The sequence below is a fragment of the Arthrobacter crystallopoietes genome, assembly GCF_002849715.1.
In the GTDB taxonomy this organism is placed as follows: Bacteria; Actinomycetota; Actinomycetes; order Actinomycetales; family Micrococcaceae; genus Crystallibacter; species Crystallibacter crystallopoietes.
Map to the genome: position 1 here is coordinate 456,222 of NZ_CP018863.1, position 226,250 is coordinate 682,471.

A 226,250-nucleotide genomic window follows, 5' to 3' on the forward strand; every position below is an offset into this window, starting at 1 on the left:
GCCGTCGTACCAGGAAACGAAGTCCGCCCCGCCGAAGGACCCCTCAAGCTCGACGCCGGGAATGTTCAGGTCCGCGTCCTTAATCGCGCCGGTGGCGAAGATGATGGCATCGTAGTGTTCGCGCAGATCGGCCAGGGACAGGTCCGTGCCGTAGTCCACGTTGCCGAAGAACCGGATGTCGCCGCGGTCCAGCACCTTGTGCAACGCCGTCACAATCCCCTTGATGCGCGGATGGTCCGGGGCGACGCCGTAGCGGATCAGGCCGTACGGGGCCGGGTAGCGGTCGAAGAGGTCGATGCTGACCTGCACCGCGCCGGAGGCCACCTCGTCGCTTTTCGTCAGGATATCCGCGGCATAAACACCGGCCGGGCCGGAACCAACGACGGCGACGCGGAGCGGCCTCCCGCCGTCAGGCTGAGGAGCCGGTGCAGCCTCCGGCTCGGCTGAAATTCCTGCGCCTGGCTGGGGCGAGGCAAGAGGGGATGTGGTCATGGGAGTGTTCCTTTCGGGGAATTCAGGCCAGTGGGAAGAGAGGTTGTGAAGGGCAGGTCCTGCCGGGTTCAGGACGCACCGGACTTCAGCAGTCCCCGTCCGCGCAGCAGCCTGCGCTCCACGGGGGCGAAAACCAGCAGTTCGATGACAATGCCGATGGCTAGGATCAGCAGAATGGCCGATACGACGATGGCCATGTCGGACAGGTCCCGGCCCTGCTGCAGCAGCGAGCCCAGGCCGAAGCCCATGGACCCGCCGACGGTGATGATTTCGGCGGCCATCAGCGAGCGCCAGGAGAAGGCCCAGCCCTGTTTGAGACCGCCGATGTAGCCGGGCAGCGCGGCCGGCAGGATGATCCGGGTCGCCTGCTGCCAGCGGTTGGCGCCGAGAACATGCCCTACCCGCAGGAACTGCGGCGGCACCTGGTCCACGCCGGAGATGAGCCCGTTGATGATCGAGGGCACGGCGCCCATGAGCACCACGAAGTACACGGTGGCATCGGTCAGCCCGAACCAGATGATGGCCGCCGGAACCCAGGCCACGGACGGCAGGACCTGCAGCCCGGAGATGAGCGGGCCGAAAGCTGCTCGCAGCCCCTTGTGCTGGGACAGCAGCAGGCCGGCCGGGGTGGCGATCACCGCCGCGATCAGGAATCCGAGCACACCGCGTTCCAGACTGGTGAGGATGGTCTCCTGCGCCGCGCCGTCGCCCCACAAGGAGCCCAGCGCCGCGGCCACGTCGGCCGGCCCCGGCAGGATGTCCGGGCGCGGCTGCACAATCCAGATGTACATTTGCCACACATAGACGATGGCTGCGAGCGCGAACACGGGCAGCAGGGCCTTGCCCAGAGCCCACCTGACTGTGGCCCGGCCCGGTTGCTCGGCCTGCAGCGCATCCAGTCCGGCTTCGAGCTGGCCGACGTCGTCGTTGGATTCTGTCTCAAGCCGCATGACGGCGGATCTCCCGTCGCAGCTCGGTGGTGATTTCGCCGGCCAGTCCGGCACGGTCCCGTGGGTCCAGCCCGTCCCCGACATTCCACTCGGCGACGATCCGGCCGGGGCGGGAGGACATCAGCAATACCCGCTGCCCCAGCCTCACCGCTTCACGGACATTGTGCGTGATGAAGATGATGGTCCGCCCGGTCCGGTGCCAGATCCGTTCCAGTTCGTCATGCAGCAGGTCCCTGGTGATGGCATCGAGGGCGGCGAACGGTTCGTCCATCAGCAGCAGCTCACGGGACTGGGCCAGCGACCTGGCCAGGGCCACCCGCTGGCGCATACCGCCGGACAGCTCGTGCGGGCGCTTTTTCCCGGCTCCGCCGAGGTGAACCAGCTCCAGCAGTTCCCTGGCCCGTTCCGCCCGCTCCTGCCGTCCCACCCCGCGCAGTTCCAGGGCCAGCTCGACGTTCGCCTGCGCCGACAGCCAGGGGAATAGCGCGGCGTCCTGGAACATAAACGCTGCTTCCGGAGCCTTCAGCTCTCCTGCCGTCGGTTCTTCCAGCCCAGCGACCAGGTTCAGCAGCGTGGACTTGCCGCAGCCGGAGGCTCCAAGCAGCGCAACGAACTCGCCGCGCTCCACGCTCAGATTGACGTTGTCCAGCACCAGCGGGGCGTCCGGTCCGAAGCGCTTGGACAGGCCGCTGATTTCCAGCTGGGCGCCAGTGCGTTGCAGCACGGCGTTTTGGGAAGTCATGGTCCTTGCTCCTTGCCCAGGCCGGCGGTGGGAATGGCAGGATTGCCCTCCCGCGACCGGAGCCCGTTGAGAATGGAGAGATCCAGGATGGTGCTGATGTCGGCCTGTTCGGTGGTGCCGGCGGTGACGCCGTCCTCCAGCAGCTGGGCCAATGCCGTGGCATGGGGATCCAGAGTGAACGTGATGTTCGCCAGCGAGCGTCCGATCACCTCGTCGGTGAGCGGCAGGCCGTAGGCGCTTTTGAGCCCTGCGTTGATGGCTTCGGCCACGGCGGTGGGATCGGCGGGCAACGTCTCGTTGAGCCAGTCCACGGACCGTTGTTCGCCGGCGATCAGGGCCTTGACCTGTTCGGGATGCCGGTGCAGGAAGTCGGTGCCGACAATCAGCAGCGTGGTGGTGAACTGGCCCTCGGGCCACAGGTCCCGCTCATCGACCAGCACCTTCGCGCCGGCTTCGAGCACCAGCCGGGAAGCCCAGGGTTCCGGCACCCAGGCGCCGTCGATCTGTCCGTCCTTGAACAGCTGCAGGGTGCGGGCATTCTCTGTTGGGTTGATGGCAGCGCCAGGTTGGCCGTCCATGGCGATGGCAATCCCCTGTTCCTTCAGCCAGACCCGCAGGGCAACATCCTGGGTCCCGCCAAGCTGCGGCGTGGTCAGGGTGGCTTCCTCCAGGTCCTCGGGGTTGTCGATTCCTTCCCGCACCACCAGCTGGGCGCCGCCGGAGCTTGCCCCCGAGACGATCCGCAGGGACCGTCCCTCGCTCTGCACATAGGAGTTGATGGCCGGATTAGGGCCGATGAAGGCGGCGTCGATGGCGCCGGCATTCAGCGCCTCCACTGCTGCCGGACCGGCGTTGAAGACCTGCGTGGACAGTTCCGTTTCGCCAAGCTCCTCGGCGAAGAACCCCTTGTCCACGCCGATCAGCGCCGGTGCATGGGTCACGTTGGCGAAGTAGCCGAGCCGCAGCTCCTGCGCATCGCTGACCGGCATCTCGGCCTCCGGACCACCGCTGCGGTTAGCCGCGTTCGAAGCAGCAACCGCCCCGGCAACAATCGCGACGGCCAGCCCGACCGCGAGCAGGATTTCGGATGTGCGGCTGGAAAGCAGGAGCCCGTTCTTCCGGGTCCGTTTAGCCGCCACGGGGCTCCCCCTCCCCGTCCGGAACCCCGCTGGCGATGCCGGCGGCGAGCGTGTTGCCGTCCACGGGATCGATCACCAGGAAGGCGCCGGTCCGGCGGTGCCGTTCGTAGGCTTCGACCGGCAGCGCCGAAGCCAGCCGGATCTGCACGGTACCGATGTCGTTGAGCCCCAGGTCCGCCGCCGGCTCGTGCGAAAAGCTGGCCAGATCCAACCGGCCGGTGATGGAGCGGACGAGCCCCTGGACGGTCCTGCTGCCATGCTTGATCAGCACCTTGGCGCCCTCGCGCAGCGGCTTGGGCGAAAGCCAGCACAGAGAGGCCTGCAGGTCCTGGCTTGCCGCCGTAAAGGTGCCCGTTTCCACCAGCAGGTCGCCGCGGCTGATGTCGATGTCATCGCTGAGCCGCAGCACCACGGACTGCGGCGCGGAGGCCTCCGGCAGGGAGATGCCCGCGAAATCGATGCCGGCCACCGACGTCGTTATTTGGGTCCCGACGGCGGAGCCGAGCACGGTGACGGTGTCGCCGACGCGGACCACACCGGAGGCCAGTTGCCCGGCGTAACCGCGGTAGTCGCGGAAGGCCTCGGGATCCAGACCCGGCGCCAGCGCCCCCTGCGGCCGGATGACCGACTGCACGGGGAACCGGAACGCTTCGAATTCGTTCTCGAGTTCGTCCACCGCGGGCAGCGTTTCCAGCACCTCGAGCAGCGCCGGCCCGGTGTACCAGGGCGTGCGCGCCGAGAGCTCGACGACGTTATCGCCTTCCAGTGCGGAGACCGGCACAACGCGCACGTCGGGCAGCCCCAGCTCGGCGGCGGCGCCCAGCAACTGTTCCTCCACATCCCGGAACACGGCCTCCCTGAACCCCACCAGGTCGATCTTGTTGACCGCGGCGACAATGTGCGGCACGCGCAGGAGCCGGGCGACGGCGAGGTGCCGCCGGGTCTGTTCCAGCACGCCCTTGCGGGCGTCGATAAGTACGACGACGGCATCCGCAGTGGATGCGCCGGTCACCGTGTTCTTGGTGTACTGCACGTGGCCCGGGCAGTCGGCCAGGATGAAGCTGCGCTTTTCGGTGGCGAAGTAGCGGTAGGCGACATCGATGGTGATGCCCTGTTCCCGCTCGGCGCGCAGGCCGTCGGTCAGCAGGGCCAGGTCGATCTGCTGGCCCTGCCCGCTGCCGGACGCGGCTCCGCCGAAGCCGCGCTCGGCGCTGGTGCGGGTGACTGCCTCGAGCTGGTCCGCGAGGATCGATTTGCTGTCATGCAGCAGCCGGCCCACCAGTGTGGACTTGCCGTCGTCGACGGAGCCTGCCGTGGCGAAACGGAACAGCGTGGCGGTCTGGAGGTCGGTGGTGGTCATTAAAAGTACCCGTCCTTCTTGCGGTCTTCCATGGCGGCCTCGGAGATGCGGTCATCGGCCCGGGTGGCGCCACGTTCGGTCAGGGTGGAGGCCGCGACTTCGATGACGACGTCGTGCGCGGTGGCGGCGGCTGATTCCACGGCGCCGGTGCAGGACATGTCCCCTACCGTCCGGTAGCGCACCCTTTTGGTCAGCACTTCCTCGCCGTCGCGCGGCCGGGACACGTCGCCGACCGCCCGCCACATGCCGTCCCGCCGGAACACTTCGCGTTCGTGGGCGTAGTAGAGGCCCGGCAGCTCGATGCCTTCGCGCTCGATGTAGCGCCAGACGTCCAGCTCGGTCCAGTTGGAGATCGGGAAGGCGCGGACGTGCTGGCCCACGGTATGCCGGCCGTTGTAGAGGTTCCAGAGTTCGGGGCGCTGGTTGCGCGGGTCCCACTGGCCGAACTCGTCGCGCAGGCTCAGGATCCGTTCCTTCGCCCGTGCCTTGTCCTCGTCCCGCCGGCCGCCGCCGAACACCGCGTCGAACCGGTGGCGCGAAATCGCGTCCAGCAGGGGCACCGTCTGCAGCGGGTTGCGGGTGCCGTCCGCCCGCTCGGACAGTTCGCCGCGGTCGATGAACTCCTGCACGCTGCCCACCACCAGGCGGAGCCCCAGCCTTTCCACTGTCCTGTCGCGGAATTCGAGCACTTCGGGGAAGTTATGGCCGGTGTCCACATGCAGCACAGGGAACGGCACCTTGCCGGGCCAGAAGGCCTTGGTGGCCAGGTGCAGCATCAGCACGGAATCCTTGCCGCCGGAGAACAGCAGGGCCGGCCGCTCAAACTCGGCGACCACCTCGCGGATGATGTGGATGGCCTCGGATTCCAGCGCGTCCAGCGAGGACAGCGCGGCGCGCGGGGCGCGGGCCGCCGTGCCTGTAGGCGCCTCACCGGGCAAACGGTCTTCAGTCAGGTAAGTGGTGTTCATTGGTGGATTCCGCATTCCGTCTTGGCGAGGCCAGCCCAGCGGCCGGCACGGGGGTCTTCGCCCGGGGCAACCGGGCGGGTGCAGGGCTTGCATCCGATGGACGGATAGCCGTTGGAGAGCAGCAGGTTCACCGGCACGCCGTTCCGGCCGGCGTACTCCAGCAGGTCATCGAAACTCCAGCCGGCCAACGGGTTGACCTTGACCAGGGCATGCGCGCTGTCCCAGGTGACGAGTTCGGTGTTGGTCCGGGTGGGTGCCTCGTCGCGGCGGACGCCGGTGAACCAGACGCCGTAGCCGGACAGTGCCTTTTTCAGCGGGCGCATTTTGCGCAGCTCGCAGCACAAGGCCGCGTCGCGCGAGAACAGGTCCGTGCCGAGGCTACGGTCCTGCTCGGCCACTGTCTGCTCCGGCAGCACGTCGACCACCCTTACGTCCAGCGAGCGCGCTACCTCGTCGCGGGTGGCCTGGGTTTCCGGGAAATGGTAGCCGGTCTCCAGGAACAGGACATCGACGCCGGGCAGCTGCTGCGCGACCAGATGCGGCAGCACGGCATCGGCCATCGAGCAGGCGACGGCGGCCTCGGCTGTGCCGAAGTTCCGTGCCACCCAGGCAACAACTTCGGGTGCCGGAGCGTCCCAGCCCAGCTCGGCCGCCCCGGCGTCGGCCAGCGCGTGCAGCTGCTCCTCGCTGCGGGAACGGGATGACGATGTGGCAGTGGTTGGACGTGCGGTCATTTCAGTGCTCCTTCCTCGGCGCGGTGCGCCCATTGCGCGAAGGTCTCGTCGTCGTGCTTTGCGGCGGTGTACTGCCGGATGAGCCGTTCCACGTAGTCGACCAGGCCATCGGCCGTGACCTTCAGTCCCCGGACGGTCCGGCCCAGGCCAGGTTCCGCACGGTCCACTGCAGCCAGTCCCCCGCCGAGGTGGACCTGGAAGCCCGGGGTCTGCCCGCCGTTGCCGTCCGGCAGCAGCTGGCCCTTGAGCCCGATGTCGGCGGTCTGGATCCGGGCGCACGAGTTCGGGCAGCCGTTAATGTTCAGGCTCAGCTGCTGCGGCAGTTCCCCGCTGTCCGCGAGGTCCTTGAGCCGGGTTTCCAGCTCGGTGATCGCCGCGGCGGCGGTGGTCTTGGTGTCCACGATGGCGAGCTTGCAGAACTCGATCCCGGTGCACGCGATGGTGCCGCGGCGGAACAGCGAGGGCGCGGAGCTGAGGCCGAGCCTGTCGAGTTCAGCCCTCAGCTCCGCCACGTGTTCCTCGGCGATGTCCAGCAGCACCAGTTTCTGGTGCGGTGTGGTCCGCAGCCGGTAGGAACCCCTGGCCTCCAGCAGGTCGGCCAGCTGGACCAGCGTGCTGCCGGAAACGCGCCCCACCACCGGCGTGACGCCGAGGTAGAACCGGCCGTCCTTCTGCCGGTGCACCCCAACATGGTCCCCGGGCGAGGTGGGCTTGTGCGCGGCCGGGCCGTCCGGCAGCGGGGCGGAGAGGTACTCCTCCTCCAGCACGGCACGGAACTTCTCCGGCCCCCAGTCGGCCAGCAGGTATTTCAGCCGGGCCTTGTTGCGCAGCCGCCGGTAGCCGTAGTCACGGAAGATGCTGGTGACGCCTACCCATACTTCGGCCGTGCGCTCCGGCGGGACGAAGACGCCCAGCCGTTCGGCCAACCGCGGATTGGTGGACAGCCCGCCGCCCACCCAGAGGTCGTAACCGGGACCGAACTCGGGGTGCACCACGCCCACCAGTGCGAAGTCGTTGATTTCGTGGACCACGTCCTGGCTCGGATGCCCGGTGATGGCGGTCTTGTATTTGCGCGGCAGGTTGGCGAATGACTCGTCGCCGATGTAGCGCTCGGCGATTTCCCGGATGGCCGGCGTCGGATCGATGATCTCGTCCGCCGCGATGCCCGCCACGGGGGAACCGAGGATGACGCGCGGCACGTCGCCGCAGGCTTCGGTGGTGGAGAGTCCGGCCGCCTCCAGCCGGTTCCAGATTTCGGGTACGTCCTCCACCCGGATCCAGTGCAGCTGGATGTTCTGCCGGTCCGTCAGGTCCGCAGTGTCCCGCGCGAACTCCGTGGAGATCCCGCCGATCACCCGCAGCTGGTCGGTACTCAGCACACCGCCGTCGATGCGCACGCGGAGCATGAAGTACTTGTCTTCGAGTTCGTGCGGTTCCAGCGTGGCGGTCTTGCCGCCGTCGATCCCCGGCCGGCGCTGGGTATACAGGCCCCACCATCGGAAGCGGCCGTGCAGGTCCGTGGCCTCGATGGAGTCGAAGCCGCCCTTGGCGTAGATCTGCTCGATCCGCTGGCGGACATTGAGCCCGCCGTCCTGCTGCTTCCATTCCTCGTTGCCGTTCAGCGGCTCGGTTCCGTCGACCTTCCACTGGCCGTGCGGCTTCGTGGGCGGACGGGACGGCCTGCCGGTTCTGGTCTCTGCGGATGCTGCTGGTGCGCTCATAGTGGACGAGCGTACGGAGCCCGCCGGACCGGCGACAATGCTCCCGAAACATCCGGTCACGGCCTGTTGCGCGACGTATTGTGCGGAAATATTGCCCGTCTTCCGACGACTTATTACGCGCTTCCCGTAATGAAAGAGTCCCGGGTGAAGTTCGCTGCCACGGCAGCGTCGTAACGGTCCAGCACCAGCTGGGCCAGGACCGGGTGCGGCAGCAGCGGTCCGGTGACGATGTCCGCACCGGCGTCGGCAAGTTTGTCATGGAAGAACCCCGGCGCCAGCAGGTAGGATGCCACCGCCACCCGCGCAGACCCCACTCCGGCGGATCCCGCTGTAGCCGATTCCTGCCGGGCAGCTGCCACGGCCTCGGCAACGGACGGCTTTGCCGAGGCACCGAAGCCGGCGGTCACCGGACCGGACCGCAGCTTACGCAGCATGCCGGCCAGTTCCGCCACGGCTCCCGCTGCCGCCGTCAGGCTGGACCCGGCCGCGGCCAGCACCACGGCGTCGTCGTTGGCTGCCCCCGACTCCGCCAGGCGTTCCTGCAGCAGTGCGGCCAGCCGCTCATCGGGCCCCAGCGGTTCCGCCGCGCAGGTAGCCGGGCGGCTCGCCACCGTCTGCCGGATGTCCACGCTCGTGTGGTAGCCCGCGGAGAGCAACAGCGGAACAACGACGACGGGGCGGCCGGCCGGCAAGGCGGCCACGACGTCGGGCAGCGCCGGCTCCTGCACATCCACATAGGCCTCGAGCACCTCGGTCCCCGGCCGCAACCGGGCCACCTCGTGGCGGAGGGCATCGATGGCACGGCGGCCTGCCGGATTGGACGTTCCGTGCGCGCAGGCAATCAGGACAGGTGGCATGAGCCAATACAATAGCGGTAGTTTCGCCGTGGTCTTGCCATATCCGAGTACAGGCACAAGGCTTGGGCCATGGCACACGAAACGCATGAAAGCCGGACGCACAGCTGGCTGGGTGAGGACGACCCGAGCCGGGCGGAATCGGCCACGATCAACCTCGAGCCCGAACGGCTGACCGCCCACGGCGCTTTCCGCACCTCCGAATACGCCGCCAGCTGGTCGCTGACCACCACGCAGAACTGGTTCACCGAGCGCCTGATGGTCACGGTGCACGGCCAGGGCTGGAGCCGCCACCTGGAATTGCTGCGCGCGACCAGCGGCGAGTGGAGCGCGGACGCGCGCGCCTGGGGCACCGTGGACCTGCCCGAGCCGGGGCTGGCGGATCCGTCCGCGCTGGTCGGGGCGGTGGACTGCGACCTGGGGCTGTGCCCGGTCACCAACACCATGCCGATCCTTCGCCTGGGCCTGGTCCATGACGAGCAGGTCTCCGCGGACCTCGCCGTCGCGTTCGTGCGGATGCCCAGCCTGGAGGTGGTTCCCGCCCTGCAGCGCTACACCGGAATCAAGGCGTACGACGACGTCACCGGCACCGCGCTGGTCGGTTTCGATTCGGGCAACTTCAGCGCCGAAGTCACGGTGGACGCGGACGGCATCGTGGTTGACTACCCCGGGCTGACACAGCGCCGCCGAAGCTGAGGCCACAGGGGTAACAGGGCTGGCCAACGGGCACCCGCGGGTAGGATGGTGAGCGACCCACCCCACCAGTCAAGGAGCCCCCATGCCCGAAATGTTCGTGGACAAGTTCCGTGCCCTCGTCCCCAAGTACCTGGGCCGGAAGTGGAGCGAAGAAGACGGCATCTCCTACGACGAACTCGAAGGCCTCCTCGGCGAACACAAGTTCCAGGTTCCGCAGGCCCTGGTGGAGTTCTACCACGCGCTGGGCGGCTGCGAGGACCTGATGGAAGCCCACGATTTCTTCTGGGATCCGGACGAGCTGGAAATCGAGGACGGCTTCCTGCTCTTCCTGGACGAGATGGATGAGGAAGCCAACTGGGGCTTCCGGACCGAGCACCTTGCCGTTCCCGACCCGATCGTCTGGATCCGTACCAACACCGGCAAGCAGCGCTGGCAGAGCGAGGAATCCACCTTCAGCGAGTTCGTCTTCGACATGTTCGACTGGGTCTTCAATGACGATGAGAACGACGACGACCTGCAAGACTGACCCATGATCTGGCCGAGCCACGCTCCCGAAAATTACCAGTGCCCCTTCTGCGACTTTGCCTCCGGCGAGTTCCGGTTCCAGAAGAACCTTTGCCGCCCGGAGGATCTGGTGGCCTCCACGGACCTGGCCATGGCTTGGATTGCTTCGCACGGCTTTGAACCCGAACCCGGGCACGTGCTGGTGGGGCCGAAGGAACACTTTGAGTTGCTCTACGACATGCCGGACGACGTCCTGGCAGAGATCGCGTCGCTAAGCCGGGACGTCGCCGTCGCCATGAAGAAGGCCTGGCAGCCGGACGGTATTACCACCCGGCAGCACAACGAGCCCGCCGGGAGCCAGCACGTCTGGCACTACCACCAGCATGTGCTGCCCCGCTGGCACGACGACGGACTGTACTTCACGCCGCAGCGCCCCATCGTGGATCCCGCCATCCGGGCGCGCAAAGCGGCCGAACTCCGGGCGGTCATGGCGCAGCGCTGACCGCCAGTGTGAGCCGGAGTCGGGGCTTGTTCACGGCCTGCGACGGAGCGCCTCAGGCGTCTTCGCGGTTAGGGTTCTCCAGCCGGAAGAAATTGGAGTCGGTGCCGTCGGTGCGCTGTTCCTGGTAGATGAAGTTCAGCCGGCGCTCGTCGAAGGTCTTGAACCATTCGTCCCAGCTCACGTGCTGCAGGTCCTGGCTTTCCCCGCCGAAGTCGAACCGCAGGACGCCCAGGTGGTCATCGTGCTCGGTGCCGCTGACGGTGGCTGGGGTGGCGTTGCGTTCCTCGGCCCATTGCTTGATCACCTCGTGGTGCGTGGTGACCAGGCTGCGGCCTTCCCGCTCCGGTTCGTCTTCCGGGGACGTCACTTCCTGCGAATACTTCAGCGAGTCCGAGCTGTCCGGGCCGGTGCGGACCTTGCCACCGTCGGGACCGGCACCCGCATCCCCGCTGTCCCCGCGCTCGCCGTCACCATCGCCGCCGGAAGCCGGCCTGCCGCCGTCGTTCTTCGCCGCTGCCAAAGCGTCGACCAGGTCTTCCTTTTTCATGTCGTGGACGCCGCTGACCCCGGCCTCTTTGGCCGCGTCGCGCAGGTCGTCCACCTTGATATTGCGGAGTTCGGTCTCGCTGACGTCCGGGGTGTCCGGAGTCTGGTTGCCTGGTTTTTCAGCCACGGAAGCCGTCCTTTCCACAGAGGTTGCCTTATTATGCGAACCTACTGCAGTTGCGCTCCGGCCACTAGGGGAAGTCCCGCATTGGCCAAGGCGTGCCGGATCAGACGTCGCGGTCGACAACCGCCTCGGCGAACGCGGTCAGGGCCAGCTTGACGGTGCTTTCCGGCAGCCGTTCCAGGGCCGATTTGGCGTCGTCGGCCCACTTGCGCGCCACGGTCCAGGCTTCCGCCGTCACCGGGTGTTCGCGCAGCGCTTCGACGGCGCGGGCCAGGGCCTCGTCCGAGGTCAGGTCCGCGTCCACCAGCTTGAGGACGGAGGCCGCCGAGCTGTCGCCGGCCGCGGCGGCCTGGCGCAGCAGCAGGACCGGCAGCGTGGGCACGCCCTCGCGCAGATCAGTCCCGGGCGACTTGCCGGACTTGACCTTCAGCCCGGTGACATCGATGACGTCGTCCGCGAGCTGGAAGGCCACGCCGACCTTTTCGCCGTATTCCAGCATCATGTCCACCACATCGGAACCGGCGTTGGCGAACATCGCGCCCAGCTGGCCCGAGGTCGCGATCAGCGAGCCGGTCTTGTCCGCGATCACCGAAAGGTAATGCTCCACGGGATCTTCGTCTTCGCGCGGTCCCACGGTTTCGTGCAGCTGGCCCAGCACCAGCCGTTCGAACGTGCGGGCCTGGATCTTGACGGCTTCCGGGCCGAGCTCCGAGACCAGGATGGAGGCGCGGGCAAAGATCAGGTCGCCGGCGAGGATCGCCACCTGGTTGCCCCAGACCTCATGGGCCGTGGGCGCGCCGCGGCGGTACGGGGCGGAGTCCATCACGTCGTCGTGATACAGGGTGGCGAGGTGGGTCAGCTCAACAACGACGGCGGCCTGCAGCACCTCGGGCACGGGGCCCTCCCCCAGCTGGGACGCCAGGATGGTCAGCAGCGGGCGGATGCGTTTGCCGCCGGCCTCGACGAGATGCCGGCTCGTGGTGTCCGCCAGCGGATCCGAGTGCGCGATGGCGGCACGCAGCCGCTTCTCCACTCGGGCCAGGGCCGTCGAAACGGCGGGCCCGAGAGCAGGATCCTGGGCCACCGGGGCGAAGCCCGCCGGCAGGTTCAGGCTGGTGGCGAGGGCGGCGGTGGCCGTGTCCAGCTCCAGGGAGTCCGGCACGCCGGCGCCTGCAGGAGTCCAGCTCGGTTTTGCGTCAGTCACTGTATAACACTAACTAATCGTCGGGGCAGATGGTGTGCGGCTGTGCGTGGAAAGGCCTTGGTTGGACGCCGGCGGCGTGAGCTTCTCCAACAGATGAATAACTCTATCCTCAAAACCCTTGCCGCCCTGGTCCGTCAGGTTGGCGAGCATCCGCACCACAAAGCGCATCAGCACCGGCACCGGCATTCCGGTCCGCAGTGCCAGCTTCATGATGGCAGGTTTTCCGATCAGGCCGGCAAAAACGCGGCCCAGCGTGAAGTGGCTTCCCCAGTGGCCCTGGATAATGCCGGCGTAACGCGCCAGCGAGGAGTCGAAGCCGGCCTGGCTGAGGATCTGGCCATGCGAGCCTTCCAGCCGGCCGAAGGTGTCAATGATCAGGTCCGCGGCGTAGCGGGCCGATTCCATCGCGTAGGAAATGCCCTCGCCGTTGAACGGGCTGACCATCCCGCCGGCGTCGCCGAGCAGCAGCAGCCCTGGAGAGTAGTGCGGAGTCCGGTTGAAGCCCATCGGCAGGGCCGCGCCGCGGATCTCGCCCACCTGGTTCTCCGGGCTGTAGCCCCACTCGGCGGGCATGGCAGCGGTCCAGTCCCGCAGCACCTGCTTGTAATCCAGCTTGCCGAAGGAGCGCGACGAGTTCAGGATGCCCAGGCCCACATTCGACGTGCCGTCCCCGACGCCGAAGACCCAGCCGTAGCCGGGCAGCGGATTGCCCTGGGCATCGGGCAGCTCCAGCCAGCCCTCCATCCAGTCATCGTCGTGCCGGGGGCTGGTGAAGTACGTCCGCACGGCCACGCCCAGCGGCCGGTCGTCGCGTTTTTCAATGCCGAGGCTCAGGGCCGTGCGGGTTGAATTGCCGTCCGCCGCCAGCACGACGTCGGCGCTGAAGTCCTGCGTCTGCCCCGTTTTCCGGCCGTGCTCGTCCAGGATGTTGGCGCGCACCCCGGTGACCCGGCCGGCGTCGTTCCTCAGCGCGGTGGAAACGGAATGGCGTTCCAGCACCTTGGCACCGGCCGCCTCGGCATGGCGGGCCAGTTCCTCGTCAAAGCCCAGCCGGGTGCGGATCAAACCGTAGTCCGGGAAGTCCGAGAGCTCCGGCCAGGCAAGTTCCAGCCGCCGCCCGCCGGCGATCAGGCGCAGGCCCTTGTTGCGCCGCCAGCCAGCCGATTCCTCGTGCGGCAGGCCCAGCAGCTGGACCTCGCGGACCGCGCGCGGGGTCAGGCCGTCGCCGCACACCTTCTCGCGCGGAAACGACGTCTTTTCCAGCACGGTAACTTCAATACCCGCTTTGGCCAGATAGTAGGCAGCGGTTGAGCCGGCAGGTCCGGCCCCGACAATCAGAACGGACACGGTTACAGCGCAGCCCTCGTGCCCCGGCGGCGGAGCGCAGTCTGGGCGTCGGCGTTGGCAGCTTCCGTCCGGCCCGGCTTGCGGGCGCGGTGGACGGCGACGATGCCGCCGGTGAGGTTGCGGTAGGCCACGTCCTGCCAGCCTTCCTCGGCGATCCACTGGGCCAGCTCGTTCTGGTTGGGCCAGGCGCGGATGGATTCGGCCAGGTAGATATAGGAGTCCGGATTGGACGAGATCTTGCTGGCGATGGCCGGCAGCATCCGCATCAGGTATTCGGTGTACATGGTGCGCCAGACCGGCAGGGTCGGCGAGGAGAACTCGGCGATGACCAGCCGGCCGCCGGGTTTGGTCACGCGCAGCATTTCCCGCAGCGCCTTGCGCGGTTCATTCACGTTGCGCAGGCCGAAGGAGATAGTCACGGCGTCGAAGGAGTTGTCGGCGAACGGCAGGCTCGTGGCGTCCCCGGCGACGAAGTCGATGTCCGGGCGGCGGCGCTTGCCCACCTGCAGCATGCCCAGCGAGAAGTCGCAGGCCACCACGTGGATGCCCGCATCGGCATAAGGCTCGCTGGAGGTGCCGGTTCCGGCGGCCAGATCCAGGACGCGCTGGCCCCGCTTGGCGCCGACGGCGTCCACCACAATCCGGCGCCACCGGCGGGTCTGCCCCATGGACAGAACGTCATTGACGACGTCGTACTTTGGGGCGACGTCATCAAACATGGCTGCTACTTCATCAGGGCGCTTGTCCAGGGATGCACGGTTCACCCGTTCATTGTCTCAAAGTTTGCCGCGCCGGTTTGCCGCGCCCCAAGACCCGGCGCGGGAGCGGCCGGCGTGGCCGCGCGACGGCGGGTGTGGGCCAGCTTGCACCGGTGCTTTGGCGCGCCGCCGGCGGGGTAACCTTGAAGTCATTATGACCTCCCTGCGCGCCGTCACCGTTGACCTCGGTGAGCACTCTTCACCGACCGGAATAATGGACTATCTGGTCCGCGACGACGTGCTCTGCTGGGTCCGCCGCGGCGGCGGCCTGGTCGGTTTCGGCGAGGTCGCCCGGTTCACCGATGCCGGTCCCGGACGGTTCCAGACCGCGGCCCGCTGGTGGCGGGAGCTGCAACAGGACGCCCAGGTGGACAACCCGGTGGGCCTGCCCGGCACCGGCCTGGTGGCTTTCGGCTCGTTCGCCTTCTCCAAAACCTCCGGCCACGCCTCACGGCTGATTGTTCCGCAGGTTGTTGTCGGCCTCGGCGAACAAGGCTGCTGGCTCACCTATATAACCGACGACGACGGCGCCGACCTCACCGCCGAGACGGCCGAAGCCGCACTGGCCGGCTGGCTGGACGAAATTTCCGCCGAGCGTGGCGCCGAAACCGCCGACCGGCTGCACCCGGGGCAGGTTTCCGAAAGTGCCTTCAAAGCCGCGGTCGCGGCCGGCGTGGAGAAGATCTCCGGCGGCGGCCTGAGCAAGCTGGTGCTCGCCCGCGACGTGATCGCCGAGCTCTCCTCCCCCATCGCCACCGCCCAGGTGCTGCGCGAGCTGGCGATCCGCTACCAGGACTGCTGGACCTACGGCGTGGACGGCCTCATCGGCTCCACACCGGAGATGCTGATCAAGGTCGAGAACAACGTGGCGCGCGCCCGGGTCCTGGCCGGGACGCTGGACCGTGCCAACACCCACAAGATCGACGGCGAGTCCGACGCTGCCTACGCCGAACGGGTGCTCGCCGGCTCCGAGAAGCAGCAGCACGAGCACGAGATCGCCATCGACTCGTTGACGCGCAAACTGGAGCCGTACACCTCCGAGATGACCTCACACAGCGAACCCTTTGTGCTCGAATTGCCCAACGTGTGGCATCTGGCCTCCGACGTGTCGGCGGAGCTGTCCACCAATGGCGGCCACGCGCCGTCGTCGTTGGAACTGGCCGAAGCCGTCCACCCCACCGCGGCGGTCTGCGGTACGCCCACCGAGGTGGCCGGCGCGCTGATCCGCGAGCTCGAGCAGATGGACCGCGGCCCTTACGCCGGTCCGGTGGGCTGGACCGACGGAGCCGGCAACGGCGAATGGGGTATTGCCCTGCGCGGTGCCGTGGTGGAAAGCCCCACCCGCGTGCGCCTCTACGCCGGCTGCGGGATCGTGGACGCTTCGACACCGGAAGCGGAACTGGCGGAAACCTGGGCGAAGTTCAGGCCCATGATTGAAGCCTTGGGCCTGCGCCGCTAGCCGTGGCCGAAGCACTCTTGCTGGTCGCGGCGCATAACAATTTGTACAGTTGGGCGGGTCTCGCTTGTTGACTAATAAGCAATCAATATAGCCTGTGAGGCATATCACCCGTTACCGAATGTTACGGCTAGACTTAAGCCGGATTTTTCATCAAAGAACAGGTAGGAAAGCCATGCGCACAAACGCATCCACGGTGGTCAAGGTATTCTCCGTCCTTGCCACGGGTACCCTGGCCCTCACCGCATGCGGTGGGGGCTCGTCTACGGACGGCGGCTCCCCGGCAGCTGACGGCAACGAGTTGGGCCTGGTGACCCCAGGCACGCTCACGGTCTGTTCCGACATTCCGTACCCGCCGTTCGAGTTCGAGGAAAACGGCGAATACACCGGGTACGACATGGACCTGATCCGCGAGATCGCTACGGGCATGGGCCTGGAGACACAGATTCAGGATGTCGGCTTCGACGCCCTGCAGTCCGGCGTGGTCCTCGCCTCGGGACAGTGCGACATCGGCGCCAGCGCGATGACCATCACCGAGGAGCGCGAAGAGAACCTCGACTTCTCCGAGCCGTACTACGACTCGTTGCAGTCGCTGCTGGTTCCGGCCGATTCCGATATCAAGGCCATCGGGGATCTGGCAGGCAAGTCCGTGGGCGTGCAGCAGGGCACCACCGGCGAGGCGTACACCCGCGAGAACGTCCCGGCAGACACCGAGGTCCGAGCCTACCCGTCGGATGCCGAGCTGTTCCCGGCGCTCCAGTCTGGCGGCGTTGACGCCGTGCTGCAGGACCTCCCGGTCAACCTCGGCCATCTGGAGGGCGGCAAGTACGAGATCGTCGAAGAATACCCGACGGATGAGTCCTACGGTTTCGCTGTGAAGGAAGAGGGCAGCGAAGCTCTGCTGGAGGCAGTGAACGCCGAACTGGCCGAGCTGCGGGACAGCGGCAAGTACCAGGAGATCTACGACAAGTACTTCACCCAGTAATGCCCTTACAGCTTCGCCCCGGATCAGCCGTCCGGGGCGAAGCTTGTCCTGAAGACCTCTGGAAGGCCTGAATGTGAAACCGTCTACCCGTAGGCGCCTGTTCCGCGGCGTGCTCTACGCCATCTTCATCCTTGCCGTCGCCGCCGTCGTATTCGTCGCCGACTGGGAAGCAATCCAAACCAACTTCTTCAACCCCGAGGTTGCTGCCGCAGCCTTCCCCGAAGTCATCCTGATCGCTGCGAAGAACACGATTGTCTACACCGCAATCGCCTTCGTCGGAGGCCTGATCTTCGGCCTGCTGCTGGCGCTCATGAAGCTCTCCCCGGTGGGGCCCTATCGCTGGGTGGCCACCGCTTACATCGAAATCTTCCGTGGTTTGCCGGCACTGCTGGTGATCTTCGGTTTCGCGTTCGCCGTGCCGATCGCCTTCGACTGGCGGCCGCCGGGCGGCAGTGCCGGTGCCGGCCTGATCGCTTTGATTGTGGTCTCCGCCGCGTACATCGCCGAGACCATCCGCGCGGGCATCGAGGCCGTACCCCCGGGCCAGCGCGAGGCAGCCCGCTCCCTGGGCATGAATCCGAGCTGGACCATGGTGTCCGTTGTCCTGCCGCAGGCCTTCCGCATCATCACCCCGCCGCTGACCAACGAACTGGTCATCCTGATCAAGGACACCTCGCTGCTGTTCATTGCCGGCATGGCGCTGAGTGAACGGGAACTGACCACCTTCGCCCGCGACGCCGTCTCGCAGCAGGCGAATGCAACACCGCTGATGGTGGCGGCGCTGATGTACCTGATCATCACGCTCCCGCTCACCCAGCTGGTTGCCAAGCTTGAACGACACAACAAGAGAGGCCGGTAAGCCATGGCGACGGAGAGTTCCCTGCGAAAGGACCGTCCCGCAATCGAGGTCCGAGGCCTGTACAAGAGCTTCGGGGACAACGAAGTCCTCAAAGGCATCGACTTCCACGTCGACCAGGGCGAAGTGGTGTGCGTCATCGGGCCGTCCGGCTCGGGCAAGTCCACCCTGCTGCGGTGCGTGAACCGGCTGGAAGAACCCACCAAGGGAACCATCCTGGTGGAAGGCGTGGACATCACCGACGAGGAAACGGACCTGGACAAGATCCGTACACGGATCGGCATGGTGTTCCAGCAGTTCAACCTTTTCCCGCACCTGAGCGTGCTGCGCAACCTCACCCTGGCCCAGCAACGGGCCAAGAAGCGCGGCAAGTCCGAGGCCGTCGAAACCGCCCGGCGCAACCTTGCCAAGGTCGGGCTGGACAACCGGGAGAACGCCTATCCGACCCAGCTGTCCGGCGGCCAGCAGCAGCGCGTGGCGATCGCCCGGGCCCTGTCCATGAACCCGGACATGATGCTCTTCGACGAGCCAACCAGCGCACTGGATCCGGAGCTTGTGGGCGACGTGCTGGAAGTCATGCGCCAGCTCGCCGACGAGGGCATGACCATGATGGTGGTGACCCATGAGATGGGCTTCGCCCGCGAAGTGGGCGACCGCGTGGTCTTTATGGACGGCGGAGTTGTTGTGGAGCAGGGCAAGCCCGAGGACGTACTGGGAAATCCACAGCACGAGCGCACCAAGGCCTTCCTCTCGAAGGTGCTCTGACCCCTCGCCCAGCATCCGTTTTCTGAGCTGCCGGCCTTGACCGGCAGCTCAGATTCAGATGGTGACGTTCAGCGAGGCGGTGTAGCCATCGGCCGCGGAGCCGGACATCGTGGCCAGCTGGTAGATCCCGCCGTCGTCGCCGAAGACGTTGTCCCTGGCCAGCGGCGTATTGGGGAAGTTCCGCCGGCTGACCTCGTACCCGGGAGCGGCGTAGGCGTCTGTACAGGCGGCCTCGGTCAGGGCGATCTGCGAAACCTTCAGGATCCGCCCGGCACTCGTGGCGTTGGACATAGACTCGAAAACTTCGAAGTGGATGTGCGGCCAGCGTCCGTTGTAGGCACCGGGAAAGACGGTCGTAAACGTCACCTGCCCGTTGGCGTCGGCTTCCTGCACACCGCGCAGGAAGTTCTCGCCTTGCAGGCCGGAATCGTAGATCGAGTATCTGCCGTCCCGGTCGCAGTGCCAGACATAGACCGCGGCCCCGGCGAGCGCCTTGCAGCCGTTGGCGTTGTCCAGCAGGGTCAGCGTGAACTTCAGCGGCACGCCCTCCGCCCTCGTTGTCGAACCGTTGAAGCTGGACGTGATATCGCTCCGGACCACGCCTGATGCCTCCAGCACATTCGGGCCGTTGGAGCCGTCGCCGGGGAAGGGACCGGCGGTTTCATCCGGCATCTCCGCCCCGCACTCAGCGATGGCACGGGTCACCGTGGACGACGGCGTAGCGGCGCCGGAAGCGGATGCCGTTGCGGAGGCCGAACCTGCCGCGGGAGGTGACGTGGCCGCCGGCGTTGTTGAGCCGTTGGTGGTGCCTGAGGGAGTGCAGGCGGCCAAGGCCGCCATCGTGCCGGCGCTGAAGAACAAGCCGAGCGTGCGCCGGCGGCTCAGCACGTTCAGGTCGAATTCGAGTCCGCGGTCGTGGTCAGGGTGGGGCATCTGGTTCGTCATGGGTTCCTTTCTAGCCGGGAACCCTACGCTTCGGTTATGACTGGTCCGCGCTCCCCGCCCGATGTCAGCTGGGAGTTACCTGAGGCAGTGTCCGGGGCCGCTCGGGCAGCCGGGCACGCAGCGCTGCTCCCACCGTCTCCGATATTCCGGCATGCAGTTGCCGCAGCGCTGCCCGGTCCGTGCGGACCTCAAGGATGCTCCGGCCTGCCACCGGCTCCCGTAGCGCGTCCCCCAGCCCGGCTTCATCCTCCACCAGCCGGTAGCCCACTCCGTAGGCTGCGGCGATGGCGGAGAGATCCACTTGGTGCGGGGTGCCGAAGAGGCGTTCGACGGCGGCGCTGTAGTCAGCGCGTCCGCCCACCTCGCCGTGTTCGAGCAGCGAGAAGATGCCGCCGCCGGCATCGTTGACGACGACGATCCGCAGGTCCGGTTCCGCTTCGCCGTTGCCGAGGAACAGGCCGGTGGCATCGTGCAGGAAGGTCAGGTCCCCCAGCAGGACGGTGGTCGGCCGGCCCGCACCCAGAGCGATACCCGAGGCCGTCGAAATGGTTCCGTCGATGCCGGCCAAACCGCGGTTGGCGTGGACGAACGCCGCTGGCACCGCCGCCGGAGTGCCCATGAGATCAACATCGCGGATCGGGTTGGAGGAACCGAGCACCAGCCGGCCCTGGGCAGCGGCCCAGACCGCCCGGCCCACATGCAGTCCGGTGAGGCCCGGTGCCTGGTCCAGCAGTTTTCCGATGGCCGGCATGGCTGCGGCAGCGGCGTCCTGCCAGCGCTCCAGCCACCCGGCCGGGCCGGTCCCGGAGAAGGTGGAGAGTTCCGCCGGTTCGCCGATGATCCGTTCCCGGCGCCGACCGGGTTCGAACCAGGCCACGGGTTCGGGCATGAACAGTGCCGTTTGGACGTCCGACATGGCCAGCAGGGCGGCAACCGGCCGGGAGAGCGTCGGCCGGCCGAAGACGACGGCTCGCTCGATGTCCCTACCCAGATGCCCCAGCAGCAGCCGGTACGCCGCGATGGCGTTGGGACCGAACCGCGCATTCGACGACGGCTCGGCCAGCAGCGGCAGCCGGTGCGCTCGGGCGAAAGCCTCCGCCTGGGCGCCGGCACCGTGGCCTGCAATCACTACGGTCCGCCGCTCCTCCGCCGATTCCGCCGTCGGTGCCGCTACGGCGGCGGGCGCGGCCTTGGCGGACTCCGTCCCCAGGACTGCTGGCTCCGGCAGCGCGGCCGGTGGCTGCCGAAGCTCCGGCGCCTCCTGATGCTCCTGCCCTTGCTGTACCCCTGCGGCAGGTGCGCCCGCCCGCGAACCCGGGGCCCCGCCGTCGTTCATTGCCGGCACCAGCGGATCGCGGAACGCCAAGTTGATGTGCACCGGGCCCACGGCGCCCTGATGATGATCCGCGCCATGCTGGCCTTGGTGTCCCTGCGACGGCGTGGCGGTCAAGGTGTGCGTGGCCTGCACCGTCTCCACCGGAGCGACCGGGATGCCCTTGCCCGCCAGCAAACCGGCGTTGATGGCCTCGGCAGGATCCTCGCCCGCGGCCACGTCCACTGCGTAGCGGACGTGGCGGCCGAAAATGCCCGGCTGGCTGGTGGTCTGGTTGGCACCCGTGCCGCGCAGCTCCTCCGGCCGGTCCGCCGTGAGCACCACCAGCTCGACGCCGGCGTGGTTAGCTTCCATGACGGCCGGCAGGAGTTCCCCGACGGCGGTGCCCGACGTCGTCACCACCGGCACCGGGCGCAAGGATCCCAGCGAGAGGCCCAGCGCGGTGAAGGCCGCGGCCCGCTCATCAATCCGCACGTGCAGCCGCAGCTCCCCGCGGGCCTCGGACTCGGCGAGCGCGTAAGCCAGCGGAGCGCTGCGCGAACCCGGCGAAATCACCACATCTCGCACCCCGCCGTCCAGCAGGGCGCTGACAGCGGAGCGGGCGGCATCGAGGGATTTCAGTTCAACGGTCACCTGTCCATCCTAGGCAGACGGCCGCGCCCACCAAGGTGGACGCGGCCGTAGGCACTAGCTGCTAGCGGCCGACGAAGCCGTTCTTGCCCTTGAACATCTGGATCACGGCCGGGCGGGGCAGACCGCCCTTGCCCGACGGCGTGCCGGCCGGCAGGTAATCCGGGAACAGCGAGCGCTGCTTGTCCCAGGAACCGTCCTCGCCCGGATGCTGGACCGCCACGAAGACCAGGCCGTCCTCATCATGGATGACCGGGCCGCAGGTTTCGGCATCGATCGGAACCGCCATGAACTGCTCCACCTTGCCCATCTCGGGGCCTTCCATCGTGACGCGGTACAGGGCGTCATTGCGCTGGATGGTGCCGGGCTGGCCGTCGGTGGAGATCCACAGGTTGCCGGCCGAGTCGAACGCCAGGTTGTCCGGGCAGGAGAGCGGCTGGACCTGGTCGGCCGGGTAGCCGTTGAAGTACACGCTCTCGTCCATCTCGGGGTCACCGGCGACCAGCAGCAGCTTCCACGCAAACTGGGTGGAGGTCTGGTCCCCGGTCTCGGTCATCTCGACGATGTGCCCGTGGCGGTTGTTGGCCCGCGGGTTCGGCTCGTCGGCCTGGGCGGCGGTGCGGTTGATGTTGTTGGTGCAGGCCACGTAGATCTTGCCGTTGACCGGGTTGATCTCCACGTCCTCCGGGCGGTCCATCTTGGTGGCGCCCATCTTGTCCGCGGCAAGCCTGGTGTAGACCAGGACCTGGTCGACCTCCATGTCCGGCACCAGCGACTCGTTGTTGCGGGTCAGCTGGATCCAGTGGCCCACGCCGTCGAACGCACCGTCGCTGGGCAGCACGCCGGAACCGTCAATCTGGTTCGCCGGGGAGTTGCCGGAGAAGCTGGCCACGTACAGGTCGCCCTCCGTCAGCAGCGACATGTTGTGCTTCTTGTCGCCCTCGCGGTACGTGTCCTTGGAAACGAACTTGTAGAGGTAGTCGAAGCGCTCGTCATCGCCCGAGTAGGACACCGCGTGGCCGGACTTGGCGATGGTGACGTTGGCGCCCTCGTGCTTGAAGCGGCCCAGCGCGGTGTGTTTGCGCGGCGTGGACGTCGGATCGAACGGATCCACTTCCACGATCCAGCCGAAACGATTGTCCTCGTTCTTGCCGTCAGGGGTGTCCGTGTCGAAGCGGGGTTCCTCGACGTGCCAGCCGCGTGACGGATTGGTGTTCGTGAGACCGTAGCGGCGCTGTTCATCCGTCGGCGCCGAGACCTTGAAGTACTGGTTGAAGTTCTCTTCGCCGGAGAGGATGGTGCCCCAGGGTGTGGTGCCGCCGGCGCAGTTGTTCTGCGTGCCCAGCACCACGCGTCCGCTCGCATCCGCCTTGGTCTTGAGCAGGTCCGAGCCCGCGGCAGGGCCGGTCAGCTCGTACTCGGTGTCCATCAGGAAGCGGCGGTTCAGCTTCGCCCCGCGGACGTACTTCCACGGCTGGCCCTTGCCCTTGCGCTCCACCTCGACCACGGACAGACCGTGCGCGGCCATGGCGGTCTTGCGGACCTGGCTGATATCCATGTCCGGCGGGAACATGATGTTCTCGTTGGTGTATTCGTGGTTCGAGAACAGCACGCCGCGCTTGCCGTTGCTGCCCTGGATCTCGATGATGTCCAGGTAGTCGCAGTTGTAGCCGAACTGGCCCGCCTGCGACTCCGGCGTCTGGTTCTCCGGGTCGAACTCGGCCGAATCGTGGAACAGCGGATCGCCCCAGCGGATGACCGGCTCCCAGTTGTAGCCCTTGGGCACAACCACGTCATCCACCGTGTTCGCCACGCCGTCGATGCCCGCGAACTTCAGCTTGCTCGCGTTGCCGGAGCCGAAACCCTTCTTGGCCGCGGGCGCCAGGCCGGCCGCGGAGCCGCTGGCCGCTGCCGCTCCCCCGCCGAACATCAGCGCCACCATGCCGGCACCGCTGACGCCGAGCATGTTCCGCCGGGAGAATTCGGCAGAGACGATGTCGCGGAAGTAGTTGTTGTCCGAGGTATTGCACACGCCCTTGGCGCAGGCATTGTCGCACTTGAGCGCACAGGTCATGGCGCTGCGCTTGCCGGAGGTATGTCCCAGCATCGGCAGCAGGCGTTTTTTCAGATCAGACACTTCAGAGGCCTTCCACATCGAACGGTTGCGAACGGCTTTCACCATTTCAGCGCAATCCGACCAACAGGCCGAGGCTAAGTAAACGCAAAACAAACAAACAACGACGGCGGGGCGAACCCTCCGCGGTCGAGCCCGGCCTTCGCCGTCCGGCCCTTTCCTGGCACATCAACCGTCATCTCCCGTCCGGCCACCCCACTCGATCCCGCTACCTCGCGGCTGCCACCTCGGCCAGGGTCCTATAGGTGCGTTCGAGCCGATCGGTCCACCACTGCTGCCGCTCGGCCGGTGCCGCGTACCGTTCCAGCAGATCCTCGTCCACGTCCACCTGGCGCACTGGCAATTCGCCGCCGGCCGGCACCAGGGGCCGGTCCGTCACGTCGCCGTCCATCAGCGAGACCGTGGCCAGGCCGCAGGCGTAGGGCAGTTCGGGCAGCGCCGCGGCCAGCGCGACGCCGGCGCTGATCCCCACGGAGGAGTCCAAGGCGGAACTGACGACGGCGGGCAGGCCGGCCTGCGCGACGATATCCAGCGCCCGGCGCACCCCGCCCAGCGGTTGTGCCTTGACCACGATCAGGTCCGCCGCCTCTTCCCGGGCCACCAGGAGCGGGTCGCTTTCCTTACGCACACTCTCGTCCGCAGCAATCAGGGTGCCAATGCCGCGCCGCCGGAGCTCAAGGCGCACCTGCCGCAGGCCATCGATGTCCGGGGCGGGCTGCTCGGCATATTCGAGCCCATACTCGGCCAGAAGGGTCAAGGCTTCGACGGCGGTGGGAACGTCCCAGCCACCGTTGGCATCCACCCGCAGGGCCGAACCCGGTGCGGCCGCCGATACCGCCGCCACCCGGGCAACATCATCCTCGAGGCTCTGGCCCCGCTCGGCGACCTTGATCTTGACCGTCTTCGGTCCGTCATAGCGCGCCAGCACCGCCGGTACGTCCTCCGGGGCAACCGCGGGAACGGTGGCATTAACGGGCACGCTGGTGCGAACCGGTTCGGGGAAACCCTGCCAGCCCGCTTCCAAAGCCGCACGCAGCCACGAAGCGGCCTCGCCGTCGTCGTACTCGGTAAAAGGAGAGAATTCAGCCCAGCCCGCAGGGCCGTTGAAGAGCATCACCTCGCGCCGAAGCACCCCGCGGAATTTCACTTTCATGGGCAGCGACACCACCCGCGCCGTGGCCAGCAGCTCGTCCAGGGTCGGCATCCTAAAGGGCTCAGTCGTCACCATTCCACTCTACGCCGGGGGCACGAGGGCGCGGCCTTCGGCATCCGTCCAGCAAATTATGCGACCCTTGAAGGCGATGACTAACCAGCAGAAGCGCATGGCCCGGCCCGCCGCCGGCCGACGGGCGGGCAGAAGTCCCATCCTGTTCTGGCTCGGCGCCGTCCTCTGCGTAGCCGCGTTTGCCTTCACGTACTACGCCTTTGTCCGCACCACCTTGGGCCAGTTCGCGGACGAATCCGCCTGGGCCGAAGCCGAAGTAGGCTGGCAGTTGGGCCGCGGGGTCTTCCTCGACTTCCTGGACCTGCTGCCGGATATCTCGGTGGCGCTCGCCGCCGTCGTCCTCCTGGTGGTGGCGCTCGCCCGGCGCCGCTGGCGGGCGGCCGGGATCGCCGTGGGCGTGGTTGCTGCCTCGGCCGCCAGCACCTGGATCCTGAAGAACCTCATCCTGGACCGGCCCGATCGCGGTGTGCCCACGCTGGAACACAACTCCCTGCCCTCTGGCCACACCACTATTGCGGCGGCCGCGGCGATGGCCATTTTCCTGGTGGTATCGCCCCGCTGGCGCCCCTTCGCCGCCGCAGCAGGCGGCGCCTATGCAGTGCTCGCGGGTGCGGCCACGCTGATCAATGGCTGGCACCGTCCGGCCGACGTGGTCGCGGCGTTCCTGGTGGCGGGGTTCTGGGCCCTGGTCGCCGGCCCGCTGGTGCTGCGTTCGGGCGACGGCTGGAACTTCTTCCACGGCTACGGCAGCCACTGGTCGTCCTCGCCCGTATGGCCGCGGCTGTGCTGGCTGCTGGCGTTCCTGGGGCTGGGCCTGGCCGCGGCGCTCTACTGGTTTATCCAGCAAATTGGCGCCGCACCAACGCCAGGCGACGGGCGGCTGCCGCTGTTCTTCTGGGCCGGGATGGGCTTAATCGTCGGCGCCGGCATGTTGCTCAGCGCCCTGCTGATTTGGCTCTTCAGCTTCCAGTCCCGCCGGAAATAACCGGCTCCGGCTCAAGCGGCCCGGTGCGCGGGATCCAGTAGGCCATGGCCGCCGCGCCCAACAGCCCCAGCCCGGCGGTCACCCAGATCCCGGCGGACAGGGACACCGTGGCCGTCACGAGGCTGAGCAGCGCGGGCCCGCCCATGATGCCGGTGTCACTGAGCAGGCGCCAGAAGCCGAGGAACTGCGCCCGGCCCACCGGCGGAGCATAGTCCGCGCCGAGGGTCATGACAATCCCCGAGCCCAGTCCGTTGCCGAGCCCGATCAGCAGCGCCGCGAGCAGGAAGCCCAGCATGGTGGTGGTGAACGGGATCAGGAACAGCGCTCCACTCATGATAATCAGGAACGGAATGGCCACGGCCAGCCGGCCCTTGAGGTCCATCAACTTTCCGGCCGGGTAGAACACCAGCATGTCCACCGCGCCGGAGAGGCCGAAAATCACCGACGTCGTCGCCGCATCCAGCCCGATGCTGTCGCCCCACAGCGGGATCACCACATTGCGCGACGCGCGGACGGCCCCGATCAGCAGGATGCCGATCCCGATGGTCAGGTAAATGCGGCGGTGGCTGCGGGCAATCGAACGCATGCTGGGCCGCGCAGGTCCTTCGCCGTCGCGGTCAGTGCGGGCCACCTCCAGTTCGGGGACCGTCAGCGAAATTCCCGCAGCCACGAGGAAAGCACCCGCACCCAGCCAGTAGGCGCCTGCGGTTCCGGCCAATCCAATAATGACGGCGCCGGCGAACGGACCGATGAACATCCCGATCCGGTGCACGCCGCCGAGAGTGGACAGCGCACGGGCGCGGAAGTGTATCGGCACGGCCTCGCTCAGGTACGACTGCCGGGCCAGCAGGAATACGGACCCTCCCATGCCGATCAGGAAGACGGCCAGCGCGAAGACCGTGATGTTTGGGGCCACCACCGCCAGGAACATGGCGGCCGCGCACCACAACGACGCCGCGACCAGCGCCCGCTTCTCACCGAAACGTGCAGTGAGCATCGAGGCCGGGATGTTGGTCACCAGGGATCCGACGCCGAGCAGCGTAACCATCAGCGCGGCAAGAGCCACGGTGGCCCCGAGGTCCCTGGCGCTCAGGGCCACTATCGGCAGAATGGCGCCCTGGCCTACTCCGTAGAGAAGGGACGGGCCATACGCCGGCACAGCAATCCGGCGGAGGCTGAAACTCTCTTCGGGCCTCAGCTCAGCACCCCTTAACGAGGTGCTTGCTTCAGGCGCGTGAGCAGCGCCCGTGACTGGAGCGGGCCGTACGGCAGGATCGGTATCGCCTTCGTGGTGTCCGCGGGCGTGTCCCTGCTGGCCTGCTCACCCATTCGGACAGCCAGCGACATGGTCTCCCACATGCTCCTGACGAAAGCATCGCTGACCGTCTGGCCATGGCCAGGCACCAGCACATCGTATTCGTGGCGCAGACCGGAGATCTTGCGAAGCGTTTCCACCCAGTCGCGCGGGTAGGAATCCTCGAACGCCGGATTCGCCCCCTGCTCCACGAGATCGCCGGCGAAGAGGGTTGACGGCGTACCCACCAGCAAATCGCCGTCGGTATGGCCCCGGCCCAGGTAGAACAGTTTCACCGGCATGTCGCCGAGGTTCACCGTGACTTCCGTATCCACCGGCTTGGTCGGGACACGGATGCGTGTGTGCTCGCCGGTCCCCTCGGCCATCTCGGGTTCCGTCTCCGCTACCTGCTCACGCTGGAGCGAGGCAGTCTCAGCCATATCGTGCGCGCAGTTGCGGTGCGCATAAAAGTCATGGACGCCGTTGTCCGCGAAGAAGGCGTTGCCGAAGATATGGTCGAAATGCGAATGGGTGTTGACTACCACCAGCGGCAGTTTCGTTAAGGACCGGACCGCCTTGTAGATCTGTCGTGCCTGCCGCGGGCCCGCCCCGGTGTCGATCACCATGGCTTTTTGCTTCCCGATCACCAAGCCGCTGTTGAGCGAGTAGCTCCGCGTTCGGATGACATAGTTTCCGGGTGCCACCTGAACGTGCTCGGCCTTGTCCTCGGTTTGCACGGTCTCGCTCATGCCGGCCATTTCCTCCTGGATCTGTTCCCGGACGCAGCGTCATTGCGCGCCCAACCCCAACCGTATCGCGGTGAGCGGGAAGGAAACAGTCACAGACCGGATAGCGCGTAACCGAACAGCCTCGCTCCGGTGGGGTGGGAACGGAAACCGATTTACTGGTCCATCAGTCCCACATATACCCTTCATGGATCTCGCCAAAGGGGACACGAGGGTCGACCAGCGCCTGGACATGGTGTGACCCCGCGCCACGGATCAGAATCCCATGGTCGCCTTCCGCCACAGACTCCAGAAATACCGGACGAATGGCGTCTGCCTCCGCGGCACTCAGTCCGGCCAAATACAGTTCGTAGGCCTCAGGAAGAGCTTTCATGTCACAAGGGTAGCCCGGGCAATGTCGGCGGTACAGGGATTTGCACGGCCGGGGTTCGGGCCGCCACTGGGTGGTGCCGCGCGAGGCTTCACAGGCGGTCAACAGCTTCGGCCTTTCCCTCCTACCTAGCGCCACCTTCTGGTTATCCACCGCCACAGGAAACCCTTGTACCCTCCATCACCCTCACACTAGAATCGAAACTATGTTCGAGTCAATCGTTCCAGCTGAGATGGATCCGGTGAAGCCGGTTCCCGGTGATCCGGGTGCTGCCCTGGTCCGCTCAATGATCCTGGAGCTGGCGGACATGGACCAGGAGGTTTCCGAGGGGGTGCGGATTGACCGGATCGCCGCGCTGGAGGAGCTCAAGGCCGCCTCGGCTGCGGGGCAGGCCCGCGAGACCGAGGCGTTTGTGGCTTCCCGTAGGGAGGCCCGGGGGGCGGCCGGGGTCCCGGTGGAGCGGCGGGGCCGCGGCCTGGCGAAGGAGATCGGGCTGGCCAGGAAGGATTCGCCGAACCGGGGCGGTAAGCACCTGGGGATGGCGACCACGCTGATCAGGGAAATGCCCCACAGCTATAGGGCGTTGGCGGAGGGCCGGCTGAACGAGTGGCGGGCGACCATCCTGGTCCGCGAAACCGCGTGCCTGAGCGTGGAAGACCGCGCCCGCATCGACCGGGAGTTGTGTGCTGATCCGAAGACGCTGCAAGGGTGCGGGGATAAACAGATCGGGGCGATGGCGAAGCAGGCCGCGCTGCGGCTGGACCCGTTGTCGGTGGTCCGCCGGTCCGCGAAAGCCGAAAACGAACGCCACGTCTCCTGCCGTCCGGCGCCGGACACCATGGCCCAGGTGAGCTGCCTGGTGCCGGTGACACAGGGCGTGGCCGTCCTCGCGGCCCTGACCAAGGAAGCCGACCGGATGAAGGCGCAGGGCGACGAACGCTCCCGGGGACAGCTGATGGCCGACATCTTCGTCGAACGCGTCACCGGCCAACCGGCCGAGAACCCGGCAAAGATCGAGGTGCAGCTGGTCATGACCGACCGCACCCTGTTCCAGGGTGACTCCGAGCCGGCGCACCTGGCCGGGTACGGCATCGTCCCCGCCCAATGGGCCCGTAACCTGATCCGCACCGAAGACACAGGCACCGACACCGAGAACGGGAACGATGGCAAAGACGCCTCCATCGCCAGCAAGCCGGAAAAGGGTGCAGTTAGGCAAGGCGAAGCCGGTGCTGGCACAGCCAATCCTGGCACTGGGGGCGGCGCTACGGCATCCGGTCCGCCAGGAACTGGCGAACCGGAACCGGTCATCGATGCTGCTGCCGGGAACGGAGATACCGGCGACAGCGACGCCGGCATTACAGGAGAAGCCGGCACGGCGACCGGGCCTCCCGGTCCGAAGCGAAGAGCCCCCGGCGATGCGGGTGATGCGACGGAGGTGGAAGTGTGGGTCCGCCGGCTCTACACCGCGCCGGGCACCGGGCAGCTGCTCGGCATGGATTCGCGGGCAAGGTTGATGCCGGCCGGCATGCAGCGGATGATCCAGGCCAGGGACCAGCTCTGCCGCACCCCCTGGTGCGACGCGCCGATCCGCCACCACGACCACGTCGTGCCCTGGCGCAACAACGGGGAGACCAGCGAGATCAATGGTCAAGGCCTATGTGAGGCCTGTAATCTCGCGAAGGAATCAGGGGGCTGGCACGCCCAAACCGTCCCCGGACCGCGGCACACGGTGGAAACCACCACCCCGACCGGGCACACCTACCTATCCACCGCACCGGCACTGCCCGGCACACCACCGGCAACCGCGCAACCGGACGACATGCCAGAGCCGGTGTCAATCTTCGAACAGGCCCTCGGCCGCATCGACTTCCTCTACTACCGTGCAGCCTGACAAAGAACAGCAAAGTCAGAGGTCGGCGAGAACCGATCCCGGGCTTTCAATGGCATCCGCTATGTACCGGAGGAAGCCGCCGGCTGTTCCGCCGTCGCAAACTCGGTGGTCGAAGGCCAGAGTCAGCTCGGTGACTTTACGCACCGCCAGCTGTCCATCGACGACCCACGGCTTATCGATGATCCGGCCAACCCCAAGGATCGCCACTTCTGGGTAATTGATGATGGCTGCGCTGCCGTCCACTCCAAAGACCCCGTAGTTGTTCAGCGTAAAGGTTCCGCTGGTCAGTTCTGTCGGAGTGGCTTTGCCTTCGCGGGCAACCGCAGCCAGCCGGCGTATCTCGGCATCGAGTTCACGGGCGCTGAGCTTATCGGCTCTACGGATGCTGGGAACCATCAGCCCACGATCCGTTTGTGCTGCAAAGCCGAGGTTCACGCCGTCAAAGCCCACAATCTCATCGTTTTCCACACGAGTATTGAGTTCAGGGAACTTGGCCAAACCTGCAGTTACGAAACGGGCAATGAAAGCCAGGAGACCCGGAGTATTGTCGGGATCCTGCTTCTTCAACGCGGCCCGCATCTCAAGCAGAGCGGTGGCATCCACGTCTACCCATACTGTGGCTTCCGGAATCTCCCGCCGGCTCTGCGACATAGCCGCAGCTACCGTCTTCCGCACACCCTTCATGGGCGTGCGGGTAGCGATCCCAAGGCCAGTGCGCGCATCACCAGCACCGCTGCCGGCAGCCGTAGTGATGGAAGCGGCGTCGGCCGCTCCCGCGGCTGCAGGGCTTTCGCTTAGGCCCGCGAGCGCAGCTTCAACGTCCCGGCGCAGGATCAGTCCACCGGGGCCCGAACCGTGCATCCCGGAAATACTGAGTCCACCGTCCCGGGCCATTTTTCGCACCAGCGGTGAAATCACTTGCGGAGCCAGACCAATAGGAGCCGATCCATTGGACGACCCGGGAGCCGCCGGAGCCTGTGGTTCGCCGGCTTCGGCAGCTCGCACAGCCTGGGCTACGGCGGCCCGCGGTGCACGATCAGGCGCTGCAGCAACTGCGGGCGCTGCAGCGGGGACGGCCCTCGGCTCAGCCACAGGAGCGGCTGTCCCGGCCCGCCCGCCTGCACTCCCCTTTGGCCGACGGGTACGCTTGGCGCCGCCATGGCCGCCCGGTGTTCCGTAGCCGATGAGGACATTTCCGGATCCGCCTTCTTCGGCGGGCTCAGCAGGCTCAGCCGGGGCTTGGACGCCGGCCCGTTCCTCGTTCCGGTACGCTTCGGCGTCGGGATGCGCTTCGGCAGCGCGTGCCCCGCCGGCAGCTGAAATGGAAGCCCCGGAGGGCCCGGCAGAACCAGCGGCTCCTGCGGCGTCGACGGAAATCAACGGTTTTCCGACATCAATGGTGTCCCCGGCCGCGCCGTGTAATTCGGCAACGGTGCCGGCAAACGGACTGGGTACTTCCACCATGGACTTCGCGGTTTCGACTTCGGCGATCGGCTGGTCGACCTTGATTTCATCGCCGACATTGACCAGCCAGTTGACCAGCTCGGCATCGGTCAGTCCCTCGCCCAGGTCCGGGAGGTTGAATACCTGACGTGACATGATTATGCGTCCTCCCACTGAAGATCATCCACGGCGTCAAGGATGCGGTCCACGCTGGGCAAGTAGAACTGCTCCAGCTTCGGCGCCGGGTAAGGAATGTCAAAACCGGTGACGCGCAGGACCGGCGCTGCCAGCGAGTGGAAACAGCGTTCCTGCACCCGGGCCACGATTTCCGAGGCCACCGAGGCAAAGCCAGGGGCCTCGGCAATAACGACGGCGCGGCCCGTCTTACGCACGGACGCCGCCACTGTTTCATCGTCGAAAGGAACGATGGAACGCACGTCGATGACCTCCAGCGACCGGCCTTCTTCGGCAGCGGCGGCTGCGGCGTTCAAGGCGGTCGACACTGAGGGTCCGTAGGCAATCAGCGTGGCATCGCTGCCCTCGCGCGCAACGACAGCACGTCCGAAGGACCCGACGGATTCGCGCAGGGACTCCAGCTCCAGGTCTTCCTTGGACCAGTACAGCTTCTTCGGCTCCAGGAATACCACCGGGTCCGGGTGGCGGATGGCGTCGCGGAGCATCGTGTAGGCGTCCTGCACGGTCGCCGGCGCCACCACTGTCAGCCCGGGCGTGTGTGCATAGTAGGACTCGGAGGAGTCACAATGGTGCTCCACACCGCCAATGCCACCCGCGTACGGAATGCGGATAACCATGGGCAGCTTGACCTTGCCCTTGGTCCGGTTCGGCATCTTGGCAACGTGCGAAACGACCTGCTCGAAGGCCGGGTAAGCGAAGGCATCGAACTGCATCTCCACCACCGGACGCAGCCCGTTCATCGCCATGCCGATTGCCATACCCATAATGCCGGACTCGGCCAGCGGCGTGTCGAAGCAGCGCTCCTCGCCGAAACGGGCCGTCAGGCCGTCGGTAATCCGGAAGACGCCGCCGAGAGGGCCGACATCTTCACCAAATACGACGACGGTCGAATCCGATTCCATCTCATCGGCCAGTGCCGTGTTAAGCGCCTTGGCAAACGTCAGTGTTGTGCTCATGGTGGGTTCCTCTGGTGGTAGCAGCTAGGCCGATTCGCGTGACAGCTCGTCGCGCAGCTTGGCCGCTTGTTCGCGCAGCTGGCTGGTCTTTTCGGTGAATACGTAGCGGAACAGGTCCTCCGGATCCACCTCGGACTCGGCGTTCAGCCCGTCCCGCATTGCAGCTGCCACAGTCTCCGCCTTCTCGGCAATGTTCTTTTCCACTTCTTCGTCCAGCAGGTTGAGGTCAGTCAGATAGGTGCGCATACGCTGGATCGGATCCTTCGGCACCCACTGCTGGACCTCGTCGTCCTTGCGGTAGCGGGTGGCATCGTCCGCGTTGGTGTGGGACTGCATGCGGTAGGTGTGTGCTTCCACCAGTGCCGGCCCGCCGCCGTCCCGCGCCCGTTCGACGGCCTTGCCCAGGACGGATAGCAGCGCCGCGAGGTCATTGCCGTCGACCCGCTCCCCCGGCATGCCATAGCCAATGGCCTTATGGGCTAACGACGGCGCTACGGTCTGGTGGTGCAACGGCACAGAGATGGCGTACTGGTTGTTCTGAACGAAAAACACCACCGGCACGTGGAAGACGGCTGCAAAGTTCAGCGCCTCGTGGAAGTCGCCTTCGCTGGTTGCACCGTCGCCGCACATGGCGACTACAACGGTGTTCTCACCCTTGAGCTTGGCCGCGTGGGCCACCCCGACGGCGTGCAGCAGCTGGGTGGCCAGCGGCGTGGCCTGGATGGAAACGTTATGTTCGTACGGGTCGTACCCGCTGTGCCAGTCGCCTCGCAGCAGGGTGAGCGCCTGGATGGGATCCACGCCCCGGGCCAGCACTGCGACAGTGTCGCGGTAGGTAGGGAAGAGCCAGTCCTGCTTGTCGATGCAGACGGCTGCCGCAACCTGGCAGGCTTCCTGCCCATGCGAGGACGGATAGACGGCCATGCGGCCCTGACGCACCAGCGCATTGGCCTGGTCATTGACACGGCGGCCGACGACGAGTTCACGGTAGGCAGCCAGCAGGGCTTCGCCGTCCGGCAGGGGGTATTTGTCATTGTGGACGTGGCGGCCGTCCGGATCCACCAGCTGGACCGGCTGCCCGGACGGCAGCATGTAGGACTCGGCCGTTGCCTCGTGATCCAGGTCTGAGCGGCGGGAGGGGTCCTGCATCGATCCCTCGAGCGGGTTTCCGGTTGAGATAGTCATCGTTTGCTCCCTCGAATCCTTCGCATACTGTTGGCCGCCAGGCGGATAATCGTTCACCGCAGCTGTGCCGGAGAGTAGAAACTGTGTGGCTTTAGTATGCGTTCGGATGACTATTCGTATCCACTTCCAGTAGAAATCATGGAATTTTCACTTCGGACGCCGTATTCTTATGGACGAATTGCAATTGTGAGCTGCCTAACTAAACGAGGTGTAGACGAATGACAGATGGCGATTCGCCGAAGCTGGACGACATTGATCGCAAGATCCTGTCGGAGCTAACCCGGGACGGCCGGTTGTCGGTAACTTCCGTAGCCGAGAATGTGCACATTTCCCGCGCACACGCGTATTCGCGTATCGCTCGTCTGACCGAAGCCGGAGTCTTGACGAAGTTCACGGCGCTGGTGGATCCGATCAAGGCCGGTTTGAAGTCTTCGGCCTATGTGACCCTGAAGTTGCGTCAACATTCCTGGCGAGAACTGCGGGAAGCACTACGAGCCATACCCGAGGTCCATCACATCGCGCTTGTCGGCGGCAACTTTGACGTGATCCTGCTGGTGCGCGCCATCGACAACGTGGATCTGCGCCGGGTGATTTTTGACCAGATCCAGTCAATGCCGGGGATTCTGGACACGCAAACGTTCCTCGTGTTCGAGGACCTCGACACTCGATAAAGGCCGGGCCCGTCAAGGTTCCGTGAATTATTAATCGGATCCCCCTGAAAGCCGGTTAATAAACCTGCCTTAAACGGCAGTGCCGCCGGGTTTTTCCCGGCGGCGTTCCGCTAACCATGGTCAGGGCTGGTGCGCTCCGACTGCAACAGCCTCGCGTTGCGGAACTGCCCTCCCCCATGTGGCCGCAGAAGCGGACCAGCCCTGCCATGCCTTGTGGGTTTCCCCAGCTCGCATCGTTTCATCGGGTTAGAAAATCAGTTTGATAAATTCTCTGCCCGGACGCATGACATGTCAAGGGTACGGAGGGACTGGCAGTCGATCTGCCACGTGTTTCTAGCCCTTGAAGACCGGCTTGCGCTTTTCCTGGAACGCTTTGAAACCCTCGGTGTAGTCTTCGCTCTTGCACAGCTCGCCCTGAGCGGTGTTTTCTTCTTCGACGGCGGACCACAGTCCCAGCCGTTGGTCCCGGATGTTCGCCACCAGTTCCTTCGACGCGCGGAAAGCACCCGTTGCACCCTGGGCGACCCTGGCTACCGTGGCGCGCGTGCTGTCCAGCAGTTCATCCGCCGGCATGGTCCGGCTGAACAGGCCGGCCCGGACAGCTTCTTCGCCGCTCATCAGGTCCGCCGTGTAGATCAGATCCAGTGTGCGGTGGGCGCCGAGCCGCTCGGTGAACAACCAGTGGCCGCCGGAATCAAGGGTGGCACCAAGGTTGGCGAAGGGCGAGCCGATCTTCGCGTTGTCGGCAACGTAGACCACGTCGGTGGCGATGAGCAATCCCAGGCCGACGCCGAGGCAGGCACCCTGTGCCGCTGCGAACGTGGGTGCCGGGAAGGCAGCCATCTTCTTCAGCAGCGGCGTCACAAGATTGCCGAGGTAGCCGTAAGCGTCATCGGTTTCGGGCACGACGCCGGAGATGTCGCGTCCGGCGCAGAAGCCCCGGCCTTCACCGCGGAGCAGCAACGCACGGACGGAACCGTCAGCGGCGGCCGCGGCAGCGTCGTCGTACGCCTTTTCCAGTTCAGCCAAAGCGTCTTCGTTGAGCGCGTTCATCTTCTGCGGCGCGTTCAGCACCACTTCGGCGACGTTGTTTTCGATCGACAGCTCGATCATGCCCACGGTTTTCTCCTTCGGTGCAGGTGCAGTGCAGGTAAATTCAGCGGCGTCTACGCGTCGTAGTTGACGGTGATTTCATCGCCGGTGGGCCGGGTCTGGCAGGTCAGCACGTAGCCGCGCTCGATCTCTTCCGGCTCCAGCGCGTAGTTCTCCTCCATCTCGAACGTCCCGGAGACAACCTTGGCGCGGCAGGTGCCGCAGACGCCGCCGGCGCAGGCGAACGGAACGTCGGGACGGACACGCAGGGCCGCGTTGAGCACGGTTTCGCGGGCATGCTTGGGGCTGGCCACCTGGGCGGAGAGCCCGTCGAGCTGGAAGTTGATTTCGAAGTTGTCCGCGTTCGGGTCCACCTCGACCGGGCGACCGATGTTGCCCTGCGGCTTGTTCGGCTCGCCGGTGGTGAAGAGCTCGAACCGGATTTTCTCCGCTGGCACGCCGCGCTCGGCCAGGGTGTCCCGGCAGAGCTGGACCAGTTCGAACGGACCGCAGAGGAACCACTCGTCGACGTCGTCGGTGCGCAGCACGTCGTCGAAGAGGCTGGTGAGTTTTTCGGCGTCGATCCGCCCGGAGAGCAGCGGCGAGATGCGCTGTTCGCGGGAGAGCACGTGGTGCAGGGCAAAGCGGGCCGGGTACTTATCCTTCAGGTCCGCCAGCTCCTCCACGAACATGACGTCCATGGCGGCTTTGTTCGCGTAGACCAGGTCAAACCGGACGTTGGGGTTCGCGGCCAAAACGGTGCGGGCGATGGAGATTACCGGCGTGATACCGGAGCCGGCGGCGAACGCCACAAAAACGTCTTCGGCGTCCGTGTCGATGGATTCCGGGTGGTTGATCTCCGTCATCTGGTGCTTGGAGATGAACGCGCCGGTGGGGCTCATGACGTCCAGGACGTCGCCGACCTTGAGGTTCTCGTTGGCCCAGTTGGAGAACAAGCCGCCGATGTCGCGCTTGATTGCCACGCGGATCTCGCCCGGGCGTGGCTCGGCGCAGATGGAGTAGCTGCGGCGGACTTCCTGGCCCTCCATCGTGGTGCGCAGCGCTACGTACTGGCCCGGGACATAGTCGTACTGGCCCTGCAGTTCCTCGGGCACGGCGAACATGACCTCGATGGCCTCGTCGGTGAGGCGGCGGACCTCGGCAACGCTCAGCGGGTGGAAGGACCCCCGCTTCTTGGCCGGCGCGTCGGTGGCGGTACCGCCGGAAGCGTCGGAAGCTGAGGCCGGCGATGTGGAAGTAGTCATTTAGAGCACCTTGAAGTAATCGAAAGGTTCTTTGCACTCATTGCACTGATAGAGCGCCTTGCAGGAGGTGGAGCCAAACCGGGTCAGTTCACGGGTGTTGAGCGAGTTGCACTGCGGGCATTTCACGCTGAGGCCCAGGCTGATCGGACCGGTACGGAGGGCAGCCATGCCGGTGGGCGGCGCGATGCCGTACTCCTCCAGCTTGGCCTTGCCCGAATCCGTCATCCAGTCCGTAGTCCAGGCCGGCGCCAAGACGAGCCTGACCCGCACGTCACCGTAACCTTGTTCGCCCAAGGCGGCAACGACGTCGTCCTTGATGGCGTCCATGGCGGGGCAGCCGGAATAGGTGGGCGTGATGGTCACGTCCAATGCCGGGTTGCCGTTGCCGTCGAATTCCCCGGGCACGACGTCGACACTGCGTAGGATTCCCAGCTCGGCGATATTGATGACGGGAATCTCAGGGTCGCAGACCGTCGCCGCGATGTCCCAGGCCCGGGCTGCTTCAGCCTCGGCCGGGCGCACTGCTGTGTTGGTAGACATAACCTGCTCCGTTATCTTTGTTGGCTCGTCTTGGCTGTTGCCGGTTTACCAGGTGGCGCCGGGGTGCTCGCGCGCGATGACCTGCATCTCCGCGAGGATGTAGCCCAGGTGTTCGCTGTGCTTGCCGGTACGGCCGCCGGTCATGGCCGGCTGCACGTCGGGGAGCTCCAGCCCTGCTTCGTCCAGCACCTGCGCCATGAGCGCGTCGAAGGGTTCGCGCATTTCGGATGGACGCGCGGCAACGCCGCCGAGGCGTTCGATGAGTTCGTCATCTTGGAACAGCTCGGCCACGTAGGGCCAGACCGAGTCGAGGCCGGCCTGGATGCGGAGCTTGGACTCCTCCGTGCCGTCGCCGAGGCGGATGGTCCACTGGATCGCATGGTCCCGGTGGTAATCCACTTCCTTGAGCGCCTTGGCCGAGATAGCGGCGATCGTCTCGTCCGCGGAATCGATCAGCCGTGAGTACAGCTCATGCTGGAAGATGGAGAACACCAGCTGGCGGGCGATGGTCTTGCCGAAGTCGCCGTTGGGCTGCTCGACCAGGAAGCAGGAGCGGAATTCTGCCTCGCCGCGCCAGTACGCCAGGTCATCCTCGGTCTTGCCCCAGGCGGAGCCGGCGTAGGTGAGGAACGAGCGAGCGTGCCCCAGCATGTCCAGGGCGATGTTGCCCAGGGCCACGTCCTCTTCGAGCTCGGGCGCGCGGGAGATCCACCAGCCGAGCCGCTGGGCCAGGATCAGGGCGTCATCTCCGAGCCGCAGGGCGTATTCGCCGACGTCTTCGCCGACCTTAATACCACCGGCAACCCGCTCGGCCACGTCCTCAGGACGCAGGGCGTTGCCCGGCGTGATGCGTGTTGCGCTTTCGCCGCTCACAGGTGCTTCACCCCTTCACTCTTCTTGTAGTACGTGGCGTGGCGGTAGTCCTTGCCCTTGGGCGATTCGAAGAACTCACCCTTGGCATCCGGATCGCTGGCAATGATCGACGACGCCGGCACTACCCACAGCGATACGCCTTCGTTGCGCCGTGTGTACAGATCCCGCGCGTTGCGCACGGCCATCTCGGCGTCCGGTGCGTGCAGCGACCCTGCGTGCACGTGCGAAAGTCCGCGGGATGACCTGACGAAAACCTCCCAGAGCGGCCAGGGGGCCTTCTCCGGCGAATGGCCGATTTCCGTGGCGGGCGTCTTATCCGACGTCCCCATTGCGGTCTGGTCTGATGTTGCCATTAGGCTACCTGTGCTTTCTGTGCCTTCTTAGCTGCGTAGGCAGCTGCTGCTTCGCGTACCCATGCGCCGTTCTCGTGCGCCTCGCGGCGGCGTTCCATCCGCTGGGCATTGCAGGGGCCGCGGCCCTTGAGGACCTCGTAGAACTCGTTCCAATCGAGCTCGCCGTACTCCCATTTGCCGGTTTCTTCGTTGAAGCGGATCTCATCATCGGGCAGGGTCAGTCCGAGGACCTTTACCTGCTCCTGGATCATGCCGACAAAGCGCTGGCGCAGCTCGTCATTGGAGAAGCGCTTGATGTTCCAGCGCATGGACTGCTGCGAGTTCGGGGATTCGTCGTCGTTCGGACCGAACATCATAAGCGCCGGAGCGTAGAAGCGGTTGACCGCGTCCTGGGCCATCTGCTTCTGCGCAGGCGTGCCGTTGGAGAGCTCGAGGAGGATCTCGAAGCCCTGCCGCTGGTGGAAGGACTCTTCCTTGCAGACCCGAACCATCGCCCGGCCGTAGGGACCGTAGGAAGCGCGGCACAGCGGCACCTGGTTGACGATAGCGGCACCGTCCACCAGCCAGCCGATGGCACCCATGTCCGCCCAGGTGAGCGCCGGGTAGTTGAAGATGGACGAGTACTTCGCCTTGCCGCTGAGCAGCTGGTCGAAGAGCTCCTCGCGCGGCGTGCCCAGGGTCTCCGCCGCAGAGTACAGGTAGAGGCCGTGCCCGGCTTCGTCCTGCACCTTGGCCATCAGGATGGCCTTGCGCTTCAGCGACGGGGCGCGCGTGATGAAGTTCGCCTCCGGCTGCATGCCGATGATTTCGGAGTGGGCGTGCTGGGAAATCTGCCGGGTCAGGGTCTTCCGGTACCCGGCCGGCATCCAGTCCGCCGGCTCGATCCGTGAATCCTCGGCGATGATCTTGTCAAAGTAGGCCTGGCCGGCCTCGTCCTCAGCGGACGGAACAGGCTGCAACTGTGCGTCCCGGGGGGATTGCGTCTGCGTTGCCATGATGGTCACCTCACTATGGGGGAATTTCCGGCGCGAAATATTTACCGACCGTTCGTTCAGAATATAGTCACGGCGGCGAGCCAGTCAAGCGTCACGCGCCGAACGTTCGGTTCACCTGTCAGCCAAACCATGCCGCGGCGCAATGAGCGGTCTATATATTTGGGACATGAGCCACTCTCCCGCAGACACCGCAGCAGACTCCCCCACCATCGGCACTGCCAGCCCGGCCGCCGGGACCCCGCACACAGGACTGCCGCAGCCGCCGGTCGCCCGGAAGGTGCCGGTGGAGCGCACCCATCACGGGGACACGTTCGTGGACAACTACGAATGGCTCCGCGAGAAGGACAGTCCGGAGGTCGTGGCCCACCTGCAGGCCGAAAACCAGTACACCGACGCCGTCACTGCCGACCAGCAGCCGCTGCGCGAGGCAATCTTCAACGAGATCAAGAACCGCACGCAGGAAACCGACCTTTCCGTCCCGGTGCGCAAGGACGGCTGGTGGTACTACGGGCGGATGGAGGAGGGCAAGCAGTACGGCATCCAGTGCCGGGTCAAGGCCCAGGACACCGGCGACACGAAGGCAGATTGGACGCCGCCGCAGGTTGAACCGGGCAACGAAGTGCCGGGCGAGCAGATCCTGCTGGACGGCAACGCAGAGGCCGAGGGCCACCCCTTCTTCTCCCTCGGTGGCGCGGCGGTCACCCGCGACGGCAACCTGTACGCCTACGCCGTGGACAACGCCGGTGACGAGCGGTTCACCCTGCGGATCAAGGACCTGCGGACCGGCGAGCTGCTGCCGGATGTGGTGGAGAACGTGTTCTACTCGCTGGCCTTCTCCCCAGACGGCAGCCAGGTCTTCTACACCGTGGTGGACGATTCCTGGCGGCCGTACCAGATCAAATCCCACACGCTCGGCACCGAGGTGAGCGCCGACGTCGTTGTTTATCAGGAAGACGATCCGGCGATGTGGACCGGCTTCGAGCTCTCCGCCGACCGCCGGCATCTGGTCATCGGGATCGGCTGCTCCGAATACAGCGAAACACGCCTGCTTGATTTCGCGCACCAGGACGCAGGCCTGCGTACCGTCATTTCGCGCGACGAGCGCATCCTCTACGAGGCCGAACCGTTCCTGCTCGACGGGGTGGAGAAGATCCTGCTCACGCACAACAAGGACGCGGTCAACTCCATGGTTTCCGTGGCGGACGCGGCCGAGTTCGCCAAGCCGCTGGCACAGCAGCGCTGGGATACCGTGACAGCGCACGACGACGGCGTGCGGGTCAACGGCGCGGGGGTCACCGCTACCCACGTGGTGCTGTCCGTACGCAAAGACACGATCGAGCGCGTCCAGGTCATCTCGTTGGCCGGGCTGGGGATGCCCGGGCAGGCGCAGCCGGTGGAGCCGGACTTCGACGAAGAGCTCTACACCGCCGGCGTCGGCGGCTCCGACTACGACGCTCCGGTCATCCGGCTCGGCTACAGCTCGTTCCTGACCCCGCCCCGGGTTTACGACTACGAGCTGGCTACCGGAGAGCTGTTCCTGCGCAAGGAGACGCCGGTCCTGGGCGGCTACCGGTCGGAGGACTACGTTGCCGAGCGGGCCTGGGCCACCGCGCAGGACGGGACGCAGATTCCGCTCTCGGTTGTCCGCAAGGCCACAGTGGAGCGCAATTCCGCCAATCCTGCGCTCATCTACGGCTACGGCAGCTACGAGGTCAGCATGGATCCGGGCTTCAACACCGCCCGGCTGTCGCTGCTGGATCGCGGCGTTGTCTTCGTCATTGCGCACGTGCGCGGCGGCGGCGAGGTGGGACGCAAGTGGTACGACGACGGCAAGAAGCTGGCGAAGAAGAACACCTTTACCGACTTCATCGACGCCACCGACTGGCTGGCAGCATCCGGCTGGGCCGATCCCGCGCGGATCGCTGCGATGGGCGGATCAGCCGGTGGCCTGCTGATGGGCGCGATTGCCAACCTGGCTCCGAAAAGGTACGCCGCCATTGTCGCCCAGGTGCCGTTCGTGGACCCGCTGACCTCGATCCTTGATCCGGATCTGCCGCTGTCCGCCCTCGAGTGGGAAGAATGGGGCAATCCGATCACCGACCCCGAGGTCTACGCCTACATGAAGTCCTACACGCCGTACGAGAACGTGCATGAGGTGGCCTATCCGCGCATCGCGGCGGTGACCAGCTTCCACGACACCCGTGTGCTCTATGTGGAACCGGCCAAGTGGGTTGCCCGGCTGCGCGAGGCCACCACCGGCACGGAGCCGATTGTGCTCAAGACGGAGATGGACGGCGGCCACGGCGGAGCCTCGGGCCGGTACGAAGCCTGGAAGGACCGGGCCTGGGACTACGCCTTCGTGCTTGCGGCGTTGGATGCCCGCGAACTGATCTAGTCGGTGTCCGGGCTGAAGTTTGCCACCGCCCTTTGTGAGCAGCCTCGGTCCGACCGCCAGCCGTTCTATCTCCGTCAGTTCTTCTGCAGTCCGGAAGGGTCCGGGGAGGTCTTCACATCGGCGGCCCCGGCGGCCCTTGGCATCATGTCCGCACTCCTGCCTGTCGGCTTGGCGCTGTTCCTGGCCGGATCTGCCGCCCTGGCAACCAGAGCACGCTGGTCTGGCGCCGCCGTCGTTCCGCCAACCGGAACCGGGGTCCGCCAAGCTGCCGGCTGGGCGCTTGTGGACGGCGTGGCCTGGGCGGCGGCATCTTCACCATCATCGCTTTCGCTGCTCCACCGCTAGGCGGCGCCCTGGCGGTATTCCCTGTGGCCGCTGCACTGTCCTGGCGCACCCGCCGCGAAGCCCGCGGACTTGACTTGGCTCACAAATCAGGATTACCTAATGAACATTCGGTAAAGAACAATGAGGGGCGCATATGACTGGAATCGACGTCGACACCAACCTCGGCGGGCAGCCCGACAGCCCGGCCGCGGAATACGCTGAGCCCTTCCACCCTGCCTTCGTCAACGATCAGGCCGCCGCGTGGATGGGCGTGGAACTGGTTCGCGCGAAGTTCGGTGATGTTGTCATCCGGATGCGTTTGCGGGACGAGATGCTCAACGGCTTCGGCATGGCGCAGGGCGGTATGATTTTTGCCTTCGCCGACGTCGCCTTCGCGCTGGCCTGCAACGATCCGCATGGTGACGGCAGCACCATTACCGTTGCCTCCGGCGTCGATGTTAATTTCATGAATCCGGGGTTTTCCGGCCGTCAACTGACCGCCACCGCCACCCTCGTCAACCAGACCGGCCGCAGCGGTCTGTACGACATCCGCGTGACCCAGGAGTCCGGGAGCGGCGAGGAAGTCCTCGCCGAGTTCCGCGGCAGATCGCGCACCGTACCAAACCCCGCCGCCAAAAAGCACTAGCAAGGACCCCCTTAATGACCACCACCACCGGAACGAAAGCCCGCAAGTCCACTCCGGCCGAGCCCGAGACGCTCGATCCCGAGGAGCTGATGAGCCGGGACGAACTCGAAGCCCTTCAGCTGGCGCGCCTGCAGCACACCGTGGCGTACGCCTACGAACGTGTGCCGATGTACAAGAAGAAGTTCGACGACGCCGGCGTGCGCCCGGAGGACCTGAAGGAACTGGCCGACCTGGCGAAGTTCCCGTACACGGACAAGGAAGACCTCCGCCAGTCCTACCCGTTCGGCATGTTCGCTGTTCCGCAGAACGAGGTCGCCCGCATCCACGCCTCGTCCGGTACCACCGGCCGGGCCACCGTGGTCGGCTACACCAAGGGCGACCTGGAACGCTGGGAGACGCTGTTCGCCCGGTCGCTGCGCGCTTCCGGCGTCAAGAAGGGCTGGAAGGTCCACAACGCGTACGGCTACGGCCTCTTCACCGGCGGACTCGGCGCCCACTACGGAGCCGAAAAGCTTGGCTGCACGGTTATCCCGATGTCCGGCGGCCAGACCGAAAAGCAGATCCAGCTGATCCAGGACTTCGAGCCGGACGCCATCCTCTGCACGCCCACCTACCTGCTGACCATCGTCGACGCCATGGAGCGCAAGGGACTGGACCCCCGCAAGACCTCGCTGAAGGTTGCCGTGCTCGGCGCAGAACCGTGGACCGAAGAGATGCGCCACGAGCTCGAAACCAAGCTCGACATCGATGCCTGCGACATCTACGGCCTTTCCGAGGTCATGGGCCCGGGCGTGGCCGGCGAGTGCGTCGATTACAAGGACGGCTCCACAATCTGGGAGGACCACTTCCGCCCCGAGATCATCGATCCGTCGACGGATGAAGTGCTGGCCGACGGCGAACACGGCGAGCTGGTGTTCACCTCGCTGACCAAGGAAGCCATGCCGGTCATCCGCTACCGCACCCATGACCTGACCCGCCTGCTGCCGGGCACGGGCCGGGCCAATATGCGCCGCATCGGCCGGATCACCGGGCGCAGCGACGACATGATCATCCTGCGCGGTGTGAACCTGTTCCCCACCCAGATCGAGGAAATCGCGCTGCGGATTCCGGGCCTGAGCCCGCACTTCCAGCTCGAAATCACCCGGCCGGACCGGATGGACGAACTGACCGTGAAGATCGAGCGCCGCGACGACTGCACGGCCGAAACCGCCGCCGCGGCGGCCAAGGACCTGCAGAAGCAGATCAAGATCCACGTCGGCTCCAGCTGCCGGATCGACATCGTTGAACCGGGCTCCCTCGAGCGGTCCAACGGCAAGCTCCGCCGGATCTACGACCTGCGCAAGAGCGAGAGCTGACCGACCGAACGTTCATGGAAAGATAGTTGTCATGGTGAAGACGAAAAATCCGGAAACAGTCCGGCGCGGACGCCCGGGATACGACCAGCAGTCAGTGCTGAGCGTAGCCGTAACCGTCTTCAACAAGCATGGCTACGAGGCGACCTCCATGGGCATCCTGGCGGAAAACCTCGGCATCTCCAAGAGCGCTATCTACCACCATGTTCCGTCCAAGGGTGATCTCCTGCGGCTGGCACTGGAGGAGGCGCTGGGCTCGCTGGAAGCAATTCTGGAAGAGCCCGGTGCCTCCGCCGGCCGGGCGGATGATCGGTTGGAGTACGTGCTGCGCCGGACCATCGACGTCCTGACGGAGAAACTGCCCTACGTCACCCTGCTGCTGCGGCTGCGCGGAAACACCGAAGTGGAGCGCAACGCGCTGGAACGCCGCCGCGAGTTCGACCACAAGGTCGCGGGCCTGATGGACGCGGCCCGCGAAGAAGGCAGCCTGCGCAGCGATATCGATCCGCGCACCACCACGCGCTTGCTCTTCGGCACGATCAACTCCATCGTCGAGTGGTACAAGCCCGGCGGAAAGCTGACCTCGCAGAAGCTGGCCGATGACCTGATTTCCATGATGTTCGACGGCCTGCATCTGCCCACGGCCGCCCGCGTTATCGCCTAAGAGTCTCCCGCCCCCGGCCGCCGGACTGTTAGGCTGGCAGCAACCAATCGGCGTCAGGGGGACGTTATGGACTGGTTCGCGGATTTTCCTGGGGAAACCGGACCGTATATTTGGATATCGCTGGCGAATATGGGTCTCACCATTGCCGGCATTGCACTCTTTGCCTTCAGGTTCCGATGGGCTTGGCTGTTTCCCGTCGCAACTACCGTGGCCTTTCTTAGTCTCAGCATCCAGGCCCAAGGCATCCGGACCAGTTTCGGCCCGGTGCTCACGCTCGCGGTGTGTGTCTACGGACAATGGCGCTGGCAGCTCTACAAAGACGGTGCCACCACCTCGATCCCACTGCGGCGCGCCTATCCGGTGGAGTGGGGCATCGCGTCCGGGCTCTTGATCCTCTTCACCCTGATCACCGGTTTTGCCGGCTCCGAACTGATTTCCTTTGTCGGCCCCGGATACGTCCTGAGCAGCCTGCTGTCGTCCCTGCCGCTGGTGATGTACCTCGGGTTCGCGCACGGCATCTTCGAGTCCTGGTATGTCGGCGCCGCTTTCGGGGCCTTGAACCTGGCCAGCCTGGCCGTGCTGGTCCCGGCCCCGCCTGCGGCATTCGTCTATACCGCCGTCGTTCTAGGTCTCTACGTGTTCGGGCTGCTTAAATGGAAGGCGGCCCTGAATCATCAGGGCCGCCGTGCTCCGGTGGCTCACCCTGCCGGCAGCTGATGCCGCCTGGCAGGAGCAACCGTAAACGCTGCTACTTTTCGACGAGCGTCAGCACGTCGTAGGTGGCAACGATCTCATCGTTCTGGTTGGTCAGGACTGCATCCCAGGCAACCTCGCCGTACTCGTCCGTTTCACGCGGCGTGATCCGCTTCGCGGTCAGCGTCACCCGAATGGAATCCCCCGCCGCGACCGGCGTGACAAAACGCAAGTTCTCCAGACCGTAGTTGGCCAGCACGGGTCCCGGAGCCGGCTCCACGAAGAGGCCTGCACCCCAGGAGAGCAGCAGGTAGCCATGCGCCACGATGCCCGGGAAGAACGGATTGGCTTCTGCGGCCTCCTGGTTGGTGTGCGCGTAGAACGTATCGCCGGTCTCATTCGCGAAGGCCGTGATGTCCTCCAGGGTGACCTGCCGCAGGTCCGAGCGCAGCGCATCGCCGATCTTGAGTTCGGCGAGGTTTTTCCGGAAGGGGTGCACCTCATCGAAGTTGCGGTCGGCGCCGGTATGCCAGACACCCGTGATCGCCGTGAGCATGTTGGGCGAACCCTGGACCGCGGTGCGCTGCATATGGTGCAGCACGGAACGGATGCCTCCGAGTTCTTCACCGCCGCCTGCACGTCCCGGGCCGCCGTGGACCAGGTGCGGCACCGGGGAGCCGTGGCCGGTTGAGGTGCGCGCATCCTCGCGGTTGAGCACCAGCACGCGGCCGTGGTGGGCGGCAATTCCGGTCACCAGCTTGCGCGCGGTCTCCGGGTCATTGGTCGCGACGGTGGCGACCAGCGAGCCTGAACCCATGGCCGCGAGCCGGATGGCGTCATCCAGGTCCTTGTAACCAATGACGGAGGAAACCGGCCCGAAGGCTTCGCGCGAGTGCACCGCCTCCGCCTCGGCGTCGGCAAACTTCAGCAGCACCGGGGACATAAACGCGCCGTCGTCGACGCTCCCCACTGTTCCGTCCTGCAGGGTGACCTTCGGGGAATCCAGCGTTCCGTACGCCAGTTCGCCGCCGGCGTCGAGCATTTCCTGAACTGCCGCGCGCACATCGGCAAGCTGCTCCAGCGAAGCCAGGGCGCCCATGGTCACGCCTTCGGCCCGCGGATCGCCGACGACAACCCGCTCCTCGATCCGCGCACGCACGGCGTCGACGACGTCCTGCACACGCTCCGTCGGGACGATGGTGCGGCGGATGGAGGTGCACTTCTGGCCGGCCTTAGCTGTCATTTCAGTGACCAGCGACTTGATGAAGGCATCGAACTCAGGGGTGCCGGGCACAGCGTCGGGGCCCAGGATCGCGGCGTTCAAGGAGTCAGCTTCGGCCGTGAAGCGGATACCGCCCTGGGCCACATTCGGATGGGACTTCAGCAGGTTGGCGGTGGTTGCCGAACCGGTGAAGGAGACCGCATCGCGGTAGTCAAGGTGGTCCAGCATGTCCCGGGCGGAGCCGGAGATCAGCTGCAGGGAACCGGCCGGCAGAATGTTGGACTCGATGATGAGCTTGACCGCGGCGGCCGTGACGTAGCCGGTGGGAGTGGCCGGCTTGACGATGGTGGGAACGCCCGCGATGAACGCCGGCGCGAACTTCTCCAGCATGCCCCAGACGGGGAAGTTGAAGGCGTTGATCTGCACGGCCACACCCGGGATGCGGGTATAGATGTGCTCGCCGATGAAGGAACCATCCTTGGCGAGCACCTCGGCGGGCCCGTCGATGACAACCTGGGAATTGGGCAGTTCACGCCGGCCCTTGGAGCCGAAAGTGAAAAGCACGCCGATGCCGCCGTCGATGTCGATCATATTGTCGATCTTGGTGGCGCCTGAGCGGTGGGAGAGCTCGTAAAGCGCCTCACGGTGGCTGTTGAGGAACTGTGCCAGTTCCTTGAGTTTCAGCGCACGCTGGTGGAAGGTCAGCTTGCCCAATTCGGTCTGGCCGACGCTCCGGCCGTACTCAACCATTTCTGCCAGATCCAGCCCGTCCGTGCTCACCTGGGCCAGCACATCGCCTGTGCTGGCGTCCCGGACCTCGGTGCCGGTCACCCCGGCTTCCGGCGTCCACCAGGCGTCCTGGACGAAACTCGGCACAAATTCAACACCAACGGAGGTTGTGGTCATCGTTGACTGCCCTTTCCTTCTCTGGGGACGAATCGCAGTATCGTCCACAGTATCGACAAGCATCTGAACAACGCAGGATAAACAAACTGAACGGTCGTTCGGTAACATGTCTACACTACATGAATGCGTCCGAAGCCGACAGGACGGAAAGGTCAGGATCGACTAATGCAGCCGGATATCAAGACAGAAACCGAACAGGACCAGCCGTGGAAGATTATCCTCGGTGAACTGGACGAGAAGATGGGCGTAAAGATTCTGGAAGAGTCCGCAGAGCGCGTGGTTGCCACCATGCCCGTGGAGGGAAACCGGCAGTCTTTCGGCCTGCTGCACGGCGGCGCCTCGCTGGCGTTCGGCGAGGCCATTGGGTCCTGGGCCGCCGTCATCCATGCCGGCAAGGGTCGATCCGCCGTCGGGGTCGATGTCTCGGCCACGCATCATCGTTCAGCACGCAGCGGCACGATCACAGGGATCGCCACCGCAATCCACCTGGGCCGCACCACCACCAGCCACGAGGTCGTGATTTACGACGACGAAGAACGCCGGCTCTGCTCCATGCGCATCACCAATTTGATTCTGGACCGCCCCAAGCCCGGCGAATAGTCCGCCTGCTACTCAGGAAAAACCAGTAAAAAATCGGGTAGTGAAGATCCTCACTTCTCCTCCAACCGGCCGGTAGTGTGTCAAACACGAAGCCCGCACCGGCGTCAGCGGAGGCCCGGCAGACCGCCCAGCAGAAATTGCTGACGGTAAAGCAGCCACCATCCGCGGACTCCAGCCCCGCACGTTCAAGCGAACATGACGACGGCGGTGGGCGGACCGCCAGGTGCAGCACCGTGTAACGCATGACTCCCTCGGCGGCGTTGGGGAAGGCCGCGGCGGCAGCTTGGGAAGCTGCCGCCGCCGCCAGGATCAGTCCAGGTGCAGTCGGTTCCGTAGCTGCCGCAGCTCTGCCTCACCCAGTCCGTTCCGCAACAGGTACTGCGCGGCGTCGAAACCCTCCGCAGCTGCCTCTACCGCGGCGCGGGTGTCCTCGATCCGCGCCGCAAGCTCCGGCCCGGAAAGGTACCGTTCGATCGGATGCCGATAGGGGCTGACGCGGTGCCATTCATTGATGCCGCGCAAGCCGAACTCGTAGTGGTCCGCAATAGTGCCCGTGTCCGCGCCAACGAGGTTCAGCAGCAGCATCGCGATGAGTCCGGTGCGGTCGCGTCCGGCCGAACAATGAATGACGACGGCGCCCTCCGCCCCTGCGAGGGTCCGGGCTATTGCCGTGATCTTATCCGGAAAGAGCCGGAGGTTGTCCGGGTAGGAACGCGGATGGCTCAGGTAGGGCCCGCTGAGCTCGCGGAACTCCGCGTGGTCGGGCTCTTCCGTGGGGCAGTTGAGCACGGTGAAAGGCGAGCGGACCTCGGCGGCAACCTCGGGATCCGTCTTGCGGCGCGAGCGCTCCCCCACGTTCCGCAGATCGACAACGGTGCGCACGCCGTCGTCGTACATCTGGCGCCATCCGGTTTCCGTCAGCCATTCCGAACGCCCCATGCCGAAAATGTCGCCGGCGATCCGGCGCGCATTGACAGCACCGTCCCACTCCATCGGGCGGATCCGCTCCAGCCGTGCCGTCATGCCCTCACCGTTTCGGGGCGGACCTTGTCCAGCCGGGCCTGGAGCCCGCGCTTGACGATGGGCCACTCGGAATCGAGGACGGAGTAGACAACGGTGTCGCGCACGGTTCCGTCCGGCATTTTCGTGTGGTTGCGCAGGACGCCGTCCTGCTTTGCACCGAGCCGTTCGATGGCTTCGCGGGACTGGCGGTTCATCCAGTGCGTCCGGAACTCAACGGCGCGGCAGCCGAGCTTTTCGAAGGCGTGGGTCATCAGGAGCATCTTGCTGTCAGGGTTCACTCCGGTCCCTTGTGCGCTGGCACGTGTCCAGGTGTAGCCGATCTCCACACGCGGGGTGTCCGTGTCGATATTGCAGAAGGTGGTCATGCCCAGGACGACGCCGTCGGAAATCCGGCTGACAGTGAACGGCAGCATGGTCCCCTGGTCCTGTTTCTCCATCCGGCGGCGGATCTCCAGTTCCATGGTCTCCGGGGAGGGAACCCGCGTGTACCAAAGGTTCCACAGCTCGCCGTCACGTACAGCATCCTCCAATTCAGGCATGTGGCGCCTGCGTAAAGGCTGCAGTCGGACGTACTTACCGGTCAGGGTCAGCGGCTCGAACAGTGGCATGGACTCATCTTAGAACCTTGGAAAAACCTTAGGATCCTGAATCTGCCGGCGGCCTTCAGCGGCGTGTCGAAAACTTCCGGTTGGACGACACGGAGTGAAACGTGCCACGTGGGCAGCGGCCGAGGGTATTTTGGGACGCATGAATGCTAACTTTCAGGGCCGTACCGGCCTGGCTAAGCGCGTTGGGGCGCTGACAGTTCTGGTTGCCGGTCTTGTAGCGGGCTCTGTGGCCGCTCCTGCCGTCGCCCATGAGGAATCCGTTGATCTAGTCGTTCTCGGTGACTCTTATTCCGCAGGCTTGGGCGCCGGCACACCCGCTCCGAGCACCTTTATCGATGACCCAAGGTGCCTGGTCACTTCGTCCGGATATGCCGAAGCGCTTGGCGAGCGGCAGCACTCTGTTGAACTCACGGCCAACGCCGCGTGCTCAGGTGCCTGGGCCGGCAGCGGACCGTCCGAGCCAGTCAATGAGGACGTCCCCGACGTGCCCCAGCAGATTCACCTCGCAACGAAAGATGGCTTGCTTGGATCCGAAACGGACCTCGTGACCCTGACAGCAGGCGGCAACGATGTCCAGTTCAGCCGCATCATCGGTGCCTGCATTACGCAGGATTTGCAGACTTGTAAAGCAACAGTGAAGCACGCCGAGTACGTAGCCAGGATGCAGGTAGCCCCGGCGCTGATCAAGGACTACCAACAGATCAATGCCGCCGCTTCGGACGCCACCATCGTTGTACTTGGGTATCCGCATCTATTCTCAACGGAAGGCGCCACAGCCTCGCCTCTGTCCCCCGAAGCCGCAACGGTCTTCAACGACGGTGTGGACACGCTGAACAGCATCATCGCGGGATCAGTTGAATATTCCGAATCTGCGATCTACGTCGATGTGACAAAGCGATTCAGGAATCATGGGATTGGGTCATCCGAACCGTGGATCAAATTCGATTCCACCGATCCGCGAGCCTACGACAACTACCACCCGAACGAAAAGGGCTATGAGAAGGGCTATGCGAAGGTCCTGAAACCTGTAGTCCGTTCCTTGCAGGACTAGTAGTCCACCGAAAGCAATAGCCCTAAACAATCGCCTGCCGGAGAAGCTCTCCGGCGGGCGATTGTTTGCATGCTTAGTTCGTGGCGGTCGGAGTGTACCTAGCTATCCCAGCTGAAGAAACCCTTGCCGCTCTTGCGGCCCAGCTCGCCCTTGGCCACCTTGTCCCGCAGGATCTGCGGCGGCGCAAAGCGCTCCCCCAGGGTGGAGTGCAGGTACTCGGCGATGCCGAGGCGGACGTCCAGGCCCACGATGTCCGTGGTCTTCAGGGGTCCCAGGGGGTGCTTGTAGCCGAGAACCATGGCCGCATCGATGTCTTCTGCCGAGGCCACGCCCTCTTCCACCATGCGCATGGCTTCCAGGGCGATTGCTACACCCAGCCGCGAGGAAGCGAAGCCGGGGGCGTCATTGACGACGACGGCGGTCTTGCCCAGCGACTGGACCCATGACCGTGCTGCGGTGCCGAGTTCGTCCGAGGTCTCCTCGGCGAGTACCACCTCGACCAGCAGTGAAGCCGGTACCGGGTTGAAGAAGTGCAGTCCGCAGAAGTTGGCGGGCCGCTCGAGCTGTTCGGCGAGCTTGCCCACCGAGAGCGACGAGGTGTTCGTGGCCAGCCAGGCGTTCGGCTGCAGCTGCCCTTCCACGGCTTTGAGCGCCGTCGACTTCAGTTCGAAGTCTTCCGGCACAGCTTCGACTACCAGGCCGCAGCTGCCGAAGGAGTTGTAGTTGACCGAGACCGACAGCCGCTGGGTCAGCGCCTCAATGGTCTCGCTAGTGGTGCCCCGCTGCACGCTCTTGAGCAGCGCATCGGTGACCCGGCGGCGCGCGCCTTCCGCGGCGTCGTCGTCCCTTTCCACCACCACTACCTCGGCACCGGCGGTCAGGAAGGCGTGGGCGATGCCCGCACCCATGCGGCCGCCGCCGAGCACGCCTACTTTGCTAGGTACCGTATCTATTGTTTCCATGTGGCTTACTTGCTTTCTGTCTGCTTTTCCTTGGCCGCGCGCTTGGCAGCGCTCTTATCCAAGAACGCCTGCATGCGGTCGAATTTGGCTTCGGATTCGAACAGGATTCCCTGCGCGATGGTGTCGATAACGGGATGGACTTCCCGCGGAGTGTGGAACACGCTCTTGGTGATCCGGACGGCCAGCGGGTCCTGCGTCCCGATCCGGTCCGCCAGCGCGTGAGCGGCGTCGATCAGGACGTCGGCCTCGTGGACCTCCGTAACCAGGTGCACCGCGAGCGCTTCCTGCGCACCGAGGATGCGGCCGGCCAGCAGGATTTCCTTGGCTAGCGGTTCGCCGACCAGTTCCTTCAGGCGCCAGGTAGCTCCCGCGGCTGCCATGATGCCCAGATTGGTCTCGGGCTGACCGATCTTCACGCTTGGCGTGGCCAGGCGGAAGTCCGCGGCGTAGGCCAGTTCGGCCCCGCCGCCGAGGGCATAGCCGTCCAGGGCGGCGATGACCGGCATGGGCAGCTGGGCGATCCGGTTGAAGATGGTCGAGTTGATCCCGGCAAGGGCATCCTCACGACGGCGTTCGCGCAGTTGCGCGATATCCGCACCTGAGGCGAAGATCCCCTTGCCGTTGACCTGCGTGCCGGAGAGGATCATGATCCGCGGCTGGCGCTCCAGCACCGCGCAGATGGCGTGCAGTTCATTGACCATGGCCTGGTCGATAGCATTGCGGACCTCCGGCCGGTTCAGCTGGACATGGATCCGGTCTTCGCGCTCTTCGACCAGCAGGGTGGAGAATTCGTGTGCGTCGAACAGCATCAGACCCGCTCGATGATCATCGAGGTGCCCTGGCCAACTCCTACACACATGGTGGCCAGGCCGCGCTGGGCGTTCTCGCGTTCCATCCGGCCCAGCAGCGTCACCACCAGACGTGAGCCGCTGGAACCGAGCGGATGCCCCAAAGCGATGGCGCCGCCGTCGTTGTTCACGATGCTTTGGTCAATCTTCAGATCGCGCAGCACGGCCAGGGACTGCGTGGCGAAGGCTTCGTTGAGTTCGACGGCGCCAAGGTCCTCGACGCTCCAGCCGGCCTTGTCCAGCACCTTCCGGGTGGCCGGAACCGGGCCAACGCCCATGATTTCCGGAGCCACGCCGGCGGAGGCGCCTTCCACAATGCGGGCGCGCGGGGTCAAGCCGAACTTCTTCACGGCCGCCTCCGAGGCCACGATGATCGCGGACGAGCCGTCGTTGAGGGAACTGGAGTTGCCGGCCGTGACCACGCCGCCGGGCTTGATGATGGGCTTCAGGCCGGCGAGGACCTCCAGGCTGGTACCCGGGCGCGGTCCCTCGTCCGTGTCGACCACGGATGTGCCCTTGCGGCTCTTGACCGTGACGGGGACAATCTCGTCCTTCAGCCGGCCGCCCTCGATGGCCGCGATGGCCCGCTCGTGCGACTGCACGGCGAAGGCGTCAGCGTCTTCGCGGGAGATGCCGTAGACATCGGCGACCTCTTCGGCCGTCTCCGGCATGGAGTAGGTCATTTTGCCGTCGCGGGACAGGTCGCCCTTGGCGAAGCGCTCGTTGACGAACCGCCAGCCGATGGACGTATCGAACTGCTCGCCGGGCTTGGCGAAGGCCTTCATCGGCTTCTCCTGCACCCAGGGCGCACGGCTCATGGACTCGACGCCGCCGGCCACAACGATGTCCGCGGCGCCGGCCTTGATCATGTGCGAGGCCATGATGATGGCGCTCAGCCCGGACGCGCAAAGGCGGTTGACGGTGATGCCCGGCACGTGGTCCCCGTAGCCGGCCAGCAGCCACGCCATGCGCGCGACGTTGCGGTTTTCCTCGCCCGCACCGTTGGCGTTGCCGAAGATGACCTCGTCCACGGCGTCCGGATCCACGCCCGCGCGGTGCACGGCTTCCTTGACCACGAGCGCGGCCAGATCGTCCGGGCGTACCGCGGACAGTGCGCCTCCATAGCGGCCAACCGGGGTACGGGCCCCGCCAATCAGGAATGCCTCAGCCATTGAATTTTCCCTCGCGCTCGAGTGTCTTGGATGACGATGTGCGGACGGTTCCGACGGATTTTGCCCGGCAGAAATTACCGACCGACCGTTCTATAAAGAATCCCACGCGCACTGGCGAGGGTCAACTGAAGCATCAGACCAAGGCGCTACATGACATCGGGCGCTGACAACACAACGACGACGGCGGGCGGCGTACTTACTGTCCGAGCGCCTGGCTGTAGTGCCGCACGAGTTGTTCATGAGACTGCCCGGTGTCGCCGGCGGAGCCATCGAGGAACGCGGCCAGCTGCTCAAGGCAACCGTGCCACCCGGCGGCAACGTTGGCAATCTTGGCCGGATCCTGGATGGTGTTCGTGAGCATGAGCAGGCTGCCGCCGGCATCAGGCTGCAGCCGCCAGCGAAGCACCTCCTGGTCCCAGCTGAAGGCGAGCAGGTGCGGCGGATCCAGCTCCAGGACCTTGCCCTGGTCAGGTTCCTCATCCGGGAAGCGGAATTCAACGATGCCGCCAACCTGCTGTTCCAGCCGGACAGCACAGGGGAACCATGCCGAGAGTTCCGAGTCCTCGCTCAGCGCGCGCCACAACCGTTCGACGTCGTGGCTGAACCGGCGGCGGAAACGCAGCACGGGCTGGCCCTCCACCGTGCTGTCCAGACTGACGTCCACCTTGAATTTCCCTGCCGTCATACTTCCTCCTCAGGCGCGGTTTTCGGCCTTGGCCGCGATGTCCTTCAAATCCTGCGCCATCGCTTTACGTGCGGCGTTCATGCCGATTTTGCCGAACACGGCCATCATCAGCTTGGTCAGCGTGCCCGGGCGGGCCTGCTCGGCACCGAAGAACATTGTCAGTTCCGTGCCGCCCGGCACCGGACGCAAGGTGAAGCGGGTGGTGTAGTCGGCGCCGCCGGACTGTGCCTTAACCGTGGTGGCGTGGGGAGCCTGGGCATCTGCCACCCACATCTCTTCGGTGGCTTCCTTCCCCATCATTTTCCGGGTTTCCCGCCAACGGAAGCCTTCGGTATAGGGGCCGGGCGTGAGGACTTCCACATTGGTCACGCCGGACAGCGTTCCCGCCGCTCCCTCAATATCCGTCAGTACCTCCCACACGGCCTCCGCCGGTGCGTTCACGTGCTGGGTCAACTCCAGTTGATGCGCCATTGATCCCTCTGGTTTCTCACATGTGTATCCGCGTTGGTCTGCCCAACACAGTAGCCCATGGGTCAGACAGGCACTGGGAAGGACGCGACCCGGCCGTCAACCAGCCGAAGTTCCGCGCCGGCACCGGTTCCGCCGAAGCGCCCGGCGAACCAAGCGCCCAGTTGGCGGTCGTGGCTGACCATGACGAGGGTTCCAGCGTAGGCGGCGAGCGCTTCCTCCAGCTCGCCCACCAACGCCGGGGCGAGATGGTTGGTGGGCTCGTCGAACAGCAGCACGTCGTAGTGGCCGACCAGCAGCCGGGCCAGCGCCAGCCGGCGGTACTGCCCCACGGACAGCGCCCCGACGGGCACAAAGAAGTCCACGGTCCGGAACAGCCCCAGGGCCAGCAGCTTCTCCGCATGTTCCTCGGTATCGCCGGGCAGCCCGGCGCTGAAGGCCTGCAGCAGCCGGTGCGTCGGGTGGGCCGGCGGGGCGAGTTCCTGGGGCAGGTAGCCCAGCTCTCCGTGGCGCGAGACGGTCCCGCTGTCCGGGACCAACCGGCCGGCCAGTACATCCAGCAAGGTGGTTTTGCCCGCACCGTTGGGGCCGGAAACCAGCAGTTTCTGCCCCGCCGCCAGCTGGAGCTTAGCCACGTGCAGCCTGCCTTCAACAACGACGCCGGAAGCCTCCAGCATCGTTCCGGTCAGGCCGGTACCGCCGAAGTCCGCGGCCAGCTTCAGCGGTTCGGGCGGCCGCTGGACCGGTTGGGCCTGCAGCCGGCGCAGCCGTTCCTGGGCGTTGCGCAGCCGGCTGGTCCGGGCCGACTCCACGGTGCTGGTCTTGTAGGAGAAGGCCATCTTGTCCTTGTCGGGGCGGTCCGGAACGTCACCGAACTGCTCCCGGTGCCGGGCGATTTTCGCCCTTTCCGCCGCCACCGCATCCAGCCAGGTACCGTAGGCCTGCACCCAGCGCTGGCGCTCGGCCGCCTTTTCCCGCAGGTAACCGGTGTACCCGTTGCCGTAGCGCGCTAGGCTGCGGCGGTCCGCGTCCACCTCCACCACCGTGGTGGCGACGCGTTGCAGGAAGGTCCGGTCATGCGAAACGGCGACGACGGTGCCCGGGTGCGCGGCGAGGGCATGTTCCAGCCACTCGACGGCGCTGTTGTCCAGGTGGTTGGTCGGCTCGTCCAGCAGCAGGACCGGCGCGGGATCCGCCAGCAGGCAGGCGAGCGCGAGGCGCCCCTGTTCACCGCCGGAGAGCGAGCCGATCATCCTGTCCCTGGTGACCTGCCCCAGGCCCAGCCCGTCCAGCGCACCATCCACGCGGGCATCCGCGGCGTAGCCATCGCGCAGCCGGTAGGCCGCGAGCAGTTCGTCATACCGGCCGTTTTCCTGTTCCTTGCCGCCGGCCATCGCGGCCTCGAGCCCGCGGAGCTCCGTTTCCATGGCGCGCAGCCCGGACAAGGACGCGTCGATGGCCTGCCCAACGGAGAACGACGGCGGCAGATCCAGCGTCTGCCCCAGGTAACCGTGGGAGCCGTGCACGGTCACGGTTCCGGCGTCCTGCTGTTCGAGACCGGCCAGCAGCCTGAGCAAGGTGGACTTGCCCGCGCCGTTCTCGCCGATGATGGCCAGGTGTTCGCCGAACGGAACGACAAGGCTGACGTTGTCCAGCAGGAGGCGGCCGCCATAGCCGTGCGAAAGGTGTGAGAGCTGAATATGAGCGGACAAAATAACCCCATTGCGTCGAAAACTTATGCCTGCGGGCACATCCGGCAGAGGGCCGAGGCCGAGCGGGCAGGCAAATGGACGTAAGCGGGTTACAGCTTCATGCCACCTAGTGTGGGAGCGCCGGGACACAGTTGTCAACGTTTCAACGCCCCGTCAGTGCAGATGGTGGCAGTGGACGCCGCAGGTGCCGGAATAGCCATCGTCGCTTTCGCGGACAAAAGTTGTCCTGAAGACTCTGGCGCGGTATCGGCCGGACGCCTACCGTCGAAGCATGACCTACAACTTGCAGATAGTCGTGGATTGCGCCGATCCCCATAGCCAGGCCGACTGGTGGGCCGAAACCCTGGGCTGGACGCTGGAGGGAACGGACCCGGACTTCATCAAGAAAATGATCGCCCAGGGCCACGCCCGCGAGGAAGACACCACCACGCATAACGGCAGGCTGGTTTGGCGGGCCGGCGCCGCCATCTCTCCGCCGGGGGAAAAGGACTTGCCCGACCGCCGGCGGATCCTCTTCCAGCCGGTCCCCGAACCGAAAACGGTGAAGAACAGGCTGCACTGGGATATGCGCCTTGCCGGCGACGACAGGGACGTGGTCCGGGCGCGGCTCGAAGCCCGCGGTGCCAAGTTCCTGTACGACGCCCAGCAGGGACCGTACAGCTGGTACACCATGGCCGATCCGGAAGGCAACGAATTCTGCCTCACGTGACAGGCCGGTTTTGGGCCCAAGGCTAAACTCGCTATGTGAGCATTGAGAATTCTGCCCCCGCGCCCGCCACCGCCGCACCGGAAGCCAGCAACCACGCCCAGGCCGCCGCCCTGCCCGAAAAGGTGTCGGATGTCTTCGACCCCGCCCACTGGCGCGAAGTATCCGGTTTCGATTTCCAGGACATGACGTACCACCGCCAGGTCGAACGCGACGCGTCCGGCGCCGTGCTGCGCGACCTGCCCACCGTGCGCATCGCCTTCAACCGTCCCGAGGTCCGCAACGCCTTCCGGCCCGGCACGGTGGACGAGCTCTACCGGGCGCTGGACCACGCCCGGATGACGCCGGATGTGGCGACCGTCCTGCTGACCGGCAACGGCCCCTCCCCTAAGGACGGCGGGCACTCGTTCTGCTCCGGCGGCGACCAGCGGATCCGTGGCCGCGACGGCTACCGCTACGCCGACGGCGAGACGCAGGAAACCATTGACCCGGCCCGCGCCGGCCGGCTGCACATCCTCGAAGTCCAGCGTCTGATGCGCACCATGCCCAAGGTAGTCATCGCCGTCGTTAACGGCTGGGCGGCCGGCGGCGGCCATAGCCTCCACGTCGTCGCGGACCTGACCATCGCCTCCCGCCAGCACGGAAAGTTCAAGCAGACCGACGCCACCGTCGGCAGTTTCGACGCCGGCTACGGCTCTGCGCTGCTGGCCCGCCAGATCGGACAGAAGGCCGCCCGCGAGATCTTCTTCCTGGCCCGCGAATATTCCGCCGAAGACATGGTCCGGATGGGCGCCGTCAACGAGGCCGTGGACCATGAGCGGCTGGAGGAGACCGCGCTGGAGTACGCCGCGGATATCGCCCGGCAGTCGCCGCAGGCCATCCGCATGCTCAAGTTCGCGTTCAACCTCGCGGACGACGGGCTGGCCGGCCAGCAGGTCTTCGCCGGCGAGGCCACCCGGCTGGCCTACATGACGGATGAGGCTGTGGAGGGCAAGGAAGCCTTCCTGGAAAAGCGCGACCCCGACTGGTCCCGCTTCCCGCGCTACTTCTAAGGCCGCCCGGATGAACATCGATCCGGCGCTGAAAGCACTCTCGGCCGCGCTGGCAGGTACCGGCCCCGCCGTCGAAATCGCACCCGACGGCACGCCCGGGCCGGTCACCTCGGCCGGCCTGGCGCCGGAGACTGCAGCGGTGGTGCGGACCTCGGGTTCCACCGGCACGCCGAAGGCCACCATGCTGGGCATTGATGCGCTGGCGGCGTCCTCGATGGCCACGGCCATGCGGCTGCAGGGCGAGGGCCAGTGGCTGCTGACCCTGAGCCCCAACTATGTGGCCGGCCTGCAGGTGCTGGTACGTTCTCTCTACGCGGGCACCAGGCCCTGGGTGATGGACCTGTCCGCCGGCTTCACCCCGGAGGCGTTCACGACGGCGGCGGGCGAGCTGACGGACAGGTTCCGGCTGGTCTCGCTGGTCCCGACCCAGCTGCACCGGCTGCTCACGGACCCGTCCCCGCAGACGGTCCAGGTGCTGCGGCGCTTCGACACCATCCTGCTCGGCGGCGCCCGGATGTCCGACGATCTGCGCGTGGCGGCCCGTAAGCATTCGCTGCGGATTGTCCGCACCTACGGCATGAGCGAGACCTGCGGCGGCTGTGTTTACGACGGCGTACCGCTGGACGGCGTCCAACTGCGGCTGGATGCCGGCCGGATTTCCATCGGCGGCGACGTGCTGGCCTCGGGCTACCTGGACAATCCCGAGCTGACCGACGCGCACTTCAGTACCGGCCCGGACAAGGACGGTACTGCCGGCCGCTGGTTCCTCACGGAGGACCTGGGTGAAATGCACGACGGCGTGCTGACAGTCAGCGGGCGGGCGGACGATGTGCTCATCACCGGTGGCGTCAAGATCTCCGCCGCCGCCGTCGCCGCGGCCGTCGAGACCGTCCCCGGTGTGGAGACCGCGCTGGTGGCCGGTGTCGAGGACCCGGAGTGGGGCACCCGGGTGGGCGCCGCCGTCGTCGGTCCTGCCGACGATGAGCTGATCTGCCGGACGGTCCGCGAGGCACTGGGGCCGGCCGCGGTGCCGCGTATCCTTGTACGGCTGGACGCCCTGCCGCTGCTGGCCAATGGCAAACCGGACCGGCTGGCCGTGGCGCGGGCGCTGCGCGAAGCCGGCTGATACGCGCAGCCCGCCGGCGATAAGCGAGAATAGTTCACTGCGGCCGGCACCGGATCCGGTCCGCCGCCATCATTACCGCTCACGAAAGCAGGATCTTCACGTGGCTACAGTTGCCCAATGGATTGAAGGCGCACGCCCCCGCACGCTGCCGATGGCGGCTGCCCCGGTCATCGTGGGCAGCGCCGCGGCCTTCGACCTCGAGGCCTTCGACCCGACGCGGGCCTTGCTGGCGCTGCTGATCGCCCTGCTGTTCCAGATCGGTGTCAACTATGCCAACGACTACTCCGACGGCATCCGCGGCACCGACGACGTCCGGGTGGGGCCCATCCGCCTGACCGCTTCGGGCGTGGCCTCGCCGAAGTCGGTGAAATTCGCGGCGTTCGGCTGCTTCGGGCTGGCATTACTCGCCGGACTGGCCCTGATTATTTTGTCCCAGACCTGGCCGCTGCTGCTGGTGGGGGCCGGCTGTGTCATCGCCGCGTGGGGCTACACCGGCGGCAGCAACCCCTACGGCTACCGGGGCCTGGGCGAAGTCTTCGTGTTCCTGTTTTTCGGCATCGTGGCCACCATGGGCACCACCTACACCCAGGCCCTGCAGGTCAGCTGGGCTTCCTTTGTGGGTGCCGTGGGCACGGGATTGATCGCCACGGCGCTGCTGATGGCCAACAACGTACGGGACATTCCCACGGACCGCGAGGTCGGGAAGATCACCCTGGCCGTCCGGCTGGGCGACGAGGCCGCGCGGATCAGCTACGTGATGATGCTGGCCGTTGCCATCCTGCTGCCGCTGGTCCTGGTCAACGACCATCCGTGGATCCTGCTGGTGCTGCTGCTGGCCCCGGTGTGCCTGATGCCCAGCTGGGTCATGCTCAAGGGCAAGAAGCGCAAGGACCTGATCCCGGTGCTCAAGCAGACCGGCATCATCAACCTGTGCTTCGCCGTCGCCTTCTCGCTGGGTCTGGCGCTGACGCGGTTGATGTAGCGGTCAGTCCGCCGTCGGCTTGTCTTCGGGCCTGGTGTCCTTGGGCTTGCGGTCCGCGTCCATCCGGAGCTCTCCGTAGCGGTCCACGGCCTCGTCTTCGGCCATCGCATCCGAGATCTCGGTTGAGGTCCGCAAGGGCTTGGCGTTGCCGGAGAACCGGTGCCGCAGGGATTCCGAGGCGGCGTCGCGCATTTCGCGGAAGAACAGGTATGTGATGCACCATCCGGCCACTGCAGCCACGAGGGCGGAGAAGATCAGACCCACGCCCAGCCACATGCAGATGACGAAGATGACGGCAACGATACCCAGCCGCAGAGCGGTAAATTTCCAGAAAGCCACCACACAAGTTTACGCTGTCGGCGCCGGCCGGGCCGCCGGTCGCGCTGAGAGCGGAAAGCCTGCTGCACGCGCAGTGGCGACGCCCCGGCTCAACTACACTTAATGCATGGCCCGTGTCTACATAATGCTCGTTGTACTCGCAGTCGCAATTATTGTTTATGCGCTGATCGAGTGCATCCGCTCGCGGCCGCAGGAAGTCCGCAGCATCTCCAAACCGGGCTGGATCCTCACCATCATCCTGGTTCCGCTCATCGGCGCCCTGCTCTGGTTTGCGTTCGGGCGTCCGCGCGCTAAAAAACAGGCGCAGCAGGCCGCCCCGCGCCGGCCCATGGCACCCGATGAGGACGTCGCGTTCCTGCGCAACCTGGATGTGCAGCGTCGGCAACGCCAGCGCGAGGAAGCGCTGAAGAAGCGCGAAGAGGAACTCAAGAAGCAGGCCAAGGACAAGGGCCGCAGCGGCAGCAACCACAGCGGCACCAACCAGGTCAGCGAAGAGGATCCGGAAAATCCGAACACCCCGCGCTGACGGATTACGACGGCGGGCCCTCTTCGCCGGCGCAGCGCTGACTATCGCTGCGGGGCTGCTGGTCCGGTTCGTGGGCAGTGGCACTTGGACCAACCACACCGGCGATGCGCTCTACGCGGTGCTGATCTACCTGCTGGTGGCCGCCGTGGCTTCGCGGAATCCGAGCGTACTCATCTCGGCCGCCGCATTAGCGGTATGCACCGCCGTCGAACTCCTTCAGCTATCGCCCCTGCCCGCCGCACTTGGCGAAATCTTCCCACCGGCGCGCCTGGTTTTCGGCACCACATTCGGCATGCTGGACCTGGTTTCCTATGCAACGGGAGTGCTGGCAGCGGGACTGCTGGACGGCGTGCTGCGCCGTCGCCTCGGTGCCCCGCGTTCTGGCCGCCGGATTCACAGCGGCGCAGTCTCCGCGGAAGCCTCGGCCAGAACGTGCCGAAGGTAGCGTTCCTACGCGTTCAGGTAGGTCATGGCCGGCGTCGAGCTGAAGCACAGCGCCGCCTTCCGGCCAATACAAGAAACGGGACCTGCGTTGGTTGCCCAATGCACAGGTCCCGTTTAGAAAGCCAGTGGAGATCCGCTTACTGAATTCCGGAGTAGCTGTGCAGTCCGGAGAAGAAGACGTTCACGATGGTGAAGTTGAAGACCACGCAGAGGTAGCCGACGATGGACAGCCAGGCGGCCCGGGTTCCGGTCCAGCCGCGGGTGGCGCGAGCGTGCAGGTAGCCGGCGTAGACCACCCAGATCACGAAGGTCCAGACTTCCTTGGTGTCCCAGCCCCAGTAACGGCCCCACGCCTTTTCGGCCCAGATGGCGCCCGCCATCAGGGTAAAGGTCCACAGCACGAACGCGATGGCATTCACCCGGTAGGCGAAGTTCTCCAGCGACAAGGCCGACGGCACGAGGCGAAGGAAGCCCATGCGCTCCGGTTGGCCGGCACGAGCGCGGGCTTCCCGGTTGGCCTGCAGCAACTGCAGCACGGACATGGCGAAAGTCAGGGTGAACAAAGCGGAGGCGATCACAGCGATCGAGACGTGGATGATCAGCCAGTAACTCTGCAGCGCGGGCACCAGGTGGGCCACCGGCGTCGGGAAACCGATCGCAGCCGCGCACAGCATGATGACAACCAGGCCGATAACGAACGAGCCCAGAAAGCGTACGTCCTTGCGGGTGAGGACCAGCAGGAATACGACGGCGACAACCAAGCCGCCGGTGGTGCAGAACTCGTACATGTTGCCCCACGGCACGCGGTGCGCCGCGATGGCCCGTGAAATCACTCCGGCCGCGTGGACCAGAGCAGCCACGATGGTAATGGCGACGCCGATACGCGCGGCAACACGGCGTTCCTTGGTGTACACCATGGCTTCGTCTGCCGTCTCGACGGAGGTGTCCGCCCCTGCATTTCCAGCGGAACCGGCCGCTGCCCCACCGCCTGCTCCGGCCAGGACCTTCTGCTCGGACTGTTCGCGGGCCAGACGGGATTCGACCGACCGGATGGTCTTGCTGGAGGTTGCCAGGTCCCAGCAGAAGGCAATGAACGCCACGGTGTATGCCATGGCAGCCAGCAGGATGAACAGTTCGCTGTACTGGCCGAGCGTCTCGTCAATGGAGGGCATTGGAGGGGATCCTTAGGAGTTCTTTACGCCGACGGCGCTTTTGTTATTGTCTGCCTGCTGGTCCTGGTTGGCCAGCCATTCCTTCTCGAAGAGTTTGCGCAGGGCCGCGGATTCGCCTTCCAGCCTGGGGTCTTCGCCGCGGGCCAGCAGTCCCCACTCAACCATGGTCCGGCCGTCCTCGTGGGTACCGGCGCGGACCCAGACGCGGCGGCGGCCGATGAACAGGGAGGCGCTCAGGCCGATGATGGCGAGCGTTGAGAACACCAGCGCGCCGGCCTGGCCCGGGTCGTGGTCGATGTCCAGGGCGACGTAGCGCTTCAGTCCGTCGAAGGTGACGCTGCCCAGCCCGTTCGGCAACTCGTAGCTTTCGTAGGCGCCGAGGGAGAATTCGCCGGCCTCGTCCTCGCCGTCACTCATCGACGTCAGGGTGGAAGTGTCGAGCACAAAGACGTTCTTCGGGTCGCCCTCGTCCAGGCCGAGGTCGCCGTAATATCCGTTCAGGTACAGCCGCGGGTTGAACGGATCCGGGTCGCTGCCTACGGCCACGCCGTCGGAACCTTCCACCGCGGTGGGCAGGAAGAAGCCCACAAAGCCCAGCTGTTCGGGCTGGGCGTCCGGGACCTTGATGACCATGGTGGAGGTGTAGGCACCGTCGTTCGGCACCGACACCACAGGACCCTGCAGCGCGATGTTGCCATCGCCGTCGCGGATCGTCACAACGGGTGCATAGCCGTTGCCGACCAGATACACGCTCGTTCCGCCGATGGACAGCGGTTCGTTGACCTTCAGGGTCTGCTGCTCCGGCTCCGCTTCGGGTGATTCCTTGGTGGTCAGGACCGCGGTGAAGTCCAGCGGCTGGCCGTAGTGGGTGTCCGATTCCCGGTCGAAGACCACGTCGAAGCTGTCCAGCTGCAGCGAATACGGCTCCAACTGGTCCTCGTGGAAATTGCTGCCCGGGGAGAAGTTGTCGTAGCCCACCAAGGTGTTGACGAAGGACTCGCCCTCGACAATGATTTTCTGTCCGCGGTAGCCGAACAGCCCGCCGACGGCAACGGAGACCAGGACACCGATCAGCGAGACGTGGAAGACCAGGTTGCCGATTTCCTTCAGGAAGCCGCGCTCGGCACCAACGGAAGGCATCGCGCCGTCCTTGCCGCGCACCTCCACCCGGTATCCGCGGCGCTTGAGCAGGCGGGCCGCGTCGTCGACGGCGGATTCCCGCGTGACCTCCAGACCGGACGGCAGCGCCATCGAACCGTATTCCGGCAGCCGGGAGAGCCGGCGCGGGGTCCGCGGCGGCTCGGAACGCATGGCCTTCCAGTGCTGGATGGCACGCGGAACCACACAGCCGATCAGGGAGATGAACAGCAGCAGGTAGATCGCCGAGAACCACACCGAAGAGTAGACATCGAACAGCTGGAAACGGTCCAGCCAGGGGCCGGTTTCCGGATTGTCGGTGATGTACTGGGTGACGACGGCGGGATTCGCCGGCCGCTGCGGGAACAGCGAGCCCGGCACCGCGGCGACGGCCAGCAGCAGCAGCAGAAACAGTGCGGTGCGCATGCTCGTCAGCTGCGTCCACATCCAGCGCAAGGTGCCGACGAAACCTAAGGCGGGCAGGGCGACGTCGTTCTTCGCCGAAGGCATTTTGTCCTTCTTCGCCGGCCCCCAGCCGCGGGCGGCATCCGCCTTGCCGGCAGGCCCTGCCTGCTCCGTGCCCGGCGTCTGGGACGCGTCGGAAGCAGACGTCTCGGACGTGGGCGTCTCGGGAGTCTTAGGTGTTTCGCTCATCAGATTGGGAGCCTCACTTCATTTGCGAACCAGTCCTGCAATTGCGTTACCCAGGTTCCCCACATCCCGCTGGCCATCAGCACACCGAGAACCACCAGCAGTGCGCCGCCTGCCCGCTGCAGAAACAGCCGGTGCTTGCGGAAGAATGCCATGGCGCCCATGCCCCGCCGCACGCCGAGCGCGATCAGCAGGAACGGGATGCCGAGCCCCAGGCAGTAGACAAAGGCCAGGAAGGCACCCTTGGTCGCGTCGGCACCGCCGGAATAGGCCAGCGCCTGGACGGCGGAGAAGGTGGGGCCGATGCACGGCGCCCAGCCCAGGCCGAAGGTCATCCCGAGGACCGGGGCGCCCCAGAGTCCGGCCGGCGGGCGGGAATGGATCTTGCGGTCGCGCTGGAACCAGGACAGGCCGCCCATGAAGATCACGCCCATCGCAATAACGACGACGCCGAGCGCCTGCGTGACCCACGCGGCTTCGGATCCCTTCAGCCAGGCTCCCAGTTGCCCGAACACCGCCCCGATGGCGACAAAGACAATGGAGAAGCCCAGCACAAACAGGCCGATGCCGGCAAGCATCCGGCCGCGCCGCTGGCGCTCCAGGTCCACGCCGGTCAATCCGGTGACGTATCCGAGGTAGCCCGGGACGAGGGGCAGGACGCAGGGGGACAGGAAAGACACCAGCCCCGCCAGCATGGCCACGGGGATGGCCAGCAGGACGGAGCCGTTCAGGACGGTATCGCCGAAGGCGCTGCCGATGCTCAGGGGGACGTAGGCCGCAGTAAGTTCCACGGTCAGGCGGCCGCTGTGTCTCTGATCAGCGCTTTCAGCGTGCCCTTGTCAGCGACGCCGAGGATGCGGGCCGCTACCCGGCCTTTCTTGTCGAGCACGAGCGTGGTGGGGACGGCCTGCGGCGGGACGTAGTTGGTCATTGCCAGCAGGATGCCGCCGTCCTTGTCTTGAAAACTGGGATAGGTCACGCCGAAATTGCGTTCAAAGGCTTCGGCCGTTGCCCGTTCGTCGCGGATGTTCACGCCGTAGAACTGCGCCTCGTCGGCGAACTCCTCGCTCAAGGCCTGCAGGTCCGGGGCTTCCAGCCGGCACGGTGCGCAGGCGGCGTACCAGAAGTTCAGCACGGTGACCTGTCCGGCGAAATCGGCGGCCTCCACGGTGGTTCCGTCGAAAAGCTTTCCGGAGAGCTGGACCGGTTCGCCGCGGGTGGCGGCGTCGTATTCGGTCACCGAGCCGTCCCCGGCGATGTAGTTTTTGTTATCGCCGGCATTGGCCTGCTGGGCCAGGGAGTCCTCCACTGTGCAGGCGGCCAGGGGCAGGGCAAAGACGAGTCCCGCACCAAGCTTGAGCAGGGAACGGCGGTTGAACGGCTGGGGGGTTTGGGCAGTCACAATCACACTTTTCTTCGTGGGCTGGGAAGTATCCCACTTCTACAACGCGTAGTAATTCTATTACGCTCCCGGGATATTCGCCGCACCGGGCAAAAGGTCGGCGCTGGGCTCGCAATATTCGACCCCGACGAGGCGTTCGCCGTCGAACTTCAGACTGGTTACCGAGGTCAAAGTGCATTGCCGACGGCGGGGGTCATGCCACAGCCTGCGTTGTTCCGCTGCCAGCCGCGTCACCCAGATGGGCAACTGGTGGCTCACCAGCACTGCTTCGGCACCTTCTCCGCCGCGTTCGACGGCGGCGCGCCGGGCATCCTCGACCGCTTCCATGACCCGGGCGACCTGTCCGGAGTAGGGCTCGCCCCAGGACGGCAACATCGGATTGCGCAGGTACCTCCAGTGCCGCGGATCCCGCAGGTGCCGCTTGACGTCGGAGAGGCCCTCAAAATGGTTCTCCGCTTCGATAATCCGCTCGTCGGTCACAATCTCCAGGCCCAACGCAGCGGCAGTTGGCTGGGCCGTTTCCTGTGCGCGGGTAAGCGGCGAGGCCACCAGATAGCTGATCTTGGCACCGTCCTCGGCTCGCTGGGCAAAGTAGTCCGCCGCCCGCTGGGCCATCTCACGTCCCAGCTCGGACAGACGGAAATTAGGCAGCCGGCCATAGAGGACGCGGTCCGGATTATGGACCTCGCCGTGGCGGAGTAAATGCACAGTGGATAGGGGCATGGTCTTAATTCTCTCAAAGCCAAGGGGATTGCCCAAAGCCGAGGGGGTGGCAAGAATGGGCACTGAGTGAAGATCTGCTGCTCAGCCTGATGAAATCGTTTTTCCCACGTAAGGAGATCGTTATGACGTTGCCCCAAGGTCTGGCTCAAGGCGTCTGGAATCTCGACCTGACGCACAGTGAAATCGGCTTCACCGTCCGCCACGCCGGGATCAGCAAGGTCCGCGGCCGTTTCACCGATGCAACGGCCGAGGCACGTGTTGGCGAGTCGCTCGCGGAGTCCACTCTCCACGCCACGGTCAATACAGCCAGCTTCGAGTCCGGGGATGCCAACCGCGATGCCCATGTCAAGGGACCTGACTTCTTCGACGTCGAGCAGTACCCCGAAATGACTTTCGTCGCCACAGGAGTCGAAGGCGACGGCGAGGACTACACGGTCACCGGCGACCTGACGATCCGCGGCGTGACTAAACCGGTGGAAGTCGAGGTGGAGTTCACCGGCGTGGCTGTCGATCCGTTCGGGGCGACCAGGGCCGGGTTCACCGGCGAAACCGAAATCAGCCGCAAGGAGTTCGGCCTGACTTGGAACGCGGCACTGGAGGCCGGCGGGGTGTTGGTCAGCGACAAAGTGAAGATCCATCTGGATGCGGCACTGGTCAAGCAGGCCTGAGCTACCCGATCCGATGCATGGATTTGCCCGGCTGCGACAGCTGTTCCGGCCGGGCAAAATCATCCTTCAGAGCTAGTCCCTGCCGGTATGTCTGCGCTGTAGGGTTGCAGTAGGAGCTGTCCTGTCCTGCCTTGTCAACGCGGTACCGGCGGCTATCTGCAGTGTCGATCGACAGAAGAAGGATGCGACCATGTCCACTCCCGAAAACAATCCAAATCCGTCCGAGAAACCGGACCAGCAACCGGGACAGTCCGGCCAGAACGGCGACGTCGCACCCCGCTACGGACAGAACTCGCCCTACGGCCAGAACACACCGCAGTACGGGCAGAACCCTCCTTATGGCCAGAGCTCCCCCTACGGCCAGAATTCGCCCTACGGCCAGAACCAGCCGTACGGACAACAGCCCTATGGCCAGAACACCCCGTCGCCATACGGGTACCAAAATGCACAGCCCGGCCAGTACAGCTACCCGAGCAGCCAGCCCCAAGGTGGTACAGGGAAGCCCGAGGCTCCTAAAGAAGTCATGATCGCCTTCTGGCTGATCATCGCGGCAGCCGTGCTGACCGCAATCAACACGATATTGATCCTGACTAATCTCGAATCGGAGTTGGAAGCGGCGTTCCGTGACCCTGCGCTGCGGGACATGCTCGCGCAGTCCGAGGGTGAAATCAGCCAGCAGGAACTCATGGATATGACAGCCGGATTCGCTGGCATCAGCGTCGTCATCGCTGCACTCATCGGCATTGGCCTTTACCTGATGGTGGCCTTCGGCGTGAAGGCCGGCAAGAACTGGGCCCGGATCACGGGAACTGTCTTCGCCGCGCTTTCGCTGTTCTTCCTGATACCGTTCGGGCTTCAAACGCTGGTGGTCTTGCTGGGCATCGCCGCCATCGTGCTGCTGTTCATGCCGAACTCGAACAGCTTCTTCAAGGCAGTGGCTGCCCGGAAGTTCGGCATTTACGGCCGCTGACATTCCCTACTGTGCTTTACGGGCGCGGGTTTCGGAGTCCAACTCCGATTCCTGCGCCCGTTGTGCGTGGTAGGCCAGGATCTGCAGTTCGGTGGCCATGTCGACCTTCCGCACCTGCACATGCGGCGGCACCTGCAGCACAACGGGGGCGAAACTCAGGATGCTGGTGATCCCGGCAGCGACGAGCTTGTCGCAGAGATCCTGTGCCACGCGGCCCGGAACCGCCAGCACCACCATGTTCGCGCCGGTCCGGTGCAGCACGGTTTCCAAATCGGCCGTGTTGTGGATTTTCAGGCCACCGATCTCGGTTCCGATGATCGACGGGTCAGCATCGAAGATGGCCGCAACTTCGAAGCCACGCGTGGTGAACCCCGAATAGCCTGCCAGTGCCCGGCCGAGGTTACCGGCACCGATGATGGCAACGCGCCATTCCTGGGTCAACCCCAGCCGGGCGGAAATGGTCCGTGTCAGCAGCTGCACGTCATAGCCGACGCCGCGCGTGCCGTAGGAGCCGAGGTAGGACAGATCTTTGCGGAGCATTGGCGATTTCACCCCGGCGGCTTCGGCGAGTTCCTCCGACGAGGCACGCTCCACGCCCTCGGCAAGCAGGGAGTTCAGGGCGCGCAGGTAGATCGTCAGCCGCGCAACAGATGCCGGCGGAATAGTGCGGCCCGAACTTTCGGGATTCCCGGCGGTACTGGGAAGATCCTGCGTGGTCACGATGTGGCTCTCCATTGCTAGCTGTAGTCCCACTTTAGGCGGTGGGCAAAATGGCAACCAATTGGCTCTGCTGGATCAGGACGTCAACAGGCGCCGCAGCCGCTCCGGATCGATGCGCCAGAAATCGCGCTGTACACCGTCGATCATGACCACCGGAATCTCCTCGGCGAACCGCCGCTCCAGCTCCGGATCCTCCAGAATGGACTTCTCCTGCCACTCCAGCCCGAGGTCATCGGCAACTGCCGAGACAGTTTCCCGGGCCGCTTCACAAAGATGGCAGTCCGGCTTGGTGAGCAGCACCAGTTCATGGCTAGGGCGGGGAGCAGCTGAATCTGTCATAGCTAACAACGTAGCCCCACCGGGTCAGGAGTCAATAACCGGACAGCGCCCCGCCCTCCACCCGCAGGGCGGCTCGGCATCGATGCCTTCGGCTCGTTAGACTCGAGACATGCCCTCAGCCGCCACAGGTCCTGCCCACCGAAAGCCTGATCCCGCCGGCGCAGAAACCGGGGCCGCGTTTTTCGACGTCGACAATACTTTGATGCGCGGGGCAAGCCTGTTCCATGTGGGGCGCAAGATGTACCAGCGCGGTGCCTTCCGGATGCGGGACGTTGCCGGGTTCGCCATCAAGCAGGGAAAGTTCCTGTGGCGCGGGGAAAACCTCAAAGACATCCAGTCTGTCCGCGATACCGCCATGGCGCTCGGTGCGGGGCTGATGGTGACGGATGTGAAGGCCCTGGGCGAGGAAGTCTATGACGAGATCATCGCGTCCAAGATCTGGCCCGGCACCCGTGCCCTGGCGGATCAGCATCTGCGTGCCAGGCGTAAAGTGTGGCTGGTGACCGCCACTCCCCTGACGGTCGCGGAAGTCATCGCGGACCGGTTGGGCCTGGACGGGGCTTTGGGTACTGTGGCGGAAATTGCCGACGGCGCCTACACGGGGGCGCTGGTCGGTGAAATCCTGCATGGGCCGGCCAAGGCCTACGCCGTCGCCGAACTCGCCAAGCTGGAGGGTCTGGAGTTGGAGAACTGCTGGGCCTACAGCGACTCCTACAACGATGTTCCCCTGCTGTCGCTGGTGGGCAATCCGGTGGCTATCAATCCGGACGCGAGGCTGCGCCGCCATGCCCGGGACCGCAACTGGCCGATCTACGACTTCCGCAGCGGCCGCAAGGCTGCAACCCTGGGGCTCAAAGCTGCCACCGGCGCCGGCGCCGTGTACGGGCTCTGGCGCGGGGTGCACAAGTTCCGCGGTCCACGCGGCTGAACAAGCCCGTTGCGGTCTCCCCGCCACAGTGCAGGTCCGAGTCCCGCAGGGTTTAACGCAAACGGCCCGCCAGTTGCCTGGCGGACCGAGAAGCATGCTGTAAAGCGAAAGCTCTACTTCTTATTGCGACGCTGGTGGCGTGTCTTGCGAAGCAGTTTACGGTGCTTCTTCTTGGCCATACGCTTGCGGCGCTTCTTAATAACTGAACCCACGAGTTCCTCACAAATTCACTTCGATTAACATCCGACTGCCACAGTTTGCCCTTGAGAACAGCAGTGGCCGGCGGATTCTTACGATGACGTAAAACGTTCCTTAACAGGGTACCGCCTAAATCAGGCGACAATTTACCGGCCGTTGGCGCCCGGTCCGTTGCCCAGATCCAAAACCGCCTAAGCGGTATCCGTCTGGCCCTCCACAACGGCACCGCGAAGATACTGCTCCACGGCCGATTCCGGCACCCTATAGGAGCGGCCGAAACGCACAGCAGGCATCTCTCCGGAGTGAATTAACCGGTAAACGGTCATCTTGGAAACACGCATCACCTCGGCCACTTCCGACACTGTCAAGAAGCGGACGTTCGAGAAATTCTTCTCCTCAGCCATTTCCAAAATCCTTTACTCCGGTTGGGCCGAACGGCATGCCGCCTTGCCCTGCGAGTAATTGCCGTCTAGCTAGACACTCTAGAGGGCCAAGTGACCAAAGTGAAAGTTGCCCTGTTGATTAAGCGTTACATGATCCCGCTGGCTTTTTCAGCGGGACACTCGGGCGCGCTGAACACTGCTCAAGGCCAGCTGGGCGAGCGTGGAAACCGTCATGTCCCAGTCCATGCACGCATCCGTCACACTCTGCCCGTAAACCAGTCCGGCGTCGTCGGCGGCCTGGTCAGCGATATCTAGTTTCTGCGCGCCTGCCACCAGGAAGCTTTCCAGCATGATCCCGGCAATGGCGGAGGCGCTGTGTCCGGCCCCCTCCAGTTGGGCCGCCACGTCCAGCGCCACTTCTGCCTGCCGGTGGTGGCTCTTGCCGCTGTTGGCGTGGCTGGCGTCCACGATCAGCCGCGGGTTAAGCCCTGCTTCCGCCAGCAGCTCCGCGGCACGGACAACATTGGCGGCGTCGTAATTTGGTCCGGCATTGCCGCCGCGCAGAATCAGGTGCGTATCGGCGTTCCCCGCCGTCGAGACCATGGCGGCGCGGCCGGCTTCGTCGATGCCCAGGAAGGTCTGGGCAGCCGAGGCTGCGGTGCAGGCATCGAGCGCCACCTGCAGACCGCCGTCGGTCCCGTTCTTGAAACCGATCGGCATGGACAGTCCCGAGGCGAGCTGGCGGTGGATCTGGCTTTCCGTGGTGCGCGCACCGATCGCTCCCCAGCTGACCAGGTCCGCCATGTACTGCGGGCTGATCGGCTCGAGGAACTCGGTGGCAACAGGGAGCCCGAGGTCGGCTACGTCGAGCAGGAACCGGCGCGCCGTCCGCAGCCCGGCGGCAACGTCATGGGAGCCGTCGAGGCGTGGGTCGTTGATCAGGCCCTTCCAGCCCACCGTGGTGCGTGGCTTTTCGAAGTACGCGCGCAGGACGATGAGCAGCTCGGAGCTGTGCTGCTGGGCCACCGCGGCCAGGCGCCGGGCGTAGTCGAGCCCTGCTTCCGGATCGTGGATGGAGCAGGGGCCGACGATCACCAGCAGCCGGTTATCGACGCCGTCCATGACCGCACGGATCTCGGCGCGGCCGCGATCAACGACGGCGGACTGCTCGGTAGTCGCCGGCAGCTCCTCGATGATCTCCTGCGGCGTCTGCAGTGCGCTGAAGGAGGTGACCCGCAGATTGCTGGTCTGGATCTTGTCTGCGTTGAGTACCGGATTCATGGTTTTCCCGTCCTATGGTGGCGGGAACCAGTCAGAACCCGCCGTGGAAATGGCGAAGGGCAGAGAATGATCTCTGCCCTGTTGGCTCTGAAGGTGTCGGTTGCGCACGCCGTTAGGCAGTCACGTTAGGCCCCTCCAGAGCCAACGGAAAATACGCATACCAACGGGTTGTCATGTCCACGAGCATAAGCCACGGTTTCCGCCCTGCGGCAATTGTGACGATTATGACTTGCGGGAATCCGGAGTTGGCGCGTCCGAAACCGCGCGGCTCGCGCGTCCGGCCGGATCGTCGAGCAGGTCCACACCGTAGACCGGTTCCCGGTCCAGCTGGCGCACGTCGTCGATGCCATGCGGGGCAAGAGCGGCGGCAATGCGTGCCGCCAGTTGCGGCACGTTCGCCCCCAGTCCGCCGCCGAGGATCACTGGCCCCGAAATATCCAACCGGCCGGCAACCTGGAGGATGAGCCGCGCCAGATCATTCGCGGCGACAGCCAGCAGCTCCGCGGCCACCGGATCCGTGGCAGCAGCCTCGACAATCAGCCGCGAACGCTGCGCCCAGTAGCGACGGCCGGTGGGACCGTGGAAGTGTGCGATCAGCTCCACCGGATCCGCCAGCGAGCAGTCGGCCAGAAGTGCACGTGTCAGCGCATCGGGCCCCAGGCCTTGGTCGCGGCGTCGCAGTGCGTGCCGGACCAGTTCCCGGCCCAGCCAGTAGCCGCTGCCCTCGTCCCCCAGCAGATAGCCCCAGCCCCCTGCCCGGGCCTCATTCCCGGTGCCGTCGGTGCCCCAGACCGCCGATCCGGTGCCGGCGATGACCGCGATGCCGCGGCGGGCCCGTCCGGCGGCGAGCACCAGGCGTGAATCGTGGACGGCACGGATTTCCGCATGCGGCGCAAAAGGCGAGATGAGCGCGGCCAGGGCACCGGCGTCGTTCGCTGTATCAATCCCGCCGGCCCCGGCGATCACCCTGTCCGCATCGCCGCCCAGGGCAGAGAAAACTTCGGCCAGCGCGGTGGACGCCGCTTCACGGGAAACGTTCTGCACGTTGGCACTGCCCGCCACGGCTTCGGCAGTGATGGTGCCGTCCTCCAGGCGGATGGCATGGGTCTTGGTGCCGCCGATGTCCAGTCCGATCAGAATGTGCGCCATAGCGTTAGAGCATACTGCCGCCGGGAGAACCCGGGTCCATGCCGGCCTCGGCATAATAGCCTTCGATGTGCCGGCAGCTGATCCCGGCGGCCTCCTCTGCACGGCCATAGCACACCGCTGCCAGCACCCGCAGTTCCCACATTGGCCCTTGCCGTGGTCCTACCACATGCATTAGGCTGTGGTTGGACCACATAGGTTTCCACCCACGAGGGAGCTAAGCCATGCATGAAGAATTGCCCCCGGCCCTCAAACGCCGGATCCCCAAAGTTGCAGATCTCGCCCCGCTGATGCAGTTCAAGCGGCCTACCTTTGGCAGCGCCGCCCGGTTGCAGCGCGCCAACACCATCTGGGACCTGCGTGCGATGGCCAAGCGGCGCACGCCCACCGCGCCCTTCGACTACACCGACGGGGCCGCGGAAGCCGAGATCACCCTGAACCGGGCGCGCGAGGCATTCCTGGACCTGGAGTTCCGGCCCGGCATTCTGCGCAACGTCCAGAACGTGGACTTGAGCACCGAGGTGCTGGGCCAGCGGTCGGCGCTTCCTGTCGGCATTGCGCCCACCGGTTTTACCCGGATGATGCAGTCCGAGGGCGAGTACGCCGGCTCCCGGGCCGCGGCCGCGGCGGGCATCCCCTACACGCTCTCCACGATGGGCACCGCTTCCATCGAGGATGTCGCCGCTGCCGCGCCGCATGGCCGCAACTGGTTCCAGCTCTACCTCTGGACCGACCGCGAGAAGTCCCTGGCGCTGATCGACCGTGCAGCCAAGGCGGGCATGGATACGTTGATGGTCACGGTGGACACTCCCGTGGGCGGGGCCCGGCTGCGCGACGTCCGCAACGGCATGACGATCCCGCCGGCGCTGACCGCAAAGACCGTTCTGGACGCTTCCTACCGACCCGCCTGGTGGTTCAATTTCCTGACGCATGAGCCGCTGTCCTTCGCCTCGCTCTCGCGCTACTCGGGAACCGTCTCCGAACTGATCGACTCCATGTTCGACCCCACCTTGAGCTTCGACGACCTGGCCTGGCTGCGCGACACGTGGAAGGGCAAGCTGGTGGTCAAGGGGCTGCAGACGCTGGAAGATACCCGGAAGGTCGTGGACTACGGCGCGGACGGAATCGTGCTCTCGAACCACGGCGGACGCCAGCTGGACCGCGCGCCCATCCCCCTGCATCTGCTCAGCCAGGTGGCGCGGGAACTGAAAGGCAAGACGTCCATCATGCTGGACACCGGCATCATGAGCGGCGGCGATATCGTGGCCGCGATCGCGCTGGGAGCCGACTTCACCCTGATCGGCCGGGCCTACCTGTACGGGCTGATGGCCGGCGGGCGAATGGGAGTGGACCGCGCCCTGGAGATCCTCTCCGGCGAAATGGCCCGCACCATGCGCCTGCTCGGCGTCAACAAGGTCGAAGACCTGAACCCGGATCATGTGAAATTGCCGGCCGGTCTCTGACGACCGCGGCTGTTCCTGCTTCAAGCACTGCATCAAACAACGACGGCGGGGCTCACATTTGGTGAGTCCCGCCGTCGTTCGCTGTAAATTCCCCTAGATGACGCCCAGGGCCAGCATGGCGTCCGCTACGCGGCGGAAGCCGCTGATGTTGGCACCGGCGACGTAGTTGCCCGGCATGCCGTATTCGTCGGCCGTCGCGGCACAGCTTTCGTGGATGCCCACCATGATGTCGGCGAGGCGCTCCTCCGTGTGCTCGAAGCTCCAGGCATCGCGGCTGGCGTTCTGCTGCATCTCAAGGGCCGAGGTAGCCACACCGCCGGCGTTGGCTGCCTTGCCCGGGCCGAACAGAATACCGGCTTCCTGGAACAGCGCCGTGGCCTCGGCGGTGCAGGGCATGTTGGCGCCTTCGGCCACCGCAATCAGTCCGGAATTGAGCAGCTTCGCGGCTGCCTTGTCGTCCAGTTCGTTCTGCGTGGCGCAGGGTAGTGCCACGGCGGCATCGACGTCCCAGACCGAGCCGTCCTCGACGTAGCTGACGGACCCGCCACGGCGTTCCGCGTACTCGGAGATACGGCCGCGCTCGACTTCCTTGATCTGGCGGAGGAGCTCGACGTCGATACCGGCCTCGTCCACAATGTAGCCGCCGGAGTCGGAGGCCGTGATGGCGGTTGCGCCCAGTGCCTGTGCCTTCTCGATGGCGTTGATGGCCACGTTGCCCGAGCCGGACACGGAAACCCGCTGTCCGTCGAAGGACATGCCCTTGGTCTTGAGCATTTCCTCGGTGAAGAGCACGGCGCCGTAACCGGTGGCTTCAGGCCGGACCAGGGAGCCGCCCCAGCCGATGCCCTTGCCGGTCAGCACGCCCGACTCATAGCGGTTGGTGATCCGCTTGTACTGGCCGAACAGGTAGCCGATTTCACGCCCGCCCACGCCGATGTCACCGGCGGGAACGTCCGTGTACTCGCCGATGTGGCGGTACAGCTCGGTCATGAAGGACTGGCAGAAGCGCATGACTTCGCCGTCGGACTTGCCGCGCGGGTCAAAGTCCGCCCCGCCCTTGCCGCCGCCGATGGGCATTCCGGTCAGGGCATTCTTGAAGATCTGTTCGAAACCCAGGAACTTGACGATGCCGAGGTAGACCGACGGGTGGAAACGCAGTCCGCCCTTGTACGGGCCAAGCGCGGAGTTGAACTCAACGCGGAAGCCACGGTTGATCTGCACCTGCCCGGAATCGTCAACCCACGGTACGCGGAAAATGATCTGACGTTCGGGTTCGCAAATGCGCTGAAGTATAGCGGCGTCTGCATACTCGGGGTGCTTGTTCGAGAGGGGGACCAGGCTTTCAAAAACCTCGTTGACGGCCTGGTGGAATTCAAGTTCGCCGGGATTGCGGCGAAAGACTTCGTCCCGGATTTCGAGCAGATTCGCATCCATGGGGGTGGGTCCCTTCAATAGCTATCGGAGTGCGGGCAGGTGCATGTACGGAAAAACCTCGTGATTGAAAGACGCAGCTGCGCAACCTTCAAATCGAAACATACCCGGTGGGCAAGATGATAACGGGAACGAAATAACGCCCGCTAGCGGCGTAATGAATCCGGCCCTCTGCGCTAGCCTCGGCGGCTGCGCCGCAGCTTCGGCAGGTGCGCAAAAAGGTCCGCTGCCTGTTTGGCGGCCTGGTTGGCCGCGTGGCCCAGGGACCGGCCCAGCTGGGGCGGTATCTGGTTCTCTCCGTCGCCGTCCAGCTCCGCGGCGGACGCCGTGACCAGTGACACGGCAGGTGCCAGCGGTTCCTCCACGGGCAGGTTTACCGACGCTAATCCGAAGCCCGCAACCCAGTCCGCGACATCCTGCAGCGGGTCAGTCTGCAGGGCGTAAAAACGCTTCTGTCCCTGGGCCCGCATCGAGACCAGCCCGGCCTCTCGCAGCACCTTGAGATGTTTTGAGACAGTAGGCTGGCTGACCTCGAGTTCCTCGACCAGTTCGCCCACGGATTTGTCGCCCTCACGCAGGGAGCCGAGTATTTCGCGGCGTGTCCCCTCTGCGATTACGGCGAAAACATCATCAATGACCATTCCATTACCCTAGCCACATATACACCGTGCGGCATCCCCGCGCCGTCCGTGGCGGGCAACCGCATGGAAATTGTTATGGTCAGTCAAACCAAGGGTCCAGCCCGTGATAGGGGAACACTTCCTTGCGGGTTGCCATGACCGTGCGGTCAACGGCGTCGTTGGGGTCGTAGCCGACTTCCCATGAGCGCCACCAAAGCTGGGCGTCGTCGTTCATCAGCAAGGGGGCGGTCTGCCCGTAGCGTTCCAGCACGTAGTCCCGCCAGCGTTGCGGCACTTCCGCCCGCAACGGGACGGGCTGGCCGGAGACAATGGCAACCAGGTGGCTCCACGAACGCGGCACCACATTAAAAATGTCGTAGCCCCCGCCGCCGGTGGCAATCCAGCGGTCATCGGTCACCTCACGCGCCAGCTCCGCAATGTCCAGCATCATCTGCCGTTGTGCGTCCACACTGAGTCGGACGCTGCTAAGGATGTCCCGGGCATGATTGTCGCAGCCGTGCTGGCTCACGATGATCTCCGGTTTGAAGGCATGTGCCAGTTGCGGGACCACCGCATGGAAGGCTCGCATCCAGGCCGCATCCCCGGTGCGCGGCGGGACCGCCACGTTCACGGCGCTGCCCAACGCGTCCGGACCGCCGATCTCATTGGCAAAGCCCGTACCGGGGAACAGCGACATGCCCGTTTCATGGATGGAGACGGTAAGCACCCTTGGATCGTTCCAGAACAAGTTCTGTGTGCCGTCGCCGTGGTGCGCATCGACGTCGACATACAGGACGCGCTGGACGCCGCCGTCGAGCAGGCGCTGAATGCCCAGCGCGCAATCGTTATAGATGCAGAAGCCACTGGCTTTGTCGCGCGCGGCATGGTGCATTCCCCCGCCGAAGTTGACCGCATGCACGGCCTTCGAGCTCAACAGGGCTTCCGCCGCCTGCAGCGTTCCGCCGGCGAGGCGGGCACTAGCCTCGTGCATCCCGGCAAAAGCCGGGTCATCCTCGGTGCCCAGCCCCCGGGACTCATCCGGCGCGTCCGGATTGGCGCTGACGGCATGCACGGCCGCAACATACTCCGCGTCGTGCACCGTCTGGAGTTGTTCGTCGGTGGCGACCTCGGGTGCGACAACCGAGACATTGTCCCTGTCGAAGAGACCGAAGTCTGCCGACAGCCGCGCAGTCAGGTCCAGCCGGATCGGCGACATGGGATGTTGCTGCCCAAAATTGTAAGCGAGCATCGATTCATCCCACATGACGTGAGTTGGAACACTGGCCGCTGGGTTCGCTTGCATCAGGGACAGGCTACGCGAAACGGTGGCCGGGGTGCATGATTAGCGTCCCCGATGACGGCGGATAGATGATTTACTACTGCAAGGACCAAGTCCCCAACCGCCGAGAAACCTACCAACCCGTCAGAAGCGAACCGTATGACAATCAACCAGCCGTTCAGTCGGCAGGATCGGAAGCAAGGGAAGCTCTCCTTCCTGCTGAGCATCCGCGATTTTGTCGACAACGTCGCCAACAGTTCTCCGGCGCGGCTGGCCCTTATCGTCTACGCCGGCGTTATCTTGGTCTTTACCGGCCTGTTGTCGTTGCCCGGCGCGGCTGCAGACGGGAACATCACGCCGCTGCATGACGCCTTCTTCACCGCCGTTTCTGCCGTGTGCGTGACCGGCCTCACGGTAGTCTCCACGGCCGCCCACTGGACCTTCTTCGGCCAGGCGATCATTCTGCTCGGCATCTTCATCGGCGGGTTGGGCACCCTGACGCTGGCGTCCATGCTGGCCCTGATGGTGAGCAAACGCCTGGGCGTCCGTGGCAAGCTGATCGCCCAGCAGGCCATGAACAATGCCGGCCGGCTCGGCGAAGTCGGCACGTTGCTGCGGATCGTCATCACTACCTCGGTGCTCATCGAACTGGCCCTGGCCCTGATGCTCATCCCTCGGTTCATCATCCTGGGCGAATCGTTCGGCGAAGCCGTCTGGCACGGCGTCTTCTACTCCATCTCCGCATTTAACAACGCAGGCTTCACACCGCACTCGGATGGCTTGGTCCCCTATGAGACGGATGAATGGATCCTGCTGCCCCTGATGGCCGGGGGTTTCCTTGGCAGCCTTGGATTCCCCGTTGTCATGGTCCTGCTCGAACGCGGTTGGCGGTTCAGCAGGTGGAACCTGCACACCAAGCTCACCATCCAGGTCTCGCTGATCCTGCTGGTCATTGGTGCCGTGGGCTGGGGTGCCCTGGAGTGGAACAGCCCGGACACGCTCGACGGCATGACGCTTTGGGACAAAGTCCTGCACTCGGTCTTCGCGTCGGTCATGACCCGTTCGCTGGGGTTCAACCTGGTGGATATGAACGATATCGAACCCAGCACGATGCTGCTCTCCGATGCGCTGATGTTTGCCGGCGGTGGCTCGGCTTCGACCGCCGGCGGCATTAAGGTGACCACCATCGCCATCGTCTTCCTTGCCATTGCCGCCGAGGCGCGCGGCAACAGGGACGTCAACGCCTACGGCCGGACCGTTCCCGAGGGCGCCATGCGCGTGGCGATCTCCGTCATTGTCATGGGGGCAACGTTCGTGGCCGTGGCATCGGGCATGCTGCTGTCGATGACCGATGAAGATCTGGACCGCATCCTGTTCGAAGTGATTTCTGCCTTCGCCACCTGCGGTCTGAGCACCAATCTCAGCGCCGAGCTTCCACCTGAGGGCAAGTACATCCTCTCGGCCCTGATGTTCGCAGGCCGGGTAGGTACTATCACACTGGCCTCCGCGCTAGCCTTGCGTGAAAGCCGACAATTGTTCCATTACCCGGAAGAGAGGCCGATCATTGGCTGACAAGTCGAACAGCAACCGTCCGGCACATAACGCTCCGGTGCTGGTGGTGGGCCTGGGCCGTTTTGGCGCGGCCACGGCCGAGCAGCTGGTGAAGCAGGGCCGGGAGGTCCTGGCCATCGAGCGCGACCCTGCCCTGGTCCAGAAATGGTCCGGCCAGCTCACCCACATCGTCGAAGCCGACGCCACCAATATCGACGCGCTCCGCCAGCTCGGCGCACAGGACTTCACGTCCGCCGTCGTCGGTGTGGGTACCTCGATCGAGTCCTCCGTGCTGATCACGGTCAATCTGGTGGATCTGGGTATCGAACACCTGTGGGTCAAGGCCATTACCGCCTCGCATGGCAAGATCCTTACCCGCATCGGCGCCAACCACGTCATCTACCCGGAGGCGGACGCCGGACGCCGCGCCGCGCACCTGGTGGGCGGACGGATGCTGGACTTCATCGAGTTCGACGACGGTTTCGCGATCGTGAAGATGTACCCGCCGAAGGAGACCCAGGGGTTCACCCTCGGCGAGTCGGGGGTCCGTTCCAAATACGGCATCACCGTGGTCGGCGTGAAGTCGCCCGGCGAGGATTTCACCTATGCACGGCCCGAGACAAAAGTGTCCAGCCGGGACATGCTGATTGTGTCAGGCCATGTGGATCTGCTCGAACGGTTCGCGGCGCGGCCGTAGTCCTTAAGCGAGTTCGCGGGAAATCTCCGCGGCACGCTCCGCAGCTGCACGCGCACCGGCGGCGATGATGTCCGGCAGCCCAGCCTCGTCGAAGGCGGCGATAGCGCGCTCGGTGGTGCCGTTAGGGCTCGTGACCGCCTTGCGCAACGCCGCTGGGTCTGCCCCGTCCTGGGCGAGCATGGCGCCAGCGCCGGCCACGGTTTCGCGGGCCAGCACCATGGCCAGCTCCGGATCAAGGCCGAGCTTCACACCGGCTTGCGCCATGGCTTCGGCAAGGTAGAAGGCATAGGCCGGGCCCGATCCGCTGATGGCGGAGACCGCGTCAAGATTCTCTTCCGGCACGATGACGGTGGTGCCTGCGCCCGTGAACACCGCGGCTGCCGCCGCCAGCTGATCCTCGGTAACGTTGCTGCCGGCCGAGAGCCCGACGGCGCCCCGGCCCACCTTGAGCGGCGTGTTGGGCATTGTGCGCACGAGCGGCTGGCCCTCGGGCAGCGCAGCCTCCATGGTGGCGATTGTGACCGCGGCCGCAACGCTGATGACCACGGTTTGCGGCGACAGCGCGGACGCAATGCTGCGGCACAAGTCGACGATGCCGACCGGCTTGACGCCCAGCACCACCAGCGCGGCACCCTCGACCGCCTTGATGTTGGCCTGCGCGTCCTCGTTTTCGGCCAGCACGGTCAAACCCTCGTAGCGGCTGCGCAGTTCTTGCGCCCGCTCGCTCCGGCGGACCGTCGCCGTCACATCCGCGGCAGCAGTACCGGCGGCCAAGAGGCCCGCGAGCACCGCTTCGTTCATGGAACCGCATCCCAGAAAGACGATCCGGCCGGTGTTTTCAGTAGTCTGCGCAGTCATGTTGCCATTGAATCACGCAGCCGCTGGCCGCGGCATGTTCTGTGTCGGGACCGATTCACAGTCTTTTCCCAGCATCTTAAAGGCGATATCCCAACAAGGGAACCTACCGTAATGAGTACCTCATAAAGGTGCGAGTGATTATGGATCAGTTCTCCTGATCCGGTGCCGGCAAACCCGCGGATGTCTCCCCCAACCGTCCGCAGGTTGTGCCGGCACCTTCTCTTTAACCAGCAACTGGCTACGGTATCGCGCTGTCCAGCCTTTCCACCGCCGGAGCAGGTTCCAGCGCCTTCTGGACGAGGGCGGTGCCCACCGGGCGAACCGGTGCATCGCTGTCGTACAGCAGATGGTCGAAACGCTTAAGGATGAGTCCTTCGCGCAGGGCCCACGGGCAGATCACCATCGAGTTGATGTTGAACATCTCCATCGCTGCCTCCGCGACCAGTGCCCCGGCCAGCAACTGCGGGGCACGCACCAGCGAAACGCCGGGCAGGTTGGCGCGGTCGCTGGCCGGCATGGCTGAAAGCCTCTGGGTCCAGAGGGAGAGATCTTCACGGCGTAGTTCGCGCCGGATGTAGGGGCCGGCCGCGGACGGGGCCGCTCCCGTAATCCGGGCCAGCGACCTGAACGTTTTGGACGTGCCGGCGACGAGATCAGGGAACCCTGCGCCGTCGAACTCTTGAACGGCCGGCGCAAGGGTTTCCCTGATGTAGTGCCTCAGGTCCTTAACGCTGCCGGCGCTGGGCGGATCCGACGGCAGCCAGTCGCGGGTCAGCCGTCCGGCACCCAACGGAACGGATGCCGCCACATCCGGTTGTTCATCATGCCCGATGGCCATTTCGAACGAGCCGCCGCCGATGTCCAGATCCAGAATGGTGCCGGCGCCCCAGCCGTACCAGCGCCTGACCGCTACCAGGGTCATCGCCGCTTCCTGCGGACCGGTCAGTTCCTGCAGGGCGACGTTGGTTTCAGCCTGCACGCGGGCCAGCACGGCGTCGCCGTTGGCCGCCTCGCGGATAGCGGACGTGCAGAACGCCAGCATGTCCTCGGCGCTGTGCTGGCCGGCGAAAGCCCACGCTTCCCGGATGAACCCGATCAGCTCCTGCTGGCCGGCCTCGTTGATGTTCCCGTCGCCGTCCAGGAAGGCCACCAGCGACAGCGGCCGCTTATGCGAGGCAAACGGAACGGGCCGGGCACCCGGGTGGGCATCGACCAATAACAGGTGGACGGTGTTCGAACCGATATCGAGGACGCCTAGACGCATGCTCTTATTATGTCGGCTGGAAGCACGGCTGATTGTCCCCTACTTCTTGGCTGTGGCCTTGCGCCGCGCGGCCGGCTTTTTGGCCGGACCCTTGGCACGTTTTTCGGCCAGCAATTCAATGGCCTGTTCGCGGGTCAGCTCCTCAATGCTCATCGAACGGGGCACCGTAATATTGGTCGCGCCGTCGGTAATGTACGGACCGAAGCGGCCGTCCTTGACCACAATGTTCTTCTCCGAGACGGGATCCGTGCCGAATTCGGCCAGCGGCGGCGCCGCGGTCCGGCCGCCGCGCTGCTTCGGCTGGGAGTAGATCTCCAGCGCCTGCTCCAGCGTGATGGTGAAGATCTCCTCTTCGGAGCCAATGGACCGCGAGTCCGTACCCTTCTTCAGGTACGGGCCGAAGCGACCGTTCTGCACGGTGATCTCGTTGCCCTCGGCATCCGTGCCCAGCACCCTTGGCAGACTCATCAGCTTCAGGGCGTCTTCCAGGGTGACCGTCTCAACGGTCATGGACTTGAAGAGGGAACCGGTGCGCGGCTTGACCTTGACCGGTTTCTTCGGCGGTTTGGGCTTGCCGTTCTTGTAGTACTCCACGGGCTGGTTCGCCAGCTCCTCGGCAGTGAGCTCGGGAATGATCTCGGTGACGTACGCACCGTAGCGGCCTTCCCTGGCCACGATGGTGCGGCCGGTCTCCGGGTCCTGCCCCAGTTCGCGTTCGCCCGGGCCCTGGTTCTCCATCAGTTCCACGGCTTTTTCGGCGGTCAGCTCGTCCGGCGCGAGGTCATCCGGAACGTTGGCACGCTGCGGGTCGGCCAGTTCACCGGTTTCCGGATCGAGCACGGCGGCGCGCTCCAGGTAGGGGCCGAACTTGCCCACGCGCAGGGTGATGCCCTCGGCGATGTCGATGGAGTTGATCTCGCGCGGGTCGATTTCGCCCAGGTCGTTGACGATGGTGTTCAGGCCTGTTTCCTTGCGGTCCCCGTAGTAGAACCCGTCGAGCCAGTCCACCCGCTTCGCCTCGCCGCGGGCGATGCGGTCCAGGTCCTCTTCAAGCGCGGCCGTGAAGTCATAGTCCACGTAGTCGCGGAAGTGCTCTTCCAGCAGCCGGACCACGGAGAACGCGATCCAGCTGGGCACCAGGGCCGAACCGCGGGTGCTGACATAGCCGCGGTCCATGATGGTGGAAATGGTCGCCGCGTAGGTGGACGGCCGGCCGATGCCGCGCTCTTCCAGCGTCTTGATCAGCGAGGCTTCGGTGTAGCGCGGCGGTGCGGATGTTTCGTGTCCGACGGCGGCGACGTCCTGCGCCTTCAGCGCATCCTTTTCGGCGAGCCGGGGCAGGCGGCCGGTGGCGGCGTCGTCGTCCTCATCGCGGGCTGCGTCCTTGCCTTCCTCGTAGGCGGCCATGAAGCCGGGGAAGGTGATGACGGTACCGGAAGCGGAGAAGACCGCGTCCCGGCCGTCCGGGGCAACGGCGCCCAGGCGAACGGTGGACGTTGAGCCCTTTGCGTCCGCCATCTGGGACGCAACGGTGCGCTTCCAGATCAGTTCGTAGAGCTTGTATTCGTCGCTGCTGAGCTGGCTGCGGACCTGGCCCGGCGTGCGGAAGGAGTCTCCCGCGGGGCGGATGGCCTCGTGGGCTTCCTGGGCATTCTTGTCCTTGCCCTTGTAGACGCGGCGGGAATCCGGCACGTACTCCGGGCCGTACAGCTCCGAAGCCTGGCGCCGGGCGGCGTTGACGGCCTGGTCGCTCAGCGCGGGCGAATCGGTACGCATATAGGTGATGTAGCCGTTTTCGTACAACCGCTGGGCCACCTGCATGGTGATCCGGGCCGAGAAGCGCAGCTTGCGGGCGGATTCCTGCTGCAGCGTCGAGGTGGTGAACGGCGCGGCGGGGCGGCGGGTGTACGGCTTGTTCTCCACCGAGCGGACGGCGAACTCAGCGGTGCGCAGACCGTCGGCGAGGGACGAAGCAGCCGCCTCATCGAGGTGCACCGCGGACTTGGCGGTGAGCACACCGGCGTCGTTGAAGTCTTTGCCGGTGGCCACGCGGGAGCCGTCAAGTGAAACGAGCTTCGCCTTGAACGCGCCGCCCTTGGCGGCGTCCTCCGGCTCGACCGTGGCCAGCAGATCCCAGTAGGACGCGGACCGGAAGGCCATGCGCTCACGTTCGCGCTCGACCACCAGGCGCGTCGCCACGGACTGCACGCGCCCGGCAGAGAGCCCGGCCTTGACCTTGCGCCACAGCACCGGGGACAGCTCGTAGCCGAAGAGCCGGTCCACAATGCGGCGGGTTTCCTGGGCGTCCACCAGGTCGGTGTCCACATCGCGCATTTCCTGCAGCGCGCGCTGAATGGCTTCGCGGGTAATTTCGGGGAAGGTCAGCCGGTGGACCGGGACCTTGGGCTTGAGCACCTCAAGCAGGTGCCACGCGATGGCCTCGCCCTCGCGGTCACCGTCAGTTGCGAGATAGAGCTCGTCGGCGTCCTTGAGCAGGCTCTTGAGTTCGGCGACCTTCTTCTTCTTGTCCGCAGAAACCACGTAGTAAGGCTCGAAGTTTTTCTCGACATCGACGGCGAATTTGCCCACCGAGGTCTTCTTCAGCTCGGCCGGCAGGTCCGACGGCTGCGGCAGGTCCCGGATGTGGCCCATCGAGGCCGTGACCTCAAAACCCTCGCCGAGATACCCGGCAATAGTCTTGCCCTTGGCAGGAGACTCGACAATGACGAGTTTCATACCGGTTTTTTCGCGGGCCTTGGGTGGCACGATTCTCCTACGTCAATTGCTGTGGCGGTGCGGCAGATGCATCCTGTCCCCGAAGTATCCGGGACAGCTGCCAGCTCTAGGTTAGCCCCAAGAATGGCACAACGAAGAAAACCGGGTGCAGTCACGGGGCCGGCGGGAGGTTTACGCGTCGTCGATATCCCCGGGCAGGAAAGAGAATACGTAGTACAGCTTTTGGGCGTCTTCGCCCCGGTTTTCAGGATTTGTGGTGGGGCTGAACTCGAGCAGGATCTCGCCGATCCGGCGGCCCAGATCCGCGCGCTGCTCCTCGGTCAGGTAAAAACGGCCGGTGCTCAGCGCGGCGAGGTGGCCCTCCTGGCGCCAGGTGTCCGGGTTCGGCGCCTGCTTGTCCCGCTTGACGTACTTGGAGAGGCGCTGGCGCAGGTCATTGAGCTCAACATCGACGACGCCGAGGGTTGCCGCCCGGCTGTCCGCCACCGAGGTGACATCCAGCCGTCCTGCGGCGGCCTGCCAGTGCCGCTCGCGGCCGTCGCCCTGGTTGGCGCTGCGCTTAACGAAGCCCCACTTCTCCAAGGCCCGCAAGTGGTAACTCATAGCACTCGGCGTAAGCCCGTGCCGCTGCGCCAACTCCGTCGCGGTGGCCGGCTGCTGCGTATCGAAGAGCTCCTCGATGACTTTCAGGCGCACCGCATGGGCGAGCGCACGGATGGCCCTCGCATCTGAAATGTTGACCCGGTCCCCCGAGCCCGCCGGCGCCCCTGCTCCGGAAATTTCGCCGGGCGCTGAGTCGGTATATGGCGCTGCACCTTTGGTCATGGAAGGTAAGTGTAATGCCCTTCAGAGTGCGGCAGTGAGCCCGTTCACTTGCGAAACGGCAACGATTGAGGCGCCTACGCCCCGGCAGGAACGAGGAAGCCGTCCGCCACGAGGTTGCGCACCTCGGAGGTCAGCTGCTCGGCGAATTCCGGGTCCGACCTCTCCAGCAGGGCTGCAAGCGCAGCCACCAGCTGGCCGACCGTCAGCTCACCGTCGCTGGCGGAGACAAAGCCGGCGAGCTCCGAACTCATCAAATTGGTGCGGCGGAACCCGGCTCCCTGCCGCAGCAGGATCACGCCCGGGTGTTCTGCCCCCGGGCGCTGATGGCGTTCCTCTGTGACGTCCTCCGCCGGTTGCAGCCGCTGGTCCGCGAAGTCTTCGGCATGTGCCTCGAGCCAATCGTGCCGCTGAACCGCTGCGGCCAGATGCGGACCGATGGGCTGCTCGATCGCGTAGCCGATTTCCTCGAATCTGCGCAGCCGGGCGGCGCTTTCGGTGCGCCGAAGCCACATCATCCCGAACCCGACGCTTTCCACATCGCGGGAAGCGAAATCCTCCAGATACGCTGCGTAGGAACGCCCGTAGAGACCCGGATCCCGGTTTTCCGAAGCGTCCCGCAGCCAGGTCTGTGCGTACGACGACGGGGTGAGCTGTTCGCGCTGGATCACCCAGGCCTCGGTTTTCGGATCGAGCCAGACTTCGAGCCGGTCATGCCAGGAACCGGCACCGGCGGGAATCTCCCAGTTTCCCAGCAGCTGCGCCACGCCGCCCGTGTCCAGCGCCGAGGGCAGCCGGCGGACCAGTGTGGAGACAATATCGTCGCCGGGCAGCCCGCCGTCGCGGTACGTGAACTGCTCCTCGCCGGCCGTCTCCTCGGTCCGCGGCGTGATGACGAACGGTGGGTTGCTCACTACCAGGCCGAACTGCTCGCCGGCCACCGGGTCGAGCAGGCTGCCCAGCCGGAGACTGACCCGCGCGGCCAGGTTCTGCGGATCCAGATCCAGCGGCCCCGCGTTGAGCAGCAGGTTGAAGCGGGTGAAAGCGAGCGCGCGTTCCGAGATATCCGTGGCCGTCACATGCCGCGCATGGCCCAGCAGGTGGAAGAGCTGGATGCCGCAGCCGGTCCCCAGATCCAGCGCACGTTCCACCGGCGCGCGGACAGTCAGCTGTGCCAGCGTCAGCGAGGCCTGCCCGATCCCCAGCACGTGGTCCCGCCGCAGCACCCCGGGCGCCTGGTGGGCACCCAGGTCGCTGGCCACCCACAACTGCGTTTCGTCGAACGCATACGGCCGGAGGTCAACGGCGGGACGGAAGCGTCCGCCGTCGTTGTTGATCAGCCCCAGCGCCAGCAGCCCTTCGGGCGTGACGGCGGGAAAAGCCGATGCCAGCTGGTCCCGTTCCAGTGTCCCGCCCAGCAGCCACAAACGTACGACGGCGGCCAACGGCTTGGGCCGGGCAGCGGCAAGTTCGCGATCGGTTGCCAGCTGGGCCGGAATCAACTGGTCCCGGTCCAAGGCCTCGTAGGCCTCGGCGCCCAGCAGTTGCTGGACGCCGTCCACCGTGTAATCCAGCGCCGTCAGGTCCTTAGCCAGTGCAGCCATCAGCTGCAGATCCGTACTTTGCGGGGCGTGGGGAATGTTGCCGCTATTGAACTCAGTCACGCCTCAAAGTCTAGGCGCGGGGCAGGAATGGTTAAATGGGCGCATGCTTGTTACCACCACCCATCTGGAGCAGACCGCGCCCGAGCAGCTGGTTCCGGGATCGCGCCCGCTGCCGTCCGGTACCCGGATCGAACAGGTCCGCAGCATCAGCCCCGAATTCAGCAAGTTCCTCTACCGGTCTGTCGGCAGCGGGTGGAACTGGTCGGATCGCCTGGCGCTGACGCGCGCCCAGTGGGATGAAGTATTGCGCACTCCGGGCTCCGAGACCTGGGTGCTGTGGGTGGACGGCTCGCCGGCAGGCTACGTGGAACTGATGGGGCGTCCGGGCGCGGCAGGCACCGAAGTGGAAATCGTGTACTTCGGGCTCTTTCCGGAGTTCATCGGTGCAGGGTTCGGCGGCGCGCTGCTGACGGAAGGGATCCAGCAGGCATGGCAACTGGACACGCGCTGGGAGCGCTTTGCGCCCGTAAGCAGGGTCTGGGTCCACACCTGCTCGCTGGACGGACCGTCGGCGCTGGCCAATTACCAGGCGCGCGGCCTGCGGATCTTCAAGACAGAAGAAGAAGTCGCCGAGCCGCAGGACGCCTCCGCCGGGCTGTGGCCCGAGGCCGGGCCAATGGAATCCACCGGTTCCGCCCGCGAGCTACCCGTGGAGGCCTAGCAGCCGGCGCGCAAGCCGGTCTGGACGCGCGGGAGGTTGAACCCGGCACTGGAACCGGTTGCCCCCTCTTAGGCTGCGCAGCCGTCCGGGCAGCGGAGAGTCTCGGGGTTCGACGCGCACTCGGTGCAATACAGGGTGAGGTTGCGGCAGCTCGGATTCGAGCAGTTCTCGAACTTGTTCGTCGCGCCCTGGCAGCGGACGCATTCACCGATGGTCTTCGCATCGGGCGTGAATTCCATATGCATGCGCTTGTCGAAGACGTAGAGCGAGCCTTCCCACAGCCCGGCGTCCCCGAACGTCTCGCCGTAGCGGACAATGCCGCCCTTCATCTGGTAAACCTCCTGGAAACCGCGGTTGACCATGAGCGAGGACAGCACTTCGCACCGGATTCCGCCGGTACAGTACGTCACCACGGGCTTGTCCTTGAGGTCGTCGTACTTACCGGATTCGAGCTCTTTGATGAAATCGTGGGTGGTGGCGACATCCGGGACTATGGCGTCCTTGAACTTGCCGATCTGCGCCTCGAACGCGTTGCGGCCGTCAAAGAAGACCACATCCTCGCCAGCCTGCTTCTTGGCCTCCACCAGTTCGTGCAGTTCTTCCGGCCTCAGATGCGTCCCGCCGCCGATCACACCGTTCTCGTCGACCTTGAGTTCTCCCGGTGCGCCGAAGGACACGATTTCGTCACGGACCTTTACGCTCAGCCGTGGGAAGTCCTCGGCACCGCCTTCCGACCACTTGATGTCCATCTTCTTGAACGCCGGATACTCGCGGGTGGCCTTCACATACTGCTTGACTGCACTGATTTCCCCGCCGACGGTGCCGTTGATGCCGTCCGCGGAGATCAGGATCCTGCCCCGCAGACCCAGTTTTTCGCAGAGGGCGCGTTGCCATAGCCGTACCGCTTCGGGATCCGGCAAGGGGGTGAACGCGTAATAAAGCACAATTCGGTTTACAGCCACGTATTTAAGGGTAAGCGCAGATGGCAAACCGGTTATTGTGACCTTGTTGTCATCTACTTCGGATGCCGCCCACGCTGTTGGTTCGGTACTGTCTACCTATGGCCCTCGATTTCACAGCAGACGTACCTGATAACTTGCTCCCGGCGTGGGTTGCCGGATGGTCAGCCTGCCGCGGCTATTCCCCGGCTCGCGAAGCCGGGCATCCGGCCATCGTGCTCGCCGATAAGACCGGCGACTGGGAGTTCTTTGCCTATGAGCCCGGTGACGAGGAGTTCGCGGATCTCGCCAGGAACACACTGGAATCGCCCAAGCGCATGCTCACCGTGCTGACCCGTGATCCGCAGCGCTACCATATGCTGGCGCCGCAGCACGGGCTGAGGGTCCATCACAGCGACCAGTCCATGATGGTCACCGACATGTCCGAACAGGACGCCGAGGATCCCTGGTACCGGGACACCGATTTCAAGACCGTCATCGACCGGGACGGCAACGTGCACCGCGCCCGCGTCATGTACGGCGAGGAGGAAGCGGCCCACGGCGTGATGGCTGTGGTGGATGGTGTCGCAGTCTTCGACCACATCGAAACCCATAACAACTTCCGCCGCCGCGGCCTCGCAACGCACATCATGCGCGCCCTGGCAGCTTCAGCGTTCGAGCACCTTGTAGAAACAGGCCTGCTGATTGCCTCGCACGACGGCCGCATGCTGTACCAGCACCTGGGCTGGGACACGGTGTGCGACGTCCTGATCCTCAAGCCCTCGGACGCCGCTTAGCCGCACCGCTGGCAGGCGAGCCCCGGGTTCGTTCCTGTTGTCTGCTGCTGCCCCGGGGTAGGCTGCGGCGCCGTCTGCTTCCGGCAGGTGACACAATATTCGGGTGGCACTGCATGATTCTCTGATCCCCCTGCTCGGCTCCGGTCCGGACCCCGAACAGCTCATGCACGTCCGCGAACTGTCTGCACGGGACGCCATCCACGAACCCTGGCCGGATTGGGCGCACCCGGATGTCGTCGATGCCTATGCCACCTTGGGCATGCATCAGCCGTGGCGGCACCAGGTCCTCGCCGCCGAATCGGCCCACGCCGGCCAGCACACGATCATTGCCACAGGCACTGCGTCCGGGAAGTCGTTGGCCTACCAGCTCCCGGCGCTGGACTCGATCCACCGCACCTCGCTGGAGGACCAGGCCAGGCTGGAACCCACGGGATCCGTCGCGTTATACCTGGCTCCAACCAAAGCCCTCGCCGCGGACCAGCTGTCCGCCATTAAATCCCTCAAACTGCCGACGGTGCGGGCCGAAACGTACGACGGCGACACGGATCCCGGCGCCCGCCGCTGGATCCGTGACCATGCCAATTTCGTCCTGGCGAATCCGGACATGCTCCACTTTGGGATCCTGCCGAACCACACTTGGTGGGCCCGGTTCTTCCGCCGGCTCAAGTACGTCATCATCGATGAAGCCCACAGTTACCGAGGCGTTTTCGGTTCCCATGTGGCCAACCTGATGCGCCGGTTGCGCCGGATCTGCGCCAGCTATGGCGCCGACCCTGTGTTCATCGGCGCCTCCGCCACGTCGTCCGATCCAGCCTCTTCCTTTGGCCGGCTGATCGGTTCCGAGGCCAAGGCGGTGACGACTGATTGTTCGCCTCACGGCGCCACCACCGTAGCGTTCTGGGAGCCTCAACTAACGGAGCTCAAGGGCGAAAACGGCGCGCGCGAGCGTCGGACCGTAGTAGCCGAAACGGCGGACCTGCTGGCCAACCTTGTCTCCGCACGCGTCCGGACCATCGCCTTCATCAAGTCAAGGCGCGGGGCGGAAACCATCTCCAGCATTACCAAAAGGCTCTTGGAAGAGGTCCATCCGTCGCTGCCTAACCGGATCGCAGCCTACCGCTCCGGTTATCTGCCCGAAGAACGCAGGGAACTTGAAAACAAGCTCCGGTCCGGCCAGTTGCTTGGGGTTTCGAGTACTTCCGCGCTGGAACTGGGTATAGATATTTCCGGGCTGGATGCGGTACTGGTCGCAGGCTGGCCCGGCACCCGGGCCTCGCTGTTCCAACAGATTGGACGGGCCGGCAGGGCCGGGCAGGATGCCGTGGCAGCGTTCGTGGCCAGCGATGATCCACTCGACACTTATCTCGTGCACCATCCCGAAGCGGTCTTCGACGTCTCCGTCGAAGCCACCGTGTTCGACCCGTCAAACCCCTATGTCCTCGGCCCGCATCTCTGTTCGGCGGCCCAGGAGCTGCCGCTGACTCCGGCGGAGCTGGGGCTCTTCGGCCCCACAGCCGAATCCCTGCTGGATCGCCTCACGACAGACGGTTATCTGCGGCGGCGTCCTGCAGGCTGGTATTGGACACATGCCGAAAGCGCAGCGTCCCTGGTTAACCTCCGGGGCGACGGCGGTGGTCCCATCAACATCGTCGAATCGGAATCGGGCATGCTGCTGGGCACCATGGACTCGCCGCAGTCCCACTACCAGGCGCACACCGGAGCCATTTACGTCCACCAAGGCACCACCTACATCGTGGACGAGCTCAATGAGCAGGACCACTGCGCCATGGTCACCCGGTCCAATCCCGATTACTACACGCAGGCCCGGGACATCACCCAGATCGAGGTTCTGGAAGAACTGCGTGGCGCAGACTGGGGCAGAGTCCGTGCTTCCTTCGGTGAAGTCAAAGTCACGACAAAGGTGATCTCCTTCCAGCGCAAGGCCTTCATCTCCAATGAGATCCTGGGTGAAGAACCGCTCGAATTAGGTGCGCGGGAACTCTTCACCAAGGCAGTCTGGTTCACCATCGACGAGGCCGATCTTGCCGCGGCCGGCCTCGTTACGGCCAGGATTCCCGGAGCGCTGCATGCCGCCGAGCATGCCGGGATCGGGCTGCTTCCGCTGGTAGCGTCGAGCGACCGGTGGGACATCGGCGGAGTCTCCACGGCCTTACATGCCGACACCGGGAAACCGACCATCTTCGTCTACGACGGTCATCCGGGCGGAGCCGGTTTCGCTGAACGAGGTTACGACGCTGCCCGGACCTGGCTCACCGCCACTCGAGACGCGATCCGGGCCTGCGAATGTGAGTCCGGCTGCCCGTCGTGCGTGCAGTCACCCAAATGCGGCAACAAGAACAACCCCTTGGATAAGTCTGGTGCCGTAATGCTGATCGACGCGCTGCTCGCCGCGGCCGATATACCCGCGGCGGAAGCAGCGCGCTGACCGATCAGGGCGGCGGTCCGGCCCTGGCCCGCCCTTCAGCCTCCTTCCACGGCGCATGCACCATACCGAACAGCTGCGGTAAGGGGACGGCGACGTCGATGTCGACTACGGCTCCCGCCGCTCCGTGTCGGCGGCAATTGGCCAGCTCGGCTCCGTGTTCTCGTGCAACTTCACCGGCCAAGCCGCAGGGATCCCCGTCCAACAGACCACGGGCGGCGTCGGCGGCTGCCAGGGCAGCAAGATCCGCAGCCTTGGACGCACGGGCTACGGCGGTACTGGCTTGCATTCCCGCTGCCAGTGCCGCCGCCAGAAAGCACATCAGCAGTGCCGCTGCCGCCGCCATCACGGTGCCGGAACCACATTCGCGCAGCGGGTCGACGGCGTCTCGCGTCATTTCCCCGCTCCCGTGATCGTCGGCGACGAAACCGCGTGCTGCTCAGCCGGTGCCGTCGCCTCGGCAGCCAAGGTCCAGCCACCGACGCCGGCCCAAGGAACGGGTACCGCCGCAGTGGTCCTCACGGTGATCCAGCCTCCCGCGTTTCCGCTTGCCAACGTGGCCCCGCTGCCCGCAATCCTGCGGACGGCGGAGGCCGCCACCGACGCCGTTTCGCCCCGGGCCAACTGTCGCGCGGCTGTCTGTGCGGCCTTCTCCAATTGCAATTGCGTTGACCCGGCGGCGGCCCCGGCCAGCAGCATGGCCAGCACCGCCACGATTGCCGGCATCACGATGGCGGTCTCGGCTGTGACCGACCCGCGGTCACCGTTCTGCTGGCGGGTCATCGTGGTCTTTCCTGCTGCCGCGCCGGGCGTACGCCTACCGCGGCAGCAGGAATCGCGTCGCTTGAGCACAGGTCTCACACCGCGGTCAGTGCCATTTCCACGAGGCCGGTCAAGAGCCCCCGCACCTCCCCGCTGCGCAGGATGAGCACCAGCAGCCCGGCAAAGCCCACGGCGGCAAGTGTAGCGATGGCGTATTCGGCGGTAGCCATTCCCGCTTCGGAACCGGTCAGCCGGCGCCAGCCGCGACCGGCGGTTTCGTCCACATGCGGGAGCGGAAGCTGAATGACCTCGGCGATCTCCTCCGATTCGGCGGAAGCTTCTGCCGCGGCGGAGCCGTCAAAAGAACGGGAGAACTGGGTTGATCGTGACAATGACATTTCTACCTCCTGGTTGGTCCGCAGTGTTGCGGTACTCATGAGCCTGCCGCGGCGCCAGCTGGCGTAACAGCGACGTATTCCCTCAAGTGCACAAGCCCATCAGGACGAAGGTGTGTGGAGGATAACTGGCTCCGGAGCCGTTTCACAGGTCGGGGAGCAGCGAGATCAGCACCGGCACAATACCAAGGCTGATGAAGGACGGCAGCGCACACAAACCCAGCGGCAGGACCAACCGCGTCCCTAAGGTGGCCGCACGCCGCTCGGCTTCCTGCCTGCGGCGGCGGCGCAACTGGTCCGCCTGCGCATACAGAATGGCCGCAGAGGGCGCGCCGGTGGCTGCTCCGAACCGCAGCGCCTCCTGTATCTCGTCCAGCCTGGTGTCCCTGCCGACGAGCCCCCAGGCCGTGTGCCACTCTGTTCCGAGCTGCAGGGCAGAGGCGACTTTATCCAGCCGTTCCCTGCTGCCAGATTCGGCGACCTGAGCAAGCGTCGCCACCGCGGCAGGCAGCGAGGTACCGGATTGGATCATGGCCCCGAGCAGATCCAGCATCAGCGCCGTGTCGGGTGCGCTTACCCCGACGCTGCCGCTGGCGGCACCTGTGCGGCCTGCTCCAGTATCTGACTGCTGCCGCTTCATAACACGGAACCGGTGTGGTGTGCCGGCCGGCCCACGTTCCCACCTGCGTTTCCGAAGTAGCGGCCAAGGAACCACGAGCAGCCACAGCGCTCCAAAGATGAGCAGCGGGATAATCAACCCAGCCATGTCGGTCCTCTCCCTCGGCGCATACGGACTTATCCGTCCGCAGCGCGGCTGACCAAACGCTGGGACCAGAGCCGGCCTGCTGCCAGCAGCCCCAACCCCACGGCGAGGATGGCCCAGCCCGCCGGGGTTCCCAGAAGGATGCCAAGAGGATCGGCACCCATGGCAATGCCGAGGCCGAGACCAAAGATCGGAAGCCACGTCAGCAGCGTGGTCGTGGCACGTGGGCCGGCCAATGCGGTACGCCGGGCGGCTGCCCCGTCCAGGGTGTGCTGCAGATGTCCGGCGTAATTTTCCAGCAGGACGGCCAGCGGCGCTCCGGTCTGTTCGGCAGCGTCCCAACAGGCCGCCATATCCTGCCACATACGTCTGGCCATTACGGCAGCCGGCGACCGTGTCCCGACGCCGGGTACGTTGGCCTGGCGCAGGGCGAAGCCGACGCTTAATCCAAGCTCGGCCGCCTGTCCGGCCGATCGCATGCCAGGCAAAAGCAGCGCAGGAAGGCCCTCCCCCGGACGGTCCGCTTGCTCCGCCTCAGGTGGATTCCGGCTTGCTTCCGGCGCGAACTCTTCAGGTCCATAGACCCGGAGAATGTCTGCCCACATCTGGGCCGGGGTCCGTCCCGAGCGCAGCAAGGAAGCCACTTGCCGCACGAACATGGGCAGTTCATCGGCGCTGTCCCGACCGCGTTTGCCCGGACGCCGGCGGGGCTGCGGCAGGCGTAGCAACCCAGCACTGATTGGAGCCAGCCGACGTTTCCCGCAGCCCAGGACGACGATGGCTGCCAGACACAGCAGCGTCACCAGCAGCGCCGTCATGACCCGGCTGTTCTTGCTTGGCCTGTTCCCGCCCCGAACAACCTGGGCTCCAGTTCCCGCCAGCCTGGTCCGAATTCCATAGTGGTGCCGCGGGCCACCAGTGCCGGCACCGTTTCGAGGGTTCCCGCCGACGTGGCCCGCAGCAGCGCCAACTCCCTGATCTGCCTGCCGGCAGCTGTGCGGTCCAGATGAATGATCACATCCAGTGCCGTACTGGCCTGCAAGGCCAGCGCCTGGGGTTCCAAACCGGCGAGTGCTCCCATGGCCGCCAGCCTGGCCGGCACACCGGCGGCTGAATTGGCGTGCACAGTGCCGCCCGCCCCGGCGTGACCGGTGTTCATGGCAGCGAGGAACTCGCGCACCTCTGCACCCCGGCACTCCCCCACAATCAGACGGTCCGGACGCATCCGCAGGGCTTGGCGGACCAGCTCGCCCAGGTCGACACTGCCGCTGCCTTCCAGATTGCTGTGCCGGCTTTGCAGACCGACAACGTGCGGATGGTCGGGATTGAGCTCCGCTGCGTCTTCGACCAAAACCAACCGTTCAAAGGACGCGGAGAGCCCGAGCATCGCGGACAGCATCGTGGTCTTGCCCGAGCCGGTGGCACCGCTGATCAGGAAGTTCAGCCGCCCGGCCACCACTGCTTCGAGATACGGTAGCCAACCGGATGCAGGCCCGACCAGTTCGGCGAGGGTAAACACGCGGGGCCGGCGGATGCGGATTGACAGCAGCGTTCCCTGGGTGGATACCGGCGGCAGGACCGCATGGACCCGGTATCCGTCGAGGCGCACATCCACGCACGGGTTGCCGTCGTCGAGCCGGCGGCCCCCTGCAGTCACGAGCCGGGTAGCCAAGGCGCGTACCTCTGCATCGTTGCTGAAAGTGACTTGGCTTCGCTCCAGGCCTCGTTCCCCGTCGGTCCATACCTCGGAGGGCCCGTTGACCAGAATGTCCGTGACTGTCCCTTTCAGGGCCAGCCGCTGCAGCGGTCCGAGACCCCGCAGGTCAGCCGTCAGGTTCTCCACGGCCTCCAGCACACCGTCGGTGCCCAGAAGCTGGCCGCTCGACTGTACCGCCGCTGCCACGCGAGCTCCCGTGACGGGCGACGGATCGGACAACACTGCATCCCGGAAAGGAGCCAGGTTGACCGGGGACCCTACAGGCCCGGTTGCGGCACGGCGGCCGCGAGAGCCAGCTGGTACGGCCATGGTCAACGCTCCTTGCTTGGTAGATGCATGATCTGCCGCGCCAGCCTTCTCACCGGCCGCCGGACCCTGCGGCTCTGGCCTCTTTCCAACAGCCTTCCGGTTTCCTGCACCAGCCCCATCCCGCGAAGCCGAGGAACATACCCTGCGAGTTCAAGCCCCGCCGAAGCGGCCGCCAACTCTTCGTCCAGTCCCGCAGGCAACGGCCCGCGGACCACCGCACTGACTGTCAGCGGGTGCAGGATTTCCGCCGCGGCACGGGCTGCGAGAACACCGCGGGTGCCGGAAGGCATCAACAGCAGGGCTTGATCAGCGGTATCCAGCCAGCGGTCCAGCCCCTGCTGGACCCGGCCGGCGTCTATGACCACGAGCGAAAATCCTTCCGACGCCGCAGCCATAACGCCGCCAATGGCGTGTGCCGGCACGTCCAATGCCGGCGATGAGGTTTCGCCGCCTCCCCAGGACAGCACGGAGAATCCGTTAGTGACCGGCAACGAAGCCCTCAGCTGGGCCGGGTTGACGGCTCCCTTCACCCCAGCCAGATCCGGCCAGCGCAACCCGGTCAGCGGTTCGGGCGCCAGCCCGAGGTCGAGCCCGCTACCGAGCTGGTCCGTGTCCACCAACAGGGTAGACACTCCCTGTGCCGCCGTCTCCGCGGCGAGCCAGCAGGCCAGCGTGGAGCAGCCAATGCCGCCAGTGGCGCCCAGCACGGCCACCACGGTCCCCGCGCCGTCCCGCTGCCTGTTCCTGCTCAAATACTCTGCCAACCACGCGGCCGCGTCCGGCAGCACGGCCACGCGGTGGGCGGCAACCATCGCGGCCTGTTCCCAGAGCAGCACGGATTCCTCCGGGAAGCCGGCCACAATGACATCCGCTCCCAGCCTAGGCATCCGGGAGGCAGCATCGCTGCCCAGTACCAGGACGCTCCCGTCCGGAACCCGCCCCAGATCCTGCACGGCCACAATCCGCAGGCCCACTCCGGCTGCGGCCGCGATCCTGGCGACTTCATCGCGCAATCTCGCCGCCTCGGTGACCAGCAGTACCTCGGGCATGCCGTGCTCCGGTGTCCACGGCTGGGCTGTTGAAATCTGCTCCTGCATGTTCCGAGACTGGCTGTCCCTGCCTGCCGCCGACACCCGCCTGCACCGGATTGTGCAAACCCCGAAAACCTTCCGCCGCTGTGGAGGAGAACTGCCGACAGCTCCCATCCGCAGTCTGCGGGCATCTCACGCTCAGCCGGCAGAGGAACCCGGCGAAACAGGAGAAACTGGAGACATGTACATGGTCCTTGCCCCTGCTGCGCCCGGCGCCGGCACTGCTTCGCGGGACGGGCAGGCCTTCTGTCTCCAACCCGCAGACGCAACGGGCGCACCCACCGGCCCCGCCGCCGTCGTAAGCCTTGCAGACCTTCCCGGCGCCGTCCGCCGTGCCGAGCAAGGACGTGTCCGTTGGGTCTGGGACACGACGCGGAGCAGTTACCTGCCGATGCTCAAGGCGGGAGCGAGCGTGGAGCGTTGCCACGATCTGACCCTGACCCGCAACATCCTGTCGCTGTCCGAGTTCGCGCCCGGCAGCGATTATGTCCTGTCCTTGCGGCGGTCCGCCGTGACGGATGAAGAACGTGACGGCTTGCCCCGCCAGGTCCTGCCTGTGCCTGATTCGCCGGATCAGTTCACGCTCTTTGATTCGCCGCAGCCCCGCGGTAGAAGCGTGCATGAACTGATCCGGGAGCTGCAAGACCAACTGGCAGCTGTTGCTGGGTCATCCCGGCGCGGACGGCTCCAGTTGCTGGTGGCAGCCGAATCCGCAGGCGCGCTCATCGCCGTCGAAATGGAATACGCCGGCGTGCCCTGGCGCGAAGACATCCACGAGCAGATCCTGGCAGGATTCCTCGGTCCGCGTCCGCGCAACGGCGAGCGCCCCCTTGAGCTGGAGAGGCTCGTCGCCCGGCTGCGCGAGCTGCTGGACAACCCACGCTTCAACCCGGATTCCGCCCAGGAGCTGCTACGCGCCCTGCACCGCGCCGGGATAGAGGTCAAGAGCACCAGATCGTGGGAACTGCAGGAACACAACCACCCGGCCATTGCCCCGCTGCTCGAATACAAGAAGCTCTCGAGGCTGCATTCGGCCAACGGCTGGACCTGGCTGGATACCTGGGTGCGGAACGGCCGCTTCCGGCCCGAATACATTGTGGGCGGGGTGGTAACCGGCCGCTGGGCGTCACGCGGCGGCGGCGCGCTGCAGATTCCGCAGCAGATCCGCGACGCCGCCCGCCCGGACCCCGGCCACAAGCTCGTGGTGGCCGATGCCGCCCAGCTTGAGCCGCGGGTGCTGGCCGCGTTGGCCCAGGACTCCGCGCTCGCGGCGGCAGCCCGGGGCAAGGATCTGTACCAGGGCATCGCCGACGTGGGATTCGGCGGCGACCGGGCCAAGGCGAAAGTGGCCATGCTGGGAGCCATGTACGGCGCGACTACCGGCGAATCCGGCCGGCTGGTGCCGCAGCTGACGCGGACCTACCCGCGGGCCATCGGCATCCTCGAACGTGCCGCGCGGACGGGCGAAGCCGGCGGCATCGTCAGCAGTTATCTGGGGCGGAGCTGCGCCACTCCCTCGGAACGCTGGCTGCAGGCGCAGCGGACCACCACGGCGGAGGAACAGCGCCGGGCGGACAGCATCGCCCGCACCAGGGGACGTTTCACACGTAATTTCATCATCCAGTCGACAGCAGCGGAATGGGCCTTGTGCTGGCTCGCAGAATTACGACGGCGGCTGCGCAGCGCAGCGGCGGACGGCACCTATGTGGGGGAACTGGTGTTCTTCCTGCACGACGAAGTGATGCTGCACGCGAACGCGGACCAGATCCAGCTGGTGTGCCGGATTGTTGAAGAGTCGGCGGCGGAGGCTACGCGGCTGATGTTCGGTCCGATCCCGATCGAGTTCGCCGTCAGCATCGCGGTGGTGGATTCCTACGCCGATGCGAAGTAGCGGTTATCCACAAGTAGCAGAGGGGCCATGGCATTGGCGCCTGCCGTCCCCCTAGGCTCGAACCAACGTTGTTCGACCGGCCCAGACCGGCAGCTGACAGGGGGTGCTGGTGCCAATCTTGACTATCGATACAGAGGCTATGCTCGTCTCGGCTGCCGCGGCGCAGGGTGCTGCGGACAGATCCGCGGACTTGCGCGTCGACGCCGTCTCGCGAACTGCCGCGGCGGCGGGAATGTCAGGCTGGGAGACGGAGGCGATGGAATGGGGGCAGGCGTACGACGACGCCGCCGTCCAGATCCTCACCTCGCTTGAGCGGCTCGGCTCGGCCTATGCGTCCGCCGGGTTCCATACCCGGGCCGCGGCCGAGCTCTACCGCTTTACCGAGCAACTGGCCAGTGGGAAGGACCATCCCTATGCGGCGCCGCAGGAGCCGGCAGCGCCCGCGCTGTGCCGGCAACTGCCGGTCTCCGCAGTCGGCGGCAGGATCCCGGTCCTTCCCGAGTTCGGACAGTTCATCGCAGACGCCGCCGGTGAAAGGTGGCCTTCGGGCGATGCCGACGCCATGCGGGCTACCGCTGGCGCCTGGCGAATGGTTGGCGCAGATCTCCGTGCGCTCGGCAGCGAAGCCTTGCGCACCACCACAGCCCCGTTGGCCGGACAGCGGGGAGCAGACATCGTGCTGCTCGAGTCGCATCAGGAGGAGTTGTACCTCAGTGCCGTGGCCGTCGCCGAAGGGTGCGATGCCTTGGGGAGGGACTGCGACGAGCTGGCAGGCGCGGTAGAGGAAGCACACGCCGCCCTGGTCCAGGAAGCCCGGGACTTCGGCTTGCAGATCGCCGCGCTGATCGGCATGGGAGCAGTGACAGCCTGGCTGACCGCCGGTGGCGGACTCATCATTACCACCGGCCTTGTCGCCACCAGAGTTGGCCAGGCCGTAGCGGCGTTCCTGGCTGCCACCGGCAGGCTCGGTACCCAGGTGAAACCGCTGATTACCACCACCCTCGATATCTCCCGGAAACTGGCCGGCATCGGAAGGCTGACGGAACTTGCACAGCGCTCGTTGCCCGGGCCGCTGGGCATGCAGGCGGTGGCCATGGGCACCTTCGCCCGATCGGCGCTCCATTCCGCACCGGTAGCTGCTGCCCGCAGCTTTGCTGCCAAGCATGCAAGCTTGGCAGCAAAGCAAGGTGACCGGCTGCTCAGTGTTGCCGCCAGCGGGCCGGAGGCGTTGCTGACCGGGGCCCTAACTGGAGCTGTGCGAAAAGAGGCCCAAGGCGCTGCGGGGATGGTGGCAAAACAAGTACGCCCGGTTGCCGGCCGCGCCGGCGTCCGCATGCTCAATCCCGACGTCGTCTCACCGGCAGTCCTCGGAGCCTACTCCGCCTACGGCTGGTACTCCCGTATGAACAACACAATGAAGGTCTGGGAGAAAGAGGGCTGGCTGGGTTCCTCCCGCTACCGCTCCGGCCCGCCGCGGGTGGACCCGGCCAGCGTCTGGTTTCCGGCGCCGCTGAAGTTCAAGCTTGGGACGGGTCCTCAACCGGAGCAACCGGGCGCAGCGGCGCGGGGATCTCATGGGACTGGTCCCATGGGATTGTCCAGCCCAGATCGTCGAAAAGATGACTTAGCAGTATCGCGGTGAAGCCCCAGACAATGACGTTATGGACCAGGAAGCCGGGGCTCTTGAAAACCTGTCCTTCCCGCCGGACAACTGTCGTACGCCGGTTGGCGGGATTAAGCAGGTCGGCCACGGGCACCCGGAAGACCTGGGCAGACTCGGCGAAGTCGACCACGGCTACCGGCGACGGCGCGGACCACCAGGCCACTACTGGGGTGACCAGAAAATTGCTGACCGACAGCGGAATCTCCGGCAGCACACCAAGCACTTCCACTCCGGTGGCATCGAGCCCCGTTTCCTCCACTGCTTCACGCAGGGCCGCGGCAATCGGCCCGTCGTCTTCGGGGTCGATTCCGCCGCCGGGAAACGCTACCTGTCCGGGGTGGGAGGACAAGGTGGTTGCCCGTTCCACGAACAGTACGTCCAGGTCATCGGGGACAGCCGACTCATGGAATTGGGATGGCGTGCTGTCCAGCGCCCCGAACAACAGCAGGACCGCTGCCGCCCGGGATTCCTCGTCGTCGAGCTCGACGTTGTACCAGCCCTCACGGTCCCGTACGGACAGCCGCTCTTCCATGGGGACGTTCAGAAGCTGCTGCAGATCGGACTTCGCGCTCATGCATCCAGCTTAAAGCCGGCCGCGCGCAGTTCCGCACGGCTCTCGCCGGCCCGCATCCTGGCCAGCAGCTCCTCGCGCCCGGGGGCAAGTTCATATTTGAGCAGCTTGGCCGCCTTGTCCGGGTCGACTTCGCCTTCCCCGAAGGACGGACAAAGCGCCGCTACCGGGCAGACACCGCAGGCTGGCTTGCGTGCATGGCAGATCCGCCGGCCGTGGAAAATGACGCGATGCGAAACCATCGTCCAGTCTTTGGGTTCGAAAAGCTCTGCAACATCGAACTCGACCTTGACCGCGTCGGTGGCATCGGTCCAGCCGAAACGGCGGGCCAGCCGGCCGAAGTGAGTGTCCACGCTGATGCCGGGAACGCCGAAGGCATTGGCCAGCACGACGTTTGCCGTTTTCCTCCCGACACCTGGAAGTGTGACCAGGTCTTCCAGCCGGCCGGGGACTTCGCCGTCGAACTCGTCGACGATCCTGTTGGACAACGCCAGAACGCTGGCCGTCTTGGCCCTGAAGAATCCGGTGGGCCGGAGCATCTCCTGCAACTCGGCTTCATCAGCTTCGGCCATGGCCCGGGCATCCGGATAACGGGCGAACAACGCGGGCGTCGTGGCATTGATCCGGACGTCAGTCGTCTGGGCCGAGAGCACCGTGGCAACGAGCAGTTCGAAGGGGTTACGGAAATCCAGTTCCGCAACCGCGTAGGGGTACTGCTCTGCCAGTATCTTGTTGATGCGGCGCGCGCGGCGTTTGAGGGCCAGCGGGGACTCATCCGGACTGATCTTGCGTCGCGCCACGGGCCGCTGGCCCTTAAGCGCGTTCAATGTTGGTGAGATCCCTGAGCACGCCAACCCGGCCGTCGGTGTGCTGGACGAGGAACTCATCCCCGCGGTCCTGCAGCGCCAAAATCCAGGCGCCCGGTTCCAGCATGAAGGCTACTTCACCCGTGTTTTCGTCGTATGTCGGCCGGGTACGGCCGACGGCGAACCAGAAGGCTTCATAAGTGACATCCTCGTCGGATTCCTCGATGTGATCCCGGGTGGCGCTGATCGGTTCAGCGGCGTCAAGCCTGGTCCCTTCGGTGCTTGCGCCCGCTACCGAACCCATGGCCGCAGTTTTCGGCATTTCGGACTCGGACCGTCCTTCGGCCCGGTCTTCGGAGCGTCCGGTCTCGACTGTCTGGGCGGCAGGAGCAGTTTGTGATGCGCTGGGCTGCTCGCCGGCGGATTCGCCGGAAGCAGCTACCCCGGCGTCCGGCTGCTCCTTGCCGGCATCCGGTCCTCTGGATCCCGCACCGGCGATGCTGTCCGCCTCGGTCACTTCCCCGCGGTCCTGCGGCCGTGCCGCGTCCTTCGCCGCCCGGGCCGACGAAGCCGCACTCGACTCCTTGGCCGATTGCTTGGCGTCGGCTTCAGCCGTCACCTCGTCGTCGGACATCGGAATGCCCACTGCCTCGCCATCGGCGGCGCCGGGGGCCGTGAGATCCTCGTTCCCCGCTGCCTCACCGTTTCGCGCCGATGAAGTTTCTTTCTTCGAGTCTGCCTTGCCCGCTTCCGCCGCAGCGGCCACACCGGCCACGCCCGCGGCGCCTGTCCCGGCAGGCGCCGCGAAATCAGCGGCGGAACCGGACGGTGCTGCAGCACCGGTGCCATGGGGCTGGGAACCGGTCCTCGCCTCACCCGAAACGCCCGTCGGCCCGGCAGCCTCATGCGAGCGGCCCTGCGGCGCAACGCCGGAACGGCCCTGATCACGAGTTCCCTTGTCTTTGCCTGGAGCACCGGCCCCTGCGTTGGATGCCGTTGCGAATGCTCCGTGGGTGCCGGGGCCGGAAAGGCCGGCAGCGGCGCCGGACGCGGCACCGGTTGCAGCTGCTGCACCGCCCTTGGTGCCGAGCCCCGTTGAATTGGTGGCCTTCGCCCCCCTTGTCGAAGAACCGGCTGCACCCGCCTTCACTGCTGAGCCATTTGTTGCCTGTTCCGTCCCCTGTCCGGCTTCTGCCGTGACCGGTTTGGGCGCTTTGGCCCGGGCCGGAATCGCATCCCGCGCAATCGGATGTGCCGGCGTTTCGAGCCGCCCTGCAAAATCTGCCCGGAACTGTGGAATCCAGCGTGCGCAAACGGTGGCGGCGAGCAGACCGAGACTGCCGATGAAGCCGATCGCGGCGCTAAGGCTGAATGCGCTGACCAGCGTCAGGAAGAAGTATCCGGTAGTAAACGAAGCCACTACCGAGGCGAACTGGTCCACGGACAGTGAGCCGATGCGCAGCTTTGTCTTCGGTGCCAGCCGGCGGATGATAAACAGCGCCAACACCATGGCCGGCAGCAGAATACTCAGACCAAGGCGGAAGAGGTTGGAGGAATTCCACTGGTTCAGCCCGATTCCCTGAATGACAGCGGTGGGCAGCACTGAGGCCAGGAACAGCAGCACCACGGACAGTGCCACGGCAACGTCCCGCACAGTGAACGGCCCGGCTACTGCCTCGCTGACGCCGTCCGAAGTGGTTACTGCGTGATCTGTCATAGTCATTCTCCGATCGTCGCGGCCAAAGCAGGCCTTGGCAGAGCTTGCGCTGGTCTCAGCGTAGTCAAGGAAGTAAGCCATCACTAGCCGAACCGCGGTGTCCGCAGGAGCCGTTCGACACCCTTTTTCACCGCTCACCGCAGAATTACGTCCTTTTACATCCGAACCTGTGACCCGTGCCACGATGACTAAGCGCAGGGACTAATGTGATGATCAGCACGAGTGGCCGCCCGTCCTGGCGGAATGTGCCACGCACAGCCGCAACACCACGAAAGGGTCTTCATATGTCTGAAGCCAACGGAACCCAGCCCGCCACGAGCGATGCCCTGGAAAACCTGCTGCAGGAGAACCGGAAGTTCGCGCCGAGCGAGGAATTCGCCGCGAACGCGGTGGTCAAGCCCGGCATCTATGAGGAGGCCGACGCCGATCATGAAGCCTTCTGGGCGAAGCAGGCACGGGAACTGTTGTCCTGGAACGAAGACTTCACCCAGACTCTGGACTGGTCGGATGCGCCGTTTGCCAAATGGTTTGTCGGCGGGACGCTCAACGCGGCATACAACGCGCTGGACCGCCACGTGGAGAACGGGCTCGGCGACCGAGTGGCCATCTACTTCGAGGGCGAGCCGGGCGACTCCCGCTCCTACACGTACGCCCAGCTGACCGAAGAGGTCAAGAAGGCGGCCAACGCGTTCGAGTCCCTCGGCTTGGCCAAGGGCGACCGGGTTGCCGTCTACCTGCCGATGATCCCCGAAGCGGTCATCACCATGCTCGCCTGCGCCCGCATCGGTGCCATCCATTCGGTGGTCTTCGGCGGTTTCTCCGCGGACGCCCTGCGCAGCCGCATCGACGATGCCGAGGCCAAGCTCGTGGTGACCTCGGACGGCACGTACCGCCGCGGCAAGCCCAGCCCGCTGAAGCCGGCCGTGGACGCCGCCCTGGAAGCTAAGGGTCATTCCGTCAGCAGCGTCGTCGTCGTCAAGCGCAACGGCGAGCCCGTGGACTGGCACGAGGGCCGCGACCGCTGGTGGCACGAAGTGGTGGAATCCGCGTCCGCGGACCATACCCCGGTGCCGCATGACGCCGAGCACCCGCTGTTCATCCTGTACACCTCCGGCACCACCGGCAAGCCCAAGGGCATCCTGCACACCACCGGCGGGTTCCTGGCCCAGAGCGCGTTCACGCACAAGGCCACCTTCGACCTGCACGCCGAGACCGACGTGTACTGGTGCACCGCGGACATCGGCTGGGTCACCGGCCACACCTACGTGACCTACGCGCCGCTGATCAACGGCGCCACCCAGTTGATGTACGAGGGCACACCGGACACCCCCCACCAGGGCCGCTGGTGGGAACTGGTGGAGAAGTACAAGGTGTCCATCATGTACACCGCGCCCACCGCGATCCGCACCATGATGAAGTGGGGCGAAGACATTCCAGCGAAATTCGACCTGTCCTCCATCCGGGTCCTCGGCTCCGTGGGCGAGCCGATCAACCCGGAAGCCTGGATGTGGTACCGCCGCGTCATCGGCGGGGACAAGGCCCCGATCGTGGACACCTGGTGGCAGACCGAAACCGGCGCGCACATGATTGCCCCGATGCCCGGCATCACGGAAACCAAACCCGGTTCGGCACAGACTCCGGTGCCCGGCATCGCCGTCGACGTCGTCGACGAGATGGGCCAGTCGGTGCCCAACGGCCATGGCGGCTACCTGGTCATCCGCAAGCCGTGGCCGGCCATGCTCCGCGGCATCTGGGGTGATCCGGAACGCTACAAGGAGACCTACTGGTCCCGCTTCGACAACATGTACTTCGCCGGCGACGGCGCCAAGAAGGACGACGACGGCGACTTCTGGCTCCTCGGCCGCGTCGACGATGTCATGAACGTCTCCGGCCACCGCCTGTCCACCACGGAGATCGAATCCGCCTTGGTAAGCCATCCCTCGGTGGCCGAAGCCGCCGTCGTCGGCGCCTCGGACGAAACCACGGGCGAAGCAGTCGTGGCGTTCGTGATCCTCCGCGGCAATGCCGTCGAAGACCCGGAGATCGTCACCACCCTGCGCAACCATGTGGGCAAGGAAATCGGTCCGATCGCCAAGCCGCGCCAGATCCTGGTGGTGCCGGAACTGCCCAAGACCCGCTCCGGCAAGATCATGCGTCGTCTGCTCAAGGACATCGCTGAAGGCCGCGAAGCCGGCGACTCCAGCACCCTGGCGGACAACACCGTGATGCAGCAGATCACTTCCTCGCTCAAGGGCTGAAACCTGCGCACCAGATGCGGCGGCGGCGGCCGGCAGGACATCCTGCCGGCCGCCGCCCTTCGTTTCGGGGCAGGTCCCGTCGGGAGGCCGTAACGCGGCTCGGGGGCGCGTCCGCCGCTGAGGCATAGTTAAGCCATGACTTCGCAATCCGCCGGTACGGCAGACAAGAAAATCCTGGTTCTCAACGGCCCCAACCTGAACCTGCTGGGGACCAGGGAACCCGCCATCTACGGCTCGGCCACACTGGCAGACGTAGAGCAGCTCGCCGCGCAGACAGCCAAGGCCCACGGACTAGGCACTACCTGCTTCCAGTCCAACCATGAGGGCGAACTCATCGACGCCATCCACGGGGCCCGCGGCACCGCAGCCGGCATCGTGATCAATCCCGGCGCGTACACCCACACCTCCGTGGCACTACGGGATGCGCTCTCCGGCGTCGAGCTTCCCGTGGTGGAAGTGCACATCAGCAACATCCACCGTCGCGAGGAGTTCCGCCACCACTCCTACATCTCCGGTATTGCCCAGGCCGTTATTGCCGGCGCGGGCATCAGCGGCTACAAGTTCGCGATCGATCTGCTCGCCGAAGCCCTCTAGCCGGCCTGATGGACGCGGGCAGCGGTGCCGGACCGGGAGCTGGCCGGAGTTCCGGAGGCGGCAGCGGCGCAGTTTCAGGGACGGGTTCGAGTACGGCGGACTGGTACCGCAATTTCAGTCTGTTCGAGGCGCGCGGGCAGTCCGACTGCTATGCGGAGTGGACGCTGGCCATCAGCAAGGATCGGCAGCTACTGGCCCTGATCGACGCGCTGCCTTATGCCAAGCGCCAGCCGAACCTTGTCCTCGCCGCGGCCAGGTTCGCCGGTGCCGGCATCACCCCCTATACGGCATTCCGGCAGTTCATGTTCTCCCGCTGGCCGCAGGTACGCCGGGTCATCCTGAACCGCTCCACGCAGACCAATGAACCGGGCCGCTGCGCGGTCTTCCTTCCCTCGCTGGCCGGCATCGCCGCGGCCGAAGGCAGACCGCTGGCGCTGCTGGAGGTCGGCGCTTCCGCGGGACTGGTGCTGTTTCCGGACCGCTACCGTTACCAGTACAACGGCGGCCCTGTCCTTGCGGGGCCGGCCTCGGCCCCGGACTCGCCGGTGCTGAGCTGTGCCGTCACCGGACCTGCACCGCTTCCGTCCGAGCTGCCGACGATCAGCTGGCGGGCCGGCATCGACCTGAATCCATTGGACAGCGCGAACGACGACGACGTCGCGTGGCTCCAAGCGCTGGTCTGGCCGGAACAGGAGTTCAGGCAGCAGCGGCTGCGGTCGGCCCTGGCGATAGCCCGGCAGGATCCCCCGCGGCTGGTCGCCGGCGACCTTAACCAGCGCCTTGCGGAAGTGGTTGCCGAGGCACCTGCGGAAGCGGCCGTCGTCGTACTTCATTCAGCAGTGCTGGCCTACCTGGCTCCGCCCGAACGGCGGAAGTTCGCGCAGACAGTGCGGGAGCTTGGCGTGCACTGGCTGTCCAACGAAGGCGCACAGGTGCTGCCGCAACCCGGCGACGGGCCCGAAGGTATCGACGCCGACCATGTGCGCGGCAGATTCGTGCTCCGGCACAACGGCCGTCCCGTTGCGCTCACGGGCCCGCACGGCCAGTCATTGGACTGGCTCTAATACCGCCGGCAGCTTGGGATCCTGGCGCTACTTCCGGATGCATTGCCCGGCGGACACCGTCTCCTGGTAGACCATGGCGTTATCGATGACCGGCCGGATTTCGTCCAGGGACAGCGCGTAGCCTACCGGCACGTCGTCGGTGGCTTTGGCGAAAACGAGACCGGCGATGCGCCCGTCCTGGTCCAGCAGCGGGCCGCCGGAGTTCCCCTGCTCCACGTCGGCGGCCAGCGTGTAGACCTCCAGTTCCTCCGGGTCAGCGCCATAGATGTTCTGCACCAGTACGGTGGACAGGCCCTGCACTGTGGCGGGCTGGCTCTGGAAGGGACCGCCGGCCGGGTAGCCCTGGAAGGCGGCCAGCGTGCCGTCGGCCAACTCCTCCCCTACCGGCAGCGGGCGCACGTCCAGGCCTTCCACGGCCAGCACGGCGATATCGTGGACCGGATCGAAATGCACCACGCGGCCCGGCAGGACCCGGCCGTCCGGGATCTCCACCACGGGCTCGTTCACGGACGCCACCACATGGGCGTTGGTCATCACACGGTCCGGCGCGATCACGAAGCCCGAGCCGGTCTGGTTCTGGCCGCACTGGAATGCGGTGCCGGCGATCTTCACCACGGATTCGGCGGCCTCGTTCAGTGCGGCCGTATCCGCGCCCGCGTCCGGAACCGGCACCGGGTCGGAGGGCGCCACGCCGTCGATCACCTGGGGAATGCCGTCCTGGACGGCGATGGACCGAGCCTGCGCCAGCCAGGATTTCACCGGGGCCGGCGTCAGGGAATCGATGGTCTGGATGACCTTCGAACCGGCGATCTGCTGCGAGACAAACGGCACACCCAGGGCGCTGATGCTGAAGGCCAGCATCGACATCACCAGTGCTGCGACGGCCACGTTGGCGGCTCCGCCCAGCAGCCGGTCCACCGGTCTCACCGGGGGAAAGTCGAGCCTTCGCCGGATTGCACGGCCGATACCCGAGCCCATGGCGTGGCCCAGGATCACCAGCAGGACCGCGACGGCGATGATCGCGGTCAGGCGCCAACCAGGGTCCGGTACCCACATGCTCACAAAAGGAACCGACAGGAATGCGGCGATGGCACCAAGGACAAACCCGACGATGCCGCCCAGCGTCACCAGGAAGCCCTTGCGCAGCCCCCCAACCAGATAGGCGAGCAGGATCAGGATCAGGACAATGTCCAGGATCGTCAGGCCAAAAAGCAAGCTGTCTCCATCGGGGCCGGAAGTTTAGGCATTAGTCTAGTATCCGAGGCTGGGAATATGCCGGGCCGCTGCTACGTTCTGCGCTACGGCACCTCAGACAACGCTGTCTTCCCATTGCACTGACCACCATTTTCCTCATCCCTAAGCGAAACGCGCCTGTGGAAGATGTCACAAGTGCTTTATATACGGCAAAATGGGACGCAGTGCCTAGCTGACGAGCAGCCGGCTGACCGCCGCAAGACTGAAACAGGAGACTCCATGGACATTGAGATATTACGCCGCGCACCGCTTTTCGCTTCCCTCGACGATGATGTGTTTGCCGCACTGACCGACGAGCTGACCGAAGTGGACCTTTCCCGCGGCGCCTCAGTGTTCCGTGAAGGCGATCAGGGCGACCAGCTGTATTTCATCGTCTCCGGCAAGATCAAGCTCGGCCGCACCGCTGCCGACGGCCGCGAAAACCTGGTGGCCATCCTCGGCCCGGGCGAGCTGTTCGGCGAAATGGCACTGTTCGATCCGAGCCCGCGCAGCACCTCGGCCACCGCGGTCTCCGAGACCCGCCTGGCTGGCCTGAAGAACGAAAACCTCCGTGGCCTGCTCGAAACCCGCCCCGAGGTCTCCGCCCAGCTGCTGCAGGCATTGGCCCGCCGCCTGCGCCGCACAAATGACTCGCTGGCCGACCTGGTCTTCTCGGACGTTCCCGGCCGCGTGGCCAAGGCCCTGTTGGACCTTGCCGACCGCTTCGGCCGTCCGGCCACGGACGGTGTCCTGGTGGCCCACGAGCTGACCCAGGAAGAGCTGGCCCAGCTGGTCGGCGCTTCGCGTGAAACCGTCAACAAGGCCCTCGCCGAGTTCGTCCAGCGCGGCTGGCTGCGCCTGGAAGCCCGCGCAGTGGTCATTCTCGACATCCAGCGGCTGCGCCAGCGCTCCCGCTAAACGCTTACATTCCGCTTCGATTGGGGTTTCTGCTTACGGGGGGCAGCCGTAGGCAGAAACCCAAAACGCAGCAAAGCGGAAAAATAACGACGGCGACGCTCACCTTGGAAGGTAAGCGTCGCCGTCGTTATCTCTACTGCGGAACTTGTGCTGCGGAAATTACCGTCCGCGCTGCAGCGAACCGCCTTCGGGGGCGGTGAGGGTCTCGACTTCGAGCATCGGCTCGCCCTCCACCAGAACCAGTTCCGGATGATAGACGCGCAGCGGCCGCTTGTGGGACAGGTAGGCAATGCAGCCGCGGGCGGAAGCAATCTTTTCGAGAATTGTTTCCACCGCAGGTGAGGAGACCTCGCTGAGGTTCAGCCCGCGGGTGTCTTCCTGGTCCGCCAGATCCCCGAGTGCGGAGGTGTTCCGCTCTGCAATCACTTTGCCGGCGCAGACCCAGGACGCCCAGACACCCTTGCCAGCCAGCAGGCTCGGCTGCTGGCTGACCGGCTGTGCCGCGGCGAAGTACCTTGTATCGAACCGGCGGTGGGCGAAGTCCGGGCTGAGCCACCGCGAGAGCGGCTTCAACAGGTCGGTGCGCAGCCCCAGTCCCCAGCGGTCCAGCAGCTGCGGAAAGCTCTTTTCCTGCTCCGCGACCGCCAGGCGTGCGCGCATCCATTCCTCGCTGTCGCCGCCCTCGACCAGGGATGACTCGTCCTGCCCGGCCAGCAGGATGCCGCTCTCTTCGAACAGTTCCCTGATGGCGGCCACCACAAGAGCCCGGGCGTGCTGATGATCTTCCAAGCCCATCAGCTGGGCCCATTTGGCCGCCGACGGCCCGTACCACGGCACCGGCTCGAAGTCCGCCTCGTCATCGATAGTTCCCCCGGGGAACGCGATGGCGCCCAGCGGCGAACTGCCGGAGCGGTACCCAAGGTAAGTCTGGGTACCCTCCGGGCTGTCGCGGATCAGGACAACGGACGACGCGTACCGCGGTTTGCGCGGCGTGCGCTCGCCATGGTCGAACCAGCTGCGGGCGGCCTCCAGCTGGTCCGGCGGAAGCCGGAACAGGCGCTTGGTCTGCCGAAGCGGACTAGCTGAACTCGGCAATCAGTTCCACCTCAACCGGAGAGTCGAGCGGCAGAACGGCAACGCCGACGGCGGAACGGGCATGTGCGCCTGCCTCGCCGAAAACCTTGCCGAGCAGCTCGGAAGCGCCGTTGATGACAGCCGGCTGGCCGGTGAAGTCCGTCTCCGAGGCCACGAACCCGACTACCTTGACGATCCGTGTGACACGGTCCAGGTCGCCGATGACGCTCTTAACGGCGGCCAGTGCGTTGATGGCGCAAGTGGCAGCGAGCTCTTTGGCCTGCTCGGCCGAGACAGAACTTGAGACGTTGCCCACTTTGCCCTTGGCGGCCAGTTCACCGTTAACCATCGGCAGCTGGCCGGAGGTGTAGACGTAGTCGCCGGACACGACGGCGGGCACGTAGGCGGCTACGGGAGCGACCACCTCGGGCAGGGTCAGGCCGAGTTCAGCCAGGCGCTCTTCTACGGCGGAAACGGCGGACTGCTGTGGCTGCGTCATGTTACTGCTTCTCCCTCTTCAGGTAGGCAACGAGATTGGTGGAATCGGGTCCGGGAACTACCTGCACGAGCTCCCAGCCGTCCTCTCCCCATTGGTCCAGAATCTGCTTCGTGGCGTGAATAATGAGCGGAACTGTGGCGTATTCCCATTTGGTCATAAGTCAACCGTAACGCGTGCTTGTAAACTAGAGCCCATGGCGGCTCGTAAATCCCCTTTTTTTGACACTGCTACAACGCTGGGCAAAATCATGGCGTTCCTTGGCATCAGTGCGCTCTGCGGCGTGCTCGCTGCCGGATTGCTGGTGCCCGCAGCGGCCGTAGCCGGTGTGGGGGCGACCTCGTCCATCGACTATTTCGACCAGCTGCCGGATGAGCTGCAGACCAGCCCGCTCTCCCAGCCCTCCAAGATCTACTCGGCGGACGGCAAGCTGATTGCCACCTTCTACGCCGAGAACCGCGTCCCGGTGACGCTGGACAAGGTCTCGGAGCACATGCAGAACGCCATCATCTCCATTGAAGATGTGCGCTACTACGAGCATGGCGGCGTGGATCCGCAGGGCATCATGCGCGCGGCCATGAGCAACATGGCCGGCGGCGACCTGCAGGGTGCTTCCACCTTGACCATGCAGTACGTGAACAACGTGCTCATCGACGCCGGTGCTTCCGCCGGCAAGAGCGCCGACGAACTGACCATCAGCGGCACCAAGTCCATCGGCGACAAGTTGCGCGAAGCCAAGCTGGCCATCGCCGTCGAAAAGGAATACTCCAAGGAAGAGATCCTGCAGGGCTACCTGAACATCGTGCTCTTCAGCGGCCAGACCTACGGCATTGAAGCCGCGGCGCAGACCTTCTTCGGAGTCCCGGCAGCCAAGCTGAACATCGCACAGTCCGCCATGCTCGCGGGCATGGTGCAGTCCCCCAACTACTTCAATCCGGTGTCAAATCCGGAAGCGACCATTGAACGCCGCAACACGGTGCTGGCCGCGATGCTGAGCAACCAGAAAATCACCCAGGAAGAGTATGACAAGGCGGTGGCCTCGGACCTGGGCGTCGACCTGCAGCCGGTTCGTTCGGGCTGTGTCGCCGCGAATTTCGCCGACTACTTCTGCAGCTATGTGCAGCACGTCATCATGCAGTCTGATGCTTTCGGCGCCGACGCCACCGAGCGGTCCAAGCTGCTGGCCCGCGGCGGCCTGAAGATCCAGACCACCTTGGATTCCCGCCTCCAGAAGTCCGCCCAGGAAAACGTTGAAGAGCAGGTTCCCATGGGCGACGAGTCCGGGGCCGGTTCGGCCATGGTGACCGTGGAGCCCGGAACCGGCAAGATCCTGTCGATGGCCCAGAACACCAATTACAGTCCGGAACAAGGGGCCGAGAACACCGAGCTGAACTTCAACGTGGATGCCGACATGGGCGGCACCGCCTACGGCTTCCAGCCCGGCTCCACCATGAAGCCGTTCACCACGGTGGCGTGGCTGGAGTCCGGCCGGAAGCTGAACGATCGGATCGATGCCAGCCGCACCATGTACCCGGCCGGCTACGACTGGAACGCCAGCTGCCTGCCCGCCGGGGCCTGGTTCGACAAGTGGGACTTCAAGAACGCAATCTCCGGCTGGGAGCGGACCATGACCGTCAGCGAAGGGCTGACGAAGTCGATCAACTCCGCCACCGCCGCGCAGGCCGCCATGCTGGATCTCTGCGATATCCGCGATGCCGCCACCCGCATGGGTGTTCATCGCGCGGTCGACGGCGAGCCGTTCGAGGTCAACAGTCCGTCGTTCGTGATCGGCGGCCAGGAAGTCGCACCGATCACCATGGCAGCGTCCTTCGCTACGTTCGCCAGCGGCGGCATCTACTGCAAGCCCATCGCGCTGACGTCGGTCAAGGATGCGCAGGGCAAGGAATACGAAGTACCCAAGGAATCCTGCGAGCGGGCCCTCTCCAAGGATGTGGCCAACGCCGTGACTATCCCGCTCGAGAACCTCGTGGCGGACAGCCCCGGCTACATGCGGCCCATGGGCTTCCCTGCCGCTGCCAAGACCGGAACCACAGACGTGTCCGAGCAGACCTGGACGGTCGGCTACACCACCGGCCTCGCCACCGCATCGTGGGTGGGTAACTGGACCTCGTACGATTCCCTCAACAACATTCCCATCAACGGCGTTTCCCGCGACTACGTGGACGGCGCCACCATCGCCGGCGCCCAGTGGACCGACTACATGATGGACGTTGCACCGCTTTACGAAACGAATGCGTTTGAGAACCCGCCGAACAGCATCGTGAACCCGGCGCAGTCCCAGCCCCGGCAGTCCCAGAACAATGGCCGCGGTTCGGGCAACGGCGGATCAAACAACGACGGCGGCTCCGAGGACCGCGGCAACGGCAACAACGGCCGTGGAAACGGCGGAAACGGGAACGGTAACGGCGGCGGAAATGATGACGACTGACCATGGACGCTGAACACCTGCGCAAGCAGCTTCGCACTGCCGGCCACGTGGCACTTGGTGTCACGGCGGCCGGCAGTGCCGCCTTTGCCTACGGCAGCCTAATTGAGCGCAACCTCTTTGGCGTCCGTGAAGAAACCCTGGCCATCCTGCCGCCCGGACGCCGGCCGCTGAGGATCCTGCACCTTTCGGATATCCACATGACCCCCGGCCAGAAGCGGAAGCAACGGTGGCTGCGCTCCCTGTCATCCCTGGAGCCTGATCTGGTGGTCAATACCGGGGACAACCTCAGCCACCGCGAGGCCGTGGAACCGCTGCTCGAGGCACTCGCTCCCCTGCGCGACTTCCCTGGCGTCTTCGTCCCGGGCTCCAACGACTATTACGCGCCGGTACTGAAGAACCCCTTCGGCTACTTCGCAGGCCCGTCCGACCAGCCCGAGGACTACGCGGACCGGGAGCTGCCCTGGCGCCACATGCACGCCACCTTCAGCACCTCGGGCTGGATGGATCTGACCAACCGCCACCAGTCCATGGTGCTCCACGGGCTGCGGCTGGACTTCACCGGCGTCGATGACCCGCACCTTGAGCGCGACCGGTACACGGGCTATCCGCACGGTTCCTCGACCTCCGCGGAGGCAGACCATGTGCGCATCGCCGTGGCGCATGCCCCGTACCAGCGCGTGCTGGACTACTTCACCGCCGATGATCCCGACCTCATCCTGGCCGGCCACACCCACGGCGGCCAGGTCTGCATTCCGGGCTACGGCGCCCTGGTGAGCAACTGCGACCTTCCCACGTGGCGGGCCAAGGGCCTGACGTACTGGGAGCACGCGGGCCGCAGCGTGCCGTTGAACGTCTCCGCGGGGCTGGGCACGTCCCGCATGGCGCCGGTGCGTTTTGCCTGCCGCCCGGAGGCTGTTCTGCTGACCCTCACACCCCGCTCCGCCTGACGATTACGGGAGCCGTCCAGAGGCGGCCTGACCGCCGCAGACGGTGTGTCCAGCGTCACCGGCTCCCCGATTTCAGCTTTCGGCCCTTCTCCGCTATTCTTGAACAGTTGCTTTTGCTGCTGTGGACAACGACGGCGGAGCAAAGGTTTCGGGGTGTGGCGCAGCTTGGTAGCGCGCGTCGTTCGGGACGACGAGGTCGCAGGTTCAAATCCTGTCACCCCGACGAAACCAGCAGGAAAGGCCTCCGGCCGGCAGCAATGCCAGGCCGGGGGCCTTTCTTCTTGCCAGCTTGATCTTTCGGCCAAATACACAAAGTATTGGTTGCATGGGTGCAACTGAGCGCAAGGCAATCATCATCGGAGCCGGAATCGGCGGCCTGGCCACAGCCTTGGCCTTGCAGAACACGGACTGGAAGGTCCACGTGCTGGAACGCTCCGGCACCCTGTCCCCTTCGGGCACCGGCCTGTCCCTCTGGCCCAACGCCCTGGCCGCCTTGGAACGGCTCGGCGTCCTGGACGAGGTGCTGGCGGCCGCCGTTCCGGTCCGCGGCGACGTGCTGGACATGGACGGCAACCCGATCATGCTGCTAGAGCAGCTGGACGTCCGGCGCCGTTACGGTCTGCCCATCCAGATGATCCACCGCGCGGACCTCACCGCCATTCTGGCCAAGCCGCTGGCGGTCAACACGGTGCACCTGGGCCTCAACGCCGTCGGCTTCCAACCCGGATTTCCCAGAAGCACTGTCGAACTCGACAACGGCGGCCGGCAGAGCGCCGAACTGGTGGTCGGCGCGGAGGGGCTCTACTCGGTGGTCCGCCCCGCCTTGATCGGCCGGGATAAACCGCGCAGCTCGGGAACCACGGCCTTCCGCGGCGTATGCGATGCAGCGGGGCTAGACCTCGATTCCGTCCCGTGGGGCGAAATGTGGGGAGACGGCGGCGTTTTCGGTGCCACTCCCCTCTCCGGAAACCGCATCTACTGGTACGCCACCGCGCCCAACGAAGAGCTGGCAGCCGCCGGCCAGGACGGGTGGAAGATGACGGCGATCGAAAACTTCGCCCACTGGCACCCCGGTATCGAGTCAGTCCTGGACAAAACCGAGGAAAGCGCCATCATTGCGCACGAGCTATTTGACCGGAAGCCGGAGCCAGTCTGGTCCGGGCGTTCGGCCACGCTGGTCGGCGACGCGGCCCACCCCATGCTTCCCTTCCTCGGACAGGGCGCCTGCCAGGCGCTGGAAGACGCCGTCGCGCTGGCAGACGCGCTGGCGGGCAAGGATTCCATTGCGGACGGTTTGGTGGAATACGAATCGATCCGGGCGCCGCGCGCCAACGAAATAGTGGAACGCTCACGGTCCATGGCGCGCCTGGCCCAGCTGGACTCCGCGCCGCTACGCAAGGCACGCAACACCACCATGCGGCTGCTGCCCAAGGCCCTGCGGCTCCGGCGTCTCGACGCCGTGGTGGGCTACGAGGGGCATTGACTTACCTGCCGGTCCGTACTGCAATGGCTTAAAGGGCTGTGCAGTTAGGAGGTCCCGGCCATGAACCTGACGGACTACGGTCAACTGCTGCTTGCGGGCATGGCCGTCGTCGCCATCCTCACGGCGACCACGTGGGCTGCCGGGCGGGGAATCGACCGTCCGGATGACCTGGACAATACCTTCTGGTACGCCTTTGCCGGCCTCTCCTGCGCCCTGACGCTCGTCTTTCTGGCCTCGGCCCTCAGCGCCACCGCGGCGTCGGTCCTGATGGCCCTGCTGCTGCTGACGCTGGTGCCGGCAGGCCTGCACTTGCGCCGCCGGTGGCTGGCGGGCAGCCAGGCTGCGGGTACAAATGCCGCAGCGCCCTTGGCTGCACAGCATGATGCGCTGATCAAGCGGTGGCTGCAGTACGAGCTGGATCCGGCCGCCGCGGCCGCTGCCCCGGCTCTGAGCGACGCCGCCAATCCTGCAACTGCGGCGATGCTGCGCGGGATGCGGCGTGCCGAACTGCTGCGGCCTGAAAGAGGGCTGCAAGGAACAGGCGGATTCGGCCGTGGCAGCGAGGAGCTGGTGGCCTATGCCAGGGCTGTAACCGAATTCGGGCGGCTGCTCGCCGCCGCCGAGCGGGAGGCCGGAGTGACGGCTGACGAGGCGGCACACGTAATTGCCCGCCCCGTCAGCGAGCCTGGACCTGCAGGCCGCGTTCTGCCTGTGGTCAGGAGAACTGCCGGCCAGTGAGCCGCTCGTACGCCTCTACATAGCGGGCCCGGGTCTTCTCCACAATGTCCTCCGGCAGGGCCGGCGGCGGTGTGTCCGATGACTTGTCCCAGCCGGATTCCTCGGAGGTGAGCCAGTCCCGGACAAACTGCTTGTCGAAGGACGGCTGGGCCTGCCCGGGCGCATAAGTGGCCGCGTCCCAGAAGCGGGAGGAATCCGGTGTCAGGACCTCGTCGCCCAGGGTGATCTCCCCGGTTTCCGGATCCATCCCGAACTCCACCTTGGTATCAGCCAGGATGATGCCCCGTTCGCGGGCGATCTCCTCGGCGCGGCGGTAGATCTCCAGCGTCTTCTTGCTCAGCTGCGCGGCGATATCGTCGCCCACCATGGACACCACGGCGTCGTATGTAATGTTCTCGTCGTGTTCGCCCACTTCGGCCTTGGCCGAGGGCGTGAAGATGGCCGGCTCCAGGCGGGAACCGTCCACCAGCCCCTCGGGCAGCCGGATGGCGCAGACCGTGCGGGACTCGCGGTACTCCGCCAGGCCGGAGCCGGTGAGGTAGCCGCGGGCGATGCATTCCACCGGGAACATGTCCAGCTTCTTGCAGACCATCGCGCGGCCGGCAACGGCCTCGGGGACGTCGGTGGACACTACATGGTTGGCCACGCCCTGAAGCTGCTCGAACCACCACAGGCTCAGCTGGGTCAGGACCCGTCCCTTGTCCGGAATCGGCGTACTCAGCACATGGTCGTACGCGCTGATCCGGTCGCTGGCCACGACCAGCACTGTCTGCGCATCATCCATCGGATCCGGCAGCCGGTGCCGCGCCGCGGACTTGTTGTTGTTGTTGTTCTGTGCGGAGCCCTCGGCCGGCTGCGCGGGAATATACAGGTCGCGCACCTTGCCGGAGTACACGTGGGTCCAGCCGGGCAGCTCCAGGTGTTCGGGGTTGAAATTCATGCCAGATCCTTTGCTGCTGTTTCGTTTCGCTGGCCGGGCAGGACGATCTCGCCGTTGGCCGCCTTAAGTCCGATGTCCGTGCGGTGCTGTGAGCCGTCCAGGTGGATCAGTTCCACTCCGTCGTAGGCTTTTTCCCTCGCCTCCACCAGGTCTTCACCCAGGGCGACGACGGCGAGCACCCGCCCGCCGGCGCTGACCACCTTGCGGTGCTCATCCAGTGCGGTGCCCGCGTGGATCACGTGCACGTCCTCGAGTGCGTTGGCCTTCTTCAGGCCGCGGACCCGGTCACCCGTCCGGGGCTTGCCCGGGTAGTTCTCCGAAGCGACAACCACGGTCACGGCGCTGCGCTTGGACCAGTTCAGCTGTTCGGACGGGTCCAGCTCGCCCTTGGCCGCGGCGAGCAGCAGCCCGCCCAGCGGAGTGCGCAGCCTTGCCAGCACGGCCTGGGTCTCGGGGTCACCGAAGCGCGCGTTGAATTCGATCACGCGCAGGCCGCGGCTGGTCACGGCCAGGCCGCAGAACAGGACGCCGACAAAGGGCGTGCCGCGGTTGGCCATCTCGGTGATCGTCGGCATCGCCACGCGCGCCATGACCTCGTCCACGAAGCCGCGCGGCAGCCACTCCAGCGGCGTGTAGGCGCCCATGCCGCCGGTGTTCGGACCTTCGTCGCCGTCGTAAATCCGTTTGAAGTCCTGCGCCGGCACCAGCGGAACGGCCCGCTCGCCGTCGGAAATCACAAAGAGGGAGACCTCCGGGCCATCCAGGTATTCCTCGATCACCACTTCCCCGCCGGCGTCGAAGCAGGACTGCGCATGGGCCAGGGCCTCGTCGCGGTCCTCGGTGACCACCACGCCCTTGCCCGCGGCCAGACCGTCATCCTTAACCACATAGGGGGCGCCGAAGATGTCGAGCGCCGCGGCGGCTTCCTCCGCGTTGACGGCTACCCTGGCCATCGCGGTGGGCACGTTGGCCGCGGCCATGATCTGCTTGGCGAACGCCTTGGAGCCCTCAAGCCGGGCCGCTTCCTTACTCGGCCCGAAGACCGGAATGCCGGCTTCCCGCAACGGATCCGCCACGCCGGCCGCCAGCGGGGCCTCCGGTCCGATGACCACCAGGTCCGACTCCAGCCGCTGCGCGAGCGCCAGCACTGCTGCCGGGTCATTGGCGTCAATGTCGTAGGTGGGCACTATCTGCGCGATGCCCGCGTTTCCGGGCGCTGCATGCACCTCGGTCACGTAGGGGTCGGTCAGCAGGGCTCGGACAATTGCGTGCTCGCGGCCGCCGGGGCCAATCACAAGTACCTTCACAACGTCTAAGCGTACTGGGCGGGAGCGCGGTGCCCGAAGTTGTTTCAGCCGGCCTAAGCCGCCACCTAGACTTAGGGGCATGCCCGAAACCTTTAAAGCTGCCGACGCCGTCGAACTGGCAGTCGTGGAACGCAATGGCTTCATCGAGTCCCGCCACCTGGGCTCGGCCGTCGTGATGGCCGCGGACGGTTCCGTGGTCACCGAGCTCGGCGACATCGGCGCGCCGATCTTCCCGCGCTCCGCGCTCAAGCCCTTCCAGGCCCTTGCCTCGATGCAGTCCGGCGTCCCGCTGCGCGGCGTCCAGGTGGCCCTGGCCTGCGCGAGCCATACCGGTTCGCTGGAACATATGGACGTGGTCAACGGCATGCTCAAGGCCGCGGACCTCACGGACGAAGACCTCCAGTGCCCGGCCGCCTGGCCGCAGGACGAGACGGCGCGGGGCTGGCTGGTGCGCACCGACCGCGGCCGGCAGCGTGTCGCGTTCAACTGTTCCGGCAAGCACGCCGGGTTCCTGTGGGCCTGTGCGGAAAACGGCTGGGACACCAAGACGTACCTGGATCCGAACCACCCGCTGCAGCGCCGCGTGATGGAGATCATCGAGGAGTACACCGGCGAGCGGATCTCCCATCTGGCCACGGACGGCTGCGGCGCCCCGGTGCCTGCCGTGTCGCTGACCGGGCTGGCGCGCGCCGTCGGCAAGCTGGCCAAGGCCCCCTCGGACAAGAACGCGGATGCCCGCGCGGCCACGATCGCCACCGCGATGGTGGACTACCCCTGGGCGGTCCAGGGCCACGGCACGGAAAACACCGTAGTCATGGAGGACCTGGAGATCATCGCCAAGCTCGGCGCCGAAGGCGTCATGGTGATGGGTACCGACACGGGCGTCTCCGTTGCGGTGAAGATTCTCGACGGCGGCGCCCGGGCAGCGTCGCTGATTGGGCTCACGCTGCTGGCTGCCGCCGGCGCCCTCGACGCGGAGAAGGTCGGCCCGGTCCTGGAGAAAGTGGTCAAACCCGTGCTCGGCGGCGGCGAACCGGTGGGCCGGATCCGGCTCGCTGCTCCGGTGATGGCGCTGCTGGACTAAACCGGCCGGGAAGCGAAGAAAACATGGGATTACGACGGCGGATCGCAGCTGCCGAAGGCCACGTCGCCCTGAGCGCGTGGCTGGGCGGGGCAACGGACCGCAAAACGACCGCAACGGCCGTGCGGTTTTCGCTCGAGGAACTGGCGGAGCGCGCGCCGGGCAACAGCGTGGAAGTGCGCGTACCGCCGTTCGGCGTTACCCAGTGCATCGAGGGCCCGCGGCACACCCGCGGCACCCCGCCCAATGTGGTGGAATGCGACGGCGCCACCTGGCTGGGGCTGGTGACCGGCGCCGAGAACTGGAGCACCGCCGTCGAAAGTGGAAAGGTCTCTGCCTCGGGACTGCGGGCGGAACTGGCGGAGCTCCTGCCGCTCTTCGCTCCGGACCACGGCGCCACCGGCAGCCGGTAGGCTTGAAGCATGAGTTCCGAGCACGTTCCCGCTGAACCAGCCGAGCCCCGCGAGCCGGCCGGATCCAGTACCCCCAACCGTCGCGAGGTGCGGCTGCGCCGCGCACCCAAATTCGGACCCTTCATGGGCGCCGGAATTGTCCTCGGTATCATCGTGGCCGCCATTTCCGCCTACACAGGCCCGGAAAACGCGGAGTTCACGCGCAGCTCAATTTTCGGTTTCCTGGCCGTACTCTTCGGCATCGCCGGCATGCTCCTCGGCGCCCTGGTGGTCCTGGTGGTGGACCGGATCAGCATCAAGCGCAGCGAGAAAATGATGGCCGTGGAAACCCCGGAACAGGCCGACCCGGAACAAGAAGAGGACTGAGCCGGATTTAGCGACCTGCGGGCCGAATCCACAGTTCTTCCACAGTGCCGTTGCTCACGCTGGACCGCTCCGGCCCCAAGGACGGCGCGCCCGGCCGATGGTGGTTGCCGTAATCCGTTGCCCGGGTCCGTTATTAGCGTGAGACAATACTGGGGTGGCACGCGGTGACGGAAAACTTTCCCATGATCTTCTCCCCGGCGAAAAGGGACCCCAGGATGCCTGTGGCGTCTTCGGAGTCTGGGCCCCAGGCGAAGAAGTAGCAAAACTGACCTACTACGGACTGTACGCTCTGCAGCACCGCGGACAAGAGTCCGCGGGTATCGCCACGAGCGACGGCAAGCGCATCAACGTCTACAAGGACATGGGACTGGTGTCCCAGGTCTTCGACGAGACGACGCTGAACACGCTGAACGGCCATATCGCCGTCGGCCATTGCCGCTACTCCACTACGGGCGGCTCCACCTGGGCAAACGCGCAGCCCACCCTAGGCGCAACCGCTACGGGCACCGTGGCGCTGGCGCACAACGGCAACCTGACCAACTCAGCGGACCTCTACGACAAAGTCATCGAGAAATTCGGCAAGCCGGAGCGCGGCGAGCTGGCCCAGGGCAACACCACGGACACCGCCCTGGTGACCGCGCTGATGGCGGGCGAGCCGGGCCAAACCCTCGAAGAGCGCTCCATGGAGCTGCTGCCGAAACTGCGCGGCGCCTTCTGCTTCACCTACATGGACGAAGGAACCCTCTACGCGGCACGGGATGAGTCCGGTGTCCGCCCGCTGGTCCTCGGCCGGCTGGAACGCGGTTGGGTGGTCGCGTCCGAAACCGCTGCCCTCGACATCGTCGGTGCCTCGTTTGTACGCGAAGTCGAGCCCGGCGAGTTTATCGCCATCGACGAGAACGGCCTGCGCTCACAGCGCTTCGCGGAGAAGAAGCCCGCTGGCTGCGTCTTCGAATACGTCTACCTGGCCCGCCCGGATACCTCCATCAACGGCCGCAGCATCCACGCCGCACGCGTCGAGATGGGCCGCCGCCTGGCCAAGGAACACCCCGTTGACGCCGACCTGGTCATTCCGACGCCGGAATCCGGCACGCCGGCGGCCATCGGCTACGCCGAGGAATCGGGCATCCCCTACGGGCAGGGCCTGGTCAAGAACGCCTACGTCGGCCGGACCTTCATCCAGCCGAGCCAGACGATCCGCCAGCTGGGCATCCGGCTGAAGCTGAACCCGCTCCGCAGCGTGGTGCAGGGCAAGCGCCTGGTCGTCATCGACGACTCGATAGTCCGCGGAAACACCCAGCGGGCGCTGGTACGCATGCTCCGCGAAGCCGGCGCGGCAGAGGTCCACGTCCGGATCTCCTCACCGCCCATCAAATGGCCGTGCTTCTACGGCATCGACTTCGCCAGCCGGGCAGAACTGATCGCCAACGGAATCGGCGTGTCGGAAGTCCGCGCCTCACTTGGCGCCGACTCGCTGGGCTACATCTCCGAAAACGGCATGATCGAAGCCACCGAGCAGCCGCGCGAGAAGCTGTGCACTGCCTGCTTCACCGGCGAATACCCGATCGAGCTGCCGGATGCCAGCCGCCGCGGCAAGAACCTGCTGGAACGGCCGAATGCCGACGAACAGGAGCACGGTTCCTGCGACCCGGGCCCGGACTCGGATTTGGAAAACCTCCTGACTGACGATGACAAGAAAGAGCGAGTATGACCTCCCCTGACCTGGGCGCCAGCCAGATCACCTATGCCAGCGCCGGCGTTGACGTTGAAGCCGGCGACAAAGCCGTTGAGCTGATGAAGGGTGCCATCAAGGCCACCCACAACACCAACGTCATCGGCGGGGTCGGCGGGTTCGCCGGGCTCTACGATGTCTCCGCGCTGCTGAAGTACCGCAAGCCCCTGCTGGCCACTTCCACCGACGGCGTCGGCACCAAGGTCGCCATCGCGCAGGCCATGGACATCCATGACACGATTGGCTTTGACCTGGTCGGCATGGTCGTGGACGACATCGTCGTAGTCGGCGCCGAACCGCTGTTCATGACGGACTACATCGCCTGCGGCAAGGTTGTCCCCGAGCGCATCGCCGACATCGTCCGCGGCATCGCCGCCGCCTGCGAGGTCGCAGGTACCGCCCTGGTCGGCGGCGAAACGGCCGAGCACCCCGGCCTGCTGGGTGAACACGAGTACGACGTCGCGGGCGCCGCCACCGGCGTGGTGGAAGCAGACAACCTGCTGGGACCGGACCGGGTCAAGGACGGGGACGTGGTCATCGCCATGGCTTCCTCGGGCATCCATTCCAATGGCTATTCGCTGGTCCGCCGCGTGATCAACCACGCCGGCTGGGCCCTTGACCGCCAGGTCTCCGAACTGGGCCGCACCCTTGGCGAGGAGCTGCTTGAGCCGACCAAGGTTTACGCAGCGGACTGCCTCGATCTGGCACGGTACGAGGCGGCCGGCGTGCACGGCTTCAGCCACGTGACCGGCGGCGGTCTCGCTGCCAATCTGGCGCGCGTGCTGCCGCAGGGCCTGATGGCCACCGTGGACCGTTCCACCTGGGAACTGCCCGCCATCTTCAAACTGGTCGCCCAGCTGGGCAATGTCCCGCAGGCAGACCTGGAACGCACCCTGAACCTCGGGGTGGGCATGGTTGCCATCGTGGACCCTGCCGGCGCCGATGCCGCACTCGCACGGCTGAACGAGCGCGGCATGACCGCGTGGGCCATGGGTACCGTGGGTGCTGTTGACGGCTCGCTGTCCGGGCCGGACTTCGTCCAGGGTGCCAAGGGCGTCGACGGCGGAGCCGTGCACCTCGTCGGCAACTACGCATAGCCTCACCTGCGTCCCGGGTGCCAGACTGGGCACATGGGAGCATTCGTCGTCGTTGTTTTTGTGCAACCGGTTGCTGCCGGTCTCACGTTCGAGCGTTCGCGATGGCCGCTGCATATAACCTTGGCGCGCTTTGACGCGAAAGAAAACGCCGACGTCGTCATGGGCCGCCTCGGTCCGGCGCTGACCCCTCACCTGGGCTTCCGGGTGCGGATCGGCGGGGACGACTATTTCGGCCGCAACGGGACTGTGCACGTCTCGCTGGTGGAACCGGAAACCCGGCTCCAGCGCCTACATGAGGAATGTCTTGCTGCCGTTGGTTCCGATGCGCATCTGATGAGCCCGCACCACACCGGCAAACATTTCCGGCCGCATGTCAGCCATACCGTGGGCCGGCTTCAGCCCGGCGACGAGGTTGCGGTGCGGCAGGCGGCATTGGTGGACATGCGCCCGGACTCGGACAGCCGGTTCCGCCGGGTCCTCGGAGTTTGGGATAGTGACGCGGAGGCCGGCACAAACCCGCCCTTAAACGCCTCTTAGCGGCGTGCCTTGGCACGCCGCTAAGAGATGAGATTCAATACTGAAAGTGCCGGCAACTGGCCCGGCGACGCTCAGCCGATGCGGCGAGTTTCCTCGTCCTCATCGTCGAATTGATCTGCGTATTTGTCCTCATACGCCGAATAGTCCGGCTCAGCCGGTTCCTCCGGATACCGGCTGGAGGCACTACTCTTAGACGCTGCGAGCTCGCGCTGCAGCGCCGTGTAGTCAGTGTTCGGGGTGAAATACTTCATCTCCCGAGCCTGCTTGGTTGCTTTTGCCTTTTGACGGCCGCGCCCCATGGCGTGACCCCCTTTATCGCCTCGATCCGGAGGTGGTCGCTCGGGCGACGAGCGAGGCCCCGGAATGTTTGATCAATTCTGTCGTATATCTAGGGTACATGCTTTCTTCGGGTCCCGTTGCCGCAGCACAGGCACCGAAGTTCGCAAAATCCGGCCCGTCACAGCCCGGTCGGGTCGCGATAACCTGCATTGGCGCCTGATAGTTGGCTAAAGTCGGGAGTAACGGACATTTCCGCAGAGCGCGCGGCAGGTATCAGGAAGGCAAGTTTCCCCATGAGCGAACAAGGCAAAAAGCCAGACGACGCCGCCCCGGCGGCCGAACCGGAGGCTGATGCCGCGCCCGTCGCGGAGCCGGAGCTGGAGACGAACCCCGAAGAGCTGAAGTTCCCGGAGCCCACGCTCGACCATGCCCAGATCGGCGATGATGCCGCGCAGGAAGCCGAACTTGATGCCGTTGCCGCCGAAACGGAAGCTGCTGCCCAGGAAGCCGCAGCGGTCGGTCAGCAACTCGGTCGCGGCCAAAGCACGGATGTTCCGGCGACAGCGGCAGGCACCGCACCTGCCGGCGCGGCGGCCGGCGATACAGCGGCCGCGTCCGGCGGCGAAACTAACGCGGGCCTGAGCCTGGAAGCGGCCTCGCCCCAGCCGCAATGGGCCCCGGAGGCCACCGATGACAAACAATGGGACCGGATCTTCGACGCGGTCCAGGTTTCCGCCGCGGCACAGCATCCAGAAGGCGGCGCCCCTGCCTCCGAGGAAAGAGCCGCCGACGCCGGCTCACCTGTCCCGGCAGAAGGCAACGCCGAGCCGCAGCCCCGCGCAGCCACTCCCCCGCCCACGGAGAATCCCGGCGCCGTACCGCCGTCGCAATGGACTCCTGCTCTGGGAAATTCCGACGGCGAGACTCCGCAGAACACGTGGTATTCGGTCGGTCAGCCGCCCTCCGGAAAGAAGCCGGCAGCAGCCGCCGGTCCCGCCGACAGGCCACGAGGCAAAGCTCTGCTGTTCATCGGCCTCGGCATTGTCGCCGCCATCGTGATTATCGTGGTGATCATCATCAGCCTGCTCAACAGGGGCGGCGAACCAACGAGTACCGCCACAAGCTCGTCGCCGGCCGCTGCGAAGGAGTCGCCAGGCGCGGACGGGATCATCGCCGAGGACGTTTCGCCGTTCGACTTCGAAGAGGGCCAGTGCTTCATCGACTTCGAAGCGGCCACGCAGAATGCGACCGTCGTCAGCTGCGAAACCCCGCACGCTGCGCAGCTCGTCGGCACGTACTTCTACGAGGAAGCCGACGAGTTCCCGGGCAAGGACGAACTCAATGTTCAGGCCGAGGAATTCTGTTCAGCAATCGAACTGAATGACAATGCGGACGAGTACCAGAACCTGCGCAATTCGTACGGTATGCCGTCGGAAGGCACCTGGCAGGAAGGCGACCGCCGCATCGACTGCTTTGTCATCTCTGACGAAGGAAACAACATCTCGGCGTCGCTCATCGGCGAATAACCTCTTCGGCGCCGAAGACAACCAGCATAGAAGCAGGAGAGCCTGCCCCATGACCGGGGCAGGCTCTCCTGCTTTACGCAGGGGCGGTGCTACTTCGCCCGGACCGTCAGGCCTTCGGCACCACCTTCGAGGGAGGCCTCGGCGACGTCTACCAGGACGGTGTCCCCATCCGAGATGTCACCGGAGAGCAGTCCGCGAGCCAACCGGTCGCCGATCTCCCGCTGGACCAGGCGGCGCAGCGGACGGGCGCCGTACGCCGGATCGAAGCCGGTCAACGCCAGCCACTCGCGGGCGCCGTCGGTTACCTCCAGAGTCAGCCGGCGCTCATTGAGCCGGGCCGCGAGCGACTGCACCTGCAGATCCACGATCCGGGACAGCTCTTCGATGCTCAGCGGATCAAACATGATCACGTCATCCAGCCGGTTCAGGAATTCCGGTTTGAAGCTCGCGTTGACCACCTTCATAACCGCCTCGCGCTTCTGCCCGTCGTCCAGCATCGGGTCCACCAGGAACTGGGAACCCATGTTGGAGGTCAGCACCAGGATCACGTTGCGGAAGTCCACGGTGCGGCCTTGGCCGTCGGTGAGCCGTCCGTCGTCGAGCACCTGGAGCAGGATGTCGAATACTTCCGGATGTGCCTTCTCGACTTCGTCCAGCAGTACCACGGAGTACGGCCGGCGGCGGACAGCTTCGGTCAACTGGCCGCCTTCTTCGTAACCAACATAGCCCGGAGGGGCACCAACCAGGCGGGACACGGAATGCTTCTCCGAGTACTCGCTCATGTCGATCCGGACCATAGCGCGCTCGTCGTCGAACAGGAAGTCCGCCAGCGCCTTGGCCAGCTCGGTCTTACCCACGCCCGTGGGCCCCAGAAACAGGAACGATCCCGTGGGCCGGTCCGGATCACTGATGCCCGCGCGGGCACGTCGGACCGCATCGGACACTGATGCTACCGCCTTCGTCTGGCCGATCAGGCGGCCGCCGATGAACTGTTCCATCTGGAGCAGCTTCTGCGACTCCCCCTGCAGCATGCGCCCGGCAGGAATTCCCGTCCACGCCGAAATGACCTCGGCGATGTCATCCGCCCCGACTTCCTCGGACACCATGAGTTCAGGTGCTTCCGTCTCGGTTTCGGCTGCTTGGGCGGCATCCAGGTCCTTCTGCAGGGCCGGGATTTCGCCATAGAGGATACGAGAGGCCTCGGCCAGATCGCCGTCGCGCTGGGCCTTGTCCGCGAGGCTCCGCAACTCGTCGAGTTTCGCCTTCAGGTCGCCGACTCGGTTCAAACCGGCTTTCTCGGCTTCCCAACGGGCATTGAGGGCAGCCAACTGCTCCTTTTTGTCGGCCATGTCCGCGCGCAAAGCCTCGAGCCGCTCCTGCGACGCCACGTCCGTTTCATCGGCAAGGGCCAGTTCTTCCATGGTGAGCCGGTCGACGGCACGGCGGAGCTGGTCGATTTCCTCGGGAGCTGAGTCGATTTCCATCCGCAGCCGGGAGGCGGCTTCGTCCACCAGGTCGATCGCCTTGTCCGGCAGCTGCCGGCCGGCGATGTAGCGGTTGGACAAGGTAGCAGCAGCGACCAGCGCCGAGTCGGCAATGGAGACCTTATGGTGTGCTTCGTAACGTTCCTTCAGACCGCGCAGGATGCCGATGGTGTCATCCACGCTGGGCTCCCCTACATACACCTGCTGGAAGCGGCGCTCCAAGGCCGGATCCTTCTCCACGTTCTCGCGGTATTCATCCAGCGTGGTGGCACCGATCATGCGCAGCTCGCCACGGGCCAGCATGGGCTTGAGCATGTTGCCGGCATCCATGGATCCTTCTGACGCGCCGGCCCCGACGACGGTGTGGAGTTCGTCGATGAAGGTAACGATCTGTCCGTCCGAGTTCTTGATTTCCTCCAGCACGGCCTTGAGCCGTTCCTCGAATTCACCGCGGTATTTGGCACCGGCCACCATCGAGCCCAGGTCGAGGCTGATCAGCGTCTTGCCCCGCAGGGACTCCGGAACATCGCCGGCAACTATCCGCTGCGCCAGCCCTTCCACCACGGCAGTCTTCCCGACGCCCGGCTCACCAATCAGTACCGGGTTGTTCTTCGTCCGGCGGGAGAGAACCTGGACAACACGCCGAATCTCGGCGTCGCGGCCGATTACGGGATCCAGTTTGCCCGAGCGTGCAATGGCGGTCAGGTCCACGCCAAACTTCTCCAGCGCCTGGAAAGTGTTTTCCGGGTCCGCACTGTCCACCTTGCGGTCACCGCGCACGCCGGACAATGCCGCCCGCAGTGCTTCATGCGAGGCGCCGGCATTCTGCAGGATCTTCCCTGTGGCAGCCGAGTCAGCGGCCAGCCCCAGCAGCAGGTGTTCGGTAGATATGTAGGAGTCGCCCAGCCTCTCGGCCTCCTGCTTCGCCACATTGATGACCTGCAGTATGCCCCGCGAGTACTGTGCCTGGGCCACCGAAGTCCCGGACGAAGCCGGCAGGGCTTTGATGGCAGAACTGGCTTGGACGCTGACCGCATCAGGATCAGAGCCCGCGGCTTTCAAAAGTGCGACGGCGACACCTTCACGCTGATCCATCAGCGCCTTGAGCAGGTGCGCTGGTTCGACCTGGGGGTTACCCACCGTCGAAGCATTCATGGCAGCGGAGGAGAGAGCCTCCTGGCTCTTGGTAGTGAATTTGGCGTCCAACATGAGCTCCCTTCCTTAGGCTGTTAGTGCATAGCCTCAACGCAACTAAGTTGAGTGTAATACGCTCAACTTTGAAAGTAAAGTTATCCACAGCCCTCCGGGGTTCCGGCCCTTCTATCGTGGCACCGGAAAACAGGTACGTGAAGGGAACCTCTTGGATTGCTAGGACGGCACCCTGAGCACGGGGCTACGCTGGTGGCATGGCAAGAATTTCGGCAAGGCCGCGGCAGGCAGGCGATGGAAACGACCCTGCAGACTGAGCGCCTGATCCTCAACCGGCCGCGGGGCGAGGACGTGGACGCCATGTTCCGGATCCTCTCCGACCGGCGGACTACCCGGCACAATCCTGGCGACACGCTGGGCTGGCGCGAGGAAGCGGAAGGATTGTTCGCGCATTGGGAGGACCAGTGGGACCGCCACGGCGTGGGGTACTTCGCCGTCCGGTTGCCTGAACGCACCGATCCGATCGGTTTCGCCGGCGTCAAGCATGTACTGCTCGACGACCGTCCCGTCCTCGATCTGTACTACCGGCTGGAATACCGGTCCTGGGGAAAAGGCTACGGGACGGAAGCAGTCCGCGCCGTCGTCGTGCATGTGAACGAACTGTTGGAACTGCCGCCCATCATGGCCCGAGTCAAGCCCCGCAATGTCGCCTCAGCAAAAATTGTTGCGGGTTTGGGTTTCATACGGGCACCCGGCCTGGACTTGTCCGCCGATGACGAGCATGAAGACGTCTATGTGCTGAACTGGGACAGACAGCTCTGACCGACAAAGGAAATCATGCGCATCATTGAATTCGCGTCGTTAAAAGTGCAGCCCTGGCGCAATGGCGGCGGCGTTACACGTGAGATTGCGCTGGGCGGCACGGCAACGGAACCGGCGTGGCGGCTGAGTATCGCCGACGTCACGGCGGCCGGTGCCTTCTCCGCTTTCCCCGGGATGGAGCGCACGTTCACCGTGATCGAGGGGGACGTTGTTGAACTGACGGTCGATGGCATTGCGCGTCGGCTGGAGCGATTCCGCCCCTTTAGATTCGACGGCGGCAGCACTACCTCATGTGCGCTTCCCACCGGTGACTGCCGTGCCCTGAACGTCATGACCCGCCGGGATTCCTTCGGGGCCGGCGTCCTCATTGCAGAGCTATCCAAGAAGCAGCCCCTGCCCCTCCAGCCGGACCAGTTCCTGGTGCTGTTGCAGGGACAGGCACAGGTCCTGGATGGGACGGTTACGCGGACCTTGGCGCCATTCGACACCGTCGCCGGCAGCAGTCTGGAGGATGAGACAGCCGCGGCGGTACCGGGCGAACCGCAAGACAATGTTCCGTCCCCGCCCGAAATCAGTGGCCGAGGCTTCGCCGCCCTGGTGTCGGTCTTCGCCCTGTAGCGTGGCCAGGCGGCCTATCCGCCGCCGTCGGAATTGTTTTCGACCTTTACCGCGGAGACCTCGAATTCAAGCACAATCCGGTCGGACACGAGTACCCCGCCGGAGTCCATGGCGGTGTTCCATTTAACGCCGAAATCCTGGCGGTTGATCCGGCGCGTTCCTTCGAAACCGGCGCGCAGTTGTCCGCCCGGATCCCGTTCGACACCGACGAACTCGATGGGAATGGAAATCTGCTTGGTGATGCCGCGGATGGTGAGGTCCCCGTTGACGATGAAATTGCGATCGTCCACCTGGTCGATCTGTGTGCTGGCGAAGGTGATTTCGGGGTAATTCGGTGCATCGAAAAAGTCGTTGGTCCGCAGGTGTCCGTCCCGCTGTTCACTGCGCGTATCAATGCTGGCTACTTTGATGGTGAGCTGGACTGACGAATTGGACGGATTCTCCACATCCGCATGGATGACCCCGTCAAACTCGTTGAACGCACCCCGTACTTTGGTGACCATAGCGTGCCGGGTGGAAAATCCGATGCGGGTATGGGCCGGATCAAAGCGCCAGTCTCCGGACATGTCGGCCGTGAGCTCAGACATTGCTGCCTCCTGAATATAGGGCACAGGCACTGCCTCCCCAGGCAGATGGACGTGTCCGGCCCATGAGTAAATAGCCTCAGCGGCTATGCAGGTAATTCCAGCACATCCGCAGGCAGATTGCACCTGTTTTCCACGATGAATGATGCTGGTCATGTCGCTGTTCCTGCATCCCCTGCAATGGCTCGCAAGATCGCGCTGACGGGGCTATCTTAGTAACCTCCAGCTCAAATAGACTGTGGTTATGACGGCACTAGAGGCATCCCACAGCATCGAGAACCTTTCGTCCAGCGAGTGCTGGGAAATGTTCCGCAGCACCGATTTCGGCCGGCTCGCAGTAGTTGTGGAAGGGCATCCGGAGATTTTTCCGATCAACTACGTTGTCGATCATGGCTCCCTGGTATTCCGCACCGCGCCGGGCACGAAGCTGGATGGCGCACTGTCCGGAGTAAACGTCGCCTTTGAGACGGATGGCTACAACCCGGCGACCAATATGGCTTGGAGCGTGATCCTCAAGGGACCCGCTGAGCGCCTGAGCAGCATCGAAGATGTCCTGGCCTCGTCCATGCTGCCGCTGTTTCCTTGGCAGGGCGGCGAGAAGAACAACTTTATCCGGGTTGTCCCCTCCGACATCACCGGTCGGCGCTTCCGCGTGCAGTCCGTGGCACGTCGCAATTCCGGGCTTAGCGATGCACGCCGGCTCAACGTCGAATAGTCGCTCTAGCGCCCGTACCCCTGGTACTGCCTGTCGTAACCGATGACCGGGTACTGCTTGTCATAGCCGATGAACGGACGGTCCGTGGGCACGATTTCCTTGCCCAGCGGGGTCAGGGATACCGGAATCATCTTCAGGTTGGCGATCGCCATAGGGATACCGATGATCGTCACCGCCTGCGCGATAGCGGTTGCCACGTGCCCGATGGCGATCCAGATCCCGGCCACCAGGATCCAGATGATGTTGCCTAGCGTCGACATGACATAAGTGCGGCCGCCTTTGTCGACCACCTTTCTGCCGAACGGCCACAGCGCGTACCCCGCAATGCGGAAGGACGCGATGCCGAAGGGAATGGTGATGATCAGCGCGCAGCAGATGATGCCGGCCAGGAAATACCCCGCAGCCAGCCAGATGCCGCCCAGCAGCAGCCAGATGATATTCAGTATTGCCCTCATACCACCCATTCTGGCGGCTGCAGCCAATATGCGCCATCAGGTAAGGCCCTGACCAGCCCCTCATTCGGGGTTGGTCAGGGCCTTGGCTGGCGCGCTGGTTGAGCGCCGCTGAAGGATCTAGCGGCTGCGGCGGGCGTTGCTGGCCGGTGCCGAAGCGCGGCGATTGCCGCGGCGCGGAGCGGACGAGGGCGCCTGACCGAGGCCGCGGCCCTCTCCGCGGGCGCTGGATGACTGCTGTCCGCCAGTAGATCCTGCGGCACGCTGTCCGGTGGCCCGCTGTCCTGTGGCCGGACGGCGCGAACGGCCCGGCTGAGCTACATCGGCGTCAGCACGGCGGCCACCCGGCGCAGCGGTATTGCGCGCTGCGGGTCCGCGGCCGGCGTTGTCCGCCGCAGTTGCGCGTCCCGTTCCGCCAGCGGATACACCGGCAGTTCGGCCGCGGCCGCCCTGCGACCGGGCAGCGCGCTTGCGCTGGGCATTGGCTCCAGTGGACTTGCCCTGCTTAGGGGCAGCACCACGGTGGGCGGCTTTGGCATCCATCGCCGCCCGGCGGGCCACCGGATCCACCGGGGCTGCGACGTCTCCGACAAGTTTGGCCACCAGCGGAGAGGAAGCGGTCACGGATTCAAAGGCTACGTCAACGCCGGCAGCCTTCATCAGCTTGCCGACTTCGAGCTTCTGGTCCGGAATCACGATGGTGACAACCGTGCCGTCAGTGCCGGCACGAGCGGTACGGCCGGAACGGTGCAGGTAAGCCTTGTGCTCCGTGGGCGGGTCCACGTGAACGACGAGTTCGATCTCGTCAACATGCACGCCGCGGGCGGCTACGTCAGTGGCGACCAGGACCCGGACGTCGCCCGAGGAGAACTCGGCCAGGTTCCGGTCGCGCGCATTCTGCGAAAGGTTTCCGTGCAGATCTACTGCGGGAATGCCTGAATCGGTCAGGGTCTTGGCCAGCTTGCGCGCGTGGTGCTTGGTGCGGGTGAACAGGATACGGCGGCCGGCGCCGGACGCCAGCGCCTTCACCAACTGCTTCTTCACGGTCTGGTCCGGCGAGACCAGCACATGGTGTTCCATGGTGCTGACGGCTGCCTGCGGATTGTCCACGGAATGGGTCAGGGGGTTGGACAGGTAGCGCTTCACGAGCTTGTCCACGCCGTTGTCCAAGGTGGCGGAGAACAACATGCGCTGGCCCTGGCTCGGAGTGGTGTCAAGCAGGCGCTGGACCACGGGGAGGAAACCCAGATCCGCCATGTGGTCCGCTTCGTCGAGGACGGTGATTTCTACCGACTCCAGCGTGAGGATCTTCTGCTTCATCAGGTCCTCGAGACGACCCGGGCAGGCGACCACGATATCGATGCCGGCGCGCAGCGCTTTTTCCTGCCGCTGCTGCGAGACGCCGCCGTAGATCACGGTGGTGTTCAGGCCCATTTCGCGGGCCAGCGGTTCGATAGTCGCGTTGATCTGAGTAGCCAACTCGCGGGTGGGAGCGAGCACCAGGCCAAGCGGACGGCCGGGCTTACGGCGGTAGGCTGCTTCCTGCTCGGCCAGCCGGGAAACCAGCGGCAGGGCAAAAGCGAGCGTCTTTCCGGATCCGGTGCGGCCCCGGCCAAGGACGTCGCGTCCGGCCAGTGTGTCCGGGAGGGTTTCTACCTGGATCGGGAACGGTTCGGTGATGCCGCTGCCGGTCAACGAGGTGACGAGCGGCGAGGGAACTCCGAGCTGCTTAAAAGAGCGCACGGCAGTAGAGGTAGTCATGAGAGTAATCAGGTACTTTCGGTCAGTGTCCCCGGCACCGGCATGGCCCAGGGTTTCGCCGAAGAAAATCATCAGACAGAGTCAACCGCTCGGCTTCTTACCTGTTGGTCAGGACTTCTGGAGAAGCGATGGAACTGCGGGAGAAATGTGAAAGCGTTCATCGACGCAGGGAACGTACACCAATGCACGCTCCAAGTAAGTCAAGTTTACCAGCCCCACGGCAACATCCCGACCACGGCTATTCTGAAGGAGATGACTCACGAGACCAGTTCTTCCCACACACCTTCGTCCGGCGGCACGGGCAACGCCGACGGCGACACCGAAACCGCGCATGCAGCGGAGCCATTCCTGACCCGCACGGTCAGCTTTGTCCGCCGCGGCAACCGGCTGCAGGGACGCCGGCAGCAGGCCTGGAACGACTATGCGGAAAAGTACGTGATCGACGTCCCCCGGGACAAAACCGACACGTCCGTGCATCCGGACTTCGTCCTCGACGCGCACGCCGCTTTCGACCGTGAAGCACCGCTCGTCGTCGAAATCGGTTCCGGACTGGGCGAAGCCGTCTGCCATGCCGCCGAGCAGGACCCCGCGCGCAACTTCCTGGCGCTGGAGGTCTACAAGCCCGGACTGGCGCAAACGCTGCTCCGCGTCGGGCAGAAGGGTCTGCGCAACGTCCGGGTGGTCCAGGCCAACGCGCCGGAGGTGCTCGCCACCATGCTCCCGGCCGGTTCGGTCAGCGAATTGTGGGTCTTTTTCCCGGACCCGTGGCACAAGACGCGCCATCACAAGCGCCGCCTCGTACAGGAAAGCTTTGCCGGTCTGGCGGCGCGCGTATTGGAGCCGGGGGGCTTGTGGCGGCTGGCCACGGACTGGTCTTCCTATGCAATCCAGATGCGCGACGTGGCCGATGCCTCAGAGGACTTTGACAACGTCCACGCCGGCGAACGTTCAGGCGCAGACAGTCCGCTGACCAAGGTCTGGGAAAGCGGCGTCGAAAAAGTGGTCGGCGGTGCGCCTGTCCGCGAGGGCAAGCTGCCGGTCAGCACCGGCAACGCAAGCGAAGGTGAAGGCATGGACGACATCGGCGGTTGGGCACCGCGGTTCGAGGGCCGGGCGCTGACCAGCTTCGAGCAGAAGGCGCATGAGGCGGGCCGGGAGATTTTCGATCTGGCCTACCGCCGCAAGCAGCGGTAGGCGCTGGCGGCAGGGCACCGGGCGTTCAATCGCGCGTGACTACCGAGGCGACCGGGACAGCGGCGTCATTCTTGATCTCGACCCTGACGATGTCTTCGGTTCCGACGTCGGTAGCTGCCGTGAGCCGTGCCCGGCCCGCGGGCGTTGCCTTCCACGTGGCCACCTGGCGGGCCTTGCCCGTGGAATCGGTGACCCAGAGGGAGAGTACACCGCTGTCAGGCAACTGTTCGCCGTCCACAGCCAGCTCTGTGCCCCACCGCTTGTACACCAAGTCCAGATCCACTTGGAGACCGCGGGAGGAAGCCATCGTATAGCTGTCCATTTCCTGCTCCGGCGCCGTGACCACCGGCCCCACGACCGCACCGATGACCAGCGATGCCGCGGCGACGGCGGCAACCAAGCCAGCCACCCGGCGTCGTGCTTTGCGGCGGCGCACCACCAATTCGTTCAGCAGCCGCTTGGTATTCTGCTCGATTTCTTCGACGGGCGGTTCCGCCAGCTCCAGCGCCTCGTCCCGCGGCACAGCGTCCAGCATGCCCGGGAGGCTCTCCAGCTCGGCGGCTTCCTGCCGGCAGACCGGACAATCATTGAGGTGCGCTTCGAAGGCCCGGGCCTCATCCCGCCGGAGACCGCCGAGGATGTAAAGGCCGAGCAGTTCCCGCAGCTGCTCATGGTCGCCTTTCATCGCTTGACTCCCATCTCATCGAGTACAGACCGTAGCGCTTTCACACCGTAAAAGGCGCGCGATTTAACCGTCCCCAGCGGCAGGTGCAGTTCCTCGGCTGCTTCAGCGGCGGTCAACCGCTGGTAATGCAGCGCCAGAATGACGTTCCTGTGGTCCACGCTGAGCCGTGTCAGGGCTTCCTCCATAATCACTTTGAGCAACAGCCGGTCCACTTGATCGGCCGTTGCCAGCTCTTCTTCCGGCATGTTCGTTACCTGCGCCCTGCTGCTGCGGCGCCGGTAGTTGTCGATAATGACGTGCCGCGCGGTCCGGTACAGGTACCCGCGCATGTTCTCAACCTCCGGGCCCAGTTTCCAGACACGCAGGATCGTCTCCTGCACCACGTCATCGGCCTGGTCCGGGTCTGAAGTGGCGGCCAGCACGAATCGTCTCAGTGCCGCCGCATGGTCGCGGTACAACTGCGCGACCGCTTCTTCTTCCATCGACATCGATGTTCCTCCTGACCGCACAGCCCGGGTTCCGGAGCCATCCGCAATCAGGAAGACGTGCCCAACAGCGGAAAGGTTCACCGGCTAGGAAGAAGAACATCCCCCAGGCGTTGAACCATTTTCGCCCGGCAGTACGTCTTTGCCAATAGCGGCCCGCAACCGGCGGGCCGGGACCGAGCGCAGCCCGGTTGATCGTTAGGAATTCCTCATGAAAATCAAACTCAGTGGTGCTGCTGCCCTTATGACCGCAGCCCTTCTCGGCCTCACCGGATGCGGAGGCGGCGACGAATCAGGCACGGAAGCCCCGCCGCCGGCCGAAGAAACAACCGCCATGCCCGAGACCACCGAATCGGCACCGGGCGGGGCAAGTGCCCCGGCCTCCGGTGAAGCCGGGGCGATGGCTGGTTCCCAGCTCATGACTGCCGAAACCGATCTCGGCGAGATTGTGGTCGATGGCGAGGGAATGACCGTCTACTACTTCACCAAGGACGAAAAAGGCTCTGGTGTCAGCAACTGCACCGGCGACTGCCTGGTCGCGTGGCCACCTGTCTTGACCGAAGGCGATGCCCCGGAAGTTGAAGGCATCACCGCGGAAGTCGGCACCATCGACACCCCTGACGGCAAGAAGCAGGTGACCATCGACGGCATGCCGATCTACTACTGGCAGAACGACAAGGCACCGGGAGACGTCGACGGCCAAGGCGTCAACGACGTCTGGTACGTAGTGGCCCCGGACGGCCAAATGATCCGCTGAAAGACTGGCGGAGGGTCCGCCGCGCGGGTGGACGAGGCCAACAGGCCTGGAGTATCGATCCGCGCGGGGCTCTCCGCCTGTCTGGCGTCCCCGGGCATCACTGTTACTGCGCCATGACTGCCAGTGAACGTGCTGCCAGGTGGTTCATTACGGCCGGGCCCCATCTCCACAGGGGCCGTTCCACACCTGCCGTGTCCACATTGCCTCGGCGCCGCCTTCGGATCAGTCCTGTCTGCACCTACTGTTGGCCGCATGAAGACAAGTCACAGGAACCATCGCGCGATTGCGCAGATGCAGGCGGAAGACCGGCCCAGGGAGCGCATGGCCCGGATGGGAATCCGCAGGTTGAGGGATGCGGAGGTGCTGGCGCTGGTCATCGGCTCCGGGACGAGGGAAGCCAGCAGCGTGGAACTGGCACAGTCAATCCTGAAAAGGCTCGGCGGTCCGGGCGGGCTGCAACTCGCCGACCCCGGGGAACTTCAGGAGGTGCCAGGGGTCGGCGCTGCGCTGGCGGCCAGGATCGCCGGCGCCATGGAACTGGCGCGGCGGGCAGCCATCAGGAGTGCGGACGCCAGACCACCAAGGCCTGGCTCCGCGGCCGCGGACGCTTCCCGCGGGCCAGCGTGACCACGTCGCCGGCCAGCCCGGCGGCGAACACCCGGCTGGTTTCCGTTCCGCTCTGCCGGCGCGTGCCTTCGAGCTCGGCAGTCAGTTCCTGCACCCGGGATCGCAGGGCGTTCACCTGGTTCTCCAGTTCCAGGATCCGCTTGATGCCCTCCAGCGATACGCCTTCCTGCGATAACCGCTGGACCTCACGCAAAGTGTCCACGTCGCGTTGAGAATAGCGGCGCTGGCGGCCGCGCTGGCGGGAGGGCGAGACGAGTCCCAGCCGGTCGTACTGGCGCAGGGTCTGCGGATGCATCTCTGCGAGTTCGGCCGCTACGGAGATCACAAAAATAGGGGCGTTGCGGTCAATACCCATTGCTTTCTCCATTCTTCCGGCTACAGCCTGGCCTTAGCCGCCAGGTTCTCACGCGGGTTTGCACCCGAAGTGGCCGCAGCGAAGGCCTTGACTGCTTCCTGAGCTTCCTTGTTCAGGTTCTGCGGAACAACGACGTCGATAGTCACCAGCAGATCCCCCGTAGCCTTGGACGTGTTCACGCCCCGGCCTTTCACGCGCAGGGTCCGTCCGGACGGAGTTCCGGCAGGTACCTTCACCTTAACCGTTTCGCCGTTCAGGGTGGGTACTTCGATCTGCGCGCCGAGCGCCGCCTCGTCGAAGGATACGGGGACATGGATCCGGATATTGTCCCCGTCACGGGTAAAGAAACTGTGCGGCTGGACATTCACGGTCACCATCAGATCGCCGTTACCGGCAGGGCCTGGCTGGCCCTTTCCACGGACGCGGACCTTCTGGCCGTCCTTGATACCCGCAGGAATCCGGACCTCGATGACCTCGCCGGAGGGCTCGCGCAACCCGATGGTGGTCCCCTTGATGGAACCGGCGAACGAAATACTGGTTGATGCGGTCCGGTCCGCACCCTTGCGCGGGGGTGCCTGCGGAGGCTGGAAGCCGCCGCCGAAGCCGCCACCAAAGAGGTCGGCGAACTCGGGCGGAATATTGCCGTTACCGAACCCGCCGGATGAACGCCCGCGCGTGCTCTGGCCGAACATACTGCCGAAAATGTCCTCGAATCCGCCGCCGCCCGGCGCGCCTGCCCCGCTGGCCGTAAAGCGGGCCCCGCTGCCCATCGCCCGGATGGCGTCGTATTGCTGGCGCTCCTCCGGATCGGAGAGCACCGAATACGCTTCGGAGACGTCCTTAAACATCTTTTCAGCCGCGGCGTCGGAGGAGTTGGTGTCCGGATGGTACTTCCGGGCAAGTTTGCGGTAGGCCTTCTTGATGTCGGCGTCCGACGCGTCCTTGGAGACACCAAGGATCTTGTAGAAGTCCTTCTCGACCCAATCCTGGCTAGCCATTCAGGCGCCTCCCTTCACGTAGTTCAAAGTCTATGGTGGCCAAGAGCCCATGAGAGCCGGGGACGCCTTACGACGTCCCCGGCTTCATACGGTGCTACTCGGCCGGTACAGCCACAATCACCTGGGCAGCACGCAGGACGCGCTCCCCGGCCTTGTACCCGGTCCGCAGGATCTGGCTGACTGAATCAACCTGGACATCTGCGCTTTGCTGCTGCATCAGCGCTTCGTGGACGTTCGGGTCAAACTCCACGTCCGTCTCGGAGATTGGCTCCAGTCCGTAGACCTTCAAGACGTTTTCCAGCTTCGTCGCGATAGCGGCGAAGGGTCCGTCCTCGAGGTCTCCGTGCTGGCGTGCGGCGTCGATGTCGTCGAGTACCGGAAGCAGCGAGTTGAGGACGCCAACGATGGCCATCTGGCCAGCCACCGCGCGGTCCCGCTCCACACGCTTGCGGTAATTCACGTACTCCGCCTGAAGGCGCAGCAGGTCATTCCTCAACTCGGCGGCCTGTTCCGAATCCACGCCCTGGGCCACCGACTCCCCTGCGGGGACGTCGGTGCTGTTCAGGATCGCCTCGGCCTGGGACAGTGCATCTCCGTCAACACCCTCGGCTGCGGGTGCCTCCGCGGCGGCAGCCTCATCGGCTGCCTCCGCATCGGCAGGTGCTTCCTGGCCACGGACCTTGCCCGTCTCCGGGTCAATCTTGCGGTTGTCGCGGAAGCTCACCGGCTCTGACTCGTGCTCGTGCTCGTTACCGTGGTTGGCCATAGTTACTTCTTCTCTTCGTCTTCGTCGACAACTTCGGCGTCGACAATGTCCTCGTCCGCTTTGCCCGAGCCCTCGCCCGCGGCACCCTCTGCTCCGGGTGCGCCTTCGCCGGCTGCGCCCGAGGCCTGGGCCTGCGAGTAGATGGCCTCGCCGAGCTTCGTCTGGGAAGCCTGCAGCTTCTCGAACGCGGACTTCACCTCGTCGTCGTTGTCCTGCTTCTCCAGGGCGGCCTTCAGGGCGTCGACGTCTGTCTTGACCTCGGTCTTGACTTCTTCGGGCAGCTTGTCGTCGTTGTCGGCGAGCAGCTTGTCCACCGAGTAGGCCAACTGCTCGGCCGAGTTGCGGACATCGGCGGCCTCGCGGCGCTTCTTGTCCTCGGCGGCGTGCTCTTCGGCCTCGCGGACCATGCGGTCGATGTCATCCTTGGACAGTGCGGTACCGCCCGTGATGGTCATCGACTGCTCGGCGCCGGTGCCCTTGTCCTTGGCGGACACGTGCACAATGCCGTTGGCGTCGATGTCGAAGGTGACCTCGACCTGGGGCACGCCGCGCGGAGCCGGGGCGATGCCGGTCAGCTCGAAGGTGCCCAGCGGCTTGTTGTCTCGGGTGAACTCGCGCTCGCCCTGGAAGACCTGAATGGCCACGGACGGCTGGTTGTCATCCGCGGTGGTGAAGGTCTCGCTCCGTTTGGTCGGGATGGCCGTATTGCGCTCGATCAGCTTGGTCATTACGCCGCCCTTGGTTTCAATACCCAGGGAAAGCGGGGTGACGTCAATGAGCAGCACGTCCTTGCGCTCACCCTTCAGCACGCCGGCCTGCAGGGCAGCGCCCACGGCGACGACCTCATCCGGGTTCACACCCTTGTTGGGCTCCTTGCCGCCGGCCATTTCCTTGACCAGGTCGACCACGGCCGGCATACGGGTGGAGCCACCGACCAGAACGATGTGGTCGATGTCGCCGACCTTGATGCCTGCTTCCTTGATGACGTCGTGGAACGGCTTCTTGGTGCGGTCCAGCAGGTCCTTGGTCAGTTCCTGGAACTTGGCACGGCTGAGGTGCTCGTCCAGGTGGACCGGACCCTCGGGAGTGACCGAGAGGTACTGCAGCGAGATGTTGGTGGAGGAAGCCGAGGACAGTTCCTTCTTGGCCTGCTCGGCAGCTTCCTTCAGACGCTGCAGGGCAATCTTGTCCTTGGAGAGGTCAGCGCCCTTGGACTTGGCCTGCTGGAGCAGGAAGTCCACAACGCGCTGATCCCAGTCGTCGCCGCCAAGGCGGTTGTCGCCCGAGGTGGCACGGACCTGGATGGTGGAGAAGTCATCTTCGTCCTTGCCGACTTCCAGCAGGGAGACGTCGAAGGTGCCGCCGCCGAGGTCGAAGACCAGGATGAGTTCGTCTTCCTTGCCCTTATCGAGGCCGTAGGCCAGTGCTGCAGCCGTCGGCTCGTTGACGATACGCAGGACGTTCAGGCCGGCAATTTCACCGGCCTCCTTGGTGGACTGGCGCTCCGCGTCGTTGAAGTATGCCGGCACGGTGATCACAGCGTCGGTGACCTTCTCGCCCAGGTAGGACTCGGCGTCGTGCTTGAGCTTCTGCAGCACGCGGGCAGAGATTTCCTGCGCGGTGTAGTTCTTGCCGTCGACCTCGACCTTCCAGTCGGTGCCCATGTGGCGCTTGACCGAGGCGATAGTGCGCTCGATGTTGTTGACGGCCTGGCGCTTGGCGATTTCGCCGACAAGAACCTCGCCGGACTTGGAGAATGCCACGACCGACGGGGTGGTGCGGCCACCCTCGGCGTTGGCGATAACGGTGGGCTCGCCACCTTCCAGCACGGAAACCACGGAGTTGGTGGTACCGAGGTCAATACCTACTGCACGAGACATACGCTTGTCCTTTCTTGATGAACCGAGACCGGCCCGAAATAGCGGTTCCGCCGCCGACTGGATCCCTGAGGATCCGAACCCGCGGAGCCCTGGCATTGCAGGGCCTGAACCATATTGAGCGTTCTGCACTCAAGTTTACTCAGACTCGAAAGGATGTCAATTCAACCTGAGCCAATCCGACTCAAGTTTGGCTCGTGCGGTCAAGCAGACCAGTTCACAATAAATGCCGCCATGGCGCGGCCTTGTGCCTAAAACTCAGACATTGGCATCGACCGTCTCAGCCGCGGATTCAGCACTCGGCGAAGTCCGTGAGAGCTTGCTTGGCCACCAGATGCGCCGCCCCAGATCGTACGACAGCGCGGGTACCAGCAGCGAGCGCACCAGCACCGTATCCAGCAGGACTCCGAAGGCCACAATGAACGCCAACTGCCCCAGGAACAGGATCGGGATGACGCCCAGAGCGGCGAAAGTCGCTGCCAGGACGATGCCGGCCGAGGTGATGACACCACCGGTGGCCCCCAGTCCGCGCAGGATCCCGGGGCGCGTCCCGAGTCTCAGCGACTCTTCCCGCACCCGGGTCATGAGGAAAATGTTGTAATCCACGCCGAGCGCCACCAGGAAGACAAAACCGTAGAGGGGCACGGAAGCGTCGGCGCCAGGGAAACCGAAGATGTGGTTGAACACCAGCGCGGAGACGCCAAGTGCCGTCAGGTAGGACAGGGCAACACTCAGGATCAGCAGCACCGGCGCCACCACGGCCCGCAGGAGCAGCATCAGGATGACCAGGATGACCAGCAGCACGATAGGGGTGATCTTGAGCAGGTCGGCCTGGGCGGTCACGTTGGTATCCAGTGCGACGGCGGTGACCCCGCCTACCAGCACGGATTCATCCACGGCGTCCAGATCCGCACGGAGATCGGCAATATCGTTCTCCGCGCCTTCCGAGTCCGCGGCCTTTTCCAGCGTGGCGTTGATCATCACGCGCCCGTCCAGCTCAACAACTTCGCCGTCTTCGCTGAAGAAACCGGCTTCGGCAACACCGGCATGTCCGCGCACGGCGTTGAGCACATCGTCCCGCACCGAGCTGTCCGCCACGACCACGGCCGGAGACCCGGATCCGGCGTCGAAATGGCGGGCCAGCGCCTCCTGCCCGTCCGCCGAGTCCGTCTGCACCATCACCAGTTCGGACTGCGGAACACCGTGTGCCTGCAACTGCAGGACGCCCAGGGAGCCCGCCACGAGGACCAGCAGCGAGACGAGCCACGTGGCGCGCGGACGCTTGGCAATCAGTCTGGCTACCAGGCGCCAGGTACCGCGCAGGCCCTCGGCGCCAGCCGGCACCGTTCCGATTTCCGCACGGTGCGCGTGATGTCCGGGACGCGGAACAATCGGCCAAAAGGCAGCGCGGCCGAAGATCACCAGCAGGGCCGGCAGCAGGGAGAGTGCGGCCAGGACGGAGAAAACGATCCCGATGGCGGCGATGGGACCGAGGCTGCGGTTGGAGTTCAGATCCGAGAACAACAGGCACAGCAGCGCCAGGACCACCGTGGCTCCGGACGCCGCAATCGGCTCCAGCGAGCCTCTGTACGCAATCTTCATCGCAGCCCATTTGGAGTCCCGCTCCCCCAGCGCCTCGCGGAAACGGGAAACCAACAGGAGCGCATAATCCGTGGCGGCGCCGATCACCAGGATGAACAGGATGCCTTGGCTCTGCCCGCTCAGCTGGATCCATCCCATCAGCGCGAACCAATAAATCACCAAGATGGCAGCACAAAGGGCGAAGACGGAAGTCAGCAGGACCAGGAAAGGCAGCAGCAGCGCCCGGTAGACGATCAGGAGAATGACGAAGACCGCCAGCAGCGCGACTCCGAGCAGCAGGCCGTCGATCCCGGCGAAGGCCTCAACCAGATCGGCGATGAATCCTGCCGGTCCGGTGACATAAGCGGTGGCCTCCGCAGGCAGTTCAGCCTGGAGCACGGTCCTCAGTTCCTCAACCGCGTCCCCCGTATCCCCCGCGATCGGGACAATGAACTCGATCGCTTCGAAGTCTGCTGCAGGAATCGGGCCGGCGACCTGGCTCTCCGACGCCGCGGTCACGCCTGCCGCCTCGGCGAGCTTGTCAGCCAACGGGACATAGCTCCGCAGCTCCTGAGGCTCGATCGCCTGGTCGAACTCAATAACGACGACGGCGGGCACGGCGTCGGAATCGAGGAACCTTTCCTGCCACTCGCCGGCCTCCGTGGACTCCGCGCTTTGCGGCAGGAACCCGGCCTGATCATTGGTGGAAACGTCCGAAAGTTTGCCAAAAGTAGGCCCCCCAGCGCCCGCCGCGGCGAGCCAAACGAGGACGATCAACACAGGGAACAAGGTTCTAAGCCAGCGCTTCATACGTTCTTTCGAGGGGAGAAAAAGTTCTCTCCACTATAAACTATTTCCATCATCGAGACAGTTGTTTCTTCCCCACCTGGCTCTCCGGCGGGGCTTGCCGCCCGAGCTTTGATAGAAAGGAGAGCATGGAACTCGATGACCTCCTTGAGGCACTGAACGCCGGACAGACCATCACCGGGGATTCGCCGTTCCACAAGGTGATGCACCGGACCAGCCAGGACGCCCTGCGCATCACCGGTGAACTCAATGGCAGCTATCAGGAACCGGCACACGTACGCGAACTGTTGGCCCAGTTGACCGGAAAGCCGGTGCACGAATCTGTGACGGTTTTCCCTCCCCTCTACTCCGATTTCGGGAAGAACATCACCCTTGGGGAACGGATCTTCATCAATTCCGGATGCAGGTTCCAGGACCAGGGCGGCGTGGTCATCGGGGACGACTGCCTGATCGGGCATAACACGGTGTTTGCCACGCTCAACCATGACCTCACGCCAAGCCGCCGCGCGGACATGCACCCGGCCCCCATCGTCGTCGGCCGCAATGTTTGGATCGGCTCCAACGCCACCATTCTGCCGGGCGTGACCATCGGCGATGATGCCGTCGTAGCGGCCGCATCCGTGGTTACAAAGGACGTACCGGCAAAGGCGATTGTTGTGGGCTCGCCTGCACGCGTGGTGCGCTCGGTTCCCAACTGAACCGCGGCCCGGCGACACCTTGCGCAACAGAACGGGCACGTCGCTGTCTCGAGGAGGCCGATTCAGAGTAGTCTGCCCACTATGAAGGATGAGGTGTACTCCCACGGCCACCATCAGAGCGTTGTCAACGCACACGCAGTCCGCACTGCCGAGGACTGCGCAGCCTACCTGCTCCCCCATCTCAAGCCCGGCCTGAAACTGCTCGACGTCGGCTGCGGCCCGGGCAGTATCACCGCGGACCTGGCCGAGCTGGTAGCCCCGGGCGAGGTCATCGGGCTTGACCGCTCGGACGATGTACTCACGCAGGCTGCCGAGCTGGCCGCACTGCGGGGGCTGGAGAACGCCACCTTCCTCAGCGGCAACATCTACGACCTTGATTACGACGACGACACGTTCGACGTGGTCCACGCCCACCAAGTCCTCCAGCACCTGACGGATCCGGTTGCCGCCCTGTACGAGATGCGCCGCGTCACCAAACCCGGCGGACTTGTGGCCGTGCGGGACGCTGACTTCCACGGCATGAGCTGGTTCCCGCAATTACCGGAGCTGGATGACTGGATGGACACCTACCAGCAGATCGCCCGCGGTAACCATGCGGAGCCGAACGCCGGCAGGCATCTGATTTCCTGGGCCATGGCCGCCGGGTTCCGAGACATCACGCCGTCCTCGTCCAACTGGCTCTACGCAACGGACGAGCAGCGCGCCTGGCAGGGCAACGTCTGGTCGGAGCGGGTGCTGCATTCGGCCTACGCGGAACAAGCGCTTGAACGCGGCATCACCGACCAGGCAGGTCTGGATCGCATCGCGCAGGGCTGGCGCGAATGGGCGATGGCCGCGGACGGCTGGTTCCTGATTCCCAATGGCGAAATCCTGGCCCGCAAACCGTAAGGGAGCAGCCACATGGCCGGGCAGCCGCCGCAGCACGAGCATTTCGACGTCGTGATCGTCGGCGGGGGCCACAACGGACTGGTCGCCGCAGCCTACCTGGCCCAGGCAGGCCGGTCCGTGCTGATCCTTGAGCGGCAGGACCATCTGGGCGGCGCAGCCGTGTCCAAGGAAGTCTTCCCCGGCACCGGCGCCAAGCTCTCCCGCTATTCCTACCTGGTCAGCCTGTTTCCGCAGCAGATCATTTCGGATCTGGGCCTGGACCTGCAGCTGATCCGCCGCCGCTACTCCTCCTACACGCCCCTGCCGGATACAGACCGCGGACTACTGGTGGACAACCAGGACGGCCAGGCCACACGGGAGTCTTTTGAATCCGTCGGGACCGTTGCGGATTTCACCGCTTTCAACGACTTCCACCGCCGCACCGGGCAGCTGGCACGGACCTTGTGGCCCACGGTGACGCAACCGCTACGCCGCCGCAGCGAGATCCGGCAGTTTGTCGCGGACAGCCAGCTCTGGTCGGATGTCTTTGAGCGTCCCATCGGCGAGGTGCTCGAACGCACTTTTTCTTCCGACCTGGTGCGCGGCACTGTACTGACCGATGCGCTGATCAGCACCTTCGCCGGCGCGCACGACGCGAACCTGCAGCAGAACAAGTGCTTTCTCTACCACGTCATCGGCGGCGGCACCGGAGACTGGGACGTTCCGCGCGGAGGTATGGGAGCGGTCTCCGGAGCCTTGGAGCAAGCGGCGCGTGCCGCCGGGGCGCGGTTCCGCACGTTGTGCGAAGTCACGTCCGTCAGTCCCGAGGCAGTGGTGATGTACGACGGCGGCGGGCAGACCGGCGTCGTCGTCTCCGCTAACTTTGTGCTCGCCAACGTTGCGCCGGCGGTGCTGCACCGGCTGCTGGGCGACGAGCCGGACAATTCCCTCCCCGCACCTGAAGGTGCGCAGGCAAAGGTCAACCTGCTGCTGGCCCGGCTGCCAAAGCTGCTTGACCCGCAGCTTGCGCCGGAGGCGGCGTTCGGCGGGACTTTCCATATCAATGAGCTGTATTCGCAGCTCGAGGCTGCCCATGCGGCGGCCGCCGCAGGTAACGTCCCTGACCCGCTGCCGGCCGAGATCTACTGCCACACGCTCTCTGATCCGTCTATTCTGCCGGAGCAGCTGCGCGCTACCGGCGCACACACCCTGACCGTCTTCACTCTGCAGACCCCGCACCGGCTGCTGACGGCGGGGAACAACAGCAGGATGCGCCAGCAACTGCAGGACGCGGTCCTGGCTTCGCTCAACTCCGTCCTCGCCGAACCGATCGAGGACTGCCTGCTCCGAGACGCCGACGGCCGACTGTGCATCGAAACCAAGACCACAATAGATCTGGAAGCCACCCTGAACATGCCGGGCGGCAACATTTTCCACGGCCCCTTATCTTGGCCTTTCTCGGAAGACGATGATCCGCTGGACACCCCTGCCCGCCGCTGGGGCGTGGGCACTGATCATTCCCGCATCCTGCTCTGCGGTGCCGGCACCCGCAGAGGCGGCGGCGTCAGCGGGCTCGGCGGCCACAACGCGGCCATGGCGGTACTCGACCAGGGCTAACGTCCAGCCACTTTTCCTGCACAGCAGCCGGGCACTGCCAATCAATCAACATCACCGCGCCGGCAGCTTACGACCTGCACCCGCCGCGCCTAGCCTCCTTGTAGGAATGGGATTCACGGTCATCACCGCGGATACTGCGCTGCACGACTTCGAGCTGCTTCAGGCAGTATGGTGAAGGGTGGCCTGCGGCGCGTAATATCATCTGGTGCAGATTTCCCTGTGGCTGGCGTTGGTAGGCGCCGGCACCGTCATCAGTTTCACCCCGGGTGCGGGTGCCATCAACACCATGAGCAATGCCCTCAACGCAGGCTTCCGCCGTTCCCTGTGGGGCATCCTCGGGCAACAAGCGGCACTGATTATCCACATCCTCATTGTGGCCCTCGGCGTTGGCTTGCTCGTGGCCAGTTCCCCGACAGCTTTCTACGTCATCAAGTACGCCGGCGCGGCCTACCTCGTCTATCTGGGCATCCGGCAGCTGCTGGCCAAACCCTCGGCCGACCAGGAACTCATCCAGGCCCAACGGAACGAGCCCGCGTGGTCGATGTTCCGGCGCGGCCTGTGGGTCAATCTGCTCAATCCGAAGGCGATCGTGTTCTTTCTGGCCTTCATGCCCGGCTTCATCCGCCCCGAGCAGCCCCTGGCCCCGCAGTACGTTGTCCTGGCCGGCACCATTGTCATCATCGACATCCTGGTCATGTGGTTCTTCTTTGCTGCAGCAGCGCGTTCCTTCCACCGGTTCACCAGAACCGAACGCGGCCAGCGCATGCTCGGTTACGTTTTTGGTGTCCTCTTCATCGGTGTCGGTCTGCTGCTGGCGTTCTTCTGACTAGACTCGTGGCTATGTACCGGATAATCACTGTCTGCACAGGCAATATCTGCCGCTCCCCTATGGCCCAGTACATCCTTACCAAGGCCTTCGAAGATGCCGGCCTGTCCGACGAGGTGTCCGTCGACTCGGCAGGCACTACCGGATGGGAGACCGGCCGTCCCATCGATGAGCGCGCCGCCGCCCGCCTCAAACAAGCCGACCTGCTCACCGCAGACCATCGCGCCCGGCAGTTCGAGCCTGCCTGGTACGCGGACCGGGACCTGATCCTGGCCCTGGACGTGGACCACTATGAACAGCTGCGTGGCGACGCTCCGGACGATGGCGCCCGGAACAAGGTCCGCATGCTTCGCGCCTTCGATCCCAAAGTCGCGGACCACGGGCCTGCCGAACAGGGAATCTACGACCCGTGGTTCGGCGACGAAGCCGACTTCGATGTCAGCTGGAACCTGATCAGTGCAGCGGTGCCGGGCATTGTGGAACATGTCAGGGCGCAGCTTGCCACCCACTGACAAACCGGTCATCATCGCCGTGGACGGACGCTCCGGGGCGGGGAAGACCACTTTGGCGGTGGAACTGGCCGCCCTCCTGCGTGAGCACCACAGCGTTACGTTGTTCCATCTGGAAGACATCTATCCGGGCTGGCACGGCCTGGCCGACGGGCAGCAGCGCTACCTGGAAACGGTGCTGCAGCCGCTTGCCCGCGGCGAGCGCGCAACCTGGACGGCATGGGACTGGGAGCAGAACGACGACGGCGAGCGCCGTTCCACGGAACCTGCCGAGATCGTGGTGGTGGAAGGGGTTGGTGCTGCCCATACCGCCGCACGGGAACTCACCGACGTCGTTATCTGGATCCAGGCCGAAGCGGTGGATCGCCGGGTCCGGGCTATTGCCCGCGACGGTGCCGGCTACGAGCCGTTCTGGGATGTTTGGGCGGCGCAGGAAGAAGCCTGGCTCGACGGCGACGACGTCCCCAGCGCCGCAGACCTGCTGGTCCACGGGCAAACCGGCGCCACCGCTGCTGCTGGCGTGCTGAAGGCCCTGGCCTCGCTCCCGCAACTGGACGCGCTGCTCTCGGTGGAGCGTTCCCACGGTGTTGCTCCTCAACTGCTGACCGAGCGGATTGATGCCCTGCCCGACGGAGCTGCCCTCTTCGGTGCGCTTTATGCCGCTTCGGACCGCGCGGTTTGGCTGGACAGCTCCAATGCCGGAGCCACGGCGGTGCCGGACCGCAACGAATACAGCATCATGGCCGACGACGCCGGGGCCTTCGGCCGCTATGCCGAACATCGCTCGGGCATCACTTCGGTGGCCGACGGTGCTGTCACCACCCGGATCCGCTCGCCCTTCTTCCGCTGGCTGGATGGAGTGTGGGGCACTCCCGCTGTCACCGACCCGGTTGAGGTTCCCGGCGGATTCGCCTTGGGCTGGCTGGGGTATCTGGGCTATGAGCTCAAGCGTGAATGCGGTGGCAGCGACGTCGCGGCCGCCACTCCCGACGCGGCCTTGATCTATGCCGGCCGCGGTATCGTGCTCGACCACGCCCGCAGGTGCACCTATCTTCTGGCATTGGCCGGCGAGGCATCCCGAGACGAAGCCCGCGACTGGTTCGCCCTGGCCCGGGCCGCGATCGGATCTGTGGCGGGGGCCGGAGACCTTTCCGGTCCCGAAGCCGCCGGGTACGTTCCGGCGGCTTCCAGCGGCCCGGCCTTCAAGGTGCGGGACGGCAAGGATCAGTACCTGCTCAAGGTCCGCCAGGCGCAGGCGGAAATCCATGTCGGCAACTCCTACGAAATCTGCCTGACCACCGAGCTGTCCGCCACGGCAGCCGCTGGGTCGGATCCGCTGGAAACATATCTGTCCCTGCGCCGTCGTAATCCCGCACCGTTCGCCAACTACCTGCGCTTCGGCAGTTTGACCGTCGCGAGTACCTCGCCGGAGCGGTTCATGAGCTTGGCCGCCAATGGCGCTCTGCGCGCCGAACCGATCAAGGGTACCCGGCGTCGGGTCGCGGATCCGGCGGCGGACGCGGCCCTGAAGGCAGAGCTGGCAACCAGCCTCAAGGACCGCGCCGAGAACATCATGATCGTGGATCTGCTGCGCAATGACCTGAGCCACTTTGCCGTGCCCGGTTCGCTGCGGGTCAGCCGCTTATGCGCGATCGAAAGCTATGCCACGGTGCACCAGATGGTTTCCACGATTGACGCGAGCCTGCGTCCGGACGCGTCCCGTGCGGAGGCCGTTGCTGCGGCGTTCCCCGCCGGTTCGATGACCGGCGCCCCGAAAATCAGCACGATGGACATCCTGGACCGGCTGGAGTCCGGCGCGCGCGGCGTCTATTCGGGGGCGGTAGGCTACTTCTCGCTCAACGGTGCCGCCGACCTGTCCGTGGTGATCCGGACCCTCGTCCGGCAGGGAGACAAGCTGACGTTGGGCGTCGGCGGTGCCATCACGGCCGACTCCGATCCGGAAGCCGAATGGGACGAGGTCCGGGCCAAAGCCTTCGGCGTGCTCTCGGCGCTCGGCAGCGTCTTTCCCGACTAAGCCGGCGCGACGCGCGCACCGGCCCCGCGACGCCTTCTGCAAAGAAACCTGCTGCAGGTCTGTTTTTTGGACAGTGGCGCGTGGTAGACCGGAATCGAAGTATTTGGACGAGCGTCCAAAAGATTCGAGGTCATTGCAATGACAACCACCCATGAGAAAACTGCCAAGGGCACCCGGACGCGGGACCGGATGCTGGAGTCCGCCGTCGTACTAATCCCGCAGCTGGGCTGGTCAGCGGTCACGGCCCGCGCCCTCGCCGGGCATGCAGGTGTGCGCCCGGGCATCATCCACTACCATTTCGACTCTTTGGAAGCCCTGCTCGCCGAAGCGGCCGTGGGCGCAGTCCGTGAGGCGCTCGAGTATCCGAGCCGCCAGCTGGAGTCCGGTATCAGTCTTGATGAAGGACTGCGCATGTTCCTCGCCGCGCTGGACGGGTTCGCGCCCGACGAGCCCGTCAATCTGCTGTTCATCGAAACGTTTCTGGCGGCGGCGCGCGGCGGGGTGCTGCGGGATGAACTGGCGCAAGTGCTACTGGATTTCCGCGGCCGCACCGCCCGTTGGCTGGAGCGTGTGGATTTCGACGGCGACGCCGACGCCGCGGCTGCCGTTCTGGCTGCCGCGATCGACGGGCTGATGCTGCACCGGGCGCTTGACCCCGGACTCACTGCCGACGTCGCGTTCCCTGTACTGCGCAGGGCCCTGGGCGCTACTGCTGCAACGGAAGGAAGTTCACCATGAAAGCCATTATCTGCGGTGCCGGCATCACCGGTTTATCCGCCGCCAATTTCCTCAGCGCTAACGGCTGGGACGTCACCCTGGTGGAACGCTCAGCCGGGCCGCGGCCCGAAGGCTACATGATTGATTTCTTCGGCTCCGGTTGGCAGGCGGCCACCCACATGGGCGTTATCGACAGAATCCGTGAAGTGGGATACGACGTCAACCGGATCGACTACGTGGACAGCAACGGCCGAAGCACGGCCCATCTGGGCTACGAGAGCTTCACGAAGGTGGTCGGCGACCGGCTGCGCAGCATCCTGCGCCCCGATCTGGAACAGGCCATCCGCGAAGTGCTGCCGGACTCGGTGGAGCTGCTCTATTCCACCACGATCACCTCGATCCACGACTCCTCCGCCGCCGCGACCGCATCCGGCGGGAAGGTGGACGTGGAACTCTCGGACGGCCGGCGGCTCACCGCCGACCTGCTGATCGGGGCCGACGGGATCCACTCGGACGTCCGCAGCATGGTCTTCGGGCCTGAGGCCGACTACTTCAAATTCCTGGGGTTCCACGTCGGCGCGTATTCCTTCCGCGACAACCGGGTCAAGGACATACTGGCCAACCGTTATGCCATTACGGACACCTGCGGCGAGGCCATGTTCTTCTACCGGTTGCGGGACGGCAGCATTTCGGCACTGGGCGTGCACCGCACCGACAGGCGGGAGCGCCCGGACGATATCCAGCAGGAGTTCCGCGAGCGCTACCGGTCCCTGGGCTGGCTGTGTCCGCTGGCGTTGGAGCATTGTCCCAAATCCTTCTACTACGACCAGGTGGCGCAGATCCGGATGCCGTGCTGGCGCCGAGGCAGGGTGGTGCTGCTGGGAGATGCCGCTACGGCAGTCTCGCTGCTGGCCGGCCAGGGCGCGTCGCTGGGTATGGCCGGCGCCTACGTGCTCGCCGACGAACTGGCCAAACATGCGCAGGTTCCCGATGCCCTTGCCGCCTTCGAGGCACGCTGGCGCCCGCAGGTCGCCGAGCAGCAGAAGGCCGGGGTGTCCGCCGCCAAGTGGTTTGTTCCCGCGGACCGCCGAGCCCTGCTCATGCGGCGGCTCTCGATGCGGCTGATCAAGGTCCCGGGCGTCAGCAGGCTGGTCAGCGGCGCCGTCGTCGGTAAAATCGGGGCTGCGCTCTGAGCACCCCGTCCGGCTCCGGCAGGGCCGGAATTACTGGAGGGTCGCGGTCAGACGGGCCACGTTGTCGACGTAACGCTCCCACCGGGTTCGCTGGCGCCACTCCTCCAGGGTGACCTCCCGGGAAACCTCGCGGTAGCTTTGCTGGATTTCGCGCATCTTGGCAACGATGTCCCCGCCAAGATGCATGACCGACACTTCCAGGTTCAAGGAGAAGGAGCGCATATCCATGTTGCTCGACCCCAGGACGCCGACCTCGTCGTCCACGGTGAAGTGCTTCGCGTGCAGCACCAGCGGTTTCGGATACAGGTAGATGCGCACGCCGGCTTCCAGCAGGGCTTGGTAGTAGGAACGCTGGGCGTGGTGGACCAGGAACTGATCCCCCTGTTCCGAGACGAAAAGTTCGACGTCGACACCGCGCTGCGCCGCCGTCGTAATCGCATAGAGCAGCGAATCATCCGGCACGAAGTACGGGCTGCAGATGGACAGCCGTTCCACCGCCGCGTAGATCAACGTATTGAACAGGCGCAGATTGTTCTCCGTGGCGAAGCCCGGGCCGCTCGGAACCACCTGGCAGGTCATGGGGCCCGGCTCGCGGACCGGTGGCGGCGTGAACAGCTCGCTGCCGAGGGTGTCGTCCGTTTCGCTGGACCAGTCCGTAGCGAACACCACGTTGAGCGCAGTGACGATGGGGCCTTCATACCGGGCCATCAGCTCCACCCACTGCCGGCCGGTCCGCTCGCTGGAGGCACGGTGGTAGCCGGGTTCGATCAGGTTCTGCGATCCCGTGAAGGCCACGCGTCCGTCCACCACGAGAATCTTGCGGTGGTTGCGCAGGTCGATGCGGCGCCATTGGCCCCGCACGGGGAGCAGCGGGAGCATGCGCTGCCACTCAATCCCGCTGCCCTGCAGCCAGCGCCGGAACTGCCGGTAGCCCCTGATCCGCATGGTGCCGAGGTGGTCGAAGAGCAGACGGACCCGGACACCGCGGGCCGCGGCCTCCTGCAGGGCCACAAAGAGCTCCTCGGTGACCTCGTCCTTGGCCATGATGTAGAACTGGATGTTGACGAATTCCTCCGCCTTGCGGACGGCGGCGGCCATCGCGGCGATGGAACCCTCGTAGTCCGGATAAAGCTCCACGTGGTTGTTGTCCACCATCGGGAAAGAGCCGAGCGAGCGGTTCAGTTCGGCGGCCGAATGGACCCAGGCGGGTGCTTCGCGTTCGCTGCGCGGTTCTTCCATGTCCTGGGTGGCTGCCCAGACTTTGCGGTTGATCTCGGTCTGTTTGGCGATCCGGCGGTCCGAAAGCCGGAAACTGCCGAACATGAAGAACAGCGCAATGCCGACCAGCGGAATGAAGAAGATGGCGAGCAGCCAAGCCATGGCGGTGGTGGGGCGGCGGTTGCCCGGCACAATCCCCAGCGCCGCGATCCGGATTCCCATGTCCAGTATCGAAGCCACCACGACAACCCAGTCCGGGAACGTGCCCAGACCCGCAAGCGACCACAACACGGCAGCGAACTCCTCCCTTTCCCGCCGGTCCACGGCGCTGTCCTTGTACAGCCTAATGTGCCCGCGCGGCAATCTATGCTGATCCCATGACAGTTTTGGTGTTTCTCGACCCTGCCCTGGAGAACGGGCGCATCGCCGATGCCACGAAGCCGCAGCTGATGGCGACCGATCTGGGCGCCACCCGTGGCGACGGCATTTTCGAATCGCTCCTGGCCGTGGACGGTGTTCCCCGCAAGGTGCAGGCGCATCTGGACCGGCTGGCGTCCTCGGCGCGCATCATGGACCTGGACATTCCGCCGTCCGATGCCTGGGAGCGGGCCATCGCCACCGCCGTCGCCGAACATGCCCCGGCTGAAGAGCTGGTGCTCAAGCTGCTGGTCACGCGCGGCGTGGAGGGCGCGGAGCGTCCCACCGCGTGGGTGCAGGCCTCGCTGCCCGGTTCCCTCGGCAGGGACCAGCGGCAGGAAGGCCTCGATGTGCTGCTGCTGGACCGCGGCTACGACAGCAACATCGCCGAGCGCGCGCCGTGGCTGCTGCTGGGCGCCAAGACCCTTTCCTACGCCGTGAACATGGCCGCACTGCGCTACGCCAAGGCCAACGGGGCGGACGATGTCATCTTCACCTCCACCGACGGACTGGTGCTGGAGGGCCCCACCTCCACGGTGCTGATGGCGACCGTGCGCGACGGCGTCCGGACGCTCACCACGCCGCTGCTCGAAAACGGCATCCTGCCCGGCACGTCCCAGGGCGCCCTGTTCAACGCGGCCGCGGATGCCGGCTGGCAGCTGGGCTACGGGCCGCTGGAGCCGCACCACCTGCTGGCAGCCGATGCGGTGTGGCTGGTCTCCAGCATCCGGCTGCTGGCACCGGTCAAGTCGATCGACGGCCGGGCCATCCCGGTGTCACACGAGATGACGGAGGAACTGACGGCGCTGCTGGCCAAGGGCAGCCGCGAGTAGCCCAGCGCTTCCCACGGCGGCCAGGGCTGCGGCCTTCCGCCGTCGTAAACCTACGTAACGGTTACCAATGATGACGACGCCGACGCCCCGGCTTGGGTGCCGGGGACGGCCCCGTGCTACTTTCTTGAGCAGAGTAACGAGGTCCAGCGTCAAGCCCTGACTGTGCTGGCCGGCAACCCTCTTCACGGCGGGGTGCCTCAGGTGACTACTCGGCAGTGTTCATTTGGTTCATTTGCAAGCGTGATCAGGAGTGCCCCATGCCCCCGTTGGAACAACCCGTCCAGTCCCCCGTTGGCAATGCAGCGGGCAGCCCCCTGCCCTACCGGTTGCTGACCGGGCCGGACGACAGGTCCTTCTGCGCGCGGGTCAGCGCCGCGCTGGCGGAGGGCTACGAACTCTACGGCAACCCCTCGATTGCCTTCGACGGCGAACGCGTCATCGCCGCCCAGGCCGTGGTGCTGAAGGGACACAGCGCATGAGCTACGCCGGAGACCTCACCGTTCAAGAAGCCGTGGAGAAGCTGCGCGGCGGTGCCGTCCTCGTGGACGTCCGTACCGAGACCGAATGGCAGCAGGTGGGCGTGCCCGTGACGAACGACGACGGCGCTCCCGCGCGCTTCATCGAGTGGAACCGGATTGACGGCAGCCGCAATGCCGGCTTCCTCAACGGGCTGCAGTCGCTGCGCGGCAAGGAGCTGCTGTTGATCTGCCGTTCGGGGCGGCGCTCCATCGATGCCGCCATCAGCGCCACCGCCGCCGGTCATACCGCGTACAACGTGCTGGGTGGCTTCGAAGCCGCCGGCGGCTGGCAGCAGAGCGATCTGCCCTGGAAGCGGGGCTAGCCGATGGTGCCCGCGGAGCCTTCCGGCCCTGGGCCGGACCCGGCGGAGCTGCTCGCCGGCTGGGACCCGCAGACGCGGGCAGTCCGCGGCGGCCTTGACCGCACGGGCTTCCAGGAAACCTCCGAAGCCTTGTTCCTGACCTCCGGCTACGTTTTCGATTCCGCCGAGGCAGCCGAAGCCTCCTTCAACGGCGAGGTGGAACGCTTCGTCTATTCCCGCTACGGCAACCCCACGGTCGCTGCCTTCCAGGAACGGCTCCGGCTGCTCGAGGGAGCCGAGGCCTGCTTCGCCACCGCCAGCGGCATGAGTGCGGTTTTCACGGCCTTGGGCGCCCTGCTCGCCACCGGTGACCGGGTCGTTGCAGCCCGGAGCCTGTTCGGTTCCTGCTTTGTCATTCTCAACGAGATCCTGCCGCGCTGGGGCGTGGAAACGGTCTTTGTGGACGGCCATGACCTGGCCCAGTGGGAGCAGGCCCTCGCCACCCCGGCCGCCGCGGTGTTCTTCGAGTCGCCGTCCAACCCGCTGCAGGAGCTGGTGGACATCCGGGCGGTCGTCGAACTGGCGCACGCCGCCGGGGCGCAGGTGGTGGTGGACAATGTCTTCGCCACCCCGCTGCTGCAGCAGGCAACGGAACTGGGGGCCGACGTCGTTGTTTATTCGGGTACCAAACACATGGACGGGCAGGGCCGTGTGCTGGGCGGTGCCGTGCTGGGGCGTGCGGATTTCATCAACGGCCCGGTCAAGCAGCTGATGCGCCACACCGGTCCCGCGCTGAGCCCGTTCAACGCCTGGACACTGCTCAAGGGGCTGGAGACGATGTCCCTGCGCGTGAACTATTCGACGGCATCCGCCCTGGAGATCGCCCGCTGGCTGCAAACCCAGCCGGCGGTGCGGCGGGTGGTCTACCCGTTCCTCGAATCGCATCCGCAGTACGAATTGGCGCGCCGCCAGATGAGCGGCGGCGGAACCGTGGTCACGTTTGAGCTTGAGCCGGATGCCGCCAGCGGCGCGGACGCCAAGGCCGCCGCGTTCCGGCTGCTCAACTCGCTGACCACGGTGGACATTTCGAACAACCTCGGCGACGCCAAGTCCCTGATCACCCATCCGGCCACCACCACGCACCGCGCGATGGGACCGGACGGACGGGCCGCGATCGGGCTTGGCGACGGCTTCGTCCGGCTGTCCGTGGGTCTGGAAGCCACCGGGGACCTGCTCAAGGACCTGGACCGGGCGCTCTCCAAACCGTAGCCGGCCCGTAGATCCAGGGCGTTGACGAAGGCACGCGCCTTTTGCGCGCAGCCGTAATCGAGGAGGCAGCTGCGGCCCTTCCCAAATCTGAAAAGGGCCGCAGCTGACCAGTGGATCGCGAAGGAGCCGGGGTCAGCCGAGGATGAAGTTCCAGGTCCCGGCGGAGACGGCGGCGGCAACGGCTGCCGCCGAGACCAGGGCACCGCCCAGGAAGACCCAGATATCCACCCTGCTGAACGTCGATTCCCGCGCCCAGGTGCGTTGTGCCCCGCCGAAACCGCGGGCCTCCATTGCCACCGCCAGGCGGGTGGCGCGCCGGATCGCCTGCACGATCAGCCCGAACGCCTGGCCAAGGAACGCGGCGAATTTGGCCAGCGGCTTGTTCTCGGCGCCGACTCCGCGGGCACGGCGGGCCAGACCCAGGGTCCGCCATTCCTCGACCAGCAGACCCACCAGCCGGAGGCCGGCCAGGGCCCCGAGCACAAACCGGTGCGGCAGCTTCAGCTTCTGCGCCAGCGCATCGGCCAGATCGGTGGGGTCAGTGGTCAGCAGCAGGAAGATTCCGGGCAGTGCCACCGCCAGGGACCGCAGCCCGATGGCGACGCCGGAGTTGATGGAATCCTCGGTGAACAGCAGCGGGCCCGCTTCGAAGACCACCGCGCCGGTTTTCTCCGCCAGCAGCGCCGTGCCGTAGGCGCCAACCGCGGCCGCCACCACCAGCGGCCAGCCGCGCCGGAACAATGCCCAGGCGCTGATGCCCAGTACCGGCAGCAGCAGCAGTTCCGCGGCCAGCACCACGCCGGCGCTCACCCAGTCCACGCTGAGCATCACCACTACGGTGACCATGGCAACGGCGGCGAGCTTCGAGAGCGGATTGGCACGGGTGAAGGGCGAGGCAGTCAGCCGCGGGGTCATGATGTCCAGGCTCATGCCGCCCTCCCGCTCGCGACCCGCGCCTGGACCTGTGCTGTTCCCTCCGCCACGCGCAGGACGTTGCCGCCGAGCGCCGCGGTGAAGTCGCCGTCGTGGGTCACGGACACCACGGCGTGGCCTTCGGCGATCAGTCCGCCGAGCAGCGAGACCAGTTCCGCCCAGGTGTTCGCGTCCTGCCCGAAGGTCGGTTCATCCAGGACCAGGATGTCCGGGCTGGTGGCCAGCATGGTCGCCACGGACAGCCTGCGCTTCTCCCCGCCCGAAAGGGTGAAGGGATTGGCCTGCAGGAGTTTGGTCAGCCGCAGCCTCTCGGCGATGGCATCAACGCGGCGGCGCACCTCGTCCTCCGGGAGCCGGGCGACGCGCCGGGGACCGAATTCGAGTTCGTCGATCACCCGGTGGGTCAGGAACTGGTGCTCGGGTTCCTGGAAGACAGTGCCGATCCTAGTGACGAGTTCAGCTGATTTCCACTTGTGCACCGTACTGGCCGCACCCCGCCGGAGCTCCGGTGCGGCCTCAAGCCTGCCGCCCGCGGGGGTCAGCAGCCCGGCCAGGGTCAGCGCCAGGGTTGACTTGCCGGCGCCGTTGGGGCCGGTGATGCTCAGCGCCTCGCCCGCCGCCAGTTCCAGCGAGACCTTACTGACTACCGGCCCGGCCCTGCGGGTCCGGGCCACGGACAGCTCCGCCGCCCGGAGCAGGCCCGTGCCCGGCGTGCTGTGGCTCCCGCCGTTACCGCGGCCGCTGGGGGGCCCGGGCGTGCGCAGCCGGGGCGTGTAGCCGGGGACCCAGACACCCGCTTCGATCAGTCGTTCCCTGGTACCTGCGGCATTGAGCACCTCAGCCGGCGGACCGTCGGCGAGAACTCCACCGTCGGCCGCCAGCACGATGACCCGATCCACCACGTCCGCCCAGATGGCCACGCGGTGCTCCACCACAATCAGGGTGGCGCCGGTGCGCTCAAGCACCCCGACGACGGCGTCCCGGACCTCCAGTACGCCGTCCGGGTCCAGGTTCGCCGTGGGCTCGTCCAGCAACAGGACTCCCGGCCGCATGGCCAGGACCGATGCCAGTGCGAGCCGCTGCTTCTGTCCGCCGGAGAGTGCGGTGGTGGGGTGGTCCAGCGGGACTTCGAGGCCCACATCCGACAGGCTTTTGCGCACCCGCGACCAGATTTCGTCCCGCGGCAGGGCCATGTTCTCCGCGCCGAAGGTGACCTCGTCCCCCACCCGGGCCATGACCACCTGCGACTCCGGGTCCTGAAGCACCAGTCCCGTCCGGCCGCGGGACTGGACCGGGTGCATGCCGTCGACGGTCAGGCGGCCGGCTTCGTCCCCTTCGCCTTCGTCGCCCAGCACCCCCGCGATGGCATGCAGCAGGGTGGATTTGCCGGCACCGGAGGCGCCGAGCAGCAGCACGCGCTCCCCCGGCTCGATCCTGAAGCTCACGTCGCTGACCGCCGGATCCTTGCGGCCGGCATGGCGCCAGCCGTATCCCTCGGCGGTAACGGCGGCCGGGCGGCCGCGCTCCGCCGTCGTGCTTTGAGTGTTTGCCATGGCCTATACGTCTGCCGTCCGGCCGGCGGCAAAGGACGAGAGCGCGCCCGTCTTGGCCAGTCCCCTCATCGCCAGCCAGGGCAGCAGGCCGGCGATGACCACGCCGGAGACTGCGGCGAACAGCGTGTACCAGAGCTTCCAGTCTGTGGCCCATTCCACGTTCCACAGGATGTTCTCGCCGATGGCCAGCGCCAGGCCTGCACCCAGCCCGGCCAGCAGCGACACGCCGAGGTTGAACTTCTTGTAGAGGAAGAGCAGGAAGACCAGTTCCGCGCCGACGCCCTGGATCAGGCCGGAGAGGAGCACGGTGAGGCCGAACTGCGTGCCCAGCAGGCTCGACACGGCGGCCGCGAGGACCTCGCAGTAGATCGCCGCGCCGGGCTTGCGGATGAGCAGCCCACCCAGGACCCCGGCCGTGAGCCAGCCGCCGGCATAGAGCCCGCCGGCTGGCGGGAAGGCCGCGGTCAGCACCGCGATGCCCGAATAACCGGCGGACCAGGCCCAGAAGATAACGCCGATGGCTACGCCGATCACGGACGCCACGACAATATCGACAACTCGCCAGGTGTAACGGGGTTTGCGCGCAGCAGCCTGCGGGGAAGGTGTAACGGTGTTCATGGAAAATCCTCCTGAGGTTCAGGAGGGGAGGGCAACCCGGCTTTTCCGGGCACACCCTGAGATCTCGACTCCCTTCGCCGGTACTAACCGGAGCAGGTTCGAGGGTCTGCGGCTGGCCGCACTCTCAGCGTCCCGACCCGGTACCGCTGCTTGCCGTGGTTACCGTGACGGACGCTCCCCTGTCGTCATGTGTGCTTTTTCAAGCGTCTTCCAGTGTACTACTGACGACGGCGGGTGGCAGCCGACCCGGAAAACGCTAGGCTGGGTGGCAGATGACATTACCGACGAAGGGCAGTGGCAAATGAGTATGGTTTTGAAACTTCTGGGTACGTTGGTGAGCATCGGTGCGGGCCTGGCCGGCGCCAAGCTCATCGACATCCTGTGGAAGGCCGTCACCGGGGAGGACTCCCCCAAGCATGACGACGACATGGAGAACAGCCTGCGCGCCACCCTCGCCTTTGCCGCGATTTCCGGTACTGTCAGCGCGATCATCCGTGTGCTTTCCCAGCGCGGAACCATGCAGGCAGTCAACCGCTTCAACCGGACCCGCGACATGGTCTAGTCCCCGGGGCAGTTTCAGGATTCGCGGCGGCGTTTGGCGGAAGCCTTCGCCGCCGCTTCCTTTGGCTCCTTGATCCGCAACGCGCCCTTCAGCTTTCCTGCAGGCTTTTCGTCAGCCTTCCCGGCGGCGTCCAGTTCCGCCGCCAGCTCGGGATCGGCAGCCAGCGCCGCCTCTTCCGCGGCATCCGCCTTCCGGCGTTCGGCTTCTTCCGCCGCGGCTTTCTGGACCACCGCATCCAGGTCGTCCACGCTCAGTGTTTCCCGGTGCAGGTGCTTGGTGCGGTAACCAGCACGGCCCACCATGTGTGCCGACACCGGAACCGTCAGCAGCTGGAACAGCCAGGCGATAATCAGCACCGGCACCGCTGCCCAGCTGCGGAGCTGCAGGGCCAGGCCGATCAGCAGCAGCAGCAGCCCGAAAACCTGGGGCTTGGTGGCTGCGTGCATCCGCGAGAGCAGGTCCGGAAACCGGAGCAGCCCGATAGCGGCGGCCAGGGACATAAGCGCCCCGAGGACCAGGCAGAGTCCGGCGGCAATTTCCAGCACAAAATCAGTGTTCATGGGTCCGCCTGTCGATGACGAAGCGGGCTACCGTGACTGAGCCGATGAAGCCGATCAGGGAAATGATGATCACCAAGGTCAGATTGGCCTGATGCTTCCGGACGGCCATGTCAGCTATCAGGCCCGCGCAGACGATGGCCAGCAGAACGTCGATAGCGATCACCCTGTCCAAGATGGAGGGGCCTTTGACAATGCGGGAGATTGCGACGGCGGCGGAGAAGGCCAGGACGACCGTGACGATCACCAGGACAACTTCCATGAACGGACTGTTCAACTGGTTCCTCCGTTCCGCCGGTTTGCTGCCTCCGCTTTGACCATGGCGACTTCCTCTTTACTGCCGATGGCCCGGATCAGCCCGGCCTCGATCCTGCGGACCTGGTCGCGGAACCGGTCCGCCTTGTCCGGGTCCGGAATGTCCAGCACGTGCAGGTAGAGCGTCGACGTGGACCGGTCCACGTCCACCACGAGACTCCCGGGAATCAGCGAGATGGTGTGACCGGTGGCGGTAACCAGCAGGTCCGAATGGCTGCGCAGCTGGACGGCCACCACACCGTTCTTGGTCCTTGGTCCCCGGGTGAGCGCGATCCAGAAGACCTCGAAACTGGCCTTGGCCACGTTCAGTACGAACGCCGCCACGAACACGGCTGCTGCCCACAGATTCAGCCGTCCGGCAAGTTCTACCGGCGGCAAGTAAAAGATATTGACGACGGCGAGGGCGATGAGCAGTCCGAAAATCAGGTTGCCGGCGCTGAAGTCCTGCCAGAGGGCGCCCCAGAGGATGACCAGCCAGACCAGCAGGGGAATTTCGACGAGCAGCGGAATCCGGGAACGGGTCATTGCTCAACCCCCTGTGCCGCGCCGGTGCCGAGAACGGCTTCGATGTAGGGTGTGCGCTCGAGCATCGCCCGGGCGCCCTGATCGCTCAGCTGGAACAGCGGGCCGGCGAAGACGGTCAGTGCCACTCCGAGTGCCACCAGGCCCATGGTGGCTCCGACCATGCTCTTGGGCAGCAGGTGGATGGTCCCCCTGCCGGAGAACCGGCCGGTGGGCTTGTCGGTCACGTACTTGGAGGTGCGCAGCGTGGAACCGTCCGGCTTGCTGGCCAGCAGCACCGGATCCGGATGCTCGGCGTCCTCCGGCGTCCGCCAGAAGGCCCTGTTCCAGACGCGGGCCATGGCCATCAGGGTCAGCAGGGAGGTGACGACGCTGCCGATCACCAGCGTGTACGACACCGGGGTGGCAAGATCGACGCCGCCTTGCAGCAGGCCCAGCTTGCCGAGGAAGCCGGAGAAGGGCGGGATGCCCGCCAGGTTCATGGCCGGCACAAAGTACAGGATCGCCAGCAGCGGCGAGAGCTTCGCCATGCCGCCCAGCCGGTCCATGTTGGAGGTGCCGCCGCGGCGTTCGATCAGACCCGCCACCAGGAACAGGCTGGTCTGGACGGTAATGTGGTGCGCCACGTAGTACATCGTCGATCCCAGTCCGACCACTGAGCTCATCGCCAGGCCGAAAACCATGTAGCCGATGTGGCTGACCAGCGTGAACGAGAGCATGCGTTTGATGTCGATCTGGGCCAGCGCTCCGAGGATGCCGACCAGCATGGTCAGCAGCGCAACGATCATCAGGAAGGTGTTGATCCGGTCCCCCGGAAAGAGCAGCGTCTCGGTCCGGATCAGGGCGTAGACACCCACCTTGGTCAGCAGGCCGGCGAACACTGCGGTAACCGGGGCCGGTGCGGTGGGATACGAGTCGGGCAGCCAGAAGGACAGCGGGAACACCGCGGCCTTGATGCCGAACGCCACCACCAGCATCAGGTGCAGAATCATTTGCGTGGAGTCATCCAGTTCGCCCAGCTTCACGGCCAGGTCGGCCATGTTGATGGTGCCGGTCGCCGCGTAGATCATCGCAATGGAGAGCAGGAACAGCATCGACGAAATAACGCTGACCACCACGTACGTCACGCCAGCCCGGACACGTGGCCCCGTCCCGCCCATGGTCATCAGGACATAACTGGCGGTCAGCAGAATCTCGAAACCTACGTAGAGGTTGAACAGGTCCCCGGTGAGGAAAGCGTTGGACACCCCCGCCACGAGGATCAGGTAAGTGGGATGGAAAATCGAGATGGGACCGTCCTCGTCCCCATCTGCCATGCCTTGGCCGGATGCGTAGACCAGCACCGCCAGGCTCACGGCCGAGGAGATCACGAGCATCAGGGATGAAAGCTCGTCCACCACCAGGGAGATGCCGAACGGAGGCACCCAGCCGCCGAGGAACACGGCCTGCACGCCCTGGGTCCAGGCCGACCACAGCATGAGCAGTTCGACGGACAGGGTCAGGGCGAGCGTGGTGATGGCCACCGTGCGTTGCGCAACCGGCCGGCGGATCAGGATGAACGCAAAAGCAGCGCCCAGGAAGGGAAGGACAACGGCCAGCGGGGCCAGGCTAGCGGCGTTCATTCTTGTCCCCGAACTCTGGTCTTCGGTGCTGCCGGCCGTTCATCGGCGTCTGCCGGCATGACAAACTCGGTGGTCTCTACCGGGATGGCGGTATCGTCCTCGGCGTCGAAGCTGGGCTGATTGGCCACGCGGCGGTCTTCAATATCGTCCTGCACTTCGTCCTGGCGGCCCAGTACCCAGGACCGGTAGATAATGCCGAGCATGAACGCGGTCACCGCGAAGGAAATCACGATGGAGGTCAGGATGAGCGCCTGCGGCAGCGGGTCATTGTATTCCCCCGCAGGAATATCTGCGTCGTACAGCGGCGCCAAGCCAGCGGCGCCACCGGTAGTCAGCAACAGGATGTTGGCGCCATTGGCCAGCATCATCAGTCCGAGCATGACCCGGGTCAGGCTGCGTTCGAGGATCAGATAGACGCCCACTGCCACGAGAACGCCCATGACCACGAGCAGCGTGATGTTCACCGTCATCGTGCTACTCCTTCCTCGATGGAGTCCGGTGCCGGCTGCGGCACACCCTCATCCGGTTTTGGTGCCTTCTCCTGGCTGCGCTCATCTACTTCCGCGCCGAAACTGCGCAGCACGTCGAGCACCAGGCCCACCACCACCAGGTAGACCCCGATATCGAAGAGGGTCGACGTGACGAACTTGTGGTCCCCGAAGACCGGCAGGCTGAAATGGATGATGGCGCTTTGGAAGACCTCGCCGCCAAAGAGCAGCGGTGCCATGGCGGTCAAGGAAGCGATCCCCAGTCCGGCGCCGAGCAGGAAACCCGCACTGACCGGGGTGGCCTCGGCCAGTTCTACTCGTCCGCCCGCAAGGTACCTGACCGCCAGGGCGATGCCTGCCAGCAGTCCGCCGGCGAAGCCGCCGCCGGGCAAGTTGTGCCCGGTCAGCAGGAGGTAGATCGAGAAGATGATTAAGGAGTGGAACAGCAGTCGGGTAATGACCTCGAAGATGATTGAACGCCGCTCGGGGGCGAGAGTCCGTCCGGCAACCAGCCAGGCGTCCCTGGCGACGGTTGCGAAGCGCCGGGCAGTGACCAGCGCGGCGGCATCGCGGCCGGAGTGCTCGGGCAGCTCGGTGAGGCGGTCCACCGATCCCGAGGCGACGGTTGAGGCGCGCATGCGTTTGTCTCCGCGGCTGCGGACGAAGATCAGGCTGGCCACGCCCGTGGCAGCGACCGCCAGGACGGAGATTTCGCCGTAGGTATCCCACGCGCGGATATCCACCAAGGTGACGTTGACAATGTTGGCTCCGCCGCCGCCGTCGTACGCCAGCTGTGGGTATTCCAGCGAGACCGGCAGCTGGGTGCGCGCGGCCATGGAGGTCATGGCAATGAGCACCATGGCCAGGCCGAAGGCCGCACCGATGGCAGCCCGCAGCCATTTGAAACTGCTGGGGGTGCGCAGCCAGAGGCGGGCGGGCAGTGAGCGCAGTGCCAGCACAATCGCGACCAGCACAATAGTCTCCACGAGCATCTGGGTCAGCGCCAGGTCCGGCGCGCCTTGCAGCGCGAAGATCAACGCGATGCCGTAACCGGAGACGGAGACCATCAGCACGGCCATGAACCTCTTGTTGGCCCTGATCGCGAGAATGGCCGCCACGATGATGCCCAGCCCCGCGATCAGCTGCGCGGGAGAGTCGAAGGCGATCCAGCTGTCAGGCCAGGGCGCATCCATGAGGAACACGGCGCTCAGCGGAGTAGCCACCGAGACGCTGAGAATGACCACGAGGTAGAAAATCAGCGAACCGCGCTGGGTACGGCCGGTGACCCAGACGGCCACCTCATCCAGCACGCCGATGATCCCGCGGTAGGCGCGTTCGCCGGTCAGCCCACCGGAGAGACGGTCCTGGAATGCGGTGACCCGGTTCCGGAACAGGAACAGCAGTGTGCCCACGGCCAGCGTCAGCACCGTCAGTCCGAGCGCCGGGGTCACGCCATGCCACAGAGCCAGGTGCCCGTCCGGCTCGCCGTCCGAGGGGAACAGTGAAACATAGGGGGCGATAATCGAGTCGAGCGGGGCAGGCCAGAAACCGAATACCACGGTGGCGACAGTCAGCAGCATCGGGGATGCGATAAAAGCTCCGGGAATGCGCTTGAACGCCGTCTTCTTCACGTTGGGCTTGTAGGCAAACCCGCCCCAGACAAACCGAGCGCTGTAGGCAAAGGTCAGCATGGAACCGACGACGACGCCGGCCAGCAGGACCGGTCCGGTCCAGCCGCCTTCGGAGGCATAGTGGACGAAGGTTTCGTAAACCGACTCCTTGGCGACGAAGCCCAGCAGCGGCGGTACCCCCGCCATCGATGCGGCACCGATCAGCGAGACGGCAAAAAGGACCGGCGCCGTACGGTAGATTCCCGAAAGCTGGCGGATGTCGCGGGTGCCGGACTGATGGTCGATGATGCCGACGACCAGGAAGAGTGTCGCCTTGAAGAAGCCGTGGGCCAGCAGCAGTCCCAGGCCTGCCAGGGCGCCGTCACGGCTGCCCAGCCCCACCACCATGGTGAGGAAGCCCAGCTGGCTGACGGTGCCGTAGGCCAGGATGAGCTTGAGGTCGAACTGTTTGAGTGCCAGCCACCCGCCGACCAGCATGGTTGCCAGGCCCAGGACCATCACGGTCCCCTCCCAGTACCGGGTATCCGAGAAGCCCGGCGCGAACCGTGCCACCAGGTAAATGCCGGCCTTGACCATGGCTGCGGCATGGAGATAGGCGCTGACCGGAGTGGGGGCGGCCATGGCGGCGGGCAACCAGAAGTGGAACGGGACCAGCGCCGACTTGCTGATGGCGCCGACCAGGATCAGCAGGATGGCGACGTCGATCAACATGCCGTGCTGGATCAGATCCGGAGCTGCGGCCATGATTTCCGAAATTCGGTAGGTACCCGCCGTCTGCCCGACCATGATCAGGCCGACGAGCATTGTCAGGCCGCCGAATGTCGTCACAATCAGAGCCTGCAGAGCGGAACGCCGCGCCGCCAGCCGGTGCCGTGCATACCCGATCAGCAGGTAGGACAGGACGGTGGTCAGTTCCCAGAAGACATAAAGCATGAGCAGGTCATCGGTGATGACCAAGCCGAACATGGCCCCGGCGAAGGCAAGTAGCTGTGCACCGAACGGCCCGATATTGGGATCGTCGGCCTTAAAGTAGCGTGCGCAATAAAAGAGGACCAGCGCGCCGACACCGAGAATGAGGATGGCCAGCACCGCGGACAAAGTGTCCATCCGGAAGGCTAGCTCGAGCCTCAGCTCCGGAATCCACGGGATGATTACCGACGGCGGCGCATTGGGCCCGCCGGAGAGTGCAGTCTGGTCCGAGCCCGTGTACCGGTCGAAAGTAGCCAGCAGCCAGATGAAGCAGCCGGCCGGCACGGCGGCCAGAATGTAGAAGGTTGAACGACCGAGTTTCCTGAAGATCCAGGGCGCGATGAAGGCCACCACGAAGAGCAGGGTGAGCACAACAAGCACTATATTCTCCGGGGCTTCCTTCTGGGATCGGCGGTAGAAAGGCGCAAAAGCCTGCCTCCATTCTACCCATGGCATACGTCCGGCCCCGACACCGCCCGTCACAATCGCCCTCCCGAACGCCCCTCCATTCGTTGCTTTAGCGCGGATTCATCCACTGGTCAGCGGCTTAAGCTGTTCACGAAGGGCGAAGAAGCTAGCATTCGGTTATGAGCCACTGGTCAGGAAAGCCGGCACCCTCCGCGAACGCCGGCGCTCCCATGCAAGAGAGAATCAATAAGAAGCACGTTCTCGCGTGGGCGTCTTGGGATTGGGGCTCGGCCGCCATCAACGCGATTATGACGACCTTCGTCTTCACCGTTTATCTGGTGAGCGACCCCTTTGGCGGCGAAGACTATGCCTCGCAGATCCTCGGTTACGGTTTGGCCGTGTCCGGAGTCGCCATCGCGCTGCTGGCCCCGATCACCGGCCAGCGCTCGGACTCCGGCGGACGGCGGAGGTACTGGCTGGGCGTCAACACCATGGCCGTCGTCGCACTGACGGCGCTGTGCTTCTTTGTCTATCCCTCCCCCGGATTCCTCTTCGTCGGCGTCGCGCTGATCGCGCTGGCCAACATTTTCTTCGAGTTCGCCAACGTCAACTACTACGCGATGCTCGGCCAGATCTCCACGCCGTCCACCGTCGGCAAGGTCAGCGGCTTCGGCTGGGCCATGGGTTATGTCGGCGGCATCGTGGCCCTGGCGCTGGTGCTGATGGGCTTCGTCCTCCCCGAGACCGGCTGGTTCGGAGCCACCGCCGAAAACGGGCTGAACATCCGGTTGGTCGCGGTGTTCTCGGCCGTCTGGTTCCTGATCTTTGCCCTGCCGGTACTTTTCACCGTGCCGGAAATTCCCCGTCAGCCGAAGGCCGCCCGGCTGGGCTTCTTCGCCTCCTACGGACTGTTGTTCCGCCGGATCAAGGCCATCTACCGGACCAGTCCGCACACCATCTTCTTCCTGCTGGCCAGCGCGATCTTCCGGGACGGGCTGGCAGCGGTCTTCACCTTCGGCGGTGTGATTGCCGCCGGCACCTTTGGCTTCACCCTGACCGAAGTCATCTTCTTCGCCATCGCCGGGAACGTCGTCGCCGCCCTTGGTGCAGTGGTCGGCGGGATCCTCGATGACCGGATCGGGCCAAAGAAGATTATCGTCGGCTCCCTGATCGGACTGATCGTCGCCGGCGCCGCTGTCCTGGTGCTCGGAGCCAACACGTACAGCATCTTCGGCGCAACCCTGACCGGAGACACCACGTTCTGGATCTTCGGGCTGATGCTGTGCCTCTTCGCAGGCCCCGCCCAGTCGTCCAGCCGCGCTTATCTGGCACGGCTGGCGCCCACCGGCGAAGAGGGCGAGTTCTTCGGTCTCTACGCCACCACCGGCCGGGCCGTCAGCTTCCTGGCACCGACACTCTTTGGCTTGAGCATTACCATCTTCGGCACGCAGCGCTTCGGCATCCTGGGCATCCTCATTGTGCTGCTGGCCGGGCTGCTGGCACTGCTGCCGGTCAAGGAGCCGCGCGAGGTCCCGACGGCGCAAACGCCGTCGGCCTGATCAGCGCTCGATCGTGGTGCGGTGGAAGTTAAGGTAGCTGCGCGACGCCGTCGGACCCCGCTGGCCCTGGTACCGGTTGCCGTACTGACCCGACCCATAGGCGTGTTCAGCCGGTGAAGTCAGGCGGAAGAAGCACAGCTGGCCGATCTTCGAGCCCGGCCAGAGCTTGATCGGCAACGTGGCCATGTTGGACAGTTCCAGCGTCACGTGGCCGGAGAATCCCGGATCAATGAAGCCCGCGGTGGAGTGCGTGAGCAGACCCAGCCGGCCCAGCGACGATTTGCCTTCCAGCCGGGCGGCGATGTCCTCCGGCAGGGTCACCATTTCATAGGTGGAGCCCAGCACGAATTCGCCGGGGTGCAGGATGAACGGCTCATCGGGGTCCACTTCAACAAGGCGCGTCAGGTCCGGCTGCTCCAACTGCGGGTCGATGTGCGCATATTTGTGGTTGTCGAACAGCCGGAAGAACCGGTCAATCCGCACGTCCACGCTGGAGGGCTGGATCATTTCGGGCAGAAACGGGTCCAGGACAATACGCTCGGCATCGAGTTCGGCTCGGATATCGCGGTCTGAAATCAGCACCATCTAAAAATAACGCATGGCTAGCAGGAGCCTTCAATTCCCGACGGCGGCTCTACCCGGCCGCCGCTCTGTTGCCCGCGGCGCCGCAGTGGAAACATAGAGGGTACGGCCGCGCTGGGCGCCAGTTCATTGACAGGGGGATCATGGAAACCGGAAGCACTTCGCAACGCCCACGGCTCGCGCTGCTGGCAGTCATGGTCACCGCTGTGGCGCTGCTTTTCACGCTCGTGACCGCTGTTCCGGCCTCAGCCGCCGAACCTGTCCGGGACCCGGCCAACATCAAGGTTCTGGTCAACAAGGCCCACCCGTTGAGCCCGCTCAACTACACCCCGAAGCTGGCGCGGTGGAAGAGCACGGGCTACAGGATGCGGCCGGATGTCAGCACCAAACTCTCAAGCCTTTTTGCCGGTGCCGACAGCGCAGGCCATGCGATCGCCGTCGTTAGTGCCTACCGTTCCTATGCGGAACAGCGTGACCTCTACAACTACTACGTGAGAATCTACGGCAAGACCTACGCGGACCGGATTTCCGCCCGCCCAGGCTATAGCGAACACCAGACCGGACTGGCAGTGGACATCGGCCTGGCCAGCGGATCCTGCGGACTGGAAGCGTGTTTCGGCGATACCGCCGCGGGCAAGTGGGTGGCCGCCAACGCGTACAAATACGGATTCATCATCCGCTACCCGAGGGGCCACGAAGCCACCACCGGCTACACCTACGAGCCTTGGCATCTGCGCTATGTCGGCGTCGCTTTGGCGACCGACATGCGGACCAAGAAGATCCCGACCATGGAGCACTACTACGTGCTGGGCAAGCCGAGTATCCGCAGTTACTCGGATGTGATGGCGGCCGATTCCGCCGGTGACCTCTGGCGCTATCCGGGCAGCGGCGGCAGGATGCACCCCCGGGTGAAAATCGACTACGCTTACGGCGGCGTCAAGACCGGCACGTCGGTTGACTGGAACCAGGACGGGACCATCGACCTGCTGCTCCAGATGAAGGACGGCCGGCTGCTGGTGAACTTCGGCCGGCCAGGCGGCGGCTTCCAGGCGCCCCGCGAAGTCGGCCGCGGCTTCGCCAGGTACGATCTCACCGTTGGACGCTGGGCTGCCGCAGACACCTACCCGGGCATTGTGGCCAAGCGATGGTCGGACGGCGCGTTGCTCTACTACCGCAACGGCTCCGCGGCCTACCTGTCCGCCGGCCGGACAATCAGCAGCGGCTGGGGACGTTACCGGCCCACAATGCTGGACTGGAACCAGGACGGCAAACAGGACTTGATCGCCATCCGGAATACCGGCGAGCTCTACTTCTACCCGGGAAACGGCTCCGGCGGCGTCAGCACCTCAAAACGCCAACTGATCGGCAAGAGCGGCTGGCATAAGGTCTCGACCGTGACCCCGCTCTACGGCTACACCGTGTCGGGATCCGCCGGCTTCATCGGGAAGTTCACCGACGGAACGTTGAAGTACTACCCCTACAGCAGGGGCCGTTTCGGCGCACGTACCCAGGAAGGGACAGGCTTCACCTCCTACAACGTCTTCCGGTAGAGCTCCCCAGACGCTGCCGGCGGTCGAGACGAACGGCGACCGCCGGCAGCCCTTCCCCCGGCCGCGCGGGGCCTGGGCTACGGCTGGCCGATCTCGGTGCGGACGGCGTAGAGCTCCGGGAAGAACGTCAGTTCCAGGGCCTTTTGCAGAAATCCGACGCCGGATGAACCGCCGGTGCCGCGTTTCATGCCGATCGTGCGTTCCACTGTCTTCAAATGGCGGAAACGCCAGAGCTGGAAGTTGTCCTCAAGGTCCACCAGTTCTTCACAGGCCTCGTAAACGTCCCAGTTCTCGTGGGCGTTCTCGTACACATATTTAAAGGTCTGCACCAGTTCAGGATTGAACACGTGGGCTTCGCTGACGTCCCGTTCCAGCAGTTCCCCCGGTACCGCGTAGCCCCGGCGGGACAGGAACGCCAGGAACTCGTCGTAGATGCTGGTCTTCCCCAGAAGGTCCCCAAGCAGGGCCTGGGCGCTCGGATCAGCCGCGAACACGTCGAGCATGCTGCGGTTCTTGTTGCCCAGCAGGAACTCAACCGCCCGGTACTGGTAGGACTGGAAGCCCGAGGACGAGCCCAGCTGGCCGCGGAATTCCGCGTACTCGGATGGCGTGAGGGTGGCGAGCACGGACCATTGTTCCGTCAGCGAGCGCTGGATGTGTTTGATCCGGGCAATGCCCTTCATCGCAAACCGCAGGTCATCGGCCTGCAGTTTTTCCCGCACCGTGCGCAGCTCGTGCAGGACCAGCTTGAGCCACAGCTCCGACGTCTGGTGCTGGATGATGAAGAGCAGCTCGTCGTGGTGTTCGGGCCGGCTTACCGGCCGCTGGGCGGAGAGCAGATCGTCCAGCCGAAGGTAAGAGCCGTAGCTCATCTTGTCGGAGAAATCGGTCTCGATTCCGGTTTCAAATTTCCGGGTGTTCTTGTCCACCGTCATGGCACTCCGTTGTGTTGGTTTTGATTACCTACCAGCCTACGGCCAGCACCCTCAGGGCAGGGGCTGAGAGGTCTACAGTTGTGCCATGGACGTGGAAGAAACACCGTTGCCGGGAATCGGCCTTCGCCGGGAGATCGTGCTGGACAACGGCAGGCGTGTGGGCATAGTCATCCATCGCGATGGCCAGACCGAGCTGATCATCTCGCGCCTGGACGATCCCGACGCCTGCCTCGCCTCGGTTCCCATGAGCGTGGAGGAGGCTGCTACCTTGGGCGGACTGCTCGGCGGTCCAAAGCTGGTGGCCCAGTTATCCGAAGAACACAGCGAACTGCCGGGGGTGAGCACGCGGCAGTTCCCGGTGACCGAAGGTTCGCCTTTCTCCGGGCATGCCCTGGGCGAGGCCAGGATCCGCACCCGCAGTGGCGCGTCCGTGGTCGCCATTGTCCGGGAAGGCCAGGTGATGCCTTCCCCCGCACCGAGCGACACCATGAAGCCCGGAGATCTGCTCATCGTGGTGGGTACCCCTGACGGACTCGATGCTGCCGCCAAGATCCTGCACGGGGGATAGCCGGGCGTGGGCGGCACGACTCTTGTCCTGATCGAGCTCGGCCTGGTGTTTCTTGGGCTGGGCATCCTGGGTCGTCTTGCCGCCCGGATCGGCATGTCGCCGGTTCCGTTGTATCTGCTGGGTGGACTGGCTTTCGGCAACGGCGGATTGATCGAATTCGCCAGCATCAGCGAATTCAGCCACATCGCCAGCGAAATCGGCGTGGTCCTGCTCCTGCTCATGCTGGGGCTCGAATATACCGCCCGTGAACTCGCGACAGGCCTGCGGCAATCCTGGCAGGCCGGCGTGGTGGACCTGTTGCTGAATTTCCTCCCCGGTGCGGTGCTGGCGCTCATCCTCGGCTGGGGCGGGATCGGTGCACTGGTACTGGGCGGCGTGACCTATATATCCTCCTCAGGCATCGCCGCCAAAGTCCTCACGGACCTGGGCCGCTTGGGAAACCGGGAAACACCGGTGGTCCTCTCCATCCTGGTCCTGGAAGATCTCGCCATGGCCGCCTATCTGCCGGTGCTCACGACAGTCCTCGCCGGGGCGTCGTTCCTGGGCGGCCTGCAGGCCGTTGGAGCAGCGTTGCTGGCCGTGAGCGCAGTCCTGTTCCTGGCCATCCGGTACGGCCAGCGGATCACTGCCTGGATCCACAGTCCGGAACAAGAAACGTTCCTGCTCAAACTGATCGGTGTCGCGCTGCTGGTAGCCGGCCTGGCCTCCGCCATGCAGGTTTCCGCGGCCGTCGGAGCCTTCCTCCTGGGCATCGCGATATCGGGCGCAACGGCTGAAAGCGCCGTCCGGGTCCTGGCGCCGCTGCGCGATATCTTTGCGGCCATGTTCTTCGTGGTGTTCGGGCTCAACACCGATCCGGCCTCCATCCCACCGGTACTGGTTTGGACCATCGTGCTGGGGGTGCTGACGGCGGGCACCAAAATAGCTACCGGCTGGTGGGCAGCACGCCAGGCGGGAATCGGCCGCTGGGGACGGCTTCGGGCGGGCTCTGCGCTGATTGCACGAGGGGAATTTTCCATCGTCATTGCCGGCCTCGCGGTGGCCTCGGGTGCCATAGTCGCCGAACTGGCTGCGGTGGTGACGGCCTATGTGATGCTCATGGCGGTGACCGGGCCGATAGCCACCCGCTTTGCCGAGCCTGCCGTCCGCCGGATATCCCGACAACCCGAAGCGGAGCCGGCAAGCTGACTCAGTGGACGGAGGAATCCCAGCGCCACGCGCGGCCCCGGGTTTCAGCAGTCCGTCCGCTGGCCCGCAGCAGGTCCTGCCACGGCTCGCTGGTCCTGGCAGCGCCAGGAAACAGCCGGTCGAGTACCGTGCCGATGATTCCGCCGTCGGCCTCATAACCTATGCCGTGGGCAGCCAGGATGTCGTAAGCGTGCAGGGCCGCTTCCGTGATCCCCATGGCGGCGAAGCCCGAAGCGTCCGAGATTCCGGCCGGGTGATAGCCGCGTTTTCCCGGCGGGGCTACAGCAACCACGGCACACAGCAGTCCCGCGGTAGCGTCGAGGCAACTGATGATGCCGGCTGTCCCGGTGGCCGGGTCCGGCCAGAAGAGGATCTCCGGTGAGCCCTGCCGCCAGGGAGGCGGGTCCTGCAGCACCACATAATCGTCCTGCGGCGGGTTTCGCCCCGCCAGTTGCATGGCATAGAACCCGAAATCGTCCATTAGATGCGCCGCGGTGTCGCGGCAGTTCCACTCGAGTCCGTAGGCAGGTTGCTCCCAAGCAGGGTCGGGCAATGCGGCCAGGTGGTCCAAGGCATCATCGGCGACAGCGCGCAGATCATCCGCGGTAGGCATCATGTCTCGATCGTGCACCACTTATACCCAATTTGTCGCCCCTTTGTAGCGCAACCCCCACTTTGGGGCTTATGGTCAAATCGAAAGGTTGCTTAGGACCGTCTCTTCCCCCGAGGATTCAGTCTGAGCGTCTACAAGGATGTGGAGGCGCAGTACCGATGCCACAGCACGAGAGGTTTGACTCCCGGAACCGTAAGAAACCGCGCGCCCTGACCGGAGTAACACTGGCCCTGGGCGCGATGCTTTTAAGCGGCTGCAGCGAAGCGGAAAACGTGCCGACGCTGACCTGGTACATCAACCCCGACGACGGCGGCCAGGCTGCCATCGCCGAAAGATGCACCGCCGATTCCGGCGGCGCCTACCGAATAGAAACCTCCCTGCTCCCCAACGACGCGGCTTCGCAACGCGAACAGCTGGCGCGGCGGCTCGCAGCCGGAGATTCCTCCCTTGACATCATGAGCCTGGACCCGCCTTTCATCCCTGAACTCGCGGAGCCGGGCTTCCTGGCTCCAGTGCCGGAGGACGTGGCCCAACGGACCACGGAAAATGTGGTCGAGGGCGCCCTGGCCGGCGCCCAGTGGAAGGACGAGCTGGTCACCGTTCCCTTCTGGGCCAACACTCAGCTGCTGTGGTACCGCAAGTCGGTGGCGGAAGCAGCCGGACTGGACATGAGCCAGCCGGTGACCTGGCAGCAGATCATGGATGCCGCGGCAAGCCAGGACAAGTTTCTGGGCGTCCAGGGCCAGCGCGGGGAATCGATGACCGTCTGGGTCAATGCGCTGATCGAGTCCGGCGGCGGACAGATCATCCAAAACCCGGAAGCCCCTGCCGCGGAAGTCGAGCTCGGTCTGGCCTCCGAGGCCGGAACGAAGGCCGCGGAAATCGTTTCGACCATCGGCGACGAAGGGCTCGGCGGTCCCGGCTTGGCCACTCAGGATGAGAACTTCTCGATGATCCTGTTCCAAGGCGATAACGGCTCGTTCATGGTGAACTGGCCCTTCGTCTGGCCTGCCACCAACAGCGCCGTCGAGGCAGGCTCGCTGGATGAAGAACTGATCGAGGACATCGGCTGGACGACCTATCCCCGGGTCGATGAAAACGAACCGGCTGCGCCTCCGCTGGGGGGCATAAATCTCGGCGTCGGTGCGGCGAGCCAGCATCCGGACTTGGCCTACCAGGCTATCGAATGCATCGTCTCCCCGGAGAACCAGGCCGAATACTTCATCACCAACGGCAACCCGCCATCGAACACGGCAGCCTACGAAGATCCCCGGATCGAAGAGGCCTTCCCTATGGCTGACACCATCCGGGAATCCCTTGAACTTTCCGCGCCGCGGCCGCAGACTCCCTATTACAACGAGGTCTCCATCGGCCTGCAGCAGAACTGGGCACCGCCCGGATCCGTCGTTCCGGCAACCACGCCGGAGCAGACTGCCGAATTCATCCTTGCAGTACTCAGAGGGGAGAGCCTGCTGTGAGTACCTCGGTCAAAACAAGCAGCCCGGCTACTGGAAAACAGAAGCGGGCGGCCCAGCCGTACAGCGAACGGGCCAAGGGCGAGCGGCGGCTAGGCTGGCTGCTGGCCGGTCCGGCGTTCGTTGTCATGCTTGCCGTTACGGCCTACCCCATCGTCCAGGCCGCCTATGACTCGCTGTTCAACTACCGCCTGACCGCACCGTCGGAGCGGGAGTTCATCGGACTGGGCAATTACGGCGTTATCCTCACCGACTTTGTCTGGTGGCGGGATCTGGGCGTCACGCTCCTGATCACGGTCGTAACCGTGGTGGTTGAGCTCATCCTCGGTTTCGCGCTGGCGCTCGTCATGCACAAAGCGCTCAAGTCCGTGCGAGGGCTGCTGCGCACCGCCATTCTGGTGCCCTACGGCATCATCACGGTGGTCTCGGCCTTCGCCTGGTTCTATGCCTTTGACATCAATTCCGGCTACATCAACAACTGGTTCAACTGGGTGCCCGGCATAGATCCGGACCTGAACTGGTTTGCCGGCACCTGGTCCTCGCTCTTCGTCATCATGGCCTCGGAGATCTGGAAGACCACCCCCTTTATTTCACTGCTGTTGCTCGCCGGGCTTGCCCAAGTCCCGGATGAACTGACGGAGGCAGCGGAGGTCGACGGCGCCACCTGGTGGGAACGGATGAGCCGGGTAATCCTGCCGAACATGAAGGCGGCCATCATGGTCGCAGTGCTCTTCCGGGCGCTGGATGCCTTCCGCATTTTCGACAATGTGTTCATCATGACCAACGGCGCGTTCGGCACCGAAGTCCTGTCGCTACTTGCCTACCGCACGTCCATCAGCCGGCTGGAGATCGGTATGGGTTCGGCCGTCTCCGTCCTGCTGTTTATCTGCGTTCTGTTGATCTGCTTCATAGCCATCAAGCTGTTCAAGGTCGACCTTGCCGGCGCACGAGGGAGTAAGTAATGAAGAATTCATCGACCAAGGAAAAGGTGACGTGGGCGGTCATTTCCGTGCTCGTGCTGCTGTACGCGCTGTTCCCGGTGGCTTCCATCCTCGCGACCTCCTTCAAGCAGCCCAGCGACCTGACCACTGGCAAGTTCCTGCCCACCGAATGGAGCACGGTCAACTACGAACAGATCCTGGTCGGCGAAGCCCAGGGTCTCTTCCTCAGTTCGCTGCGCAATTCGATCGGCATCGCCCTGATCGCCACCTTCATCGCCGTCGTACTGGCCACCTTGTGTGCCTATGCGATTGCCCGCCTGGACTTTCCCGGCAAGAAGATGATCCTCACCACCGCGCTGGCGGTCTCCATCTTCCCGGTCATCTCGATCGTGACCCCGCTGTTCAACCTCTGGCGGACCATCGGCCTCTATGACACCTGGCCCGGCCTGATCATCCCCTACCTGTCGCTGACGCTGCCGATCTCCATCTGGACACTGGCGGCATTCTTCCGGCAGATTCCGTGGGAGCTGGAGCAGGCTGCCCAAGTCGACGGCGCCACCACCTGGCAGGCGTTCCGCAAGGCGATCGTCCCGCTGGCCGCCCCGGGTGTCTTTACGACGGCGATCATTGCCTTTTTCATCGCCTGGAACGATTTCGTTTACGGCATTTCCCTGACCTCGACGGAGGCCGCTCGGCCGGTACCGGCGGCGCTGGCCTTCTTCACCGGCGCCTCCCAGTTCGAGGAACCCACCGGAGCCATCTCGGCGGCGGCCATCATTGTGACCATTCCGATTGTCCTGCTGGTGCTGCTCTTCCAGCGCCAGATTGTCTCAGGCCTGACCCAGGGCGCCGTCAAGGGCTGACCCGCCGCGCATAGAAAAGGATTCGACATGGCCTCGATTACTTTGAACAACCTCGTCAAGCAGTACGGGGACGGCTTCCCCGCCGTGAACGACGTCAGCATCGATATAGCGGACGGTGAATTCATCATCCTCGTTGGCCCTTCCGGCTGCGGCAAGTCCACGCTGCTCAGGATGATCGTGGGTCTGGAGGACATTACCTCCGGGGACCTGCTGATCGATGGCAAGCGCGTGAACGAGAAGGCGCCGCGCGACCGCAATCTGGCCATGGTGTTCCAGAACTATGCCCTGTACCCGCATCTGACGGTGTTCGAAAATATCGCCTTTCCGCTCCGGCTTGCCAAGGGACGGCACAGCGAGGCCGAGGTCCAGCGGCTGGTGACCGAGGCAGCCAAGACACTGGAGTTGACGGACCATCTGCAGCGCAAGCCGGGGAACCTTTCCGGCGGCCAGCGGCAGCGGGTGGCCATGGGCCGGGCCATCGTGCGGCAGGCCGACGCCTTCCTGTTCGATGAGCCGCTCTCCAACCTGGATGCGAAACTCCGCGGCCAGATGCGTTCCGAAATCTCCCAGATGCAGCGCCGGCTCGGGGTTACCTCCGTCTACGTCACCCACGACCAGACCGAGGCCATGACCCTGGGCGACCGGGTTGCCGTGCTGAAGAAGGGTGAACTGCAGCAGATTGCCTCGCCGCGCGAGCTGTACGAGCAGCCGGTCAACCTGTTTGTCGCCGGCTTCATCGGCTCGCCGTCGATGAACTTCCTGCCCGCAACACTGGAAGGCAACAAGCTCAAGACTCCCGTCGGGGACATCGAAGTCTCGGAGGAGAAAGTCCGGGTAGCAGAGGGCAAGCGCGTGGTTCTGGTGGGCATCCGGCCGGAATACTTCGAAGACGCCAGCATGGTGGACGAGAGCAAGCGCCAGCAAGGCTCCACCTTCACCGCGGAACTGACGCACACGGAGTGGCTGGGCAACGAACAGTACGGTTACATCAAATTCGATCCTGATCCCGAGGTCCGCGACCTTCTGGACAACCTCGCCCGGGAGATGGACGCCGATGAGCTCAGGCCGCAGATCGTGGTCACCCTCGACGCTGCCAGCCGGATCCGGGGTGGCCGACCGGCCGAATTGTGGCTGGATACCCGCAAGATCCACCTGTTCGATCCGGGAACCGGCGAAAACCTGACCCGGGACGCCGCGGCGGGAGCCGCGCTGACCGAAGAAGCGAACGCTGCGCGGGCCGAGGAGATCGCGGACGCCCGGGAGCGGGAGGAGGCGACTAAGCTGCGGGCGTCCTGAACCGCTGCGCCGCCCGCATGTCGCAGTTCCGCAGTTGGCCAAGGCTGGGGTAAGCTGAATCTCGTTGTTTTCAACCGGGATCATCGTCCAGTTCGTGGACTTTCCCCGTGCGGGCGTAGCTCAATGGTAGAGCGCTAGCTTCCCAAGCTTGATACGCGGGTTCGATTCCCGTCGCCCGCTCCGATTTTCCTCACCATGCCCCTTTGGGGCATGGCATCGCGGCCGGGACCACGGTTATAGCCCCGGCGACCTGACTGCTCAGTACTCCTTGTCCGGACCGAAGCCGGCCCGGTCCACCCTGCGGTGGAAGCGCATTCCGGCCATCCCGCCCAGCAAAGCCCCGCCCAGCGTCAGCACCAGCACGATGCCCAAGGCGATCAGCCCCGGCACCGTCAGGTCCTGGATCGCAGCAGACACGGCGGAATTGCCGGTAAACGAATTGATCACGTCCATGCCTCCCGTTGCCAGGCCCACGACGCTGGCCACAACGGCCATCACAATTCCCCAGAGCCATACCGCCAGGCCCTGACGGACGCCATCAAAGCGCGCCATCCGCCCGGCAACGTAACCGCCGGCGAAGTAGGACAACAGCAGAATGACACCCAGGACAATGGCGGCAGGGATGGCCGCGGCACCACCGCCGGAAGCAATCGCCTCCGGATTCTGGACATCGTTGAGGGCAGAGATTCCAAAGGCAACGGCAATGCCTGTGGCGATGGACAGCAGCAGGACGATCATGCCGGTGGCACTGAGCCATCCGAAGAACGCGGAGCCCAGCTTCACTCCCCCGAATGCGTCGCGCTGTCGCACGAACACGGCCTCGCGGTCCAGCGGGGTCACGGGCCGGTAGGCGTTGGTATCCCGCGCCGGGTATTCATCACCGGACTGCTCGTCGACGCCGGCCTGGTCACCGGTATAAGCCCTTTCGGCGCTGATGCGCCGGCGAGTCGGAGCGGCTGCCGCGCCGGAGGTGTTCAGGACAGCCGTGTCGTTGCTACTGGGTGTGCCGGAGGTACCGGAGGTACCGAGGACAGCCGTGTCGTTGCTACTGGGTGTGCCGGAGGTACCGGAGGTACCGAGGACAGTCGTGTCGTTGCTACTGGGTGTGCCGGAGGTGCCGGAGCTGGCCGCCGGCGCTGCTGGCCGGTCAATCGGCCTGGTTTCCGTGCTCTCGGTCCCGGCGGCCCCGGCAGCCGTCCGGTTACTTTCACCGGCGGTCTTCAACACGGTGGTGTTTGCGGCCGTGTCCGCCTCGTTCACGGGCGGCCGGCCGGATTCCGCTACTTGCTCCTGCCACAGGGGGTTTTCGCTCCCCCGGGGAGTACCGTCGTCGTTCTTGTCCCGGGCCTTGTCTTCGCTCATCTTGCGGGCCTCCTGCTTCGATGGCCACCATCGCCGCTTGGCTACGGCAGGCTTGTGCTCCTGTTGCGTCTACCCTAGTCCGGGCCCCGGACGCAGACCAGCAAGTGCGGCCGGTGTGCCGTACCGGCCGCAACGCAACGTAGGTTTTCGCCCCGCTACCGCTAAACTTAAAAGCGATGAACCGCAAAATGTTTAAGTCCAAGGTCCACCGCGCCACGGTCACGCATGCCGATCTGCACTACGTCGGCTCCGTCACCGTTGACCTCGACCTGCTCGATGCCGCGGACATTCTCCCGGGCGAGCTGGTTTCCATTGTGGACGTCACCAACGGCGCCCGGCTGGAGACCTATACCATTGCCGGCGAACGCGGCTCCGGGGTCATGGGCATCAACGGTCCCGCCGCCCACCTGGTGCATGAGGGCGATACCGTCATCCTTATCACCTATGCGGACATGACCACCGATGAAGCCAAGGCCTACGTGCCCACCGTGGTCCATGTCGATGCCTCCAACAAGATCCTCGAGCTGGGCACGGATCCGGCCGAGGCTCTCACCGAAGGCCTGATGCGCCCGCCGTTCGCCATTAAGTAAGGGCGCGGAACCGCCGCCGTGCTGGGGGTCATCGCCGGCTTTTCCGTTGTCTGGGTGGTGATCCTGACCGGCTTCGCGGTCGGGCGTGCCAACGTGCTCGGCCCCGAAGGCAGCCGCGCGCTGAGCCGGCTGGCCTTCTTTGTGGCCAGCCCATGCCTGCTGCTGGAGACCCTGAGCCGCTCCGATCTGGCAGTCATTTTTTCCGACACCCTGATCGTCGCAGCAGTCAGCGCCGTCGTCACGGCCATCGTATTCCTGCTGATCGCCAGGCTATGGCTGAAACGGGACCTCTCCGATGCGCTGATCGGCTCCATGTCTTCCTCGCTGGTCAATTCGGCCAATCTTGGCCTGCCCGTTGCCGCCTATGTCCTCGGTGATGCCACCCTGGTGGCGCCGGTCCTGATCTTCCAGCTGGCTTTCTTCTCGCCGGTTTACCTGATGCTGCTGGATTCGAATACCAGCCGGCACCGGACCACTGTTTTCAGCTTCCTGTTCCAGATTGTCCGCAACCCGATGATCATCGGCACAGGAATCGGCCTGCTGCTCGCCGTCACCGGTTGGCAGCCGCCCGAACTGGTCATGGAACCCATCCGGCTGATCGGCGGAGCGGCGGTGCCGGCGATGCTGATCGCCTTCGGCATTTCGCTCAACGGATCCAAACCTCTGCAGGCCGGCGGCGGGCGCAGGGTCGATGTGCTGCTCGGATCGGCTTTCAAGCTGGTGCTGCAACCGGCCGTCGCGTATCTGGTGGCGCGTTTCGCCTTAGGGATGGAGGGGCACCTGCTGTTTTCCGCCGTCGTGCTTGCCGCTTTGCCCACCGCCCAGAACGTCTTTGTTACGGCGCAACGCTATGAGCGCGGCATCATCATTGCCAAGGACACCGTCCTGCTGACCACGATCGTCGCGGTGCCGGCCATGATGGGACTGGCGGCGCTTCTGGCCTGACCGGCTGCGGTGCCGTGCGTTGCAAGGAGCTGCTAGGGGATGCCGTTTTTGGAGGGCGCCGACTGTGTAGGCTGACGTTCATGGTGACGATTCCCGCTGACGGACATTTGGACAAGATCCGCAAGGGCTACTCCTCCGACGGCCCGGCCGTGCATCTGGGCGCCGCAATGCTCGACGGCGAAAGCCACCCGGACGCGCCTGTGCGGCTGCCGATCGCGATGATGAACCGGCATGGGCTCGTCTCGGGCGCCACTGGAACCGGCAAGACCGTGACCCTGCAGGTCATGGCCGAGCAGCTGTCTGCCCAGGGCGTGCCGGTTTTCCTGGCCGATATCAAAGGGGACCTGACCGGGCTCTCCAGTCCGGCCGCCGGCAGCGACAGACTGCGCCAGCGCACGCAAAGCGTCGGCCAGCGCTGGAGCGCCAAGGCCTTTCCGGTGGAGTACTTCTCCCTGGGCGGCGATGGCAAGGGGGTGCCAGTGCGGGCCCGGATTTCCGACTTCGGGCCGCTGCTGCTGGCCCGGGTGATGGGCCTGAACGAAACGCAGGAGTCCAGCCTCCAGCTCGTCTTCTACTACGCGGACAAGAACGACCTGGAACTCTACAATTTGGCGGATCTGCGCGCCGTGATCTCGTTCCTCACCTCGGACAAGGGCAAGGACGCGCTGGAGTCCCTGGGCGGCCTGTCCCGGTCCACCGCCGGCGTCATCCTGCGCGAACTGGTCACACTCGAAGCGCAGGGCATGGACAAGTTCTTCGGCGAAACCGAGTTTGATACCGCGGAGTTCCTGCGGCTGGCCGAGGACGGCCGCGGCATCATTTCCTGCCTGGAACTGCCGACCCTGCTGGCGCGGCCCGCGCTTTTCTCTACGTTCCTGATGTGGCTGATCGCGGACCTCTTCGCGGAGCTGCCCGAGGTCGGCGACATCGAGAAGCCCAAGCTCGTGTTCTTCCTTGACGAGGCGCACCTGCTGTTCCGCAATGCCTCGGACGCGTTCCTCGAGTCCATCATGACCACCGTTCGGTTGATCCGGTCCAAGGGCATAGGCATCTTCTTCGTCACCCAGACGCCCAAGGATGTGCCGTCCGAGGTGCTCGGCCAGCTGGCAAACCGGATCCAGCATGCCCTGCGCGCGTTTACGCCCGACGATGCCAAAGCCCTCAGGGCCACGGTGTCCACGTTCCCGACCAGTGCATACGACTTGGAGGAAGTGCTGACCATTGCCGGGACCGGAGAGGCGGTGGTCACGGTGATGACTGAACGAGGCGCTCCGTCGCCCGTCGCCTGGACCAGGATCTGTGCGCCGGAATCCACCATCGGCCCCTCCCCTGCCGCCACAGTGGAGCGGATCGTGCAGGAATCACCGTTGCTTCCCGTCTACGCGCCGGTGGTGGACAGCCACTCCGCCTTCGAAAAGCTCAGCGCAATTCCTGCTCCTACCCACGACGGCGGACCCGGCACCAACGGCGGCACGCGCACCGATACCAGCGGCTCCTCCGTCCCGCGGACACAGGCGGATATCGATGCCGAAGCACGCAGGATCGAGGAGTCCATCCTCGGCCGGCCGTCCAGCCGTCCGGCAACCAGGACACCGGCCCCGCTGCCGGATTGGCGGCCCATGCCTCCATCCGGACAACAGCAGCAGCGTGAGCCCGCCGGTTCCCGCGCGTCCGCACCCGGGCAGCCCGCTCCTGAGCGGCGCGCTCCCAAGCGGCAGGCTCCGGGGCAGTCAGGCAAGCCGGGCAAGAAGGACGACACGGCGGATCTGATCAAGGACGTGGCCGTCCAGGCGGCTACGGTTCTGGGACGCGAACTGGTCCGCGGGCTCTTCGGCACGCGGCGCCGTCGTCGTCGTTGGTAGTTGCCTTGCCTTGACGGGACGTAACGTAGCTAACAGCGGTCAAGGTTCCTGCCCCGGCAACAGGTAACGTAAGAGCGTGGGAAATTCGACGGTGCTCAAGACGGTGGCTGCATGGCTGCTCTGTTTAATGCTTGCCATTGCCGCCGCCGTGCTGACCGTGGTCCTGGTTAACGCCAACGTCTACAGTCCTCAGCATCAGGTCCGCGCTTACATCGACGCCCTAAAGGACGGCGACGGGTCAAAGGCGCTGGGGCTGCTGCACGCCACCGTTCCGGATGCCAACGCGGCATTGCTGGATGGTCCGGCGCTCAAGCAATCCGTGGCTGAGTTGGAGAATCTCGAAATGGGCGAGCCTGTGGAGATCGACAGCAACCGGGTGGAGCTGCCCGTCCACTACACAATCGACGGAACCGAGCAGACCACCACCTTCGAGCTGGAGAAGTCCGGCACCAGCTGGCTGTTCTTCAACCAGTGGGCCTTCGTTCCCACCACGCTGCCCACGCTCGACATCAGCGTGGTCAACGAGGACGAAGCCTCGCTCAACGGCACCCGCGTTGCCCTGCCGGAAGGCAAAGGCGAGTTCTCGGTCTTTGTGCCCGGCACATTCGAGGCGCACTACACCAGCCAGTTTTTTGCCGCTCCCGCCGTGGAATCCGTGGTGACCGAACCGGCCGAGGCAGCCGAGGCCCGGCTGTCCTTGTCCACACAGGCGACGCCCAAGCTGGTGGAAGAGGTCACCGCGCAGGTCCGCGGCTTCCTTGACGGCTGCGCCGAGCAGAAGGTGCTGCAGCCGGCCGGCTGCCCCTTCAGCCAGGCCATGAACCGGGTCCAGGACGACAGCATCAACTGGGACATTGTGGACTATCCCGAGGTGACGATCGAGCCCAGCAACGGCACCTGGATTATGAAGCCGCTGACCGGGACGGCGAAGCTCAACGTGGTGGAGATCGATCTCTTCACCGGCCAGGCCGTCCCCCGCGAGCTGGAGCAGGACTTCACCTTCACCGGCAGCCTCGCCGTCAATGACGGCAATGTCACGCTCACCCCCGTTGTGGAGTACTGAGCCGCCAGTCGCAGCCGGCCCCTTCCTGGAGGCGTAGGCCAGCGTTGGACCATCTGACTGCTGCAACCTGCTAACGACGACGGCGCCCGGGTACCGCCGTTGGCAGTCCCCGGGCGCCGCTCGGCACCGTTCTCTTTAGTCCAGTCCGCGCAGGTCCAGCGTCAGTTCGCCGCTGCCGCTGCCCAGCACTACCGGGATGCCCCAGTCCTGCTGGTACAGGTGGCAGGCCGCGTGGTCGGGGATCTCGCCCCCGGGCTCGCCGTCGCAAGCCGCCGCGCGGGCGGTGATGTGCAGGACGCCTTCGGGAACGTCCTCGGCCAGTACCAGTTCGCGGACCAGGCCTACGGAGGTGCCGCCGCCGGACACCAGCAGGTTCTCCGGCGAAGAGGAGATCTTCAGCTGGGTGGGATCGCCCCACCGGTCATCGAGCTTCTGTCCCTTGGGTGCGGCGAACCGCACGGTCAGCGCCAGCGGGCCGGCCGAGACCTCGGTCTTCGGGCGCTGCGTCTGCGAGGCACCCTCGTCCACGGTCAGCGCTTCCTTGGGGAGCGGGATGCGGACCAGTTGGTGCTTGTTCGCCTCGACCACAATGAGCAGCGGCTCTCCCCCGTCCGCCACCGCGGAGGTGTCCATCAGCACGTCGGAGGGCTCGGCGAACCCGCGGGCCAGCGTGGAAACGGTCCCGGTGGCAGGATCGTAGCGGCGGACCGCGCCGTTGTAGGTGTCGGCCACGGCCACGGACCCGTCCGGCAGCACGGTCACGCCCAGCGGATGCTGCAGCCGTGCCTCCTCGGCGTCGCCGTCGCGGAAACCGAAGTCGAACAGGCCGGTACCGATGGCGGTCTGCACCTGCACCCGCTCGCTGCCCTTGACCTCCGGGAAGGAAATGACGCGCAGCGCAGACGTTTCGGAGTCTGCGACCCAGATGCTGCCGTTGGCGTCCTGGGCGAGGCCGGAGGACTGCGCGAACCAGGCCGCGGTAGCCTCGCCGTCCTGCAGGCCCTCCAGTCCCGTGCCGGCCAGTACGGCGACCTGCCCGTTGGCCGGATCGAAGGAGAAGATCTGGTGCACGCCGGCCATGGCCACCACCACCTTGTTCAGCGCGGTGGACCACAATACGTCCCAGGGCGAACTGAGCGAGACGGCCAGCGGGTCATCCCCCAGTGAGGAGGAAGCTGTTGCAAGTACTTCCGCGAGCTCCTCGCCGAGGTCTTCGCCGGAGGCGGCCTCGTCCGCCACGGAGCCCGGGCCTGCCTCGGCCTGGGATGCGGCGGCACGCTGGTTTTCCGCATCCAGCAGGCGCTGGACCCCGTTGCCGGCAATAGTGGCCACGGCGCCGGTCGCCAGGGTGAGCCCCCGCAAACGATGGTTAACAGAGTCGGCGATAACGACGTCGTACCCGGCCTTTGCGCGTACGTCCTCGGGCAGCAACGCCAGGCCTTGGGGCTCGTTGAAGCGCGCAGCATCCGCTGAGCCGTCCTGCCAGCCCTTCTCCCCCGAGCCGTAGACATTCAGCACGGTGTCCAGGTCCGCCGCCAGTTCCACCAGCCGGTGGTGCCCGGTATCCGAAACCAGGAACGTTTCGCCGGCGGAGCCGACACCGTCCGGCAGCGGAACAAGCTTGCCCGGGAAGCGCAGGACACCAGCTGTGGTTTCGGCCGGCACGTAGGGGCCGTCGCCGCGGTGCAGGGTTCCCTTGGCCTCGTGTTCGGCGATCAGCTCTTCCACCAGGGACTCCAGCCCGCCGGCATGGCCTTCTCCGGACAGGTGGGCCACAATGTAGCCTTCCGGGTCGACGACCACGAGCGTGGGCCAGGCGCGGGCTGAATAGGCCTGCCAGGTGTCCAGTTCCGGATCGTCCAGGACCGGGTGGTGGATCTCGTAGCGTTCGACGGCGGCGGCCAGTGCCACCGGGTCCGCCTCGTGTTCGAATTTGGGCGAGTGCACGCCCACGGTGACCAGGACGTCCCGGTACTTCTCCTCCAGCGGCCGCAGTTCATCCAGCACGTGCAGGCAGTTGATGCAGCAGAAGGTCCAGAAGTCGAGCAGCACAATCTTGCCGCGCAGATCCTCCAGCCCCAGCTGCTTGCCTCCGGTGTTAAGCCAGTTGCGGCCCACCAGTTCGGACGCCCGCACACGGTAATTGGTGCGGATGGACGTCTCGGCTGCCTCGGTCATGGGGTATCTCCTTGGTTCCGGCTGGAATCTGTGGGGGCCTGGGACGGGGTACGTGTTACCTGCTCGTCCCGCTGTGCCAGTCTGGCAAACATATCGTTATAAGCGGCCAGCTCCGCATCCTTATTCCTGTCAGCCGCCCGATCTTTACGCTTTGTTTCCCGTGCGTCCGTTCGTGACCACATCAGGGCCACGCCGATGGCCACGCAGAGCGTCGGAATTTCGCCGACTCCCCACATGATGGCGCCGCCGAGGCGCTGGTCGTCCATGGCCGAAAGTCCCCAGTCCCGGCCCATGCTGCCGAACCACGAGGCCTGCAGCAGCGACGTCGAGCTCGTCAGGGCAACACCGAAGAACGCGTGGAAGGCCATGGTCGCGAACAGCAGGACCAGCCGCAGCGGGAACGGCGCGCGGTACGGCACCGGATCCTGGCCGATCATCGACAGCACAAACAGGTAGCCGGTGAGCAGGAAGTGGACGTTCATCAGCTCGTGCCCCACATGCTCGCGCAGGGCGAAGCCGAAGGCCGGCGAGTAGTAGAAGATGATGATGGAGCCGGCGAAGTTGGCGGCGGCAAAGAGCGGGTGCGTGATGATCTTGGAGTAGGTGGAATGGACCAGCCACAGGATCCATTCGCGCGGTCCCCGGCTGCCGTCCTGGCGCGGCGGCAGGGCCTTGAGCGCCAGCGTCACCGGCGCGCCCAGCACCAGGAACAGCGGCACCACCATGGTCAGCGCCATGTGGTCCAGCATGTGGGCGCTGAAAAGCACCATGCCGTAGACCGCAGGCGCACCGGAGGTGACGTAGGTCAGCGCCAGCAGTCCCACAATCCAGCTGGCCGCACGCGCGATCGGCCAGGAGTCCCCGCGGCGGCGGATGCGCACCACGCCGATCAGGTAGGCGATGCCCACAATCAACGTGAAAGCTACCCAGAGCCAGTCCCAGCGCCAGGTGGTGATCCATGCGGAACCGGCGAGCTCCGGCGGCAATTCGTAGCCGGTCAGGATGCGGGCCGGCGATGCGTCCGGCGGCAGTTCCTCCGGTGTCGGCGGCGCGGTCCGCGCCAGCGCCACGGCCACGCCCGAGATCGCGGCCATGATCAGCAGCTCGACGGCGATCAGCTGCCACAGCACCCTGGCCGCTGATTTGGTGCCCAGCTGCGGCACGATCCACTGCCGGTGCATAAAACCGATGGCACCCAGCAGCAGCGTTGCCAGCGTCTTGAAGACCACCAGGGCCCCGTATTCGCTGGCGATCTGGTCCAGCGAGGTGATCCGGATACCCGCATTGATCAGGCCGGAGAAAAAGACCAGGAAGAAACTGATCAGTGCCAGCGCCGAATAGCGTTTGAGCACCTGCTTGGCGATGTCTTTCGAGCCGAGCGTGCCGGACAGGAAGGCAAGGGCAATCAGCCCGCCCACCCAGAGGCAGACGCCCAGCAGGTGCAGGCCGATGGAGTTGACCGCGCCGTAGTGGTCGTCGCCGCCGGCGGAGTGTCCGGTCAGTGCCATCGGCAGCAGACCGCCCACGGTCGCCAGCACCAGTGTGAAGGCCAGTGCGGTCAGCGAGCGGACGCCGAAGATCAGGGTGGCCACGATCGCCGCGACGATGGTAATGGCGAGCCAGGCCTGCCCGGTGGCGATGTCCGTCATATAGCCGACCAGCGCCGAGGTGTACCCGGCATCGCCGCTTAACGGCAGACCCGATATGTCGGAAAAGGACAGCACCAGGACAGCGACGGCGGCAAGCGTCCACGCAATTGCGGCTCCGGCGGCAAGCGCGAGCACGCGGGTGAATGCCGGGTGTTCGGGGCTGTCGTCCTGCTGATCGGATTTACGCGAGCGGTGCAGGCGCTTGGGCACGATGGCCACGGCGAACACCAGGGAGCCGATCACGGCCGCCAGCGCGAGGTTGTGGACGGCTTTCGCCGCAGGCAGGCCCCATCGCGTGAGCGCTCCAGGGTCCGAGAGCTGGCGGGTAGCCGCGGCCCCGGAGTAGATCAGGGCGGCTACCAGGGCAAGCACGACGACGGCGGCTGCGGCCAGGAGCCACAGCTTGCCGATACCCTCGGCCGTAATCGCGGCAGGACGCAGCGGCTCCCCGGCCGCGGGCTGCTGGGAAGACTGCTTTGCTGATGGTGCTGACACGGTATCCATTCTCTACCCCCAGTAGAATTTCGGCCAATCTGCGCGCAGCAGCACCCTACTCTCCGGTCCTTGGGTTTAAATGACAAGGCCGCCGCCGGGAACCGGCAGCGGCCTTGTAAGAAGCCTGTTTGGTCTACTTCTTGTTGGAGACAGCAGCCTTCAGCTTGGAACCTGCGGTCAGCTTGACGCTGTGGCCTGCGGCGATCTGGATGGTTTCGCCGGTCTGCGGGTTGCGGCCGGTGCGGGCTGCACGGTCGGTGCGCTCAACTGCGAGCCAGCCGGGGATGGTGATCTTCTCACCCTTGGCAACGGAGGTTGCGAAAATGTCGAAGACAGCGTCCAGAACGCCGTTCACTGCAGTCTGGCTGGTGCCAGCCTTCTCTGCTACTGCTGCGACCAGTTCACTACGGTTGATAGCCAATTTATGTCCTCCTGGACTACTTCGGTTATTAGAGCCTTGCACGGTCGTGAAAAGCTTCTGTCCGAAAACTTACCAGTTACGCCGCCAAGTTCCGGCAAATTCCGCGTGATCTGGCGTTTTTTCCCCGAAATTGTGGGGAATCTGCCAGTTTTGGGGACGTTTACCCCGTTCGGCCCGATAATCGCCCGCCGAAACCGGCCGGAATGCACGAAAAAGGCGGCGGTCCGAAGACCGCCGCCTTTTCATGAGGCTATTGCCTGCCGGTTTTTACCAGCTGGACTTCTTGATGCCCGGCAGTTCGCCGGCATGCGCCATGTTGCGGAAGCGAACACGGGAGATGCCGAACTTCTGGAGGGTGCCGCGGGGACGACCGTCGATCTGGTCGCGGTTGCGCAGGCGGACCGGAGAAGCATTGCGGGGCAGCTTCTGCAGGCCCAGGCGGGCTGCTTCGCGTGCCTCGTCGGTTGCGTTTTCGTCAACCAGAGTCTTCTTCAGTTCGAGGCGCTTTTCGGCGTAGCGCTCGACGATGACCTTGCGCTGCTCGTTACGAGCAATCTTGGACTTCTTTGCCATGTCTTAGCGCTCCTCTCGGAATTCGACGTGCTTGCGGATCTTCGGGTCGTACTTCTTCAGGACCAGACGGTCCGGGTCATTACGACGGTTCTTACGCGTGACGTAAGTGAAGCCGGTGCCCGCAGTGGACTTCAGCTTGATGATCGGACGTACGTCCTTGTCCTTTGCCACTAGAGCTTCACACCCTTCGCGATCAGTTCGCCGACGACGGCGTCAATACCGCGGACGTCGATGGTCTTGATGCCGCGGGCAGAAAGCTGCAGCGTGACGTTGCGGCGCAGGGACGGAACCCAGTAGCGCTTCTTCTGGATATTCGGATCGAACCGGCGCTTGTTGCGGCGGTGCGAGTGCGAAATGCTGTGGCCAAAGCCGGGTACGGCTCCGGTCACCTGGCAATGAGCTGCCATGATCTCTCCTCCAAGTTTTAGTAAATATTGACGGACCTGCACAGATACAGCGGTGTAGCTGCCTCTGAATCTGCGTGTAAGAGCGCCCGTCACCAGTTTTGACACCGTTATTACTGCGACTTTCCGGAGGTGAACCAGGCGGGGTGAGATCCAGCCGAAGTGCCTCGCCGCGGGGAAGACGGTGAAGTCCAGGCGCTGCCTACCGCTGATCCCCGAAGGGACCGGCTCAGCAACAGCCTTAAATTCTAGGTTGACACGGGAATTCACGCAACTTACCGACTGACCTGGGCTAACTGCGCATTTCTGCCCAGCTAACACGGACAACCCGCAGGTTGCGTGACTTAACGCCTCTCCATCTTAGGGCCCGGCGGCGTTTCAGCCAAACCGGGAACTATTCCGGTGATACGGACCCGGCGGGTGAGGGCTCAGCTGTTGATGCGGGGCTCGCGCAGCACCCAGCTGCTCGGTTCCAGCCGCTGGACGATCTTCTTACCCAACCGCTCCAGATCGGCAATATCCTTGTGGTCCAGCCCATCGAAAACCGCGTCGCGCACGGACTCGACGTGGGCCGGGGCAAGCTGCTCGATGGCGGAGTAGCCGTCTTCGGTCAGGGTGGCCATGGTCACCCGGGCGTCCTCGGCGCAAGGGCTGCGCTTGACCCAGCCGCGCAGTTCCAGCTTCTTGACCACATGGGAGAGCCGGGACAGCGAGGAGTAGGTGCGTGAGGCCAACTCACTCATCGGCAATGAGCGGTCCTCCGCTTCGGAGAGCATGGCCAGGACGTTGTAGTCGAAGAGCGTGACTTTGGCCTCACGTTGCAGAGCACCGTCCAGGTTGCCGGGCAGCAGGGTAGTTACAGCCAGCAAGGCAAGCCAGGCCTGGCGTTCTTCGGGATCAAGCCAACGTGCAGAAGTCATACCTCTATTCTGCCACATACTTGATGATTCAACTTTCGACTACACCCGCACATCCAGGGTGGTCAGTTGCGGGTACTTCGGCCCCAGGCTGTCCCCGGAGGAAACACCTCGCAGCCGGCGGGCGATCCACGGCCCGACATACTCCCGGGCCCAGCGGGCGTTGGCGACCAGCGATTCACGCCGCGTCAGCGTGCTCAGGGCCGGCAGTTCGGGAAGCTCGATAAGGTCATCGGCCTGCAATGTCTCCAGCACCCGCTTGGCCATGAGGGTGTGTCCGGCGGCGGACATATGGAGCCGGTCTTCGTCCCAATACCGCCAGTCCTGGAACTCCCGCATCCGCCAGTAGTCCACAATCCGCGCCCCGTGCTTTTCGGCGATTTCGCGCACCCACTCGTTGTAGATCGCCGTGCGGCCCCGGGTCTTGCCGAAAACGGCCGATCCGGCCGAATCAAAACCGGTGAACATCACGACGTCGGCGCCGGACTGCGTAAGTCTGGCGATGCCGCCGTCGTACGCTTTCATCAGTTCATCGATGTCCACACTCGGCCGCAGGATGTCGTTGCCGCCTGCGTAAATGGTCACGAGCGTGGGCTCCAGCGCCAAGGCTGGTTCGATCTGTTCGGCGAGCACCTGCCGGATCTTCTTCCCGCGGATCGCCAGGTTGGCATAACCCCAGCCCTGGTCCGCCAGCATCAGCTGCTCGGCCACCCTGTCTGCCCAGCCGCGCACCCCGTTGGGCAGTTGCGGATCCTTGTCGCCGACGCCCTCCGTGAAGGAGTCCCCGAGCGCCACAAACCGTTGAGTAAAAGTCACCCTGACAGATTAACAAACGTTTCGGTGTGACGGTTGGGGGTCAGCTTCAGACGGGCTGATGCGCGAGGTGCCGACGTTTGGATAGTCAGTGGCTCAGCTGCATCCGCTGGAGGATCGTGGCGGAAATTTCCTCGACCGACATGGAAGCGGAGTTCATGTAGGGCACCCCGTTGGACCTGTACATCTCCTCGGCGTTACGCAGTTCGTAGCTGCATTGGGCCAGCGAGGCGTAGGTGGTGCCGGGGCGGCGTTCCTGGCGTATCTGGTTGAGCCTGACCGGCAGGGAGGTCAGCCCAAAGCATTTGTGGATATGGGGCAGCAGCGGATCCGGGAGCGACTGCCGGGAAAAATCCTCCTCGATCAGCGGGAAGTTCGCAGCCAAAATCCCGTGCTGCAGCGCCAGGTACATTGCTGTTGGAGTTTTGCCGCAGCGCGACGGAGCGATGAGGATAAGTGCTGCGCGCGAGAGTGCGCGGATGGACTGGCCGTCGTCATGTTCCATGGCGTACTCGACGGCGGTCATGCGGGACTGATAACGGATGGCGTCGCCAACGCCGTGGGCCTTGCCAGCTTCCCCGCTAGCTGTTGCCTGCAGGGCGCTCTCCAACTGTGCAATGTGGGCATCGTACAGGTCCACGAAGTGCCCCTTGCTCTGCGAGAGGATCGCGCGGATGTCCCGATTGACCGCCGTCGAGAAGACGATCGGCCGCGGGCCCGTCGCCGCGAGGCCGTCAATCGTGTGGACGATACGCCTTGCCTCCTCGGCGGTGGTGATAAAGGGAATGGTCCGGCGTTCGAACCGATGGCCGGGAAACTGTGTCAGCAAAGTGTTTCCCAGAGTCTCGGCGGTGATGCCGGTGCTGTTCGAAAGGAAGAAAACCACGGGAGCGGGTGAGCGCTCCGCTCCCGTGGTTTTGAGTCCGCTGGTGTTGGTCAACGGGTCTTTCCCGGAACTGCGCTCGAGACCGTGGAGCCGTTGCCGGTCCGGGCCAGGCGCAGCCAGGTGTCCGTCACGGCGTCGGGGTTGAGCGAGATCGAGCTGATGCCTTGCTCCAGCAGCCATTCGGCAAAGTCCGCATGGTCGCTGGGGCCCTGGCCGCAGATGCCGACGTACTTCCCGCGGGCACGGCAGGCGGCGATCGCCATCTCCAGGAGCTTCTTCACCGCGGGGTTGCGTTCATCGAAGCCGTCGGCGACGAGCGCCGAGTCCCGGTCCAGGCCGAGCGTGAGCTGGGTCAGGTCATTGGAGCCGATGGAAAAGCCGTCGAAGTAATCCAGGAACTCATCGGCCAGCAGGGCGTTGGCCGGCAGTTCGCACATCATCACGATCTGAAGCCCGTCCTCGCCGCGGCGCAGGCCGTTGGCGGCGAGCAGCTCGGTCACCCCCTGCGCTTCCTCAAGGGTGCGCACGAACGGGACCATGAGCTTGATGTTGGACAGGCCCATCTCGTTGCGCGCGAACTTCAGGGCCTCGCACTCGAGCTCGAACGCCTTGCGGAACGACGGCGAGAGGTACCGGGAGGCACCGCGGTAGCCGATCATCGGGTTCTCTTCGACCGGCTCGAAGGCAGGGCCACCGAGCAGGTTGGCGTACTCGTTGGACTTGAAGTCCGAGAGCCGGATGATCACCGGTTCCGGCGCGAAGGCGGCGGCGATGGTGGCGATGCCCTCGGCCAGCCGGCGGACGTAGTAGTCCCGGGGCCCGTCGTAGGCGGCAGTCTTTTCCCGGATCTGCTGCACCGTGTAGTCGGACAGCGCGGCGGGGCGCTCGATCTCGCCTTCCAAGGCCAGCAGGGCGTTGGGGTGGATGCCGATCTGCCGGTTAATTATGAACTCCAGGCGGGCCAGGCCGACGCCGCTGTGCGGGAGCCGGGAGAAGCTAAAGGCCTGTTCGGGGGTGCCTACGTTCATCATGATCTGAACCGGCGCCGGCGGCATCGTGTCCACAGTGGTTTCGTGCAGCGTGTAATCGAGCAGTCCCTCGTAGACCAGTCCGGCCTCGCCCTCCGCGCAGGAGACGGTCACCGGTGCGCCGTCGGCCAGGACCCGGGACGCGTTTCCGGTGCCGACCACAGCCGGGATGCCCAGTTCGCGGGCGATGATCGCCGCGTGGCAGGTGCGGCCGCCGCGGTCGGTCACGATCGCCGCGGCCTTCTTCATGATCGGTTCCCAGTCCGGGTCGGTCATGTTCGCGACCAGGACGTCGCCGGGCTGGAACGAGGCCATCTGGTCGATCGACGTCAGCACGCGCACCTGGCCAGCGCCGATCCGCTGACCGATGGCCCGGCCTTCGGCCAGGATCTTGGAGTGCTCGTTGAGCTGGTAGCGCGAAATGGTGCCGCTGGCCTGGCGGGACTGGACGGTCTCGGGGCGGGCCTGCAGGATGTACAGTTCACCGTCCACGCCGTCCTTGCCCCACTCAATGTCCATGGGACGGCCATAATGGGCTTCGATCGCCACCGCATGCCGGGCGAGCTGTTCGACTTCGGCGTCACTGAGGCTGAACCTGCCGCGCTGCTCGCGGGGCACGGGTACGAAATCGACCGTCCGGCCGACCTCGCGGGACTCGGTGTAGGTCATCTGGACGGCTTTTTCGCCGAGTCCGCGCTTGAGGACCGCCGGACGGCCCGCGGCCAGGGCAGGCTTGTACACGTAGAACTCGTCAGGGTTCACCGCTCCCTGGACCACGGCTTCGCCCAGACCGTAGGAGGAGGTGATGAACACGGCGTCGTTGAAGCCGGACTCGGTATCCATCGTGAACATCACGCCGGAGGTGCCGATGTCGGAGCGGACCATGCGCTGGATACCGGCCGAGAGGGCAACCTCCGAATGGGTGAAGCCGTGATGGACGCGGTAGGCAATGGCCCGGTCGTTGTAGAGCGAAGCAAAGACGTCCTTGATCGCATGGAGGATGTTCTCCACGCCCCGGATGTTCAGGAAGGTCTCCTGCTGGCCGGCAAAGGAAGCATCCGGCAGGTCCTCGGCCGTGGCGCTGGAGCGGACCGCCCAGGACACCTCCGCATCCCCGCTGTGGCTTTCAACCAGCTCGCCGTACGCGGCCCGGATCTGCTCCTCGAAACCTGCCGGGAACGGGGTATGGCGGATCAGGTCCCGGATCTGCGTGCCGGCCTCGGCCAGGGCGGTCACGTCGTCGCTGTCCAAGTCGTGGAGGATCGCGGCGATCCGATCGTCAAGGCCGGACTCGCGCAGGAAACGCCGGTAGGCGTCCGCCGTCGTGGCGAAACCGTCAGGAACCCTGACCCCGGCCGTGGCCAGGCCTCGGATCATCTCGCCGAGGGAGGCGTTTTTGCCTCCGACCCTCTCGAGGTCGGACAGGCCAAGTTCGGAAAACCAAAGAACGTCGGTCATGGCGTTGTGCTCCTATGCGTGAACGCGCTGATCAGCGCTGTGAACGAAATCGGTAATGCCCAGGGCTGTCCGGGCAGGACTATCTGGCTTCCACCGTGGTGGAGTTCTCGCTGGCTTCGGCGTTGTGGCGATCAAGGTGAGGGGCTTCGCCCATCGCGGTGGAGGCAGGTGAAATGGTCATGAGGAACTCCATCGTTCAAGTGCCACTGCTGTGACACTTTGATTCGGGCTCCTCCCCGCTCTGTCATGGACCTGAGAGATTCCGCGTCCCCTGCTCTCGCAGGCGCCGCTTGCACCGTCGGTGAGCCAGACTGCTGCCTGACTGCTTTCCAGAGTTGCCTATCCGCGGCGGTACTTGGGCCTGAGAGATTCCCGGGGAGGGTTTGCTCCTACGGCGCCTGCTGAATGTACCGGCAGGACTCTCCCGCCGCAGATCATAAGCACTGCCCACCGCTAGGTGAGCAGGCTCACACGGTAGCGTGCAGAGGTGGCATCGTGCAAGCAAAATGCGTGAATCGCTTTATTTTTCGCAATGCAGGGCAATTGTGACGGGACCGAAGCAATATCCGGCCTCGACCAAGCGTCGGCACGTTCTGTGCCCGTTCCCCGCGGAGCAGGCGCGGCGTACGCTGGAGAGTACTTCTGAAAGGTCCGGGCGGGGCGGATCCGGACAGCCTCCTTCGGGGAAACAGAGATGGCGCATGCCCAGGCCCGCGGCGGCCAGCATCGGCTGGCCGGAATTGTCTGCGTCCTATGCCTGTTTGTTCCGCAGCCGGCTTTGGAAGCCGGCAAGCTGCCCTCACACTCGACCAGTACCCCCGCCGCAGTGCCCGCCGTCGGGCTGGTGCCGCGGGACATCGAAATTGTCTCGCCGCCGGTGATTGCGGGCGAGCCGGTGGTGGGCGGGCAGCTGTCTTTGGAAGGCTTCGAATTCTCCGCGCCGGGCTCCGTCCTCACCTACGACTACAGTTGGCGGGACGCATTGGACGGGCACCCCGACGGCTACCACCGGGTCTTGTCCTTGACGCCGGACTGGCGCGGCGTGACCCTCAGCGGCAATGTGGAGGCTTCGGCAGACGACTATGAAACGACGCCGGCGCAGGCACCGCCGGTCCGGGTCTATTCGCGCACCTTCTCCCCGGAGAACCGGAGCGAGTTCTTTGCCCGCATGCGGGACGGATCCCTCTGGTTTGTTCCGTCGTCCCCGGCCGGCCGCCTGGGAACGGCGAGTACCGGCGCCGGGAAGTGGCCCGCGGCCAGGGCGATGGACTCGGCCGGTGATTTCGACGGCGATGGCCGCCATGACATCCTCACCCTGCACCGGAACGGCGTGCTGTTGCTCCACCCCGGCGACGGCTATGGCGGGACCACGCATCCCCGGGTACTCGGCTCGGGCTGGACCGGCGTGCGCGATTTCTTCCTGCCCGGCGACTTCGACGGCGATTCCCGGCCCGACGTCATCACCCGCGACAACGGCGGGGCGCTCTGGCTGCATCGGGGAGGCGCGTCCGGCCTGCGGCCGCGGACGCTGATCCTGCACGGCAGCCGCCCGCCCGCCCGCGTATTCTCCCCCGGCGACTTCGACGGCGATGGAACGGCCGACATTATATCTCAGGACGCAGCCGGCAGATTCTGGCTGCTGGCCGGAACCGGCAGCGGGCAGGTTGAGGACCCGGTGCCGGCTGGAAGAGTGCGGTTCAGAGTGATGTCCGTTGCCACGCCCGGCGACTTCAATGCCGACGGAAGGTCCGACCTGATTGTCCTCAACGCGGCCGGGATGCTCCTGCTTCTGCCGGGCACGGGCGACGGCACAACTGGTTTCCCGGTACCGCTGGGCCTTGCCGGGCGGGGTGTGGTGGAGCTGTTCTGAACAGGCGGGGTCCGGCCGGGGTCAGGCGCCGTCGCGCGGGGCGTACATGAGCACGGCCACGCCGACCAGGGCAATCGCGGCCCCGACATAGTCCCAGCGGTCCGGCCGGAAACCGTCCATCACCATGCCCCAGGCCAGCGAGCCGGCAATAAAGATCCCGCCGTAGCCGGCCAGCACTCGGCCGAAGTTGGCATCAGGCTGGAGCGCGGCGATGAAGCCGTAGGCACCTAAGGCCATGACTCCCAGCCCGGCAAACCACCAGGCCCGGTCTTCGCGCACCGCCTGCCAGATCAGCCAGGCGCCGCCGATCTCGGCGAGGGCGGCCAGGGCGAAGAGCAGGACGGACTTGGCGATGGTCATACTTCAATTCTCGCCGACGCCGGGCAGCGGAAGGCCAATCCGCATGGACCTCAGGCTTCGGCCTTGCCCTGCCGCCAGTAACCCATGAACGCCACCTGCTTGCGGTCGATCCCGACGTCCCGCACCAGGTAACGGCGCAGCTCCCGGATGACCGCGGCCTCGCCGGCGATCCAGGCGTAGAACGGCCGGGTGGATTCCACTGTGGTTTCCCACAGGATGACCTTGTCGATGTCGACGTCCTCGGGTTCGTCGCCCTCGCCTTGGCGCAGGCCAGCCCCGGGAACAAGGACGGCGTCCCGCACCGCGGCATCGAGCAGCTCGCCATGCGGGCGGCCACCGCGCGCCAGCCAGCTGATTTCCATGTTGGCCGCCGTCATCAGCTCCTGGAAGTCCGCGGCGTCGGGCACTTCGAGGATGGCGTTGCCGGTCATGTCCGCTGGCAGCGCTGCCAGGATGGCGGCGATCGCCGGGACTGCGGTTTCATCGCCGGCCAGCAGCACGTGCGACGCCAGACCGGGACGCCACTCGATGCCGCCGTAGTTCTTGGCCGTGGTGCAGTTAACGGCGCCGGCATTGGGCCCGATGATCGTGACCCGGTCCCCGGCCACCGCGCGGTCCGCCCACAGCGAAGCCGGCCCGCCGTTGCCGTCGGCGTCGAAATGCATCACGAAGTCGACGTCGAGCTCCGGGATTTCGCCATGGCGGAAGTCGCGGACCGTGTAGGTGCGCATGGAACCGCGCGTGCGCTCGTCGAGGGACAGCCAGTGCTGGTACCAGCCTCCAGTCAGCGCGGTGGCGCCCGGGCCGGATTCCGGCGCGCGGGGGTCACCGAAAGGCGGCAGCGGGATCTCGCGACCGTCAGCATCCAGGTCGGGAACCACCACCTTGATGCGCAGGTCCAGTGTGGGGCCGTCGACGCCGAAGAGCCTGAGGCCTTCTCCGGTGAAGGTGATCCGGCGGAAGTTCGGGGACAGTTCCCGCACGGCTGCGACAGCGACGTCGAAAGCCAGGACGGGGGTGACTGCTGTTTCGGTGGCGAGTGCCGTCATCGTGATTCTCCGTTCGAAGGGGCGTGCTTGGCGGCGGTCATGCTGCGGACGGCATGCTGCCGCCGTTGCTGTGGTGGCGTCCTACCGGGACGACCATCGGCGTGCCGGACACCGGATCGGGAATCACGCGGGATTCGAGCCCGAAGACGTCGGATACCAGTTGCTCGGTCACGACCTCCGACGGCGCTCCCTCGGCCACCACTTCGCCGGCCTTCATGGCGATCAGATGGTCCGCGTAGCGCGCGGCCAGGTTCAGGTCATGCAGCACAATGGCCACGGTGGTTCCCTTGCGCCGGTTCAGATCCGTGACCAGGTCCAGCACCTCGATCTGGTGGGTGACGTCTAGGAAGGTGGTGGGCTCGTCCAGCAGCAGGATGTCCGTTTCCTGGGCCAGGGCCATCGCGATCCAGACCCGCTGGCGCTGGCCGCCGGAGAGCTCGTCCACGTCCCGTGCGGCCAACTCTTCGGTGTCCGTTGCCGCCATGGCCGTGTTGACGGCGTCGTCGTCCTTGGCGGTCCATTGCCGGAACCAGCCCTGATGCGGATAGCGGCCGCGCCCCACGAGTTCGGCGACGCTGATCCCGTCCGGTGCCGTGGGCGTCTGCGGGAGCAGGCCGAGGATCCGGGCCACCTCGCGCGTGGAGCGGGCGTGGATGTCCTTGCCGTCCAGCATCACCGTGCCGGCGGTGGGCTTGAGCAGCCGGGCGAGCCCGCGCAGCAGGGTGGACTTCCCGCAGGCGTTGGCGCCCACAATGATGGACACCTGCCCCGCCGGCAGTTCCACCGTGAGGTCCTGCACCACCGTGCGCTGGTCATAGCCCAGCGTCAGGTTCCGGGACTGGAGAGTGCGCATTTAGCCTCCTCGGCCGACGCGGTTGGTAGTGACCAGCAGCCAGAGCAGGAACGGGGCGCCGAGGGCGCCGGTCACCACTCCCACCGGCAAAGCCGTGCCGTTGGTCAGGAACATTGGAATCAGGTTGGCGGCGGCGAAATCCGCGGCGAGCACGATCACGGCGCCGACACCGGCCGCGGCAACCAGCGAACCGGCGCCGCCCAGCAGCCGGCGGGCAATCGGCCCGGCGAGGAACGCCACGAAAGCCACCGGTCCGGCTGCCGCAGTAGCGACGGCGGCCAGCAGCACCGCGGTGACCACCAGTCCCAGCCGCGCTGGCCCCACGCGAACGCCCAGGCCGGCTGCGGCGTCGTCGCCCATTTCCAGGCCGCGGAGGCTGCGCGAGAGCATCGCCACGGCCGGAAGCAGCAGCACCAGGCTGGCGGCGAGGACGGCCGCACGGTCCCAGTTGCTGGAGTTCAGCGAGCCGTTGAGCCAGACCAGCGCCCCCTGCGCGGTACGGATGTCTGTGCGCGTCATCAGGTAGCCGACCACGGCCTGCATGATCGCGGCGAACCCGATGCCGATCAGGATCAGCCGCGCGCTGGCCCCGCCGGACACGCCGGAGCGGTGCGACACCAGGTAGATCAGCAGGGCGATCACCAGCGCGCCAATCATCGCGGCGGCCGAGACGGCCACGCCGGTCAGCCCGAAGATCACCATGGCGGCCACAGCCGAGGCGCTGGCACCGTAGCTGATCCCGATGATGTCCGGACTGGCCAGTGGGTTGCGCAGCATTGTCTGGAAGATCGCGCCCGCCAGACCGAACGCCACGCCGATCAGCGTGCCGGTCACCGCCCGCGGCAGCTTGTTCTCCATCACGATGAAGCTCGCGCCCGGAATGTCCGCGCCGCCGAGCAGCCGGAAAAAGTCGGGAATGGTCACGGTGTAGCTGCCCAGCAGGACATTGACAAAGAAGAGAACGACGACGGCGGCGCCCAATCCGGCGACCACCGCGCGGCGGCGGCGCTGGCGGTGGCGGCTGGCATAGCGCTGACGGCCCGGACGTGCCGGCTTGCCGGTGGAACCGGAGCCAGCCCCGCCTCTGGAACTGGCACCGGCGGCCTTCCCCGCGCTACCGGAGCCAGCCTCAACTTCGCGAGATCGGTGCTGGCCTGCGGGAACGGTGCTGGTCCGCACCGTTTCCGCAGCCGGGAACCGTTTTGCACTGTCCGGTACCGCCCCTGCGCCCTGCAGAACCTTGCTCACAGTCCCGCCGCCTTCCGCCGCCGGACCAGCCAGATGAAGACGGGTGCGCCGATGATGGCGGTCATGATCCCGGCCTGGACCTCGCCAGGCAGCGCGATCAGCCGGCCCACAATGTCCGCGCCCAGCAGCAGCACCGGCGCCAGCACCAGCGAGAACGGCAGGATCCAGCGGTAGTCCGGCCCGGTGAACGCGCGGACCATGTGCGGAATGACCAGCCCCACGAAGGCAATCGGCCCGGCCAGCGCCGTCGCCGCGCCGCACAAGATGACCACCCCGAGGGCGGTGATGGCGCGGGAGAGGCCCACTTTCTGCCCGAGGCCGCGCGCCACATCGTCGCCCAGCGAAAGGTTGTTCAGGATCCGGCCGGTGAGCAGCGTTATCAGCAGGCCGACGGCAATAAACGGAACGACCGGCAGGATGACGTCCCAGCCGCGCCCGCTGACATTGCCGACCTGCCAGAACCGGAAGGCGTCCAGAGTGTCCTGGCTGCTGACCAGAAAGGCGTTCATGAGCGAGCTGAGGCCGGCGGTGAGCGCCGCGCCGGCGAGCGCCAGTTTGATCGGCGTCGCGCCCTCGCGGCCCAGGCTGGCAATGCCATAAACAACGACGGCGGCAACAGCCGCGCCGACGAAGGCGAACCAGATGTAGCCGGTCAGGTTGCTGATGCCGAAGACGTAGATGCCCGTCACCACTGCGAGCGCAGCGCCGGCGTTCACGCCGAGGATGCCCGGGTCGGCCAGCGGGTTCCGGGCCACGCCCTGCATTGCGGCGCCGGCAACGCCGAGAGCCGCGCCGACCAGCAGGGCCGCCACGGTTCGCGGAATCCGCGAGTGCACCACGGCATGGTCGCCGTTGGCCGGATCGAAATCCGTCAGGGCCGCGATGAGCGTTTCGAAGCTGATGGGCCGGGCGCCGAACGCCAGCGAGGCGAAGCAGACCACGGCGAGTACTGCCAGCACCACGGGGATGCCCGCGAGCGCGCGGCGGTTTCCGGGCTTCGCCGAGGGCCGGGGCACTGCGGCGAGATGCTCGGAACCAGCGGAAGCGCCCTCGGGCACGGGGCCGCGGGGGCGCTGATCGATGCGGGCTGGCACGGACACCTCTGCTCCCACAGTCCACCTCCTGACCTACCGAAAAAGACTTAAGTAAGGCTAGCCTACTGTGGCGCACATTAAGAAACGATTTACTGCCCTAATTGGCGGCCAGTGTTTGCCTGGCCGGGGTTCCCTACCCCACGGCATGCCGCCACTCCCCCGGAAACAGCCACCGGACATCCGCCTCGGACACCAGCCTCGGGCATACTCGAAGCATGTCCGCACCGATCGTCCTGCTGCACGGCTGGGCCTGCCCCGCCAGCTACTGGAATCCGCTCGCCGGCTACCTGCGCGAGGCCGGGCACGAGGTGCTGAACCTGGACCTGCCCGGCTACCGCGGACCGCTGGAACCGGATTTCGAGTGGACGGTGGAAAACGTCGCCGCGGACTTCGCGCTCAGATTCGCCGCCGCCGGACCGGTGCACTGGGTGGGCCACTCGCTCGGCGGCAGCATCGCGGCCACCATCGCCGCCCGTTTTCCGCGTACGACGGCGTCACTCACCTTGGCAGGGATGGTCCCGGTCAAACCGTCGCAGGCAACCGTGGAGCGCCTCACCCGCCTGTTCGGCGGACCGGAACAGCCGGGCGAGGAAGCCGCCGAAGAAATGATCGCCGCCTGGTTCCGCGGCGGCAACGTGCCGCAAGGTGCGGACCTCGAAAGGTTCCTGGCCCCCTTCCGGCTGCCCGCCGCCGTCGTACGTTCGAGCATGCTGGCCGGCCTCACCGGCGCGGCGGAGGATGTGCCGGACACAATCACGGCCCCCACGCTCGTGGTCACCGGAGTCCGGGATGCCACGCGGCCGCCGGACACCGTGCAGGATTTCCTTGCCTCGCACCCCACGTGGCGCCACGCACTGATTCCGGACGCCGGCCATCTGGTGCATTGGGAGCAGCCCGAAGCCTGCGCCGCCGCCATCCTGGACCTGCTGGCAACGGCAGAGGGCTGAGCGGCTGGGGCTGAATGCCGGCCCGGCCAGCGGTTACGGCTGCTTGGCGGGGTGGGTTTCCTTTTGCACCACCGGCATCACTTCGGTGGCGAGCAGCTCAATGGACCGGGCCGTGTCGGCGAACGGCAGGCCGCCCAGGCCCACCTGCGCCATGTAGCGGTCGTGGCCGAAGATCTCGTACTGTTCCATGATCTTATCGATGACCTCCTGCGGGCTGCCGGCGAGCAGGCCGCCGCCGGGCCCGGCCCAGGCCTCGAAGGTTTCACGCGGAAAGTGCCCCATCTTCCGCGGCATATTCTGCTCGAAGTACGCGCGGTAGTACGGGTAGAACGTGTCGCGCGCCTGCTGCGAGCTGGGCGCCACGAAGAAGTGGCCGCCGGTCCCGACGGGCAGAGCGGCGGCATCATGGCCGTGGGCTGCGGCTGATTCGCGGTAGTACTCCACCAGCCGCGCGAAGTGCTGCGGCCCGGACAGCAGTGCCACATACAGCGGCAACCCCAGCCGGCCGGCGCGTTCAAAGGACGCGGGCGTGCCGCCGACGCCAACCCAGACCGACAGCTTCTCCTGCAGTGGGCGCGGAGCGACCTCCATTCCGTGGATGCTGTGGTGGACGTTGCCCCGCCACGTCAGGTTTTCCTGTTCGCGGGCGGCCAGCAGCAGCTGCAGCTTCTCCTCGAACAAGGCATCGTAGTCCGCCATGTCGTAGCCGAACAGCGGATAGGACTCGGTGAAGGCGCCGCGGCCGGCGATGATTTCCGCGCGGCCGTCCGAGATCAAGTCCAGCGTCGCGAACTGCTCGAACAGCCGGACCGGGTCCTGGGTGGACAGGACAGTGACGGCGGTGGCCAGCCGGAGGTTCTTGGTCTCCCGCGCAATGGCAGCGAGCACGACCTCCGGCGCGGAAATGGCGAAATCATGGCGGTGGTGCTCGCCAAGGCCCAGGAACTTGATGCCGGCCTGGTCCGCGATCTTGGCCAGCTCGATCAGCTCGGTCAGCCGCTGGCGGGGCGAGAGGGATTTGCCGCTGTCGATATTGCGGGTGAGTTCGCCGAAGGTAAAAATGCCGAAATCCATGCTGCTCCCGGGTCGGGGTTCCAATTGTCTAATTACTTGAAGCTTCAGCTAATAAGTATTATTCCCCCGCACCTGAACCACGCCGTGTCCGCCACACCTGCCGCACTACCCACAGCCTCGTACCAGGCAGTAACAAAAACGCCTACCCGGGAGTAACATTGAAGGACAGCTAAAGGGTCTCCGGCCTGCCGCAGGCCCTGGTCAAAGGGGACTGCCATGAGCACCGGAACTGAACAGCACCTGCCCACCGGCCAGAGCGCCGACGTCACGGAACGCGACGCACGCGCTGTCGCCGAAGCCGCCCGCGAGGCGGAATGGACGCGGCCGAGTTTTGCCAAGAGCCTCTATCTGGGCCGCTTCGAAATGGACCTCATCCACCCGCACCCGGTGCCCGCACCCGAAGACGCGGCAGCCGGCGACGCGTTCCTGGCACGGCTGGAAAAGTATGCGCGGACGATGGACGGCGCCCGGATCGAACGAGACGCGAAGATCCCGGACGAGTATCTGGCGGAGCTGGCGGAACTCGGCGCGTTCGGCATGAAAATCCCGGTGAAGTACGGCGGTCTGGGCCTGTCCCTGACCTACTACGGCCGCGCACTGATGCTGCTGGGATCCGTGCATCCAAGCCTCGGCGCCCTGTTCTCGGCGCACCTGTCCATCGGCGTGCCGGAGCCCGTCAAGGTCTTCGGCAGCGAGGACCAGAAACAGCGGTTCCTGCCCCGGTGTGCCGCGGGAGCGGTCTCGGCGTTCCTGCTCACCGAGCCCGACGTCGGCTCGGACCCGGCCCGGCTCGGTACCACGGCAACCCCCACCGACGACGGCGAATCGTACGTGATCAACGGCAGCAAGCTCTGGACCACCAACGGGGTCATCGCCGAACTCGTGGTGGTCATGGCCAAGGTTCCGGCGCACGACGGCGGACCGGGCGGCATTTCCGCTTTCGTCGTCGAGGCCGACGCGGCTGGCATCACGGTGGAAAACCGCAATGCCTTCATGGGGCTGCGGGGCATCGAAAACGGGCTAACCCGCTTCGACAATGTCACAGTGCCGGCGGCCAACCGGCTGGGCGGCGAAGGCAAGGGCCTGAAGATCGCGCTGACCACGCTGAACACCGGGCGGCTGGCCCTGCCGGCCCTCTGCGCGGCGTCCGGAAAGTGGTCGCTGAAGATCGCCCGCGAGTGGTCCAACGTGAGGGTCCAGTGGGGCCGACCGGTGGGCCGCCACGAGGCCGTGGGGAAGAAGATCGCCTTTATCGCCGCCACCGCATTTGCCTTGGAGTCGGTTTTCGAGCTGTCTGCGGCGCTGGCCGACGCCGGCATGAAAGACGTGCGGATCGAGGCGGCGCTTGCCAAGCTCTGGTCCAGCGAAATGGCCTACAAAGTTGCGGACGAGCTGGTGCAGATCCGCGGCGGACGCGGCTTCGAGACTGCCGATTCCCTGGCTGCCCGCGGCGAACGGGCCGTGCCGGCCGAGCAGCAACTGCGGGACATGCGGATCAACCGCATCTTCGAGGGCTCCACCGAAATCATGCACCTGCTCATTGCGCGGGAGGCCGTGGACGCCCACCTGGCCGCCGCCGGAGACCTTGCCTCGGCGGACGCCGACCTGGCCGCCAAGGCCCGGGCTGCCATCGGCGCCAGCGGCTTCTACGCCCGCTGGCTGCCGCAGTTGCTGGCCGGGCAGGGAATGAACCCCAAGTCGTACGGCGGATTCGGACGGTTGGCCGGGCACCTGCGGTTCGTCGAGCGGTCCTCGCGGAAGCTCGCCCGGCACACCTTCGCCGGCATGGGCCGCTGGCAGGCCAAGCTGGAACACCGGCAGGTTTTCCTGGGCCGGATCGTGGATATCGGCGCAGAACTCTTTGCCATGGCCGCAGTCTGCAGCAGGGCCGAACTGCTGCGGAGCCAGAATCCTGCCGAAGGAAAGAGCGCCTACGAACTGGCGGATGCCTTCTGCCTGCAGTCCCGCGAGCGCGTCCGGCAGCTGTTCACCGAGCTCTGGCGGAACTCGGACGCCCCGGACCGGCGGCTGGCCGGCAAGGTGCTGGATGGAGACTACGTCTGGCTCGAGCGCGGCGTCATCGATCCCTCCGAAGGAACCGGACCGTGGATCTCCGAGCCGGCTGAAGGCCCCTCCACGAAGGAGGACCAGCACCGAAAGTACCGGTAGGCACCGGAGGACTTGGTAGGTTGTTCGTGGTGCAGCACCCTGCACTGCACTGACGCACGCCCGAGGGAGCCGATCATGGGTACGCATTGGGACCGGCTGGATGATCAGCTGCGCCCGGCCGTCGAAGCCAGCACCAAACAGTTCGAACGTGTGCGCCCCGAGCTCGAAGCAGTCACCCGCGAGATGCGGACGACCATCCGGGATATCTTCCAGGAGACGGAGCTGAAGCCGCTGTTCGTCACGGCACGGACCAAGACCGTCGCCTCGTTCCGGGAAAAGGCTTCCCGCACCCTGCAACCTGCCGTCGCAGGTGATGCGCCGACCCTCGAATACCCCGATCCGCTGCGCGATATGCACGACATGGTCGGTGTCCGGGTGATCGTCAGCCTGCCGCACGAGATCCGCGAGGCGGCCAGCCTGATCAAACGCCAGCGCAGCGAATTCGACATCCGGGCAGACCGGGAGAAGGACATCGGCTCCATCGAGTCCGGCACGTACGGCTACTCCAGCAGGCACCTGCTCATCCGCACCATCCAGAACTCCGCTGTCAAGCGTTTCCAGGAGGCGCTCGGCGAACCGACCAGACCCAACGGCAGCCATGTGTTCGAGGTCCAGATCCGCACCATCCTGGCCCACGCCTGGTCCGAGATCGAGCACGACATCCGGTTCAAAGCCTCCAACCCGCGGGCGTGGAGTCCCTATTTCGACCGGCAGTTCACCGCCACGGCCGCGATGCTCGAGACAGTGGAGTCCACCTTCTCGGAACTGCACGAGCGCTACGAGACAGTCACCGGTTACTGGGACGAGGAGGGGGAAGGCGCAGCGCCGCTGACACCGCGGCGGATCCGCGAAGTGTGGCAGACGCTGCTGCCCCATGTGGACCGCAAGTCCGACGACGACTGGGGCTGGGCCGCCGAGCTCCTGGCCGCACACGGGCTGAAGACCACCACGGATCTCGTCGACCTGCTCCAGGCGGAGGTGATTACCAGGGTCCGCGAGGCGCTGGAGCACCGCTACTCCCCCGGCCCGGACCGGCTGCTCGACGACGTGCTGCTGTGGCGGTTCGGTAAACGCCACATTGAGCTGACCGCCGGCGACGACAACCACCGGCGTGAGAGCCTGCTGCGCCGCTACCGGCAGATGGAAACTTTCCGCTCTACGAGCTAACCAGCCGGGTCGCTGGGCGGAACCGCTCCGCTATCGGCGTGCCCACCCTTTCCCTCGCCACGGCCGGGAGGCGATGACCAGCGCCAGCGAGGTCAGCACGATGCCGGCAACGGTCGCCGCGCCGACGAGGCTTCCGGCCGTGGGCCAGAGGATGTCCAGGACCAGCGAACCCACCAACTGGCCGCCGATCATGCCCAGGCTGGTGAGCAGAACGCCGGTGTTCGCCACGCTAAGCGTCGCAGCGCCCAGCACCAACGTTCCCAGCGGACCGCCTGTGTACAGCCACCACTGCGGGGTGAGGAGTCCGGCCTGCCCGCTGATCGCAGCCTGGACTGTCCAGACCGCCAGCAGCGCCAACGTACCGGCGCCGAAGTTGAACAAGGTGGAGATGACCGGGCTTCCATGCACCGTTGCAATCTGCCCCAGCATGCCCTGCTGCACGCTCTGCATCAGTCCGGCCGCCAGCGGCAGCAGCATGAGCAGGACCAGCAGCCCGGTGTTAAGGGAGTTCCCGAAATGCGGCAGCGCCGCCGTCACCGCGGCCGCCAGGGCCAGCGCAGCCCCGGCGATACGGACACCGTTGACCGGGATCTTCTTCCCCGAGCCAAGCCCCAGCCGGTCGACAACCAGGCCGGAGGCCAGCTGGCCGGTAACCACGGCGATCGTGAACAGCGACAGGCCGATGGGACCAACGGCGACGGTCTGTGTGAAAACGTAAAACGCCCCGATCAGTCCGGCCAGCAAGTACCACGGCGGATACCTCCGTTGCCGGAACAGGCTCGGCATCCGGCCCAGGCGGGCTCGCGCGGATGGAAGAACCGTAGCGAACACCAGCACGGCGATGAAGCCGGTGCCGAAGCTGATCAATGCGGCACCGATCCGGTCCTGCAACTGCACGCCCAGCTCGCTGTTGAGCCGTCCTTGTACCGCCAGTCCGATGCCGCCGAACACAGCCAGCACCAAGGCCAGCGCCGCAGGCACCCGGATGTCTGCGCGGGAGGGGCCTGGACCATGAGGCGCCGCGGCATCAGCTGCTGCACTGCTATCACGGCGTCTGGTCACGCTGTCGATCGTAGCCCCATGCCTCTCCGCCGGAGCCTGCACGAGGGAATTCGGCTGAATTTCCGGCGGGCGGTTGAGCTACCGGAGGGCTTGACCTTGACGTTGCGTCAACACGGATAGTGAAGGATATGGAAAAGGCAGAAGGGAGCCCGCCACATGGAATGGTCCATTCAAGAGGTCGCCAGGGCCGCCGGCACCACCAGCAGGACGCTGCGCCACTATCAGGAGATCGGTCTGCTGGAACCCAGCCGTGTTGGCCACAACGGGTACCGCTATTACGACGACGGCTCCTTGCTGACGCTGCAGCGTATCCTGCTGCTGCGCCAGTTGGGTCTGGGTCTGCCGGAGATTGCCAAAGTAGTGCACGGCCGCACCGAAACGACTGCCGCACTGCGCGGACACCGGAAATCCTGCTGCAGGAACGGGACCGGATCGAACGCCAGATCGCGTCGGTCCGGTCAACAATCAACAAGACGGAAAGAGGCGAGCAGCTGATGGCTGACGAAATGTTCGATGGTTTCGACCACACGAAGTACAAAGAGGAGGTCGAAGAACGCTGGGGTGCGGAGGCCTACGCCGCGGGCGACCAGTGGTGGCGCAATCTAAGTTCGAGCGAACGCACGGCCTGGATGGACCGGACGAAAGACCTCATGGCGTCCTGGACCGCCGCGGCAGCATCGGGCATCCCGGCGGACAGCGATGAAGCCCAGGACCTGGCCCAGCGGCAGTTCGACTGGCTCGCCAGCGCGAACGGCGGCCAGGAAATCCCGTACGGGTACTTCACCGGACTGGGCGACATGTATGTCGCGGACACGCGTTTCGGCGCGAACTACGGCGGCGAGGCCGGTGCTGGATTCGTGCGGGACGCGATGAAAATCTACGCGGACCACCACCTGGCCACGTAGGCCGGGCACACTCCCAGCACCCAGTTCAGGCGAGTCCGGGCGGTTCGGTCCGTTCCCGGCAAGCGGTGACGAAGGCCCCCAGCAGAGCCTCAAGCTGCCCGTCTGGAGTGCCCTCGGCCTCGGGATGCCACTGCACGGCAAGCAGCCACCCCTCGTCACGGCGTGCCAGCTCCACCGCTTCCACCACACCGTCTGGGGCGGCCGCCACTACGCGAAGCCGATCGCCGAGCCGGCGGACGGCCTGGTGGTGCCCGGACCGCACCATCGTTTCGCCCGGGCCGAGCGCTCCGGCCAGCAAGGTTCCGCGGCCGATCGCCACCGGATGGGTGGCCATCGGCGGCCGTTCCTGGTGGATCTTGTGGCGGGACTCCGGCCCCAGGTCTTCGGTCAGGGAACCGGCGAAGGCCACGTTGACGAGCTGCAGTCCGCGGCAGATTCCCAGAACCGGCCGGCCGTTCTCCACGGCGCCGATGACCAGATCGATCTCGGTCTCGTCCGCGGCCGTGTCGACGCAATGCACCGTGGGCTCATCGGTATTGCCGCCGTACCGCGCCGGATCCACGTCTCCCCCGCCGAGGATGAGTACGCCGTCGTAATCCTTGGCGGTGAACACGTGCCCGGAGGCGGAATTGATAACGACGGCGTTGGCCCCGGCAGCGTCCAGGCCTGCGACGGCGCGGCGGGCCAGATCCGCCAGCGTTTCGGAGAACCACGCGGGATGGGAGGCCGAGTCCTGCGCATAGCTGACCGCAATCCTCGGCCGCAGCTGCGTCTGTGCGGAGGCCCCGCCATCGTTGTTCATGCCGGGTAGAGCGGATTGTGGCCGGTACTCACCCGCTCCGAGTCGCGGACCGGTCCGGGTGCGGTGCCGTTGCCGAAGGGGCTGCCGCCGAGCGCCTCGCGGCCGTGGTCGCTCAGCCAGTTGGCCAGGTCCGGGCCCTGCGGGACGATCTGCGTGGGGTTAATGTCCTCGTGCACGATGTAGTAGTGCTGCTTGATCTGCTCGAAGTCGATGGTGTCGCCGAAGCCGGGGGTCTGGAACAGGTCGCGGGCGTAGCCCCAGAGCGCAGGCATCTCCGTGAGCTTGTTCCGGTTGCATTTGAAGTGGCCGTGGTAGACGGGATCGAAGCGCACCAGCGTGGTGAAGAGGCGCACGTCCGCTTCGGTGATGGTCTCTCCCATCAGGTAGCGGCGGGTGGTGAGGCGCTCCTCGAGCCAGTCCATCGCCGTCCAGAGCCGCTCGTAGGCCTTGTTGTACGCCTCCTGCGATCCGGCGAAACCGCAGCGGTAGACGCCGTTGTTGACCTCGGTGAATACCCGCTTGTTCACCTCTGCCATCTCGTCGCGCAGGTGCTCCGGGTACAGCTCCGGCGCGCCGTCGCGGTGGAACTCGGTCCATTCGGTGGAGAAGTCCAGGGTGATCTGCGGGTAGTTGTTGGTCACCACGGCGCCGGAGGCAACATCGACGACGGCGGGAACCGTAATGCCGCGCGGGTAGTCCGGGAAGCGCTTGAAGTAGGCCTGCTGCAGGCGCTCGATGCCCAAGACCGGGTCCTTGCCGCCGTCGTCCAGGTCGAAGGTCCAGCTGCGCGCGTCATGGGTAGGGCCGGGCATACCGATGGACAGCACGTCCTCAAGCCCAAGCAGGCGGCGGACAATGATGGTCCGGTTGGCCCAGGGGCAGGCGCGCGCGGCGACCAGGCGGTAGCGGCCGGGCTCCACCGGCCAGCGGCCTTCGTTGGGGTTGTCGCCGCCGCGGACAATCCTGTCCTCGATGTAATGGGTGTCCCGGGTGAACTCTTCGCCGGTGTGGACGTAGGCCCCCTTGGTGCTGTACTCGGTGGCGGGGGCTGAGTTTTCGGTGCGCGCGCTCGTCTGGCTCATGGTTTCAGCCTATCCCGCAACCGGCGGCAGCTTCCATGGAGGCGGGAATTTGCGGCGTGCGGACGGCCGTATCGCAACCGGGCAGCTCCCGAGATCCCGCGCAAATGTGATACTCGTCGCTAGGGTAAGGGTCTAAGGCAACTAATTGGCGCCCTACGCGCCGACAACGACGTCGCTACGCAGGAGGTTCCATGTCATCTGTAAGCAGCAAGGGAAGAAATCCGGTCTCCGCTTTCATGCGCCCGGTCAATTCGCTGGTGGAGCGGTACATCCCCAGTGCGCTGGTCTTCGCGATCGTGCTGAGCGTGGTCGTGGCCATCATGGCCTTGATCCTCACCGACGCCGGACCGGTCGAGGTCATCAAGGGCTGGGGCGACGGGTTGTCCGGCCTGCTCGCCTTCATGACGCAGATGGCGCTGATCCTGCTGCTGGGCCACACGCTGGCCAATACGCGGCCGGTCAGGAAACTGCTCTCGTTCCTGGGCGGCCTGCCGCGGGGGCCCATCCAGGCCTACGTTTTCGTTTTCGTCATCGCGGCGGTCGCCTCCCTGATCACTTGGGGACTGGGCCTGGTGGTCGGCGCCCTGCTGGCCAAGGAGGTTGCCGCCCAGCTGCGGGCCAAGGGCGTGCGGCTGCACTTCCCGATGCTGGTCGCCGCCGCCTTCTCCGGCTTCGTGGTCTGGCACATGGGCTACTCCGGCTCCGGACCGCTGACCGCTGCCACCGAGGGGTCCTTCCTGGCCGAGCAAATCGGCCGCACCATCCCGGTCAGCGAAACCACGTTCTCGCTCTGGAACATCCTCGCCGCCGTGGCCACCGTCATTGTGGTCGGGGGCGCGCTGGCCCTGGTGGCGCCGCGCGGCGATGACAAAATCGTGGAGCTCGCGGTGGATGCCCGCGAGGGCGAGGCGGATCTGGACGACGAGGTGGTCACGCCCGCCGACCGCGTGGACGCCAGCCGCATCCTGACGCTGGTGGTCGGACTGGCGCTGGTGGCCTACTTGGTGATCCACTTCAGCCAGGGCGGCACGCTGACCCTGGACATTGTGAACTGGTCCTTCCTGACGCTGATCTTCCTGCTGGTGCGCAACCCGTTCGAACTGATCGCGTTGATCAAGAATGCCGCGTCCAACGTCGGTGACATCCTGCTCCAGTTCCCGCTCTACGCCGGCATCATGGGCATCATGACCGCCACCGGGCTGATCACCGTGCTGTCCGATTTCTTCGTGAACGTTTCCACCCCGCAGACCTTCGGCTTCCTCGCCCTGCTCTCCGCCGGGCTGGTGAACTTCTTCGTCCCCTCCGGCGGCGGCCAGTTCGCGGTCCAGGGACCCATCATGCTCGACGCCGCTGCCCGGCTCGACGTGGATCCGGCGGTAGCCATCATGGCCGTGTCCTACGGCGACCAGTGGACCAACATGATCCAGCCGTTCTGGGCGCTGCCGCTGCTTGCCATAGCCGGGCTGAAAATGCGGGACATCCTCGGTTACACCGTTATCACGCTGATCGCTTCCGGACTGGTGTTCTCCGCGACCCTGCTGATTATCGGGGCCGGCTGAGCAAGCCGCGCCGGGTCCCGGTAGCCTGACCGGCCGCCGGGGCCCCAGCGGATCCCGGAGCCCGGTTCAGCCGGCGAAAGCGAACCTGTCCCTGCCGGCGAACAGGCCGGTCACTGCCTGCGCGGCGGAAACCACGCACAGCAGGATCAGCGAAGCCTCCCACCGGCCGGTGGCTGCGAACAGTCCGCCGAAGAGCGGAGGCCCGGCGGCCGCCAGCAGGTAGCCGATCGACTGGGCCATCCCGGAGAGTGCGCTGGCTTCCCGGTGCGTGCGGGTGCGCAGGCCGAACAGCGCCAAGGCCGTCACCAGCGAGCTGCCGCAGCCGAACCCGGCCACCAGCACCCACAGCAGCATGGCGCCGGGCAGGAGCAGGATGCCCAGCACGCCGGCAACAATCAGCAGCGGGGGCAACGCGGCCGGGAACCGCTGGTCCTTCCCCTTCAGGATCAGCGGGGTCAGCAGGCTGGAGACGATGCCGATCAGCTGGAACATCATCAGGTCCCATCCGGAGGCGACGTCCCCGCGTCCGTGCGAGCGTTCCAGCGTGGGCAGCCAGGTGATCAGAATGTAGAACGCCATGGATTGCAGCCCCATATACAACGTGACCTGCCAGGCGACGCCGGATTTCCACACGGACCCGCGGACGGGTGCCGGCACTGCGGCATTGAGTTGGGCCTGGGCCGAGCTGGCGCGGACCCGCAGCCGTGGCAGCCAGGCCAGCACGGCAGGAACAGACAGCACCACGTAGATGGCGAGCGCAAAGCGCCAGCCGGCCGGTTCGCCGTCGTTAATTGGAAGCAGTGAGAGCGGCACCGAGAGCCCCGCGCCGAGCGAGGCAATGCCGCCGAGCACAGCGGAATAGGCGCCGGTGAGCGTGGCCATCTTGTCCGGGAAGTCCCGCTTGAGGATCGCAGGCAGCAGCACATTGCCGACGGCGATGGCCGCGCCGATAATGAACGTTCCCAGCCAGAGATTGACGATACTGCCGGGGGCCGGCCGCAGGAAGGTACCCGCGATGAGCAGCAGGAGCGCGGTGAAAACGGTACGCTCCACCCCGAACTTCTCGCTTATCCCGTGGGCCAGCGGGGAGATGACGCCGAAGGCCAGCAGCGGGACGGCAGCCAGCAGGCCCAGCGCCGCAGCGCCCAGGCCGGTGTCCGCCCCGATCTGGTCCAGCAGCGGTCCGACGCTGGTGAGGACCGGCCGCAGATTGGCAGCGACCAGCAGCACGCCGGTGATGAGCATGCCGCCCGACAACGCCCGCCGCGCTCCGCTGACCGTATCCACCACTGCCCCACCCCGCTGGTCGTGCCTATGCCTACAGATACCTCCGCCCGCATCCGGGCACAACAAGACTATGTGATGGACAGCATAAGGGCGCCCGGTCAGACCGGGCGCCCTTATGCTGCTATGTGTAGCGGGATTATTTGGCGTTCGCGGCTTCCGCTGCGTCGGCAGCTTCGCCGAGCATCGGCAGGAACTCATCCAGTGCCCACGGCAGGCTCAGCGGAGAGGCGGCGGAGATGGACAGCGTCAGGGTGTTGTCCGAATCGGCAACCAACGCGTCATTTTCGACGGCGGGAATCTGGCTCAGCAGCGGATCCTCGATGACCTGCTGCTTGGTCTTGGCATCGGGTACCCAAGTGACGAAAATGTCCGATTCGAGCTCGTTGGCCTTTTCTGCGGACCACGGGATGAAGAACTCACCGGAGTCGCTGGTGCCTTCGGTGACGACGTCAGCCTGCTTCATGCCGATGCTGGTGAGGAACTTCGGACGGTTGTCGTTCATCGTGTAGACGTTGACGCCGTCGCCCTTGGCAGGCTCCAGATTGCCGTAGATAAACGACTTGCCGGCCAACTGCGGGTACTCGGACGCCTTGGCATCGATCGTCTGCTCGGTCTCGGCGACCAGCTTCTTGGCTTCCTCGGTCTTGCCCAGCGCCTCGCCGATCATCATCGTCGAATCCTGCCAGTCCGTGCCGTAGGCCAGTTCCGGGTAGGCCACCACCGGAGCGATCTTGCTCAGGGTGTCATAGTCTTCCTGGGTCAGGCCGGAGTACGCGGCCAGAATGACATCCGGGGTCAGCGCGGCAATCTCGTCAAAGGCGATGCCGTCGGCCTCGGAGTACAGCTTCGGGGCCTTCTCGGAACCAAGGGGAGCCCCGAGCTCCTCCAGCTTGGCATCCTTCCACGGCGTGGACTTGTTATCGTTACCGCCCCACTCGACTGCAGGCATTCCGACGGGGACGACGCCGAGCGACAGTGCCACGTCGTCGTTCACCCAGGAAACCGTGGCCACGCGTTCGGGCTGCTCTTCGATGACGGTCTCGCCGAAGGCATGCTCAATGGTCACCGGGAAGGCGTCCGAAGACCCTGCGGCGGTTTCACCCCCTGTGGAACCATCGGCGGGACCGGTGGAACAGGCGGATACGGACAGAAGAACGACGGCGGCTGCGGCAAGCATGCCGCGGACACGGGAAAGGGCCACGATGGGACTCCTCGGCTCAGAGGTAACGAACAAAAGTAAGGGTAGCCTATGCTTCGATTGAATAAGAAACAATCGCGTTACGTATTTATCGCAGTCGTTCCTGACCTCACACAAACGTCGGGCCGCACGTTTGCGTATCGGAGATAATGGCGTTGTGGAAGGAGCGATCCCATGCCCGCAGTGCATTCCGTCATCGATACACCCATCGGCGAGCTCACCCTCGTGGCAGTCGACGGGTCCCTGACCGGCGCATATTTTCCCGCCCACAAGCGGATGCCGGATGCCGAAGCCTTCGGTCCCCGCGTGGACGCGGAGTTTGTCGAAGCCAAACGCCAGCTGTCGGAATATTTTGCCTGCAAGCGCACCGAGTTCGACCTGCCGCTGAATCCCAAGGGCGACGCGTTCCAGCAGAAAGTGTGGGATTTGCTCCGGCGGATTCCTTACGGCCAGACCCGCTCGTACGGCCAGCTCGCCCGGGAACTCGGTGACGCTCATCTTGCCCAGGCCGTCGGCAACGCCAATGGCCGCAACCCGATCTCGATTATTGTGCCGTGCCACCGGGTTGTGGGAGCAGACGGTCGGCTGGTGGGTTATGCCGGCGGACTTGAGCGCAAAAGGTTCCTGCTTGAGCTGGAGGAGCCTGTGGAAATCAAAACCGCCAAACTTTTCTAGGACGTAACCTCACATCATGAACTCCGGCAGCGTTTACACAGCATGAAACCCTTCGAGCAGCTCGTCACCGAGCACGGCGCGATGGTCCTGCGGGTCTGCCGCGCCGTACTGGGACCGGACGAGGCCGAGGATGCCTGGTCCGAAACGTTCCTGTCCGCCCTCAAGGCCTACCCGGAGCTGCCCGAAGCGGCCAATACGGAGGCATGGCTGGTGACCATCGCGCACCGCAAAGCCATTGATGTCACCCGGAAACGGGCGCGCAATCCGGTGCCGGTGGAAGAGCTGCCCGAACGTCCTTCCGCCGACCCGCCGGAAGCAGACCAAGATCTGTGGGATGCGGTCAAGTCGCTTCCGGACCGGCAGCGGGAGGCCATCGCGTACCACTATCTGGCCGGCCTGCCCCACCGGGAGGTTGCCGCCATCACCGGTTCAACTCCGGAAGCAGTCCGGCGTGCGGCCTCGGACGGTATCAAGAACCTGCGGCGGATCTATTTGGCCCCGGACGCAGCGTCCGTGGCTCCGGTTCCCGTTCCGGTCGGTTCAGTGCCGGCTTCCACCTGCATTTCCGTTCCGAAAGGAGGGGCCCGATGAACACCGTTGAACCGGAGTCCGCCGCCCTGCCGGCCCCGTTGCGGGCCGTTGATCCTGCCACGCTCCTCGCACTGCGGACGCGGCTGGCGGCCGCTGCCGCCGAAGCCGGTTTGCTGGACTTGTCCTACACAACCCTGGACACTCCCATCGGCAAACTGCTGCTTGCCGCCACCGACCAGGGCCTGGTCCGTGTCGCCTTCGACCGGGAAAACCACGACACCGTGCTGGAGCAGCTAGCGGACAGAATCAGCCCCCGCATCCTGTACTCCCCCGCCCGGCTGGAGGCCGCGGTGCGCCAACTGGACGAGTACTTCGCGGGGCACCGCCGAGCGTTCGAACTGCCGCTGGACTGGCGGCTGGCCAAAGGGTTCCGCCGCGAGGTGCTCGCCCACCTGCCGCAGATCGCCTATGGCCAGACCGAAAGCTACGCCCAGGTCGCCGCAGCCGCCGGCAACCCCAAGGCCGTGCGCGCGGTCGGCACCGCCTGCGGCACCAATCCCTTACCTGTCGTAGTTCCCTGCCATCGGGTGGTCCGCTCCGACGGCAGCTTCGGCGGCTATTTGGGCGGCACCGAAGCCAAACAGATCCTGCTCACGCTGGAGGCAGCCGCTTGAACGCCCTCTTCGATCCTGTTCCGGCCGAACCAGTGGAGGTCGCTCCCGGCGCCGTCCATGTGCCCGGCTGGCTCAGCCTGGAACAGCAGGCCGAACTGGTGGATGCCTGCCGCACGTGGGGACGCGGTCCGGTGCCCTTCCGGGCCGCCAAGCTGCCAGGCGGGCATGAGATGAGCGTTCAAACCGTGTGCCTGGGGTGGCACTGGCAGCCCTACAAGTATTCCCGCGTGGCCGAGGATGCCGGTGGCGGCCGGGTGCTTGAGTTTCCCGAGTGGCTGGCCGGGTGGGGACGCAGGGCACTGATCGACGCCTACGGTCCTGAGGTGGCGGAGTCCGCGGCGGCGGCCTACAAACCCGACACGGCGCTCATCAACTTCTACGCTGATACCGCCAAAATGGGCATGCACCAGGACAAGGACGAGAAAACGGACCTGCCCGTGGTCTCCCTCAGCGTCGGAGACGACTGTCTCTTCCGCTTCGGCAACACGCAGACCCGCACCAAACCGTACACCGATCTCAGGCTCCGCTCCGGAGACCTGTTTGTCTTCGGCGGCCCCAGCCGCTTCGCCTACCACGGTGTACCCAAGATTTACCCCGGCACCGCCGATCCGGCCTGCGGACTGGCGTCGGGCCGGCTGAACCTCACAATGCGCGTCACCGGCTTGGCCTGACGGGCACCCGGACCGGCAGGAGACAATCGAACCCATGGAAAAACTAACTTCCGGCGTCGTGCTTTGCGAAGACGGTCTGGCTCGGCCGGCGTGGGCCGCCGTGGACCCGATGCTGCGCGAGTATTACGACACCGAATGGGGCATGCCTGTCCACGGCGAGCAGGCCATCTACGAACGGATCAGTCTGGAAGGATTCCAGGCCGGGCTGTCCTGGGCCACCATCCTGCGCAAGCGTCCCGCCTTCCGCGAGGCCTTCAAAGACTTCCAGCCGGACACGGTTGCCGCTTTCACCGACGCCGATGTCGAGCGCCTGATGCAGAACGCCGGGATTGTGCGCAACCGCGCGAAGATCACCGCCGCGATCACCAATGCCAAGGCGACCATCGCCCTGCGCGAGGACGGCGGGCTGGACGAGTTCGTCTGGTCTTTCAAACCGGACGCCACTCCGGCACCCCAAAGCCTGGAGCAGGTCCCGACCACGTCCACGGAGTCCATCGCCTTGTCCAAGGCCTTGCGCAAGCGCGGGTTCGTCTTTGTCGGCCCCACCACCATGTTCGCGCTGATGGAAGCCATCGGCATGATCGACACCCACCTGGTGGACAGCCACCGGCGCGGCAGTTCCGGAATATGGGGCTGAAAAGCCGCCTTCCACGCAAACGGAAGGACCGCACCGAGCTTCCGCACCTACGGCTCCGGATTGCGGAACTGTCACAATTTTCCGCCGAATCACGGACCTGACAGCCCCGTGCCACAATGATTGCAGATGCCGGTGTCCGCGCCTGCATCTGCCGGCCGGCAACGATGCCGCCCGGGCAAGACGTTGACACGTGCTGTTCGAAGGAGAAGTCGTGACCATACTTGTCGCCTACGCGCCGCGTCCGGAAGGCCGTGCCGCTCTATCCAAAGGTATCCAGATGGCCACCGCCCAGAACGAGAAGCTGGTCGTTGTTAATGCCAGCCCCGGGGGCCCGCATAAAGATTCCTCGCTGGCAGATACGCACGACGCCGAATGGGTCACCCGCGAGCTGAACAATTCCGGCCTGGACGCCGAATTCAAGCAGTTTGTCCGTGGCAAAGACGCCGTCGAGGAGATCCAGGAACTCGCCGAGAGCCTGCCGGCATCGTTGCTGGTCATCGGCCTGCGCAAGCGCACCCCGGTCGGCAAACTCATCATGGGCAGTACCGCCCAGGAAATCCTGCTCACCGTCGACTGCCCCGTGCTGGCGGTCAAAGCCCGCTAGGTGGAGGTCGCGCTGGAGGTCCTGCCTCCGTACGACGCCGGTGCGGCGCTGGCGGCCCTGGCCGCCCATGCCGTGCCGGGCCTCGAAACAACGGACCTCGCCGCCGGCACCCACACGCGGCTCTTCGCCACATCGTCCGGCCCGGTCGTCGGCACTGTGCGCTTGGGCCCCGGCGCTCCGTCGCTGGTGCTGGAATCAGTTGATCCCGCCACGAATGCCGAAATAACGACGGCGGTGCGGCGCTGGCTTGATCTGGACACGGACCCGGAAACGGTCCGCGGCGTACTGGGGCAAGATCCGCTGGTCGGTCCGCTCCTCGCAGCACGTCCGGGCCTTCGGATTCCCGGTTACCTGGACGGCTTCGAAGGAGCCGCCTGCACCGTCCTCGGCCAGCAGGTCTCGCTTGCGGCCGCACGGACCTTTGCGGGCAGGCTCGTCAGCGCTTTCGGCAGTCCCGGACCCGCCGGCCTGTACCTCTTCCCGACCCCATCCACCTTGGCAGGTGCCGGAGCCGAACGAATCCAGCAGGCAGTCGGACTCACCGGAGCCCGCTCGCGCACAATCCACGCCCTGGCAGTAGCCTGTGCCGACGGCCTGGCCATTGATCCGGAAGGCGACCATGCCGGGATCCGCCGGCGCCTGCTCGCGCTGCCCGGCATCGGCCCCTGGACCGTGGACTATCTGGCCATGCGTGCGCTCAGAGACCGAAATGCCTATCCGGAGGGCGATCTGGTACTCAAACGTGCCCTCGGTGCCAGCTCAGTCCAAGAGGTCCGCGCCCACGGCGAAGCCTGGCGTCCCTTGCGTGCCTACGCTGTCTTCCAGCTCTGGACTGCCGCCGCCTATATTGCCTGACGGCGTCCACTTTTAGGCGCCGGTGGAGCCAGCACGAACTCCTCGGGATCCGGCCTCCTCGATCCGCGGCAGCAGTTGCTCCGGGAGCTCGAGTTCCGCCGCTCCGAGATTGGTCTTCAGGTGCTCAGGCCTGACGGTGCCCACGACGGCGCTGGTAACGTTCTTGTTGTTGAGCACGAAGGCCAGGGCTATCTCACTGGCTTCGAGCCCTTCGACGTCGTTGATAAACCGGAACTTCCTACCATGGATGAACTTCGGCCGGTGGTTCTTCAGGGCACGGGCCAGATACCACACGTCGCTGGGCGTCGTCAGCTTGAAGATGCTCCGCGAGTACAAAGTCTGGGCCAGCGGGGACTTGACCATAATCCCTACGCCCGCCTCCCCCGCCCTGGCCATGAGCGGCTCCATAGAACGGTCAAGGAGGTTGTATTCGAGCATCAAGGCCTCGAAGATGCCAAGCTTCAGCGCCCGTTTCGCGCCACCCGCTCCCGTAGACAGGCCCAGCGCTCCGATCATGCCCTTGTCCTTGAGCTTGAGGACCGTTTCGATGGCGGGATCGGCAGGGTGGGGATAGCCGTGGAAGTGCAGCAGGGGCAGGTGCTCCAGTTGCAGCCGCCTGAGACTCTCCTGCAGGCTCTGGTCAAGGGCGCGCGGCGAGAAGTCCTTCACGTTCCGGCCGCCGGCCCACAGGGAGCCGACCTTGGTGGAAATGACGAGGTCCCGCCCCCGGCCCTTGAGAATGCGGCCGAGGCGCACCTCGGCGTTGCCGCGGCTGTAGTTGGGGCCGGTATCGAAAAGGTTGACGCCGCCGTCGAGGGCTTGCTCCACCAGACGTGCGGCCTGCCGTTCGTCAAAAGCCTTCATGCCCCAGTAGCCGCCGGCACCAAAACTGATTTCGGACACTGACAGTCCGGATTTCCCAAGCCCCCGTCGTTTCATAGCTCCCCTTCATGTGCGCCGGTGTGGCAACATCAGCCCTTGTTACCGGTGGTGGCGATGCCTTTGACGAAGTGCTTCTGGCCGAGGAAGAACAGAATGATCATCGGCACCGTGGTGATCACGCTGGCGGTCACCACGATCTCCCAGTGCCAGTTGCCGCCAAATCCGAATTGATCCAGCAGCGCCTTCAGGCCGCGCGGCACTGTGAACGTGGACGAGTCGCGCAGATAGATGAGCGGCCGCATCAGGTCGGTCCAGGCCGCCTGGAACTCGAACAACAGTGTCACGATCAACGCCGGCTTGCACAGCGGCAGCGCGATCCTGCTGAACATATGCCAGTTGTTGGCGCCGTCCACGCGGGCCGCTTCGAACAATTCCCGCGGCAGGCCCAGGAAGAACTGCCGCAGCAGGAAGATGTAGAAGGCGCTGCCGAACAGGTTGCCGGCCCACAGCGGAGTCAGCGTCCCCACCTGCCCCAGCCCGTTCCAGATCAGGAAGGTGGGGATCATGGTCACGGCGCCGGGCAGCATCATGGTGGCCAGCACGAGGCCGAACAGTGCATTGCGTCCACGGAACCGGAAGTAGGCGAAGCCCCAGGCCACCATGGCGCTGGAAAGGGTCACCAGCACGGCGGAGAGCACCGTGACAATGGCGGTATTGGCCAGCCACAGGGCCAGCGGCGCCTCCTGCCAGACCGTCAGGTAGTTTTCGAAAGTGAAGGTTTCCGGAATGAGCTTGTTATCGAAGACGTCCGAACGTGGCTTGAAGGACGCGCTGATTAGCCACAGCAGCGGATAGGTGAAGAGCACGGTCGCAATGCCCAGCGCCGCCCAGGTCAGGATCCGGGCCAGCGGGTTACCGCGGCGGCGCGGCCTCCGCTGGCGTGTGTGTTCCCCGGCTTCCTCGTCCCTGTCAATTGCCGGCGGCGGGACAGGCTGGAGCCGTTCCAGCCGGGTCCGGGCCATCACTGGCCCCCTTCGTAGTACACCATGCGTTTGCCCACCACCATCTGGACAACCGTTACCGCCAGCACGATAACAAAGAGCACCCAGGCCATCGCGGAGGCGTAGCCCATGTGCAGGAATTCGAAGCCTTGCTGGAAGAGATAGATGGCGTAGAACAGTGCAGCGTCGTTGGAATACGTGGAATTGCCCGAACCGAAGTACGCCGTATAGGCCTCGGTAAACGTCTGGAACGCGGCAATGGTGTTGACGATGGTCAGGAAAAAGAGGCTCCCGCTGATCATCGGCAGGGTAATCTTCCACGTGGTTTGCCAGCTGTTGGCGCCGTCCACCCGGGCCGAATCGTAGAGTTCCTGCGGGACGTTCTGCAGTGCGGCCAGCAGGATGATGGTGGATGCCCCGAGCGTCCACAGGCTCATGATGATCAGGCCGGGCTGGATCCAGGCCGGATCAGTGGTCCAGGCCGGTCCGTTGATGCCGAACCAGCCCAGTACGGTATTCACCAGTCCGTTCTGCCCGTTGAAGAGCAGCAGCAGGAGGATGCCGATGGCCACCGGCGGCGTCATCTTGGGCAGGTAGAACACCGTGCGGAAGAATCCCGAAGCCCGGCCGGAGATCCGGTTCAGCAGCATGGCCAGCAGCAGCGACACGATGATGTGGACCGGCACGGAAAACACCGTGTAAATGAAGGTGTTCCACAACGAGAGGCTGATCTTCGGGTCCGCCAGGAGCTGGCGGAAGTTGTCCAGCCCCACGTAGTTCGGGTCGTTAATGACGTCATAGTCGGTCAGCGACAAATAGCCGCTGTAGAGCACCGGCCACAGGGTGAAGACCAGAAACCCGATGATCCACGGGCTGATGAACAGCAGGGCCGACCGGAGGTTCCGACGGCGGTTGCGCCGCTGTGCCGGCCGCAACCGCTGCTTGGCCCGGGTGGCGGGCCGAAGCGGAGTGGCTGTCATTTAGATATTCCCGCTACTCTTTCTGGTCCCATTGCTCCCATGCGGCGTCGAGGGCAGTCTGTGCTTCTTCCTGCGCCTGCTGCAGGGATTCGGCCGGTTCCGCCTGCCCGTTAAGCACGCGGTTCACTGCATCCAGCCACGCGGTCTTGAACTCGGCGTCCGCCGGGTTGGCCGGCAGCGAGAAAGAATTCTCGTTGGCCTCATAGGAGGCGTTGATGGCGTCATCCCACTTGGCTTCGTCCGCGGGCTTGACGAACTCCGCCTTGATTTTCTCGTCGGCGGCGGCATTGCCCGTGAACAGTCCGGTGAAGGGCTTGCCTTCTTCCGCGCGTGCGTCGGAGCGGGCCTGGGCAGCCTTCATCCAGATGTCCGTAGCGGTCATCGTCTTGATGAAGCGGCAGGCCGCTTCGGGATTGGCGCTGCCGGCCGGAATGGCCCAGGCAGAACCGCTGGCGAAGCTGATCGGCTGCCCTTCCTTGGATTTGACCGTAGTGAAGGCGAGGGAAGCGTCCGGGGAAACGTCATTGAGGATGTTGACGTACCACTGCTCCATCGGCATTGCGCCGAGGCTATCGCTGGCGAACTGGTTCCCGGCGCCGAAGAAGTCCGCTGAATCACGGAAGGACTTGACGGCGCTGAACCCGCCCTGGTCATCGTAAATACCGACGGCGAACTCCAGCGCCTGAACCACCTTCGGGTCATCCAGCTGGGCAGTACGGCCGTCTTCCGAGATCAGATCCGCGCCGTTGGCTTTGGCCCATAGGGGCAGGAATTCCGGCAGTTTGCTGTCAAACCCGATGACCGAGAGCTTGCCGCCGTCGTTCTTGGAAAGTTTGGCGGAGGCCTCGGTGACCTTGTTCCAGTCCGAACCATCGACGTCGGATAGCGAGACCCCGGCGTCGCTGAGCAGTCCGGCATTGGCCATGATGATCTGGACCTGATTGAACTCCGGAACGCCGTAGATCCGGTCCTCGAAGGTCACCTGCCCGATGGCCGGCTCACGGAAGTCCTCAATGGCGATTGCCTCGCCGTCAATGCAGCTGTTCAGCGGGATGATCGCGCCGCGGGAAGCAAACGTGCCCAGCTGGTCCCTGTTCGCGTAGATCAGTTCGGGCGGCTGCCCGGAAGCCACCGCCGAGAGGAATTGCTGAATGTCCAGATCGCCTTCGACCAAGCCCACCTCGACCTCCGGCATCGCTTCCTTGGTTGCCTCCAGACGGGTTTCGGCGACGTCGTCGCTGGCGCCAAAGCCCATGACGCTCAGCTCGCCGGCGACCTCCGTGTCCGCGCCGAAGTCCGCGTCGGTCTCCGTTTCTGCGCCGCCGGTGCCGGTGGCACAGGCGCTCAGCGTGAGCACCGCTGCGGCCGCGGCGGCGAAGGGGGCAGTGGTACGTAATGTTTTTTTCATACGCCTCTCTCCTTTGAGAAGACCTGCTGGAAGCCCTGCACTGCGGTGTTAGAGGCCGTAGTAGCGGCTCAGCTTCGCCTCGTCGTCGGGAGAGAGACCCATTTCCGGTTCGATGTCGATGTGCGGCGAGTCCTTAATGGTGTCGTGGTCGTAGGCCACGTGGACATTTGTGCCTTCAACTCTCGCCCCCGCGAGCGGGATGAAGTGTTCGCGCGTTTCCAGCAGCCCCAGCGACACCGTGATCCATGCCAGCCGGCCCGTGTCCTTGTCGCGGTGGACCTGTCCCACCAAACCCAGCTTGTGGTCCTTGCTGTCCCACGCCGTAGCGTCCTGCAGCTCATGGATATCCTGCCGTTGCGTCATCGGATGCTCCTTCATGATGGACAGCATGCTTTCCAATTCAGAAAGTAAACTTACCCAAGAACTTAGCAGTGACGTTTGACTTGTCAATTACCGTCCGACCGGCTGCCCGACGGAACCGCGGGAGTGTTACCTGGCCGTTACTTCGGGACGCCGTGGCGGTTGCCGTGGCGCCGCAGCACCAGGGCCAGCAGGACGCAGAGCAGGTAACCGGCACCGACCAGAATCCAGCCCGGTCGGAAGGTGCCGCTGCCCTCCAGCAGCAGTCCCATCAGCAGCGGGCCCGCCGCAAACCCGGCATACATTCCCATCGAGACCACGCCGGAAGCAGAGCCTACGCGTGCCGCCGGCACCACCTTCATAACGCCGGCCATCACCACCACGTTGGTCCCCAGCACGGTGGCTCCGTGCAGCGCGACTCCAAGCCAGAGCAACAGCGGACTGCCCAATTCGCCGGCCCCCAGCAGCGCCGCCGCACCGAGCAGCGCGCCAAGCCCCAGCAGGATCAGGAGGGTTGATGCCCGTCTGCCCTTGGCCATCTCGCGCCCCCACAGAATGCGCGATGTCACGCCGACCACGCCGGAGACACCTGCGGCAAGCCCACCAAGGAGCAGCGAGAAGTCCAGCTC

General features: G+C 65.4%; 218 protein-coding genes, 2 tRNA genes, 3 pseudogenes and 3 riboswitches (2 of these 226 cut by a window edge). Of the genes and pseudogenes, 95 read left to right on the top strand and 128 right to left on the bottom strand.

The features are described 5' to 3' along the window. From AC20117_RS02170 to AC20117_RS02210, 9 genes and pseudogenes are all read right to left on the bottom strand, one after another. On the bottom strand, positions 1-492 hold the start of the coding sequence (locus AC20117_RS02170; RefSeq protein ID WP_083339778.1) for an FAD-dependent oxidoreductase. 1,047 nt of this gene lie to the left of the window's left edge; 492 of the gene's 1,539 nt are visible here — the first part of the coding sequence; it begins with the start codon at positions 490-492; its stop codon lies beyond the left edge, outside the window. Positions 493-560: 68 nt separating this feature from the next. Beyond that, a complete protein-coding gene (locus AC20117_RS02175; RefSeq protein WP_074701180.1) occupies positions 561-1,442 on the bottom strand; it encodes an ABC transporter permease in 882 nt (293 codons plus the stop codon). Then, positions 1,432-2,061 (bottom strand): annotated as a pseudogene (locus AC20117_RS02180) (ABC transporter ATP-binding protein); the annotation flags it as partial. The pseudogene AC20117_RS02180 and the gene AC20117_RS02175, both read right to left, overlap by 11 nt. 119 nt (positions 2,062-2,180) lie before the next feature. After that, positions 2,181-3,323 carry an ABC transporter substrate-binding protein gene (locus AC20117_RS02185; protein WP_083339777.1) on the bottom strand — a complete coding sequence of 381 codons (1,143 nt, stop codon included), beginning with the start codon at positions 3,321-3,323 and terminating at the stop codon, positions 2,181-2,183. Continuing rightward, on the bottom strand, positions 3,313-4,683 hold the full coding sequence (locus AC20117_RS02190; RefSeq protein WP_074701177.1) for a sulfate adenylyltransferase subunit 1: 1,371 nt from the start codon (positions 4,681-4,683) through the stop codon (positions 3,313-3,315). The genes AC20117_RS02185 and AC20117_RS02190 overlap by 11 nt, the downstream gene beginning before the upstream one ends. Continuing rightward, positions 4,683-5,651, bottom strand: a complete 969-nt coding sequence (gene cysD / locus AC20117_RS02195; protein WP_236777422.1) for a sulfate adenylyltransferase subunit CysD — start codon at positions 5,649-5,651, stop codon at positions 4,683-4,685. Before cysD ends, AC20117_RS02190 begins: the two co-directional genes overlap by 1 nt. Further along, positions 5,648-6,385 (bottom strand): phosphoadenylyl-sulfate reductase, encoded by a 738-nt coding sequence (locus AC20117_RS02200; RefSeq protein WP_074701176.1) that lies wholly within the window; start codon positions 6,383-6,385, stop codon positions 5,648-5,650. The genes cysD and AC20117_RS02200 overlap by 4 nt, the downstream gene beginning before the upstream one ends. Continuing rightward, positions 6,382-8,106, bottom strand: a complete 1,725-nt coding sequence (locus AC20117_RS02205) for a nitrite/sulfite reductase (RefSeq protein ID WP_074701175.1) — start codon at positions 8,104-8,106, stop codon at positions 6,382-6,384. Before AC20117_RS02205 ends, AC20117_RS02200 begins: the two co-directional genes overlap by 4 nt. 113 nt (positions 8,107-8,219) lie before the next feature. Continuing rightward, on the bottom strand, positions 8,220-8,963 hold the full coding sequence (locus AC20117_RS02210; protein WP_074701174.1) for a sirohydrochlorin chelatase: 744 nt from the start codon (positions 8,961-8,963) through the stop codon (positions 8,220-8,222). Between the two features lie 69 nt (positions 8,964-9,032). Between AC20117_RS02210 and AC20117_RS02215 the strand changes: the two genes are divergently transcribed. The 3 genes from AC20117_RS02215 to AC20117_RS02225 all read left to right on the top strand — a co-directional run bounded on the left by AC20117_RS02215 (position 9,033) and on the right by AC20117_RS02225 (position 10,662). Then, positions 9,033-9,656 (top strand): putative glycolipid-binding domain-containing protein, encoded by a 624-nt coding sequence (locus AC20117_RS02215; protein WP_074701173.1) that lies wholly within the window; start codon positions 9,033-9,035, stop codon positions 9,654-9,656. 82 nt (positions 9,657-9,738) lie between these two features. Then, positions 9,739-10,182: a hypothetical protein gene (locus AC20117_RS02220; RefSeq protein ID WP_074701172.1), complete on the top strand. Its 444-nt coding sequence runs from the start codon at positions 9,739-9,741 to the stop codon at positions 10,180-10,182. Positions 10,183-10,185: 3 nt separating this feature from the next. Then, positions 10,186-10,662: an HIT family protein gene (locus tag AC20117_RS02225; protein ID WP_074701171.1), complete on the top strand. Its 477-nt coding sequence runs from the start codon at positions 10,186-10,188 to the stop codon at positions 10,660-10,662. A gap of 52 nt (positions 10,663-10,714) precedes the next feature. Here AC20117_RS02225 and AC20117_RS02230 read toward each other — a convergent pair whose 3' ends face one another. The 4 genes from AC20117_RS02230 to AC20117_RS02245 all read right to left on the bottom strand — a co-directional run bounded on the left by AC20117_RS02230 (position 10,715) and on the right by AC20117_RS02245 (position 14,647). Continuing rightward, positions 10,715-11,335: a Rho termination factor N-terminal domain-containing protein gene (locus AC20117_RS02230; RefSeq protein WP_083339776.1), complete on the bottom strand. Its 621-nt coding sequence runs from the start codon at positions 11,333-11,335 to the stop codon at positions 10,715-10,717. 100 nt (positions 11,336-11,435) lie between these two features. Continuing rightward, positions 11,436-12,536, bottom strand: a complete 1,101-nt coding sequence (locus tag AC20117_RS02235; protein ID WP_074701169.1) for a polyprenyl synthetase family protein — start codon at positions 12,534-12,536, stop codon at positions 11,436-11,438. A gap of 9 nt (positions 12,537-12,545) precedes the next feature. Next, positions 12,546-13,883, bottom strand: a complete 1,338-nt coding sequence (locus AC20117_RS02240) for a geranylgeranyl reductase family protein (protein WP_074701168.1) — start codon at positions 13,881-13,883, stop codon at positions 12,546-12,548. A gap of 2 nt (positions 13,884-13,885) precedes the next feature. Continuing rightward, entirely contained in the window at positions 13,886-14,647 is a 762-nt protein-coding gene (locus AC20117_RS02245; RefSeq protein WP_074701167.1) for a demethylmenaquinone methyltransferase, read from the bottom strand. A 148-nt stretch (positions 14,648-14,795) separates the two neighbouring features. Between AC20117_RS02245 and AC20117_RS02250 the strand changes: the two genes are divergently transcribed. From AC20117_RS02250 to AC20117_RS02265, 4 genes are all read left to right on the top strand, one after another. Further along, on the top strand, positions 14,796-16,100 hold the full coding sequence (locus tag AC20117_RS02250; protein WP_074701166.1) for an isochorismate synthase: 1,305 nt from the start codon (positions 14,796-14,798) through the stop codon (positions 16,098-16,100). 172 nt (positions 16,101-16,272) lie between these two features. Next, positions 16,273-17,082, top strand: coding sequence for a basic amino acid ABC transporter substrate-binding protein (locus AC20117_RS02255; RefSeq protein WP_074701165.1), 810 nt, complete (start codon positions 16,273-16,275; stop codon positions 17,080-17,082). Between the two features lie 73 nt (positions 17,083-17,155). After that, positions 17,156-17,941: an amino acid ABC transporter permease gene (locus AC20117_RS02260; protein WP_170837956.1), complete on the top strand. Its 786-nt coding sequence runs from the start codon at positions 17,156-17,158 to the stop codon at positions 17,939-17,941. A gap of 3 nt (positions 17,942-17,944) precedes the next feature. Beyond that, entirely contained in the window at positions 17,945-18,703 is a 759-nt protein-coding gene (locus AC20117_RS02265) for an amino acid ABC transporter ATP-binding protein (RefSeq protein WP_074701163.1), read from the top strand. Between the two features lie 54 nt (positions 18,704-18,757). Here AC20117_RS02265 and AC20117_RS02270 read toward each other — a convergent pair whose 3' ends face one another. From AC20117_RS02270 to AC20117_RS02285, 4 genes are all read right to left on the bottom strand, one after another. After that, positions 18,758-19,648, bottom strand: coding sequence for an intradiol ring-cleavage dioxygenase (locus AC20117_RS02270; RefSeq protein ID WP_074701162.1), 891 nt, complete (start codon positions 19,646-19,648; stop codon positions 18,758-18,760). Between the two features lie 64 nt (positions 19,649-19,712). Next, the gene (menD, locus tag AC20117_RS02275) at positions 19,713-21,614 is read right to left on the bottom strand and encodes a 2-succinyl-5-enolpyruvyl-6-hydroxy-3-cyclohexene-1-carboxylate synthase (protein WP_074701161.1); all 1,902 of its coding nucleotides are present in this window, start codon (positions 21,612-21,614) and stop codon (positions 19,713-19,715) included. A 61-nt stretch (positions 21,615-21,675) separates the two neighbouring features. Next, positions 21,676-23,766, bottom strand: a complete 2,091-nt coding sequence (locus AC20117_RS02280; RefSeq protein ID WP_074703284.1) for a PhoX family protein — start codon at positions 23,764-23,766, stop codon at positions 21,676-21,678. A gap of 187 nt (positions 23,767-23,953) precedes the next feature. Next, entirely contained in the window at positions 23,954-24,949 is a 996-nt protein-coding gene (locus AC20117_RS02285; RefSeq protein ID WP_236777528.1) for an o-succinylbenzoate synthase, read from the bottom strand. A 97-nt stretch (positions 24,950-25,046) separates the two neighbouring features. Here AC20117_RS02285 and AC20117_RS02290 point away from each other — a divergent pair, with 97 nt between their 5' ends. Continuing rightward, positions 25,047-25,955 (top strand): phosphatase PAP2 family protein, encoded by a 909-nt coding sequence (locus tag AC20117_RS02290; RefSeq protein ID WP_074701159.1) that lies wholly within the window; start codon positions 25,047-25,049, stop codon positions 25,953-25,955. Here AC20117_RS02290 and AC20117_RS02295 read toward each other — a convergent pair. The 3 genes from AC20117_RS02295 to AC20117_RS23200 form a co-directional block, all read right to left on the bottom strand. Beyond that, the gene (locus tag AC20117_RS02295; RefSeq protein ID WP_074701158.1) at positions 25,930-27,153 is read right to left on the bottom strand and encodes an MFS transporter; all 1,224 of its coding nucleotides are present in this window, start codon (positions 27,151-27,153) and stop codon (positions 25,930-25,932) included. The genes AC20117_RS02290 and AC20117_RS02295 overlap by 26 nt on opposite strands. An 11-nt stretch (positions 27,154-27,164) precedes the next feature. Then, on the bottom strand, positions 27,165-27,998 hold the full coding sequence (locus AC20117_RS02300) for an MBL fold metallo-hydrolase (RefSeq protein ID WP_074703283.1): 834 nt from the start codon (positions 27,996-27,998) through the stop codon (positions 27,165-27,167). A gap of 163 nt (positions 27,999-28,161) precedes the next feature. Continuing rightward, positions 28,162-28,368, bottom strand: a complete 207-nt coding sequence (locus AC20117_RS23200) for a hypothetical protein (protein WP_074703282.1) — start codon at positions 28,366-28,368, stop codon at positions 28,162-28,164. Positions 28,369-28,570: 202 nt separating this feature from the next. Here AC20117_RS23200 and AC20117_RS23775 point away from each other — a divergent pair, with 202 nt between their 5' ends. Then, positions 28,571-30,256, top strand: coding sequence for an HNH endonuclease (locus AC20117_RS23775; protein WP_074701157.1), 1,686 nt, complete (start codon positions 28,571-28,573; stop codon positions 30,254-30,256). Positions 30,257-30,271: 15 nt separating this feature from the next. On the opposite strand, the gene AC20117_RS02315 is transcribed toward AC20117_RS23775, so the two are convergent. Genes AC20117_RS02315 through pdhA form a run of 3 tightly spaced genes read right to left on the bottom strand, consistent with a single transcriptional unit; the run spans position 30,272 to position 33,999 of the window. Next, a complete protein-coding gene (locus AC20117_RS02315) occupies positions 30,272-31,855 on the bottom strand; it encodes a dihydrolipoamide acetyltransferase family protein (RefSeq protein ID WP_074701156.1) in 1,584 nt (527 codons plus the stop codon). A 2-nt stretch (positions 31,856-31,857) separates the two neighbouring features. Beyond that, positions 31,858-32,850, bottom strand: coding sequence for an alpha-ketoacid dehydrogenase subunit beta (locus AC20117_RS02320; RefSeq protein WP_074701155.1), 993 nt, complete (start codon positions 32,848-32,850; stop codon positions 31,858-31,860). A gap of 24 nt (positions 32,851-32,874) precedes the next feature. Further along, entirely contained in the window at positions 32,875-33,999 is a 1,125-nt protein-coding gene (gene pdhA, locus AC20117_RS02325) for a pyruvate dehydrogenase (acetyl-transferring) E1 component subunit alpha (RefSeq protein ID WP_074703281.1), read from the bottom strand. Positions 34,000-34,253: 254 nt separating this feature from the next. On the opposite strand from pdhA, the gene AC20117_RS02330 reads away from it, so the two are divergent. Next, positions 34,254-34,706 carry an Lrp/AsnC family transcriptional regulator gene (locus AC20117_RS02330; RefSeq protein WP_074701154.1) on the top strand — a complete coding sequence of 151 codons (453 nt, stop codon included), beginning with the start codon at positions 34,254-34,256 and terminating at the stop codon, positions 34,704-34,706. Between the two features lie 333 nt (positions 34,707-35,039). Here the strand turns inward: AC20117_RS02330 and AC20117_RS02335 are convergent, their stop codons facing one another. Genes AC20117_RS02335 through paaA form a run of 6 tightly spaced genes read right to left on the bottom strand, consistent with a single transcriptional unit; the run spans position 35,040 to position 39,824 of the window. Further along, the gene (locus tag AC20117_RS02335; RefSeq protein ID WP_074701153.1) at positions 35,040-35,819 is read right to left on the bottom strand and encodes an enoyl-CoA hydratase/isomerase family protein; all 780 of its coding nucleotides are present in this window, start codon (positions 35,817-35,819) and stop codon (positions 35,040-35,042) included. A 53-nt stretch (positions 35,820-35,872) separates the two neighbouring features. Then, positions 35,873-37,063, bottom strand: coding sequence for a 1,2-phenylacetyl-CoA epoxidase subunit PaaE (gene paaE / locus AC20117_RS02340; RefSeq protein WP_083339775.1), 1,191 nt, complete (start codon positions 37,061-37,063; stop codon positions 35,873-35,875). Beyond that, the gene (paaD, locus tag AC20117_RS02345) at positions 37,064-37,603 is read right to left on the bottom strand and encodes a 1,2-phenylacetyl-CoA epoxidase subunit PaaD (protein WP_074701152.1); all 540 of its coding nucleotides are present in this window, start codon (positions 37,601-37,603) and stop codon (positions 37,064-37,066) included. A 45-nt stretch (positions 37,604-37,648) separates the two neighbouring features. After that, a complete protein-coding gene (gene paaC / locus AC20117_RS02350) occupies positions 37,649-38,476 on the bottom strand; it encodes a 1,2-phenylacetyl-CoA epoxidase subunit PaaC (protein ID WP_074701151.1) in 828 nt (275 codons plus the stop codon). Continuing rightward, the gene (paaB, locus tag AC20117_RS02355) at positions 38,473-38,805 is read right to left on the bottom strand and encodes a 1,2-phenylacetyl-CoA epoxidase subunit PaaB (protein ID WP_074703278.1); all 333 of its coding nucleotides are present in this window, start codon (positions 38,803-38,805) and stop codon (positions 38,473-38,475) included. The genes paaC and paaB overlap by 4 nt, the downstream gene beginning before the upstream one ends. 23 nt (positions 38,806-38,828) lie before the next feature. Continuing rightward, on the bottom strand, positions 38,829-39,824 hold the full coding sequence (paaA, locus tag AC20117_RS02360; protein ID WP_074703279.1) for a 1,2-phenylacetyl-CoA epoxidase subunit PaaA: 996 nt from the start codon (positions 39,822-39,824) through the stop codon (positions 38,829-38,831). Between the two features lie 166 nt (positions 39,825-39,990). Between paaA and AC20117_RS02365 the strand changes: the two genes are divergently transcribed. The 6 genes from AC20117_RS02365 (at position 39,991) to AC20117_RS02390 (ending at position 45,922) form a co-directional block, all read left to right on the top strand. After that, on the top strand, positions 39,991-42,219 hold the full coding sequence (locus tag AC20117_RS02365) for a S9 family peptidase (RefSeq protein ID WP_074701150.1): 2,229 nt from the start codon (positions 39,991-39,993) through the stop codon (positions 42,217-42,219). A 144-nt stretch (positions 42,220-42,363) separates the two neighbouring features. Continuing rightward, entirely contained in the window at positions 42,364-42,564 is a 201-nt protein-coding gene (locus AC20117_RS23205; protein ID WP_139186793.1) for a hypothetical protein, read from the top strand. A 244-nt stretch (positions 42,565-42,808) separates the two neighbouring features. Then, on the top strand, positions 42,809-43,189 hold the full coding sequence (locus AC20117_RS02375) for a hotdog fold thioesterase (RefSeq protein ID WP_236777530.1): 381 nt from the start codon (positions 42,809-42,811) through the stop codon (positions 43,187-43,189). 14 nt (positions 43,190-43,203) lie between these two features. After that, entirely contained in the window at positions 43,204-44,544 is a 1,341-nt protein-coding gene (gene paaK / locus AC20117_RS02380; RefSeq protein WP_074701148.1) for a phenylacetate--CoA ligase PaaK, read from the top strand. Positions 44,545-44,575: 31 nt separating this feature from the next. Then, a complete protein-coding gene (locus AC20117_RS02385; RefSeq protein WP_074701147.1) occupies positions 44,576-45,205 on the top strand; it encodes a TetR/AcrR family transcriptional regulator in 630 nt (209 codons plus the stop codon). Between the two features lie 129 nt (positions 45,206-45,334). Next, positions 45,335-45,922: a nicotinamide mononucleotide transporter gene (locus AC20117_RS02390; protein WP_074701146.1), complete on the top strand. Its 588-nt coding sequence runs from the start codon at positions 45,335-45,337 to the stop codon at positions 45,920-45,922. 31 nt (positions 45,923-45,953) lie between these two features. Here the strand turns inward: AC20117_RS02390 and paaZ are convergent, their stop codons facing one another. Beyond that, entirely contained in the window at positions 45,954-48,026 is a 2,073-nt protein-coding gene (paaZ, locus tag AC20117_RS02395) for a phenylacetic acid degradation bifunctional protein PaaZ (RefSeq protein WP_074701145.1), read from the bottom strand. 165 nt (positions 48,027-48,191) lie between these two features. On the opposite strand from paaZ, the gene AC20117_RS02400 reads away from it, so the two are divergent. Further along, the gene (locus AC20117_RS02400; RefSeq protein WP_074701144.1) at positions 48,192-48,626 is read left to right on the top strand and encodes a PaaI family thioesterase; all 435 of its coding nucleotides are present in this window, start codon (positions 48,192-48,194) and stop codon (positions 48,624-48,626) included. Between the two features lie 309 nt (positions 48,627-48,935). Here the strand turns inward: AC20117_RS02400 and AC20117_RS02405 are convergent, their stop codons facing one another. Together AC20117_RS02405 and AC20117_RS02410 are read right to left on the bottom strand one after the other, a co-directional pair. Then, entirely contained in the window at positions 48,936-49,649 is a 714-nt protein-coding gene (locus AC20117_RS02405; RefSeq protein ID WP_074701143.1) for a tyrosine-protein phosphatase, read from the bottom strand. Next, the gene (locus AC20117_RS02410) at positions 49,646-50,257 is read right to left on the bottom strand and encodes a GNAT family N-acetyltransferase (RefSeq protein ID WP_074701142.1); all 612 of its coding nucleotides are present in this window, start codon (positions 50,255-50,257) and stop codon (positions 49,646-49,648) included. Before AC20117_RS02410 ends, AC20117_RS02405 begins: the two co-directional genes overlap by 4 nt. 139 nt (positions 50,258-50,396) lie before the next feature. Here AC20117_RS02410 and AC20117_RS02415 point away from each other — a divergent pair, with 139 nt between their 5' ends. After that, positions 50,397-51,308: an SGNH/GDSL hydrolase family protein gene (locus tag AC20117_RS02415; RefSeq protein ID WP_074701141.1), complete on the top strand. Its 912-nt coding sequence runs from the start codon at positions 50,397-50,399 to the stop codon at positions 51,306-51,308. A 98-nt stretch (positions 51,309-51,406) separates the two neighbouring features. Here AC20117_RS02415 and AC20117_RS02420 read toward each other — a convergent pair whose 3' ends face one another. The 6 genes from AC20117_RS02420 to AC20117_RS02445 form a co-directional block, all read right to left on the bottom strand. Beyond that, positions 51,407-52,270, bottom strand: coding sequence for a 3-hydroxyacyl-CoA dehydrogenase family protein (locus tag AC20117_RS02420; protein WP_074701140.1), 864 nt, complete (start codon positions 52,268-52,270; stop codon positions 51,407-51,409). A gap of 5 nt (positions 52,271-52,275) precedes the next feature. Further along, the gene (locus tag AC20117_RS02425; RefSeq protein WP_074701139.1) at positions 52,276-53,079 is read right to left on the bottom strand and encodes an enoyl-CoA hydratase/isomerase family protein; all 804 of its coding nucleotides are present in this window, start codon (positions 53,077-53,079) and stop codon (positions 52,276-52,278) included. Next, positions 53,079-54,290 carry a thiolase family protein gene (locus AC20117_RS02430; protein ID WP_074701138.1) on the bottom strand — a complete coding sequence of 404 codons (1,212 nt, stop codon included), beginning with the start codon at positions 54,288-54,290 and terminating at the stop codon, positions 53,079-53,081. The genes AC20117_RS02425 and AC20117_RS02430 overlap by 1 nt, the downstream gene beginning before the upstream one ends. A 196-nt stretch (positions 54,291-54,486) precedes the next feature. Further along, positions 54,487-54,975 (bottom strand): SRPBCC family protein, encoded by a 489-nt coding sequence (locus AC20117_RS02435; RefSeq protein WP_074701137.1) that lies wholly within the window; start codon positions 54,973-54,975, stop codon positions 54,487-54,489. 9 nt (positions 54,976-54,984) lie between these two features. Then, positions 54,985-55,446 carry an SRPBCC family protein gene (locus AC20117_RS02440; protein WP_074701136.1) on the bottom strand — a complete coding sequence of 154 codons (462 nt, stop codon included), beginning with the start codon at positions 55,444-55,446 and terminating at the stop codon, positions 54,985-54,987. A 62-nt stretch (positions 55,447-55,508) separates the two neighbouring features. Continuing rightward, on the bottom strand, positions 55,509-57,155 hold the full coding sequence (locus AC20117_RS02445; RefSeq protein WP_083339773.1) for an ABC-F family ATP-binding cassette domain-containing protein: 1,647 nt from the start codon (positions 57,153-57,155) through the stop codon (positions 55,509-55,511). 271 nt (positions 57,156-57,426) lie between these two features. Here AC20117_RS02445 and AC20117_RS02450 point away from each other — a divergent pair, with 271 nt between their 5' ends. The 4 genes from AC20117_RS02450 (at position 57,427) to AC20117_RS02465 (ending at position 61,021) form a co-directional block, all read left to right on the top strand. Then, positions 57,427-57,864, top strand: a complete 438-nt coding sequence (locus AC20117_RS02450; RefSeq protein WP_074701135.1) for a VOC family protein — start codon at positions 57,427-57,429, stop codon at positions 57,862-57,864. Positions 57,865-57,974: 110 nt separating this feature from the next. Beyond that, the gene (locus AC20117_RS02455; RefSeq protein WP_074703275.1) at positions 57,975-58,913 is read left to right on the top strand and encodes a 1,4-dihydroxy-2-naphthoyl-CoA synthase; all 939 of its coding nucleotides are present in this window, start codon (positions 57,975-57,977) and stop codon (positions 58,911-58,913) included. A 10-nt stretch (positions 58,914-58,923) separates the two neighbouring features. Further along, positions 58,924-60,039 carry an AMP-binding protein gene (locus tag AC20117_RS02460; protein WP_074701134.1) on the top strand — a complete coding sequence of 372 codons (1,116 nt, stop codon included), beginning with the start codon at positions 58,924-58,926 and terminating at the stop codon, positions 60,037-60,039. A 100-nt stretch (positions 60,040-60,139) separates the two neighbouring features. Further along, complete coding sequence (locus tag AC20117_RS02465; RefSeq protein WP_074701133.1) at positions 60,140-61,021, top strand: 1,4-dihydroxy-2-naphthoate polyprenyltransferase; 882 nt, start codon at positions 60,140-60,142, stop codon at positions 61,019-61,021. 3 nt (positions 61,022-61,024) lie between these two features. Here the strand turns inward: AC20117_RS02465 and AC20117_RS02470 are convergent, their stop codons facing one another. After that, positions 61,025-61,360: a DUF4229 domain-containing protein gene (locus tag AC20117_RS02470; protein ID WP_083339981.1), complete on the bottom strand. Its 336-nt coding sequence runs from the start codon at positions 61,358-61,360 to the stop codon at positions 61,025-61,027. Positions 61,361-61,466: 106 nt separating this feature from the next. Between AC20117_RS02470 and AC20117_RS02475 the strand changes: the two genes are divergently transcribed. Both AC20117_RS02475 and AC20117_RS02480 read left to right on the top strand, forming a co-directional pair. Next, positions 61,467-61,886 (top strand): PLD nuclease N-terminal domain-containing protein, encoded by a 420-nt coding sequence (locus AC20117_RS02475; RefSeq protein WP_083339772.1) that lies wholly within the window; start codon positions 61,467-61,469, stop codon positions 61,884-61,886. A 70-nt stretch (positions 61,887-61,956) separates the two neighbouring features. Further along, a complete protein-coding gene (locus AC20117_RS02480) occupies positions 61,957-62,331 on the top strand; it encodes a ribosomal maturation YjgA family protein (protein WP_236777424.1) in 375 nt (124 codons plus the stop codon). A 136-nt stretch (positions 62,332-62,467) separates the two neighbouring features. Here the strand turns inward: AC20117_RS02480 and ccsB are convergent, their stop codons facing one another. The 5 genes from ccsB to AC20117_RS02505 all read right to left on the bottom strand — a co-directional run bounded on the left by ccsB (position 62,468) and on the right by AC20117_RS02505 (position 67,415). Beyond that, complete coding sequence (gene ccsB / locus AC20117_RS02485; RefSeq protein WP_074701129.1) at positions 62,468-63,502, bottom strand: c-type cytochrome biogenesis protein CcsB; 1,035 nt, start codon at positions 63,500-63,502, stop codon at positions 62,468-62,470. 12 nt (positions 63,503-63,514) lie between these two features. Beyond that, a complete protein-coding gene (gene resB, locus AC20117_RS02490) occupies positions 63,515-65,149 on the bottom strand; it encodes a cytochrome c biogenesis protein ResB (RefSeq protein WP_074703274.1) in 1,635 nt (544 codons plus the stop codon). Positions 65,150-65,292: 143 nt separating this feature from the next. Continuing rightward, positions 65,293-65,985 carry a cytochrome c biogenesis CcdA family protein gene (locus AC20117_RS02495; RefSeq protein ID WP_418202250.1) on the bottom strand — a complete coding sequence of 231 codons (693 nt, stop codon included), beginning with the start codon at positions 65,983-65,985 and terminating at the stop codon, positions 65,293-65,295. A gap of 98 nt (positions 65,986-66,083) precedes the next feature. After that, positions 66,084-66,698 (bottom strand): TlpA family protein disulfide reductase, encoded by a 615-nt coding sequence (locus AC20117_RS02500; protein WP_074701128.1) that lies wholly within the window; start codon positions 66,696-66,698, stop codon positions 66,084-66,086. 54 nt (positions 66,699-66,752) lie between these two features. Continuing rightward, a complete protein-coding gene (locus AC20117_RS02505) occupies positions 66,753-67,415 on the bottom strand; it encodes a histidine phosphatase family protein (protein WP_074701127.1) in 663 nt (220 codons plus the stop codon). Positions 67,416-67,537: 122 nt separating this feature from the next. Between AC20117_RS02505 and AC20117_RS02510 the strand changes: the two genes are divergently transcribed. Both AC20117_RS02510 and AC20117_RS02515 read left to right on the top strand, forming a co-directional pair. Beyond that, positions 67,538-68,083: a YceI family protein gene (locus AC20117_RS02510; RefSeq protein WP_074701126.1), complete on the top strand. Its 546-nt coding sequence runs from the start codon at positions 67,538-67,540 to the stop codon at positions 68,081-68,083. 190 nt (positions 68,084-68,273) lie between these two features. Continuing rightward, complete coding sequence (locus AC20117_RS02515; protein ID WP_074701125.1) at positions 68,274-69,053, top strand: ABC transporter permease family protein; 780 nt, start codon at positions 68,274-68,276, stop codon at positions 69,051-69,053. Positions 69,054-69,059: 6 nt separating this feature from the next. On the opposite strand, the gene AC20117_RS02520 is transcribed toward AC20117_RS02515, so the two are convergent. Together AC20117_RS02520 and AC20117_RS02525 are read right to left on the bottom strand one after the other, a co-directional pair. Then, the gene (locus AC20117_RS02520; protein WP_074701124.1) at positions 69,060-69,773 is read right to left on the bottom strand and encodes a redox-sensing transcriptional repressor Rex; all 714 of its coding nucleotides are present in this window, start codon (positions 69,771-69,773) and stop codon (positions 69,060-69,062) included. 75 nt (positions 69,774-69,848) lie between these two features. Then, a complete protein-coding gene (locus AC20117_RS02525; RefSeq protein ID WP_074701123.1) occupies positions 69,849-70,112 on the bottom strand; it encodes a glutaredoxin family protein in 264 nt (87 codons plus the stop codon). 109 nt (positions 70,113-70,221) lie between these two features. On the opposite strand from AC20117_RS02525, the gene AC20117_RS02530 reads away from it, so the two are divergent. Continuing rightward, positions 70,222-71,040 (top strand): HAD family hydrolase, encoded by an 819-nt coding sequence (locus tag AC20117_RS02530; protein WP_074701122.1) that lies wholly within the window; start codon positions 70,222-70,224, stop codon positions 71,038-71,040. Positions 71,041-71,153: 113 nt separating this feature from the next. Here AC20117_RS02530 and AC20117_RS02535 read toward each other — a convergent pair whose 3' ends face one another. The 4 genes from AC20117_RS02535 to AC20117_RS02550 all read right to left on the bottom strand — a co-directional run bounded on the left by AC20117_RS02535 (position 71,154) and on the right by AC20117_RS02550 (position 74,051). Then, entirely contained in the window at positions 71,154-71,252 is a 99-nt protein-coding gene (locus AC20117_RS02535; RefSeq protein ID WP_003792170.1) for a 30S ribosomal protein bS22, read from the bottom strand. 177 nt (positions 71,253-71,429) lie between these two features. Then, entirely contained in the window at positions 71,430-71,642 is a 213-nt protein-coding gene (locus AC20117_RS02540; protein ID WP_074701121.1) for a helix-turn-helix domain-containing protein, read from the bottom strand. Between the two features lie 147 nt (positions 71,643-71,789). Further along, a complete protein-coding gene (locus AC20117_RS02545; protein ID WP_074701120.1) occupies positions 71,790-72,902 on the bottom strand; it encodes a 3-deoxy-7-phosphoheptulonate synthase in 1,113 nt (370 codons plus the stop codon). A 222-nt stretch (positions 72,903-73,124) separates the two neighbouring features. Next, positions 73,125-74,051 carry an N-acetylglucosamine kinase gene (locus AC20117_RS02550; protein WP_083339770.1) on the bottom strand — a complete coding sequence of 309 codons (927 nt, stop codon included), beginning with the start codon at positions 74,049-74,051 and terminating at the stop codon, positions 73,125-73,127. Between the two features lie 221 nt (positions 74,052-74,272). Here AC20117_RS02550 and AC20117_RS02555 point away from each other — a divergent pair, with 221 nt between their 5' ends. After that, a complete protein-coding gene (locus AC20117_RS02555; RefSeq protein ID WP_083339769.1) occupies positions 74,273-75,511 on the top strand; it encodes an alpha-hydroxy acid oxidase in 1,239 nt (412 codons plus the stop codon). 93 nt (positions 75,512-75,604) lie between these two features. Here AC20117_RS02555 and gdhA read toward each other — a convergent pair whose 3' ends face one another. The 3 genes from gdhA to AC20117_RS02570 all read right to left on the bottom strand — a co-directional run bounded on the left by gdhA (position 75,605) and on the right by AC20117_RS02570 (position 78,865). Next, entirely contained in the window at positions 75,605-76,945 is a 1,341-nt protein-coding gene (gdhA, locus tag AC20117_RS02560; protein ID WP_074701118.1) for an NADP-specific glutamate dehydrogenase, read from the bottom strand. 173 nt (positions 76,946-77,118) lie between these two features. Then, positions 77,119-77,583 (bottom strand): ArsR/SmtB family transcription factor, encoded by a 465-nt coding sequence (locus tag AC20117_RS02565; protein ID WP_074701117.1) that lies wholly within the window; start codon positions 77,581-77,583, stop codon positions 77,119-77,121. Positions 77,584-77,662: 79 nt separating this feature from the next. Continuing rightward, on the bottom strand, positions 77,663-78,865 hold the full coding sequence (locus AC20117_RS02570) for an acetoin utilization protein AcuC (protein ID WP_074701116.1): 1,203 nt from the start codon (positions 78,863-78,865) through the stop codon (positions 77,663-77,665). 135 nt (positions 78,866-79,000) lie between these two features. Here AC20117_RS02570 and AC20117_RS02575 point away from each other — a divergent pair, with 135 nt between their 5' ends. Next, positions 79,001-80,413, top strand: coding sequence for a TrkH family potassium uptake protein (locus AC20117_RS02575; RefSeq protein ID WP_074701115.1), 1,413 nt, complete (start codon positions 79,001-79,003; stop codon positions 80,411-80,413). A gap of 37 nt (positions 80,414-80,450) precedes the next feature. Further along, positions 80,451-81,089, top strand: a complete 639-nt coding sequence (locus AC20117_RS02580) for a potassium channel family protein (protein ID WP_413542043.1) — start codon at positions 80,451-80,453, stop codon at positions 81,087-81,089. 3 nt (positions 81,090-81,092) lie between these two features. On the opposite strand, the gene proC is transcribed toward AC20117_RS02580, so the two are convergent. From proC to AC20117_RS02605, 5 genes are all read right to left on the bottom strand, one after another. Then, positions 81,093-81,947 (bottom strand): pyrroline-5-carboxylate reductase, encoded by an 855-nt coding sequence (gene proC, locus AC20117_RS02585; RefSeq protein WP_074701113.1) that lies wholly within the window; start codon positions 81,945-81,947, stop codon positions 81,093-81,095. A gap of 238 nt (positions 81,948-82,185) precedes the next feature. Beyond that, positions 82,186-83,211, bottom strand: coding sequence for a Ppx/GppA phosphatase family protein (locus AC20117_RS02590; protein WP_074701112.1), 1,026 nt, complete (start codon positions 83,209-83,211; stop codon positions 82,186-82,188). A gap of 39 nt (positions 83,212-83,250) precedes the next feature. Further along, positions 83,251-85,977, bottom strand: a complete 2,727-nt coding sequence (gene topA / locus AC20117_RS02595) for a type I DNA topoisomerase (protein ID WP_074701111.1) — start codon at positions 85,975-85,977, stop codon at positions 83,251-83,253. Between the two features lie 141 nt (positions 85,978-86,118). Next, positions 86,119-86,772 (bottom strand): ArsR/SmtB family transcription factor, encoded by a 654-nt coding sequence (locus tag AC20117_RS02600; protein ID WP_083339768.1) that lies wholly within the window; start codon positions 86,770-86,772, stop codon positions 86,119-86,121. A gap of 74 nt (positions 86,773-86,846) precedes the next feature. Next, positions 86,847-88,373: a DUF7059 domain-containing protein gene (locus tag AC20117_RS02605; RefSeq protein WP_083339767.1), complete on the bottom strand. Its 1,527-nt coding sequence runs from the start codon at positions 88,371-88,373 to the stop codon at positions 86,847-86,849. 103 nt (positions 88,374-88,476) lie between these two features. On the opposite strand from AC20117_RS02605, the gene AC20117_RS02610 reads away from it, so the two are divergent. Continuing rightward, the gene (locus AC20117_RS02610) at positions 88,477-89,094 is read left to right on the top strand and encodes a GNAT family N-acetyltransferase (protein ID WP_074701109.1); all 618 of its coding nucleotides are present in this window, start codon (positions 88,477-88,479) and stop codon (positions 89,092-89,094) included. 68 nt (positions 89,095-89,162) lie between these two features. Here the strand turns inward: AC20117_RS02610 and trhO are convergent, their stop codons facing one another. Next, on the bottom strand, positions 89,163-90,056 hold the full coding sequence (gene trhO / locus AC20117_RS02615; protein ID WP_074701108.1) for an oxygen-dependent tRNA uridine(34) hydroxylase TrhO: 894 nt from the start codon (positions 90,054-90,056) through the stop codon (positions 89,163-89,165). A 98-nt stretch (positions 90,057-90,154) separates the two neighbouring features. Between trhO and AC20117_RS02620 the strand changes: the two genes are divergently transcribed. Together AC20117_RS02620 and AC20117_RS02625 are read left to right on the top strand one after the other, a co-directional pair. Next, positions 90,155-90,829, top strand: coding sequence for a GNAT family N-acetyltransferase (locus AC20117_RS02620; protein WP_074701107.1), 675 nt, complete (start codon positions 90,155-90,157; stop codon positions 90,827-90,829). A gap of 103 nt (positions 90,830-90,932) precedes the next feature. Further along, positions 90,933-93,275 (top strand): DNA 3'-5' helicase SftH, encoded by a 2,343-nt coding sequence (locus AC20117_RS02625; RefSeq protein ID WP_074701106.1) that lies wholly within the window; start codon positions 90,933-90,935, stop codon positions 93,273-93,275. Between the two features lie 4 nt (positions 93,276-93,279). Here the strand turns inward: AC20117_RS02625 and AC20117_RS02630 are convergent, their stop codons facing one another. The 7 genes from AC20117_RS02630 to ssd all read right to left on the bottom strand — a co-directional run bounded on the left by AC20117_RS02630 (position 93,280) and on the right by ssd (position 98,315). Continuing rightward, entirely contained in the window at positions 93,280-93,669 is a 390-nt protein-coding gene (locus AC20117_RS02630) for an Rv3654c family TadE-like protein (RefSeq protein ID WP_074701105.1), read from the bottom strand. Further along, positions 93,666-94,055: a TadE family type IV pilus minor pilin gene (locus AC20117_RS02635; protein ID WP_074701104.1), complete on the bottom strand. Its 390-nt coding sequence runs from the start codon at positions 94,053-94,055 to the stop codon at positions 93,666-93,668. The genes AC20117_RS02630 and AC20117_RS02635 overlap by 4 nt, the downstream gene beginning before the upstream one ends. A 74-nt stretch (positions 94,056-94,129) precedes the next feature. Further along, positions 94,130-94,432, bottom strand: coding sequence for a DUF4244 domain-containing protein (locus AC20117_RS02640; protein WP_083339766.1), 303 nt, complete (start codon positions 94,430-94,432; stop codon positions 94,130-94,132). A gap of 142 nt (positions 94,433-94,574) precedes the next feature. Beyond that, on the bottom strand, positions 94,575-95,195 hold the full coding sequence (locus AC20117_RS02645) for a type II secretion system F family protein (RefSeq protein ID WP_074701103.1): 621 nt from the start codon (positions 95,193-95,195) through the stop codon (positions 94,575-94,577). A gap of 29 nt (positions 95,196-95,224) precedes the next feature. Further along, positions 95,225-96,010, bottom strand: coding sequence for a type II secretion system F family protein (locus tag AC20117_RS02650; RefSeq protein ID WP_074701102.1), 786 nt, complete (start codon positions 96,008-96,010; stop codon positions 95,225-95,227). Beyond that, entirely contained in the window at positions 96,007-97,095 is a 1,089-nt protein-coding gene (locus tag AC20117_RS02655; RefSeq protein WP_418202235.1) for a TadA family conjugal transfer-associated ATPase, read from the bottom strand. The genes AC20117_RS02650 and AC20117_RS02655 overlap by 4 nt, the downstream gene beginning before the upstream one ends. 125 nt (positions 97,096-97,220) lie before the next feature. Continuing rightward, positions 97,221-98,315: a septum site-determining protein Ssd gene (ssd, locus tag AC20117_RS02660; protein ID WP_158300426.1), complete on the bottom strand. Its 1,095-nt coding sequence runs from the start codon at positions 98,313-98,315 to the stop codon at positions 97,221-97,223. Between the two features lie 175 nt (positions 98,316-98,490). On the opposite strand from ssd, the gene AC20117_RS02665 reads away from it, so the two are divergent. Then, positions 98,491-100,200, top strand: coding sequence for a bifunctional 3'-5' exonuclease/DNA polymerase (locus AC20117_RS02665; RefSeq protein ID WP_074701100.1), 1,710 nt, complete (start codon positions 98,491-98,493; stop codon positions 100,198-100,200). 1,517 nt (positions 100,201-101,717) lie between these two features. Here AC20117_RS02665 and AC20117_RS02670 read toward each other — a convergent pair. The 3 genes from AC20117_RS02670 to AC20117_RS02680 are packed head-to-tail and all read right to left on the bottom strand — an operon-like array spanning position 101,718 to position 104,963. Then, on the bottom strand, positions 101,718-102,437 hold the full coding sequence (locus AC20117_RS02670; protein WP_074701099.1) for an NUDIX hydrolase: 720 nt from the start codon (positions 102,435-102,437) through the stop codon (positions 101,718-101,720). Beyond that, positions 102,434-103,261, bottom strand: coding sequence for an endonuclease III (gene nth, locus AC20117_RS02675; RefSeq protein ID WP_418202236.1), 828 nt, complete (start codon positions 103,259-103,261; stop codon positions 102,434-102,436). Before nth ends, AC20117_RS02670 begins: the two co-directional genes overlap by 4 nt. Beyond that, positions 103,248-104,963, bottom strand: a complete 1,716-nt coding sequence (locus tag AC20117_RS02680; RefSeq protein WP_139186792.1) for a YihY/virulence factor BrkB family protein — start codon at positions 104,961-104,963, stop codon at positions 103,248-103,250. Before AC20117_RS02680 ends, nth begins: the two co-directional genes overlap by 14 nt. 278 nt (positions 104,964-105,241) lie before the next feature. On the opposite strand from AC20117_RS02680, the gene acs reads away from it, so the two are divergent. The 3 genes from acs to AC20117_RS02695 all read left to right on the top strand — a co-directional run bounded on the left by acs (position 105,242) and on the right by AC20117_RS02695 (position 108,873). Then, on the top strand, positions 105,242-107,215 hold the full coding sequence (gene acs / locus AC20117_RS02685) for an acetate--CoA ligase (protein WP_074701097.1): 1,974 nt from the start codon (positions 105,242-105,244) through the stop codon (positions 107,213-107,215). 135 nt (positions 107,216-107,350) lie between these two features. Further along, positions 107,351-107,809, top strand: a complete 459-nt coding sequence (gene aroQ / locus AC20117_RS02690) for a type II 3-dehydroquinate dehydratase (protein ID WP_074701096.1) — start codon at positions 107,351-107,353, stop codon at positions 107,807-107,809. An 8-nt stretch (positions 107,810-107,817) separates the two neighbouring features. Further along, a complete protein-coding gene (locus AC20117_RS02695; RefSeq protein WP_083339763.1) occupies positions 107,818-108,873 on the top strand; it encodes a DUF2332 domain-containing protein in 1,056 nt (351 codons plus the stop codon). Positions 108,874-108,900: 27 nt separating this feature from the next. Here the strand turns inward: AC20117_RS02695 and AC20117_RS02700 are convergent, their stop codons facing one another. Then, entirely contained in the window at positions 108,901-110,088 is a 1,188-nt protein-coding gene (locus AC20117_RS02700; protein WP_074701095.1) for a MarP family serine protease, read from the bottom strand. Between the two features lie 258 nt (positions 110,089-110,346). Between AC20117_RS02700 and AC20117_RS02705 the strand changes: the two genes are divergently transcribed. Continuing rightward, positions 110,347-111,024, top strand: a complete 678-nt coding sequence (locus AC20117_RS02705) for a Crp/Fnr family transcriptional regulator (protein ID WP_074701094.1) — start codon at positions 110,347-110,349, stop codon at positions 111,022-111,024. 159 nt (positions 111,025-111,183) lie between these two features. On the opposite strand, the gene AC20117_RS02710 is transcribed toward AC20117_RS02705, so the two are convergent. Genes AC20117_RS02710 through AC20117_RS02720 form a run of 3 tightly spaced genes read right to left on the bottom strand, consistent with a single transcriptional unit; the run spans position 111,184 to position 112,754 of the window. Further along, positions 111,184-112,119: an NUDIX hydrolase gene (locus AC20117_RS02710; RefSeq protein ID WP_074701093.1), complete on the bottom strand. Its 936-nt coding sequence runs from the start codon at positions 112,117-112,119 to the stop codon at positions 111,184-111,186. Beyond that, complete coding sequence (locus AC20117_RS02715) at positions 112,103-112,597, bottom strand: RidA family protein (RefSeq protein WP_074701092.1); 495 nt, start codon at positions 112,595-112,597, stop codon at positions 112,103-112,105. Before AC20117_RS02715 ends, AC20117_RS02710 begins: the two co-directional genes overlap by 17 nt. A 1-nt stretch (position 112,598) precedes the next feature. Then, the gene (locus AC20117_RS02720; RefSeq protein WP_074701091.1) at positions 112,599-112,754 is read right to left on the bottom strand and encodes a Sp36 family protein; all 156 of its coding nucleotides are present in this window, start codon (positions 112,752-112,754) and stop codon (positions 112,599-112,601) included. Positions 112,755-112,790: 36 nt separating this feature from the next. On the opposite strand from AC20117_RS02720, the gene AC20117_RS02725 reads away from it, so the two are divergent. The 5 genes from AC20117_RS02725 (at position 112,791) to AC20117_RS02745 (ending at position 118,211) form a co-directional block, all read left to right on the top strand. After that, the gene (locus AC20117_RS02725; protein WP_074701090.1) at positions 112,791-115,043 is read left to right on the top strand and encodes a transglycosylase domain-containing protein; all 2,253 of its coding nucleotides are present in this window, start codon (positions 112,791-112,793) and stop codon (positions 115,041-115,043) included. 2 nt (positions 115,044-115,045) lie between these two features. Beyond that, complete coding sequence (locus AC20117_RS02730; protein WP_074701089.1) at positions 115,046-115,990, top strand: metallophosphoesterase; 945 nt, start codon at positions 115,046-115,048, stop codon at positions 115,988-115,990. A 149-nt stretch (positions 115,991-116,139) separates the two neighbouring features. Then, positions 116,140-116,213 (top strand) — tRNA-Pro (locus AC20117_RS02735). A 102-nt stretch (positions 116,214-116,315) separates the two neighbouring features. Further along, positions 116,316-117,473, top strand: a complete 1,158-nt coding sequence (locus AC20117_RS02740; RefSeq protein WP_074701088.1) for an FAD-dependent monooxygenase — start codon at positions 116,316-116,318, stop codon at positions 117,471-117,473. Positions 117,474-117,533: 60 nt separating this feature from the next. Then, positions 117,534-118,211 carry a hypothetical protein gene (locus AC20117_RS02745; RefSeq protein WP_074701087.1) on the top strand — a complete coding sequence of 226 codons (678 nt, stop codon included), beginning with the start codon at positions 117,534-117,536 and terminating at the stop codon, positions 118,209-118,211. On the opposite strand, the gene AC20117_RS02750 is transcribed toward AC20117_RS02745, so the two are convergent. Both AC20117_RS02750 and purD read right to left on the bottom strand, forming a co-directional pair. Beyond that, the gene (locus tag AC20117_RS02750) at positions 118,189-119,151 is read right to left on the bottom strand and encodes a phosphoribosylaminoimidazolesuccinocarboxamide synthase (RefSeq protein ID WP_074701086.1); all 963 of its coding nucleotides are present in this window, start codon (positions 119,149-119,151) and stop codon (positions 118,189-118,191) included. The genes AC20117_RS02745 and AC20117_RS02750 overlap by 23 nt on opposite strands. Beyond that, the gene (gene purD, locus AC20117_RS02755) at positions 119,148-120,458 is read right to left on the bottom strand and encodes a phosphoribosylamine--glycine ligase (RefSeq protein WP_074701085.1); all 1,311 of its coding nucleotides are present in this window, start codon (positions 120,456-120,458) and stop codon (positions 119,148-119,150) included. Before purD ends, AC20117_RS02750 begins: the two co-directional genes overlap by 4 nt. 79 nt (positions 120,459-120,537) lie before the next feature. On the opposite strand from purD, the gene AC20117_RS02760 reads away from it, so the two are divergent. The 6 genes from AC20117_RS02760 (at position 120,538) to AC20117_RS02785 (ending at position 125,684) form a co-directional block, all read left to right on the top strand. Then, complete coding sequence (locus AC20117_RS02760; protein ID WP_074701084.1) at positions 120,538-121,542, top strand: asparaginase; 1,005 nt, start codon at positions 120,538-120,540, stop codon at positions 121,540-121,542. 23 nt (positions 121,543-121,565) lie between these two features. Beyond that, positions 121,566-121,952 carry a sterol carrier family protein gene (locus AC20117_RS02765; RefSeq protein ID WP_074701083.1) on the top strand — a complete coding sequence of 129 codons (387 nt, stop codon included), beginning with the start codon at positions 121,566-121,568 and terminating at the stop codon, positions 121,950-121,952. A gap of 9 nt (positions 121,953-121,961) precedes the next feature. Next, positions 121,962-122,318, top strand: coding sequence for a hypothetical protein (locus AC20117_RS02770; RefSeq protein WP_074701082.1), 357 nt, complete (start codon positions 121,962-121,964; stop codon positions 122,316-122,318). A gap of 154 nt (positions 122,319-122,472) precedes the next feature. Further along, positions 122,473-124,029, top strand: a complete 1,557-nt coding sequence (purF, locus tag AC20117_RS02775; RefSeq protein ID WP_074701081.1) for an amidophosphoribosyltransferase — start codon at positions 122,473-122,475, stop codon at positions 124,027-124,029. After that, positions 124,026-125,147 carry a phosphoribosylformylglycinamidine cyclo-ligase gene (gene purM, locus AC20117_RS02780; protein WP_074701080.1) on the top strand — a complete coding sequence of 374 codons (1,122 nt, stop codon included), beginning with the start codon at positions 124,026-124,028 and terminating at the stop codon, positions 125,145-125,147. Before purF ends, purM begins: the two co-directional genes overlap by 4 nt. A 33-nt stretch (positions 125,148-125,180) precedes the next feature. Next, on the top strand, positions 125,181-125,684 hold the full coding sequence (locus AC20117_RS02785) for a 2'-5' RNA ligase family protein (RefSeq protein ID WP_074701079.1): 504 nt from the start codon (positions 125,181-125,183) through the stop codon (positions 125,682-125,684). 71 nt (positions 125,685-125,755) lie between these two features. On the opposite strand, the gene AC20117_RS02790 is transcribed toward AC20117_RS02785, so the two are convergent. Further along, positions 125,756-125,983, bottom strand: a complete 228-nt coding sequence (locus tag AC20117_RS02790; protein WP_074701078.1) for a DUF3073 domain-containing protein — start codon at positions 125,981-125,983, stop codon at positions 125,756-125,758. A gap of 273 nt (positions 125,984-126,256) precedes the next feature. On the opposite strand from AC20117_RS02790, the gene AC20117_RS02795 reads away from it, so the two are divergent. Further along, entirely contained in the window at positions 126,257-127,489 is a 1,233-nt protein-coding gene (locus tag AC20117_RS02795; RefSeq protein WP_074701077.1) for a septum formation family protein, read from the top strand. Between the two features lie 89 nt (positions 127,490-127,578). Here the strand turns inward: AC20117_RS02795 and clpB are convergent, their stop codons facing one another. Next, positions 127,579-130,179 (bottom strand): ATP-dependent chaperone ClpB, encoded by a 2,601-nt coding sequence (gene clpB, locus AC20117_RS02800; RefSeq protein WP_074703268.1) that lies wholly within the window; start codon positions 130,177-130,179, stop codon positions 127,579-127,581. A 237-nt stretch (positions 130,180-130,416) separates the two neighbouring features. Between clpB and AC20117_RS02805 the strand changes: the two genes are divergently transcribed. Together AC20117_RS02805 and AC20117_RS02810 are read left to right on the top strand one after the other, a co-directional pair. Further along, positions 130,417-130,944, top strand: coding sequence for a GNAT family N-acetyltransferase (locus AC20117_RS02805; protein WP_074701076.1), 528 nt, complete (start codon positions 130,417-130,419; stop codon positions 130,942-130,944). A 15-nt stretch (positions 130,945-130,959) separates the two neighbouring features. Next, on the top strand, positions 130,960-131,562 hold the full coding sequence (locus AC20117_RS02810; RefSeq protein WP_074701075.1) for a HutD/Ves family protein: 603 nt from the start codon (positions 130,960-130,962) through the stop codon (positions 131,560-131,562). Between the two features lie 14 nt (positions 131,563-131,576). On the opposite strand, the gene AC20117_RS02815 is transcribed toward AC20117_RS02810, so the two are convergent. Continuing rightward, complete coding sequence (locus AC20117_RS02815; RefSeq protein ID WP_074701074.1) at positions 131,577-132,149, bottom strand: YceI family protein; 573 nt, start codon at positions 132,147-132,149, stop codon at positions 131,577-131,579. A gap of 241 nt (positions 132,150-132,390) precedes the next feature. Here AC20117_RS02815 and AC20117_RS02820 point away from each other — a divergent pair, with 241 nt between their 5' ends. Next, positions 132,391-132,861: a pyridoxamine 5'-phosphate oxidase family protein gene (locus AC20117_RS02820; RefSeq protein WP_074701073.1), complete on the top strand. Its 471-nt coding sequence runs from the start codon at positions 132,391-132,393 to the stop codon at positions 132,859-132,861. A gap of 5 nt (positions 132,862-132,866) precedes the next feature. Here AC20117_RS02820 and AC20117_RS02825 read toward each other — a convergent pair whose 3' ends face one another. Then, on the bottom strand, positions 132,867-133,316 hold the full coding sequence (locus tag AC20117_RS02825; protein ID WP_083339762.1) for a YccF domain-containing protein: 450 nt from the start codon (positions 133,314-133,316) through the stop codon (positions 132,867-132,869). A gap of 117 nt (positions 133,317-133,433) precedes the next feature. Then, a complete protein-coding gene (locus AC20117_RS02830; RefSeq protein WP_074703267.1) occupies positions 133,434-135,074 on the bottom strand; it encodes a DEAD/DEAH box helicase in 1,641 nt (546 codons plus the stop codon). A 252-nt stretch (positions 135,075-135,326) separates the two neighbouring features. Here AC20117_RS02830 and trmB point away from each other — a divergent pair, with 252 nt between their 5' ends. Continuing rightward, entirely contained in the window at positions 135,327-136,268 is a 942-nt protein-coding gene (gene trmB / locus AC20117_RS02835) for a tRNA (guanosine(46)-N7)-methyltransferase TrmB (protein ID WP_083339761.1), read from the top strand. 25 nt (positions 136,269-136,293) lie between these two features. Here trmB and AC20117_RS02840 read toward each other — a convergent pair whose 3' ends face one another. Both AC20117_RS02840 and AC20117_RS02845 read right to left on the bottom strand, forming a co-directional pair. Next, a complete protein-coding gene (locus tag AC20117_RS02840) occupies positions 136,294-136,953 on the bottom strand; it encodes a zf-HC2 domain-containing protein (protein ID WP_074701071.1) in 660 nt (219 codons plus the stop codon). Continuing rightward, positions 136,950-137,441 (bottom strand): sigma-70 family RNA polymerase sigma factor, encoded by a 492-nt coding sequence (locus tag AC20117_RS02845; protein ID WP_074701070.1) that lies wholly within the window; start codon positions 137,439-137,441, stop codon positions 136,950-136,952. The genes AC20117_RS02840 and AC20117_RS02845 overlap by 4 nt, the downstream gene beginning before the upstream one ends. Before the next feature lie 208 nt (positions 137,442-137,649). Between AC20117_RS02845 and AC20117_RS02850 the strand changes: the two genes are divergently transcribed. Next, positions 137,650-138,195: a COG4315 family predicted lipoprotein gene (locus AC20117_RS02850; RefSeq protein ID WP_074701069.1), complete on the top strand. Its 546-nt coding sequence runs from the start codon at positions 137,650-137,652 to the stop codon at positions 138,193-138,195. A gap of 330 nt (positions 138,196-138,525) precedes the next feature. Continuing rightward, on the top strand, positions 138,526-138,822 hold the full coding sequence (locus AC20117_RS24270) for a UPF0758 domain-containing protein (RefSeq protein ID WP_418202251.1): 297 nt from the start codon (positions 138,526-138,528) through the stop codon (positions 138,820-138,822). Here the strand turns inward: AC20117_RS24270 and AC20117_RS02860 are convergent. The 5 genes from AC20117_RS02860 to AC20117_RS02880 form a co-directional block, all read right to left on the bottom strand. Beyond that, a complete protein-coding gene (locus tag AC20117_RS02860; protein WP_074701068.1) occupies positions 138,752-139,177 on the bottom strand; it encodes a heat shock protein transcriptional repressor HspR in 426 nt (141 codons plus the stop codon). The two genes, AC20117_RS24270 and AC20117_RS02860, sit on opposite strands and share 71 nt — an antisense overlap. 20 nt (positions 139,178-139,197) lie before the next feature. Beyond that, positions 139,198-140,175 carry a DnaJ C-terminal domain-containing protein gene (locus tag AC20117_RS02865; protein ID WP_074701067.1) on the bottom strand — a complete coding sequence of 326 codons (978 nt, stop codon included), beginning with the start codon at positions 140,173-140,175 and terminating at the stop codon, positions 139,198-139,200. Positions 140,176-140,269: 94 nt separating this feature from the next. Next, entirely contained in the window at positions 140,270-140,941 is a 672-nt protein-coding gene (locus tag AC20117_RS02870; RefSeq protein WP_074701066.1) for a nucleotide exchange factor GrpE, read from the bottom strand. 2 nt (positions 140,942-140,943) lie between these two features. Then, a complete protein-coding gene (gene dnaK, locus AC20117_RS02875) occupies positions 140,944-142,821 on the bottom strand; it encodes a molecular chaperone DnaK (protein WP_074701065.1) in 1,878 nt (625 codons plus the stop codon). A 255-nt stretch (positions 142,822-143,076) separates the two neighbouring features. Continuing rightward, positions 143,077-145,209 (bottom strand): MMPL family transporter, encoded by a 2,133-nt coding sequence (locus tag AC20117_RS02880; RefSeq protein WP_101632510.1) that lies wholly within the window; start codon positions 145,207-145,209, stop codon positions 143,077-143,079. Between the two features lie 125 nt (positions 145,210-145,334). On the opposite strand from AC20117_RS02880, the gene AC20117_RS02885 reads away from it, so the two are divergent. The 8 genes from AC20117_RS02885 to AC20117_RS02920 all read left to right on the top strand — a co-directional run bounded on the left by AC20117_RS02885 (position 145,335) and on the right by AC20117_RS02920 (position 153,668). After that, positions 145,335-145,904: a DapH/DapD/GlmU-related protein gene (locus AC20117_RS02885; protein ID WP_074701064.1), complete on the top strand. Its 570-nt coding sequence runs from the start codon at positions 145,335-145,337 to the stop codon at positions 145,902-145,904. Between the two features lie 81 nt (positions 145,905-145,985). Continuing rightward, the gene (locus tag AC20117_RS02890) at positions 145,986-146,792 is read left to right on the top strand and encodes a class I SAM-dependent methyltransferase (protein WP_074701063.1); all 807 of its coding nucleotides are present in this window, start codon (positions 145,986-145,988) and stop codon (positions 146,790-146,792) included. Positions 146,793-146,804: 12 nt separating this feature from the next. After that, positions 146,805-148,388: a phytoene desaturase family protein gene (locus AC20117_RS02895; protein WP_074701062.1), complete on the top strand. Its 1,584-nt coding sequence runs from the start codon at positions 146,805-146,807 to the stop codon at positions 148,386-148,388. A gap of 205 nt (positions 148,389-148,593) precedes the next feature. Further along, positions 148,594-149,214, top strand: coding sequence for a LysE family transporter (locus tag AC20117_RS02900; RefSeq protein WP_074701061.1), 621 nt, complete (start codon positions 148,594-148,596; stop codon positions 149,212-149,214). A gap of 14 nt (positions 149,215-149,228) precedes the next feature. Further along, the gene (locus AC20117_RS02905) at positions 149,229-149,726 is read left to right on the top strand and encodes a low molecular weight protein-tyrosine-phosphatase (RefSeq protein WP_074701060.1); all 498 of its coding nucleotides are present in this window, start codon (positions 149,229-149,231) and stop codon (positions 149,724-149,726) included. Beyond that, positions 149,713-151,758 (top strand): aminodeoxychorismate synthase component I, encoded by a 2,046-nt coding sequence (gene pabB / locus AC20117_RS02910; protein ID WP_236777425.1) that lies wholly within the window; start codon positions 149,713-149,715, stop codon positions 151,756-151,758. Before AC20117_RS02905 ends, pabB begins: the two co-directional genes overlap by 14 nt. Before the next feature lie 138 nt (positions 151,759-151,896). Beyond that, complete coding sequence (locus AC20117_RS02915; RefSeq protein ID WP_074701058.1) at positions 151,897-152,496, top strand: TetR/AcrR family transcriptional regulator; 600 nt, start codon at positions 151,897-151,899, stop codon at positions 152,494-152,496. Then, on the top strand, positions 152,493-153,668 hold the full coding sequence (locus AC20117_RS02920; protein ID WP_074701057.1) for an FAD-dependent oxidoreductase: 1,176 nt from the start codon (positions 152,493-152,495) through the stop codon (positions 153,666-153,668). Before AC20117_RS02915 ends, AC20117_RS02920 begins: the two co-directional genes overlap by 4 nt. A gap of 30 nt (positions 153,669-153,698) precedes the next feature. Here the strand turns inward: AC20117_RS02920 and cls are convergent, their stop codons facing one another. Continuing rightward, a complete protein-coding gene (cls, locus tag AC20117_RS02925) occupies positions 153,699-155,108 on the bottom strand; it encodes a cardiolipin synthase (RefSeq protein WP_101632682.1) in 1,410 nt (469 codons plus the stop codon). Between the two features lie 155 nt (positions 155,109-155,263). Between cls and AC20117_RS02930 the strand changes: the two genes are divergently transcribed. The 4 genes from AC20117_RS02930 (at position 155,264) to AC20117_RS02945 (ending at position 158,225) form a co-directional block, all read left to right on the top strand. Further along, complete coding sequence (locus AC20117_RS02930) at positions 155,264-156,136, top strand: aminodeoxychorismate lyase (protein WP_074701056.1); 873 nt, start codon at positions 155,264-155,266, stop codon at positions 156,134-156,136. Between the two features lie 132 nt (positions 156,137-156,268). Continuing rightward, a riboswitch (SAM riboswitch) is annotated at positions 156,269-156,383 on the top strand. Between the two features lie 10 nt (positions 156,384-156,393). Continuing rightward, positions 156,394-156,615 (top strand): DUF1737 domain-containing protein, encoded by a 222-nt coding sequence (locus tag AC20117_RS02935; RefSeq protein ID WP_074701055.1) that lies wholly within the window; start codon positions 156,394-156,396, stop codon positions 156,613-156,615. Further along, positions 156,612-156,977 carry a rhodanese-like domain-containing protein gene (locus AC20117_RS02940; protein WP_074701054.1) on the top strand — a complete coding sequence of 122 codons (366 nt, stop codon included), beginning with the start codon at positions 156,612-156,614 and terminating at the stop codon, positions 156,975-156,977. Before AC20117_RS02935 ends, AC20117_RS02940 begins: the two co-directional genes overlap by 4 nt. A gap of 3 nt (positions 156,978-156,980) precedes the next feature. Continuing rightward, positions 156,981-158,225, top strand: coding sequence for an O-succinylhomoserine sulfhydrylase (locus tag AC20117_RS02945; RefSeq protein WP_074701053.1), 1,245 nt, complete (start codon positions 156,981-156,983; stop codon positions 158,223-158,225). 132 nt (positions 158,226-158,357) lie between these two features. Here the strand turns inward: AC20117_RS02945 and AC20117_RS02950 are convergent, their stop codons facing one another. Genes AC20117_RS02950 through AC20117_RS02960 form a run of 3 tightly spaced genes read right to left on the bottom strand, consistent with a single transcriptional unit; the run spans position 158,358 to position 161,329 of the window. Then, positions 158,358-159,155 (bottom strand): energy-coupling factor transporter transmembrane component T family protein, encoded by a 798-nt coding sequence (locus AC20117_RS02950; protein WP_101632511.1) that lies wholly within the window; start codon positions 159,153-159,155, stop codon positions 158,358-158,360. Further along, the gene (locus AC20117_RS02955) at positions 159,152-160,711 is read right to left on the bottom strand and encodes an ABC transporter ATP-binding protein (protein WP_074701052.1); all 1,560 of its coding nucleotides are present in this window, start codon (positions 160,709-160,711) and stop codon (positions 159,152-159,154) included. The genes AC20117_RS02950 and AC20117_RS02955 overlap by 4 nt, the downstream gene beginning before the upstream one ends. Before the next feature lie 3 nt (positions 160,712-160,714). After that, positions 160,715-161,329, bottom strand: coding sequence for an ECF transporter S component (locus AC20117_RS02960; RefSeq protein WP_074701051.1), 615 nt, complete (start codon positions 161,327-161,329; stop codon positions 160,715-160,717). Positions 161,330-161,381: 52 nt separating this feature from the next. After that, positions 161,382-161,520, bottom strand: a riboswitch (TPP riboswitch). 74 nt (positions 161,521-161,594) lie between these two features. On the opposite strand from AC20117_RS02960, the gene AC20117_RS02965 reads away from it, so the two are divergent. Then, positions 161,595-161,891: a DUF4235 domain-containing protein gene (locus AC20117_RS02965; protein ID WP_236777426.1), complete on the top strand. Its 297-nt coding sequence runs from the start codon at positions 161,595-161,597 to the stop codon at positions 161,889-161,891. A 182-nt stretch (positions 161,892-162,073) separates the two neighbouring features. Here the strand turns inward: AC20117_RS02965 and mnhG are convergent. The 6 genes and pseudogenes from mnhG to AC20117_RS02995 all read right to left on the bottom strand — a co-directional run. Next, positions 162,074-162,451 (bottom strand): annotated as a pseudogene (mnhG, locus tag AC20117_RS23780) (monovalent cation/H(+) antiporter subunit G); the annotation flags it as partial. After that, entirely contained in the window at positions 162,441-162,710 is a 270-nt protein-coding gene (locus AC20117_RS02975) for an MrpF/PhaF family protein (RefSeq protein WP_074703262.1), read from the bottom strand. The pseudogene mnhG and the gene AC20117_RS02975, both read right to left, overlap by 11 nt. 11 nt (positions 162,711-162,721) lie before the next feature. Further along, the gene (locus AC20117_RS02980) at positions 162,722-163,288 is read right to left on the bottom strand and encodes a Na+/H+ antiporter subunit E (protein WP_074701050.1); all 567 of its coding nucleotides are present in this window, start codon (positions 163,286-163,288) and stop codon (positions 162,722-162,724) included. Beyond that, the gene (locus AC20117_RS02985) at positions 163,285-164,907 is read right to left on the bottom strand and encodes a Na+/H+ antiporter subunit D (protein WP_074701049.1); all 1,623 of its coding nucleotides are present in this window, start codon (positions 164,905-164,907) and stop codon (positions 163,285-163,287) included. Before AC20117_RS02985 ends, AC20117_RS02980 begins: the two co-directional genes overlap by 4 nt. Beyond that, positions 164,904-165,377, bottom strand: a complete 474-nt coding sequence (locus tag AC20117_RS02990) for a Na(+)/H(+) antiporter subunit C (protein WP_074701048.1) — start codon at positions 165,375-165,377, stop codon at positions 164,904-164,906. Before AC20117_RS02990 ends, AC20117_RS02985 begins: the two co-directional genes overlap by 4 nt. Further along, positions 165,374-168,376: a Na+/H+ antiporter subunit A gene (locus AC20117_RS02995; protein ID WP_074701047.1), complete on the bottom strand. Its 3,003-nt coding sequence runs from the start codon at positions 168,374-168,376 to the stop codon at positions 165,374-165,376. Before AC20117_RS02995 ends, AC20117_RS02990 begins: the two co-directional genes overlap by 4 nt. A 257-nt stretch (positions 168,377-168,633) precedes the next feature. Between AC20117_RS02995 and AC20117_RS03000 the strand changes: the two genes are divergently transcribed. Next, positions 168,634-169,962: an MFS transporter gene (locus tag AC20117_RS03000; protein ID WP_074701046.1), complete on the top strand. Its 1,329-nt coding sequence runs from the start codon at positions 168,634-168,636 to the stop codon at positions 169,960-169,962. Here the strand turns inward: AC20117_RS03000 and dcd are convergent, their stop codons facing one another. Beyond that, a complete protein-coding gene (gene dcd / locus AC20117_RS03005; RefSeq protein ID WP_074703261.1) occupies positions 169,963-170,544 on the bottom strand; it encodes a dCTP deaminase in 582 nt (193 codons plus the stop codon). A 143-nt stretch (positions 170,545-170,687) separates the two neighbouring features. On the opposite strand from dcd, the gene AC20117_RS03010 reads away from it, so the two are divergent. After that, complete coding sequence (locus AC20117_RS03010; RefSeq protein ID WP_101632512.1) at positions 170,688-172,094, top strand: M15 family metallopeptidase; 1,407 nt, start codon at positions 170,688-170,690, stop codon at positions 172,092-172,094. A gap of 77 nt (positions 172,095-172,171) precedes the next feature. Here AC20117_RS03010 and AC20117_RS03015 read toward each other — a convergent pair whose 3' ends face one another. Beyond that, positions 172,172-173,029, bottom strand: coding sequence for a tryptophan 2,3-dioxygenase (locus AC20117_RS03015; RefSeq protein WP_101632513.1), 858 nt, complete (start codon positions 173,027-173,029; stop codon positions 172,172-172,174). 85 nt (positions 173,030-173,114) lie between these two features. Between AC20117_RS03015 and AC20117_RS03020 the strand changes: the two genes are divergently transcribed. Continuing rightward, the gene (locus tag AC20117_RS03020) at positions 173,115-173,597 is read left to right on the top strand and encodes a cation:proton antiporter regulatory subunit (RefSeq protein ID WP_074701045.1); all 483 of its coding nucleotides are present in this window, start codon (positions 173,115-173,117) and stop codon (positions 173,595-173,597) included. Positions 173,598-173,603: 6 nt separating this feature from the next. Continuing rightward, entirely contained in the window at positions 173,604-174,785 is a 1,182-nt protein-coding gene (locus AC20117_RS03025) for a cation:proton antiporter (RefSeq protein ID WP_074701044.1), read from the top strand. 1 nt (position 174,786) lies between these two features. On the opposite strand, the gene AC20117_RS03030 is transcribed toward AC20117_RS03025, so the two are convergent. After that, positions 174,787-175,401, bottom strand: a complete 615-nt coding sequence (locus AC20117_RS03030; RefSeq protein ID WP_074701043.1) for a DinB family protein — start codon at positions 175,399-175,401, stop codon at positions 174,787-174,789. A gap of 155 nt (positions 175,402-175,556) precedes the next feature. On the opposite strand from AC20117_RS03030, the gene AC20117_RS03035 reads away from it, so the two are divergent. The 5 genes from AC20117_RS03035 to AC20117_RS03055 all read left to right on the top strand — a co-directional run bounded on the left by AC20117_RS03035 (position 175,557) and on the right by AC20117_RS03055 (position 180,153). After that, positions 175,557-176,876, top strand: a complete 1,320-nt coding sequence (locus AC20117_RS03035) for a sugar ABC transporter substrate-binding protein (protein ID WP_074701042.1) — start codon at positions 175,557-175,559, stop codon at positions 176,874-176,876. After that, positions 176,873-177,835 carry a carbohydrate ABC transporter permease gene (locus AC20117_RS03040; protein ID WP_074701041.1) on the top strand — a complete coding sequence of 321 codons (963 nt, stop codon included), beginning with the start codon at positions 176,873-176,875 and terminating at the stop codon, positions 177,833-177,835. Before AC20117_RS03035 ends, AC20117_RS03040 begins: the two co-directional genes overlap by 4 nt. After that, positions 177,835-178,677, top strand: a complete 843-nt coding sequence (locus tag AC20117_RS03045; RefSeq protein WP_074701040.1) for a carbohydrate ABC transporter permease — start codon at positions 177,835-177,837, stop codon at positions 178,675-178,677. Before AC20117_RS03040 ends, AC20117_RS03045 begins: the two co-directional genes overlap by 1 nt. Positions 178,678-178,704: 27 nt before the next feature. Then, positions 178,705-179,973, top strand: coding sequence for an ABC transporter ATP-binding protein (locus AC20117_RS03050; RefSeq protein WP_074701039.1), 1,269 nt, complete (start codon positions 178,705-178,707; stop codon positions 179,971-179,973). Positions 179,974-180,082: 109 nt separating this feature from the next. Beyond that, positions 180,083-180,153: transfer RNA gene (locus AC20117_RS03055), tRNA-Gly, on the top strand. Between the two features lie 78 nt (positions 180,154-180,231). On the opposite strand, the gene AC20117_RS03060 is transcribed toward AC20117_RS03055, so the two are convergent. Next, complete coding sequence (locus AC20117_RS03060) at positions 180,232-181,335, bottom strand: YrzE family protein (protein ID WP_083339758.1); 1,104 nt, start codon at positions 181,333-181,335, stop codon at positions 180,232-180,234. Positions 181,336-181,511: 176 nt separating this feature from the next. Between AC20117_RS03060 and panD the strand changes: the two genes are divergently transcribed. The 4 genes from panD (at position 181,512) to AC20117_RS03080 (ending at position 185,795) form a co-directional block, all read left to right on the top strand. Beyond that, a complete protein-coding gene (gene panD / locus AC20117_RS03065) occupies positions 181,512-181,925 on the top strand; it encodes an aspartate 1-decarboxylase (RefSeq protein ID WP_170837955.1) in 414 nt (137 codons plus the stop codon). Positions 181,926-181,943: 18 nt separating this feature from the next. Then, entirely contained in the window at positions 181,944-182,870 is a 927-nt protein-coding gene (locus tag AC20117_RS03070) for an AEC family transporter (RefSeq protein WP_074701037.1), read from the top strand. A gap of 80 nt (positions 182,871-182,950) precedes the next feature. Beyond that, a complete protein-coding gene (locus AC20117_RS03075; protein WP_074701036.1) occupies positions 182,951-184,732 on the top strand; it encodes a helicase HerA-like domain-containing protein in 1,782 nt (593 codons plus the stop codon). Positions 184,733-184,808: 76 nt separating this feature from the next. Beyond that, on the top strand, positions 184,809-185,795 hold the full coding sequence (locus tag AC20117_RS03080; protein ID WP_236777427.1) for a zinc ribbon domain-containing protein: 987 nt from the start codon (positions 184,809-184,811) through the stop codon (positions 185,793-185,795). Between the two features lie 135 nt (positions 185,796-185,930). Here the strand turns inward: AC20117_RS03080 and AC20117_RS03085 are convergent, their stop codons facing one another. From AC20117_RS03085 to ppsA, 10 genes are all read right to left on the bottom strand, one after another. Then, positions 185,931-187,973, bottom strand: a complete 2,043-nt coding sequence (locus tag AC20117_RS03085) for an NHL domain-containing thioredoxin family protein (RefSeq protein ID WP_074701035.1) — start codon at positions 187,971-187,973, stop codon at positions 185,931-185,933. Continuing rightward, on the bottom strand, positions 187,970-190,126 hold the full coding sequence (locus AC20117_RS03090) for a bifunctional copper resistance protein CopD/cytochrome c oxidase assembly protein (protein ID WP_083339757.1): 2,157 nt from the start codon (positions 190,124-190,126) through the stop codon (positions 187,970-187,972). The genes AC20117_RS03085 and AC20117_RS03090 overlap by 4 nt, the downstream gene beginning before the upstream one ends. Before the next feature lie 124 nt (positions 190,127-190,250). Beyond that, positions 190,251-190,538: an HU family DNA-binding protein gene (locus AC20117_RS03095; RefSeq protein WP_074701034.1), complete on the bottom strand. Its 288-nt coding sequence runs from the start codon at positions 190,536-190,538 to the stop codon at positions 190,251-190,253. Between the two features lie 267 nt (positions 190,539-190,805). Then, on the bottom strand, positions 190,806-191,111 hold the full coding sequence (gene rpsN, locus AC20117_RS03100; RefSeq protein WP_074701033.1) for a 30S ribosomal protein S14: 306 nt from the start codon (positions 191,109-191,111) through the stop codon (positions 190,806-190,808). A gap of 3 nt (positions 191,112-191,114) precedes the next feature. Beyond that, complete coding sequence (gene rpmG / locus AC20117_RS03105) at positions 191,115-191,282, bottom strand: 50S ribosomal protein L33 (protein ID WP_005266311.1); 168 nt, start codon at positions 191,280-191,282, stop codon at positions 191,115-191,117. Next, positions 191,282-191,518, bottom strand: coding sequence for a 50S ribosomal protein L28 (gene rpmB, locus AC20117_RS03110; RefSeq protein WP_074701032.1), 237 nt, complete (start codon positions 191,516-191,518; stop codon positions 191,282-191,284). The genes rpmG and rpmB overlap by 1 nt, the downstream gene beginning before the upstream one ends. 425 nt (positions 191,519-191,943) lie before the next feature. Continuing rightward, positions 191,944-192,435, bottom strand: coding sequence for a MarR family winged helix-turn-helix transcriptional regulator (locus tag AC20117_RS03115; protein WP_074701031.1), 492 nt, complete (start codon positions 192,433-192,435; stop codon positions 191,944-191,946). Between the two features lie 39 nt (positions 192,436-192,474). Continuing rightward, positions 192,475-193,248 (bottom strand): SGNH/GDSL hydrolase family protein, encoded by a 774-nt coding sequence (locus AC20117_RS03120; protein WP_074701030.1) that lies wholly within the window; start codon positions 193,246-193,248, stop codon positions 192,475-192,477. A gap of 85 nt (positions 193,249-193,333) precedes the next feature. Beyond that, positions 193,334-194,185: a pyruvate, water dikinase regulatory protein gene (locus AC20117_RS03125; protein ID WP_170064951.1), complete on the bottom strand. Its 852-nt coding sequence runs from the start codon at positions 194,183-194,185 to the stop codon at positions 193,334-193,336. After that, entirely contained in the window at positions 194,182-196,617 is a 2,436-nt protein-coding gene (gene ppsA, locus AC20117_RS03130; RefSeq protein WP_074701029.1) for a phosphoenolpyruvate synthase, read from the bottom strand. The genes AC20117_RS03125 and ppsA overlap by 4 nt, the downstream gene beginning before the upstream one ends. 339 nt (positions 196,618-196,956) lie before the next feature. Next, positions 196,957-197,054: riboswitch (glycine riboswitch) on the bottom strand. Positions 197,055-197,311: 257 nt separating this feature from the next. Between ppsA and AC20117_RS03135 the strand changes: the two genes are divergently transcribed. After that, the gene (locus AC20117_RS03135) at positions 197,312-198,487 is read left to right on the top strand and encodes an FG-GAP repeat domain-containing protein (protein ID WP_074701028.1); all 1,176 of its coding nucleotides are present in this window, start codon (positions 197,312-197,314) and stop codon (positions 198,485-198,487) included. Positions 198,488-198,508: 21 nt separating this feature from the next. On the opposite strand, the gene AC20117_RS03140 is transcribed toward AC20117_RS03135, so the two are convergent. The 5 genes from AC20117_RS03140 to AC20117_RS03160 all read right to left on the bottom strand — a co-directional run bounded on the left by AC20117_RS03140 (position 198,509) and on the right by AC20117_RS03160 (position 202,965). Continuing rightward, positions 198,509-198,847 (bottom strand): YnfA family protein, encoded by a 339-nt coding sequence (locus AC20117_RS03140; RefSeq protein ID WP_074701027.1) that lies wholly within the window; start codon positions 198,845-198,847, stop codon positions 198,509-198,511. A gap of 50 nt (positions 198,848-198,897) precedes the next feature. Then, positions 198,898-199,896 carry a siderophore-interacting protein gene (locus tag AC20117_RS03145; protein ID WP_074701026.1) on the bottom strand — a complete coding sequence of 333 codons (999 nt, stop codon included), beginning with the start codon at positions 199,894-199,896 and terminating at the stop codon, positions 198,898-198,900. 37 nt (positions 199,897-199,933) lie between these two features. Beyond that, complete coding sequence (locus AC20117_RS03150) at positions 199,934-200,749, bottom strand: ABC transporter ATP-binding protein (RefSeq protein WP_074701025.1); 816 nt, start codon at positions 200,747-200,749, stop codon at positions 199,934-199,936. Continuing rightward, positions 200,750-201,742 (bottom strand): FecCD family ABC transporter permease, encoded by a 993-nt coding sequence (locus AC20117_RS03155; protein WP_074703256.1) that lies wholly within the window; start codon positions 201,740-201,742, stop codon positions 200,750-200,752. It abuts the gene before it with no gap. 251 nt (positions 201,743-201,993) lie between these two features. Then, entirely contained in the window at positions 201,994-202,965 is a 972-nt protein-coding gene (locus tag AC20117_RS03160) for a FecCD family ABC transporter permease (RefSeq protein WP_170837990.1), read from the bottom strand. A 341-nt stretch (positions 202,966-203,306) separates the two neighbouring features. Between AC20117_RS03160 and AC20117_RS03165 the strand changes: the two genes are divergently transcribed. Further along, on the top strand, positions 203,307-204,038 hold the full coding sequence (locus tag AC20117_RS03165) for an alpha/beta fold hydrolase (protein ID WP_074701024.1): 732 nt from the start codon (positions 203,307-203,309) through the stop codon (positions 204,036-204,038). Between the two features lie 33 nt (positions 204,039-204,071). Here the strand turns inward: AC20117_RS03165 and AC20117_RS03170 are convergent, their stop codons facing one another. Beyond that, positions 204,072-205,112 (bottom strand): LLM class flavin-dependent oxidoreductase, encoded by a 1,041-nt coding sequence (locus AC20117_RS03170; protein WP_074701023.1) that lies wholly within the window; start codon positions 205,110-205,112, stop codon positions 204,072-204,074. Between the two features lie 216 nt (positions 205,113-205,328). Between AC20117_RS03170 and AC20117_RS03175 the strand changes: the two genes are divergently transcribed. Together AC20117_RS03175 and AC20117_RS03180 are read left to right on the top strand one after the other, a co-directional pair. Then, the gene (locus AC20117_RS03175; protein ID WP_074701022.1) at positions 205,329-207,281 is read left to right on the top strand and encodes an acyl-CoA dehydrogenase family protein; all 1,953 of its coding nucleotides are present in this window, start codon (positions 205,329-205,331) and stop codon (positions 207,279-207,281) included. Positions 207,282-207,356: 75 nt separating this feature from the next. Then, a complete protein-coding gene (locus tag AC20117_RS03180; protein WP_074701021.1) occupies positions 207,357-208,448 on the top strand; it encodes a GTP pyrophosphokinase in 1,092 nt (363 codons plus the stop codon). Between the two features lie 30 nt (positions 208,449-208,478). Here AC20117_RS03180 and AC20117_RS03185 read toward each other — a convergent pair whose 3' ends face one another. Next, positions 208,479-209,510 (bottom strand): DMT family transporter, encoded by a 1,032-nt coding sequence (locus AC20117_RS03185; protein WP_139186791.1) that lies wholly within the window; start codon positions 209,508-209,510, stop codon positions 208,479-208,481. A 156-nt stretch (positions 209,511-209,666) separates the two neighbouring features. Between AC20117_RS03185 and AC20117_RS03190 the strand changes: the two are divergent. After that, positions 209,667-210,415 (top strand): annotated as a pseudogene (locus AC20117_RS03190) (MerR family transcriptional regulator). Positions 210,416-210,440: 25 nt separating this feature from the next. Here the strand turns inward: AC20117_RS03190 and AC20117_RS03195 are convergent. Together AC20117_RS03195 and AC20117_RS03200 are read right to left on the bottom strand one after the other, a co-directional pair. After that, positions 210,441-211,217 carry a gamma-glutamyl-gamma-aminobutyrate hydrolase family protein gene (locus AC20117_RS03195; protein ID WP_074701020.1) on the bottom strand — a complete coding sequence of 259 codons (777 nt, stop codon included), beginning with the start codon at positions 211,215-211,217 and terminating at the stop codon, positions 210,441-210,443. Further along, on the bottom strand, positions 211,214-212,299 hold the full coding sequence (locus AC20117_RS03200) for a glutathione S-transferase family protein (protein WP_074701019.1): 1,086 nt from the start codon (positions 212,297-212,299) through the stop codon (positions 211,214-211,216). Before AC20117_RS03200 ends, AC20117_RS03195 begins: the two co-directional genes overlap by 4 nt. A gap of 191 nt (positions 212,300-212,490) precedes the next feature. On the opposite strand from AC20117_RS03200, the gene AC20117_RS03205 reads away from it, so the two are divergent. Then, positions 212,491-213,858: a short-chain fatty acid transporter gene (locus AC20117_RS03205; protein WP_074701018.1), complete on the top strand. Its 1,368-nt coding sequence runs from the start codon at positions 212,491-212,493 to the stop codon at positions 213,856-213,858. Between the two features lie 66 nt (positions 213,859-213,924). On the opposite strand, the gene AC20117_RS03210 is transcribed toward AC20117_RS03205, so the two are convergent. Both AC20117_RS03210 and AC20117_RS03215 read right to left on the bottom strand, forming a co-directional pair. Next, the gene (locus tag AC20117_RS03210) at positions 213,925-215,148 is read right to left on the bottom strand and encodes a CynX/NimT family MFS transporter (RefSeq protein WP_211482310.1); all 1,224 of its coding nucleotides are present in this window, start codon (positions 215,146-215,148) and stop codon (positions 213,925-213,927) included. Positions 215,149-215,281: 133 nt separating this feature from the next. Continuing rightward, positions 215,282-216,322, bottom strand: coding sequence for an iron-siderophore ABC transporter substrate-binding protein (locus AC20117_RS03215; protein ID WP_083339975.1), 1,041 nt, complete (start codon positions 216,320-216,322; stop codon positions 215,282-215,284). Between the two features lie 195 nt (positions 216,323-216,517). Here AC20117_RS03215 and AC20117_RS03220 point away from each other — a divergent pair, with 195 nt between their 5' ends. The 7 genes from AC20117_RS03220 (at position 216,518) to AC20117_RS03250 (ending at position 220,990) form a co-directional block, all read left to right on the top strand. Continuing rightward, the gene (locus AC20117_RS03220; protein WP_074701015.1) at positions 216,518-217,018 is read left to right on the top strand and encodes a methylated-DNA--[protein]-cysteine S-methyltransferase; all 501 of its coding nucleotides are present in this window, start codon (positions 216,518-216,520) and stop codon (positions 217,016-217,018) included. A 42-nt stretch (positions 217,019-217,060) separates the two neighbouring features. Next, a complete protein-coding gene (locus AC20117_RS03225; protein ID WP_083339755.1) occupies positions 217,061-217,609 on the top strand; it encodes an RNA polymerase sigma factor in 549 nt (182 codons plus the stop codon). Beyond that, complete coding sequence (locus tag AC20117_RS03230) at positions 217,606-218,223, top strand: methylated-DNA--[protein]-cysteine S-methyltransferase (RefSeq protein WP_083339754.1); 618 nt, start codon at positions 217,606-217,608, stop codon at positions 218,221-218,223. The genes AC20117_RS03225 and AC20117_RS03230 overlap by 4 nt, the downstream gene beginning before the upstream one ends. Then, a complete protein-coding gene (locus AC20117_RS03235) occupies positions 218,220-218,894 on the top strand; it encodes an alpha-ketoglutarate-dependent dioxygenase AlkB family protein (protein ID WP_074701014.1) in 675 nt (224 codons plus the stop codon). The genes AC20117_RS03230 and AC20117_RS03235 overlap by 4 nt, the downstream gene beginning before the upstream one ends. Before the next feature lie 34 nt (positions 218,895-218,928). After that, positions 218,929-219,531 (top strand): DNA-3-methyladenine glycosylase I, encoded by a 603-nt coding sequence (locus tag AC20117_RS03240; RefSeq protein ID WP_074701013.1) that lies wholly within the window; start codon positions 218,929-218,931, stop codon positions 219,529-219,531. A 211-nt stretch (positions 219,532-219,742) separates the two neighbouring features. After that, complete coding sequence (locus AC20117_RS03245) at positions 219,743-220,135, top strand: universal stress protein (protein WP_074701012.1); 393 nt, start codon at positions 219,743-219,745, stop codon at positions 220,133-220,135. Continuing rightward, positions 220,136-220,990, top strand: a complete 855-nt coding sequence (locus AC20117_RS03250; protein WP_074701011.1) for a DNA-3-methyladenine glycosylase family protein — start codon at positions 220,136-220,138, stop codon at positions 220,988-220,990. A gap of 12 nt (positions 220,991-221,002) precedes the next feature. Here the strand turns inward: AC20117_RS03250 and AC20117_RS03255 are convergent, their stop codons facing one another. From AC20117_RS03255 to AC20117_RS03280, 6 genes are all read right to left on the bottom strand, one after another. Next, entirely contained in the window at positions 221,003-221,893 is an 891-nt protein-coding gene (locus AC20117_RS03255; protein WP_074701010.1) for an aldo/keto reductase, read from the bottom strand. A 68-nt stretch (positions 221,894-221,961) separates the two neighbouring features. After that, positions 221,962-222,894, bottom strand: coding sequence for a carbohydrate ABC transporter permease (locus AC20117_RS03260; protein ID WP_083339752.1), 933 nt, complete (start codon positions 222,892-222,894; stop codon positions 221,962-221,964). After that, positions 222,894-223,853 carry a carbohydrate ABC transporter permease gene (locus tag AC20117_RS03265; RefSeq protein ID WP_083339751.1) on the bottom strand — a complete coding sequence of 320 codons (960 nt, stop codon included), beginning with the start codon at positions 223,851-223,853 and terminating at the stop codon, positions 222,894-222,896. The genes AC20117_RS03260 and AC20117_RS03265 overlap by 1 nt, the downstream gene beginning before the upstream one ends. A 13-nt stretch (positions 223,854-223,866) precedes the next feature. Next, positions 223,867-225,261, bottom strand: a complete 1,395-nt coding sequence (locus AC20117_RS03270; protein WP_074701009.1) for an extracellular solute-binding protein — start codon at positions 225,259-225,261, stop codon at positions 223,867-223,869. A gap of 48 nt (positions 225,262-225,309) precedes the next feature. Continuing rightward, entirely contained in the window at positions 225,310-225,624 is a 315-nt protein-coding gene (locus tag AC20117_RS03275) for a hypothetical protein (protein ID WP_074703250.1), read from the bottom strand. Positions 225,625-225,761: 137 nt separating this feature from the next. Continuing rightward, positions 225,762-226,250, bottom strand: the 3' portion of a protein-coding gene (locus AC20117_RS03280; protein WP_074701008.1) for an MFS transporter. It continues 720 nt past the right edge of the window; the window shows 489 of its 1,209 coding nt (coding positions 721-1,209); its start codon lies beyond the right edge, outside the window — the gene reads right to left on this strand; it ends in the stop codon at positions 225,762-225,764.

Bases quoted from the DNA above. Each gene is read 5' to 3' on its own strand.
- AC20117_RS02175 (WP_074701180.1), bottom strand. From the start codon at position 1,442: ATGCGGCTTGAGACAGAATCCAACGACGACGTCGGCCAGCTCGAAGCC.
- AC20117_RS02190 (WP_074701177.1), bottom strand. From the start codon at position 4,683: ATGACCACCACCGACCTCCAGACCGCCACGCTGTTCCGTTTCGCCACG.
- cysD (WP_236777422.1), bottom strand. From the start codon at position 5,651: ATGAACACCACTTACCTGACTGAAGACCGTTTGCCCGGTGAGGCGCCT.
- AC20117_RS02200 (WP_074701176.1), bottom strand. From the start codon at position 6,385: ATGACCGCACGTCCAACCACTGCCACATCGTCATCCCGTTCCCGCAGC.
- AC20117_RS02205 (WP_074701175.1), bottom strand. From the start codon at position 8,106: ATGAGCGCACCAGCAGCATCCGCAGAGACCAGAACCGGCAGGCCGTCC.
- AC20117_RS02210 (WP_074701174.1), bottom strand. From the start codon at position 8,963: ATGCCACCTGTCCTGATTGCCTGCGCGCACGGAACGTCCAATCCGGCA.
- AC20117_RS02215 (WP_074701173.1), top strand. From the start codon at position 9,033: ATGGCACACGAAACGCATGAAAGCCGGACGCACAGCTGGCTGGGTGAG.
- AC20117_RS02220 (WP_074701172.1), top strand. From the start codon at position 9,739: ATGCCCGAAATGTTCGTGGACAAGTTCCGTGCCCTCGTCCCCAAGTAC.
- AC20117_RS02225 (WP_074701171.1), top strand. From the start codon at position 10,186: ATGATCTGGCCGAGCCACGCTCCCGAAAATTACCAGTGCCCCTTCTGC.
- AC20117_RS02250 (WP_074701166.1), top strand. From the start codon at position 14,796: ATGACCTCCCTGCGCGCCGTCACCGTTGACCTCGGTGAGCACTCTTCA.
- AC20117_RS02255 (WP_074701165.1), top strand. From the start codon at position 16,273: ATGCGCACAAACGCATCCACGGTGGTCAAGGTATTCTCCGTCCTTGCC.
- AC20117_RS02265 (WP_074701163.1), top strand. From the start codon at position 17,945: ATGGCGACGGAGAGTTCCCTGCGAAAGGACCGTCCCGCAATCGAGGTC.
- AC20117_RS02270 (WP_074701162.1), bottom strand. From the start codon at position 19,648: ATGACGAACCAGATGCCCCACCCTGACCACGACCGCGGACTCGAATTC.
- AC20117_RS02280 (WP_074703284.1), bottom strand. From the start codon at position 23,766: ATGTGGAAGGCCTCTGAAGTGTCTGATCTGAAAAAACGCCTGCTGCCG.
- AC20117_RS02285 (WP_236777528.1), bottom strand. From the start codon at position 24,949: ATGCCGACCCTGGACGAGCTGCTGGCCACGGCGCGGGTGGTGTCGCTG.
- AC20117_RS02290 (WP_074701159.1), top strand. From the start codon at position 25,047: ATGACTAACCAGCAGAAGCGCATGGCCCGGCCCGCCGCCGGCCGACGG.
- AC20117_RS02300 (WP_074703283.1), bottom strand. From the start codon at position 27,998: ATGAGCGAGACCGTGCAAACCGAGGACAAGGCCGAGCACGTTCAGGTG.
- AC20117_RS23200 (WP_074703282.1), bottom strand. From the start codon at position 28,368: ATGAAAGCTCTTCCTGAGGCCTACGAACTGTATTTGGCCGGACTGAGT.
- AC20117_RS23775 (WP_074701157.1), top strand. From the start codon at position 28,571: ATGTTCGAGTCAATCGTTCCAGCTGAGATGGATCCGGTGAAGCCGGTT.
- AC20117_RS02315 (WP_074701156.1), bottom strand. From the start codon at position 31,855: ATGTCACGTCAGGTATTCAACCTCCCGGACCTGGGCGAGGGACTGACC.
- AC20117_RS02320 (WP_074701155.1), bottom strand. From the start codon at position 32,850: ATGAGCACAACACTGACGTTTGCCAAGGCGCTTAACACGGCACTGGCC.
- pdhA (WP_074703281.1), bottom strand. From the start codon at position 33,999: ATGCAGGACCCCTCCCGCCGCTCAGACCTGGATCACGAGGCAACGGCC.
- AC20117_RS02330 (WP_074701154.1), top strand. From the start codon at position 34,254: ATGACAGATGGCGATTCGCCGAAGCTGGACGACATTGATCGCAAGATC.
- AC20117_RS02335 (WP_074701153.1), bottom strand. From the start codon at position 35,819: ATGATCGAGCTGTCGATCGAAAACAACGTCGCCGAAGTGGTGCTGAAC.
- paaE (WP_083339775.1), bottom strand. From the start codon at position 37,063: ATGACTACTTCCACATCGCCGGCCTCAGCTTCCGACGCTTCCGGCGGT.
- paaD (WP_074701152.1), bottom strand. From the start codon at position 37,603: ATGTCTACCAACACAGCAGTGCGCCCGGCCGAGGCTGAAGCAGCCCGG.
- paaB (WP_074703278.1), bottom strand. From the start codon at position 38,805: ATGGGGACGTCGGATAAGACGCCCGCCACGGAAATCGGCCATTCGCCG.
- paaA (WP_074703279.1), bottom strand. From the start codon at position 39,824: ATGGCAACGCAGACGCAATCCCCCCGGGACGCACAGTTGCAGCCTGTT.
- AC20117_RS02365 (WP_074701150.1), top strand. From the start codon at position 39,991: ATGAGCCACTCTCCCGCAGACACCGCAGCAGACTCCCCCACCATCGGC.
- AC20117_RS23205 (WP_139186793.1), top strand. From the start codon at position 42,364: ATGTCCGCACTCCTGCCTGTCGGCTTGGCGCTGTTCCTGGCCGGATCT.
- AC20117_RS02375 (WP_236777530.1), top strand. From the start codon at position 42,809: ATGGGCGTGGAACTGGTTCGCGCGAAGTTCGGTGATGTTGTCATCCGG.
- paaK (WP_074701148.1), top strand. From the start codon at position 43,204: ATGACCACCACCACCGGAACGAAAGCCCGCAAGTCCACTCCGGCCGAG.
- AC20117_RS02385 (WP_074701147.1), top strand. From the start codon at position 44,576: ATGGTGAAGACGAAAAATCCGGAAACAGTCCGGCGCGGACGCCCGGGA.
- AC20117_RS02390 (WP_074701146.1), top strand. From the start codon at position 45,335: ATGGGTCTCACCATTGCCGGCATTGCACTCTTTGCCTTCAGGTTCCGA.
- paaZ (WP_074701145.1), bottom strand. From the start codon at position 48,026: ATGACCACAACCTCCGTTGGTGTTGAATTTGTGCCGAGTTTCGTCCAG.
- AC20117_RS02400 (WP_074701144.1), top strand. From the start codon at position 48,192: ATGCAGCCGGATATCAAGACAGAAACCGAACAGGACCAGCCGTGGAAG.
- AC20117_RS02405 (WP_074701143.1), bottom strand. From the start codon at position 49,649: ATGACGGCACGGCTGGAGCGGATCCGCCCGATGGAGTGGGACGGTGCT.
- AC20117_RS02410 (WP_074701142.1), bottom strand. From the start codon at position 50,257: ATGCCACTGTTCGAGCCGCTGACCCTGACCGGTAAGTACGTCCGACTG.
- AC20117_RS02415 (WP_074701141.1), top strand. From the start codon at position 50,397: ATGAATGCTAACTTTCAGGGCCGTACCGGCCTGGCTAAGCGCGTTGGG.
- AC20117_RS02420 (WP_074701140.1), bottom strand. From the start codon at position 52,270: ATGGAAACAATAGATACGGTACCTAGCAAAGTAGGCGTGCTCGGCGGC.
- AC20117_RS02425 (WP_074701139.1), bottom strand. From the start codon at position 53,079: ATGCTGTTCGACGCACACGAATTCTCCACCCTGCTGGTCGAAGAGCGC.
- AC20117_RS02430 (WP_074701138.1), bottom strand. From the start codon at position 54,290: ATGGCTGAGGCATTCCTGATTGGCGGGGCCCGTACCCCGGTTGGCCGC.
- AC20117_RS02435 (WP_074701137.1), bottom strand. From the start codon at position 54,975: ATGACGGCAGGGAAATTCAAGGTGGACGTCAGTCTGGACAGCACGGTG.
- AC20117_RS02440 (WP_074701136.1), bottom strand. From the start codon at position 55,446: ATGGCGCATCAACTGGAGTTGACCCAGCACGTGAACGCACCGGCGGAG.
- AC20117_RS02450 (WP_074701135.1), top strand. From the start codon at position 57,427: ATGACCTACAACTTGCAGATAGTCGTGGATTGCGCCGATCCCCATAGC.
- AC20117_RS02460 (WP_074701134.1), top strand. From the start codon at position 58,924: ATGAACATCGATCCGGCGCTGAAAGCACTCTCGGCCGCGCTGGCAGGT.
- AC20117_RS02475 (WP_083339772.1), top strand. From the start codon at position 61,467: ATGGCCCGTGTCTACATAATGCTCGTTGTACTCGCAGTCGCAATTATT.
- ccsB (WP_074701129.1), bottom strand. From the start codon at position 63,502: ATGCCCTCCATTGACGAGACGCTCGGCCAGTACAGCGAACTGTTCATC.
- resB (WP_074703274.1), bottom strand. From the start codon at position 65,149: ATGCCTTCGGCGAAGAACGACGTCGCCCTGCCCGCCTTAGGTTTCGTC.
- AC20117_RS02495 (WP_418202250.1), bottom strand. From the start codon at position 65,985: ATGCTGGCGGGGCTGGTGTCTTTCCTGTCCCCCTGCGTCCTGCCCCTC.
- AC20117_RS02505 (WP_074701127.1), bottom strand. From the start codon at position 67,415: ATGCCCCTATCCACTGTGCATTTACTCCGCCACGGCGAGGTCCATAAT.
- AC20117_RS02510 (WP_074701126.1), top strand. From the start codon at position 67,538: ATGACGTTGCCCCAAGGTCTGGCTCAAGGCGTCTGGAATCTCGACCTG.
- AC20117_RS02515 (WP_074701125.1), top strand. From the start codon at position 68,274: ATGTCCACTCCCGAAAACAATCCAAATCCGTCCGAGAAACCGGACCAG.
- AC20117_RS02525 (WP_074701123.1), bottom strand. From the start codon at position 70,112: ATGACAGATTCAGCTGCTCCCCGCCCTAGCCATGAACTGGTGCTGCTC.
- AC20117_RS02530 (WP_074701122.1), top strand. From the start codon at position 70,222: ATGCCCTCAGCCGCCACAGGTCCTGCCCACCGAAAGCCTGATCCCGCC.
- AC20117_RS02540 (WP_074701121.1), bottom strand. From the start codon at position 71,642: ATGGCTGAGGAGAAGAATTTCTCGAACGTCCGCTTCTTGACAGTGTCG.
- AC20117_RS02545 (WP_074701120.1), bottom strand. From the start codon at position 72,902: ATGAATCCGGTACTCAACGCAGACAAGATCCAGACCAGCAATCTGCGG.
- AC20117_RS02550 (WP_083339770.1), bottom strand. From the start codon at position 74,051: ATGGCGCACATTCTGATCGGACTGGACATCGGCGGCACCAAGACCCAT.
- AC20117_RS02555 (WP_083339769.1), top strand. From the start codon at position 74,273: ATGCATGAAGAATTGCCCCCGGCCCTCAAACGCCGGATCCCCAAAGTT.
- gdhA (WP_074701118.1), bottom strand. From the start codon at position 76,945: ATGGATGCGAATCTGCTCGAAATCCGGGACGAAGTCTTTCGCCGCAAT.
- AC20117_RS02565 (WP_074701117.1), bottom strand. From the start codon at position 77,583: ATGGTCATTGATGATGTTTTCGCCGTAATCGCAGAGGGGACACGCCGC.
- AC20117_RS02570 (WP_074701116.1), bottom strand. From the start codon at position 78,865: ATGCAAGCGAACCCAGCGGCCAGTGTTCCAACTCACGTCATGTGGGAT.
- AC20117_RS02575 (WP_074701115.1), top strand. From the start codon at position 79,001: ATGACAATCAACCAGCCGTTCAGTCGGCAGGATCGGAAGCAAGGGAAG.
- proC (WP_074701113.1), bottom strand. From the start codon at position 81,947: ATGACTGCGCAGACTACTGAAAACACCGGCCGGATCGTCTTTCTGGGA.
- AC20117_RS02590 (WP_074701112.1), bottom strand. From the start codon at position 83,211: ATGCGTCTAGGCGTCCTCGATATCGGTTCGAACACCGTCCACCTGTTA.
- AC20117_RS02600 (WP_083339768.1), bottom strand. From the start codon at position 86,772: ATGACCAAAGGTGCAGCGCCATATACCGACTCAGCGCCCGGCGAAATT.
- AC20117_RS02605 (WP_083339767.1), bottom strand. From the start codon at position 88,373: ATGGCTGCACTGGCTAAGGACCTGACGGCGCTGGATTACACGGTGGAC.
- AC20117_RS02610 (WP_074701109.1), top strand. From the start codon at position 88,477: ATGCTTGTTACCACCACCCATCTGGAGCAGACCGCGCCCGAGCAGCTG.
- AC20117_RS02620 (WP_074701107.1), top strand. From the start codon at position 90,155: ATGGCCCTCGATTTCACAGCAGACGTACCTGATAACTTGCTCCCGGCG.
- AC20117_RS02630 (WP_074701105.1), bottom strand. From the start codon at position 93,669: ATGACGCGAGACGCCGTCGACCCGCTGCGCGAATGTGGTTCCGGCACC.
- AC20117_RS02635 (WP_074701104.1), bottom strand. From the start codon at position 94,055: ATGACCCGCCAGCAGAACGGTGACCGCGGGTCGGTCACAGCCGAGACC.
- AC20117_RS02640 (WP_083339766.1), bottom strand. From the start codon at position 94,432: ATGTCATTGTCACGATCAACCCAGTTCTCCCGTTCTTTTGACGGCTCC.
- AC20117_RS02645 (WP_074701103.1), bottom strand. From the start codon at position 95,195: ATGGCTGGGTTGATTATCCCGCTGCTCATCTTTGGAGCGCTGTGGCTG.
- AC20117_RS02650 (WP_074701102.1), bottom strand. From the start codon at position 96,010: ATGACGGCGCTGCTGGTGACGCTGCTGTGTCTGGCAGCCATCGTCGTC.
- ssd (WP_158300426.1), bottom strand. From the start codon at position 98,315: ATGCAGGAGCAGATTTCAACAGCCCAGCCGTGGACACCGGAGCACGGC.
- AC20117_RS02665 (WP_074701100.1), top strand. From the start codon at position 98,491: ATGTACATGGTCCTTGCCCCTGCTGCGCCCGGCGCCGGCACTGCTTCG.
- AC20117_RS02670 (WP_074701099.1), bottom strand. From the start codon at position 102,437: ATGAGCGCGAAGTCCGATCTGCAGCAGCTTCTGAACGTCCCCATGGAA.
- AC20117_RS02680 (WP_139186792.1), bottom strand. From the start codon at position 104,963: ATGACTATGACAGATCACGCAGTAACCACTTCGGACGGCGTCAGCGAG.
- acs (WP_074701097.1), top strand. From the start codon at position 105,242: ATGTCTGAAGCCAACGGAACCCAGCCCGCCACGAGCGATGCCCTGGAA.
- aroQ (WP_074701096.1), top strand. From the start codon at position 107,351: ATGACTTCGCAATCCGCCGGTACGGCAGACAAGAAAATCCTGGTTCTC.
- AC20117_RS02695 (WP_083339763.1), top strand. From the start codon at position 107,818: ATGGACGCGGGCAGCGGTGCCGGACCGGGAGCTGGCCGGAGTTCCGGA.
- AC20117_RS02705 (WP_074701094.1), top strand. From the start codon at position 110,347: ATGGACATTGAGATATTACGCCGCGCACCGCTTTTCGCTTCCCTCGAC.
- AC20117_RS02715 (WP_074701092.1), bottom strand. From the start codon at position 112,597: ATGACGCAGCCACAGCAGTCCGCCGTTTCCGCCGTAGAAGAGCGCCTG.
- AC20117_RS02720 (WP_074701091.1), bottom strand. From the start codon at position 112,754: ATGACCAAATGGGAATACGCCACAGTTCCGCTCATTATTCACGCCACG.
- AC20117_RS02725 (WP_074701090.1), top strand. From the start codon at position 112,791: ATGGCGGCTCGTAAATCCCCTTTTTTTGACACTGCTACAACGCTGGGC.
- AC20117_RS02730 (WP_074701089.1), top strand. From the start codon at position 115,046: ATGGACGCTGAACACCTGCGCAAGCAGCTTCGCACTGCCGGCCACGTG.
- AC20117_RS02740 (WP_074701088.1), top strand. From the start codon at position 116,316: ATGGGTGCAACTGAGCGCAAGGCAATCATCATCGGAGCCGGAATCGGC.
- AC20117_RS02745 (WP_074701087.1), top strand. From the start codon at position 117,534: ATGAACCTGACGGACTACGGTCAACTGCTGCTTGCGGGCATGGCCGTC.
- AC20117_RS02750 (WP_074701086.1), bottom strand. From the start codon at position 119,151: ATGAATTTCAACCCCGAACACCTGGAGCTGCCCGGCTGGACCCACGTG.
- AC20117_RS02760 (WP_074701084.1), top strand. From the start codon at position 120,538: ATGCCCGAAACCTTTAAAGCTGCCGACGCCGTCGAACTGGCAGTCGTG.
- AC20117_RS02765 (WP_074701083.1), top strand. From the start codon at position 121,566: ATGGGATTACGACGGCGGATCGCAGCTGCCGAAGGCCACGTCGCCCTG.
- AC20117_RS02770 (WP_074701082.1), top strand. From the start codon at position 121,962: ATGAGTTCCGAGCACGTTCCCGCTGAACCAGCCGAGCCCCGCGAGCCG.
- purM (WP_074701080.1), top strand. From the start codon at position 124,026: ATGACCTCCCCTGACCTGGGCGCCAGCCAGATCACCTATGCCAGCGCC.
- AC20117_RS02785 (WP_074701079.1), top strand. From the start codon at position 125,181: ATGGGAGCATTCGTCGTCGTTGTTTTTGTGCAACCGGTTGCTGCCGGT.
- AC20117_RS02790 (WP_074701078.1), bottom strand. From the start codon at position 125,983: ATGGGGCGCGGCCGTCAAAAGGCAAAAGCAACCAAGCAGGCTCGGGAG.
- AC20117_RS02795 (WP_074701077.1), top strand. From the start codon at position 126,257: ATGAGCGAACAAGGCAAAAAGCCAGACGACGCCGCCCCGGCGGCCGAA.
- AC20117_RS02805 (WP_074701076.1), top strand. From the start codon at position 130,417: ATGGAAACGACCCTGCAGACTGAGCGCCTGATCCTCAACCGGCCGCGG.
- AC20117_RS02810 (WP_074701075.1), top strand. From the start codon at position 130,960: ATGCGCATCATTGAATTCGCGTCGTTAAAAGTGCAGCCCTGGCGCAAT.
- AC20117_RS02815 (WP_074701074.1), bottom strand. From the start codon at position 132,149: ATGTCTGAGCTCACGGCCGACATGTCCGGAGACTGGCGCTTTGATCCG.
- AC20117_RS02820 (WP_074701073.1), top strand. From the start codon at position 132,391: ATGACGGCACTAGAGGCATCCCACAGCATCGAGAACCTTTCGTCCAGC.
- AC20117_RS02825 (WP_083339762.1), bottom strand. From the start codon at position 133,316: ATGAGGGCAATACTGAATATCATCTGGCTGCTGCTGGGCGGCATCTGG.
- AC20117_RS02830 (WP_074703267.1), bottom strand. From the start codon at position 135,074: ATGACTACCTCTACTGCCGTGCGCTCTTTTAAGCAGCTCGGAGTTCCC.
- trmB (WP_083339761.1), top strand. From the start codon at position 135,327: ATGACTCACGAGACCAGTTCTTCCCACACACCTTCGTCCGGCGGCACG.
- AC20117_RS02840 (WP_074701071.1), bottom strand. From the start codon at position 136,953: ATGAAAGGCGACCATGAGCAGCTGCGGGAACTGCTCGGCCTTTACATC.
- AC20117_RS02845 (WP_074701070.1), bottom strand. From the start codon at position 137,441: ATGTCGATGGAAGAAGAAGCGGTCGCGCAGTTGTACCGCGACCATGCG.
- AC20117_RS02850 (WP_074701069.1), top strand. From the start codon at position 137,650: ATGAAAATCAAACTCAGTGGTGCTGCTGCCCTTATGACCGCAGCCCTT.
- AC20117_RS24270 (WP_418202251.1), top strand. From the start codon at position 138,526: ATGGGAATCCGCAGGTTGAGGGATGCGGAGGTGCTGGCGCTGGTCATC.
- AC20117_RS02860 (WP_074701068.1), bottom strand. From the start codon at position 139,177: ATGGGTATTGACCGCAACGCCCCTATTTTTGTGATCTCCGTAGCGGCC.
- AC20117_RS02865 (WP_074701067.1), bottom strand. From the start codon at position 140,175: ATGGCTAGCCAGGATTGGGTCGAGAAGGACTTCTACAAGATCCTTGGT.
- AC20117_RS02870 (WP_074701066.1), bottom strand. From the start codon at position 140,941: ATGGCCAACCACGGTAACGAGCACGAGCACGAGTCAGAGCCGGTGAGC.
- dnaK (WP_074701065.1), bottom strand. From the start codon at position 142,821: ATGTCTCGTGCAGTAGGTATTGACCTCGGTACCACCAACTCCGTGGTT.
- AC20117_RS02880 (WP_101632510.1), bottom strand. From the start codon at position 145,209: ATGAAGCGCTGGCTTAGAACCTTGTTCCCTGTGTTGATCGTCCTCGTT.
- AC20117_RS02885 (WP_074701064.1), top strand. From the start codon at position 145,335: ATGGAACTCGATGACCTCCTTGAGGCACTGAACGCCGGACAGACCATC.
- AC20117_RS02890 (WP_074701063.1), top strand. From the start codon at position 145,986: ATGAAGGATGAGGTGTACTCCCACGGCCACCATCAGAGCGTTGTCAAC.
- AC20117_RS02895 (WP_074701062.1), top strand. From the start codon at position 146,805: ATGGCCGGGCAGCCGCCGCAGCACGAGCATTTCGACGTCGTGATCGTC.
- AC20117_RS02905 (WP_074701060.1), top strand. From the start codon at position 149,229: ATGTACCGGATAATCACTGTCTGCACAGGCAATATCTGCCGCTCCCCT.
- AC20117_RS02915 (WP_074701058.1), top strand. From the start codon at position 151,897: ATGACAACCACCCATGAGAAAACTGCCAAGGGCACCCGGACGCGGGAC.
- AC20117_RS02920 (WP_074701057.1), top strand. From the start codon at position 152,493: ATGAAAGCCATTATCTGCGGTGCCGGCATCACCGGTTTATCCGCCGCC.
- cls (WP_101632682.1), bottom strand. From the start codon at position 155,108: ATGGGAATCCGGATCGCGGCGCTGGGGATTGTGCCGGGCAACCGCCGC.
- AC20117_RS02930 (WP_074701056.1), top strand. From the start codon at position 155,264: ATGACAGTTTTGGTGTTTCTCGACCCTGCCCTGGAGAACGGGCGCATC.
- AC20117_RS02935 (WP_074701055.1), top strand. From the start codon at position 156,394: ATGCCCCCGTTGGAACAACCCGTCCAGTCCCCCGTTGGCAATGCAGCG.
- AC20117_RS02940 (WP_074701054.1), top strand. From the start codon at position 156,612: ATGAGCTACGCCGGAGACCTCACCGTTCAAGAAGCCGTGGAGAAGCTG.
- AC20117_RS02945 (WP_074701053.1), top strand. From the start codon at position 156,981: ATGGTGCCCGCGGAGCCTTCCGGCCCTGGGCCGGACCCGGCGGAGCTG.
- AC20117_RS02950 (WP_101632511.1), bottom strand. From the start codon at position 159,155: ATGAGCCTGGACATCATGACCCCGCGGCTGACTGCCTCGCCCTTCACC.
- AC20117_RS02955 (WP_074701052.1), bottom strand. From the start codon at position 160,711: ATGGCAAACACTCAAAGCACGACGGCGGAGCGCGGCCGCCCGGCCGCC.
- AC20117_RS02960 (WP_074701051.1), bottom strand. From the start codon at position 161,329: ATGAACACCGTTACACCTTCCCCGCAGGCTGCTGCGCGCAAACCCCGT.
- AC20117_RS02975 (WP_074703262.1), bottom strand. From the start codon at position 162,710: ATGGAAGTTGTCCTGGTGATCGTCACGGTCGTCCTGGCCTTCTCCGCC.
- AC20117_RS02980 (WP_074701050.1), bottom strand. From the start codon at position 163,288: ATGACCCGTTCCCGGATTCCGCTGCTCGTCGAAATTCCCCTGCTGGTC.
- AC20117_RS02985 (WP_074701049.1), bottom strand. From the start codon at position 164,907: ATGAACGCCGCTAGCCTGGCCCCGCTGGCCGTTGTCCTTCCCTTCCTG.
- AC20117_RS02990 (WP_074701048.1), bottom strand. From the start codon at position 165,377: ATGACGGTGAACATCACGCTGCTCGTGGTCATGGGCGTTCTCGTGGCA.
- AC20117_RS03000 (WP_074701046.1), top strand. From the start codon at position 168,634: ATGCAAGAGAGAATCAATAAGAAGCACGTTCTCGCGTGGGCGTCTTGG.
- AC20117_RS03010 (WP_101632512.1), top strand. From the start codon at position 170,688: ATGGAAACCGGAAGCACTTCGCAACGCCCACGGCTCGCGCTGCTGGCA.
- AC20117_RS03015 (WP_101632513.1), bottom strand. From the start codon at position 173,029: ATGACGGTGGACAAGAACACCCGGAAATTTGAAACCGGAATCGAGACC.
- AC20117_RS03020 (WP_074701045.1), top strand. From the start codon at position 173,115: ATGGACGTGGAAGAAACACCGTTGCCGGGAATCGGCCTTCGCCGGGAG.
- AC20117_RS03030 (WP_074701043.1), bottom strand. From the start codon at position 175,401: ATGATGCCTACCGCGGATGATCTGCGCGCTGTCGCCGATGATGCCTTG.
- AC20117_RS03035 (WP_074701042.1), top strand. From the start codon at position 175,557: ATGCCACAGCACGAGAGGTTTGACTCCCGGAACCGTAAGAAACCGCGC.
- AC20117_RS03045 (WP_074701040.1), top strand. From the start codon at position 177,835: ATGAAGAATTCATCGACCAAGGAAAAGGTGACGTGGGCGGTCATTTCC.
- AC20117_RS03050 (WP_074701039.1), top strand. From the start codon at position 178,705: ATGGCCTCGATTACTTTGAACAACCTCGTCAAGCAGTACGGGGACGGC.
- AC20117_RS03060 (WP_083339758.1), bottom strand. From the start codon at position 181,335: ATGAGCGAAGACAAGGCCCGGGACAAGAACGACGACGGTACTCCCCGG.
- panD (WP_170837955.1), top strand. From the start codon at position 181,512: ATGAACCGCAAAATGTTTAAGTCCAAGGTCCACCGCGCCACGGTCACG.
- AC20117_RS03075 (WP_074701036.1), top strand. From the start codon at position 182,951: ATGGTGACGATTCCCGCTGACGGACATTTGGACAAGATCCGCAAGGGC.
- AC20117_RS03085 (WP_074701035.1), bottom strand. From the start codon at position 187,973: ATGACCGAGGCAGCCGAGACGTCCATCCGCACCAATTACCGTGTGCGG.
- AC20117_RS03090 (WP_083339757.1), bottom strand. From the start codon at position 190,126: ATGGATACCGTGTCAGCACCATCAGCAAAGCAGTCTTCCCAGCAGCCC.
- rpsN (WP_074701033.1), bottom strand. From the start codon at position 191,111: ATGGCAAAGAAGTCCAAGATTGCTCGTAACGAGCAGCGCAAGGTCATC.
- rpmB (WP_074701032.1), bottom strand. From the start codon at position 191,518: ATGGCAGCTCATTGCCAGGTGACCGGAGCCGTACCCGGCTTTGGCCAC.
- AC20117_RS03115 (WP_074701031.1), bottom strand. From the start codon at position 192,435: ATGACTTCTGCACGTTGGCTTGATCCCGAAGAACGCCAGGCCTGGCTT.
- ppsA (WP_074701029.1), bottom strand. From the start codon at position 196,617: ATGACCGACGTTCTTTGGTTTTCCGAACTTGGCCTGTCCGACCTCGAG.
- AC20117_RS03135 (WP_074701028.1), top strand. From the start codon at position 197,312: ATGGCGCATGCCCAGGCCCGCGGCGGCCAGCATCGGCTGGCCGGAATT.
- AC20117_RS03140 (WP_074701027.1), bottom strand. From the start codon at position 198,847: ATGACCATCGCCAAGTCCGTCCTGCTCTTCGCCCTGGCCGCCCTCGCC.
- AC20117_RS03145 (WP_074701026.1), bottom strand. From the start codon at position 199,896: ATGACGGCACTCGCCACCGAAACAGCAGTCACCCCCGTCCTGGCTTTC.
- AC20117_RS03150 (WP_074701025.1), bottom strand. From the start codon at position 200,749: ATGCGCACTCTCCAGTCCCGGAACCTGACGCTGGGCTATGACCAGCGC.
- AC20117_RS03165 (WP_074701024.1), top strand. From the start codon at position 203,307: ATGTCCGCACCGATCGTCCTGCTGCACGGCTGGGCCTGCCCCGCCAGC.
- AC20117_RS03170 (WP_074701023.1), bottom strand. From the start codon at position 205,112: ATGGATTTCGGCATTTTTACCTTCGGCGAACTCACCCGCAATATCGAC.
- AC20117_RS03175 (WP_074701022.1), top strand. From the start codon at position 205,329: ATGAGCACCGGAACTGAACAGCACCTGCCCACCGGCCAGAGCGCCGAC.
- AC20117_RS03180 (WP_074701021.1), top strand. From the start codon at position 207,357: ATGGGTACGCATTGGGACCGGCTGGATGATCAGCTGCGCCCGGCCGTC.
- AC20117_RS03195 (WP_074701020.1), bottom strand. From the start codon at position 211,217: ATGAACAACGATGGCGGGGCCTCCGCACAGACGCAGCTGCGGCCGAGG.
- AC20117_RS03200 (WP_074701019.1), bottom strand. From the start codon at position 212,299: ATGAGCCAGACGAGCGCGCGCACCGAAAACTCAGCCCCCGCCACCGAG.
- AC20117_RS03205 (WP_074701018.1), top strand. From the start codon at position 212,491: ATGTCATCTGTAAGCAGCAAGGGAAGAAATCCGGTCTCCGCTTTCATG.
- AC20117_RS03215 (WP_083339975.1), bottom strand. From the start codon at position 216,322: ATGCTTGCCGCAGCCGCCGTCGTTCTTCTGTCCGTATCCGCCTGTTCC.
- AC20117_RS03220 (WP_074701015.1), top strand. From the start codon at position 216,518: ATGCCCGCAGTGCATTCCGTCATCGATACACCCATCGGCGAGCTCACC.
- AC20117_RS03225 (WP_083339755.1), top strand. From the start codon at position 217,061: ATGAAACCCTTCGAGCAGCTCGTCACCGAGCACGGCGCGATGGTCCTG.
- AC20117_RS03230 (WP_083339754.1), top strand. From the start codon at position 217,606: ATGAACACCGTTGAACCGGAGTCCGCCGCCCTGCCGGCCCCGTTGCGG.
- AC20117_RS03240 (WP_074701013.1), top strand. From the start codon at position 218,929: ATGGAAAAACTAACTTCCGGCGTCGTGCTTTGCGAAGACGGTCTGGCT.
- AC20117_RS03260 (WP_083339752.1), bottom strand. From the start codon at position 222,894: ATGGCCCGGACCCGGCTGGAACGGCTCCAGCCTGTCCCGCCGCCGGCA.
- AC20117_RS03265 (WP_083339751.1), bottom strand. From the start codon at position 223,853: ATGACAGCCACTCCGCTTCGGCCCGCCACCCGGGCCAAGCAGCGGTTG.
- AC20117_RS03270 (WP_074701009.1), bottom strand. From the start codon at position 225,261: ATGAAAAAAACATTACGTACCACTGCCCCCTTCGCCGCCGCGGCCGCA.
- AC20117_RS03275 (WP_074703250.1), bottom strand. From the start codon at position 225,624: ATGACGCAACGGCAGGATATCCATGAGCTGCAGGACGCTACGGCGTGG.